Source organism: Roseomonas aeriglobus (assembly GCA_016937575.1).
GTDB classification, from domain to species: domain Bacteria; phylum Pseudomonadota; class Alphaproteobacteria; order Sphingomonadales; family Sphingomonadaceae; genus Sphingomonas; species Sphingomonas aerigloba.
Window position 1 is genome coordinate 2,039,428 of the sequence record JAFHKN010000002.1, and the last position, 228,357, is coordinate 2,267,784.

Here is a 228,357-nt window from a genome sequence, read left to right on the forward strand (position 1 = left end):
GCGGAACACCCCGTCTTCATCCAGCATCGGATAGGGCCGCTCGCGGATCTCGAGGATCGCGTCGCGCACGGGATTGCCGACGAGGTGAGTCTTGGCCTTGTACGCCGACTTCAGCCGCGCGACGTCGGCGTAGGAGGTCGCGATGCCGGCGACCCTGCCCGCCACCAGCCGGTTGACGCGGCCGAGCACGGCGTTCTGCTCGTGAATGATCGTCGGAATGTTTTCCGCGAACGCCGCCAGCAGCGCCGGGAAGGCAGGGTAACCGCCGAAGCCGATCACCGCTGCGGGTTTGAAGTTCCGGTATAGCTCACGCGCCATCGCCCGGCCGGCGAGCATCTTGCGCCCCGCCTTCAACCAACCGACCGGCCCGCCGGCGAAACGGCCGGCCGGCAGCACATGCGTCTGGATACCGTCGAACAGGTCGGGAAAGCGCACGCCGCGATCGTCGCTGACCAGCGCGACGCGGTGGCCCCGACGGGTCAGTTCGGCCGCCAGCGCCGCGGCGGGCACCATATGGCCGCCCGTTCCGCCGGCGGCGAGGACGTAGTGACGAGACTTGGGCATCTGGGTGGACTTACCGAACGATGTAGGGTGATCGGTGCAGATACGGGTTCCGGCGGGTAAAGGCGAGCAGCAACCCCATGCCGATCGACAGCGCGATCATCGACGATCCGCCGTAGCTGATGAACGGCAGCGTCATGCCCTTCGATGGCGCCAGCCCCGTGTTCACCGCCATGTTGATGGTCGCCTGCACGCCGAACTGCGACGCGAGACCGGCGGCGGCGAGCAGGCGGAAAGCGTCTTCCTCGTCCAGCAGCTTCACGAACACGCGCGCGACGATGGCGAAGAACAGGATAGCGATGACCGCGCAGGCGAGCAGGCCGAATTCCTCCCCCACCACCGAATAGACGTAATCGGTATGCGCTTCGGGCAGGCGGAACTTCACCACCCCGCCGCCCGGCCCCGTGCCGGTCAGCCCGCCGGCGGTGATCGTCGCATGGGCCATGTCGGTCTGATAATGGTCCGCGCCCGGCCCGCCGTGGTCGGGGAACAGGAAGTTGTCGATGCGGATGCGCGCCGTGTCGTAGAACACATAGGCCGCGACGATGCCGACCAAGCCAGCCCCGATCATGCCGCCGATGATCTTCGGGTTCACGCCGGCAACCATCAGCAGGATCAGCCACACGCTGCCGAAGATGATCGTCTGGCCGAAATCGGGCTGAAGCATCAGCGCGCCGCCGACGACCGCGGTCAGTGCGAAGGTGACCGGGACCATCGGCAGGCTGGGGTCGCGTGCGCGCAACGACAGCATCCATGCGATGGTGACGATGAAGACGGGCTTCAGGAACTCCGACGGCTGGAATTGGGCGATGCCCGCGCCGATCCACCGCCGGGCGCCGTTCACTTCGACGCCGACGAACGGGGTGACGAGCAGCAACAGGCCGAAGAAGACGCAGGCCCCCAAGGCGAATCGCCGCGCCGCGACGGGGGGCAGCATGGAGAATAGCAGCAGGACCGGGATCGACACCGCGACCCACATCACCTGGCGCCAGAAATAATACATCGGCGCCAGCTGATGGTTGAGGCCCGAATAGCGCTGTGCCGTCGCCGGGCTGCCCGCGGCGACCGCGATCAGGCCGATCGCGATCAGCAGGAACGCGAGCAGCAGCAGGACGCGGTCGAGTTCCCAGAACCACATCGCGATGGGTCCGCGGTTGCCGCGACCGAGCCGTTCGTCGACCCGACTGCGAAAACCCTTGGAAGAGGAGGAGCGCGCCATGTCGGTCATGCTAGCGCCTCGACAGCGACACGGAAACGGGCGCCGCGGTCTTCATAGTCCTTGAACTGGTCGAACGAGGCGCAGGCCGGGGACAACAGCACCGTCTCCCCCGCTCGCGCATTCGCCGCGGCATCGCGAACGGCTTGTTCAAGCGTCCCACTTTGGGACACCGGCATGTCGCGTTCGAGCAACCGCGCGAACAAAGGCGCCGCCTCACCGATGACATAGGCGTGCGCGACATGGCCAAAGCCTGCACGGCACGCGTCGAGATCGTCGGTCTTGGCCTGCCCGCCGACGATCCAGTGGATGCGGTCGAACGCCGCCAGCGCGGGCGCGGTCGAGGTCGGGTTGGTCGCCTTGCTGTCGTTGACGTAGAGTACGCCGTTAACGGTCGCGACGCGTTCCATCCGGTGTGGCAGGCCGGGAAAGCTCTCGAGACCCCGGTCGATCGCGGCATTGTCGATGCCCAGCGCCTCGCACGCGGCGATCGCGGCAAGCGCGTTCTGCGCATTGTGCGGGCCCTGTAGCGCCGGCCAACGCGACTGATCCATGCAGACGCCGGGCGCGATCTTGGCCACGTCTTCGGCGCGGCCGGCGCGCGCGACCTGCTTGGCGACCGCTGCGGAGGCCTCGTCGCCGATACCGATAATCGCGGCATGGCCGGTCGACTGCATCGCGAATAGCCGCGCCTTCGACGCGGCATAGCCCTCGAACCCATCGTAGCGGTCGAGGTGGTCGGGCGTGACGTTCAGCAGCACCGCGACGTCGCAGTCGAGGCTGTGCGTCAGGTCAATCTGATAGCTCGACAGTTCGAGGACATAGACCCCGCCCTCGGGCAGCGGGTCTTGTTCGAGGATCGGAAGCCCGATGTTGCCACCCAACCGCGTCGGCAGCCCCGCCGTCTCGCAGATATGGGCGATCAGCGCGGTGGTGGTCGACTTGCCGTTGGTGCCGGTGATGCCGACGACCTTGTGCGGCGGCAGCTCGGCGCGCGCCTGAGCGAAGAGTTCGATGTCGCCGATGATCGGGACGTCACCGGCGTGGGCAACGATCGGGTGACGGTTGAGCGGCACGCCCGGCGACACGACGACGCCGGCGAAGCCGGTCAGGTCGATGGTCAGCGGGTCGGCGAGCACGAGATCTTCCCCGGCACGGGGAGGGGGACCAGCCGCAGGCTGGTGGAGGGGGCTATCCACGAGAGACGCACCATGAGGCGCGCCCCCTCCACCGGCTTCGCCGGTCCCCCTCCCCGTGCCGGGGAGGATTTGGGTGCGGCGACCTTCGTTCGCGTCCCAAGCGACCACCTCCGCCCCGCTCGCCACCAACGCACGCACCGTCGCGGCGCCCGAGCGGGCCAGGCCCAGGACGGCGTATTTCCTATCAGCCCAGGCGCTGCTCGTAATCACCGCAGCTTCAGCGTCGACAGGCCGGCCAGCGCCAGCACGAGGCTGATGATCCAGAAGCGGATGACGACGGTCGGCTCCGACCAGCCGAGCTGTTCGAAATGATGGTGGATCGGCGCCATGCGGAACACGCGTTTGCCGGTGCGCTTGTAGAAGAACACCTGAATGATGACGCTCATCGCCTCGACGACGAACAGCCCGCCGACGATGCCCAGCACGATCTCGTGGTGCGCCGTCACCGCGATGGTGCCGAGTGCGCCGCCGAGCGCGAGGCTGCCGGTATCGCCCATGAACACCGCCGCCGGGGGCGCATTGTACCAGAGGAAGGCGAGCCCGCCGCCGATGACCGCCCCGCAGAAGATGGCAAGATCGCCGGCGCCCAGAACATGCGGAATCCCGAGATACGCGGCGTAGCGTGCGTTACCTGCCAAATAGACGATGATCATGAAGGTCACGCTGGCAATAATCACCGGCATCGTCGCCAGACCATCCAGGCCGTCGGTCAGGTTCACCGCGTTGCCGAAGGCGACGATCGTGAAGGCGGCGAACACAATGTAGAGCGGCCCGAGGTCGACCGAGAAATAGCTGAAGAAGGGCACGTACAGGTTGGTGCCGTTGTAGCGGGTGATGACCCAGGCGGCCGCCGCTGCAATCACGAATTCGCCCAGCAGGCGGACCCGGCCCGAGACGCCCGCGGTGCTCGCTTTGCGCACCTTGTCATAATCGTCGAGGAACCCGATCATCCCGAAGCCGAGCGTCACGAACAGGCAGGCCCACACATAGGGGTTGCGCAGGTCCATCCACAGGAAGACGCTCAACGACAGCGAGGTCAGGATGAGCAACCCGCCCATCGTCGGCGTGCCGACCTTCGCGAGATGGGTCTGCGGCCCATCGAGGCGGATCGGCTGCCCCTTGCCCTGGCGGACGCGCAGCCAGCCGATGAACTTCGGCCCGATCAGCAAACCGATCAGCAGCGCGGTCGCCACCGCCCCGCCCGAACGAAAGCTCAGGTAGCGGACGAGGTTCAAGACCCCGGGAAAGCCGAGCTGTTCGGCGATCCAGTAGAGCATCAGTCCCCCGTCCCTGCCATTGCCGGGGTCTTGAGCGCGGCGACCACCGCCGACAACCCGATCCCGTTCGAACCCTTGATGAGCACCGCGTCCCCCGGCGCGAGCACGTCGATCAGACGCGCCCTTGCCGCTGCGGCATCGGGCACATGGACGAAATCCATCCGCCCCTCAAGCGCTTGCGCCAGCGGCAGCATCTCCGCACCCACCAATATGGCGTGGGAAATACCCGCTTCGTCGATAGGTCCGACAAGTGCGGCATGATAGGCGGCGCTGTCGTCGCCCAGTTCCCGCATGCCGCCGAGCACGGCGATGCGGCGGCGATCCTCCTGGGCGATGACCGCCAGCGTCGCGCGCATCGAACTGGGATTGGCATTGTAGCTCTCGTCGATCACCAGCGCCTCGCCACCGGCCACCCGCGCGAGGAAGCGCTGCCCGCGCCCGGGCAAGCCGGCCAAGTCGGCAAGCGCCAGGCCGGCGAAGCCCAGGTCGCCGCCCGCCGCATCGACCGCGGCGAGCACGGCCAGCGCATTCGACACCCAATGCACGCCGGGATGGGCGATGGTGAAGCTCAGCTCGCGATTATGGACGCGCGCCGTGACGAAGGTTCCGCCACTTTCGACGCGCATCGTCTCCACGGCGCGGACATCGGCGCCCGCCCCGCTGCCAAAGGTGACGATCCTGCCGGCATAGGGCCGCGCCGCCGCCAGCAGCCGATCGCGGTGCGGGCTGTCGAACGGCACGATCGCGGTGCCGCCGGGTTGCAGGCCTTGGAAGATCTCGCCCTTCGCGTCCGCAATCGCTTCCTCGCCCGAGAAGAAGGCGGTGTGCGCCGGTGCAATGGCGGTCACGATGGCGACGTGCGGACGAACCATGCTGGTCAGGACCGACAGCTCGCCCGCGTGGTTCATGCCCATTTCGAACACGCCGAACCTGGTCTCGCGCGGCATGCGGGCGAGCGACAGCGGCACACCGGTATGGTTGTTGTAGCTCTTGACCGACCAGTGGACCCGGCCCGGCATCGCGCGGTCAAGGGCGGCGGCCAGCGCTTCCTTCGTGCCGGTCTTGCCGACCGATCCGGTGACGCCGATGATGGTCGCGTCGACCCGGTCGCGTGCGGCGCGGCCCAGATCCTCCAGTGCCGCCATCGTGTCATCGACCCGCACCGCGGGATAGGTCACGCCCTCGCTGGTTACCGCGCCGGCCGCACCGTTGGCGAAGGCGCCGCCCAGGAAGCGGTGGCCGTCGGTCGCCTCTCCGGTCAGCGCGAGGAACAGGTCGCCCGGGCCGACTTCGCGCGAGTCGAAGGTGACGCCGGTGACGCCGAAGTCCTGGTTCGCCCGGCCGGAGGTAGCGGCGGCGATTTCGGTGGAGGTCCAGAGGGGAGTCATAGCCCCTCCCTATAAACCGTCACCCCCGCGAAGGCGGGGGTAAATTGGCGCAGGTGGCCGTTTTGAGTCGAGAAGCCAGCCAGAATTGATCCCCGCCTCCGGGGCACCCCACGAAGTAATAGTTCGTGGGGGCCCCTACGCGGGGATGACGATCGAGGGTGGCGGGTCACGCCGCCACCTCGCGCGCGACCTGGACATCATCGAACGGCAGGACGAGATCGCCGACGATCTGGCCCTGCTCGTGCCCCTTGCCTGCGACCAGCACGATATCCTGCGGCCCCGCCATCCGCACTGCCTCCGCGATCGCCGCGCGGCGGTCGCCGATCTCGATCGCACCCGGCACGCCCTTGAGCACGTCGGCTCGGATCGCGGCCGGATCTTCCGAGCGCGGGTTGTCGTCGGTCACGATCACGACGTCCGCGCCGCGTGCCGCAGCCTCGCCCATCGGTTCGCGTTTGCCGGTGTCGCGATCGCCGCCGGCACCGAACACGACGATCAACCGGCCCGCGACATGCGGTTTCAGCGCAGCGATCGCGGCATCGAGCGCGTCGGGGGTGTGGGCATAATCGACATAGACCGGCGCGCCGCCGGCGGTGATGACCGCGCGCTCCAATCGCCCGCGCACCGGTTGCAGCCGGCCGAGCGCCGCGATCGTCGCTGCCACATCGCCGCCGGTCGCGATGACGAGGCCCGCCGCGGTCAGCGCGTTCGCGGCCTGGTAGGCACCGATCAACGGCAGCATCACCGTGTGCGTCTTGCCACCGGCCTCAATCGTCAACCCCTGCCCGAGCAGGGTCGGTTCGCGCCCGATCATCCGCAGCGTGTCGCCATGTTCGCCGACGGTCAGCAATTTCAGACCGCGCGCACGGGCCAGGTCGATCACCCGCTCCGAATTCGGGTCGTCGGCCCACACCACCACCGCACCGTCGTCGGCAACGACTTCGGCGAACAATCGCAGCTTGGCAGTGAAATAGGCCGCCATGTCGCCGTGATAATCGAGATGATCGCGGCTCAGATTGGTGAAGGCGGCAGCGCGCACCGGCAGACCTTCGGTGCGGTACTGGGTGAGCCCGTGGCTCGACGCCTCGAACGCGACATGAGTCACGCCTTCGCGCGCGAGCCCGGCGACGTTCGACAGGAAGGTCACGACATCGGGCGTGGTCAGCCCGGTCGTCACGCGATCATCGGCGGTCGTCACCCCCAGCGTCCCGATCGATGCCGCATGATAGCCGGCAAAGCGCCACAGCTGGCGGGTCAGTTCGACCGTGGAGGTCTTGCCGTTGGTGCCGGTGACCGCGACGGTCGTCTGGGGGAACGGGGCGAAGAAGCGCGCGGCTAGTTGCGCGAAACGCTCACGCGGATTGTCCGCGGCGATGTGGACCGCGCCCTCGACCGTCACGCCCGGCCGCGCGACAACCGCGATCGCGCCGGCGGCGACGGCGGCGGGGATGAAATCCTCGCCATTCACCCGCGCGCCTTCGAACGCGCCGAAGATGGTGCCGCGCGCGACCTTGCGGTGGTCGATCGCAAAACCGGTGACGGTCGCGTCCTCGGCATCGCCGGTGAGCGCCCCGAGCTTCACTCCGCCTCGCCGTGCTTGTCGGCGGGCGCGCGCCAGATCAGCGGCTTCATGTCCGACAGGTCGACGTCGCGGGTCAGGCTCGGCTGGACGCCCAGCAGGGAGCCCGTGCGGCTGATGACACGGCTGACGACCGGCGCGGCGGTATAGGCCGCGGTCGTCTGGAACGAATTCGCTTCAACGCGCTGGGACGAATCGAGCATCACGATCACCACATAGCGCGGCGCGTCCATCGGGAAAGCCGCAGCGAAGGTCGAGACGTTGACGTGCTTCGAATAGCCGCCGACGCCAGGCTTTTCCGCGGTGCCGGTCTTGCCGCCGACGCGGTAGCCCGCGGCCTCGCCCTTCTTGCCGGTGCCATCGGTGACGATCAGGCGCAGCAACTGGCGCATCCGCGCGCTGGTCGCTTCGCTGATGACGCGTCGACCGGCCGGGGCCTGGCCGGGGTCGATCTTCATCATGGTCGCGGGACGCCACACGCCGCCGTTGACCAGCGCAGCATAGGCGCTCGCCAGGTGCAGCGGCGTGACGGCGATGCCGTGGCCATAGGCCGTCGTCATCGTCGTCGCGCGTCCCCAGTTGACCGGCCAGAGCGGCTTGGCCTTCTCGATTTCGATATCGGGCGCGGTGTCGAAGCCCATCTTGCGGAACATCGCCTCCATGCGATCGCGGCCGATTTCGTCGGCGATGCGCGCGGTCGCGATGTTCGACGAATAGATCAGCGTCTCCGGAATGTTCAGCCAGCGCTTCTGGGCGTGGTCGTCCTTGATGTGAAAGCGACCGATCGGCAGCGGCTGGGTCGCGTCGAAGCGGCGCGACATATCGGTGACCACGCCCGAATCGATCGCCGCCGCCATCGCGATCGGCTTGAACGCCGAACCGAGTTCATAGCGGCTCTGCGTCATGTTGTTCATGCCGCCGTCGCCCGACTGGACCTTGTTCGGGTTGAAGGTCGGGAGCGACGACATCGCCATCACTTCGCCGGTGTGCACATCCAGGATGACGCCGGCGGCGCCCACGGCATGATAGGCGACCATCGCGCGGGTGAGTTCACTGTCGAGCGCCCCCTGCACGCGCGCGTCGATCGACAGCGCGACCGGCTGTGCGCGACTGGCGTCGGCAGTCAGCCGCTCGTTCAGCACGCGTTCCATGCCACGCACGCCCTGACGGTCGGCGTTGACATAGCCGATGGCCTGCGCCGCCAGGCTCGACTGCGGATAGAGCCGCTCGGGCTCCCGCGCGAAGATGATGCCCGGGTTGCCCAATGCATTCACCGCGCTGACCAGTTCGGGCATCGCGCGCTTCTTCAAATACACGAACCGCGAGGATGACGTGAGCATCCGGTAATAGGCGTCGGCACCCTGATCCGGCATGACCTCGGCCAGCCTCTGCGCCAGCTCCATCTTGTCGCCGATGACGTTCTGCGGCTGGATGCCGATCGACCAGGCATCGATCGTGCGCGCGAGCGGCGCGCCGTTGCGATCGACGATGTCGCCGCGCAGTGGCACCAGCGCAGCGGCCGCATCGCGCGTCGTCGCGGGTTCCGCCGAGATGGCGAGGTAACCGAGCTTCCCGATGATCGCCAGGTTCGCGAAGGCGAACAACAGCATCAGGATCATCAGTCGGACGTGCGCCACCGCGACCAGCGAATGCCGGCCGGTTTCGCGACGGCGGTCGTTCGACTGCGGCGCGACCAGGACGATCAACGCAGGGTCCCCCGTTCGCGGCGCGCGCTAGAGACGAGGTCGCCGAACGTCGCATCGCTCAGCAGGCCGGTATCGACCATCGCAACCTTCTGCACGCGCGGCTTCGACGTGACGGTGGTGGCGACTGCCTTTTGCAGCGTCGGACGCGAGATCGCGGGGGTCGGCGCCGGCGCGGCCTGGGCGGTCTGGACCGGGTTGGTCTTGGGCAGCGTGATCTTCACCGCCGGCTGTTCGACCGGCTTCACTTCGGCAAGCGCGAGGTCGGTCGCGGCGGGAACGACGAGCGAGGCGTACTGGTGCCCCCCTCCATCGGGCGCAGGGTGGCGAGCTGGGCGTCGCTCGATACATACTGCTCCGGGCGCGGCGCGCTGAGCGACAGGATGTCGCCGTTCCACCGCTCCAGCTGGGCCAGGTTCGCGCGGGTGTCGAACTCGGTCTCGAGCGCGCGGATATCCTTCTTCGCGTCGAGAATGGCCATTTCGACCGCCTCCACGCGCCCGCGCTCCGCCGCGACCTGCGACGACACCATATAGCAGGTCGGCGACACGATCGCGATGCCGAGCAACCAGCCGAACCCCTTGAAGCCGCTTACTGCCATTGCCCTGTACTCCTCACACGCCCCACGCCCACGTTACGAAAACTCATCTGCCCCACGCCGCAGCGGACGTCCGCCGCGCCACCCGTAATGTCGCCGACCGGGCGCGCGGGTTGCGCGCCAGTTCGGCCTCGTCCGCCCGGATCGCCTTCGACAGCGCCTCGAACGTCGGTGCGTTCGCCGCCTGCACCGCCGGCAGGTGCCGCGAGCCGGCCGGCGTGCTGCCCGACCGCTCGCGCAGGAACCGCTTCACGATGCGGTCCTCCAGACTGTGAAAGCTGACCACCGCGAGCCGCCCGCCGGGGCGCAGCAGCGCTTCGGCCGCACGCAGCCCGTCGGCCAGTTCGTCGAGCTCGCGGTTCAGATGGATGCGGATCGCCTGGAAGGTCCGGGTCGCCGGATCCTTCTTGTCATGCGGCTTGTGACCCAGCGCCTTGCGCACGACGCTCGCCAGCTCGCTGGTCCGCGTGATCGGGCGCGCAGCCACGATCGCGCGGGCGACGCGGCGCGACTTGGGCTCCTCGCCGTAAAGGTACAGCACGTCGGCGATCGCGGCTTCGTCGGCGGTATTGACGAAGTCGGCCGCACTCTCGCCCGACTGGCTCATCCGCATGTCGAGCGGGCCGTCGGCCTGGAACGAGAAGCCGCGGTCGGCGCGGTCGAGCTGCATCGACGACACGCCGATATCCATCGTCACGCCATCGACACGCTCGACATCACGCGCGGCGAGTTCGGCGGCCATCGACGAGAAGGGCGCCTCGATCAGCGTCAGCGCGCCCCCGGCGTCGGCGACGACCCCCTGCCCTTCGCGTACGGCGTCGGGATCGCGATCGAAGGCGATGACCTGCGCGCCGGTCGCGAGGATCGCACGGGTGTAACCGCCCGCACCGAAGGTCGCGTCGACGTGCACTTCGCCCGGGGCGGGGCGCAGGCCGTCGATCACTTCGTCGAGCAGGACGGGGATATGCGGCGCGGCGGCGGTCATGCGCGCACCTTGCGGTTGGCCATCAGATGCGCGCAGCGGCGTCGGGTGACCGCGCTGACCCCATCGGTCTGCGCCATCAGGATCTCGGGATTCCAGATGTTGAAGGTCTGCGCGTCGCCCGAGAAGAACGCCCAGCCGGGCGCCTCGATCTTCGCTTCTTGGCGGAAGAACTCGTCCAGCACGAAGCGCCCCGAGGGGTCGAACGGGGCGCGATCGACGTCGGAGAAATCGGCGTTGCGCTGTTCGGCCAGCTTGCGCACGTCCGCATCGGGGCTGCGCATCGCTTCGCGGATCTCTTCGAAATTGATGCGCGACCAGGTCAAGTCATAGGCGCGCAGGCACGGCAGCGTCGGGTGGATGCCGATGACGATGGTGCGCGCGTCGCTGTTCTTTTCGAAAACCGCGCGAAAGTCGGCCGGGATGGCGACGCGACCCTTCGCATCGACACCCTGCAGTGCACTGCCTTCGTATAGCTCGAAGTCCGTCACGCCCGTTCGCCCCACGAGCGGCAAAACACTCCCGCCTTCGAAAGCAGCCCGGCGCCACCTTCGAATCCCGACCATCCAAAACGGGAGAGTGCCCCTCTGCGATTTTGGTAATCGAAACCTACTAATCCCGCAAGGGGATTGCATGCCTCAAACGGGGATTTTGCGCCCAGTTCGGGGAATTTGGCGAAGGATTCATGCTACGTTCCTGAATCGACCGCAGGCGTTCTGTTCGCTGTCCGTGGACGATGGTTTCCGGGGATGGTAAACGCCGGCGCAGGGGGTGCTGCACGCGGTGACGGGGTTCGAGCCTTGGGTATGGTTTGCGATCGCCTGCAATTTTGCGGGCTACGCGACCTATCTGGCTGGCCTTCGCCGTGATCTGGTCGCCCCCAATCGCGCCTCCTGGCTGATCTGGAGCGCATCGACGGGGCTGGAGGCGGCGACCTATTGGGCGGTCAACCCGGGCGCCGTGCAGACCGCGGTGTTCGTCGTGTCCGCCATCGCCTGCATCGCCGTCACTATCGGCATCTGGCGCCGATCGGCGTGGGCGATGCCGAGCGTGACGGAGGCGCTGTGCGTCCTCGTCTGCCTCGCCGCGCTGGCGCTGTGGCTGATCTTCAGCGAGGCGTTCTGGGCGCATATACTGGTCGTCGCGGCGGTGCCTGTCAGTTTCCTGCCGACCTGGGCCAGTGTCGTCGCCGACCGGACCCGCGAACGCTCGCCGGCGTGGGGACTATGGACGGTGGGCGACCTGGCGACACTGATCGTCGCCGCCCGCCACGGCGGCGAGGGCGCGGGCGAATATGCCTATCTGATCGTCGAGCTGCTGTGTCACGCCAGCGTCTGGGTGATGATTGGTGTCGGGACGATCAATCCGCTGCGCTCGCTCGCGCGCCGCGGCGGCGCCTACGCGCTGGGCGACTATCGTCGGACTGCGGCGATGTTCACCGTCGGCGAGACGCACCTCGGCAAGGCGGTCTTTGCAGGCCGCAGCTTTGCCGAGGGCGAACCGCTGCTCGAATTCACCGGCCGGCGGCTGGCCGCGGGCAAGGTGCCCGGCCTGATGCGCGGCGGGTCCGACCGCTATGTCCAGGTGACACCCGACCATTATATGGGCCCGTCCGGATGGCTCGACGATCTGGTCAACCACAGCTGCGACCCCAACGCGGGGTTGCGCTTCACCAGCGAGGGCGTCTTTCTGGTCGCGATCCGCGACATTGCAGCGGGCGAGGAAGTGACGTGGGACTATTCGACCACGCTGACCGAATCGAACTGGCACATGATCTGCGGGTGTCGGTCGGCGAACTGCCGGCGGGTGATCGGGAATTTCGAGACGATCGATCCCGAACGCCAGCAATTCTACCGCGCGCGCAATCTGGTGGCGCCTTATCTGCGGCGGCGGGATGCGGTTGAGGTGGGAAAGCGGGTTCGGGGCTGATCGCTGCCCACCGCCACCGTCATCCTCGCGAAGGCGGGGATCAATTGGAACAGGTGGTCGTAAGGACGCGAGACGTCAGCCAGAATTTATCCCCGCCGTCGCGGGAATGACGGCTGGGGACGGTCACGCCGCCTCCCCAACCGGCATCACAGCGGCATCCGGCGCCGGCAGGGTCAGGATCGCGCTCGCACCCGTTCCCTTCCCCATGCTTTCCAGCCGCAGCGATCCGCCCATCGCGAGCATCGCGTTCGCACACCAGTGCAGCCCGAGCCCGCCGGACTTGTGCGCCCGCGTCGAATAGCCGCGCTGGAAGAATTTCGGCTCGTTCGCCGGATCGAACCCCTCGCCATTGTCGCGGATGTGAAGCTCGACACGGTCGCCGACCTCGACAATCGAGGCGGTGATCTGACCGCCCTCCCCGCCCGACGCGACGATGGCTTCCCCGGCATTGGCAAGCAGGTTGCCGATGACCTGGCTGAGGATCACGCGGTTCGCCATCGCCCAGTGCGGGGTCGACGGGAACACGAAGGCGATCGACGCGTCGCCCGAATAGCGCGCGATGGTCGCATTCTGTGCGACGACGTCGCTCAGGTCGATCAGGCTGAGCGGTGGCTTCTCATGCGCCTGCTCCTGCTGCTGGCCGATGATCTCGAGCACATTGTGGAGTGCCTTGCGCCCCGTCTCCAGCCCTTCGCGCCGCGCGTCGCGGTCGTTGCGATCGGCCTCCAGCGCGGCGGCGACGAAGGCCACCAGCTTCTGCCGGCGCGCCGGTGGCACGCCGTCGTCCGCCAGCTCGGCCATCGCGCGGTCGAGCAGGGCTCGATCGGCCGGCGGTGCGGCGGCCAGACCCTGCGACAGGATCGTCGCGATCGGCCCCAGCGCATTGCGGACATTGTGCATGACCGCCACCGCGCTTTCGCTCTGGCCGAGTTTGAAGGACTGGACTTCGACCTGTTCGCGAAGGTCCTTCAACTGGCTGAGCATCGAATTGAAGCTGGTGACCAGGCTGCCGATCTCGTCCGCCCGCGCGTCGTCGGTCAGCAGGACCGGCGTGCCGGACGTACGCACGACCCCCATATGCCGCTCGACACGATGGAGGGGCTTCAGCACCAGTCGCCCGATCATCCGCCGCAGCACCAGCAGCACGAGTCCGAGCAGCAGCACCGCCCCGCCGACCGCCAGCAACAGCATCCGCCGTCCAAGCAGCGACAGGTCGCGCGGCACGCCGAACCGCGCGCTGGCGACGGTCGCGCCGTCGGCGCCGGAAATCGGCACCGCAATCCGCAATCTGTCCCGCGTGGAGTCGACGGAAACGCTGGTGTCGCGGGCGCTGAGATCCAGCCGGGCCGGCAGCTGCAGCAGCTGCCCCAACTGCGCCGGAGTCAGTTCGCGTGCCATCAGCACATAGCCGCGTGGCGTCCCGCTGCCGTCGCTGCGTCGGACCTGCGCGACGCCGACCGCCGCCAGCGTCGTGCCGAACCGCATGTAGAAGGATCGCGAGCTCTGTTTCGACAGCAGGCCGGGCAGTCGCATGGTCGGGATTTGCGCGATCAGCCGGGCCCGCATATCGGCGCGATCCTGCCCGGCCCGCGGGTCGAGCCAGCGCGCGATGACGATCCGTCCGTCCGGCGCGACATAGGCCATGCCGCTGACGTCGAGGTTCTGCATCGCGAGCGGCGAGAAACTTTCGCGCTCGAATGCCTCCGACGGTGCCGCCATGTAATCGTAGCTGGCGTTCCAGTCGCCATAATCGCGCACCGCCGTCTCGACCTTGGCCGCGAACTCGCCGAGTGCCGCCTGGGTGCGCTCGACGTTTGCCTCGACCGCGGCCTCCTCCAGCCAATTGAAGCTTGGCGTAATGACCGCGGCCAGCAGCAGCGTGATGGCGATCGACCCGACCAGCCCGACGCCGGTCAGGATCAACACCAGCTGCGCGCCCAGAGACTTCGGAATGCGCCTCAGCCCGATGCGGTCCATCCAGCGCAGCGTTCGGCCGGGCATCAGCCGTTTGTCCCGGTCGCCACTCCCTCGGCCGTGTCAGCACTACCGTCGAACAGGAATGCCTGTGCGGCCAGCGCGCGCGCATCCTCCTCCGCCATCGGGCGAGCGAGGAAATAACCCTGCAGGTGGCTGCAGCCCGCGACACGCAGCGCCTGGACCTGTGCTTCGGTCTCGACACCTTCGGCCACGACTTCCATCGCAAGGGCACGACCGAGGTGGATGACCGACTGGACGATCGCCGAGCTTTCGCGCTCGCGACCCAGCCCGTCGATGAAGCTGCGGTCGATCTTCAGACAATCGAGCGCGAACTTGCGGATGTTGTACAGCGACGAATAGCCGGTGCCGAAATCGTCGAGCGCGATCCGGAAGCCCATCTGGCGCAGACGGTACAGCGTCTCGGCAGCGCGCTCGGCGTCGTCGAAGATCGCGGTTTCGGTGATTTCGATCTGAACCCGTGTCGGGCTGACGCCCGAGCGCTGGACGCGTTCGATCACCCGGCCGACGAAATTCTGGCGGCGGAACTGGCGAGGGCTGAAATTGACCGAGACATACTGGTCCGGCCAGTGCTTCACCGCCTCCAGCGCAGTCTCCAGCACCCAGTCGCCCAGCTCGTGGATCAGGTTCGATTCCTCGGCGATCGGAATGAACATCGCCGGCGAGATCATGCCATATTCCGGGCTGTGCCAGCGCAGCAGCGCCTCGAAGCCCGTCACCTTCATCGCGCCGCTGGCAACGATCGGCTGATAGACGAGCTTCAGTTCGCCACCGGCGATCGCCTTGGACAGCCCGCTTTCGATCTGGCGGCGGAAGCGGATCGATTCGTCCATGCTTTCGTCGAACACGCGGACGAGGCCGCGACCGCCACGCTTGGCTTCGTTGAGCGCTAGGTCGGCGCGGCGCATCACGTCGATCGGATCGTTGGTCGATCCCGGCTCGACCACGACGACGCCCAGCGACGCCCCGCCCTGGACCGAGTGGCCGAAGACAGTGAACGTGTCCGAGCAGGCCTTCAGCAGCCGCTCGCAGATCATCACCGCCTCGTCCTCGCCGGTCGCGGGGAAAAGGGCTGCGAATTCGTCGCCGCCCAGCCGCGCGATGAACGACCCGCGCGGGGCAGCGGCGTGCAGCTTGCCGCAGACGACGCGGATCAGCTCGTCGCCGGCCAGATGCCCGAAGCTGTCGTTGACCAGCTTGAAGCGATCGAGGTCGATCATCGTCATCGCGAACCGTTCGTCACTGCGGACGGACGCGTGGAGCGCGCGCAGGAACGCGAGGCGGTTGGGCGCGTCTGTCAGCGAATCATGGTTCGCCATATGGACCGCGCGGCTCTCGTTCGCGGCGAGTTCCAGCGCCTGCTCCTCGAGCAGGTGGACCTGCCCCGCCAAGGCTTCGCGAGCCGCCGCAAGCTCGCGGTCCGCCGCCCAGCGGTGGCAAAGTGCGGTCGCGGTCTGGACGATCTCCTCCACCTCGAACGGCTTGGCGATGTAGAAGATCTTGTCGGCGGGCCCTGCCGCGCGGCTGATCTCGAGCGGGGAGAAATCGGAATAGCCGGTGACGATCACCAGGTTGATGTCGGGGTCGAGCGCACGGATGCGGCGTGCGGTTTCCTTCCCGTCGATGCCCGGCGGCATGCGCACGTCGATGAATGCGACCGAGTAGGGCTCGCCCAGCTTCACCGCCGCCTCGACCGCGGCGACGCCGTCCAGGCCCTGCATGCGGTGCGTCAGCGCGAACTGCGGCGTATCGCACGGCGTGGCCGGCGCAGCGTCACCGCTGTCGCCGAACAACTCGCTCGCCATCGCCGACAAAGCATCGCCGGCAGCCGTATCGCGCGGCGCGAAGCTGCGCGCGTAGCTGTCATGCATCGCCTGTTCGTCGTCGATAATCAGAATGCGCACGTCGCCTGACCCCTCACTACACCGTTTCGACGGCGTAACCGGAGAGGGTTAAGAACGCGTTGACGATTGGAGTCGATCAGCTGAGCGGCGCGACGTCGAACGCTACCGTCAAACGCTCGCCATCGTCGATCGGCTGGGTGCCGTGCCATGTCGTCGAGGGGAACAGGATCAAGCGTCCAGACTTCGGCTGCACCGTCTTGAAGGCCGGAAGATCGAGGTTCAGGTTGGCCGGCGGTCGTCCGAATTCGAGCGCACCCGTGTTCGCCCCGTCTGGCAGGACGATGTGGCATGCCGAACTGAGCCAACCTTGCGAATGCACATGCGGGCTGTGGTGCCCACCCTCCGTAAGCCGCACCGACCAGGAACCGGAAAAACGGAAGCGCTTTCCGGCATGCCGCCGAACGGGATGACGCTTGTCCGCCGCGCCCAGCCCGGCGACGTAGGTTTCGATCGCCTCAACGACTTCAGCGCGCAGACTGCGAATTTCCGGTGCTTCCAACGCGAACAAGGGGCCGTCGGTCTGTGTGCCCCGTCGAACCGACTGACCCAAGGGATCGGCGCGCAGAACATGAAGTGTCCGCAATCGGTCGGCCAGCGCATCCAGATCGACATCGAGATCGAACGAGCGGATTAGCACGGGATCTTCCAGCCACGCCCATCGCAAGTCATCGGTCACGCGCCAGATAAGGGAAATATACGGCCACAAGGGGCCGTCCTCACCTCGGTCCGCGGCCGAATCAGCCAACGCGGCGGCGCGATCGAGGCGTCCGGTGCGGATCAAGTGTCGCAGCAGGCGTTCCTGAACGAGGGGAGTCTCGACCCCCGACATCCGGGCAAAAGCAGCGTCGGCGGCGGCCACGTCGCCAAGCTCCGACGCGCAGACGGCTTCGGGAAGCAGCAGCGGCTCGACCGCGCCGGTCGCCATGTTCGCCCGCGCGATGACACTACTCGCCGTTTCGAACATTTCGACTTGGATGAGGGCGTCTATCAGCGCGAGCCACAGCGGTAGGTTGCGCGGCTCGGCCTGGAGCGCCTCCACATAGCTGCTCGCGAACGTGGTGCGGTCACCCTGTTGCCACCGCAACCGGGACAGCGTCGCATGTCCATCCAGCCAAGCAGGATTGCTGCGGACGATCGACGCCAGCGTCGCGATCGCGGCGTCCCCCTGCCCCGTCGCAATGTGCGCGGCGACCCGACCGAGAATCAGCCCACCATCGCCCGGCGCCACCGCCGCCGCGCGATCGAATGCGACGATGGCCGGGCGGCCGGCCTCCAGCATCGACTGGGCGACGCCATAGGCCGCCCGCGCATTCCCGGCATCATATTCGACGGCCTTGCCAAAGGCCATGACCGCATCCGCGGATCGATCGAGCGCACGATAGATGGTGCCGAGCGTCTGCCACAAATGGCTGTCGCGGGGATGATCGCGAAGCGCCTCCTGTATCATCGCGACGGCGGATTCGCCCTCCCCACGGTCGCGGTATGCGACCGCCTGGGCAATCGCCATGTTCACAGCTTCAGGTGCGCTCACCATGCGGGATCACTGCCGCGATGACGGCCGGATGAAAAGAAAAAAGGGGGGCGGCCTTTGGCCACCCCCCATCCAGTGATCACAGTCTCGATCGTCTTAGAACTTCAGACGGCCGCTGATCGTGAACGAGCGACCGACGACGTCGTAGATCGTCGGCATCGTGTTGCCGTTGTTGAACGCGGTGCCCGCAACGCCGTTGCCGAGCAGCGGCGGCTTGCGATCGAACAGATTCTCGACGAGCAGGCCGAAATCGAACTCGTCCGACACGTTGAACCGGACGTTCAGGTCGAAATAGTCGTATGCCTTGATCTGGCGGAACTGCGGCAGGATGCCGTTGTACGCCGTCGCGGTGTTGCCTGGGCCGGCATCGTTCAGGCCGAGCGCGCTGTTGCGGATCGGCTCCAGTTCGACCGCGCCGATGTGGTTCCACAGCAGCGAGACGTCCGCCAAGCCGAAGTCGTAGCTGGCGCGCGCATTCCACTTCCATTCCGGACGCGCGTTGGTGCAGCTCGTCGAATAGAAGTTGGTGCATTCACGATAGATCGAGTTCGGCGATGCCTGGATACGATAGTAATCCAGCCACGTCCCATTGAAGCCGAGGCGCAGGTCGGTGCCGTCGATCGGGATCGAATAGTTGAACCCGACGTCAATGCCCGCAGTCGCGAGGCGGCCGAGGTTCGACGAGCCCAGGATGACGCCCGGCGTTTCGCCGGCGCCGTTCAGCGACCCGTTCAGCGGGTTACGACGGATCAGCTGACAGAACGCATTGAGCGTCTGGCCCGGGTTCAACGCGGTCGAATAACAGCCGTTGAGGATGTCGTTCTGCGTCGGGGCGCTGATCAGGTCACGGATCTTGATGTTGAAGTAGTCGACCGTGAGCGAGAAGCGCGGGATGAACCGCGGAGCGACGACCGCACCCAGGGTGTAGGTGGTCGCCCGTTCGACGTCCAGGTTCGGGTTGCCCGACGTCGTGACGTTGATCTGGTTCGACGACGGCTGCGAGATGCCGCCGTAGGTGCCGGCCGGAGCGCCCGTGCCTTCGCACAGACCGCGCGATGCTGTCGGCGTCGCGCCGGCGCACGGATCGACCAGCAGGTTCGACAGACCCTGGACCGGCGACTGGAACAGTTCCTGGATGTTCGGCGAGCGAACCGCCTTCTGGTACATGCCGCGGAACTTGAAGCCCTGGATCGGCTCGATGGAGCCACCGGCCTTCCACGTCGTGCTCGCGCCCGTCGTCGAATAGTCCGAATAACGGATGCCGGCTTCGACCGATGCCCGATACAGGAACCCGTCCTCGATCAGCGGAACGATGATTTCGCCGAACGCTTCCTTGACGTTGTACGTACCGAAGTCCGGCGGCGTGCGCGCGCCGGTGCCCAGCACTTCGCCCTGGATCTGCGACGGCGCATCCGGCGTGGCCGACGCCGTCAGCTTGCGATATTCGCCGCCGACCGAGAACGCGACGGCCGAGGTGGCGAACGGGCTGGTCAGGTTGAACAGGTCGCCGTTGATCGAGCCCGTGATCACCTTCTGCGACACGACGCGGCGGATCTGCGCGTCGAGATCGATGAAGCCGAGCTGGGCGGGCGTGATGCTGCCGTTGGCACCGAACAGATTCAGCGGAACGCAGCCGTTGGCCGTGTTCGAGCAGACCAGCTGGCCGGCCGCATTGCGATAGGCGAGCAGCGCCTGCTGTACCTTCGATGCCGAACCCCAGTTGACGCGCGCCTGGTTCTGGTTCGTTTCGCCATATTGCGCCGACAGGTCGAACTTCAGACCCTCGGTGATGTCACCGCGGATGCCGGTCTGCACCTGGAACATCGTCGATTCGATCGGGTTGCCGCGGGGGCCGTATTCCAGGAAACGACGCGACGGAATGACGCGCACCGTGCGCGAAACGCCGGTGTTGATGGCAGCAGCCGCGTTACAGTCGGCGACCGAGATGCCATTGGCGGCGCACAGCTGCGCGCGTGCGGTCGCCGGCAGATACGGGTTGTTCAGCGGAAGATCGAACGCGTTGTTGAACGTACCCGACGCAGCCAAAGCCAGCTCGGCCTTGTTCCGCGTGAACATGCCGGTCGCATAGACTTCGATGTTGTCCGCGACTTCGTAACGGCCCGCCGTGTACAGATTATACTGCTCGAGCGGCGTCAGGAAGTAGGTGCCGATGTTCGTATTGAACGTGTCGTTCTGCGTCGCAGCGCGGAACGAACCGGTCGTCGGGTCGATGACCGCGCCCAGGCCGGTGGTCGGCAGACCGTTGGGGTTCGTGGCAGATGCCAGGCTCGACTGGAAGATCGACGGCACCGCGCCGGTCGACCCCAGGAACGTGCCGGTGCCCGAACCGATGGGAACTTCCGAAATCTTGCGGCTGGTGGTCAGCAGCGGCTTGCGATTGCCATAACCGATGCCGAGCACGACGTTGCCGCGATTGTCATCGAGGTTGGCGCCGAGCAGCAAATCGCCGCGATACTGTGCGGCGTCGCCGCGCTCCGAGATGCGATAGTTCGCCGAGGCCTGGACGCCGGCAAAGTTGCGCTTCGTGATGAAGTTTACGACACCCGCGACCGCGTCGGCACCGTACACCGACGATGCACCGCCGGTCACGACGTCGATACGCTCGACCAGGCCGGTCGGGATGACGTTCAGGTCGACCACGCCGTCAAGGCCGAACGGCACGATACGGCGACCGTCGAGGATGACGAGCGTACGGTTCGAGCCGATGCCGCGCAGGTCGACCGAGGCCGAGCCGTCCGAGCCGTTGTTGACGGCCGGGCCGAGGTTCGGGCGAACCGACGGCAGGTCGCGAAGAAGATCTTCGGCGGTGTTCGGCTGACGAAGCGCGATCTCTTCCGACCCGATCACGTTGACCGGGCTGGCCACTTCGAGATCCGGACGGGCGATGCGCGAACCGGTAACGACGACGTCGCCGCCGTCCTGTGCCTGCGGAGCGGTTTCAGCGGGTTCTGCGACCTGCGCCATTGCCGGCGCAGCCGCGACCGCCGCGGACAGGAAAAGCGTCGACGTCAGAAGGCGTCGGCGAAAAATGGAGGTCATTCTCTCATCCCCTTTTGCCGCCTTGGCCGGCGGCAATCGTTGTTCCCGGCTTTCGACCCGGGCCAGCCTTTATCGTCACTTTCGAAAGAAAACTTCGCAATGCTAGAAGTCGTTAGGGCGCGATTTCGCCAAAACCTGTTGCACCGCCGCAACAGGCAATAATTTTAGACGGGTTTTCAATTACGTTTCGCTTAACATTGCCTAGCAACGCAATCATCCGGAGATGCAACTTGATGAAATGTGGCTATATTCTGACGATCACCGCCGTCGTTGCGGTGGCGACGCCAGCTTCGGCGCAGGAGCGGAAGGTCGAAGCTTCGCTGATCGACGGCATCGCCGCCTGTCTGGACATCGGTGACGCTGCGCAGCGTCTGGCATGCAGCGACGCCGCCGCACGCAAGCTGGTCGATGCGGTGCGCCGCAAGGACGTGGTGATTGTCGATCGCGAGGAAGTGAAGTCGACGCGGCGGTCGCTGTTCGGCTTCCAACTGCCCAGGATCGGCCTGTTCGGCCGCGACGGCCCCGACAAACCAGAGGACGAGATCACGCAGCTGGAGGCCAAGGTCACGCGCGTCGTCGATCTGGGTTACGGCAAATATGGCCTGACGGTCGAGGGTGGCGCCCGCTGGAACACGACCGAAGCCTGGTCGGGCGGTCGCCCGCCGGAGGTGGGCGCCATGTTGACCATCAAGCGTGCGGCGCTGGGAAGCTACATGGTCCGTACCGCCACCTCGCGGGGGGTCCGCGCCATGCGCGTCGGCTGATACGAAAAAAGGGCGGCCCCCCGATAAGGCGCCGCCCCCGAGTTTCAACCCGCTTGCGCGGGTCCGATCAGAACTTGAAGTTCGCGCCTGCGCGGAACGAGCGGCCGATCAGGCCCGGCAGGTGCCACGACGCCAGATAGTTCGGCTGCGTGGTGTAGAAGGTGTTCGGATAGAACGGCGCCCGCGCGTTCGTCACGTTGCCGACGAAGCCGAAGAAGCTGAACTGGTCGTTCACCTTAATCGTCGCGTTGATGTCGGTGTAGATGAAACGACGGATCCGGCAGAACGAATTGCCGCCTTGCGCGTCCTTATAGACCGATGCGTTGCACGACGTATCCAGGTTGCCCTGGTCGGTCGCCACCGCGCGCATCGCACCGACGAAATAGGTTGTCGCGCTCAGCGAGAAATTGTCGGTCAGGAACGTGTTCTGCCAGTTGCCGCGCCACTTCGGCGTGCCGCCGCCCGACGACAGGTCGGCCGGGCCGACCGACCCTGCGAAGCGCTGGACCGAGCCGTTGTCGAGGTGACGGTCGAACTTCAGGGTTCCCTGCAGATCGAGGCGGCTCTCGAAGCGCAGCCCTTCGCTGATCGGCGCCTGGACGTTCGCGGTGAACTGCAGACCCGTGGTGACGTCATAGTTGACGTTCACATACGGCGCGTTGAGCACCAGCAGACGCGGCAGCGCATTGAGCGCGAAGGGATCGGCACCGTCGATGACGTTGCACGAATAGCCCGCACCGACCGCGGCGACCTTGGCGCAGCCGGCTGCCGCTGCGGCGGCCGCCGACGCGAAGCTCTGGTTCGCGACCGAGTAATAGGCGTTGATAGCCTCACCCGCGAGCGAGCCTGCCGTGATCAGGCCGGTCTTCTTCACGTTGAAATAGTCCGCGGTGAAGCTGAACCAAGGCGTCGGCTGCACGATCGCGCCGACCGTGAAGCTGCGCGACTGTTCCGGCTTGATGTTCGGGTTGCCGACATAGCCGCGACCGACGGAATAGGCGGTCGTGTAGCTCGAGTTGTTCGGGTGTGCCGCGCGGAAATCGGCGTTCGGCGTGTAGCCGACGAAGCCCGAGAACGAGCTGCGCGGATCGATCTCGGCAAAGGTCGGGGTGCGGAAGCCTTCCGAATAGGACCCGCGGAGCGAGATTTCCTTGATCGGCGTGAACTTCGCGCTGACCTTCGGCGAGAATTTGCTGAACCCTTCCGAATAATGGTCGTAGCGGCCCGACAGGTTGACGCTCAGCACGTCGAGGATCGGCGCGGCGGCTTCGAAATAGGCGGCCCACACGTCACGATCGCCATAGGCCTGGGCGGTCGACAGACCCGGCACGTCCAGGTTCGGGTTGGCGCTGCGGTTGGTCAGCTTTTCCTTGCGGTACTGGCCACCGACCGCCAGCTGGACGTTGCCGCCCGGCAGCGCAAACAGGTCGCGGGCGACCGATGCGTCGGTCGTGAAGATCGACGAATTCGACAGCGACGTGATCGGCGGCAGCACCGAGTCACGAACGGCCTGGCTGTTCAGGCTCGGGTTCACGAAATTGTACGTGCCCGTGTTGATCGCGCGCACCAGCCCGTTCAGGTTGGCGAAGCCCGTCTGGACCAGTTCCAGCTCGTCGCGCGAATAGCCCACGTCGATGTTCCAGCGCCACGCATCGGCGATCGTGCCGTGCAGGCCGCCGGTGACGCGGTACAGCTCGTTCGTGCGCTCCGACCCCGCCTTCACGTCGCCGAACAGATAGTAGATGCGCGCCGCATTGGCCGCAGCGATCGCCGGGGTGGCGGCGGCGTTGGTCGCATAAGGATTGTTCGGGTTCAGCTGACGATCCGCTGCGGTCGCGCAATTGATGCCGGCCGAGCAGATGAAGTACGGCAGCACGATGCCCGGATTGCTGGTCGACGTGCTGGGCGCGCCGCCGAACGCCTGGTTCTGACGGATGCCACGCGGCAGCAGCTGGATATCGACCTTGTTGTTCGAATAGCTGCCCTGCAGATAGCCTTCGATCGTGTCCGTCACGCGGTAGCTGAAGCGCGCCTGACCGGCGAAGCGGCGCTGCTTGGGCAGGATCTGGACATATTCGCGGGTCAGGTCGTGCGCGCACGCCGTGCCGACGCGCGAGGCCGTATTTTCCGAGAAGGTGCCGAACGGGCAGTTCGCCAGCGGCGTCAGCGACGTGAAGATCGCCGGGGTCGTCGCGTTGGCGACGCTGCCGGCCAGCGGGTTGTTCAGGTCGGTCTGCGTCGTGCGCGTGACCACCGCGTTGGTGGTCGGCGTGGTCAGCGTATCGTCGGCGCGATTGTTATCGTTGCCGCCCGCGGCGCGCAGGTCGAGCGTGTTGAAGGGGAAGCCGCGCGAATCCGCGGTGATCTTGCCCGAATCCTCATATTCGCCGCCGATGTAGAAGTTCCAGCCCTGGGTATCATAGTCACCGATACCGCCCAGCAGGCGCAGACGATATTTGTGGCCGTCACCCTTTTCGGTCACGCCGGCTTCGGCGCCGCCGTCGATGCCGGTGAATTTCTTGCGCGTGATGATGTTCACCACACCGCCGATCGCGTCCGCGCCGTACAGCGACGACGCGCCGTCCTTCAGCACTTCGATCCGGTCGACGCCGACCTGCGGAATGCTGTTCAGATCGACGTAGCTGTTGTGGCCGTCGTCGCTCAGCGGAAAGTTGGCGACGCGCAGGCCGTCGACGAGAACCAGCGTCGACGAGACGCCCAGGTTGCGCAGCGAGATCGCCGAACCGCCGGCCGAAAAGCCGCTGGTGAAACCGATACCGATCGAACCGGCGCCGTCGGCCGCAGCCGAACGGATCGCGTCTGCGGTGTTGGTGACGCCCGCACGGGTGAGGGTCTCGGCCGTCACGACGGTCACCGGCAAGGCGGTCAGCGTGTCGGCACCACGGAACAGCGTGCCGGTGACGACGACGTCCTGCGGCTCGTCCGCGGTCGTATCGGTCGTCTGGGGAACCGTTGCGGTCGTATCCTGCGGGGCGGGCGCGGTCTGCGCGAGCGCCGGCTGTGCAGCGGCAGCGGCCGTCAACAGCAGCGTCGACGCCAGCATGCGCCGGCGGAAGGTGGAGATCATGGTTTTTCCCTTCGATCGTTTCTTTTTATCGTTACGCGCGGACGCGTACGGCCGATGGTATCGGTCGAAGGGTGTATCGGCGCGTCCCGCAGCGCCCACAATCTGGATAAGGTTTATGCAATCACCGTGTTGCAACCCTACAACACCAACGCGGATCAAGGATTCAGTTCACGCCGTGGCGACCGCGATCACCGTCTTCGCGACGGCCGGCGAGCAGATCAGCAGGTCCGGAAGCCAGGTCTCGGCTCGATTGTAGACGAGCGGGCTGCCGTCGAGCCGGCTGACGTGTAACCCCGCGGCCAGCGCGACCGCGGCCGGGGCGCAGTTGTCCCACACATATTGCCCGCCGGAATGGAGGTAGATGTCCGCCTCCCCCAGCACGACCGCCATCGCCTTCGCACCCGCCGACCCCATCGGGACGAGTTCGCCGCCCAGCGCTTCGGCAACGCGGATGGCCTCGGCCGGTGGGCGGCTGCGACTGACGACGATGCGGGGCGGCACGCGGGCGGGCGGCGCGGCGCGGCACCCCTCGGTACACAGCGTCACGTCGCGCGCCGGTAGCGCCACCGCGCCGACCTCGGGCCGCCCGTCGATGCTCAGGCCGACATGCACGGCCCAATCGGGACGCATGGACGCATATTCGGCCGTGCCGTCGAGCGGATCGATCACCCAGCAACGGCGTGCCGAGCAACGACGCGGATCGTCCTCGCTCTCCTCCGACAGCACGAAATCGTCGGGGCGGGCAGCCCGAAGGCGATCGAGGATCAGCGCATTGGCCGCGCGGTCGCCCTCGTCGCCCAGCGCCCTGCCCTCCAGCCGGCCGGCGTGCTGGAGCTGGTGGAGCAGCGCCCCCGCCTCCGTCGCAATGTCCCGGGCCAGCTGCGCGTCGTTCAAATCACCGGACTCCACATGCCGACGACACGGTCGACGATCAGTTCTGCGGCGTCTTCGGGAGAGAGACGACCGGTGTCGATCCGGATATCGGGCGCCTCGGGCGGCTCATAGGGGCTGGATATGCCAGTGAAGTTCGCGATCTCGCCCGCGCGCGCCTTGGCATAGAGGCCCTTCACATCGCGCGCCTCGGCGACGCTGAGCGGCGTATCGATGAAGATCTCCAGAAACTCGCCCTCCGGGATCATCGCGCGTACCATTTCGCGTTCGGCGCGGAACGGCGAGATGAAGGCGGTGAGGACGATCAGCCCCGCGTCGGTCATCAGCTTGGCGACTTCACCCACCCGGCGGATATTCTCGATCCGGTCGGCATCGCTGAAGCCCAGATCGCGATTGAGCCCATGACGGATATTGTCGCCATCGAGCAGGAAACTGTGCTTGCCCAGCGCATGCAGCTTCTTTTCGACCAGATTGGCGATGGTCGATTTGCCCGACCCGGAGAGGCCGGTGAACCACAGCAGCTTGGCCGCCTGCCCCTTCTGCGCGGCATGGGCTTCGCGCGTGATCTCGATATTCTGCCAATGGACGTTCTGCGCGCGTCGCAGCGGCCGGTCGATCATGCCCGCCGCGACGGTCGCGTTGGTCAGCTTGTCGATCAGGATGAAGCCGCCCAGGTCCCGGTTGCCGGCACGTTCGCCGCTGTCGGCATAGGGCGCGAACGGAATCGCGCGGTCGGCGTGGAGGTGCGCGACGCCGATGTCGTTCAACCCCAGCGTCTTGACCGACAGATGGGCGAGCGAATTGACGTCGATCGCGTGCTCGGGCGGGCGCACGGTGGCGCTGACGGTGGTTGCCCCGGTCTTCAGCCAATAGGCCCGGCCCGGCAACAAGGGTGTTTCGTCCATCCAGACGATCGTCGTCTCGAACTGATCGGCCGCCTCCAGCGCATCCTCGGCCGCCGCGATTACGTCGCCACGCGAGCAATCGACCTCGTCCGCCAGCGTCAGCGTGACCGACTGGCCGGCCTGCGCCGCGCCCAAGTCGCCGTCGAAAGTGACGATGCGCGCGATCCGACTGGTCTTGCCCGACGGCACGATCCGCACCGCATCGCCCGGCCGCACGACGCCCCGCGCGATCCGCCCGGCAAAGCCGCGGAAGTCGAGGTTCGGGCGGTTGACCCACTGCACCGACATCGCGAACGCGCCGGCTGCGTCGCGTGTCGCATCGACCTCGACGCTTTCGAGATGGTCGAGCAAAGTCGTGCCGGTGAACCATGGCGTATGGGCCGACCGTGTCGCGATATTGTCGCCGCCCAACCCCGAAATAGGGAAAGCGACCGGCGGCGCCATGCCGATCGAGGCGGCAAACGCACCGAACTCATCGACGATCGCGTCGTAGGCGGCACGGTCCCAGCCGATCAGGTCCATCTTGTTGATCGCCAGCGCGACGTGACGGATGCCGAGCAGGTTGACCAGGAAGCCGTGCCGCCGCGTCTGGGTCAGCACGCCCTTGCGCGCGTCGATCAGGATGACCGCCAGGTCCGCGGTCGAGGCGCCGGTGACCATGTTGCGCGTATACTGCTCGTGCCCGGGCGTATCGGCGACGATGAACTTGCGCTTATCCGTCGAGAAGAAGCGATAGGCGACGTCGATCGTGATGCCCTGCTCGCGTTCGGCGGCGAGACCGTCGACCAGCAGCGCGAAGTCGATGTTCTGACCCTGCGTGCCGAGCCGCTTGGAGTCCGCCTCCAAAGCGGCGAGCTGGTCGTCGAAGATCGTCCGGCTGTCGTAGAGCAATCGGCCGATCAGCGTGGACTTTCCGTCGTCGACCGAGCCGCAGGTCAGGAACCGCAGCAGCGACTTGTCCTGGTGCCGCGCGAGATACGCGTCGATGTCGGATGCGATGAGCGCATCGGGGCGATAGGTGGTCATGGGCGGGTCTCCGCCCCTCTTCCGGGTTTCGTCACCCCCGCGCAGGCGGGGGTAAATTGGCGCAAGTCAAGGAAGGGCTCGATGAGCCAGCCAGAACTTATCCCCGCCTGCGCGGGGATGACGAAATCAAAGTCAGGAGAAGCCATCAGAAATACCCCTCCGCCTTCTTCTTCTCCATGCTGGCCGCCTGATCGTGGTCGATCGCCCGCCCCTGCCGCTCGGACGTGGTCGTCAACAGCATTTCCTGGATCACCTGCGCCAGCGTCGTCGCTTCGCTCTCGACCGCGCCGGTCAGCGGGTAACAGCCGAGCGTGCGAAAGCGGATCGAGCGCTCCACGGGCACTTCGCCCTCGCCCAAGCGGAAGCGGTCGTCGTCGACCATCAGCAGCATCCCGTCGCGCTCCACGGTCGGGCGCGGCGCGGCGAAATAGAGCGGCACGATCTCGATCCCCTCGCGCAGAATATATTGCCAGATGTCGAGCTCGGTCCAGTTGCTGATCGGAAAGACGCGGATGCTCTCGCCCTTGGCCTTGCGCGCATTGTACAGCCGCCACAGCTCGGGCCGCTGCGCCTTCGGATCCCAACGATGCGCGGCCGAGCGGAAGCTGAACACGCGCTCCTTTGCCCGGCTTTTCTCTTCGTCGCGCCGCGCCCCGCCGAACGCCGCGTCGAAGCCGTGGAGCGTCAGCGCCTGCTTCAACCCTTCGGTCTTCCACAGGTCGGTGTGGAGGCTGCCGTGGTCGAACGGGTTGATCCCGCGCGCCTCGGCCTCCGGATTGCGGTGGACCAGCAACTCCATCCCCGCGGCCGCCGCCGCGCGGTCGCGCAGGTCGTACATCGCGCGGAATTTCCATGTCGTGTCGACATGGAGCAGCGGGAACGGCGGCGGCGCGGGGTAGAACGCCTTGCGCGCCAGATGCAGCATGACAGCGGAATCCTTGCCGATCGAATAGAGCATCACCGGGCGTTCAGCCTCGGCGACGACTTCGCGCAGGATGTGAATCGATTCGGCTTCGAGCGCGTCGAGATGGGTCAGGCGGGCCATGGTCGCGCCTATCTAGCCACGCATTCGCCGGCTGCCGCAAACAATTGCTTGGTTGCGAAATAGGTGCCAGCCTGCGCCCATGTTGACCACGCTTATCGCGTTGCTGCTTCAGGCGACGGCGCCCAACCAGCCCTCCCCCGCCCCCAAGACGCCGGCCCCGGTTAAGGTCTGGCCGACACGGGAAGCGGAGTATGTGGCCAAGGCCCACCGCTTCATCGGCGGCGCGACGATGAACGTCCGGCTCCACTATACGACGCTCGGGTCGCCGCACCGCAACGCCGCGGGCGAAATCGATAACGCCGTGCTGATCCTCCACGGTACCGGGGGGACGGGGAAACAGTTCCTGAACCCGGTCTTCGCCGACGACCTCTACGGGCCCGGCCAACCGCTCGACATCACACGATACTGGATCATCCTGCCCGACAATATCGGCCACGGCGCCTCCTCCAAGCCATCGGACGGGATGCGGGCGACGTTTCCGGAGTATGGCTACACCGACATGGTCGCGCTCCAGCACCGGCTGGTGACCGAGGCGTTGGGCGTGAGGCAACTGCGGCTGATCTTCGGCACGTCGATGGGGTGCATGCACGCCTTTGTCTGGGGGGAAACCTATCCGGACGCCGCCCGCGCCCTGATGCCGATGGCGTGCGAGCCGGTGCAGATCGCCGGGCTGAACCGCATGTGGCGGCAGATGGCGATCGACGCCGTGAAGGCCGATCCGGCGTGGGCGGACGGCAACTACATCGCCCAGCCCATCCAGGGCCTGCGCACGGCGAGTTCGCTTTTGATCGTCGCCGGGTCAGCCCCATTGGCGCTGCAAAAGACCTATCCCACCCGTGACGCTGCCACGGCCTACGTCCGCGACCGGCTGGCGAAGGATATCGCGACCCGCGATGCCAACGACCTTATCTACCAACTCGACGCCTCGCGCGATTACGACCCCTGGGGCAGGCTGGAGGCGATCACCGCGCCGGTCAGGTGGATCAATTCCGCCGACGACTTCATCAACCCCCGTGGCCTGCCCTTTCCGGCGGAGGCGGTAAAGCGGATGAAGCGGGCGACTTTTCGAATGATCCCGGAGGACGAAACGACCCGCGGTCACGGCACGCATACGGCCGCAAGCTTCTGGAAGGCCGATCTCGCCGCACTCTTGCAACAAACCGAATAACATGGATCCGCATCACCTGGAACGGCGCGACGTAGCCCTTGCGGCGACTGCCGGTATCAACGATCAGCCGTCCCGGTAGCGCAATCTGGACAACGGCATGAAAGCGGCTTTTGAGAATGCCCGGGCGGCACTCGCCTTTCTGGAATCCCATCAGATCGCGCCGTCCCCGGCCCATTACGCTTTGGCGTTGCACTATCAGACGGAGCCGGACGGGCCGCTCGCGCGACAGATCGCCGCGCTCACCGATGGCGGCCTGAGGCTGACCGCCGAACAGGTCGCGATCCTGGTCGCGCGACACGGCGGCGACGAAGCCGCCGCGACACTCGGCGCGCGCGAACAGGCGGTGTCGGAACACAGCGCACAGCTGAGCTCGCTGACGAACGGCGCGCGCAACCTGACGACCGCGCTCGGCCGCGACGTCGACGCCTTCGCCGCCGATCGCGACCGCTGGGCGGACGGGGCGAGCGCCTTTTCCGACCGCCTGAACCAGGCCGGGCGCGACCTCGCCACCATGCGCGACGACATCTCGTCCTTGCGCGATCGATTGACGCCGCCCGACAGGGACGCCGACGACAGTGACGAGGCGTCCGATCGCCTCGCCGATCCCGTGATAGACGTCATGACCGACGCGCTGACCCGACGCGGGGCGGAGGCGATGCTGGCGCAGCTGGCGGACCTCGACCGCGGTTTCGCGCTGGTGCTCTTCCAGCTCGACGACCTGATTGCGATCAACGATCGCTATGGCCAATCGGTCGGTAACAACGTGCTCACCGCGCTGGTGACCACATTGCGCCAGGCCTTCCCGGACCAGGAACTGATCCGGTGGAGCGGAAACGAATTTCTGATCGTCGTGCTCGACACCGCGATCGCGGTCGTGCGCGAGCAGGTACGCGACGCACTCGACGCCATGGCCGCGCGCCGTCTGCGGCTGCGCGACAGCGGCCAGTATATCGGGTCCGTCACCGCATCCGCCGCGGTCATCGCCGGGCGCAGCGAGTCCGGCGTAGCGGTTCTCGGCCGCGCCAGGAGCCGCCTGGCGGCCACCGCCGATCAGGGCGGCAGCCGTTTGGCGAACTAGATCAGGCTATTCGACCGTCACCGACTTCGCCAGATTGCGTGGCTGGTCGACATCGGTGCCCTTGGCGACCGCCACGTGATAGGCGAGCAGCTGGACCGGCACCGCATAGACGATGGGTGCGATCAGCGGGTGGACCTGCGGCATCTCGATCGTCGCGATCGTGTTCTCGCCGGCCTGGGCGATGCCGGCGGCGTCGGAGATCAGCACGACCTGTGCCCCGCGCGCCTGCGCCTCCTGCATGTTGCTGACGGTCTTGTCGAACAACGGGCCCGACGGCGCGAGCACGATCAGCGGCACGGAGTCGTCGATCAGCGCGATCGGCCCGTGCTTCATCTCGCCCGAGGCATAGCCCTCGGCGTGGATGTAGCTGATTTCCTTCAGCTTCAGCGCTCCCTCCAGCGCCAGCGGGTAATCCGGTCCGCGCCCGAGGTAGAGCACGTCGCGTGCACCGGCGATCGCGCCGGCCATCGCCTTGATCTCGTCGTCATGGGCGAGCGCGGCGTTGATCGCCTCGGGCGCCGCGATCAGGTCGCGGACGATCGCCTGTTCCTGCTCAGCGTCGAGCCGCCCCTTGGCGCGTGCCAGATTGACGCTGAGCGCGGCCATGACGGCCAGCTGGCAGGTGAAGGCCTTGGTCGACGCGACGCCGATCTCCGGCCCGGCGTGCGTCGAGAGGAGCAGGTCGACCTCGCGCGCCATCGAACTGGTCGGCACGTTGATGATGCCCGCGGTCGTGACCCCGTTCGCCTTCATGTGGCGCAGGGCCGCCAGCGTATCGGCGGTTTCGCCCGACTGGCTGACGACGACGCCCAAGGTGTTCGGCGGCAGCACGGGGTCGCGGTAGCGATATTCGGACGCGACATCGACCTCAACCGGCAGCCGAGCGAACCGTTCGATCCAATATTTGCCGATCATGCCCACATAGCTTGCGGTGCCGCAGGCGATGATGACGACGCGTTCGATCGCGCCCAGGTCGAAATCCATCTGCGGCATCGCGACCATCTGCTCGACAGGGCGGATGTAGCTCTGAAGCGTCTGGGCAACGACGACCGGCTGCTCGTAGATCTCCTTGAGCATGAAGTGGGCGTGGTTGCCCTTTTCGATCGCGGCGGGCGATACGCCCGATGCGACGATCTGGCGCGTGACCGGCTGGTTGTCGCGATCGAAGATCTCGATGCTCGCGCGCGTCAGTACCGCCCAGTCGCCTTCGTCGAGATAGGCGATCCGCTGCGTCAGCCCGGCAAGCGCGTGCGCATCCGAGCCGAGGTAGTTCTCGCCATCGCCATAACCGACCGTCAGCGGCGCACCGAGGCGCGCGGCGATCAGCAGGTCGGGTTCGCCGGCGAACATCGCCGCCAGCGCGAAGGCACCGTGCAGGCGCGGCAGGACGGCGGCAACCGCATCGCGCGGGGCCTTGCCCGCCTTCAGCTCGCGATCGATCAAGTGCGCGACGACTTCGGTATCGGTCTGCGACTTGAACTCGCGCCCCTCGGCGATCAGCTCGTCGCGCAGCGGCTTGAAGTTCTCGATGATGCCATTGTGGACGACCGTCACCTCGCCGACGATGTGCGGATGGGCATTGTCCTCGGTCGGCGCACCGTGCGTCGCCCAGCGGGTGTGGGCGATGCCGATCGTGCCGGGCAACGGGTCGCTGGCCAACCGCGCCGCCAGATTGGCAAGCTTACCCTCGGCGCGGCGGCGGTCGATCTTGCCATCGACCAGCGTCGCGATCCCCGCCGAGTCATAGCCGCGATATTCGAGGCGCTTTAGTCCCTCGAACAGACGTTCGGCGACAGGGCTGGTGCCCAGGATACCTACGATGCCGCACATGTCAGTCTTCTCCTCGGCCCGGGCATGTCGCCGCCGAGCCCCTATCAAGCCGAATTATCGTGGAAATTTGCTGTCGACGAACGAGCGGGTGAACTGCTCGGCGCTGGGTTCATAGCCTTCGCTGGCCAGGAACCTGGCCCGCCCTTTTTCCCAGACCTCGCGGATCGCGCCGGCCATGCCGTCGGGAAAGCGCATCTGCGCGGCGCACAGGGCACGCCAGTCGCCGGTCCCGCCCCACTCGCGGCGCAGTTGCGGCTCCATCGCCTGGAGCGCCGACGCCTCGACCGGATCGAGATGGCCGATCGCGTCCATCACATAGCCGTCGAGCAACCGCAGCAGCGGCTTGCCTTCATGCCGCGGGTTCATTTCGCAGCCTTTCGAACAGTCATGATCTGGCGGAATTTCGCGGCCCAGCCTGGCTTGGCGGTCTGCGCTGCACGGGCGAGAGCCAGCGCGTCGGCGGCGACGTCCTGCGTGACGGTCGATCCGGCCCCGACGATCGCGCCCGCACCGATGCTGACCGGCGCGACCAGCGCGGAGTTGGAGCCGATGAACGCCCCTTCCCCGATCGACGTGCGATATTTCAGGAACCCGTCGTAGTTGCAGGTGATCGTGCCCGCGCCGATGTTCGCGCCCGCGCCGACGTCGGCATCGCCGATGTAGCTCAGGTGATTGGCCTTGGCGCCCTTGCCGAGCGTTGCCTTCTTCACCTCGACGAAATTGCCGACCTTCGCCTTTTCACCCAGAACCGCGCCGGGGCGCAGGCGGGCATAGGGGCCGACGTCGGCGCGGGCGCCGACGGTCGCACCTTCGAGGTGGCTGAACGCGCGGATCGTTGCGCCGTCCGCGACGCTCACGTCAGGGCCGAAGACGACATTCGGTTCGATCGTCACGTCGCGGCCGATGACCGTGTCATGCGCGAACCACACGGTCTCGGGCGCGATCAGCGTGGCGCCGTCGACCATCGCCTGCGTGCGCCGCGCCGCCTGCCACTGCGCCTCCAAAGCGGCCAGTTCGCCGCGGCTGTTGACGCCCGTAACTTCGGTCGCCGCGGTTTCGATAACGGCCGAGTGCCGGCCATCCTCGGCCGCCAGCATGACGATGTCGGGCAGATAATATTCGCCGGCCGCGTTTGCGTTGCCGACGCGGGCGAGCAGCGCGAACAGGTCTTCGCCGCGGACCGCCATCAGACCCGAATTGCACAGGTCGACCGCGCGTTCGTCCGGCGACGCGTCCTTGAATTCGACCATCTTGACGATACGGCCATCGGCATCGGCGATGACGCGGCCATAGGCACCCGGATCGGCGGGGCGGAAGCCGAGCACGACCGCGGCCGGCGTATCCTCACCGTGCAGCCGCGTGACCATCGCGCGCATCGTGTCGGCACGGACCAGCGGCACGTCCCCGTAGAGAATCAGCACGTCGCCGGCGAACCCGCCCAGCGCCGCCTCGGCCTGTTGCACGGCATGGCCGGTCCCCAGCTGCTCGCGCTGTTCGACGATCTCGGCACCGAGCGGAGTGGCAAAGGCCTCGACCTGCTCGCGCCGCGCGCCGACGACGACCATCGTCCGGGCAGGATCGAGCGCACCGACGCTCGCCAGCAGATGCCCGAGCATCGGGCGGCCCGCGATCGGGTGGAGCACCTTGTGCAGGTCGGATTTCATCCGCGTGCCCTGGCCCGCGGCCAGGACGATGGCGGCCAGAGGACGCGTCGTCATGCGCGCGGCCCTGCCACGAAAGCCTTGCCAATTCCATAGCGGGGCGGATTAAGCTTTGGTCATGCGCGCGCCATTCTTCGACATCGTCGGCTTCGACCTGGACGGAACCCTGGTCGACACCAGCGGCGACCTGACCGCCGCAGTCAATCACGCACTTGGCACAGCGGGTCGCGCGCCGCTGGTGCAGGAGCAGGTGAAGGGTATGATCGGCGGCGGCGCCAAGCATATGCTGGCGCAGGCGCTCGAAGCGACGGGCGGCTGCAGCGCGGAGGACTTCCGCAGCTATTACAAGGCGCTGCTTGCCTTTTATGGCGATAATCTGTCGGTCCACAGCCGCCCGTTTCCCGGCGCGGTGGACGCTCTGGACGCACTGGCCAAGCGCGGCGTCCGCCTGGCGGTCGTCACCAACAAGTTCGAGAGTTTCGCGACGCGTCTGCTGGCCGACCTTCGCCTGGCCGACCGTTTCGCCTGCATCATCGGCGGCGACACGCTGGGGTCCGGCAACGCCAAGCCTGCCCCCGCCCCGATCCGCGCGATGATCGAGCGGCTGGGCGACGGGCGGGCGGCGTTCGTCGGGGATTCGATCTATGACATGCAGGCCGCGCAGGCCGCCGGCATCCCGGCGATCGCGGTGTCGTTCGGCTTTCTGCTCGGCCCCGTCGAGGCGATGGGCGCTGATGCGGTGATTGACGATTATGCCTCGCTCATCCCGACGCTCGATGGCCTTTGCGCCACTTCGTGAACAGGTGCCGCGCGAGCATCGCGGGCGGCATGCGCAGCCAGTGCGAGCGGACGAAGAAGGCAAAGCGGGTGACGGGCCGGGTCGCGCGGCCCCAACCGTCGCGGGCCAGCAGGCGGCGGCGGTAGAGGCGGTCAGGCATGTGTCCGTGCTCCCGCGCAGGCGGGAGTCCAGGGTTACGGGCCGTTCGCCTGCGGCTCTGGGCTCCCGCCTGCGCGGGAGCACGGGTTGGGGCGTACAACGCCCCCGCCAACCGCCACGCCCTCGCGACCGCAACCTCCAGCCCGTGCATCCGCGCCCGCTCCCACAGCGCCGGCGTTGCGACCTCCGCGAACAGGCAGTGCAAGTCCCACAGGTTCCGCAAGCCGCCCGCCAGATCGCCGTCCGCGAACAGATGCGCCGCCGAATGGCAGATCATGTCGTCGCCCGACAGCACCGCCAGCCCGTCGCGCAAGCCCACCGCATCGCTGAGCATCGCCCCCGCGTCCGGCGTGATTCGTGCGGTCAGGGGCAACACCGTGTGGTGCACGTCGATCATTCGGTCCCGCTCGCGGTGGATCAGCGGAGGCAGCTCGTGCATCCACTGCCGGTAATAGGCATCGTCGTAGGGGTCCGGCTTCACCCATTCCCACCCGGCGGCGAGCAGCGCGCGTTCGACCTCGTCGATCCGGTCGCGCGGGACCAGGATGTCGAGGTCGCCGATCGAGCGCCCCCGCCCCGCGGCAAGCCCCGCGGCGACATAGGCGGTGCCCTTCAACAGGACGACCGGCAGCCCGAGCGGCGCCAGCGCGCGACGCGCCATCTCCGCCTCCCACAGCGCCTGCACCCGTCCCTGCTCTGCCGAGGCATAGGCCGCATCCAGCAGGTGATCGGCGTGACGGGGTTTGACAACGCCGCGCACGCGATCGGCCAAAGTGCCCGCCAGCTGCTCGGCGCGTGCCGAGGCGATGAGCTGCGTCCAGCCCGCTCCGTCCAACGTCGCGCTGCTCGCCGGGTCGCGCAACGCATGGACGAGGGATATCGCGTCTCTCACAGCGCCGCCCACAGCCGCTCGACCTGCGCCAGCGCGGCGTCGGTATCAGGATAGTCGATGGCCAGGGCCGGCACGTCGCGCACCAAGCGAATCAGGGCATCGAACCCCCGCTCTCCCAGCGCGGTGTAGTTGGTCGACGCTTGCGTCAGCCGGACGAACCCCTCGGACGGCGGCACCGTCCGCTCGGCGGCCGCAAAGCCGAAGCGTGGATATAGCACCAGCGCCGGCCGCGCCGGCTCCGCCATCCGGACGATGGCCGGCAGGTCGGGGACGAGGTGGCGCAGGTCGCCCTTCGGCGTCCCGGTCAGCAACGGCCCGAACCGCGCGTCCGGCACCGCCTGCGCCATCACGCCGACGCTCTCGTTCTTCAGGCTGACCAGCCGCGGGAACGCGTGTGCAAGGCCCGTGGCCGGATCGACGAGCGCGAATTCGTCCCCCATCAGCCGCCACCCGCGCGTCGCCAGCAAGGCGGCGAGCGTCGACTTGCCCGCCCCCGACAGTCCGGTCATCAGCAGCGCGCGCCCCTCCCGCTCGACGGCAGAGGCGTGGAGCAGCAGATAGCGTCGCTCCCCCAGGGCCAGCTGGAGGTTCATCGCCATTTCGGCCGCAAGCACGCCCCAATCGAGCGGCATTGGCACGGCATCGGGCAACGTGAAGTCACCGCCCAGCGTAATCGCCGGCCGCACCCACCGCCGCCACGGCCGCGCGGCAAACAGGCGGACGGTGTAGTCGCATACGCCGTCGATCGGTGCGGGATAATCGCGGTACAGATCGGCGATCTGGGCGATGGGGGCACGCCAGTCGCTGCCGATGCGGAACGACGCCGGGCCGATCTGGACATGGTGGACGTGCTTCACAGGCGCGATACCAGCCCAACGGCGTCGAGCTCGGCCAGCCGTTCGCGCAACGCGACGGGGTCGGCGTCGATCAGCTCATATTCCGTCGCGAGAAAAGCCAGCAAATCGTCGAGCGTGCGCGGCTCGGTCAGCGCTGCGAGGAGTTCCGGCACCGGGCTGTCGACGAGATGGGTGATGCCCGACGCGCGGTGATAGATGGCGGTCAGCGTGTCGAGCGGGGCGACCCGCAGCATATGCGGTGCGGCGGCGATGAAGCGCTCGCTCACATCCCGTTCGTGCTGAGCCTGTCGAAGCACTATACTTTCTTCCCAGAGAAAGAAGGGCAGCCCGTCGACAAGCTCAGGGCGAACGGGGTGAGGCCTGTCCGCTCGGGGCGAACGAAGACCTTCGCTAGCCCCGCGGCATCTGCAACGATGCGAAGCAGGTGAAGCCGCTTTGCCCCGACTGCAGCCGGCGGATATAGTTGGTATAGGCCTTCGACTGATCGTAATTCGTGCCCGGCAATTGCCCGCCGGACATCGCGCGCTTCACGTCTTCGCCCTTGAACGCGCCGCTTGCGGGCGGAAAGGCGCCGGGCGTGCCCGGATCGACCAGCGAGCCGTCGGCGGCGATATATTTCCCCGCTCGCGCGGGATCCGGCACCGGGATCTCGCACGTCAGGACCGAGCCTGCGGCCTGCGCGAGCGCCGGACGGATCGACACGACCGCGGATGCGCCGATCGCGCCCAATTGCAGGGCGCGGCGGCGGGTGGTGCCGCCGGTGATGTCGCTGTCATCGCTCATGGTCGGCCTTTCTGCACGCATACGCCTTTCACAATCGTAAAGTGTGCGCAAGCGGCCCCTTGGCCATGGTGTCCCATCTCGGCTAGGCACGAGCATATGGGGATGGGGCGCCGCTTGCCGATGCTGCTTGCGATGGCGTTGGTCGTGGTCGCCACGGCTGCGATGGCCGTCGTCACGCGCGATGCGTCCGCGGCCGGGATCATGCTGGTCTTCGGCATCGCCGCGGTACTGGTCGCGGCCAGCGCGCCGGCGCCAACGTATCGCCCGCCCATCGACGATCGGAAAAGCGACGGACCCGATGCCGACGCCCTGCTCGACGCGCTCGACGACCCGGTCGTCGTCATCGCCGGGACGCGCGTCGTACGCGCCAACCGCGCGGCACGCGCGCTGCTGGGCGATCACATCGCGGGCGAGGACGTTCGCCTGGCCATCCGCCACCCGGCCGCCGCCGAACGCCTGCTACAGATCACGCCCGACGACGGGATGGTCGAGCTGGTGGGTCTCGGCGCGCGCGACCAGCATTGGGCGATGCGGGTCAAGACCGCTGCCGACCACCGGCTGATTCACCTATCCGATCGCACCGCCAGCGCCGCCGCCGACCGCATCCGTGTCGATTTCGTTGCCAACGCCAGCCACGAACTGCGCACCCCGCTCGCCTCGCTGCTCGGCTTCATCGAAACCTTGCGCGAAGGGGCGGGCGACGAGCCCGCCATCCGCGAGCGCTTCCTGAGCGTGATGGACGACGAGGCGCGACGGATGGAGCGGCTGGTCGGCGACCTGATGAGCCTCAGCCGGATCGAGGCGGAGAAGTTCCGCATTCCCGAAACGCCGGTCGATCTGGCCGAACTCGGTCGCGACGTCTGCCGGGAGCTGTCGGCGAACGGCAACCCCCGCGGTGCCGACCTGGCGCTCGACGTGACCGAGCCCGCCAGCGTGCTCGGCGATCGGGTGCAGCTGTCGCAATTGCTCCACAACCTCGCGGGCAATGCGATGAAATACGGCCGTGCCGGCACGCCGGTGACGATCACGATCGCGCCGGAGGGGGACGCGATGGTCCGCGTCGCGGTGTCCGACCAGGGCGACGGCATCGCCCCCGAACATCTGCCGCGCCTGACCGAGCGTTTCTACCGCGTCGATCCGGGGCGCAGCCGCGCGATCGGCGGCACCGGGCTTGGCCTGGCGATCGTCAAGCACATCGTCGAGCGGCACCGCGGACGCCTGCGGATCGACAGTGCGGTGGGCGAAGGGACGACCGTGACGGCCCTACTGCCTGCAACGCCGCGCTAGCCTCTATCCCCCTGCAAGGAGAGGTGGCGCGCGATAGCGCGTCGGAGGGGTGGGCCTCTCCCGATAGCCGGGCCCCCCTTCGCCGGCCCTGCGGCGTGCCGCCTCTTCTTGCAGGGGAGGAAGTGGTAGGACCTTGATCGCTGTCATCAGGACGTAACGAAAGCGCAACAGGGCAATTCCAGGCGCATGACGAGTCGCGCCGGGGAGCATGGGGCACGGTGAGGCGACAAGTGCGATCGATGGCGGCGACGGGGGCGGCGCTGCTGGCGCTGGCCGGCTGCGACGGCGGCACGACGCGCGACCAGATCCGCATCGTCGGATCGTCGACCGTCTATCCCTTCACCACCGCCGTCGCCGAAAATTTCGTCAACAGCCGCGGTCTGAAGCCGCCGGTGATCGAATCGACCGGCACCGGCTCCGGCGTGAAGCTGTTCTGCGGCGGCATCGGCCCAGGGCATCCCGACGTGCTGAACGCCAGTCGCCGGATCAAGCCGGCCGAGTTCGCCGCATGCCGCAAGAACGGCGTCACCGATATTCTCGAAATCCGCATCGGCACCGACGGCATTGCGCTGGCGGAATCGAACGCAGGGCCGAAGCTGAAGCTGACCCGTGCCGACGTCTACCGCGCGCTGGCCGCCACGCCGGACGGCAAGCCCAACACGCGTCGGACGTGGGCCGACGTCAACCCGGCGCTGCCGGCGATCCCGATCCAGTTCTACGGCCCGCCCTCGACCAGCGGCACGCGCGACGCCTTTGCGGAACTCGTGCTGGTCCCCGCCTGCGAGGCGGCGAACCACCAGGCCAAGGCGCTGAAGGACAAGGACCCCGACGCCTTCGCCAACCTCTGCACCAAGCTGCGCGACGACGGAGCCTATGTCGACAAGGGCGAGAACGACAATCTGATCGTCCAGAATCTGACGACCAATCCGAACGCCATCGGCATTTTCGGCTATAGCTATCTCGAGGAGAACGCCGACCGGCTGCACGGCGTGCCGCTCGACGGCGTTGCGCCCAGCTATCGGACGATTTCCGATGGCACTTATCCCGGTGCGCGCCCGCTGTTCATCTATGTGAAGAAGGCGCATCTGCGCGCGGTGCCGGGGCTGCGCGAGTTCGTCGCCGATTACGCCAAGGCCTGGAACCCCGGTGGCCCGCTCACGCGCCGCGGCCTGATCGCCGCGTCGTCGGCCGAGCGCGCCGCCTCGGCCCGCATCATCGCGGAGGGCATTGTCTTGACTCCGGCGAGCTTCAAATGACGCCATTCGCGCTCTTCGTCATCATCGTCGGGCTGGGCCTGATCGGCTGGCTCACTGCCCGCACGCGTGCACTGGCGCAGGCTGCGACCAGCCCGGTGCGACCCAATTCGCTGCCCGGCCAGCATGGATCCTATGTCGCGCTGTGGACGGTCCTCCCGGCGCTTGCCTTCCTCGCGCTCTGGTCGGCGATCAGTCCGTCGTTGATCACGGCGTCCGCGCTCGCCGATCCGGCCGCCGGTGTCTTGCCCGCCACCGGGTACGAACGCGACATGATCCTGAATGAAGCGCGCAGTCTGGCAAGCGGCAGTGCCTATGGCGCCTTTTTCACCCAGTCCGAAGCGCTCGCGCCCGCCTTTGCCGCGGCGATGGCCAAGTTCCGCTGGATCGGCGCGATCGTCGCGCTGCTGCTCGCCTTTGCAGGGGGCGCCTTCGCCTACACGCGCGTCTCACCCAGCTTGCGCGCACGCACCCGCGTCGAGCGCGGGGTGATGCTGATTCTGCTCGTGGCATCGCTCATTGCGATCCTGACCACGCTCGGCATCTTCCTGAGCCTCGTCTTCGAGAGCGTGCGCTTCTTCCGCATCGTGCCGGTCACCGATTTCCTGTTCGGCACGCACTGGAGCCCGCAGATCATCAGCGCGAAGGACCCGGGCGCGTCGCTCGGCGCCGTTCCGTTGTTCTGGGGCACCTTCTTCATCGGCGCGGTGATCGCGATGATCGTCGCCATCCCGTTCGGGCTGATGAGCGCGATCTATCTGACGCAGTACGCGCAGCCGGGCTTCCGGCGCTGGATGAAGCCGGCGCTTGAAATGCTCGCGGGCGTGCCGACCGTGGTCTACGGCTATTTCGCCGCGCTGACCGTCGGGCCGGCGATCCGGCAGGTCGCGGTCGCGCTGGGCATGCCCTATGCCTCGTCGGAGAGCGCGCTGTCGGCGGGCCTCGTCATGGGCGTGATGATCATCCCGTTCGTGTCGTCGATGGCTGATGACTCGATTGCCGCCGTGCCGACCTCAATGCGTGACGGCAGCCTCGCCATGGGGGCGACGACCAACGAGACGATCCGCAAGGTGCTGCTCCCCGCGGCGCTCCCCGGCGTCGTCGCCGGCATCCTGCTGGCGGTGTCCAGGGCGATCGGCGAGACGATGATCGTCGTCATGGCGGCATCCGGCGCCGCGACGATCACGCTCAACCCGTTCGAAAGTGCGACCACGGTCACCAAGCAGATCGTCGACCTGCTGACGGGCGAAGCGGAGTTCGACAGCCCGAAGACGCTCGCCGCCTTCGCGCTGGGGCTCACGCTCTTCGCGATCACCTTCCTCCTCAACGTCGTCGCGCTGAACGTCGTCAAGAAATATCGGGAGGCGTATGAATAGCTCCGCGCTCGTCGCCGGCGTGCCCGCGCAAGGGGCCGAGCCTGCCCGCCGTGCGCCGACCGACTGGCGGACGGACGCGATGCAGCGCCGTATCCGCCGCCGCTACGCCGCCGAACGCCGCTTTCGCCTGATGGGGCTGGCCGCCGTCGTGCTGTCGGGGGCGTTCCTCGCCTTTCTGCTCGTCACGATGATGGCGAGCGGCCTGCGCGGCTTCCAGCGCACCGAAGTCACGCTGTCGCTCGATTTCCAATCGATGGCGCTGCCGGTCACGCCCGCGCAGCTGGCGGGCCCCGGCGCCGATCTGGCGCTGGCGGGGGCGGAACTGCAGGACAAGGTGTCGGGCGCGGCGGAAAATGCCTTCGGGCCCGGCGGGTCGGCGTATATCGCCGACACCGCCTGGCTGGCGGTCCGCGATGCGATCAAGGCCGATCCGGCGATCCTCAAGACCCGCGCGGCGATTCCGGTGCCCGCGTCGACCGGCATCGACCTGGCCGCGCGCGGCGAAGGCAAGCCGGCGGACGAGGCGGTCGTGGCGCGGCTCGCGGGACTGAAGCTGATCTCGACCGGCTTCAACTGGCCGTTCTTCACGCGCGCCGACGCGACCGATCCGGGTGCCGTCGGCATCTGGGGCGCACTGAAGGGCTCGCTGATGACGATGCTCGTCACGCTCCTCCTCGCTTTCCCGGTCGGCGTGCTGTCGGCAGTCTATCTGGAGGAATATGCGCCGAAGAACCGCTGGACCGACCTGATCGAGGTGTCGATCAACAATCTGGCCGCCGTTCCCTCGATCATCTTCGGCCTGCTCGGGCTCGCGGTCTTCCTCGGCACCTTCGGCCTGCCGCGCTCCGCGCCGATCGTCGGCGGCATGACGCTGGCGCTGATGATCATGCCGGTCATCGTCATCGCCGGACGCAACGCGATCAAGGCGGTGCCGCCGTCGATCCGCGACGCAGCACTCGGCATCGGGGCCAGCCGCATCCAGGTCGTGTTCCACCATGTCCTGCCCCTCGCCCTCCCCGGCATCCTGACCGGTACGATCATCGGCATGGCGCGTGCGCTGGGCGAAACCGCGCCGCTCCTCATGATCGGCATGCGCGCCTTCATCGCCTCACCCCCCGAAGGGTTCAGCGATCCCGCCACCGTATTGCCGGTGCAGATCTTCCTTTGGTCGGACGAGGTCGGGCGCGGCTTCGTCGAGAAGACGTCGGCCGCCATCCTGGTGCTGCTCGCCGTCCTGCTGGCGATGAACGCGCTCGCCATCTACCTCCGCAACAAGTTCGAGACCCGCTGGTGACGCTTCAGACTCCAAAGCTTTCGGCGCAGAACGTCAGCGTCTTCTATGGCGCCAAGCAGGCCGTGCGCGACGTGTCGATCGCCATGTCGATGGACGAGGTGACCGCATTCATCGGTCCGTCGGGCTGCGGCAAATCGACCTTCCTGCGCACGCTCAACCGGATGAACGACACCATTCCCTCGGCGCGGGTGCAGGGCGAAATCCTGCTCGACGGCGAGGACATTTATGCCCCGTCGATGGACGTCGTGCAGCTGCGCGCCCGGGTCGGCATGGTGTTCCAGAAGCCCAATCCCTTCCCCAAGTCGATCTTCGAGAATGTCGCCTACGGCCCGCGCATCCATGGGCTGGCCAGCGGCAAGGCGGAGCTGACCGAGATCGTCGAACGCTCGCTGAAGCGCGCCGGCCTCTGGGACGAAGTGAAGGATCGTCTCGACGACAGCGGCACCGCGCTGTCGGGTGGCCAGCAGCAGCGCTTGTGCATCGCCCGCGCCATCGCGGTCGATCCGGAAGTCATCCTGATGGACGAGCCCTGTTCGGCGCTCGACCCGATCGCGACCGCGCGAATCGAGGAGCTGATCGCCGACCTGCGCGGCAAATATGCGATCGTGATCGTCACGCACAACATGCAGCAGGCCGCCCGCGTGTCGCAGCGCACGGCGTTCTTCCACCTGGGCGAGCTTGTCGAATACGGCCTGACCGACGAGATCTTCACCGCGCCCCGCCAGCCGCGGACGAAGGATTACATCACGGGGCGCTATGGGTGATGACCCGCACCAACCATTGTCATCCCTGCGAAGGCGGGGATAAATTCTGGCTGACGTCTCGATAGATAAGTTCGTTCAGCCACAATGTATTCCCGCCTTCGCGGGAATGAAGACCGAGAGGTCAGGAGCAGAGACATGGCCACCGGCCAGGAACATACCGTCAAGGCGTTCGACCAGGACATCGGGCAGCTGCGCGGGCTTATCAGCCAGATGGGCGGGCTTGCCGAGGAAGCGATCGCCGATGCGATGACCGCGCTCAGCCGTGGTGATGCCGAGCTCGCCAAACAGGTCCGCGCGAAGGACAAGGCGATCGATGCGATCGAGGCGGAGGTCGAAAAGCTTGCCGTCCGCGTCATCGCGCTGCGCGCGCCGATGGCGGACGACCTGCGCGAGGTCGTCGCCGCGCTGAAAATCGCTGCCGTCATCGAACGCATCGGCGATTACGCCAAGAACATCGCCAAGCGTGTACCCTCGATCCACACCGGCCCCGACCGGATCGAGGCGATCTCGATCCTGCCGGCAATGGCCAACCTTGCCAGCGACATGGTCCGCGACGTGCTCGACGCGTTTGCCAGCCGCGATGCCGAGGCGGCGCTGGAGGTCTGTCGCCGCGACCGCGCGCTCGACGATTTCTACAACTCGATCTTTCGCGTACTCCTGACCTTCATGGTCGAAAATCCCAAGACGATCAGCGAAGTCGCGCACCTGTTGTTCGTCGCCAAGAACCTGGAGAGGATCGGCGACCACGCGACCAATGTCGCCGAAATGGTCTATTTCGCCGCGACCGGCAAATATCTGACCGATCGCGATAGCCTGGAGGGCCGCGCATGAGCCGCGCGACGATGCTGCTGGTCGAGGACGATCCCGCTCTCGCCGAACTGGTGTCCTGGAATTTTCGTCGCGAGGATTTCGAGGTCCGCCACACCCCCGATGGCGAGGAAGCCCTGCTGCTGGCGCGCGAGGCGACGCCCGACATCGTCCTGCTGGACTGGATGATCGAAGGGCCGATCTCAGGGCTTGAGGTCTGCCGCCAGCTGCGCCGCTCGCCCGCGACGCAGAACGTCCCGATCATCATGCTGACCGCGCGCGGCGAGGAAGAGGACCGCGTCCGCGGGCTGGAGACCGGTGCCGACGACTATGTCACCAAGCCCTTCTCCCCGCGCGAGCTGATCGCGCGCGTCGGCGCGGTTCTTCGCCGCGTACGGCCGGCACTAGCGGGCGAGTCGCTCAGCTACGGCGATCTCGAAATGGATACCGTCGGCCACAAGGTGAAACGCGGCGGCGAGACGATCCAGCTGGGTCCGACCGAGTTCCGCCTGCTCAAGCATTTCCTTGAGCATCCCGGCTGGGTGTTCTCGCGCGAACGCCTGCTCGATGCGGTCTGGGGGCATGATTCGGACATCGAGGCGCGGACCGTCGACGTCCACATCCGCCGCCTGCGCAAAGCGATTAACGTCGGCGACAAGCCCGATATCATCCGAACCGTTCGCTCGGCAGGCTATGCCCTGGATTCAGGTGCCTGACGGTCGCGCCTGACGCAGATCAGGATCGATCGGGAAACGAGTCATGGGGTGCGGCGTTACTGCCGCGACGCACGATTTGAGGTGCGCCCCATTTGCAAGGGACTCGATCATGGCCTTCAAGACGATTCTGCTGGCGAGCGCGCTCGCCTTCGGTGGCACGGCCATCGCTCAGGACACGATGACCACGCCACCGGCCGACCCGGCCGCGCAGACCCAGACGACCACCCCGCCCCCGGCCGATCCGGCCGCACCGCCGCCGGCCGCGCCGATGACGGCGCCGCCGACCGCCGACCCTGCTGCGCCGATGGCATCGACCATGCCCGCAGCTCCGGGCGCTCCGATGACGTCCCCGGCGCCGATGCAGTCGGCGCCAATGGCTTCGGGCACGTTCTCGGGCACCGAAACCCCGGGCGGCTATCAACCGGCCAACCCCCCGATGAGCGGCATGGCGCAGCCGGGCGTGACCCCGATCTTCCAGCCGGGACCGTCGATCGAACAGGCCTATCCGGCCCCTGCCCCGCTGCAGAGCTATCCGATCTGCAAGAAGGGTCAGACCGACAAGTGCCGCCAGCGCGGCGGCTGATCGGCCTGAATTGACCCGTTGTGCGGGCGCGGCCTTCCCCCGGGAGGTCGCGCCCGTCTTGTTTTCGGCTACGAAGCGGTCAACACGGGCGCGAAGATTTGGGAGAGGACAGGCGCATGACGATTTCGTTCGAGGGCAAGGTGGCGATCGTGACCGGCGCGGGTGGCGGCCTGGGCCGCGCCTACGCGCTCGACCTCGCCCGGCGCGGCGCGAAGGTCGTCGTCAATGACCTCGGCGCCTCGCGCGACGGTACCGGAACGTCGGACGCAGCGGCAAGGGTCGTCGCGGAAATCGAAGCGGCCGGCGGCACGGCGATGGCAAACGGCGGCAGCGTCACCGACTACGACCAGATGGTCGATATGGTCGAGGCGACGAAGGCAGCGTGGGGTCGCGTCGATATCCTGATCAACAACGCCGGCGTTCTGCGCGACAAGAGCTTCGCCAAGATGGAGCCGGTCGATTTCGCCTTCGTCGTCGACGTGCACCTCAACGGATCGGCGAACTGCACGAAGGCGGTATGGGACACGATGCGCGAGCAGAATTACGGTCGTATCCTGATGACCGCGTCGTCGACCGGGCTCTACGGCAACTTCGGGCAGGCGAACTACGGCGCCGCGAAACTCGGGCTCGCCGGCTTGACGAAGACGCTGGCGATCGAAGGCGCCAAATATGGCATCCGCGTCAACACCATCGCGCCGACCGCCGGCACGCGAATGACCGAGGACCTGTTCCCGGCAGACGCGTTCGCGCTGTTCACGCCCGAGGCGGTTGCACCAGCGGCGGTCTATCTCGTCAGCGACGATGCCCCGACCAATGCCATCGTCGGTGCGGGCGCGGGCGTATTCCAGGCGGCGTATGTGACTCTCACTCCCGGCGTCGCGCTTCGCGGTGATGCCCTGTCGGCGGAGGGGATTGCGGCGCATTGGGCCGAGATCACCGACCGAACGGGCGAAACCGTGCCGCAGTCCGGCGCGGAACAGGCGATGACGATTCTGCGGACGCTACAGGGCTGACCCACCGTATTTGGTGTATTGATACGGCAACACACATCGGCTATCCTCCTGCGCAACAGGAGGAAGCCTATGTACAGCGAACAGGATCTGCTGAACGCCGTCCAAGCCGGGGCGATCACGCCCGAGGCCGCGGCGGCGCTCAGGAACCACGTCGCCGCGGTGCGCGCGACGCCAACGGTGGACGAAGAACATTTCCGGCTGCTGACCGGGTTCAACGACATTTTCGTCGCCATCGCCAGCGCGCTGTTGCTGGCCGCGGTCGGCTGGATCGGGGGCACGGTCTGGTCGCCGCTGGGTGGCGCCGCCATTGCAGTCGCGGCGTGGGGGCTCGCTGAATATTTCACCCGCCAGCGGCGCATGGCGCTGCCCAGCATCCTGCTGCTGCTCGCGTTCGTCGGCGGCGTGGCGGGAACGCTGGCCGGCGTGATTGCCGAAAACGGCGAGACACTCGAGCCCTGGCTGCAGAGCTTCTCGTCCGAGCAAGCGCAATATGCCATCGTCGGGAGCATTGCCGCCGTCATCGCCGCGCTGACCGCCGGCGCCGCGTGGCTGCACTGGCGCCGGTTCATGGTTCCAATCACTGTCGCGGCCGGCGCGGTCGCGGTCGTCGCGGTCGCCATGGCGCTGGTGCTGGGTCTGATCCCGGGCGCGAAGGACGCCGTCTTCCCGCTGGTCTTTGTCGCAGGGCTCGGCATGTTCGCCTTTGCGATGCGCTGGGACATGAGCGACCGCGAGCGGCTGACGCGTCGCAGCGACGTCGCCTTCTGGCTGCACCTCGCCGCCGCGCCGATGATCGCGCATTCGGTGTTCAACATGCTGGGCGTCTTCGACGCCGCGATCAGCGTGCCCACCGCGCTGCTCGTCATCGCGCTCTACGTCGTCTTCGCTGCGGTCGCGCTGGCGGTCGACCGTCGCGCGCTGCTCGTGTCGAGCCTCGCCTATGTTCTCTACGCCCTCGTCTCGCTGTTCAAGACCGCTGGTGCAGTCGAACTGTCGGCGGCGTTCACCGGCCTGGTCATCGGCTCGGCGCTGCTGCTGCTCTCGGCCTTCTGGCACAAGGGTCGCGCTCTGGTCGTCGGGCTGACCGGCAGCCTGTCCGACCGCCTGCCCCCGGTGAACCAGCCGCGCATGATGGCCGCGTAAGCGGATCGAAGCGGCGGAGAACACGCCCGTCGGCCTCACGGCCGGCGGGCGTCGTCTCATCTGAGCCGGGCGATGGCGCGCGACAGGTTCGCGCGTGCCCGCGCCGCCCAGCGCTGCTGCGCCCACGGCGTCATGTACAATCGCTCGCGGTCGAGGAAACGCGCCAGAATGTCGGCACGGGCGGCGCGATAGTCGGCTTCGGGTACATAAGAATATTCCCGCCGGATCGCCGCATCATAAGCGTCGAAGCCGGCGTCGTCGGCGCCCAGGATCGCCAGGTCGATATCGAGCAGCAGCGCGGCGTCGGGGCAGTCGCCGTCCGGCAAGCGGTGGGCGATCGTCGCCTCGATCGCCCGGATCGCACGATCGACCGAGCGCGGTTCTGCGATTGCCGCCATCTCCGCGCGGCACAGCACCGCGCTCAGTCGTTCATTGCGTCCGCCCCCGGCTTGCGGGTCGTAGATCGCGTCATGCCACAGCACGAAACCGACCGCGGCATCGGGATCGGCAAGACCGACGCCGTCGGCCTGCGCCACCGCGAGATGGCCGAGCATCGCCATCGGATGCGCCCAGACGTGGTAGTGACGCCAGGGTTCGCCGTAGCGCGATTGAAGAGCGTCGAGCGGCGCACGCGACAGGAGCGTGCTCGCCACCCGGCTCAATCCTCGATCAGCTTCAGCAGCCGCCGCTCGACGGGCGCCAGGACGGGGCCGAGCTCGTGACCACGCTTCAACACTGCGCCATGCTCGCCGATCAGCGCCCATTCGCCCTGGCGGTTGCGCAGGGCCGGGCGCTTTTCGATGCGATATTCGGGCCGCTCCGCCGCGCGTCGGAAGGTCGCGAAAACGGCGGCGTCGCGGCCCAGATCGATGGCATAGTCACGCCAATGCCCCGCCGCGACCATCCGGCCATAGAGATCGAGGATGCGCGACAGCTCGGTGCGGTCGAAACCGACCTGGTTCGGCTTGGCCGAGCCTGAGGGAAAGGGGGTGACGGTGCCCATCAGGCGCGGTCGCGTGTCTCTTCACCGTCGCGCAGCCCGGCCAGTTCGGCGCGCAAACCGGCCAGTTCGCGCTCGAGCTGGTCGAACCGGGTCATGCTCGCTTCGCTCATCTCGCGGCAGGGCGTGCCATAGGGCACGAAATCGCGGCTGTACGTCTCCGCCTCGACCAGCACCGGGCGCGCCGGAATGCCGACCATCGTCGCACCGGGAGGAACGTCCTTCGTCACGACGGCATTGGCACCGACGCGTGCGCGCGCACCCACGGTGATCGGCCCCAGCACCTGCGCGCCCGATCCGATGATCGCGCCATCCGCAAGCGTCGGGTGCCGCTTGCCCGCGACCCCATTGTCCGGGCTGGTGCCCCCCAGCGTCACGCATTGATAGATGGTGACGTCGTCACCGATCTCCGCGGTCTCCCCGATCACCGTAAAACCGTGGTCGATGAAGAAATTGCGGCCGATCTTGGCGCCGGGATGAATGTCGATCGCGGTCAGGCAGCGCGACAGATGGTTGACGAAGCGCGCCAGGAAAAACAGGTCGGCCTGGAACAGCCAGTGCGCGACGCGGTGCAGGCCCAGCGCGAGGACGCCCGGATACAGCAGAATTTCCCAACGGGACCGGGGCGCCGGATCGCGCGCTTTGATCGAATCCAGATAATCGACGAGCCGTGACATGGTCGTAAGCGGTCCCCTTCTCCACTGCGATGTAGGACGCAGCGCGCGTCAATGCCAGCATCGCAAACCATCGGGCTTGTCAGGATTAAAGCCTATCTGTCTTGTAGGGGTTGGCGCGCACCCTATGCTGGACAGTCAATACGACAGGGGACGTTGATGTTCGAAGGGTTGGACTGGTCGGCGGTCTGGACGTTCGTCGCGGTGGGATTTGCGGCGCAGGTCGTTGACGGTGCGCTCGGCATGGCGTTCGGCGTCATCTCCAGCACGCTGCTGGTCAGCGTGCTGGGCGTGCCGCCTGCGACGGCATCGGCCGGCGTGCATCTGGTCGAGTGCTTTACGACCGGCGTGTCCGGCATCAGCCATGCGATCCACCGCAATGTCGACTGGAAGCTGTTCCTGCGACTGCTCATTCCAGGCGTGATCGGTGGCGTTACAGGCGCCTATGTCCTGACCTCGCTCGACGCGTCGGTGACACGGCCGTTTGTCATGGCGTATCTCGCCGCGATCGGTCTGTACCTTCTTTATCGCGGTCTGCGCTTTCCCGGGCACCAACATAAGGAACCGAAGATCATTGAGCCGCTGGGGCTTGCGGGCGGCTTCCTCGATGCCGCGGGTGGCGGCGGCTGGGGGCCGGTGGTCACGTCCAACCTGCTCGTTCAAGGCGCACAGCCGCGAATGACGATCGGCACGGTCAACAGCGTCGAGTTCTTCCTGACGCTGACGGTGTCGATCACCTTCATTGCGCATCTCGGATTCGCAGCGTTCACGACCGCGGTCGTCGGCCTGCTGATCGGGGGCGTCATCGCGGCCCCCTTTGGCGCGATCATCGCCAAGCGCGTGCCGACCAAGGCTCTGCTGGTCATGGTCGGCGTCGTGCTGACCGCGACGAGTGCGTTCAGCCTGTATCGGGCGTTGGTGTAACCCCTTATCGTCACCCCCGCGAAGACGCGGGTAGATCCCGGCCGACATTTCGATTGAGAACCGAGGTGTCAGCCAGAATTGACCCCCGCCCTCCACAGGGATGACGACCGGTCAGATCAGGCTCACCCCAACGTGCGATGCACCGTCGCGACCGCGGTCATCACGGCGGCGATACGGACGGCGTTCTGGATCGTTTCCGCCGGCATCCCGGCCTTCTTCAGCACCGCCTCATGCGCGTCGATGCACAGGCCGCAGCCGTTCATCGCGCTGACCGCCAGGCTGAACAGCTCGAAATCGACCTTGTCGATTCCCGGTGCAGCGATGACGTTCATGCGCAGCTTTGCCGGCATGTCGGCATATTGCTTGTTCCCGGCCAGATGCGTGAAGCGATAATAGACATTGTTCATCGCCATCACCGCAGCGGCGGCACGCGCGGCATTTGCGGCCTCCGGCGACAATTTCGGCACGCATTCGGCTTCGGCTGCATCGACCAGCGGCTTGTGGCCCGACCCGTGCGCGCAGGCCAGCAGCGTGCCATATTTGCGTTGGTCGCCCATCTGGGTTTCGTTGAGCAGCGAACCGACGTTCAGGCGGATGTCCTTGGCATAATCGGGCAGGACCGCGGCAAATTCCTTGAGGGACATGAGTCTTCTCCGGGCAAGAAAAAGGGCGCGGCGAAGTCCTCCCTCCCCGCGCCCCGAATTTAAGTAAAGACCTTAGGCGGCGATCTTCAGGACGTCGTCGCCCTTGTTCCAGTTGCACGGGCACAGTTCGTCGGTCTGAAGAGCGTCGAGCACGCGCAGCGTTTCGGCCGGGTTGCGACCGACGTTCAGGCCATTGACCTGCACCGCCTGGATCACATTGTCCGGATCGATGATGAAGGTCGCGCGATAGGCGACATGCTCGTTCGCATCGAGAATGCCCAGCGCCTTGGCCAGCACCGCGCCGTTGTCCGCGATCCACGGGAAATCGGCCGCGGCCAGATCCGGATCCGACTTGCGCCACGCCAGATGGACATGGGCCGTGTCGGTCGAGGCACCGATCAGCACGGCGTCGCGGTCTTCGAAATCATCCTTCAGGCCGGCATAGCCGACGATCTCGGTCGGGCAGACGAAGGTGAAGTCCTTCGGCCAATAGAACAGGACCTTCCACTTGCCGGGGAAGCTGTCGTGGCTGATCGTTTCGCCAGCCGGCAAAGCGTCGGTGCCCTGCTGGACGGGAACGGTAAATTCGGGGAGCTTGTCGCCGACGGTAAGCATGTCTGCTTCCTCTGATTATGGTTGGGGGGTCGCGGTCCGTTTGCCGCGTTGCAGCATGTTATGGGTGCGGTGCAGCACAAAGGCAAATCGATTATGGCCGTTATGTTTGATCGGACGGTCCGATGAGCCTAGAGCGTCCCGGTGACCACCTACCTCCCCACGCTGAAACAGCTCCAATATCTCGTCGCGCTGCGGGACGTCGGCCATTTCGGCCGGGCGGCAGAGGCATGTTTCGTCACCCAATCGACGCTGTCGGCCGGCATCCGCGAGCTGGAGACGCTGATCGGAATCACGCTGGTCGAGCGCACGCGCCGCGTCGTCCGCTTCACGCCGTTGGGCGAACGCATTGCCGAAAAGGCACGCCGCGTGCTGCGCGAGGCGGAGGAACTGGGCGACATGGCCCGCGCCGCCGGCCAGCCGCTGTCGGGCGAGATGCGGATGAGCGTCATTCCGACCATCGCGCCGTTCATGCTGCCGCAGATCCTGCCGCGCCTGCGCCGCGACTATCCCGACCTGAAACTCTATCTGCGTGAGGAGCCGAGCGGCGCCGCGTGCGAAGGCCTGCACCAGGGCCGCACCGACTGCGTCCTGCTTGCCCTGCCCTATGCCTGTGGCGAAGTGGAGGCGGCGCGGCTGTTCGAGGATCGACTGCACCTTGCCTATCCCAAAGGGGAGTTGACGCCCACCGCCGCGGGCATCCGCCCGAGCGAGATCGACGAGAGCCGGCTGCTGCTGCTCGAGGACGGGCATTGCCTCAAGGACCACGCCCTGGCGGCGTGCAATCGCCCCGAGATCCGCGCCGAGGCGACGATGCTGGGCACGTCGCTGCACACCATCGTGCAAATGGTCGACAATGGTCTGGGCATGACGATCCTGCCCGAAATGGCGCTGGAAGCGGGGATTCTCGAGCGGACGCAGATCGCGTCGGCACCGCTTGCCGCCGACAACCCCTCGCGGCACATCGCGCTGGTGTGGCGCAAGGCGAGCCCGCGGGAAAAGGATTTCCGATTGCTGGCAACCGTGTTGGGAGAGGGGTAGGCGTTCCCCGCCCAAGCCGCCGTCAATTTCGACCTCCGTCGTCATCCCCGCGAAGGCGGGGATAATTGTGGCTGACCTTGGTGAGAGGAGCCGTGCATTCAGCGAGAATTGATCCCCGCCTTCGCGGGGATGACGACCGAAATCTTACGCGCTGCGTCGTTCCGGACAGCCCCTTACCGCCAGCGCGCCGCCGCATCCTCGTCGTCGTGACGCGCCTCGACCCAACGCGAACCGTCGGCCGTCACTTCGCGCTTCCAGAACGGCGCTTCGGTCTTCAGCCGGTCGATCAGGCTCGCGCATGCCTCGAGTGCCGCGACCCGGTGACGCGCCGCGGTGCCGACGAACACCACCCGCTCGCCCGGCGCCATCGGCCCGACGCGGTGGACGATCGTCACGTTCAGCAAATCCCACCGCGTCGCGGCACCCTCGGCCAGCGCGGTCAACGCCGCCTCGGTCATGCCGGGATAATGTTCGAGATCGAGGACGCTCACTCCGTCATCGGCCCGGACGAGCCCGGTAAAACTCGCGACCGCCCCGGCCCCGTCCGCCTCGATTTCGGCCAACGCGGACGCGATATCGATGGGGTCGCGCTGGACAACGACCCGAATCATCCGCCGGTGACCGGGGGAAAGATCGCCACTTCCCTTGCATCGACGATGCTCGCGTCCAGCGGCACGAACGCCTGGTCGACCGCCGCGCGCAGCTTCGCACGGTCGTCGAACGCCTGCGCATGCGCCGCGCTGCCGGCCGCCAGCCAGTCGAGCAGCGCCGCGACCGTAGTCACCTCCGCCGGCGGTTCGACCCGCTCGCTACCCCGACCGACGTTTTCGCGCACCCAGGCGAAATAGAGCATCTCGAGCGCCATCAGCTGTCCATGTGGCGCAGGCCGACGCGCAGATAGTCCCAGCCGGTGATCATCGTCAGCGCTGCCGCGCCCCACAGGCTGGCGAGGCCGACGATCTTGACGAACGCCCAGCCCGGCAGCGCGCCCGCCAGGATCAGCGCGCCCAGCGACACGAGTTGCAGCGTCGTCTTCCACTTGGCGAGCGCCGATACCGGCACCGACACCTGGATGCCGCCCAGGAACTCGCGCAACCCGCTGACCATGATTTCGCGCAGCAGGATGACCATCGCCGCAATCAGGTGAATGCCGGTGATGATCGCGCGATCCTCGAATCGCGTGCCGACCAGCATCAAGATGACGGCGGCAACCATGATCTTGTCGGCGATCGGATCGAGGAACTGGCCGAGCTTGGACACCGTCCCCTGCGCGCGCGCCAGATAGCCGTCGAAATAATCGGTGATGCCCATCAGGCAGTAGAGCGCAAATGCCATTGCATAGCCCGCCTCCCACTGAGGCCACCACAGCAGCGCGACGAGCAGCGGCACGGTGACGATCCGCGACAGGGTCAGGAGGTTCGGAAGCGTAAGCATTGACGACGCTGGCTTACGCGCGGGCAGACGCGGGAGCAACCGGGGTTGAGGGAGGGTTGCGTCGAGGGGGGCCATCCTCGGTCGCCCCCCGGTTCGTCGACGCGCCCTGCCCTCGGCCGCGACAATGCGCGACAGTTGCAGGAGGTAGGAGCCTCGCGGGAGGACGCATCCGGCCGATCCGCCATTGCCGCCCCGCCCCACTCTCCGCTATTGCCCGCGGCGGGGACAATCGCTCGAGGCGTCGCGTAACATGTTCAATGCCCTCGGGCTTCTCAAGGAGCGGCGGTTCCTGCCGCTATTCGTCACGCAGTTCCTGGGCGCGTTCAACGACAATCTGTTCAAGACGGCGATGGTCCTGTTCGCGACCTATCAGATCTTCAATGACGCGGAGATGGAGGCGCATTTCAATGCGCTGGCGACAGGGCTCGCCATCCTGCCGTTCTTCCTGCTGTCCGCGCTGTCGGGGCAGCTTGCCGATACTTACGACAAATCGCGCATCATCCGGTTGGTAAAGACAGCCGAAATCTTCATCATGGTGTTCGGCGCCGCCGGGCTGCTCGCGGCAAAGGCCGGCTATACGTCGGTCGGCCTGGGCATGATGCTGGGTGCGGTGCTGATGCTCGGCACCCATTCGACCTTCTTCGGGCCGATCAAATACGCCATCCTGCCACAGCATCTGAAGGATCACGAAGTCCTGGGCGGCACCGGTCTGGTGGAAGCCGCGACCTATCTGTCGATTCTGATGGGCACGGTGCTCGCCGGCTGGATCGCGGTGGAGGCGGCGGCCGGGATGGTCATCATCGTTGCGCTGATCGGGTGGGTCACCGGTCGCCTGGTCCCCCCCGCCCCGCGCGTGGGGCCGCCACTGAAGATCAACTACAATCCGATCACCGCGTCCTGGCATCTGATCTCGGCGACGATGCACATCCGCCGCCTGTTCCTGGCGATCCTGGCGATCAGCTTCTTCTGGACGATCGGCAGCGTGCTGATCATCATCTTCCCGCCTCTGGTGAAAAACGTGCTGACCGCCGACGAAAAGGTCGCCAGCCTGGCGATCGCGATCTTCTCGGTCGGCGTCGCGATCGGCTCGGTCGCGATCAATGCGATGCTGAAGGGGCAGATTTCGGCGCGCTATTCACCGATTTCGGTCGTGGCGATGGGCGCCTTCGTCGTTGCCTTCTCGGTCGAGGCACGGATGTTCCAGCCGGCACCGCCGGGCCAGCTTTACGACGTCGCGACCTTCCTGACGCATTCGCAGTCGCTGATCATCATGGCCACGCTGCTCGCCATCGCGGTCGCCGGCGGGATGTTCGTCGTGCCGCTCTACGCGTTCCTGACCACGACGGTTACGAAGGACCAGACGGCGCGCACCGTGGCGGCGAACAATGTCGTCAACGCCGGCGCGATGACGGTCGGCGCGATCGCCGTGCTGGTCATTACCGGCTTCGGTGTGACACCGCAGGACATGCTGCTGCTGGTGGCGGCGATGTGCCTGTTCTCCGCCTGGCTGGCGCAGAAGCTGCACCGCGCCTGTGACTGAAGGCGGGCCCGCCCGGGTCCGCTGAAAATCATGCTGCGACGACGGCCGGAGCGCCGGCTACCAACAGGTCGCCCTCGTCAAGGCTCCCGCCGTCGCCGGAGCACAGGCCGGCGAGTGGCGATTGCTCCGACGCTAAGCGGCTTCACACCAGAAACGTATAGAAACACACGAAAAACGCCGTGAAGCTCAGCGCGAACAGCTTCAGGTCGTTGTCATCGCTCGTCACCGCTACCACGCGTTGCGGGGGGAGCGATCGGCGAAACGGGTGGCGTCGGGCTTCGTCGGTCAGGACAAGATAACGGCGTTTCATAGCCACCAGTTAACGCGCCGTTTACGATTTCGGCCATCCGGGATTTGCGGTTAACGGCCGTCCGATTTCGGCACGGCTGCCGAAATGGAGCGAACGGCGGCGCTACGCCCTGCCCTGAACACTGCGCCCCTTGCTTGACGACCCAAGCCTCTGTATGTCTCGCTTTGATACCGGTGTCATAGCCGGCAAAGAGCGGTCTGAGCCGCCAGAGAGAGTTGAGGAGGGGGCAGCCGCATGATCGCGCAAATCGCTTACAAGCCGCGTCGCGCTATCGTCGGCGACGTCAGGGCCGCCCGCGTCGGCGGCGCGCAGCATGTCGCCCCTGCCCTGCGCACGCCTCGGCACGCTGCCGTCACCGCACCCGCCATCGCTGTTTCGAACTGACGATCGCGCAGCCAGCGCGACGCACACATATCTGGGAGGATTTGATGAAAGCCCTGAAGACCGCTTCTCGCCTCGGCGCCACGTCCACGCTCGCGATTGCGGTCGCGGCGCTGTTCGGTCCGACGCCGGCGGACGCGCATGACGGCCCGACGCCTGCCGCAGCGGTCACCGTGCCGGTTCAGACGGGAACGCCCTCCCAGACTGTCCCGAGCCCGCAGGACGCGAGCGAAGGCGACATCGTCGTCACCGGTTACCGGGCCGCCCTGGAAAGCGCGATCGATACCAAGCGCATCGCGACCGTGCAGGTCGACGCGATCAATGCCGACGACATTGCCGACTTTCCCGACAATAACCTGGCCGAATCGCTGCAACGCCTTCCCGGCGTCTCGATCGATCGGGACAATGGCGAAGGGCGCGGCATTACGGTTCGCGGCCTGGGCGGCGACTTCAACCGCACTCGCCTGAACGGCTTGGAGGCGCTGGCAACCGCGGGGTCGAACGATGCGGGCACCAGCCCCAACCGCAGCCGCAGCTTCGATTACAACACCTTCGCCTCCGAACTCTTCAGTTCGCTGAAGGTCCAGAAGACGCCGTCGGCCGAAACCGACGAAGGCTCGCTCGGCGCCACGATCGACCTGCAGACCGGCCGGCCGTTCGACTATAAGAAGAGCACCTTCGCGCTATCGACCGAAGGCAGCTACCAGCAGAATTCGAAGAAATGGTCGCCGCGTATCGCCGGGCTGGCGTCGACGCGGTTCGCCGGCGGCGACATGGGAATCCTGATCTCGGGCGCCTACGCGAAGGCGCAGAACGAGCTCGACCAGTACGCCCGCGCGGCCGGCCAGTCGGACTATCTCTATCGCGGGACGCAATGGGCGGGGAACGAGAATCCCCAGCGCGCCGGCTTCGCGGCCCCGGCAGGTACGACGTTCGGCAGCGCCATCACCAACCCCGACGCCATAGCCTTCCAGACCGGGTCGGACGCCGCGGCCTATGCGAAGCTGTATCCCGGTGCGCCGTACAACACGGCCGGCCGCTTCGACGATTCGCTGGTTCGCATTCCGGCGCTTGCGACGCTGCAACAGCAGGACGTGAAGAACGAGCGCATCGGCCTGACCGCCGCCTATCAATGGCGGATCTCGAGCCGGACGCTGCTCAGCATCGACGGCGCCTACTCGCGCTTCAAGAACCGGTCGACGAACAATCAGATCTCGTCCGTCGGCCTGAACCGAAACAACACCAACGCCGCCTATAACACCGCCCCATCGGTCGGCGGTGCGCTGGCGCCCGGCGCGGGCCTGGCGATCACCGGATCGACCGGCTCGCGGGCGCTATATCCCGGCCTATGCACGCCCGCCGCGGGGAGCGATCTGGTCCCCGCGCAGGATTGCGGCCAGCAACTCTATGGCACCACCCCGGCATTTGCGACCGCGCTCGATCGCAACGGCAACCGGGTGACCTCGGTGCTGGCGCCCTCGGCCGTCGTGCCGGGCGCGTTGGCGGCAAGCGATCCGGCGGCGGCCAACATCTTCTCGACCAACCCGTTCAATCTCGATCCCTATGATTACTACAACAACCCGAATTCGGTCGGTTACATCCCTTCGATCAACCGCACCGCCTTCCGCGGCCAGTTGATCGGCCGCCCGGCGGTCGATGTGCTCGATGCCAATGTTTCAAACGGCGTCGCTGACTATCTCGTCCTGCGCAACGTCGATTTCCGCTCGGCGGCCGACCAGAGCGAATATACGACGGAGTTCAAGCAGGCATCGCTCAACCTGTCGCATCAGTTCACCGACACGTTCAAGGCCGTGTTCATCGGCGGCATGTCCGAATCGACGAACAATACGCAAGGCCTGCTCGTCGAATTCAACCGCATGGATAGCCCCAACAACTTCGTCTACGACGAACGGGGCGGCGGCGACATGCCCAAGATCGACTTCGGCTTCAATGCCGCCGATCCCAATGCCTGGGAAGTCGTCAAGGGCTTCTCGGCGATCCGCCATTACCAGCGCAAGGTGAAGAACACCTACAAGCAGGGGAAGATCGACTTCGATTGGCAGGTGAACGACGAATTCAATCTTGGGTTCGGCGGGAATTATCGCGAGTTCGGGTTTGAAACGTCACTGGCGGAACGCAACAACGACCTGCTCAATCCGACATTGAAGGAAGCCGGCGCCACCGTCGCGTCCGTCAGCAAGGTCGTCAATTTCGGACAGGGGCTGAACGTGCCGGAGGGCACGGCCTCGCAATTCATCGTGCCGACGATCGCCGGGTTCCAGAACCTGTTCGACTTCACCTGCGACTGCGTCAACAAATGGGGTGACTGGCGCCTGACGACGCGGCGCAACGGCGGGCGTGAGAATTTCTCGGTCACCGAAAAGGATACCGGGCTCTACTTCCAGGCCGACTGGAACACGACGATCTTCGACATTCCGTTCCGCGGCAATGCCGGCACCCGCATCGCGATCACCGACGTGACATCGAACGGCACCACGACGGCCGGCCGCCCGATCGTCGGCACCAATCGCTATACCGATTACCTGCCGTCGATGAACCTGGTGTTCGAACCCCTGCCCGACGTCATCGTTCGGTTCGCGGTATCGAAGGTGATGGCGCGTCCGCTGCTCGGCAATCTGTCGCCGACCATCACCGCGATTTCGGTTCCGAACGACGGCAACAACGTCGGCGCGACGCTGACCGTCGGCAATCCGAAGCTCAAGCCGTTCCGCTCGACCAACCTCGACCTCAGCTACGAATGGTATTTCGCGCGTGGCGGCCTGTTCTCGGTCGCGTTGTTCCAGAAGGATATCGAAAGCTTCCCGCAGACGATCCTGTTCACCGCGCCGCTCAGCCAGTTTGCGGATGCCGAGACGATCGCGGCGATCCGCGCGCAATTCACCAACGCGGCGCAGATCGCATATCTCGACGCGAACAACCCCTTTACCGCACGCCAGTTCGCCGATGCGCCCGGCGGCTATCTGCGCGGCGTCGAAGTCAGCTACCAGCAGAACTTCACCTTCCTGCCGGGATTCCTCAAGAACTTCGGCGCGCAGCTGAACTACACCTACATCAAGTCTCAGCTGAACTATATTCTCGACCCCGGCGTGCAGAATGCGCAGGGTGTACAGGTGACGCCGCAGGTGTTGGGCCGTGGTCCGTTCCTGGGTGTTTCGCCCCAGGCGGTCAACGCGACCCTCTTCTACGAAACGAAGAAGTTCCGGGCCCGTGTCTCGGGTGCCTATCGCAAGGGCTACAGCACGCAATATCCGATCGCATCGGGGCCGTGCGCACCCGGCCTGCAGAGCATTCCGGCCAATCCGTCGATTGCAGGCACGGAATGCAACGGTCCGCTGGTCAACGACTTCGTGTCTTCCCGCTCGACGCTGAACGTCGATGCGTCGACGAGTTACAAGTTCACCGATTGGTTCTCGATCACCGCCGAGGGTCTGAACCTGACCAACCAGACCAGCAACCGCTACGCCTATGAAGCGCGCAACGTCGTAACCCAATATGCCAGCTCGGGCCCGATCTATCGCATCGGCGCGCGGTTCAAATTCTGACGCGATCGGACGAGACGACACGATGACCCTCACCCGCCGCGACGCCGTTCTGACCGCTGGTACCGCTGCTATCGCTGCAGCGCTGCCGGCATCCGCGACGGCGCAGCGGCGGGGGACCGCTCCGGATTGGAAGCGCGGGCTCGACAATCAGCGGGTCGCCGACCTGGGCGACGGCCGCTTCCTCAACCCGCTGATGGCCGGCGACCATCCCGACCCCACGATCCTGAAGGACGGGGCGGATTACTACATGACCTTCTCGACCTTTGATTCCTATCCGGGTCTGGTCATCTGGCATTCGCGCGACCTGCTGAACTGGGTGCCGATCACCGCGGCGCTGACGAAGAACATCGGATCGGTCTGGGCGCCCGAACTCGCCAAGCATAAGGGCCGCTATTTCCTCTATATCCCGACCAAGAACCCGACGACCAACTGGGTGATCTGGGCCGACGACATCCGGGGGCCGTGGAGCGAGCCCGTCGACCTGAAGCTGCCCGCGCATATCGACCCCGGCCATGCCGTCGGGGAGGACGGCAGTCGCTGGCTGTTCCTGTCGGGCGGTGACCGGGTCCGCTTGTCCGACGACGGCCTCTCCCGCGTCGGTGAGCCCGAGCATGTCTACGACCCCTGGCGCTATCCGAACGACTGGGACGTCGAAGGCTTCAGTCCCGAAGGGCCAAAGGTGCTGCGGCACAAGGGCTGGTTCTACCTGATCCTCGCGGTCGGCGGGACGGCCGGGCCGCCGACCGGCCATATGGTCATCGCCGCACGCTCGCGGTCGATCCATGGGCCGTGGGAGAATTGCCCGCACAACCCGATCGTCCGCACGACCGACCCGGCCGAGAAATGGTGGTCACGCGGCCATGCGACGCTGGTCGAGGGGCCGGCGGGCGACTGGTGGAGCGTCTATCACGGGTACGAGAACGGCTATTGGACGCTCGGGCGCCAGACCCTGCTCGATCCGGTCGAATGGACCGCGGACGGCTGGTTCCGGATGACGGGCGGCGACCTGTCCCGCCCCCTTGCCGCGCCCAAGGGTGGCCGAAAAGTCGGTCCGCACGGCCAGGCGCTGAGCGACGACTTCCGTGACCTGGCGATCGGCAGCAAATGGAATTTCTTCAAACCTGCCGCGGACGAACGCACCCGCGCGCGGGTCGAGAACGGTGCGCTGGTGCTGGCGGCACGCGGTGCGGCGCCGTCGTCGTCCTCTCCGCTCCTGCTGATCGCGGGAGACCAGGCCTATCAGTTCGAATGCGATATCGAAATCGCGCCGGGTGGCACCGCCGGGCTGATCCTGTTCTACGACGAGAAGCTCTATTGCGGGCTGGGCTTCGACGAGAAACGCTTCGTCACGCACCAGTACGGCATCGAACGCGGCCGCCCCGCCAACCCGCATGGCCGCCGGATGCGGATGCGGGTGACCAACAACCGGCATATCGTCAGCTTCCACACGTCCAGCGACGACGGACGGACTTGGACGCGGTTCGACCGGGGCATGGAAGTGTCGGGCTACCACCACAACGTTCGCGGCGGCTTCCTGATGTTGCGCCCGGGGCTGTATTCGGCCGGTCAGGGCGAAGCGAAGTTCCGCGATTTCCGGTTTCGGGCGCTGTAGAGTTAGAGCGCTACGTTTGAAGCAAGCCCCTCCCCTTCAGGGGAGGGGTTGGGGTGGGGCGGTGCCGCAGGCTAATCGCTCGCGGATAGGCCCACCCCCAACCCCTCCCCTGAAGGGGAGGGGTGAAAATGTCCCGCCTGCACAGGAGCACCAGGCCAGTTGCAATGTTGGAATTCATTTGCTTCGACGAGGAAGCCGCTCAAACGGCCACCGCTCCTTGAACCCGTGAAGCCGTCACCCACGCCGGAAGGCGCGAGCGCTCGTCCAAAAGTGACAAAGGTGACAAAAGTGACGAAGGCTGACGAATTGACCGCAGTATCGCAACTTTAGCGAGGGCAAAGGCCTCAGTGCGCCGAGGCTCCCGCCGCACCGATTCCCGTCTCCTGCCGCACCTGTTGCGCCGCGAACCCGTCGCGGTCCACCGCCGCCCGGCCGCTACGATCGGTCACCGACACCAGCCAGATGACGAAGAACGCCACCGGCATCGAGAAGATTGCCGGTGAGCCATAGGGGAAGATCGCCTCCGGATAGCCGAGCACCTTCACCCACACCGCCGGCGACAGCACCGTCAGCACGAACGCCAGCACCACGCCGCTCAGGCCGCCCGCGACCACGCCACGGGTCGTACAGCCGCTCCACAGCAGCGACAGCAGCAGCACCGGGAAATTGCCCGACGCCGCCAGCGCGAACGCCAGGCTGACCATGAAGGCGACGTTCTGTTTCTCAAACGCGATGCCCAACGCAATGGCGACCGCGGCGAGCACGAGCACGGTGATCCGCGACACGCGCAGCTCGGATGCCGTATCGGCAGCGCCGCGCTTGAACACGCTGGCATAAAGGTCGTGACTCACCGCCGACGCGCCCGACAGGGTCAGCCCGGCAACGACCGCCAGGATCGTCGCGAAGGCGACCGCGGAGATGAAGCCGAGGAACAGATTGCCGCCGACCGCCTGCGCCAGATGGATCGCCGCCATGTTGGTGCCCCCGCGCAGGGCGCCGTCTGCGTCCAGGAAGCCGGGATCGGTCGCGACCAGCACGATCGCACCGAACCCGATGATGAAGGTCAGGCAGTAGAAATAGCCGATCCACCCCGTCGCCCACAGCACCGAGGTCCGCGCTGCCTTGGCATCTGGCACGGTGAAGAAGCGCATCAGGATATGCGGCAGGCCGGCTGTGCCGAACATCAGCGCCATGCCGAGCGAAATTGCGCTGATCGGATCCTTGATGAACCCGCCCGGCCCCATGATCGCCGACGTGCCCTTCACTTCGACCGCGCGGGCGAACAGGGCCTCTGGTGAAAAGTTGAAGCGCCACAGCACGGCGATGGCGATGAAGCTCGCCGCGCCCAGCAACAGCGCGGCCTTCACGATCTGGACCCAGGTCGTCGCGGTCATGCCGCCGAACAGGACGTAACAGGTCATCAGCACGCCGACGATGCCGACCGCGTAAGGATAGGGCAGGCCGAACAGCAGTTTGATCAGCTGCCCGGCCCCGACCATCTGCGCGATCAGGTAGAACAGCACGACCGCCAGCGTCGAGATCGCAGCGAAGGTCCGGACCGGCGTCTGCGCGAAGCGGAAAGAGGCGACGTCGGCGAAGGTGAAGCGGCCCAGGTTCCGCAGCCGCTCCGCCATCAGGAACAGCAGGATCGGCCAGCCGACCAGAAAGCCGATCGAATAGATGAGGCCGTCATAGCCATCCGTATAGATCTGCGCCGAAATGCCCAGGAACGAGGCCGCCGACATATAGTCGCCCGCGATCGCCAGGCCGTTCTGGAACCCGGTGATCCCGCCGCCGGCGGTGTAGAAATCGGCTGCCGTCTTGGTCCTGCCGGCCGCCCAGCGGGTGATGCCCAGCGTCGCGACCACGAAGGCGCCGAACATCGCGATCGCGGTCCGGTTGGTCGCCTGCTGCACGGCCGGGGCGACGGCGTGGGCCGACGCCGCGGTGGCCGCGCAGATCAACGCGGCGGCGATCAGCCAGCGCGGGCTCATGCGTCATGCTCCGCACGGATGGCCGCCAGGTCCGCATCGAACTCGCCATTGGCGCGACGAACATACAGGCCGGTCAGTACGATCGACAGAATGATGAGGCCGAGTCCGACAGGAATGCCGATCGACGTCGCCCCGCCCGACAGCGACGCGCCAAGCAGCGGCTTGTCGAAGGCGACGAGCCCGATGAACCCGAAATAGGCGATCAGGATGACGATGGTCAGGACCGTCGCAAACCGTCCCCGCCGCTTCAACAGCGCGCGATACCGCGGATCGCGAACGATCGCTTCGTGACTGGCCATCCAACACCCCTCCTTTTTGTCCGACAATACTTAAGGTCGGCGCGGAGGGAAGTGATTTTACGTCGAAAGGCGTCGGCGGTCCGTCAGACGGCGCGGCGTCCGAAACCGGCGGCCGGGCGGCGCTCGACGAGCGGGCTCGTTTCGCGTTCGAGCAGGCTCAGCGTTTCCTCGAACAAGGCTCGAAGGCCGGCCACATGCTCCAACGCCTCCTGCGGCGTGTCGTGGGTTTCGACACAGTCGCGGGCGATCGTCTCGATCGCCTCGGCGCGGACGGACAATAGCTCGGCGCCGAACTGCGCCGATTCGCCCTTCAGCGTGTGCGCCGGAATGACCATTGCGGCCGCATTGCCGGCGCGCATTGCGGCTTCGATCGCCGCGACCGACTTCTCACCATCCTCGCGGAAATAACCGAGAATGCGCACGAAATTCGCACCGAGTTCGACCCGCGCCGCCGCGAGCGCCCGCCAGTCGATCACCGCTGCTTCAGGAATTCCGGTCACCATATGCCCACTCCGCGGTGCGCCATTGCACCGGTCCTTTCCGCCGTTTTAGGGGGTGGGAGTAAACAGCTCGTTGATTTCAAGAGGGTTGCACAAAACGAAATCGATCGGTGGCTAGCGTTTCGACCGACCAGCCCGCCGCCGAGGCGACCGCGGCGAGCTCGCGCGGCGCGATCGGATCGTCGGCCAGCACCTCCACCGCACCCTCCGCTGTCCGCAACGCCTTCGCCAGCCGCAACGCCGGCCAGGGACAGCGCATGTCCCGCGCGTCGATCACCACCGCGCCGGTCAGTCCTTGCTGTGATCGAACGGGTTCTTCGGCGCGCGCATCGTCAGGCGCACCGGCACCGCGCCGAAGTCGAATTCCTTGCGCAGCCCGTTGACGAGGTAGCGACGATAGCTTTCCGGCAGCTGGTCGACCCGGGTGCCGAACAATACGAAGCTGGGCGGGCGGGTCTTCACCTGCGTGACGTAGCGCGCCTTGATCCGCTTGCCGCCAGGCGCCGGCGGCGGGTTGGCTTCGATCGCGCGTTCGAACCACCGGTTGAGCTGGCCGGTCGACACGCGGCGCGACCAGGCCTCGCGCGTCTCGAATGCGACTTTCAGCAGCACGTCGATGCCCTTGCCGGTCGCGCCCGACACGGTCAGCACGGGCACGCCCTTCACCTGCGCCAGTCCTTCGTCGAGTGCGGCCTTGATCCCGTTGAACAGGCTGGAGGCGTTTTCGGCCACGTCCCATTTGTTCAGCGCGATCACCAGCGCGCGGCCCTCCTGCAGCGCACGGTCGGCGATCTTCAGATCCTGGACTTCCAACCCGCGCGTGGCGTCGATCATCAGCACGACGACTTCGGCGAAATCGACGGCCCGCAGCGCATCCATTACCGACAGCTTCTCGAGCTTTTCCTGCACCCGCGCCTTCTTGCGCATGCCGGCGGTGTCGATCAGGCGCACGGCGCGGGGCCCGTCGGGGCCGTGCCAGGTCCAGTCGATCGCGATCGAATCGCGTGTGATGCCGGCTTCCGGCCCGGTGATCAGGCGATCCTGCCCCAGGATCCGGTTGATGAGCGTCGATTTGCCCGCATTGGGGCGGCCGACGATCGCCAGCTTCAACGGTGCGTCGGGCGATTCGGGATCCTCCTCCGCGACCTCGTCCTCATCGCGCTCGACGTGCGGGCGCAGCGCCTCGAACAGCTCGACGATGCCTTCACCATGTTCGGCCGACAGCTGGACCGGTTCGCCGAAGCCCAGCGCCATCGCCTCGATCACCCCGGTTTCACCTGCGCGCCCTTCGGCCTTGTTGGCGACCAGCACGATCGGCGTGTCGGTGCCGCGCAGCCAGCGGGCGATTTCCTCGTCGAGCGGCACGACGCCGGCGCGAGCGTCGACCATGAACAGCGCGACGTCGGCATCCTCGACCGCCGCTTCGGTCTGGACGCGCATCCGGCCCGGCAACGTCGCGACGTCCTTGTCCTCGAAGCCTGCCGTGTCGACGATGCGGAAATCCATGCCGAGCAGGGTCGCGTCGCCTTCGCGCCGGTCGCGGGTGACGCCGGGCTGATCATCCACCAGCGCCAGCCGCTTGCCGACCAGGCGGTTGAACAGCGTCGATTTGCCGACATTGGGACGCCCGATGATGGCGACGGTGGGAAGGGGCATGGGTTTCTAGCAATCCGACAACGGGTACGTGCGCACCCTTAACACCGTTCGGCCCGAACGGAAAAATGGCAGAACCCCGATCGCTTTCGCAACCGGGGTCCGCATAGAAGAACCGGGAGGTCGAAGATCACCGATAGGCGACCAGCGTCCCTTCTTCCGACAACAGATACAGCGTCTGGTTGGCGACGATCGGCGACAGGCTAAAGACTGCCTTTTTCGCCGACAGGGTCGTCTGCACGGTGCCATCGGTGACCGATGCGGCGACGATCTCACCCAGCGAGTTCGCCAGCCAGAGCTTGTTGCCAGCGAGCACCGGCCCCACCCAGGACACCGGGTCCTTCTGCGTCTTCTTCTTTTCGACGCGATATTTGCGCAACTGGCTGATCCAGCGGATCTTGCCCGACGCGCGCGCCAGACAGATCAGCCGGGCATCGTCGGTGACGACGAAGATCCATTCGCCCGACACCCACGGCGTCGCGATGCCGGCGAGATTCTGTTCCCACAGCCGCTGACCGCTCAGCACATCGAGCGCGACCATACGGCCGCCCTGGCCGATCGCGTAGATCTTGCCCTGGTCGATTACCGGTTCGGCGTCGATGTCCGACAGCGCCGACACGCTGGTCGACATGCTCGAGCGCGACAGGGCATCGGCCCACAAAGTCCGGCCATTCTCGTAGCGATAGGCGTTGAGCTCTCCGCTCGAGAAGCCTGCGACGACGGTGCCCTGCGCCGCGGCCGGTGCGGCCACGCCGAATACGCCCTGCGATTCGAGGCTTCCCGACGACGTCCAGGCGATCTTGCCGTCCGACTGGTTCAGCGCGAACAGCTGGTTGTCCTGGCTGAGCACGTACACCTGATCGTTGGCGAGCGTGGGCGCTCCGCGCAGGGGACCGCCCGGCTTCGCGCGCCACAGTTCGGCGCCGGTGTTCGCGTCGAACGCGACGACATCGCCCAGGCCGTTGGTGGCAAAGGCCTTGCCGCCCTCGACGCTGACGCCGCCGCCGAAGCGCGCCTTGGTATTTTCCTCGCCCTTCACGGTCTGCGCGGTCCACAGCGTCGCGCCGGTGTCGGCGGTATAGGCGTGGACGGCACCGGCGGTGTCGGTGACATAGAGCTTGCCGCCCTCGACAACCGGGGCGGCGGCCAGGCGCGTGCGCTTGTCGCCGCCGGGGATCTCGATCGACCAGGCGCGCGACGGCGTTTCGGCCAGTGCGACATGCCCCATCGCCTTGGCGGCATTGCCACCCGGCTGGGTCCAGGCGTCGTTGGCGACCGCCAGCGGCACGACGACCTCGATGTTCGCGATGGTCCGATCGATGTCGATCGAATTCTCGGTCATCAGGATCGGCACGCGATCGCCGAGCACCGGCGTCTTCTTCGCCGAGCCCTTGAAGATGCCGCAGCCACCCAGGCTGACGATCAGCGCGATCGCCGCGGTGGTCTTAACGTACGACTTCATCCTGCCTTCTTTTCCTCAGCTTGGTCGACGGCATCGACACCCAGAACACCCGCCATCTGAACCGCGCGTTGACGGATCGAGGCAGGGACATTTTCATCGCGCGCGATTTCGCCGAACATTCGGCCGGCCAGGTCGCGGCGGTTCATCCGCAGATGCGCCACAGCGGTCATCTCGCCCGCCGAGCCGTAATAGGGATTGCCCTTCACCGCCAGCGGGCGAAGCCGGTCGATCACGACCTGCGGCTGCAGCGTATCATATTCGGCCAGCGTCTGGCGGACGAGCGCCAGATTACGCAGTGGTTCGGCGTTGCCGCTGTCTCCGGCGACTTCCGCGAACAGCTTCGCCGCGGTCTTCAGGTCGTCCTTCTGCAGCGCGATGTCGGCCTGGGTGAACTTGGCGAGCGCAGCATAGCCCTCGGTTCCGTTCTTCGCGAGATCGGCGAGGATCGGCGCGGCCTTGTCCGGCTGCTGGTTGCCCAGCGCATCCATCGCCTGGTTGAACTTGATGCCCTGTTCGCCGGCGACGTTCTTCTGATGCGACTGCCACCACAGCCAGCCGGCCAGCGCCACCAGCGCGGCGACGATCACGGCGACGATGACGATGCCCCAGCGCTTCCACAGCTTGATCGCTTCCTCGCGACGCAGCTCCTCGTCGACCTCGCGCAGGAAGGCTTCGTTCGATTGCGGGGTCAACGCCACGTAAAGTCACTCCAAACGGCAAACTCGCGCGCTGCCTTAGCGGCGATGCAGGGGAAACGAAAGCGGCGCCTTGTCAGGCCTTGGGACGATAGACCTGCCCGTCGCCGGGGAAGCTGCGTGCGCGCACTTCGTTTGCATAGGCGTCGACCGCGGCGGAAATGCGGCCGGCAATGTCCTCATAAGTCTTCACGAAGCGCGGCGTGCGTTCGAACAGGCCCAGCATGTCCTCGGTCACCAAGACCTGCCCGTCACACATCGCAGAGGCGCCGATGCCGATGACGGGGCACCCGACCGCGGCGACGATCTCGTTGGCCAGGCTTTCCATCACCCCTTCGACCACGAGGGCGAAGGCGCCAGCCTCGGCGATGGCCCTGGCATCCGACAGGATCTTTGCCGCCTCCACATCGCTACGCCCGCGCGCGCCATAGCCGCCCAGGGCGTTGACCGCCTGCGGGGTCAGGCCGACATGGCCGCATACCGGGATCCCGCGCTGCGAAAGGAAAGCGACGGTCGGCGCCATTGCCGCCCCGCCCTCCAACTTCACCGCCGCCGCGCCGGTTTCCGCCATGATCCGCGCAGCGCTGGCAAACGCCTGCTCGGGCGAGGCTTCGTAGCTGCCGAAGGGCATGTCGATGACGACGACCGAATGATAACTACCGCGCACGACCGCGGCGCCATGCGCGCACATCATGTCGAGCGTGACGGACAGCGTCGAGGGCAGACCGTAGATCACCTGCCCCAGGCTGTCCCCGACCAGCAGCATGTCACAGTGCGGGTCGAGCAGCTGCGCCATCCGCGCGGTGTACGCCGTCAGCATGACGATCGGATCGCCGCCCTTGCGCCCCTGGATCGCGGGCACGGTCAGCCGCTTCATCGGCGCGGGCGTGGGGTTCGCGCGGCTGGTCGCGGTGTCGAGGGTGAAGGTCGTGGACATGGTTAAAAGGGGCCTACGCTTCGGGGTCCGCCGGGTCCAGCGCGGGAAGCGCCGCGGCCAAAAGTTGCGATACCGCGGTCAATTCGTCAGCCTTCGTCACCTTTGTCACTTTTGACGATCGGATGCGGTGCGAGGAATCCGTCTGAGCCATCCGACAGGGTGAAGCAGATTGCAGCCATGTAGGAAAATGATTTTTTACGCCCAATCCTCCCCTGCAAGGGGAGGTGGCAGGCCGAAGGCCTGACGGAGGGGTGTCCCGCTATCCGAAGAGCTTTACACCCCTCCGACGCGCTTCGCGGGCCACCTCCCCTTCCAGGGGAGGACAAGACTTAGCCGATCCACCCGCGCCGGATCGCCAGCCCGGCGAGCCAGACCTGAAACAGCGCGACCACCAGGATGACGATCGGAAACCCCGCCGCCACCGCGACGCCGCGCACCGCGATCATGTCGGTCATCACGAACAGCCAGCCGAATTGGATGACAACCGCGACCAACGAAACGACATAGAACGACCGCGCCACCCGCGAGCGCATCAACAGCGCGACGCTGCCCATGAAGCCCATGCCGGTCGCCACCGCATACACAATGTTGTACCACGCCGGCAGTGCGGCATAGAGCGCGCGGTAATAGTCGTCCGCCGGCCCCATCGCGTCGGCGCCCAGTCGGAACTGCTGGATACAGGCGAACACGCCCATCGCGCCCCACAGCGCCAGCAGCACCGCCACGAGCCAGAACCACGCCGGCGCCTTTGCGCGACCGATTGCCATGATATCCAATCCTCCCCAAATCCCACGGGAAGCGTATCGGAACGCAGGCGTTTCGACCAGACCGCCAGCAACGACGGGTCAGGCGAAGGCCGCGTCGTAGAGCTCCGGCTTGAACCCGACGAGCAACGCCCCTGCCCCCTCCACCACCGGCCGCTTGATAAGCGAGGGCTGCGCGACCATCAGTTCGATCGCCTTGGCCTGATCCAGATCGGCGCGATCGGCGTCGGGCAGTTTGCGGAACGTCGTGCCGGCGCGGTTGAGCAGCTTTTCCCAACCGACTTCGTCCGCCCAGGCGGTTACCTTGTCGCGATCGGCGCCGAGTTTCTTGTAGTCGTGAAAGGTGTAGGCGATGGCGCGGGAGTCGAGCCACGTCCGGGCCTTCTTCACGGTGTCGCAATTGGGGATGCCGTAGAAGGTAAGAGTCATGGCGCTTTCATTTCGAGATGTCGGATGGTCGGCGGCGAGGTCGCGGCGTTGGATAATCCGCTGGCAGAAGTCCGACCCTTTTTAGTGAGGCGACCTCTTCACTCTCTAGGAAGGAATGCTGGAAGCTCAGTCCATCGTGCTGCCAGCCGGCCAGTATCAACCCACGATCGCCCTTGACCAATGTCGCTCGATTACAGGCGCTTCTGCTTGAAACGCCTTGTAAGATCTGTCCTTTTTTCATCGATCCGAGAAAGACGTTTCCGACTTTCAGCCTCCACCTGCCGGGAATGTCGTTTTGCAGGATTTCGGCCTCGAAGATTTGACCGAGCCGGCGCACCGACGCGAGCATCGCGCCGTCAAACTGATCTTGAGAAATCTGCTTTGATGTCGGCACGATGAAACACGCCGCACTATGACTGCTCAGGAACGGCTGAAGCGCCGCTAGGGTCAGGACCCATTGATGTGGGAGGCGCGATCTGATTCAGGCTCCGTGAGGAGAGAGTGGATGAGCGACCTGTACTGGCTGACGGATGAGCAGATGGCGCGTCTGCAACCGTTCTTTCCCAAGAGCCATGGCAAGCCTCGGGTCGATGATCGGCGGGTGCTCAGCGGCATCATTTTCGTCAATCGCAACGGGCTACGCTGGTGTGATGCACCGAAGGACTATGGGCCGCACAAGACGCTCTACAATCGCTGGAAGCGGTGGAGCGAGAGGGGTATTTTCCTGCGAATGATGGAAGGTCTCGCGGCAGCGGAGGCCGTGCCGAAGACCGTCATGATCGACGCGACCTACCTGAAGGCACACCGCACGGCATCGAGTCTGCGGGTAAAAAAGGGGATCTCGGCCGTCTGATCGGCCGCACGAAAGGCGGCATGAACACCAAACTGCACGCCGTCAGCGATGCGGACGGGCGGCCCTTGAGCTTCTTCATGACCGCCGGGCAGGTCAGCGACTACACCGGCGCGGCAGCCTTGCTCGACGATCTGCCGAAAGCACAGTGGCTGCTTGGCGACCGTGGTTATGATGCCGATTGGTTCAGAGACGCCCTGGAAGCCAAAGGCATCCAGCCCTGCATCCCGGGCCGCAGATCGCGCAACGAGCCGGTCAGATACGACAAGCGCCGCTACCGGCGCCGCAGCCGCATCGAGATCATGTTCGGCCGTCTGAAGGATTGGCGCCGCGTCGCAACTCGCTACGACCGCTGCCCAACCGTCTTCTTCTCTGCCGTCGCCCTCGCGGCCACCGTCATCTTCTGGCTATGACCAATGAGTCCTGACCCTAAAGCGAAACCAATAGTGCGTAAGGCAATCATCATTCTCGCCGCGCTTTCGAAACGCCCGTTAATAACGGTCGCGAAAGAATGTACTCACTCGACGTCGTTGAGAAAACGCCCAAACGTGACGACCGCTTGCCGCTCCAACCCCAGCGCCTCGTAAAATCGCGCCGCCGCCTCATTCCCCTCGCGGACCATCAGTTGCAGCTTCGGCGCTTCCCGCGCCACTAGCCAGTTCTCCGCCGCCGCCATCAGCGCGCGGCCGAGGCCGCGGCGGCGGGATACGGGGTGGACGGCGACATAATACACCCATCCGCGGTGGCCGTCGAAGCCGACCATGACCGATCCGACGACGCGCTCGCCGTCGCGCACCACCAGCACTGCGGAGGTCGCGCCGCTGACGGCTTGCACGAAGTCGCGGTCAGGGTCGTTCCACGGCCGCGTGAGGTCGCAGGCGCGCCACAGGGCGACGACCGCCTCGCGGTCGTGCGTCGTCGCGGCCTCAACCTGCGGCGCGGCAGCTGTTCGCTGCCGAGCGACCGGGCCGGGCTCGCGCCCCGCGCGATCCCGAGTCCCGGTCACTCCCACTCGATGGTGCCGGGCGGCTTCGACGTATAGTCGTACACCACTCGATTAACGCCCTTCACCTCATTGACGATCCGCGTCGCGACCCGCGGCAGGAAGTCGCCGGGGAAGCCGAACACCTCGGCCGTCATGCCGTCGGTCGAGGTGACCGCACGCAGCGCCAGCACGCTGTCATAGGTGCGGCCGTCGCCCATCACGCCGACCGTGCGGACCGGCAGCAGCACCGCGAAGGCCTGCCAGATCGCATCGTACAGCCCGGCGTTGCGGATTTCCTCGAGGTAGATGGCATCGGCCTTGCGCAGGATGTCGCAGCGTTCGCGCGTCACTTCGCCGGGGATGCGGATCGCCAGGCCGGGTCCGGGGAACGGGTGGCGGCCGACGAAGATGTCGGGCAGGCCCAGTTCGCGGCCGAGGTCGCGGACTTCGTCCTTGAACAGCTCGCGCAGCGGCTCGACGAGCTTCATGTCCATGCGTTCGGGCAGACCACCGACATTGTGGTGGCTCTTGATCGTCACAGACGGGCCGCCGGTGAAGCTGACGCTTTCGACCACGTCCGGGTAGAGCGTGCCCTGCGCCAGGAATTCGGCGCCGCCGATCTTCTTCGCCTCGGCCTCGAACACGTCGATGAAGGTCTTGCCGATGAACTTGCGCTTGGCCTCGGGGTCGGTGACGCCGGCCAGACCCGAGAGGAACAGCGTGGACGCATCCACATGGACCAACGGGATGTTGTAGTGGCCGCGGAACAGGCTGACGACCTGATCGGCCTCGCCCGAGCGCATCAGGCCGTGGTCGACGAAGACGCAGGTCAGCTGCTCGCCGATCGCTTCGTGGATCAACACCGCCGCCACCGCCGAGTCGACACCGCCGGACAGGCCGCAGATCACGCGGCCCTTGCCGACCTGCGCGCGGATTTCCTGGATCTTGGTCTGGCGGAACTCGGCCATCGTCCAGTCGCCGGCCAGACCCACAACATGGCGCGCGAAATTGGCGATCAGCTTGCCGCCGTCGGGGGTGTGGACGACTTCCGGATGGAACTGCATCGCATAGATGCGGCGCGCGTCGTCGGCGATGATCGCGTAGGGCGCGCCGGGGCTGGAGGCGACCGCGCGGAAGCCCGGCGCGAGCTCGGTCACCTTGTCGCCGTGGCTCATCCACACCTGATGCGTGTCGCCTTCGCTCCACAGCCCGTCGAACAGGCTGCAGCCGTCCGAGACTTCGACGAACGCCTTGCCGAATTCCCCGCTGTTGCCCTTGTCGACCTGACCGCCGAGCTGTGCGGTCAGCGCCTGCTGGCCGTAGCAGATGCCGAGCATCGGGAGCCCTGCATCGAGGATCGCCTGCGGGATGCGCGGGCTTCCCTCGTCCACAACGGAAGCGGGACCGCCCGACAGGATGACGCCCTTGGGCTGCATCCGCGCAAACGCAGCTTCAGCGGAGGTGAAGGGCGCGATTTCGGAATAGACCCCCGCCTCGCGCACGCGGCGCGCGATCAGCTGGGTTACCTGGCTGCCGAAATCGACGATGAGGATGGAATCGGGATGGTCGACCATGCGCCCATCTAGCGGGTCGGGCGCGGGGGGCAAGGGTTCAGGCAAGCACTGCCATGTCGTGACGCTTGGCAATCCCGCGGCAACTTTTGGACGCTAAACTTCCGGGATGCCGCACCGCAAGCGCCTGCGCTCCCTTGATGAGTTTGAGCCACTGCCTTGGCACAGACACGTCCGGCCGAAATTGCTGACCGCGCCGTTTATCGTTTACATGCTAACTGCGGCTGCGATTGGAGGCCTGATTGGCTTCCAGCTATAGGCGGCCTGAATGTCGTGAAAGGCCGCTGCACGATGCTGTGCAGCGGCCTTTTCGCGTCACCGCACCGGTTTCACTTCCATGCCGGTCCACTTCGCCGAGAAGGCCCACAGGTCGGCGGCTTCCTCGATGATCTTGTCGGTCGGCTTGCCCGATCCGTGGCCGGCGCGGGTTTCGATGCGGACGAGGTGCGGCTTGGGGCCGATATCGGCATTCTGGATCGCCGCGGCGTATTTGAACGTGTGGCCGGGGACCACGCGGTCGTCGGTATCGGCGGTCGTCGCCAGGATCGCCGGATAGGTCACGCCCGAACGGACGTTATGGTAGGGCGAATATTTGTACAGCGTCTTGAAATCGGCCTCCTTCGACGGATAGCCGTAATCGTCGACCCAGTAGCGGCCCGAGGTCCAACGGTCGAAGCGGGTCATGTCCATCACGCCCACCGCCGGCAGCGCGGCGGCGAACAGGTCCGGGCGCTGGTTGATGACCGCGCCCACCAGCAGGCCGCCGTTCGATCCGCCCTGAATGACCGTTTTCTGCGGGGACGAGATGCCTTGCTTGTCGAGATATTCGGCCGCGGCGATCATGTCGTCGAACACGTTCTGCTTGTTCTGCAGGCGGCCGGCGTCGTGCCACGCCTTGCCGTATTCGCCACCGCCGCGCAGGTTCGGCTGGGCGATCACCCCGCCCTGCTCCATCCACGCGATGCGGGTCGCCGAGAAGCTGGGCAGCAGCGACACGTTGAACCCGCCATAGCCGTACAGGATCGTCGGCGCCGGGCCCTTCAACCCCTTCTTGTGGATGATGAACATCGGAATCTTCGTGCCGTCCTTCGACGGGTAGAAGACCTGTTTCACTTCGAAGGCGCTGGGATCGAACGCGACCTTCGGCGCCGCCCAGACGGTCGCCTGGTTGGTCTTCACATCATAGCGGTAGATGGTCGACGGCGTCGCGAAGCTGGTGAAGGCGAAGAAGGTCTCCGGATCCTCCGGATCGCCGCCGAAGCCGCCGGCCGAACCGATCCCCGGCAGGGCGACCTTGCCCGCGGGCTTGCCGTCCATCGCATAGCGGCGCACGTCGGTCTTCACGTCGGCCATATAGTCGGCCAGCATCATGCCGCCGACGATGCTGACGCCGTCGAGCACCGCCGCGTCCTGTGCGATCACTTCGACCGGCTGCGGATTGGCCTGCGCGATGTCCAGCGTCACCACGCGGCCGCGCGGGGCATCCTTGTTGGTCTTGAAGTAGAATTTCGTGCCGACGTTGCCGAACGCCGACCATTCGTTGTTCAGTCCGTCGACAAGCTTGCGCGGCGTCCAGTCCGCGGACTGGAGGTCGACGACCGACACTTCGTTGCGATTGTCGGTGCCTTCGCTGGTGTAGATGATGAGGTAGCGGCCGTCGTCACTGACGCCCGCATAATGGCCGCGCTTGGGCATGTCCGGGGTTTCGTAGACCAGGCGGTCGGCCGACTGCGGCGTGCCGAGCTTGTGGAAATAGACCTTCGAGTTGAGCGGCACCGCCTGATATTTCTGGCCCGCGGCAGGCTCGGGATAGCGGGTGTAGAAGAAGCCCGATCCGTCCTTCATCCAGTCGCCCAGGCCGCGGATCCATTCCAGCTGATCGCCGGTGTCCTTGCCGGTTGCGACGTCCATAACCTTCAGCGTGCGCCAGTCGGTGCCACCGTCCTGGATCGAATAGAGCAGCTTGGTGCCGTCGTGCGAGGCGGTATAGCCGCCGAGCGCGGTCGCGCCGTCCTTGGCCCAGGCATTGGGATCGATCAGGACGCGCGGGGTCCCGTTCAGACCGTCGCGGACATAGAGGACCGACTGGTTCTGCAACCCCGTGTTGCGCGAATAGAAATAGCGACTGCCCTTCTTCGACGGCAGGCCGAAACGCTCGTAATTGTAGAGCGCCTTCATCCGGTCCTTGAAGATCTGGCGGCCCGGCAGCGTGGCCAGATAGGCGTCCGTCACGCCGTTCTGTGCGGTCACCCAGGCGCGGACCTTCTCGTCGTTCCGCACGTCGGCCTCGAGCCAGCGATAGGGGTCGGCCACCTTGATGCCGAATTGTTCATCGACGGTCGTGCCGCGTTCGGTCTGCGGATAGGTCAGCTTCGGCATGGCATCCTGGGCGATGGCGGGAGAGGTAGCGGCTAGCAGGGCGACGAGGAACGCGCGACGCATCGAGATCTCCGGATACGAAAAGGGAGGCCGCACCGTAGCCGGTGAGACCTCCCCTTCAAGCGTTTAGGCTGCGAAGTGCCGATCCCATCCCACGAACGCCGCGGCAAAGCCGCGTAATCGGACGGTGCCTGAGCACCGCCGGCCGTTCGAAGAGGGTTTCGGCCCCCAGGCTACGCCAGGCTCACGCCTCTTCGAACTCTTCGCTCATTACCGGACCCGAATCCTGGCCCTTGGCCGAGACGTCGCGGTCGACGAATTCGATGATCGCCATCGGCGACGCATCCGACGCGCGGATGCCGGCCTTGATGATGCGGGTGTAGCCACCGTTGCGGTCGGCGTAGCGCGACGCGAGGACGTCGAACAGCTTGGTCAGCTGCGCATCGTCGAGCAGACGGGCATGGGCCAGACGGCGGTTCGAAAGACCACCCTTCTTCGCCAACGTGATCAGCTTTTCGACGTAGGGACGCAGTTCCTTCGCCTTGGCGAGGGTCGTGGTGATCTGCTCATGCTTGATGAGCGCGGCCGACATGTTGCGGAACAGCGCAATACGATGGGCCGAGGTACGCTGCAGCTTACGGCCGCCGACGCGATGACGCATGGGTAAGTCCTTCTTCGTTCGTCAGGGGGCCGTTCAACGGAACCCCAAGCCTGGTGGCACTTCTTAGGCGGCCACCGTCTGCCTTTCTAAGTCCTCCCCGAGCTTGTCTCGGGGAGGGGGACCGCTCGAAGAGCGGTGGAGGGGCAGCGACGCGGCAAAGCCGCGTCGTCGGTCGGGCTGAAGCCCGCCGTCCGTGCTGATCGCCGCGACGCGGATTAGCATTCGCTAATCCGCTGCGATCAGCCGAGGATCTCCTGCTCGAGCTTCTTGGCCATCTCTTCGATGTTCTCAGGCGGCCAACCCGGGATTTCCATGCCCAGGCGCAGCCCCATCGAGGAGAGCACTTCCTTGATCTCGTTGAGCGACTTGCGGCCGAAGTTCGGCGTGCGCAGCATCTCGGCTTCGGTCTTCTGGACCAGATCGCCGATGTAGATGATGTTGTCGTTCTTGAGGCAGTTGGCCGAGCGGACCGACAGTTCGAGCTCGTCGACCTTCTTCAGCAGGAAGCGATTGATCGTCGCGGTGTCGCCGGCAGCTTCCGGCTGGGCCGAAGGCACGGCCACGCCGATCGGCGCCGAGCGCGTGACGCTCGAATCGTCGAAGTGGACGAACAGCGCCAGCTGGTCCTGAAGGATGCGGCCGGCATAGGCCACCGCGTCTTCCGGGGTCACCGTGCCATCGGTTTCGACGGTCAGCGTCAGCTTGTCGTAATCGAGGTCCTGGCCGACGCGGGTCGGATCGACCTTGTACGACACCTGACGGACCGGCGAATACAGCGCATCGACCGGGATCAGACCGATCGGCGCATCGGCCGGACGGTTGTTCGCGGCCGGAACATAGCCCTTGCCGGTATCGGCGGTCAGTTCCATGTTCAGCGTCGCGCCGTCGTCGAGATGGCAGATGACCAGATCGGGGTTCATCACCTCGATATCGCCCGACACCGCGATGTCGCCTGCCTTCACTTCGCCCGGACCGGTGGCCGAAAGCTGGAGGCGCTTCGGCCCCTCGCCCTGCATCTTCAGCGCGATCTGCTTCACGTTCAGCACGATGTCCGTCACGTCTTCACGGACGCCGGCCAGCGACGAGAACTCGTGCAGCACGTTCTCGATCTTGATCGAGGTGACGGCGGCGCCCTGAAGGCTCGACAGCAGAACGCGACGCAGCGCGTTGCCGAGCGTCAGGCCGAAGCCACGCTCCAGCGGCTCGGCGATGAAGGTCGACTTGCGCTTGCCGTCGCCGCCCTTCTTCTCGAGGCCATTGGGCTTCTTGAGTTCCTGCCAGTTCTTGGGATTGACGGACACGGGCTACCCCTTGCTCTTGGACACCGGCTGATCGGGCCGGCGCCTGGAAAAAAATCGGTCCGCGCAGCGCGATCAACCGCGCGCGGACCGACGAACGGTAATCAGACGCGGCGGCGCTTCGACGGACGCACGCCATTGTGCGGGATCGAGGTCACGTCGCGGATCGAGGTGATCTGGAAACCGACCGCCTGCAGCGCGCGCAGCGCCGATTCGCGGCCCGAACCCGGACCCTTCACTTCGACTTCCAGGGTGCGGACGCCGTGTTCGGCGGCCTTCTTGCCAGCGTCTTCCGCTGCGACCTGCGCCGCATACGGGGTCGACTTGCGCGAGCCCTTGAAGCCCATCATGCCGGCCGACGACCACGAAATGGCGTTGCCCTGGGCATCGGTGATGGTGATCATGGTGTTGTTGAAGCTGGCGTTCACGTGCGCGACGCCGGCGGTGATGTTCTTGCGCTCGCGACGGCGAAGGCGCTGCGGTGCTTGTGCCATGTGGTATTCCTGACCTGAATTCTCAAGTGGATCGTAGCAAGTGGTCCGGAGAGCGGCGGGCGGTCTGCCTCATGCTTGCCTCCGGCGGAGAAGTAAGCGCCCCGCGCTTACTTCTTCTTGCCTGCGATCGGCTTCGCCTTGCCCTTGCGGGTGCGCGCGTTGGTGTGCGTACGCTGGCCGCGGACCGGCAGGCCCTTGCGATGACGCAGGCCGCGGTAGCAGGCCAGGTCCATCAGGCGCTTGATGTTCATCGCGGTCTGGCGACGCAGATCGCCTTCCACGGTGTAGCCGGCGTCGATCGCTTCGCGGATCTGCAGGACTTCCTGGTCGGTCAGGTCCTGAACGCGACGCTCCGGAGCGATCTCCAGCTTCGTCGTCAGTTCCTTGGCCTTTGCCGGGCCGATGCCGTGGATATACTGCAGCGCGATGATAACGCGCTTGTTGGTCGGGATGTTAACGCCCGCAATACGTGCCATGAATTTGGTCTCCCAGCTCCACGCGCCGACATGGCCGTCGACGCATCTCATCGCGTTGAAATTCCCGAAACGCACAAATGCCGACGTGCGCCAAAAGCGCCGCCGGTCAGCCGGAGGTTCGGAAGTCGCGGCAATTAGGGGGCGTTGCCCGGCGAGTCAACCCGTCTGTCGCCCGTTCCGGCGCACGTGCAATCGTATGGCGACGGCAACGCGTCCTGAAAGCAGCTCACCCGTCCCGCACGGCTGGTCACCCTATAGAAAGCCCTAGGCCGATCTATAGACACCCACCATCGCCCGGAACGACGTGGCGGGCCCTTCCCTACCCCCGCGGCAATATCAGCGTTGCCACCAGCCCCGGCGCATTGTCCCCCAATTCGAGCCGCCCGCCGTGCAACCGGGCGACCGCCGCGACCAGCGTCAGCCCCAGCCCTGCGCCCGGTTTGCTGCGCGCCGGATCGAGTCGACCGAAACGGCGCAACGCTGCCTCGCGGTCCTCGGGCGCGATGCCGGGGCCGCGGTCGGCGACGGCGATGCGGACGCCCTCCGTCTGCTCCGTAACCGACAAGGTTATGCTGCCACCGTCAGGCGCGTGTCGGACAGCGTTGTCGATCAGGTTCGCGATCGCTTGAGACAGGAGTTCGCGGTGCAGATCGATCGGCGCGACGAGGGCGATGTCGGCCGCGAAGGCGATGCCGGCGTCCTCCAGCACGGGTTCGTAGAGTTCGGCGAGCGCCGCGGCGATCGCGCCGGGTTCGGCCGGCGTGAAGCCGGTGCGGCGGGTGCTCGCCTCGAACCGGCTGATCTCCAGCAACACGCCCAGCATGCGACCGAGCATGTCGGCCTCCCCGATCAGCCCGCCCAGCGCCGTCTCGCGCTGGGCTTCGTCGGTCGCGACCAGCGCCGCCTCCGCCTTCGCCCGCAGCCGCGCGACCGGGGAGCGCAGGTCGTGCGCCAGACTGTCGGTGACGATGCGCAACTCCTCCATCAGACGCTCGATCCGGTCGAGCATCGCATTGACCCGCGATCCCAGGCGATCGAAGGCGTCGTGCCCATCGGGCGGGAGCGCGACCCGGCGGGCGAGGTCGCCCGCGGCGACGGCATCGGCAGTGGTCGCGACGGCGTCGATGCGGCGACTGACATAGCGCATCAGGACAGCGGCGCCGGCAACGCCCATGACCAGCGCAACCAGGGCCGACAAGAGCAAAGCCCGCTCGATCCCGCGTTGGGAGGCTTGCCAGTCATCGAGCATCCGGCCGGTGACCAGCCACCCGCCGGGCACGCGCGCCAGGTCGACCCCGGCCTCGCGCGTGTTCCAGGGTTCGGTCGTGCCGACATGAGCGATGCGGAACCCGGGCACCGGCGGCTCCGCAAGCCGTTCCGGACCGATCCCGGCCAGACGGTCGCCGTCATCGTCGACCAGCGCGACGATCAACGAACTGTCCTGCACACTGCGCGCCTGCGCCGCCGCATCGTCGAGCGCACGACGCCCGTCGCGGCGCACGGCCGCGGTCAGGATCCGGCTGCGCTCCAGCGTATCGCGCCGCAGCACGCCGATCGCGTCGTCATGCGTCGAATTCCACAGAAAGGCGACCGGCACCCACCCCGCGACCAGCGCGAGCGCGACCGTCATCAGCCCGATGCGGGCGGTGGTCGACAGGCGCATCAGCGCGAACCCGACGGGGAGAGCTTACGGCGCATGACGCCGATTACGACGCCGCAGCGTCGAAACGCAATGCGGCCGGGAAGGCGGGAGTAACCTTCACCGGCCGTTTGCATCCCCGGGCGTAAGGGGATTTGCTCCCGGGGAAACACAGGGAATGACTTCGCGTCGTCAGCGATTACTTCTTCTTCGTGGTCTTCACCGTCTTGACGGTCTTGGTCGCGACGACCTTGTGCTTGGCCGCCGCAGTCTTGGCCGCCGCAGTCGGCTGCTGGGCCGACGCGATCGTCGGCGCCGCGATAAGCGCGAGCGCAGCGGTCGACAGGAACAGACGGGACATCGGCAATCTCCTTCGCGTCAATTCGGGTCCGGCACGTTGCCGTTCCGAAAGACGCTATGCACCCCGCCCCCCGTCCGGCGGCTGGCCGAAGCATTACAAAAGGGTCATGTTCCGGGTGCTGCCGTCGAGGCGCCTTCGGCTGCAACCTTGAGTCGCGCCAGCTGATCGCCCAGCACACGGTCGACCACCGGCGCCAGCGCCTCGCCACCCTGCCGCATGAATCCGCCGACGACATAGATCATCGACAGCTTCGTCGCTCCTGCCCCCTCGGCATCAAGCTTGAAGGTCAGCGTGCCGGTCACCGCTTCGGCCTGCAACGGACCGAGCCCACCGATCATGCGGATCATCCGCCGCGGCTGGACATAGACGATATGGGTGTGTTCGATGCTGCCCTTGTCGTCCAGGCGCTCGCAGAAACAGCCGGTCGCCTGCGCGTCCAGGTAAAGATTCGCAGACTTGCCCGAATAGGTGTGTTCGGGGTTCCACCAGGCGGGTGGATTGCGCAGCGTGTCCCAGGCCTTCGCCGGTGGCGCATCGATGGTGACGCTCGTCTCGATCACGAAGCTGGTCGGCGTGGCGCTGGTAACGCCGGCCGTCGCGGGCGTCGCGGCGGCGAGCGCGATGGCGGTGAGCAGGTGTTTCATGTGCAGTCCCTCCCTGATCGGAAAGGATGCGCCGCCGCGGGCCGCCGTCAAGAGCACCGACGAATCCTCCCCTGCTAGGGGAGATGGCAGCCCGCAGGGCTGACGGAGGGGTGTCTCGCTATCCGGAGAGGGTGACACCCCTCCCCCACCGCTTCGCGGCGGTCCCCTCCCCTTGCCGGGGGGAGGTTGTCTTTCACCCCAACCGGTCGAGGATCGCTTCGATTTCCGCCGTCACCTGCGCGATGTCGGCCATGCCGTCGACACGGTGGACGATGCCGCGTGCGTCGTAGATCGGCAGGATCGGCGCGGTCTTGGCGCGATATTCGGCCATGCGCGTGCGTACCGTCTCCGCATTGTCGTCCGGACGGCGCTTGAACTCTTCCGAACCGCAGACGTCGCAGACGCCCTCGACCTTCGGCTGCTTGAAGCTGTCGTGGTACCCCGCGCCGCACTTGGCGCAGGTGTAGCGGCCCGTGATACGCTCGACCAACGCATCCTCGTTCACGGCCAGTTCGATCACGGCGTCCAGCTTGCGGCCGCGCTCGCTGAGCAGGAGATCGAGCGCCTCGGCCTGCGCGGCGGTGCGGGGATAGCCGTCGAAGATCGCGCCGTTCGCGGTGTCGGCCATGTCGAGCCGCTCCCCGATCAGCGCCGAGACGATCGCGTCGGAGACGAGCTCACCCGCTTCCATCACGGCCTTCGCCTTCAGGCCGACCGGCGTCCCCGCCTTCACCGCTGCGCGCAGCATGTCGCCGGTCGACAGCTGGACCATGCCGCGATCGGCCTCGAGCCGGCTCGCCTGCGTGCCTTTGCCTGCGCCCGGAGGCCCCAGAAGGATGATGTTCACGGCTCGCGGTCCCCTGTCGCGATTGGAATGGATCGAAGCTGCGGCCGCCCGTTAGCGGAGGCGGCCGCCCTTGAGCTTGGCCTTCTTGATCAGGTCGCCATACTGATGTGCCAGCAGATGCGACTGGATCTGCGTGACCGTGTCCATCGTCACGTTGACGACGATCAGCAGCGACGTGCCGCCGAGGTAGAACGGAATGCTGAGCGCCGACACCAGATATTCCGGCAGCAGGCAGATGACCGTCAGATAGGCAGCACCGATGACGGTGATGCGGGTCAGGACATAATCGAAATACGTCTCGGTATTCTTGCCCGGACGGATGCCCGGAATGAATCCGCCGTAACGCTTCAGATTGTCCGCCGTCTCCTCCGGGTTGAAGACAACCGCGGTGTAGAAGAACGAGAAGAAGATGATGCCTGCGCCGTACAGCGCCATGTACACCGGCGACCCATGCGTCAGATACTGGTTCAGCGTGATGACGAAGTCGCCGAAGGTGCTCTCGCCCGCCACGCGCTGACCGGCGAACTGCGTGATCGTCAGCGGCAGCAGCAGCAGCGACGAGGCGAAGATCGGCGGGATGACGCCCGCGGTGTTCAGCTTCAGCGGCAGGTGGCTGCGCTCGGCCTGGACGCCGCGCGCGGTCTGGCGCTTGGGATACTGGATCAGGATGCGGCGCTGGGCGCGCTCCATGAAGCAGATGAACAGAACGAGCGCGATGACCGCGACGATGATCGCGGCGACCGACAGCGGGTTGAGCGACCCCGACCGGCCGCCCTCGAACAGCTGGATCAGCGTGCGCGGCAGGTGGGCGACGATGCCCGCCATGATGATGAGCGAAATACCGTTGCCGACGCCGCGGCTGGTGATCTGCTCGCCCAGCCACATCAGGAACATCGTGCCGCCGATCAGCGACACGATCGCGGTGACGCGGAACACGAACCCGGGCTCGACCACCGCGCCGCCGGCTTCGAAACCGGTCGCGATGAAATAGCCCTGGATCGCGGTCAGCAGCACCGTGCCGTAGCGGGTGTACTGGTTCAGCTTCTTGCGGCCCGATTCGCCTTCCTTCTTGATCGCGGCCAGCTGCGGGCTGAGCGACGTCGCCAGCTGCACGACGATCGAGGCCGTGATGTAGGGCATGACGCCCAGCGCGATCAGCGACGCGCGTTCCAGCGCACCACCCGAAAAGGTGTTGAAGAAGTCGAGCACGCCACCGCGCGAGCGATCGGCGAGGGCGGCGAGGCCCGTCGCATCGACGCCCGGCAGTGGCACGTAGCTCAGCAGGCGGAACACGATCAGCGCGCCGATGGTAAACCACAGGCGCTTCTTGAGGTCGGTCGCCTTGCCGAACTTGGACAGGTTGAGGCCGGTTGCCAGATTGTCGGCTGCGGATGCCATGGGTTCAGATTTCCCGGAAACAAAGACGGCGGCAGGCGTTCATCCCGCCGGCCGCCGTCCATATAGTCACGCAATCACGCTTGTCGAACCTCGACGCGCAATTTCGCGTGGGTAACTTTACGCCTTCGGCGCGGCGCGGCCGGTGCGGTGCTTGGCCTTCGCCTTGTCGGCGGCCGGCACGATCTCCGGGATCGTGACCGAACCACCGGCCTTTTCGATCGCTTCGATCGCCGACTTCGACGCACCGGCAACCGTCAGGGTCAGCTTGGCGGTCAGTTCGCCCTTGCCGAGCACACGGACGCCATCCTTGCCACCGCGCGTCAGGCCGGCTGCGTTCAGCGCCGCCTGGTCGAGCGAGGCCGACGCGTCGAGCTTGCCCGCGTCGATCGCCTTCTGGATCGCGCCGATGTTCACTTCGGCATAATCCTTGGCGAAGATGTTGTTGAAGCCGCGCTTCGGGATCCGCATGTGGAGCGGCATCTGACCGCCCTCGAACCCGTTGATCGAGACGCCTTCACGGCTCTTCTGACCCTTGACGCCGCGGCCGCCGGTCTTGCCCTTGCCCGAGCCGATACCACGGCCGACCCGCATCCTGCGGTGACGGGCGCCGGCGTTATCGCGGAGATCGTTCAGTTTCATATCGTGCACTCGCTTTCGCTATGTTCGCGCTTAGGAAAAGAGGAAGGGGGCCGTTAGCCCCCTTCCCCGCATTTGTCACCTGGGAAAGGTGAAGAGCCTTAGCCCTCCACGATCTCCACCATGTGCGGCAGCTTGCGGATCATGCCACGGACTTCCGGGCTGTCCTCGAGCTCGCTGACCTTGTGCATCTTGTTGAGGCCCAGGCCGATCAGCGTCGCGCGCTGATCCTTGGTGCGGCGGATCGGCGAACCGATCTGCTTGACTTTGATGGTAGCCATGTTCGCTTACTCCGCGATCGCAGCTGCATCCGCCTCGGCGGTCTGAGACCCACCGCGGCCGAGCAGGTCGGCGATCTTCTTGCCACGACGCTGGGCGACCGACTTCGGCGACGTCTGCTCGGTCAGCGCCTCGAAGGTCGCACGGATCATGTTGTACGGGTTCGACGTGCCGACCGACTTCGTCACGACGTCATGGACGCCGAGCGATTCGAAGATCGCGCGCATCGGGCCGCCGGCGATGATCCCGGTACCGGCCGGGGCCGTACGGATGGTCACGCGACCGGCACCGAAGTGGCCGTTGCCGTCGTGATGCAGCGTGCGGCCGTCCTTCAGGGGCACGCGGACCATGGCCTTCTTCGCGGCGGCAGTCGCCTTGGAGATGGCTTCCGGCACTTCGCGCGCCTTGCCGTGACCGAAGCCCACGCGGCCCTTGCCGTCGCCAACGACGACCAGTGCTGCGAAGCCGAAGCGCTTACCGCCCTTCACCGTCTTCGAGACGCGGTTGATGTGGACCAGCTTCTCAATCAGCTCTTCGCCGCCGTCGTCCTGGCCGGGACCGCCGCGACCGCGACCGTCACGACCGCGACCACCGTCGCGACCGCCACGATTGCCGCCCGGGCCACCCGGACCACGACCGCGACCACCCTGGCCGCCGCGGGGACCGCGACCACCCTGGCCGCCGAAGCCGCCATCCTGCTGCGGAGCCGCATTGGCCTCGACAGGCGCGCCGGTTTCCGGCGTGTTGTTCTCGTCGGCCATCTTAGAACTCCAATCCGCTTTCACGCGCCGCTTCCGCCAGCGCCTTCACGCGACCGTGGAACAGGAAGCCACCGCGGTCGAACACGACCTGGGTGACGCCCGCGGCCTTCGCCGCCTCGGCCACGCGCTGACCAACGGCCTTCGCGGCGTCGATCGTCGCACCGGACTTGCCGGCGTTGTCCTTGCCCAGCGTCGACGCAGCGGCGAGGGTCTTGCCCTCGGCATCGTCGATGACCTGCGCGTAGATGTGCTTGCCCGAGCGATGCACGCTCAGACGGGGGCGAGTACCCGCACGGGCGCGCAGCGCGGTGCGGTTGCGGCGACGCCGCTTCTCGAAGAGGGAGAGACCCTTGGTCATTACTTCTTCTTCCCTTCCTTGCGGAAGATGAACTCGCCGTCGTACTTGATGCCCTTGCCCTTGTAGGGCTCAGGCTTACGCCAGCGACGGATTTCCGCGGCGAACTGGCCGACCGCCTGCTTGTCCGACCCCGAGATCTCGACCGTGGTCTGATCCGGCGTCTTGACCTCGATGCCTTCCGGCACGTCGAGATCGACGTCGTGCGAATAGCCCAGCTGCAGCTTCAGCTTCTTGCCCTGCGCATTGGCGCGGTAGCCGACGCCGGTGATGAGCAGCTTCTTCGAGAAGCCCTCGGTCACGCCGGTCACCAGGTTCTGCACCATCGTACGCTGCATGCCCCAGAAGGCACGCGCAGCCTTGCTGTCGTTGGCCGGCTGCACCGAAATGCCGCCATCCTGGACGTCGTAGGTGATCTCGTCACGCAGATCGAGCGAGAGGGTGCCCTTGGGCCCCTTCACGTTCAGCTTGCGGCCGTCGATCGAGGCGGTGACGCCTGCCGGTACGGGAACCGGCTTCTTGCCGATGCGGCTCATCAGAACACCTCCGCCAGCACTTCGCCGCCGACGTTCTGCTCACGCGCTTCCGCGTCGGAGAGAACGCCGTTCGGCGTCGAGACGATCGTGATGCCGAGGCCGTTGCGGACGCGCGGCAGTTCGGTCGAACCCGAATAGACGCGGCGGCCCGGCTTCGAGACACGCGCGACGTGCTTGATCGCCGGCTGGCCTTCGAAATACTTCAGTTCGATGCGGATGCCGGCGGCGGGGCCCATCTGCTCTTCGCTGTAGCCACGGATGTAGCCTTCGCGCTGGAGCACATCGAGCACGCGCTGGCGCAGCTTCGAACCCGGGGTCAGCACGCTGTCCTTGCGAGCGCGCTGGCCGTTGCGGATGCGGGTGAGCATATCACCCAGGGGATCGGTCAATGCCATTGTGCTACCCTTACCAGCTCGACTTCGTGAGACCCGGGATCTGGCCCTTGTTGGCCAGTTCGCGCAGCATCACACGGGCGAGGCGGAACTTGCGGTAATAGGCGCGCGGGCGCCCGGTCAGCTCGCAGCGATTGCGGATGCGCGTCGGGTTACCGTTGCGCGGGATCTCCGCCATCTTCAGGCGGGCGATCAGACGCTCGGTCTCGTCGAGACTTTCGTCGTTCGCGGTCGCCTTGAGCTTCGCATACTTGCCGGCGTACTTCTTCACCAGCAGCTTGCGCTTCTCGTTCTTGTTGATCGAACTCAGTTTCGCCATTGGACTTAAGCTCTCTTTATGCCGCTTGCTTCTCGGCCTGGTCGCCGACCATGCCGATGAAGGGGAAGCCGAACAGACGGAGCAGCTCGCGCGCTTCCTCGTCGGTCTTCGCGGTGGTGGTCACGATGATGTCCATGCCGCGGATCTTGTCCACGCTGTCGTAGCTGATTTCCGGGAAGATCAGCTGTTCCTTCAGACCCATCGCATAATTGCCGCGGCCGTCGAACGATTTGGGGTTCAGCCCGCGGAAATCTCGGATACGCGGCATCGCGATCGTCACGAGACGATCGAGGAATTCGTACATGCGCTCGCGGCGAAGGGTGACCTTCACGCCGATCGGCATGCCTTCACGCAGACGGAACTGCGCGATCGACTTCTTCGCCTTGGTGATGACAGGCTTCTGGCCGGCGATCTTCTCCATCTCGGAGGCAGCCTGGTCGACCTTCTTCTTGTCCTGGGTCGCCTCGCCGACGCCCATGTTGATCACGATCTTGTCGAGACGCGGCACTTCGAGCGGGTTCTTGTACCCGAACTTGGCCTGCATCGCCGCGGCGATGCTGTCGTCATACTGCTTGCGCAGGCGCGGCTTGTACGAATCAGCCATTGATCGCCTCCCCGGTCTTCACGGCCACGCGGACCTTCTTGCCGTCCTTGGTCTCGAAACGGACGCGCGTCGGCTTGCCGTCGGCGGTTACGTGCGCGACCTTCGAGATGTGCAGCGGCGCTTCCGAACGCTTCAGGCCACCCTGCGGGTCGCCCTGGGTCGGCTTGGTGTGGCGCACGGCGATGTTCACGCCGGCCACAGTGACCTTGCCGTCCTTCGGATGCGAAGCGGTGACTTCACCGGTCTTGCCCTTGTCCTTGCCGGACAGGACGATGACGCGATCACCCTTCTTGATCTTCGCGGCAGCCATTACAGCACCTCCGGCGCGAGCGAGATGATCTTCATGAAACCCTTCGTGCGCAGTTCGCGGACGACCGGGCCAAAGATACGGGTGCCGATCGGCTCCTCGTTCTTGTTGACCAGGACGGCGGCGTTGCCGTCGAAGCGAATGACCGAGCCATCGGCCCGGCGAACGTCCTTGGCAGTGCGGACGATGACGGCGCGGTGCACGTCACCCTTCTTCACCTTGCCACGCGGTGCGGCTTCCTTGATGCTGACGACGATGACGTCGCCCACGCCGGCGAAGCGACGCTTCGACCCGCCGAGCACCTTGATGCACTGCACCCGCTTCGCGCCGCTGTTGTCAGCGACGTCGAGATTGGACTGCATCTGGATCATCGATCCGTATCCTTCTCTCTATCTGCCACCGGATACCGACCCGGTAGCGCCTTAAAATTTCGCCCAGCCCCTTGCGGGGACCGGGCGAAGTCGGACGCCCCTGCCCGAACTTGCCGCGTTGCACAAGGCGCAGCGCGTGTCCGGCGGAGCGCAGGGCTTATGCCGCTGCCGCTTCCTCGCCGGACAGCTCGACGCGTTCCGGGGTCGCGTGGGTGTTGACCCGCTCGACGACCTTCCACGTCTTCAGCTTCGAGATCGGCGCGGTCTCTTCGATGCGCACGGTCTCGCCCTGCTTGTATTCATTGCCCTCGTCATGGGCATGATACTTCTTCGAGCGGCGGATGATCTTGCCGTAGAGCGGGTGCTTGACCTTGCGCTCCACGTTCACAACCACCGTCTTGTCGGTCTTGTCCGAGACGATCACCCCGGTCAGCACGCGCTTCGGCATGTCTTCTCGTCCTTTACTTGGCCGCTGCGGCGCGCTGCGCCTGCAGGGTCTTGATGCGTGCGATGTCGCGACGGACTTCGCGGACGCGGCTCGGCTTCTCGAGCTGGCTGGTCGCCGCCTGGAAGCGCAGGTTGAACTGCTCGCGCTTCAGCTGGCCCAGCTGCTCGTTCAGCTGATCGTCGCTGTTGGCGCGAAGATCGGTTGCCTTCGTCATTGTCTTATCCTTCCAGGTGCGACGTGTCGCCGAGGCGCGCGACGACCTTGGTCTTGATCGGCAGCTTCATGGCCGCACGCTCGAACGCTTCGGCAGCGAGCGGACCCGCCACGCCGTCCAGTTCGAACAGGATGCGGCCCGGCTTGACGCGCGCGGCCCAATATTCCGGCGCACCCTTGCCCGAGCCCATGCGGACTTCGGCCGGCTTCGACGACACCGCGACGTCCGGGAAGATGCGGATCCAGAGGCGACCCTGGCGCTTGATGTGACGCGTGATCGCGCGGCGCGCCGCTTCGATCTGGCGTGCGGTGATCCGCTCCGGCTCCATCGCCTTCAGCCCGTACGAGCCGAAGTTCAGGTCCGTGCCGCCCTTGGCCACACCATGGATGCGCCCCTTGAACTGCTTGCGGAACTTGGTCTTCTTAGGTTGCAGCATGATCTAGCCCTCAGTTCCGGCGATCGTCGCGCATCGGGCGAACGCCCGAAGTCTGCGCTTCCATCATCAGCCGCTCCTGCGCGAGCGGATCATGGCCCAGGATCTCACCCTTGAAGACCCAGACCTTCACGCCGCAGACGCCGTAGGCGGTGTGCGCCTGGGCCTCTGCATAGTCGATGTGCGCACGCAGCGTGTGCAGCGGCACGCGGCCTTCGCGATAGCTCTCAGTGCGGGCGATTTCCGCGCCGCCGAGACGGCCACCGCACATCACCTTGATGCCATCGGCACCCAGGCGCATCGCCGACTGCACCGCGCGCTTCATGGCGCGACGGAACGCGATACGACGCTCCAGCTGGTCGGCAATGCCCTGCGCGACGAGCTTGGCGTCGATCTCGGGCTTGCGGATCTCGACGATATTCAGCGAGACTTCCGAAGAGGTCATGCCGTTCAGCGTCTTGCGCAGCTTCTCGATGTCGCTGCCCTTCTTGCCGATGATGACGCCCGGACGAGCGGCATAGATCGAGATGCGGGCGAGCTTCGCCGGACGCTCGATGACCACCTTCGAGATCGCGGCCTGCGGCAGCGTCTTCAGGATGTACTGGCGGATCTTCAGATCCTCGAGCAGCAGACGGCCGTAATCGGCGCCTTCTGCGAACCAGCGGCTATCCCAGGTGCGGTTGATCTGCAGACGCAGACCGATCGGGTTGCTCTTGTGACCCATTACGCTTCTTCCTGCTCGCGCACGACGATGCGCAGACGGCTGAACGGCTTCAGGATGCGGGTGGACTTGCCACGGCCGCGCGTCGCGAAGCGCTTCATGGTGATCGACTTGCCGACCGAGGCCTCGGCGACGACGAGCGCGTCGACGTCGAGGTTGTGGTTGTTCTCGGCATTGGCGATGGCCGAGGCCAGCACCTTGCGCGCGTCGACCGCCATCGCCTTCTTCGAGAAAGCGAGGATGTTCAGCGCGTCACCGACCTTGCGGCCACGGATGAGGCCCGCGACCAGGTTCAGCTTCTGGGCCGAACCACGGATCTGCGTGCCGACCGACAGCGCTTCCTTGTCGCCCACGCGGCGACCTGCTGCTGGCTTGCTCATTAGCGCTTGCCCTTCTTGTCGGCGGCGTGGCCCGGGAAGTACCGGGTCGGCGCGAACTCACCGAGCTTCATGCCGACCATGTCTTCGTTCACCGACACCGGCACGTGCTTGCGGCCGTTGTAGACGCTGAAGGTCAGGCCGACGAACTGCGGCAGGATGGTGGAACGACGCGACCAGGTCTTGATCGCACCCGCGCGGGTGCCCTGGTCCTGAGCGGCTTCGGCCTTCTTCAGAAGGTTCAGGTCCACGAACGGACCCTTCCATACGGAGCGAGCCATTACTTCTTCCTCGCGTGGCGGCTGCGGATGATCATCTTGTCCGTCGCCTTGTTGTGACGGGTGCGCGCACCCTTCGTCGGCTTGCCCCACGGGGTGACCGGGTGACGGCCGCCCGAGGTCCGGCCTTCACCACCGCCGTGCGGGTGGTCGACCGGGTTCTTGGCGACGCCGCGGGTCAGCGGGCGCTTGCCGAGCCAGCGATTGCGGCCGGCCTTGCCGAGGTTCTGGTTCTGGTTGTCGGGGTTCGACACCGCGCCGATCGTCGCCATGCAATTGGCGTGGATGTAGCGCTGCTCGCCCGAGTTCAGACGGACGATGACCATGCCGCGGTCACGACCGACGACCTGGACGTAGGTGCCTGCCGAACGGGCGATCTGACCGCCCTTGCCCGGCTTCATCTCGACGTTGTGGACGATCGTGCCGACCGGCACCGAGCCCAGCTCCATTGCGTTGCCCGGCTTCACGTCGGTCTTCTTGCCCGCGATCACCTTGTCGCCAACGCCGAGGCGCTGCGGAGCGATGATATAGGCCTGCTGACCTTCGCCGTACGACACGAGCGCGATGAAGGCGGTGCGGTTGGGATCATATTCGATCCGCTCGACCGTGCCTTCGACGTCCCAGAGGCGACGCTTGAAGTCGATGATGCGATAGCGCTGCTTGTGGCCGCCGGCGATACCGCGCGACGTCACATGGCCCTTGTTGTTACGGCCACCCGTCTTGGTCTTGCCCTCGGTGAGAGCCTTGACCGGACGGCCCTTCCACAGCGCCGAGCGGTCGACCAGGATCAGGCCGCGGACGCCGGGCGAAGTGGGGTTGTAGTTCTTAAGTGCCATGGCCCTCAGATCCCCGTGGTGACGTCGATCGAGTCGCCGTCCTTCAGCGTGACAATCGCCTTCTTCATGTCGCTGCGGCTGTAGGGCGTGCCCTTCCAGCGCTTCGTCTTGCCCTTCTGGACCAGCGTGTTCACGCCCGTGACGGTCACGTTGAACAGCGCCTCGACGGCAGCCTTGATTTCCGGCTTCGATGCGTCGTTGGCGACCTTGAACACCACCGCATTCGCCTCGCTGACCAGCGTCGACTTTTCGGTGATATGCGGCGCCAGGATGACGTCGTAGTGGCGGTTCGCGACCGCCTGCTTCTGCGGCTTAGCCATTGAAGCGCGCCTCCAGCTTTTCGACAGCGGCGCGGGTCAGCACCAGCGTGTCATGCTTCAGGATGTCGTACACGTTGGCGCCCATCGCCGGCAGGACGTTGACCTGACGCAGGTTGCCCGCCGCCAGCGCGAAGCTGGTGTCGATCGTGTCGCCGTCGATGACCAGCGCGGTCTTGCCGAAGCCCAGCTTCGTCAGATCGCCCTTCAGCGTCTTTGTCTTGTTGCCGTCGACGCTCAGGTTGTCCATGACGACCAGCGTACCGGCCTTGGCATGGCTCGACAGCGCCATCTTCAGACCCAGAGCGCGGATCTTCTTGTTCAGCGACGGATTGAAGTCGCGAACACGGGCACCGTGCGCCTTACCACCGCCGATGAACACCGGAGCGCGGCGATCGCCGTGACGTGCCGTACCGCCGCCCTTCTGACGACCGAGCTTCTTGCCCGAACGCGCAACGTCAGCGCGCTCACGCGTGCCGCGTGCGGTCGCACGACGCTTTTCGAGCTGCCAGGTGACGACGCGGTGCAGAATGTCGGCGCGCGGCTCGAGGCCAAAGACCTCGTCGTTCAGCTCGACGTCTGCAGCGTTGGTCCCGGCGAAGGATTGAACCTTGACCTTCACGTTCAGCCCTCCTGGCCGTCGGTCGCGGGCGTTGCCGGAGCAGCGTCAGCGGTGTTGCTATTGGCAGCCTGCTTGAGCCCCGCCGGACGCGGCGCGTCGGCATGCGGCTTCAGCTTGACCGAATCCTTGACGAGCAGCCAGCCACCCTTCGAGCCGGGCACCGAGCCCTTCACGAAGATCAGGCCGCGCTCTGCGTCCGTCGAGACGATCTCGAGGTTCTGCTGGGTGCGGGTGCGGGCGCCCATGTGGCCGGCCATCTTCTTGTTCTTGAAGACGCGACCCGGGTCCTGGCGGTTACCGGTCGAACCGTGCGAACGGTGCGACACCGACACGCCGTGCGTGGCGCGCAGACCGCCGAAGCCCCAGCGCTTCATGGCGCCGGCGAAGCCCTTGCCCTGGGTCGTGCCCTGGACGTCGACCATCTGGCCAGCGACATAATGTTCTGCCGAAATCTCGGCACCGACGTCGAGCAGGTTATCCTCGGTCACGCGGAATTCCGCCAGGATCGCCTTGGGCTCGACCTCGGCCTTGCCGAACATGCCGCGCTGCGGCTTGGCGACGTTCTTGGCCTTGGCGCTGCCCGCGCCCAGCTGCACCGCGACATACCCGTCACGGTCGTTTTCCTTGCGTGCGACGACCTGGAGACCATCGAGCTGCAGGACGGTCACGGGCACGTGGCGCCCATCGTCCTGAAACAGCCGGGTCATGCCCAACTTCTTCGCGATCACGCCTGTGCGCATGATGCGTATTCCTTCCAAACAGAGGCTCCCGTTGCCAGGAGCGTGCCAACGAAAAGACCCCTCGACGACACCGCCGAAGGGCCAGCCCAAGTACAAGTGCCCCCGTCAGGGCTAGCGTTTTCGCTTCGTTATAAAGCGAAAGACGGGGACTCAGGCGCCAGTCCGTGGACTGACCGGTATCCCTGCTTTCGTGAGAACCACCTTGGCGATTCTCAGCACGCGGCGGACGTATCCGCTGCGGGAGATGGCCCCTTAGTGGAAGCGGCTGCTTCCGTCAACAGGACCACCCCTCGAGATCGTCATCCCCGCGGAGGCGGGAATCAATAGTCGCTGAAGGCAATGAGTCTCACATCCACCAGCGACTATTTACCCCCGCCTTCGCGGGGGTGACGACACAGGCAGAATTAAGCCAGTTTGATTTCGACGTCGACGCCGGCCGCTAGGTCGAGCTTCATCAGCGCATCGACCGTGTTGGCGGTCGGCTGCACGATGTCGAGCATGCGCTTGTAGGTGCGCACCTCGAACTGCTCGCGGCTCTTCTTGTCGATGTGGGGGCCACGGTTGACCGTGAACTTCTCGATCTTGGTCGGAAGCGGAATCGGGCCACGGATCAGGGCGCCGGTGCGGCGCGCGGTGTCGGCGATCTCGCCGGTCGCGGCATCGAGCACGCGATGGTCGAACGCCTTCAGACGAATGCGGATATTGTTGTCCATGTACCCTACCGATGCGAAAGAGCGGACCCCGTTGCCGGGGTTCTTGCTGTTGCGGTGAAATTCGAAGGCGCGCCCTTACAGAGGCTTCGTTCCCGGATCAACCCCGGGACGTGAAAAAGCGACGAACGCCCTTGTCCCTACCAACATTTCCCGTCGGCTGTCCCGCTTCGGGAAGGACGCGCAGGCGGCGCTTGCCCCAATAGCTGAGGTCCATCGAGAAGCGGACCGCGGCGCCCGGCTTTGTCCAGATCTCCTGGTCCCCGCGATTCTCCGATCCCGTCCGGCAGCGTTGCCAACCCTGTGCGGCAAGCGCCTCCGTCGCCTTGAACACCGCAGACGGGTCGCTGTCGTGCCAGAGCGTGAGCTGGGAAAAGCCCGATTCCTGCCGGCGGGCGACATCGACGGCGGCCTGGTATGGACCGGTGCCGAGCAAGGCGACGCCGTCCCGGCGGCACCGCATCGCACTGCCGGTGTCGGCGCAGGCGGTAAAGCCCTGCCGCTCGGCAAAGGCGCGCGTGCCGGCGACGGGGAGCCCGTCGAAGGCGAGGTCCGGGGGTGGCGGCGACGGCGGGGCCTGTCCGCACGAGCTGAGGCACAGGAGCGCGGCCAGCAAGGCTGATCGTCTCGCAGTCATAGCCATAGGCCCCTCCCCGTTCGTGCTGAGATTGTCGAAGCACCATTCTTCGAGCCGCGAAGTCGTCGCGGAATGTATCGCAGGACGGTCCCTCGGCAAGCTCAGGACGAACGGTGGGAGAGGCATCTATCCTCTGCTCCGGCGAAGGCTGGAGCGTTGGCGACCGACAGGCCGATGGCGGTCCGCGCTCCCGCCTTTGGCGGAGCACGTGAGCGTCATCTCACCCTGCCCCATAACCAAAAAGCCCGGCCTCCCTTTCGGGAAGCCGGGCTCTTCGAACTCAGCCCTTTCGGGCGAAGCTTACTTCTCGATCGTCGCCACGACGCCTGCACCGACGGTGCGGCCGCCTTCGCGGATCGTGAAGCGCTGGCCGACGTCCATAGCGATCGGCGCGATCAGCTTAACGCCCAGAGCGACTTCGTCGCCCGGCATGACCATCTCCGTGCCTTCCGGCAGCTCGATCGTGCCGGTCACGTCCGTGGTACGGAAGTAGAACTGCGGACGGTAGTTGGCGAAGAACGGCGTGTGACGGCCACCTTCGTCCTTCGACAGCACGTAGACCGACGACTTGAAGTCGGTGTGCGGCTTGATCGAACCCGGCTTGGCCAGAACCTGGCCACGCTCGACTTCATCACGGCCGACGCCGCGGATCAGCGCGCCGATGTTGTCGCCGGCTTCACCCTGATCGAGCAGCTTGCGGAACATTTCGACGCCCGTGACGGTGGTCTTGCGGACGGCTTCCTGGATGCCGACGATTTCGACTTCTTCGCCGACCTTGACCACGCCGGTCTCGACGCGGCCGGTCACGACGGTGCCGCGACCCGAGATCGAGAACACGTCTTCGATCGGCATCATGAACGGCTTGTCGAGCGGACGCTCCGGCTGCGGGATCGACTCGTCGACGGCGGCCATGAGCGCCAGGACGGCGTCCTTGCCCAGCTTGTCGTCGGTGCCGTTGAGCGCGGCGGTCGCCGAACCACGGATGATCGGAATGTTGTCGCCGTCGAACTCGCGCTTGCTGAGTTCTTCACGGACTTCCATTTCGACCAGCTCGAGGATTTCCTCGTCGTCGACCAGGTCGCACTTGTTGAGGAAGACGACCATCGTCGGCACGCCGACCTGACGGGCGAGCAGGATGTGCTCCTTCGTCTGCGGCATCGGGCCGTCGGTCGCGGCAACCACCAGGATCGCGCCGTCCATCTGCGCCGCGCCGGTGATCATGTTCTTCACATAGTCGGCGTGGCCCGGGCAGTCGACGTGCGCATAGTGACGGTTGGCCGTCTCATACTCGACGTGCGCGGTCGAGATGGTGATGCCGCGCTCACGCTCTTCCGGAGCCTTGTCGATGTTCGCGAAGTCGACGGCGGCGTTGCCGGCGACGTTCTCGGCGAGCACCTTGGTGATCGCGGCGGTCAGCGAGGTCTTGCCATGGTCGACGTGACCGATGGTGCCGATGTTCAGGTGCGGCTTGTTCCGCTCGAATTTTGCCTTGGCCATTGTTTCCTACCTTCTGGTCTGAATTGTCTTGTTCGCGAGCGGTGCCGCGGTGTGGACGCGGCCCCTTAGCGAGGGATTCGTTCGATTTCCAGCCCCCAACGATGGGCGGGGCCGACAGCGGAGTGAATCCGCTGTCGTCGGACCGTGGCTGCGCCACAGCCGGCCGGCCTCCGCGCGTCTCGGAGCCAGGTTCACCTGGCTCCGTGCGCTTCGGTTCAGGCCAACTTGGCCTTCACCTCGTCGGCGACGTTCTGCGGCACTTCGTCATAGTGCGAGAACTGCATCGAGTAGTTCGCGCGACCCTGCGTGAACGACCGGAGCGAGTTCACGTAGCCGAACATGTTCGCCAGCGGAACCATCGCGGTCACCGCCTGCGCATTGCCGCGCGTGTCGGTGCCCTGGATCTGGCCACGGCGGCTGTTCATGTCGCCGATGACGTCGCCCAGATAGTCTTCCGGGGTGATGACTTCGACCTTCATCACCGGCTCGAGCAGCGTGATGCCGGCCTTCTGGGCGGCTTCACGCATCGCACCGCGCGCGGTGATTTCGAACGCCAGCGCCGACGAGTCGACGTCGTGGTACGCGCCGTCGTACAGCGTGATTTCGAAGTCGATGATCGGGAAGCCGACCAGCGAGCCCGTCGCCGCCGTCTCACGGAAGCCCTTTTCGATCGCGGGGATATATTCCTTCGGAATGTTACCGCCCTTGATCTCGTCCTTGAAGATGATGCCCGCACCGCGCTCGCCCGGCGTCAGCTTCACCTTCACACGGCCGAACTGACCGGTGCCGCCCGACTGCTTCTTGTGCGTGTAGTCGATGTCGACCGGCTTCTTCAGATATTCGCGATAGGCGACCTGCGGAGCGCCGACGTTGGCTTCGACCTTGAACTCGCGCTTCATGCGGTCGACGAGGATCTCGAGGTGGAGTTCGCCCATCCCCTTGATGATCGTCTGGCCCGATTCGTGATCGGTCGACACGCGGAACGAGGGATCCTCGGCGGCCAGACGATTGAGCGCGATGCCCATCTTTTCCTGGTCGGCCTTGGTCTTCGGTTCCACCGACAGCTCGATGACCGGTTCCGGGAACTCCATGCGTTCCAGGATGATCGGGTTCGCCGGATCGCACAGCGTGTCGCCGGTCGTCGTTTCCTTCAGACCCGCGATCGCGACGATGTCGCCTGCGCGCGCTTCGTCGATGTCCTCACGCGAGTTCGCGTGCATGAGGAGCATACGGCCGATCTTTTCCTTCTTGTCCTTCACCGAGTTCAGGTAGCTGCCCTTGGTCAGCGTGCCCGAATAGATGCGGGTGAAGGTCAGCGAGCCGACGAACGGGTCGTTCATGATCTTGAACGCCAGCGCCGAGAACGGTGCGTTGTCTTCCGGCGGACGCGAATCCGCGGTTTCGCCATCGAGCTTGACGCCCTGGACGTCCGGAATGTCGAGCGGCGACGGCAGATAGTCGACGACCGCGTCGAGCAGCGGCTGAACGCCCTTGTTCTTGAACGCCGAGCCGCAGACGATCGGCACGAAGTCCATCGCCAGCGTCCCCTTGCGGATCAGCTTCTTGAGCGTCGCCGTGTCGGGCTCGTTGCCCTCCAGATACGCTTCCATCGCCTCGTCGTCCTGCTCGACGGCGAGCTCGATCAGGTCGGCGCGATACTTCGCTGCCTTCTCGGCCAGGTCGGCCGGGATGTCCTGATATTCGAACTTCGCGCCCAGCGACTCTTCGAGCCAGATGATCGCGCGGTTGTTGACCAGGTCGACCAGGCCCTTGAAGCCGCCTTCCATGCCGATCGGCAGGTACAGCACGGCCGGACGGGCGCCCAGACGCTCGATGATCGTGTCGACGCAATAGTAGAAATCGGCACCGGTGCGGTCGAGCTTGTTGACGAAGCACATCCGCGGAACCTTGTACTTGTCCGCCTGACGCCACACGGTTTCCGACTGCGGCTCGACGCCGGCAACACCGTCGAAGCAGGCGACCGCACCGTCGAGCACGCGCAGCGAACGCTCGACTTCGATCGTGAAGTCGACGTGGCCGGGGGTGTCGATGATGTTGATCAGATGCTCTTCGCCCTGACCGTCATCGGCCTTCCACTTGCAGGTGGTGGCAGCCGACGTGATCGTGATGCCGCGCTCCTGCTCCTGCTCCATCCAGTCCATCGTCGCGGTGCCTTCGTGCACTTCGCCGATCTTGTAGGACTTGCCGGTGTAATAAAGGATGCGCTCGGTCGTCGTGGTCTTGCCGGCGTCGATGTGCGCCATGATGCCGATATTGCGGTAACGCTCGAGCGGATGGCTGCGGGCCATGATCGTTCACTCCTGTGCCGGATCAGCCCGGCGGTGCCTGAAAATCTTTGGGGTCGCCCCCGTCCCTCTCACCGCGCCTGCCGAATGCAAGACAAGCCCCATCCGGGGCTCAAGGGAAACGGTAGTCGGGGAGCCGGGCCGAAACCCGAACTCCCCATATAGTAACCGAAATTACCAGCGGTAGTGGCTGAACGCGCGGTTCGCTTCCGCCATGCGGTGCGTGTCTTCGCGCTTCTTGACCGCGTTACCACGGTTGTTCGACGCATCGAGCAGTTCGCCCGACAGACGCGCCGACATGGTGTGCTCGCTGCGGTTACGCGCCGCACCGATCAGCCAGCGAATCGCGAGGGCCTGCGCACGCTCCGGACGGACTTCGACCGGAACCTGGTAGGTCGCACCACCGACGCGGCGGCTGCGGACTTCGATGCCCGGCTTGATGTTGTTCAGCGCATCATGGAACACGCCGAGCGGATCCTTCTTCGCGCGCTGTTCAACGGTTTCCATGGCCGAATACACGATACCCTCGGCGACGGCCTTCTTACCGTCCAGCATCACGCTGTTCATGAACTTCGACAGAACTTCATCACCGAACTTGGGATCCGGCAGAATTTCCCGCTTCTCGGGACGACGACGACGAGCCATTTGCTCTTCCTTCTAAAACCTACAGAGCGCCTGAAGCGCCCAGGATGCCACGGGCCGGACGGCCCGCCGGCTCACTTCGGACGCTTGGCGCCGTACTTCGAACGGCTCTGCTTGCGGTCCTTCACGCCCTGCGTGTCGAGCACGCCGCGCAGCACGTGGTAGCGCACGCCCGGAAGGTCGCGCACACGGCCGCCGCGGATGAGCACGACCGAGTGCTCCTGCAGGTTGTGGCCTTCACCCGGGATGTACGAGATGACTTCGCGGCTGTTGGTCAGACGGACCTTGGCGACCTTGCGGAGCGCCGAGTTCGGCTTCTTCGGAGTCGTCGTGTAGACGCGCGTGCAGACGCCGCGCTTCTGCGGGTTCTGCTCCATCGCAGGGACCTTCGACTTGGCCTTCTGCGGTTCGCGACCCTTGCGGATCAGCTGGTTGATCGTTGGCATGAAGCCCTTCACCTTTGTGTTTACCGGCGAATTCCGGCGGTTACTTTGCTGGAGCCCTTGATGTTTCTCGAAACACGTAAAGGGCCGTGGGAAGCATATCGCCCCCCGGGCCCGGTCAGTCTCCAGCAACGTTCAGCTCTGTCCCGGATATGCTCGCACAGGCGGAATCACCCGCGCGGCCACGGGCCGGGACGGGGGCGCCTATACGCAGACGGGCGCTTTCGGTCAACCGGGGGTGCCGAGCCCGGTCAGCGACTTAACGCGCTTTCAACAAGTGGGGGGATAGGAGCGCTGCATGGCCTGTCCGCCCCGCCCTGCCCGACCGACGCTGCGCCGCAGCCTGGCGCTGATTCTGCGCGACTGGAGCCGGCGCGCGGCAAACGACAATATGCCGATAGGGTTCGGGGGCTGGCAGACGGTCAGCGTCGAGCGGGCTGCGCGCTATTATGCCGCGGTCGCACGGGCGGACGCGGAGTAGGACCGCCGCGCTCCCGCGCAGGCCGGAGCCCAGGGTCACACACTATGTCGCGTGCGACTATGGGCACCCGCCTTCGCAGGAGCGTCGGGCTATTACATCGCGTTGCCGGCCGGCATCGTCGCGTTCGCCTCCGCTTCGTTCATCGCCGTGCCGTTGGCGATGATCAGCTCGTTCGCGGGCACTTCACCGTCGTTGCTGAAGGCGACGGTCGAATGGGCTTCGTTCAGCACGACGTTGTTGCTCTCGGTCGTCGTGATGTCCTGCCCGCCCCCGCAGGCGGCGAGCGTCAGGGCAGCGGGAATGGCGGTGAGAAACAGGCGGCGCATCGGGGAAGCTCCTAGCAAGGTTTGCTGCCCAACCGATTAGTGCGCGGCCGTGTTCCCTGGGTGTTGCCGGACGCTACGGGGACCGGACTTGCCCGAGGGGAAACTCCCGTTCGTCCCGAGCGCCACGCCGTCAGACGGGGCCGGCCGCACCCGCCCCGCTGCCCGCCGTCGCGAGTCCGCGATTTGCTTGCACAAATCGCTGGCCGCCCGCCTAGATATGCAACGCCCTGCCATAGGCTGCGAGCACGCTCTCGTGCATCATCTCGCTCAGCGTCGGATGCGGGAAGACCGTTTCCATCAGTTCGGCTTCGGTCGTCTCCAGCGTCTTGCCGACGGTGTAGCCCTGGATCAGTTCGGTCACTTCCGCGCCGACCATATGTGCGCCCAGCAGTTCGCCGGTCTTGGCGTCGAACACCGTCTTGATGAACCCTTCGGCCTCGCCCAGCGCGATCGCCTTGCCGTTGCCGATGAAGGGGAATGTGCCGACCTTCAGCTCGTAGCCGGCTTCTCTCGCCTTCGCTTCGGTCAGGCCGACGCTGGCGACCTGCGGATGACAATAGGTGCAGCCCGGGATGTTCTTCGGGTCCATTGCGTGCGGATGCTTGCCGGCGATCGCTTCGGCGGCGATCACGCCTTCGTGGCTGGCCTTGTGCGCGAGCCATGGCGGCGCGGTGATGTCGCCGATCGCCCACACCCCCTCGACATTGGTACGGCACATCGCGTCGGTCTTCAGGAAGCCGCGGTCGTCCATCTGGACGCCCAGTTCCTTGAGGCCGACGTCGGCGGTGTTCGGCACGATGCCGATGGCGACGATGACGTGGCTGAACTCGGCTGACGTCTCCTTGCCCGCCTTGTCCTTCAGCTTGGCGGTGACGCCCTTGTCGGTCGCCTTGATGTCACTGACGCTGGCGCCGGTCAGGATGTTCATGCCCTGCTTCTTGAGCGCCTTTTCGAGGAAGGCCGAGACGTCGGCATCCTCGACCGGCACGATGCGGTCCATCATCTCGACGACCGTCACGTCCGCGCCCATGTCGTTGTAGAAGCTGGCGAATTCGATTCCAATCGCGCCAGAGCCGATGACCAGCAGCTTGGTCGGCATCTCGGTGGGCACCATCGCGTGGCGATAGGTCCAGACGCGCTTGCCGTCGGCGGGCAGGTTCGGCAGGTCGCGGGCGCGCGCGCCGGTCGCGACGATGATGTTCTTGGCCGACAGCTCGGTCGTCTTGCCGTCCTTGTCGGTGACGCTCAGCTTGCCCTTCCCCGTCAGCTTGCCGGTGCCCATGTGGACCGCGATCTTATTCTTCTTCATCAGGTGCGTGACGCCCTGATTGAGCTGCTTCGACACGCCCCGCGAGCGCTTCACGACCGCGTCGAGGTCGGCGGAGATCTTTTCCGCCGCCAGGCCGTAGTCCTTGGCGTGCTGCATGTAATGAAAAATCTCGGCCGAGCGCAGCAGCGCCTTGGTCGGAATACAGCCCCAGTTGAGGCAGATGCCGCCGAGCAGTTCGCGCTCGACGATCGCGACCTTCAGGCCCAGCTGGGCGCCGCGGATCGCCGCGACATAGCCGCCGGGACCGGAGCCCAGCACGATCAGGTCATAGGTGTCGGCCATGGCGGGAAAACTCCTGTTCAGAGAATGGGATCGCCGGGCACCAGGCTGAGCCCGCCGGCGAGGATAAGCATGTCGGCGACCGCGAGCAGCACGACCGCGCTAGCGGACACCGGATTCGATCGACGCCCGAAGGTGCCGCGCTGAGTCCAGACGCACGCGGCGGCGCAGATCACGCCGGCTGCCAGCACCGCGACGAGCCGCGCGGCGACCGGCGCGAACAGGCTCGCGATCTGCCCGACCAGTACCCCGGCGACATTGCCGGCGATCGAGACGAAGAAGATCAACGGGACCAGCAGGAAAATCATCGGCAGCAACACGCTGTCGACGCTGTCATGATCGACCACCCGCGCGCGCAGCACCCATAGCGCCAGCACCACGAGCGTCGTCGGCACCGCCGCCCCGATCGCGACCGGATAGGCAAGCGCGGGGATCATCCCGCCACGGGCCGCGGCTGGCGGTGTTCGTCGATCGCGACGAAGACGAACTGCGCCTGGGTGACCAGGCAGCTTTCCTCGACATGGCGACCGCGGCGCCAGGCCTGAACATCGATCGTCATCGACGTGCGGCCGACCTTCACCAGATCGGCGTAGACCGACACTTCGTCACCGACGGCGACGGGCGCGTGGAATTTCATGCCCTCCACCGCAATCGTCACCGCGCGGCCGTGGGCGTGGCGCGAGGCGACCAGGCCCGCGGCCATGTCCATCTGGCTCATCAGCCAGCCGCCGAAGATGTCGCCATAGGGGTTGGCATCCGCCGGCATCGTCGTCACCCGGATGGCGGGTTGCTGCTGCGGCTGGCCGCGGCGGGGTTCATCCATGGTTACGATCCTGACGCCACGCGCGGCGGATGGGGCCAATCCCCAGCAGCAGTACGACCACGGCGATTATCCAGCCGCTGACTTCGATCTCGCGCCGCGCGAGCGGATAGGCCCAGGCCGCAACGCTGACGATGACCAGCGTCGCGACAAGGCCGGTAGCCACGAAGAAGAGTTCGAGCAGCGTGTGCTTGGGCACGCGCCTTCCCCTTTGCTCAGGCGATCATGCCGAGCGGCGACTCGACCAGGTCCTTGAACGCCTTCATCAGCTGTGCGCCGTCCGCGCCATCGATCGCGCGGTGGTCGAAGCTGCCGGTCGCCGACATGACGGTCGCGACGGCCAGCGCATCGTCGACGATGTACGGACGCTTCTCGCCCGCGCCGATCGCCATGATCATGCCCTGCGGCGGGTTGATGACCGCTTCGAACTGCTTGATGCCGAACATGCCCATGTTGCTGAGCGAGGCGGTGCCGCCCTGATATTCTTCGGGCTTCAGCTTGCCTTCCTTCGCACGGCCGGCGAGCTCCTTCATCTGCGTCGAGATCGACGACGGCGAGGCGTTGGCGGCATCGCGGATGATCGGGGTGATGAGGCCGGTCGGCGTCGACACGGCGACCGAGACATCGGCGCGCTTGTAGCTGACCAGCGAATCACCGGTGAAGGTCACGTTGCACTTGGGCGTGGCTTCGAGCGCGACACCCAGCGCCTTGATCAGCAGATCGTTGACCGACAGTTTCACACCGCGCGCTTCCAGCGCCTTGTTCAGGTCGCTACGCAGCTTCAGCAGCGCGTCGAGGCGGATGTCGACCGTCAGATAGATGTGCGGAACGGTCTGCTTCGATTCGGTCAGGCGGCGCGCGATCGTCTTGCGGATGTTGGTGAGCTTCTCGACCTCGTGCGGGATGCTCTCGTCCCACCAGACCTTCGCCGGTGCTGCGGCGGCAGCGGAAGCGGGTGCGGCGGGCGCTTCGCTGGCGGTCGGTGCCGGTGCGCTCTCCGCGGCCTTGGCGGGCGCGGCGCCGGGCTTGGCGCCCTCGACGTCGGCCTTCACGATGCGGCCGTTCGGGCCCGAACCGGTGACGCCCGATAGGTCGACACCCTTGTCGGCGGCGATGCGGCGCGCGAGCGGCGAGGCCTTCACGCGCTCGCCCGAAGCGGCGGCGGCGGGAGCCGGGGTCGGCGATGGCGTCGGGCTCGGTGCGGGGGCCGCCGCCTTGGGGGCTTCGGCAGGCTTAGCTTCCGCCTTCGGGGCGTCTGCCTTGGGGGCAGCGGCGGCGGCGGAGGCATCCTCGCCCTCGGCCGCGATCGTCGCGATGACGGTGCCGACCTTCACGCCATCGGTGCCTTCGGCGACCAGGATCTTGGCGATCGTGCCTTCGTCGACGGCTTCGAATTCCATCGTCGCCTTGTCGGTTTCGATTTCGGCGAGCAGGTCGCCCGCCTTCACCACATCGCCTTCCTTGACCAGCCACTTGGCGAGCGTGCCCTCCTCCATCGTCGGGGAAAGCGCGGGCATTTTCAGATCGATCGCCATGACGGGTCCTGTTTCCGTTAGGGCGCCCTCTCTTGCGCCCGTACCGCCGCGGGTCAAGGGCGGTTCTCAGGCGCAGTGCTTGCGTTGGCATCGCCGAAGCGCCACCAAGGCGTCGGAAAAGGCGGGGATAACTGAAATGCGCACCTATCTGGTCGTGGTCGACGACAGTCCGGAAGCGGAAAACGCCCTGCGCTTTGCGGCCCGGCGCGCGGTGAAGACCGGCGGCGGGGTCGAAATCCTGGCACTGATTCCGCCGTCCGAATTCGTCCAATGGGGCGGCGTGCAGGCGACGATCGAGGAGGAGGCGCGCTTGCATGCCGAAGCGATCGTCGCGGGCGCGGCAGGCACCCTGCTCGCCGAATCGGGCGTGACGCCTTCGATCGTGGTGCGCCAGGGCGACGGGCCGAAGATCGTGCGCGAGATGATCGATGCCAACCCCGACATCGCGGCCCTGGTGCTGGGTGCGGCATCGAGCGGCGCACCCGGCCCGTTGGTAAGCCATTTCGCCGGCACCGACGCGGGCGCATTGAGCGTGCCGGTGATGCTGATCCCGGGGTCGCTCAGCCGCGAGGATATTGATCGGGTCAGCTGAAATTACCCTCCCCGGGAGGGGGGAGATGCCAGGCCGAAGGCCTGACGGAGGGGTGTTACCCTCTTCGGATGATTGGACACCCCTCCGTCGCGCTAGCGCGCCCCCCTTTGCGGAAGAGGACAGAGAGGAGGTCGGGCGGAGCCGGGGGTGTAGTCCAGCCCCGCCCTAGCTCTGGTCAGCGGCTCAGGATCTTCGAGCGCTGGATGATCTTGGTCGGTGCACGGTGGTGGCGGACGACCGGCTTAGCCTTCTTGTAGACATAGCGGTTGGTCTGGACGTTGTCGTAGACGGTGATCGTCTCGACCGTCTCGGTCGTCGTCGGCATTACCGTGACCGTGGTCGTCGTGCCGCCGTAATAGCCATAGCCCCCCGAGCTATAGACGCGCGTCTCATAGCCGCCAGCATAGCCACCGCCATGATGGACGATCGGCGGCGGCGGGGGCGGATAGGCACCCGGGGGCGGCGGCGGCAGGTCGGGGCCCGGATACGGATAGGGCGCGCCACGGTCGTCGATCCGACGCTCGCGGTACACGCGGCGCTCGCGCCCGCGATCCTCGGCCCGATCGATCGCTGCACCGGCGACCGCGCCGACGCCCGCACCGATCAGCGTGCCGCCCAGACGGTTGCCGCGGCCGGCGATGACATTGCCCGCAACGCCACCAACGACGCCGCCGATCACCGCACCGCCGACACCCCGATCGCGATCGCGCCGGTCGCGCGGAGCGTAATCATCATCCACGCCGTCGGCGTAATAGGCATCGCCATCATCATAGGCATAGTCGTCATAGGCCGCGGCGCCGTCGTAGCGGTCCCAGTCGATTCCGCTGACGCTGTCGAACACGCGCCCGCGACCATCGACCAGCACGGCATCGTCATAATAGCGCGTCCAGGTGTAGCCTGCCGGCGGCGCGCCGAGGCCGTAGAAAGCGAAGTCGTTGATGTAATAGCTCGGTGCGAACCAATAGCTCGGCAGCACCCAGCCCCGGGTCGGGCGGCGATAGGCGCTCCAGCCGCCCGGCGCCCAGCCACCGACGGCCCAGCGGCCATCGACACGGTTGCCCCACCGCGACCCGCCGGTCCACCGCTGTCCGGTCCATGTCCCGCGCGGGCCGCTCCAGCTACGCGACCAGCTGCCCGAGCGCGCCTGGCTGTTGGCGCCGGACCAGGCGCCGCCGCGCGGCCCCGACCAGTTGCCGCCGCCGCGGTGCTGGATCGGCATCGCCGGCGCACTGCGCGCCTGGCTGAACGCGCCGCCGGCACCGGCCCGCGCGCCGGCGAAGGTGCCCGGCCCACTCATCGCACCACTGCGGGCGACGGATTGAGCGGAAGCCGCCACGGGGACCAGTGCGGTCGCGGTCAGCGTTGCGATCCAAAGGCTGCGCATCGTTTACTCCCTGTCGGTGCGCCCCCGCACCAAAAGTTAAGGCTTAACGCCAGAGTAAGCCTAGAGACGCACGTTTTGAACGCGTAACGATGGTTAATGCCGTCCCGTTCCGGGGCAGGCGCGCGTCAACGGGGTCCCGGTCCCGCGAGGCGCGGGGCCAGAATGCGCATCAGCGCTTCGCAACCCGCCGCATCGCCGGCATCGAAGCGCGCCGGCGAGGGACTATCGAGATCGAGCACGCCAATCAGTTCGCCCTGGCTGACGATCGGCACGACGAGTTCCGACCGGCTGGCGGCGTCGCAGGCGATATGGCCGGGGAAGGCGTGAACGTCCTCGACCAGCTGCGTCTCGCGGGTTTCCGCCGCCGTGCCGCAGACGCCCTTGCCGAACGGGATGCGGATACACGCCGCCTTGCCCTGGAACGGCCCGAGCACGAGTTCGCCGCCGACATTGCGATAGAAGCCCGCCCAGTTGAGGTCGGGCAGATACTGCCAGATCAACGCCGACACATTCGCCATATTGGCAATGGCATCCGGCTCGTCGGCGGTCAGCGCGTCGAGCGCCGATTCGAGGTCGCGGTAAAGATCCGACTTGGATTCGGCGGTGATGGTGAAATCGTACATGCGGGCCATGTAGGCGATCCTCCCCTGTAAGGGGAGGGGGACTGCGACGCGAAGCGGCGTGGTGGAGGGGTGTTCCGCTATCCGGAGAGGGCGACACCCCTCCGTCAGGCCTTGCGGCCTGCCCCCCCCCTCGCAGGGGAGGATGGTATTTCAATCCACCCTCACCTTGCCCCGCCCGGCCTTTACCGCGCTGCGGCCCTTTTTTTCGTCCACACGGCGCGCCTTGGCCGCCTTCGACGGCTTGGTCTTCACCCGCTTCGCCTGGCGCACATGCGCTTCGGCGATCAGCTCGGCCAGGCGCGCTCGGGCATCCTCGCGGTTGGCGTCCTGGGTGCGGAAGCGGCGGGCGGTGATCAGAAGTTCGCCGTTTGCGGTCAGCTTGCTGCCCGCAAGTGTCTTCAGCTTGGCATAGGCGTACGGCGGCAGGCCCAGCTTAAAGACGTCGACCCGCAGCTGCACCGCGGTCGCGACCTTGTTGACGTTCTGCCCACCAGGACCGGTCGCGGCGAGGAATTTCTCCTCGAGGATCGCCGCGTCGGGGATCACCGCGCAAAGCCGAGCGCGACGAACCGCTCCGGCAGGTCGGCCTCCGCTTCGATCGGCGGCTTGCCCGGCCGTTCGAGGCGCAGGGTCGCCGCGTGAAGCATCATCCCCCTGCTGCCGTCACGGCCATACACGGGATCACCGACGATCGGGACACCGAGACCGGTCGCGGCATGCACACGCAGCTGGTGCGTGCGCCCCGTCTCCGGCCGGAATTCAACGAGCGCGTGGCCGTCCTTCACCTGGAGCAGCGACCAGTTGGTACGCGCTGCCTTGCCGTCCTCGCGGCCGATCATCCGCCAGCCGCTCTCACGCGTGCTGACCTTGACGAGCGGCAGGTCGATCGTCCCGCCCTCCCCGTCCGGTACCCCGTCGAGGATCGCGAGATACCGCTTTTCGACCCGTCCACCCTCGAACGCCTGTCCGAACCGCTTCGTCGCGCCAGGATTGCGCGCCAGCAACAGGCAGCCGCTGGTATCGCGGTCGATACGATGGACCGGGTGCGGCAGGCGGTGAAAGCCGAACGTCAGCTCATGCAGCATCGATTCGACGCTGGGCGAACGGTCGCGCGGCGAATCGACCGGCAGGCCGGCGGGCTTGTCGAGGACGATCGCCTCGCCGTCGAGGAACAGGATACGATCTGCGAGCATCGGAGGGCCATGCCACCGAAGCCGCGCAAGTGGAAGGCGCGGACCGACGCGAGCCCGGGTAAACCCGGGCTCGCGCCGGCGCCCGGCTCAACCGATCAGCTTCGCGGCGACTTCCGCCACGCGGCGGCCCTGATAGCGAGCCCCGTCGAGGTCGACGCTGCTCGGCTGGCGGCTGCCGTCACCATCGGCAATCGTCGATGCGCCATAGGGCGTCGTGCCGTGAACTTCCCTCACGCCGGTGTGGCCTTCATAGCCATAGTCGAGCCCGACCACGACCAGTCCGAAGTGCAGCAGGTTGGTGATGATGCTGAACAGCGTCGTTTCCTGCCCGCCGTGCTGCGTCGCGGTCGAGGTGAAGGCCGCGCCGACCTTGCCGTTCAGGCCGCCCTTGTACCACAGGCCCCCGGCGGTATCCCAGAACGCCGCCATCTGGCTGGACATGCGACCGAAGCGAGTCGGCGAACCGACGATGATCGCATCGTATTTCTCGAGTTCGTTCGGATCGTCCAGCACGGGATGCGCGCTGTCGGTCTTGAAGCCGGAAGCCTTCGCAACGTCCTCAGGTGCGGTTTCGCGAACGCGACGAATGTCGACTTCGGCACCGGCACCGCGTGCGCCTTCGGCAACGGCGTCCGCCATCTGCTCGATGTGACCGTAGGACGAGTAATAGAGGACGAGAACCTTCGCCATGGAATGTGCTCCTTGATCTGAATTGGGTGGTCAGGCTGAAGGCGGGTAACGCCCCGAGCCAGAAACAGTTTATTCGCTGTCGACGAGAACGATTTCGGCGTCGTCGGTTGCGGTGATCGTGTAGGTCTTGCCGCCGAGCAACGCCGCCCCGTCGCGGGTCGCGATCGCCTCCCCATCGATGTCGAGCGCGCCGGTCGCGGGGACGAGATAGGCATGACGCCCCGCGCCGAGATCATAGGTCAGCGTTTCGCCGGCCTTCAGCGTCGCGCCGAGCACGCGCGCTTCGGCCCGGATCGGCAGGGCACCCGCCGCGATCTCGTCGGCAAACCCGCTGGCGAGCGTCTGAAAGCTACCCGACCGGTCGCCTTTCGGGAACGGCTTTGCTCCCCACGACGGGGCGCCGCCGCTGGTGCGCGGTTCGATCCAGATCTGGAAGATCCGCGTCTCCTCCGCTTCAAGATTATATTCGGCATGGCGCACGCCGCTGCCCGCCGACATCACCTGGACGTCGCCGGCGCCGGTGCGGCCCTGATTGCCCATCGAATCCTTGTGCGTGATCGCGCCGCTGCGGACGTACGTGATGATCTCCATGTCGCGGTGCGGATGCGGGGGAAAGCCGCTGTTCGCCGCGATGGCATCGTCATTCCATACGCGGATCGCGCCCCAGCCCATGCGGGCGGGATCATAATAATTGGCGAAGCTGAAATGATGCCGCGCGTCGAGCCAGCCGTGATTGGCATGGCCGAGCGTTTCGAACGGGCGACGGTCGATGGTGTTGGTGGCGGTGTCGAGCATGGGACAACTCCTTGGTTGCCGCCAATGTGGGAGAGGAGTTTGATCACGTAAATGGAAACGTTGGAAACGGATTGTTTCCGATGGAGTCGGATCCTACGGTGTAGCCGCGCGGGCAGACGCAAAGAGCGGCAGGCATTTCGCTTTCCGAGCCTCGGCTTACGCCCGCGCCGGAGCCCGACGGAGTTTTGCGGATGCGCCTACCCGATTTCGAAGCCTGGGCGATCTTCGCCTGCGTGGTCGAACACCGCTCTTTCTCCGCCGCTGCCGAGGCGATCGGCGTCAGCAAGGCGACCGTCAGCAAGGCGATCGCGCGGCTCGAACAGTCGCTCGGCGCCACGCTGTTCCACCGCACGTCGCGCCGGCTGGCGTTGACCGACAGCGGGCAGGCGCTGGCGACCCGCGCCGCACGTATCCTGGCCGAGGCGCAGGGGGCGGAGGAGGCGGCGCGCGATGCGGCAAGCGCGCCCAAGGGGCTGGTCCGGATCGCCGCGCCGATCACCTTCGGCATCCGCTTCGTTGCGGACGCCGTTGCCGACCTGATCGCATCGCATCCGGGAATCGAGATCGACCTGCGGCTGTCCGACGCGCGGGTCGATATCGTCGCGGAGAATTTCGACATCGCGTTGCGCATCGCCGACCTGCCCGACAGCTCGCTGCGCGCGCGACGGCTGGCGCCGGTCACCGTACGGGTCGTTGCGGCACCGGCCTATCTGGCCGCCCATGGCACCCCGTGCCACCCGGCCGAACTCGCGACCCACGCCTGCTTCGCCTATGCCAATGCGATCGGGACGTGGCATTTTCGGGGTCCGGGCGGCGAGGAAGCCGCGGTGCGCCCGGCGGGGCCCTTGGTCACCGACAATGGCGACGCAATGCTGCCAGCGCTGTGCGCGGGCCTCGGCATTGCGCGATTGCCGGACTTCATTGTCGATCCAGAACTGGCAGCGGGTCGGCTGGTCGAGATCCTGCCCGAATGGACGAGCGCCGGCATCGCGCTGCACCTGCTGACCCCACCGAGCCCGCTGCGGCCGGCGCGCGTGGAGGTGGTGATCGACTTTCTGGCGGAGCGGTTTCGAACCCTGTGCCTGGATCCGTCCCGCTCCGCATGATCGGTCAGCGCGTCAGCATCCGGAACCCGACGCGGAACTGGCGTCCCAGCAGGTCCGAATAGGTGCTGTTCGCAGCTAGCCCGGTTTCCGGCACCAGCATCGGCCAGCGATCGAACAGATTGTTGACGTTCAAGAACAGCTGCGCCTCGTTGGTGTCGAAACGGATTTTCTGGGTCAGGTTCAGGTCCGCATAGAACAGGCCGGAGATGCGGTTGCTGTCATACGTCGGCGCATTGACCGTCGAGGCCGGGCATCCGGTCGTGCACACGATCGCGTCGGCGACATATTTGCCCGCGCTGACCCCGCGCCCGATCGCGGTGATCGAGAAGTCTGGCGTGTCGAGCGCGACGCTGCCGCGGTAGAGCCACGTCGGCGTGCTGCCCTGCCCCCCGTTCACGCCGACCGAATTCACGATGACCGTGTTCGGCACGCCGCTGTTGAAGCGATTCTCGATATAGCGGGTCGCAACGCCGCGCAGCGTGATCGCCCCCGCACTATCATCAAACAAGCGATTGAGCGGCAAGCGGTACGACGCGTCGATATCGACGCCGCGCACCTTCTGGCTGGCGGCGTTGAAGGGCTGGGTCTGGATGACGAGGTAGGGTTGGCTGGGGTTCTGGGTGCGCGCAGGATCGGTGGCGATCGCGCCGCAGAACGCCTGTTCGCCCAGGAAGCACAGATTGACGATCTGTTGCGCGCTGAATGCGCTGATGCCCTGGTCCACCTTGATGTCGAAATAGTCGACCGCCAGGTTGAAGCCGGGCACGAACGTCGGCGAGAACACTGCGCCGATGTTCCATTGGTTCGACTTTTCGGGCACCAGCGCGCGGTTGCCGGTGGCGAAGCCCGAATAGGCGTAGCTCGCCTGCGCCGGCTGGCCCGCCGGGACGAACGACGGGCTGGTGCCGGTGGCAAAGCCGGGGTTGCTGACCGAATCGCTGTTTGCGGTGCCGGCCTGAAACAGGTCGTTCAGGTTGGGTGCGCGAATATCGCGCGACCGCGTAACGCGCAGGCGGAAATCATCGATCGGTTGCCAGGTCGCACCGGCCTTCCAAGTCGTCACATAGCCCGCGGTCGAATAATCGGTCGCGCGCGCCGCGCCGTTGAATTCGAGCCCGAGACCGAGCGGGATCACGGTTTCGAGATAGGCCTCCTTGACCGTGTAGGAGCCGAAGCTAGGCAGATAGTTGCCGACCGACCAGCGGTTGGTGGCGCCGGTCACGTTCCCGTTGGCATCGCGGATCGGGACGGGCTGGAATTGATCCGGGACAAATCCGCTGACCTTTTCCTTACGATATTCCGCACCGATCGCGACGCTGACATCTCCAGCCCAGGTCGCGAAGGGCGTGGCCGAGAAATTTGCGCCGACAACGGTCTGCTCAATCCGCTGGTCGCGATAGGGGTCGCCGAGCACATAGGCGATCGCCGCCGGATTGGCGACGTTCAGACCCAGCCGGTTCAGAGGGACGCAGGCCGGATCGTTATTCGCGGGATTGCTGTCGACGTTGATCAGGCACTGGATGGAGCCTGTCGGATAGCCGCTGCCTGCCGGCGCGAAGGCCGCGTCGCGGGCCGCGTTTATCCGCGCCACATTCTGAATGTTACGCAGCTGTTCGCGCAGGTCGGCGCGGCCGTACTGGCCGTAGATGTCCCAGCGCGCGGTCTTTCCGAACGCGTCGAATTCGCCCTGCGCCCCGACCAGGTAACGCTGGACCTCGCGGCGGTTGTCGATGCCACGGCCAGGCAGGTCTGCAGACGTCGTTGCGATCGTCACGCTGGTGATGCCCTGCAGACGTGCCGCGCCCAGCGTGTTCAGCAGGAATGCGTTGCAGGTGGTCGGCACCGGGGTCTGCGTACATCCGGTCGCGTTCAGCACGACGCCCGTCTGCAAGTTCGGGCCGGCGTTGAACCGAATCTTCTGCTGATTGTATGCGCCTTCCGCAAACAGCTCGATCCCGCTACCGATCTCGAAGCTGACCCGGCCGAACACGCCGTAGCGGTCATCCTCGGGATCGAGACCGATGTTGCGGCCCGAATTATTCACCTGCCACGATCCGCCCTGGGTGAGCGTCGGCGCCGCGGTCCCGGTCGGCGACGGGAAGGTCAGCGCCCCGTACACATATTGGTTCACCGCGCCGCCATCTGTGAAATACAGCCCGCGCAGCCGGTTTGCGGTCCCGCCGGTCGACGCGGTGATCAGGCTGCCCGGCGCCGAATTGGCCGCACCCACCTGACGCCGGATCAGGAACTGCGGCCCGCCGCTGGTCGCGGTGTAGTTCGGGTCCTGGATACGCACGAAGCCGGTCGCGTTCCAGTCGCGGTCGACCTGGAAGATACCATCCCGGTGCGCGACTTCGCCGCTCAGCAGCACATGGCCGCGCCCGCCCGCGAAAGACAGGCCGCCGGCGACGTTCATCGAATAGTTGAATCCGTCGCCCTTGTCGGTGATTCCGCTGTCGACTTCGGTCCGTAGCCCCGTCAGCTTGTTGTTCAGCACGAAGTTGACGACACCGGCGACCGCGTCCGAGCCATAGGCGGCCGATGCGCCACCGGTCACGACCTCCACGCTGGAAATCAGCGCCTGCGGGATCGTGTTGACGTCGACCAAGCCGGTGATCGTCGATCCGACCGAGCGACGGCCGTTGACCAGCACCAGCGTGCGTTCCGCGCCCAGGTTGCGCAGGTTCAGCGCGTTGATACCGGCCTGCCCACTCGAGATATTCAGTCGCGAATTCGCCGGACGCGTCGACCCGGCGAGCGAGGGAAGCTGGTTGACGAAGTCGGCGATGTTGTTCGACGGCGACCCGTTCTGGATTTCCTCCAGCGACAGGACGGTCAGCGGCGTCGGCGACTGGAACCCGTCACGCACGATTCGCGATCCGGTTACGGTTACGTCGCCGGTGCTTTCCGCCGCAGTGCCGCCCGGCGTCGTCGCCTGTTCCAACCGCGCGTCGGCCGCCGGCTGGGTCGTCCCCTCGGTCGTGGTCTGCGCCATCGCCGGCCAGGCGAGACAGGTGGCGGACAGGAACAGCGCGGCCTTCAGCTTCATGATTTCCCCCAAGAATTTGCCGATTGCGACGCGACCCTCACCGCGCCGGGCACCCCCGTGCCCTTTTGTTTCATATCGGTTGCAAACGCTATCACGGCGCAACCTTATGGCAACGACTTAGGTTCGTATTTTTCGCTTTCCCGCCAAGGTGACGCGAAAACGCAACATTCCTTCGCTGGCCGACGGCGGGCGCCGCCCCCCGGGAATCGCCGCGACTCGCGGATTCCTGCGGGTTAGGAAGAAATTAACCTTTTGCCTTCAGTGATGCTTAGGTTAATGAATTGCGGAATGGCGTGGGGCGACAGGGATGTCCTCACGATCCGGCCAAGGGGAAACGCAGATGCGCGTGCTGCTGATCGAGGACGAGCCGACGACCGCCAAGGCGATCGAGCTGATGCTCCATAGCGAGGGCTTCAACTGCTACACGACCGATCTGGGCGAGGAAGGCCTCGATCTGGGCAAGCTGTATGATTACGATATCATCCTGCTCGACCTGAACCTGCCGGACATGCACGGATACGACGTGCTGAAGAAGCTGCGCGTCGCTCGCGTCCAGACGCCGGTGCTGATCCTGTCGGGCATCAGCGAAATGGATTCGAAGGTACGCTCGTTCGGCTTCGGCGCCGACGATTACGTTACCAAGCCCTTCCACCGCGAAGAACTGGTCGCGCGCATCCACGCCGTCGTCCGTCGTTCGAAGGGGCATTCGCAGTCGGTCATCAAGACCGGCAAGCTGGCGGTCAACCTGGATGCCAAGACGGTCGAAGTCGATGGCGCGCGCGTCCACCTGACCGGCAAGGAATATGCGATGCTGGAGCTGCTGTCGCTCCGCAAGGGCACGACGCTGACCAAGGAAATGTTCCTCAACCACCTGTACGGCGGGATGGACGAACCGGAACTGAAGATCATCGACGTCTTCATCTGCAAGCTGCGCAAGAAGCTGAGCATGGCGACCGACGGCGACAACTACATCGAAACCGTCTGGGGCCGCGGCTATGTGCTGCGCGAGCCCGACGAAGCAGGCCTGCCGGTGGCGGAAGCGGCAGTCGCGGTCGCCTGATCGGCGCGCCTATGTGAGCTAGGAAGAGGCCGTCGTTCCGGGAGGGAGCGGCGGCCTTTTTCTGTGAACAGTGTCACCCCATCCGGATCGTGACACCCCTGCGTCAGGCCTTCGGGCCGCCACCTCCCTTGCAGGGGAGGATTTGCTTTGGCCCTATTTCCGCTCCCACATCTTTTCGCCACCGACCCAGGTCTCGAGCACCTGCGTCTGGCGCAGGCCAACCGCCCCCACTTCGGTCGGGTCGCGGTCGATGATAACGAAGTCCGCGCGCTGACCCGGTGCCAGCGTGCCGAATTTCTCCTCGGCGAAACCGGCATAGGCGGCGCCTTGCGTAAAGGCCCACCACGCCTGCGTCAGCGTCACGCGCTCCTCCGGTCGCCAGCCTTGAATCGGCTGGCCGCTGGCGTCCTGGCGGGTAATCGCCACCGCCCAATTGACGAAGGGATTGGGGTTTTCGACGGGATAGTCGCTGCCGAACGCCAGCTTCGATCCGGCGCGTAGCATCGAATTCCACGCATAGGCTCCGCCCAGCCGCGCCGGGCCCAGCCGCGCCTCCGCCATACGCCAGTCGCTCGATTCGTGGACCGGCTGCATCGACACGATGACACCGTTCCTGCCGAAGCGCGGAAGGTCCGCCGGATCGACGATCTGGGCATGTTCGATCCGCCAGCGCCGATCGCCCTTATAGGTGACCGCAAGTTCGTCGATCGCGTCGAGGACCTGGCTGTTGGCCCGGTCGCCGATCGCGTGGACGGCGATCTGGAAATTGTCCATCGCGCCGCGGCTCATCAGGTTGAGCAGCTGATCGTCCTTCAGGAAACCGAGCCCGCTGTTCTTGGGCGAATCGGAATAGGGCTGTTTCAGCCATGCCCCGCGCGAGCCGAGCGCACCGTCGGCATAGAGCTTGATCCCGCCCATCCGCAGCTTGTCGCCGTACAGCCACGGCGTCGGGCCGGCCCCGGCGACCGCCAGTGCGGGCTCGATGCCGGCGGCATAGGACATGATCCGCAGACGCAACTGGCCCTGGTCGCCCATCCGGCGATAGGTCAGCCAGTCGTCGATCGTCGTGCCCATGTCGGCCGTTGCGGTGATACCGGCCGCCAGCAGCGCCTCCTGCGCCTTCAGAAACGCGGCGTTGCGGTCGCGCGGATTGGGCTTGGGCATCTTGTCCGTGATCAGCGACATCGCGGCATCAACGAACACGCCCGATGGCTGACCATTCGCCAGCTTCTCGATCCGCCCGCCCGCTGGCGACACGGTCTTCGCCGTGATTCCCGCGGCGCGCATGGCGGCCGAATTGGCCCAGCCGGCGTGGCCGTCGGCGCGCTGCAGCCATACCGGGCGATCGGACAGGACCGCGTCGATCTCGGCTGCGGTCGGGAAGCGGCCGAGATTCCAGACCTCCTGATTCCAGCCGCCACCGATGATCCACGGTCGCGTCGGGTTGGCCTGACCGAAGGCCGCGATTCGCGATTGCGCCTGCGCGAGCGACGTCGTCGAAAACAGGTCGAGCTCCAGCGCGCGGAAGCCGAGGTCCATCACGTGCCCATGCGCGTCGATCATGCCCGGGATCGCGACCTTTCCGCGCATATCGGCGCGCCAGTCGAGCCGGTCGGGCCGCTTTTCGCCCCGCTTCAGCAGCCGCACGACCTTGCCGTCGTTGATCAGGATGCCGGTGAAGCGCACTTCCCGCCCGTCCTTGTCGAGCGCGACGCCGTTGACATTGTCGACCAGCGCGTCGGCGAACGCGGGCGAGGCGACGAGGGCGGCGGCGGTCAGGAAGGCGATACGCAACCGCAACGTTCGGAATGGGTTCAGCATGGTGACGCCACTATCGGCACGATGAGGATTTGGCGAGGAGATGATGCTTAGGCTCGGGACAACGGCGGCCGCTGGCCTGATCCTCGCGCTGACAGCCTGCGACGGCGGCGCCGAGCGCACCGCGACCGCCGACGCGAGCGCGCCGACCGCACGGGCGCCGGCACCCGCTGCGCCACCCAACCCGACCACGCCCACCGCCCCGGCCCCGGCCCCGGCCCCGGCCGCGCGCTTCACCGCCGACACCAAGGTGTCGACCGACGATTACGACTTTACGTACACCGTCCCGGCGGACGTCGTGGCGATCCCGGCGCTGACCGGCTGGTTCGAAGCCGATCGCGACGCGGTGCGCGCCGGGGTCGCGAAGGACGCGGCCGAGTTCCGCAAGGACGCGACCGCCAACGACTTCCCGTTCCGCAAATATGAATCGACGACCGTGTGGAAGCGGGTTACGTCGACACCGCGGTTCCTGAGCCTGTCGGCCGAAACCTACGCCTACACCGGCGGGGCACACGGCTCACCGGGCTTTCGTGGCCTCGTCTGGGACCGCCAGGCCGGACAAAGGCTCGAACCGACCGAGATCTTTACCTCCGATCGGGCGATCCAGCAGGCGGTGGGCGCGGCGTTTTGCGACGCGCTCGACGTCCAGCGCGGCAAGCGCCGCGGCAGGCCGGTCGTCCGCAGCAGTGGCGACAGCTTCGATGGGTGCCCGAAAGTATCGGAGACGACGCTGATCCTGGGATCGACCAACGGACAGGCGATCGACCGCATCGGTCTGCTCGTCGGCCCCTATGTCGCCGGACCCTACGCCGAGGGCGCCTATGACCTGACTCTGCCGGTCACACCCACGCTGCTGCGTGCGGTGAAGCCCGAATATCGCGCCGGCTTCATCGCACGGGGTTAACCTGGGACCCAATTTGAGTTAGGCGCGCGGCCATGGCTACGAACCCCGCGCCCGCCGAGCAACTGCTCCCCGTCAGCTACGCCGACGTTCAGGCAGCGGCGATGCGGATTAGCGGCGCGGTGGTGCGCACTCCCACGCTCCACAGCAAGACGCTGAGCGATCTGACCGGCGCGCGCGTGTTCGTGAAGTTCGAAAACCTGCAATTCACCGCCGCCTACAAGGAACGCGGCGCGCTCAATACCCTCCTCCAGCTCGACGACGCGGCGCGCGCCAAGGGCGTGATCGCAGCGTCGGCGGGGAATCATGCCCAGGGCCTGGCCTATCACGGCAATCGCCTGGGCATTCCGGTGACCATCGTGATGCCGCGCCTGACCCCGACGGTGAAGGTCATGCAGACCGAGAGCCACGGCGCGACCGTGATCCTGGAAGGCGAGACGTTCGATGCCGCCTACGACCATGCGCGCCAGCTGGAGGCAGAACGCGACCTGACCTTCGTTCACCCGTTCGACGACGCGCGCATCATCGCCGGCCAGGGCACGGTCGCGCTGGAAATGCTGGAGGACGTGCCGGAGCTCGACACGCTGGTCGTGCCGATCGGCGGCGGCGGCCTCATTTCCGGCATGGCCACCGTCGCGCGGGCGCAAAGTCGCGAGATCCAGGTCGTCGGTGTCCAGGCCGAGCTCTATCCCTCGATGTACAACCGCATCCGCGGGACGCACATGGACTGCGGCGGCGACACCCTGGCCGAGGGTATCGCGGTCAAGCAGCCCGGCGGCCTGACCGCGCAGGTCGTCGAGGCACTGGTCGACGACATCGTTCTGGTCGGCGAGCGCCGGCTGGAGGAAGCCGTCAGCCTGCTGCTCCAGATCGAGAAGACCGTGGCCGAAGGCGCCGGGGCGGCCGGTCTCGCCGCGCTCCTCGCCTTCCGGGAGAAATTCCGCGGGCGGACGGTCGGCATCGTCATCTGTGGCGGCAATATCGACACACGCCTGCTCGCAAACGTGCTGTTGCGCGACCTCGCCCGCTCGGGCCGCCTCGCGCGACTGCGCATCCGGTTGCAGGACCGGCCCGGCGCTCTGTTCCAGGTCGCGCGCATCTTCGACCAGGAGCGCGTCAACATATTGGAGCTGTCGCACCAGCGCATCTTCACCAACCTGCCGGCGAAGGGCCTGAGCCTCGACGTCGAATGCGAGACGCGCGATCGGGCGCATCTCGACCGGCTGCTGAACGCGCTGCGACAGGAAAAATATGAAGTGAATCTCGTCGAGCTCGCGTGAACTCGCCGATCGGCGCGGGACAGCAAAAGGGCCGGTGGAGCGATCCACCGGCCCTTCGTTTTATCAGCATCGGGCGGGCGACGGCAAAGCCGCCGCCCTGGCGTCGACCGGGTTCGGCTGAGCCGAACCGCCGGCCGTTCCGATCCGTGCCCGGGCGAGCTGTCGCTCGCCCGGTCCAGATCAGAAGTCCATGCCGCCCATGCCGCCCATGCCGCCGTGACCGCCCATCGGCATCGCCGGCTTGTCTTCCGGCAGCTCGGCGACCGTGGCTTCGGTCGTGATGAGCAGGCCGGCGACCGAGGCTGCGTTCTGCAGCGCGGTGCGGACGACCTTGGTCGGGTCGATGACGCCGGCCGAGACCAGGTTCTCGTAGGTGTCGGTCGACGCATTGAAGCCGAACGAGGTGTCGTCCTGGTCGAGCAGCTTGCCCGACACGACCGCGCCGTCATGGCCGGCGTTGGTCGCGATCTGGCGAACCAGCGCGGTCAGCGCGCGACGGACGATGTCGATGCCGCGAGTCTGGTCGTCGTTGACACCGGTCAGGCCCTGCAGGGCACGCGTGCCGTACAGCAGCGCGGTGCCGCCGCCCGGAACGATGCCTTCCTCGACCGCGGCGCGGGTCGCGTGCAGCGCGTCGTCGACGCGGTCCTTGCGCTCCTTCACCTCGACTTCGGTCGCACCGCCGACCTTGATGACGGCGACGCCGCCGGCCAGCTTCGCCAGACGCTCCTGGAGCTTCTCGCGGTCATAGTCGCTGGTCGTGACTTCGATCTGCTGGCGGATCGCGTCGGTGCGGCCCTTGATCGCATCGGCTTCACCGGCCCCATCAACGATGGTGGTGTTGTCCTTGTCGATCGTGACGCGCTTAGCGGTGCCGAGCATGCCGAGCGTGACCGTCTCGAGCTTGATGCCCAGGTCTTCGCTGATGACTTCGCCCTTGGTCAGGATCGCGATGTCTTCGAGCATCGCCTTGCGGCGATCGCCGAAGCCCGGCGCCTTGACCGCTGCGACCTTCAGGCCGCCGCGCAGCTTGTTGACGACCAATGTCGCCAGCGCTTCACCTTCGATATCCTCGGCGATGATCAGCAGCGGACGACCCGACTGCACGACCGCCTCGAGGATCGGCAGCATCGCCTGCAGCGACGACAGCTTCTTCTCGTGGATCAGGATGTACGGGTCGTTCAGCTCGACCTGCATCTTTTCCGGGTTGGTGATGAAGTAGGGCGACAGATAGCCGCGGTCGAACTGCATGCCTTCGACGACGTCCAGCTCGAAATCCAGGCCCTTGGCTTCCTCGACGGTGATGACGCCTTCCTTGCCGACCTTCTCCATCGCTTCCGCGATCTTCTCGCCGACTTCCTTGTCGCCGTTGGCCGAGATGATGCCGACCTGTGCGACTTCCGACGAGCCCGAGACGGGCTTCGAGCGCGACTTCACGTCCTCGACGACCTTGGCGACCGCGAGGTCGATGCCGCGCTTCAGGTCCATCGGGTTCATGCCGGCCGCGACCGACTTCATGCCTTCGCGCACGATCGCCTGGGCGAGAACGGTCGCGGTGGTCGTGCCGTCACCGGCAATGTCGTTGGTCTTCGAGGCCACTTCGCGCACCATCTGCGCGCCCATGTTCTCGAACTTGTCCTTGAGCTCGATTTCCTTGGCGACGGTGACGCCGTCCTTGGTGATGCGGGGGGCACCGAAGCTCTTGTCGATGACGACGTTGCGGCCCTTCGGCCCCAGCGTGACCTTGACCGCGTCGGCCAGGATGTCGACGCCCTTCAGGATCCGCTCGCGTGCGTCACGCGAGAATTTCACGTCCTTGGCTGCCATGTGGCTACCCTTTCAATTTCGAAAGTTGAGAAAGTTGAGGTTTGCGAGAAGGTCGACGTCGCTCAGCCGATGATGCCGAGGATGTCCGATTCCTTCATGATCAGCAGGTCTTCGCCGTTGACCTTGACCTCGGTGCCCGACCACTTGCCGAACAGGATGCGGTCGCCGGCCTTCACGTCGAGCGGCGAGACCTCGCCCTTCTCGTTCTTGGCACCGGCGCCGGCGGCGACGACTTCGCCTTCCTGCGGCTTTTCCTTGGCGGTGTCGGGGATGATGATCCCGCCCGAGGTCTTTTCCTCGGCCTCGACGCGGCGGACGAGCACGCGGTCGTGCAGCGGACGAAAGTTCATGGCTTTCCCTTTACCCTAACGGATGAATTGCGTGTTGGCACTCGCCGGATTGGAGTGCCAGCGGGCGGGATATGTGGAGCGGCCAGCCCCGCGTCAACACGCCCCTGGAACAATTTTTTGACGTGTGCGTGACGAACGGGTCAGACCGTGGCCGGAACCAGACCAAGCCGGTCACGCGCGTGCCAGCGCCACACCAGCAGTATCGACACCGCCAGCAAGCCGATCGCCAGACCGATCCAGACGCCGAGCCCTTGCCACCCGAGCGGAAAGCCGAGCAGGACCGCCGACCCGAAGCCCGCGACCCAATAGCCGATCGCCGCCAGCACCATGGGCACGCGCGTATCCTGCAGGCCCCGCAGAGCGCCCGCCGCCACCGCCTGCGCCCCGTCGACGAGCTGGAAGGCAGCGGCGACCGCGAGATACTGGACGGCCAGCGCGACGACACGCGCATTCTCTACCGCGTCGACGTCGATGTAGGCCGAAACGAACAGCCGCGGCGCGAGCCAGATGGCAACCGCGGTCAGCGCCATGAACCCGGTACCCAGTCCGAGCGCCACCCAACCCGCGCGGCCGATCCAAACGCGGTCGCGCGCGCCATAGCCCATGCCGACCCGGATCGTCGCCGCCTGGGCGATGCCGAACGGCACCTGGAAGGCGACCGCCGCGATCTGGAGCGCGATCGCGTGGGCGGCCACTTCGGTCACGCCGATCAGCCCGACCAGGAAAGCGGCGGCGGAGAACAGCCCGCCTTCGAAGGTCAGCGTCGCCGCGATCGGCACGCCGATTCGCACCAGCTCGCGAAACCGCGACCATTCGGTCCGCCACCAGTTGCCAAACAGCCTGTAGCGCCGAATGCGCCTGTCGGTCAGCGCGATCGCGGCATAGACCAGACACATGGCCGTGGACGTGACGACGCTGGCGATGGCAGAGCCGGTCAGCCCGAGCGCGGGAAAGCCCCAATTGCCGAAGACGAGCAGCCAGTTTCCGAGCAGATTGACGCCCAGTGCCAGCGCCGCAACCCCGATCGCCCAACCCGGCCGGCCGAGGGCGGCGATGGTCACGCGCAGAACGCTCGCCATGATCGCGGGGATCATCGCCCAAAGCAGGATGTCGAGGAACCCGTCCGCCGCCGCCGCCGCCCCTGCATCCTGTCCGATAAGCGTCAGGATTTCGCGCCCGTGGCTGAGCGCCAGCATGAACGGCACGCTGGCCAGTGCCGCCAGCCACATCGCCATCCGGAACGACCGCCGCACCTCGCGCACGGCGTGGCGCTTGCGACCAAGCTCCGCGGCGATCACCGGCGCGGCCGCCCCCACAAGCCCCTGGAGCGCGAACATCACGACCGAATAGAGGTAGACCCCCAGCGTCGCCGCGGCGAGCGCCTCCGTCCCCAACCGCGCGACGAAAATCACGTCGCTGGCATAGATCGACATCTGCAACAGGTTGGCCGCGACCAGCGGGCCGGCGAGGCGAAGGAGCGCGAACAACTCCTCCCGCGCGGAAGCCGGAGCGGACGCGTCGAGCGCTTTGTTGGAGGGCACGGCGTCCATGGCGCCCGCCTTACCGGCTGTTGGGAACGGCGCAAGCAGCGTGACCCAGAGCGAGGGTGATGACCCGCCCGCACCTCCTCGGCGGTCGCAACGCATGTCACAACAAAAACCGCATTTGACTCTTAACTCTACATATGTTGAGTAAGGCTATGATCCGCAATCGTCAGCCCTCGACCCAGATGAAGCAGGTCCTTGCCGCCCTGGCCGAACAGAGCGCGGAATGGCGTCATGGCTATGATCTGATGAAGCAGACCGGACTGTCGTCGGGAACGCTCTATCCGCTCCTGATGCGGATGACTGACAAGGGGCTGGTCGAGGCCGACTGGCATGCGCCCGCAGTGCCCGGTCGGCCATCGCGTCACGTCTATCGATTGACTGGAGCGGGCGCCGCACTCGCTCGCGACGTGGCCCATCAGGATATGGCGGTGCGGGCAAAGGGAGCGTTGGCATGATCGATCGCCTGTCCCGCGGGCTGCTTCGGCTTGCGACGACCTCGCTGCGCGAGCGGCGCGGCGCCTGGGCTGACGCGATGGAGGCGGAGGCCGACGCGGCGAAGGACGACGGCCGGCTGCTATCCTTCGCGGCCGGCTGCCTGGTCGCGGCGGGGCGGGAGGCGATTGAATGCGCGCAAGGGCGGTTCATCCTGACCAACTATCTGCTCGTGCTTGTCTTGCTCCTACCAATGGCGACGGTGCAGATCGGCTGCGCGCTGTTCGGGCTACCCTATCTGTATCCGGGCGACGGCGGACTGGCCGGCGCGGTGACCGAAGGATCCGCGCACGAACCGTTGTTGCGCAGCCTCTATCAGGCCGCCGTTCCCTCTTTGGCGCTTGCGCAGCTGGTCACCGGGGTCGGCCATGTGCGGCTGGCGTGGGCGCTGCTCGAACGCGACTGGGCGGCCGCGATCCGGTGGGGCCTGAGGACGCTCGCGGCGGCGACGACGTTGATCGTCTTCCTATTCGTCCTGTTCCTCGACGGACGACAGGCCGTGCTGCAGGCAGCGATCCTGGTCATCGAGCTCGCCATCATCACGCTCGTCATTCGACGTCACACGCAGCTGTTCGTATCGTCCGAACCCGAACACCCGGCCTGACCCGATACGGCGCGGTGCGCCCCGACCTGCGTTCTCACCACGCCATTTCGACGTCGGACGGCACCTGCGCGTCTGCCGACGGTATCGTGCGACCATCGTCAGGAGAGAAGATATGCGCAAACAGCTTGGTCGGAAGGTTTCGATCGTCGTGGCTATCGCGACGATCGGATTGTGCACAGGGTCGGTGTCGGCACAGTCCCCCAATATCGGGGCGGAGCGTGTCGCGGCGTCCGCGTTCCTAGGAACATGGGAGCTCGATCTGTCGCGGATGCCCACCACCTATGGCCCGCCGCCGAAGCGCGTCGTCTATACCTTTGCCGATATCGGATCGGGGCAGTGGCGGACCACGGTCGACATCACGGCGCCCGATGACAGCCTACGCCATATGGCAGTCAGCTACCGGCGCGACGGCACGATGGTCCGCAGCGAGGCCGACACGAGTGAAGCCGACAGCGCCGCCATCCTGACGCCGACGCCGGGCGTACTGGTGATGAACCTGGCTCGGGCGAAGATGCTGGGGTCGGTGCGGGTCTATACCTTGTCTCCCGACGCGCGAATCATGACCGAATCCGCAGCCGCAGTGAATGCCCAAGGCGAACCCTTCATCCGCAATTTCTACTTCAAGCGCATCGGATAGGACCCTCGGCCAGGCGCCCGTCTTACCCCCGCAACACAGCCCGTTGCCCCCTTCCCGCCCCTCGGCTAGGACTTTGCGCAAACCTCCCTCTCGAAAGTCCGTCGAACCGTGAAATTGCTGCGTGGCGCGTGGAAGCTGCTGGTCGGGATCAAGGACTTCATGGTCCTGGCGCTGCTGCTGATGTTCTTCGGCATCCTGTTCGCCGCGCTCAATGCGCGGCCTGGGGCGAAGACGATCGCCCCCGGCGCGCTGGTCGTCGATCTCGACGGTCGCGTCGTCGAGCAGCCGGCGGAGGTCGATCCGTTCGCCGGGATCGGCGGAGGCGAGGTGATGCGCGAGGCGCGGGCGCGGGACGTGATCCGGGCGCTCGATACGGCTCGCGACGACGCGCGGGTGAAGGCGGTGGTGCTCGATCTCGACCGGTTCGCGGGTGGCTATCCCGCGACCGTCGCCGATGTCGCGAACGCGGTACGGCGGGTGCGCGACAGCGGCAAGCCGGTGCTCGCCTATGCCACCGGATACATCGATTCGAGCTATCTGATCGCCGCGAACGCGTCCGAAGTCTGGATGAATCCGCTGGGCGGGACGCTGTTCATGGGGCCGGGCGGGTCGCAACTCTACTACAAGGGGCTGATCGACAAGCTGGGCGTCAACGTCCACGTCTATCGCGTCGGGCAGTTCAAGTCGGCGGTCGAGCCCTTCACCGAGACGCAGCAGTCCGCGCCGGCGCGCGCGGCGAGCGAGGCGCTGTACGGCGCGCTGTTCGAACAGTGGCGCCAGAATGTCGCGAAAGCGCGGCCCAAGGCGAAGATCGCCGACCTGATCGCACGGCCGGCCGAGCTGGTGCGCGCCGCGGGCGGCGACATGGCGAAGATGAACGTCGACCTGGGGCTGGTCGACAAGCTGGGCGACCGCAACGCGTTCGAGGCGCGCGTCGCGCAGATCGCAGGCGCGGGAACCGGCAAGCGCGCGGGCAGCTATGCCGCGATCGCGATGAAGGACTGGGTCGCCGCCAACCCGCTGCCGACGGGCGGCGGCAAGGTGGGCGTCATCACGGTCGCCGGCGACATCGTCGAGGGCAAGGCCAAGTCGGGCACTGCGGGCGGCGAGACGATATCCAAGCTGATCCGCGACGCGCTGGCGAAGAACGACCTGAAGGCGCTGGTTGTGCGAGTCGATTCCCCCGGCGGATCGGTGCCGGCATCCGAACAGATCCGCCAAGCGGTGCTGGCGGCCAAGGCCAAGGGCCTGCCGGTCGTCATCTCGATGGCGGGGATCGCAGCGTCGGGCGGCTATTGGGTTTCGACCGCGGGCGACATGATCTATGCCGAGCCCAATACGGTGACCGGATCGATCGGCATCTTCGCGGTGCTGCCCAGCTTTGAGCGCGCACTCGCAAAGATCGGCGTGACCGCGGACGGTGTGCGCACCACGCCGCTCAGCGGACAGCCCGACGTCTACCGGGGCTTCACGCCGGAGCTGGACGCCGTCCTGCAGTCGACGATCGACGCGGGCTATATGCGCTTCATCAATCTGGTCGCGACCTCGCGGAAGATGACGCCGGCGCGGGTCGGCGAGATTGCGCAGGGCCGCGTGTGGGACGGCGGTACGGCGCGCCAGCTGGGGCTGGTCGACCGGTTCGGCGGGATCGACGACGCGATCGCCGAGGCCGCCCGCCGCGCGAAGATCGACCCGGCACGCGTTCAGCGGGTCGATCTGGAGCGCCCGGCCGGCTGGCAGGCGAAGCTTGCCGAGGCGCTGGCGCGCGATGGCGACGAAGCGACCGAAACGGTGCAGGCGCGCGATCCCTTCTCGCAGATCGCGGCCGAACGCCGCGCGGTCTTCGCCCAGGCCATTGCCGACGCCCGCCGCCTGGTGCGCGGCCCCGCGATGCAGGTCCGGTGTCTCGAATGCGCGAGCCTCGCGCCGCCTGCGCCGTCGGCTGCCGATCAGGGACTCGCCGAAACGCTCCTTGCAAAGGTCTTCGCATGGTAACCATCCGCGCCGCCCGTCCCGACGATGCCACGGCGATCGCGGCGATCTATGCCCCCTATGTGCTGGGCGGCACGGTATCGTTCGAGACCGAGGCCCCCGATGCACGCGCGATCCGCGCGCGCATGGCGGCGTTCGATGGCCTCTATCCCTGGATCGTCGCGACCGCGGGCGAGGACGATGCCGGGATTCTGGCCTATGCCTATGCCACGCGGTTCCGCGATCGGCCGGCCTATAAGTGGACGGTGGAAACATCGGTCTATGTCGCCGGCGCGGTGCAGGGCCGGGGCGTCGGACAACTGTTGTACGAGGCGCTGATAGACACGCTGCGCGCACAGGGTTTCGTCCAGGCGATCGGCGTCATCTCGCTGCCCAACGACCAGTCGATCAAGACGCACGAAGCGGTCGGCTTCCGCCGCGCGGGGGTATATCGCGAAATCGGCTACAAGCAGGGACGGTGGATCGACGTCGGCTTCTGGCAATGCGAATTGCGCGATGCGACCGTGCCCCCGGTCGATCCCAGGCCGTTCGGCGACACGGGGGTGGTGCGGGGTTGAACCCGACGGCGCCGGCCGGCTAGTGCACCGCATGCGTTATCTTGTCTCTGCACTCGCTCTTCCGGTCCTTTTGTTCGCCCCTGCCGCAAGGGCGGATGAAGACGTGCAGGCATGGACCGGAGTCGTCGCCCAGGGCGCGGTGAAAGGCGACCTTTACGTCTGGCTCGAGGGGCAGGCGCGCTTCACCGACGATATCGGACAGCTCGGCCAATTCATCCTGCGCCCCGCCGCCGGTATCCGCTTCGCCCCCGATGCGAGCGCGATCGCGGGCTACGCCTATGTCCAGTCGCGGTCGTCGGCGGGGGTGATCACGCGCGAACATCGCCCGTGGCAGCAGGTGCAGTTTGCGCTGGTCCGCAACGGCGCCGGCAGGCCGGTCGTCACCAGCCGCACGCGCCTGGAGCAGCGCATGGTCGAGGGTCGGACGAAGACCGGCTGGCGGCTGCGCCAGTTCCTGCGCGCGGGCGTGCCTGTCACGCGAGGCGGCGTCCAGGCGGTCGCGTTCACGGAAGGCTTCTTCAATCTGAACACCACCGATTTCGGCGCACGGTCGGGGGTCGATCAGTGGCGGACCTTCGTGGGGCTCGGCCTGCCGGTGGGAAAGACGGCGCGGCTGGAGCCTGGATATCTCAACCAGCGTGTCTTTCGCGCGGGCGAGGATCGGACCAACCACGTGCTGAATGCGACGCTTTTCGTGACGCTGTGACCGATCCTTCGTGACCCCCTCGCATCTTGGCGGATGACGGGCGGGGGCTGGATCAGCGTCGCCCGCGATAGGCCGGCAAGCGGAGCTTCCACGCGATCGCCGCGGCCCGCAGGCCGAACCCCGCCGTCGCTGCGACGATCGCCGCCAGCCACATCGGCGCGCCCAAGGCATGGAGCGCGACATAGAGCGCCGCCGCCAACGCCGCTGCAGTCACATAGAGTTCGGGCCGCATGATGATCGACGGCTCCCCCGCCAGCACGTCGCGGATGACGCCGCCGACGCAGGCCGTCACCACGCCCATCAGCGCCGCGGGCACCGGCGGAATCCCGAACGCGATCGACTTGGCCGCGCCGAACACCGCATAGACAGCCAGGCCCAGCGCATCGAACCAGTCGAGCGCCGGCCCGCGCCACCAGCCCTCCGGCGTCAGCCAGATGATCGCCGCCGCGGCCAGGCATACCGCCGCCACCCATGGATCATGCGTCCAGAAGACCGGCGCCCCGATCAGCAGATCGCGCACCGAGCCGCCGCCCACCCCTGTCACCAGCGCGAAGAAGCCGGCGGTCACGAAAGTCTGGCTCGCCTTCGTCGCGGCGAGCGCCCCGGTCGTCGCGAATACCGCGATACCCAGCAGGTCGAGATAGGGCAGAACATGCCCCAAGGGTGCAGCGATCGGCGTCATGCCCGCTCCCTACGCGCTCTGCGCCAAGCGAGCGAGCGCCGGTTGAGCGCGGCGAGGTCGGCGGTGCCGGCAGCCACCCCCTCCCCCAGCGCGATCGCGGCTCGCAGGATCGCGTCCGGCGCATGAGCATAGGCCGGGCGGCGCGGGATATGATCGTACCACACGCCGTCGCACGCCGCGTCGAGCAGAATGCGCTGGAAACAGTGATCGGCGCTGACCGGCCAGGCCCGGGCCGCCGCCATGCCGGGCAGTTCGCGGCGCGTGAGGTCGAGCCAGCGGGCTTCGAGAGCGATGCGGTCGGTTGGCATGCGACCGTTCCTGTCGCGCGACGGGCCGGCTGTCCAACCCGTTCCCCGGCACGACCTGCGGCGGCGGCCATGCAAATCCCCGCTGACAAGCCGCTCCGCCTCCGCCATAGAGCCGGGCGATGACGCGCTACCCTGCCCCGCTTGCCGCGGCTGCCGTCGCGCTGGCCGCGTTGGCCGGCTTCGTCGATGCGGTCGCTTGGATCGAACTGCTTGGTTTCTTCGCTTCGTTCATGAGCGGCAATTCGACGCGTGTCGCGATCGGCATCGCGACAGGAGACTGGACGGCGGTGCGGATCGGCGGCGCGCTGGTGCTGATGTTCCTGTCGGGCGTGATCGCCGCCAGCGTCGTCGGCCATCGCTTTGCCGGGCGGCACAAGGCACCGGTGATGCTGGTCGTCACCGTTGCCCTGACCACGGCGGCCTGCGCGGCCTGGTGGGGCTATGCGACCGCGCCGCTCCTGCTGCTCGCCTTTGCGATGGGCGCGGAAAACGGTGTGTTCAACCGCGACGGCGAAGTCACCATCGGGCTGACCTACATGACCGGGACGCTGGTGCGGTTCGGCCAGCGGCTGACGGCAACGCTGATGCGCGTCCCCGGCGACCACGCCTGGGTGCCATTTCTCGCGCTGTGGCTGGGTTTCGTCTGCGGCGGCGTGATGGGGGCGCTGGCCAGCCGCACGTCGCTTGCAAGTGCGATCACGATCGCGGCGGTGGCAGCGGGTCTGCTAACTCTGGCGCTGGCGGCGGCCACCGATCGGTCGGCCCGGGTACGACGGGTGCCGCCTTCGCGTCCGTGAGCGCCGGCGGATCGACGTGGTGGAGCACTTGCGCCGCCGCGCCGAGCGCGCGGATGCGGCTCGCCACCGACCCGCGCAGAAAGTCCAGCGGCTGACGCAGGAAGCGCTTCGGCGTCGTGCCGAGGAACGTGTGCGCATCGCGCAGATAATGTGATTCGTCGAAATAGCTGTCGGCGATCGATCGGCCCGGCGGGCCGCCGTCGAGCCCGCTTTCCCGCAGAAACGATCGCAGGAAGCGCGCGCGCAGCACCATCTGCTTGGGCGGCATCCCGAAATATCGTCGGGCGAACCGCCGCAGCGTGATCGTCGTCACGCCCATTTCCTCGGCTAGCGTCGCGATATCCGGCGTGGACGGGCCAGCGACGATCGCTGCCAGCCGGGCGATCAGCGCTTCCTGCGGATGAGGGCAGGTCAGCAACGGCGCGAAATGGCGGTCGAGGATGTCGGGGATCGCCTCGTCCGACTCCGCCGCGATCAGCTCGGCGTGCACGCGTTCCCCCCACCCCGGACCGAACAGACTGCCGAGCGGGACGAGGCGATTGTGGAAATCCTCCGCCGACCGCCGGACCAGGCGCGCCCAGCCGAGCGGGCTGATGCCGATGCCGATCTGCACGCCGCCATGCGTCGTAGCGACGATCGGCCGCGTCATCGCGCCGTACAGCGCGACGGGAGGCACGTCGTCGTAGACATGATTGCGCACCCGCACCGACACGGGGCCCGCATCGACCAGGATGGTGACCATCGTCATCATCGGCAGGAACGGGTCGACCCGCGGCGTCCGATCCACTGCGCCGTACGCGTTGTACGCGGTCAGGAAGGGGGCAAGCGCCGGTGCTGGCGGGAAATAGCGCACGCGCGTGCCCGCGGGCATGTGCGGCGCATCGTAGGCCGACGATCCGGCGACAAACGAAAAGCGGTCCATCGATCAGCCGGCGCCGCAGTCGCCGAAACCACAACAGCGATACGATCCCAATGCTGCCGTGCTACGCGCCTCAGACAAGTCCGGAGTCCCCCAAGAATCATTCCGGTTGTTCCGGATATGACTAAAGGCGTGTAAACCGCTTCCGACCGCACAAACAACACAGTTTACAGGTCGATTTGCCGGCCGATTCCCAAAGCGCGACACCTAAAGCCCGAAGCGCGCGCGTCGCGCGGCCAGCCGTTGCCGAGCGCCTCTTGCTATTTGGCGACCGGAACGCCGCCGCGCAGGACCGTCAGGCTGGCCGCCAATTCGGCGTTGCGGAACGGCTTGGCCAGTCGCGGGAGGTCATCGTCGATGCCGTCTTCCTCGGCATAGCCCGACACGATCAGCACCGGCAGGTCGGGGCGGCTATGCTTCAACGTCCGCGCGAGCTGGGCGCCGCTCATCCCGGTCATCAGATGATCGGTTACCAGCAGGTCGGGTGTCAGCCCATCGCGGATGAAGGCCAGCGCCTCTTCCGCAGAGACCGCCTCGACGACGTCATAGTCCATGTCGGCGAGCATGTTGGCGGTGCTCATCCGCACCAGGTCCTCGTCATCGACGAGAAGGGCGACGCCGATGCCCCTGGGTTTGGCCAGGCACCCCGACGCGCGCGTTTCTCCGGCCGCGATCGTTGCGGCGACCGGCAACCACAGGGCGATTACCGTGCCCTCCCCCGGCGCGCTTTCGATCGTCAGCCCGCCGCCGAGCTGGGCGGCAAGGCCATGCACCATCGACAGGCCCAGGCCGGTGCCCTTGCCGACCCCCTTGGTCGAGAAGAAGGGCTCGATCGCGCGCGCCCGGGTGTCGGCGTCCATTCCAAAGCCCGTGTCGGTCACGCTCAGCCGGACATAGGCGCCAGGGGTCAGCCCCGCGTCGTTTCCATCGGCCAGATTATCGCGTCGCGCCGCGATCGTCAGTTCGCCGCCGTCGGGCATCGCATCCCGCGCGTTGACCGCGAGATTGAGCAACGCCATTTCGAGCTGGTTGAGATCGGCCTTCGCCGGCGGCAGGTCGCCGACGTCGATCCGGACGGCAATGGTCGGCCCGATCGTCGCGCCGATCAGCCCCACCATGTTATCGACGACTCGCCCGACGTCGACCGCGGTCGGCTGAAGCGGCTGACGACGGGCGAACGCGAGCAGGCGCTGAACCAGCGTCTTCGCGCGCTCCGCCGATTGCAGCGCTCCTTCGATCAGCCGCCGTTCGCGCGGGGTGCCCAGCCCTTTGCGGACCAGCATGTCCAGCGAACCGATGATGGGGGTCAGCAGATTGTTGAAGTCGTGCGCGACGCCGCCGGTCAGGCTGCCCATCGCTTCCAACTTCTGGCTCTGGCGCAACGCATCCTGCGCCGCGGCAAGGTCGGCTTCGCGCAGCTTGGTTTCGGTCAGATCGCGCCCCACCGCGACGAAGTTCACGCCGTCCGTCTCGGGCGCGACCGTCCATTCGATGTGCTTCCAGGCGCCGTCCCGCGTCGCGATGCGGTTGCCGAAGCGGGTCGGCTGACGCGTCTGCTCCATCCGGCCGATCGCCTCCAGCGTGTGCGGGGCGTCGTCGGCATGGATGAAGCTGGCATAGCCGCGGCTCAGCAATTCGTTTTCCGACCAGCCGAGCACCCGTGTCCACGCCGGGCTGACCGCAGAGATCATGCCCTGATAGTCGGCGCGTGCCAGCATGTCCTGCGAGAGGGTCCATAGCCGGTCGCGCTCCGCCGAACGAACGGCGACCTGTTCCTCCAGCGTCTCGTTCAGCTTGCGCAGCCCCTCCTCGGCGCGAGCTCGCTCGACCGCGACCTTCAGCCGCTCACCTACTTCCTGAACCAAGGTGATTTCGGCCTGAGTCCATTCGCGCGGCGTCGCCGACTGGACGGCGAAAACGTGCACCCGGTCGCTGTCGTCGAACAGCATGATGTCGACGAACGCGGCGACCCGCCGCTCGGCCAGACCTGCGCGAGTGTCCGGCGTCAGATTGTCGTCGCCGGGGATATTGCACGCGACCAGCGGTTGGCCCGAGCGATAGGCCTGGAGCAGCCCCGGCCCGAAGGACTGCAGCGAATGGCGCCCGACCAGCGACTGAACGCCGCGAAGATGATCGCGCTCCACCGTCATCCAGCCGCTGTCGGTGATTTCGGCGAATAACACGCGGTTCGCATCCAGCCATGAAGCCACGCGTTCCGACGCCAGCTGAATGATCTCGTCCTGCGTCCGCAGCGCGCGCAGATCGTCTGCCAGCGACAGCAGGAAGGCATTGCGCTTCTCCGCCGCGACTCGCTCGGTCGTGTCCCCCAGAATGCAGATCACGCCGCCGGGCAGCCCGCCTTCGTCGAGTACCGGCGAATAATCCAGGTCCATCCATACGCGCTCGGGGCGACCGTGGCGGTGCAGCGTGAGTTCCTGATCGTGATAGTGCAGCGTTCCTCCGGCCAGACCGACGCGCATCACATGATCGTTGAAATCGGCGACCTCGGGCCAACCGTCGCGCACTTTCGATCCCAGCAAGTGCGGATGACGGCCGCCGGCGAACACCGAATAGGCGTCGTTGTAGATCATGACGCCGTCCGGCCCCCACAGCAGGACGATGGGAACGGGCGAGCGCAGCAGGATCGCGGTCGCTGTCCGCAGGCTCTGCGGCCAGGTTTCGATCGGTCCGAGCGGGGTCGCACTCCAGTCACGTTCGGCGATCAGCCGGCCGCAGTCGCCGCCGCCGGCCAGGAACGGCGGCACGGGCGTGTCGGCTAGAATGAGAACGGTCACGGGATCGGTCGACATCGGCCAGGCGTGGTCCTGCGGCTTCGCGGTACGCCGAACGTCGGCATACCCGGAAAAGGCTCGTAAACGCAGGTTAGCGCCGCTTTGCTCCCTCGGGAACAAACTTCGTCGCGCATGCCCGCGCGATCCCCCGATGAAGAAAATGGTCGGGGCGACAGGATTCGAACCTGCGACCCCCACACCCCCAGTGTGATGCGCTACCAGGCTGCGCTACGCCCCGACCGGGGACGCCGGCGTTGCCGCCTGCGCCCGAAGGCGCGGCCTCTAAGCCCGGTCGTCCGGCGATGCAAGCGCGGCGTGACGACGCGTGCCAAAAGTTGCGCCGGCCGCTTCACTTTGTTAGCGGAGCGCCCCATGTGCCGGCCCCGGGGGCGCCGCTTCACGACGCTTCCTACAAAGATAATCGAGAGCCATGTTCATTCCCGCAGCCCATGCCCAAGCCGCCGGCGGCGCCGCCGCCGATAGCGGCCTCGCCTCGATCGTATCGATCGCGCCGCTCGTCCTCATCTTCGTCGTCTTCTATTTCCTGATGATTCGCCCGCAGCAGAAGCGAATGAAGACGCTGCAGGCGTCGATCCAGGCGGTGAAGAAGGGCGACACGATCGTGACCGCCGGCGGCATGGTCGGCAAGGTGACCAAGGTCGAGGACACGCTGGTCGAGGTCGAAGTGGCGGCCAACGTCCGCGTGAAGATCGTCAAGGCGACCATCGCCGAAGTGACGCCGCTGGGCGGCAAGCCGGCAAACGACTGATGCTCGACTTTCCGAAGTGGAAGGTCTGGCTCGTCTGGGCCACGATCGCCTTCTGCACGCTGCTCGCGGTGCCGAGCCTGGTTCCCGAAAGCGCGCGCGCGAAATGGCCGGGCTGGATCCCGCAGCCGGTCATCAACCTGGGGCTCGACCTTGCCGGCGGCAGCTACATCCTGCTGGAAGCGGATACCAAGGACGTCGCCAACGCCCGGATCGAGGGGATGCGCGAGCAGATCCAGACGGAGATGCGCCGTGCAACCCCGCGGATCGCGATCGGTGACATCTCGACCCGCGACGGCCAGCTGTCGTTCGTGGTGCGCGACAGCTCGCAGGTCGATGCCGCGCGCGAACGCCTGCTGCCGATGACCACCGGCGCCGGCATGACCGGCCAGCGCGACTGGGACATTTCGGTCGTCGACACCAACCGCTTCGTCATGAAGCCGACCACCGCCGGCATCACCCAGGCGATCGACACCGCGATGAACGATGCGCGCGAGATCGTCGGCAAGCGCATCAACGCGCTGGGCACGCGCGAACCGAATATCGTCCGCGAAGGCTCCAACCGCATCGTCGTCGAAGTGCCCGGCCTGAAGGATCCCGAGCAGCTGAAGGCGCTGATCGGCAAGACCGCGAAGCTGGAATTCAAGCTGGTCGATCTCGCAGCGAATCCACAGGACGTCCAGCGCGGCCAGGCGCCGATCGGCAGCCAGGTCCTCCCCTATGCCAACGGCGGCGGGGCGATCGCGGTCAAGCGCTCGACGGTCATCTCGGGTGACCAGATCGCCGACGCCAAGCAGACCTACGACCAAAATGGCCAGCCCGACGTGACGCTGACGTTCAACGGCGAAGGCGGTCGCCGCTTCGCGCGCGTGACGCAGGAAAACGTCGGCAAGCCGTTCGCGATCATCGTCGACAATCAGGTGATTTCGGCGCCGAACATCAACCAGGCGATCCTGGGCGGCGTCGCGACCATCTCGGGCGGCGGTTTCACCGTCGAAACGGCGAACGAACTCGCCATCGCGCTGCGTTCGGGCAAGCTGCCGGTCGATCTGAAGGTCGTGCAGGAAAGCTCGATCTCGGCCGAACTGGGCCAGGATTCGATCGACAAGGGCATTTTGGCCGGCGTCGTCGGATCGGTCGCCCTCATCATCTTCATGATCGCGACCTATCTGCGGTTCGGCATCTACACGACTGCCGCACTGCTGGTGAACGCAATCATGATCCTGGGGCTGATGGCGCTGTTCAACGCCACGCTGACGCTGCCTGGCATCGCCGGCTTCGTGCTGACGATCGGCGCGGCGGTCGACGCGAACGTGCTGATCAACGAACGCATCCGCGAGGAACAGCGCATCCGCAGCCGCGCCGCCCTGCCCGCGGTCGAGGTCGGCTACAAGGAAGCCAGCCGCGCGATCTTCGACGCGAACCTGACCAACGTCATTTCGGCGGTCATCATGTTCGTCTTCGGATCGGGCCCGGTCCGCGGATTCGCGGTCGTGCTCGCGATCGGCATCGTCACTTCGGTCTTCACCGGCGTTACCTTCACCCGCCTGCTCGTCGCCGGCTGGCTGAAGCGCAACCGGCCGAAGTCGATCAACATTTAAGGCAGGACGATCATGCGCCCGCTAAAACTCGTCCCCGACAACACCAACATCGCGTTCCTGAAGTATCGGACCGTGGCGATGGCGCTGTCGCTCGGCCTGATCCTCGCCTCGATCGTGCTGTGCTTCACGCAAGGCTTCAACCTGGGCGTCGACTTCGTCGGCGGCCAGTCCGTGCGCGTAAGCTTCCAGCAGCCGGTCAATATCCCGCAACTGCGCGAGCGGATCGAGGCGCTGGGCGTCGGCGAAGCCACCATCCAGCGGTTCGGCAATGACCGCGAGATCGCGATCCGCACGCCGCTGCCCGACGACACCGATGCGACCGCCGCCGACCGCGCAGCGACCGCGATCAAGGACACCGTCGAGAAAAACTATCCCGGCGCCAGCGTCGGTGCGGTGCAGAGCGTGTCGGGCAAGGTCAGCCAGGAGCTGTTCCGCACCGGCGCGACCAGCCTGGCGCTCGCGATGATCGCGATTGCGCTCTACATCTGGTTCCGCTTCGAATGGCAGTTCGGTGTCGGCGCGCTGTTCGCACTGTTCCACGACGTCGCCCTGACGCTGGGTTTCTTCGCGCTTACCCAGCTCGAATTCGACCTGAATGTCGTCGCCGCGATCCTGACCATCATCGGCTATTCGCTGAACGACACGATCGTCGTGTACGACCGCATCCGCGAAAACATGCGCAAGTACCGCAAGATGAGCATGGAAGAGCTGCTCAACCTGTCGATCAACGAGACGTTGAGCCGCACGGTCGCGACGTCGCTGTCGATCGGCCTGGTGCTGACGGTGTTGCTGGTGCTGGGTCCGGACGTGATCTTCGGCTTCACCGCGGCGATGCTGCTCGGGATCGTCATCGGCACCTTCTCGTCGGTCTATGTGTCCGCGGCGATTCTGCTGTGGCTGCGTCTGAAGCCCGACAGCTTCCTGCCGGCGGAGGCCAAGGCGGACGGCACGGCGCCGAAGGCCAAGCTGGCCAAAGACCTGCCGTGAAGATGGACCGTAACTCCGCCGTTCCGGGACCGGTGATCTCCGGCTTCTCGGGCGGCGGATTCCGCGTCGACGACAATGTCTATCGCGCGTTGTTGATCACGCCCGAGCGGGCGGACGGGTGGACGCCCCCTGCGCTTCTCGCGCTGACCGATGCCGACGTCGCGCCCGTCCTGCCGCTGCAGCCGGCCCCGGAATTCCTGCTGCTCGGCACCGGCGCTACGCTGGAGCACCCGCCGCGCGCGTTCGTCGACGCCTTGGAGGCACGCGGGATCGGGGTCGAGGTGATGGACAGCCGCGCCGCCGCCCGGGCGTGGGGCGTACTGCGTGGCGAAGGCCGGCAGATCGTCGGGGCGCTGTACCCGCTCGATTGAACTGCCCGGACAGCGCGACCGGCTGGGGGATCGTCCCCTTTCATCCTGTGCCCGCGCAGGCGCGCGCGCCGTACCGAGAGCGCGAAGCCTCACCATCCTTGGCCGCCCGCCTGTGCGGGAATACGACTAGGGCCCGGTGCGCTCCACCAACCGCTTTAAATGGGCGTAGAGTTGGTCGGTATTCGCCTGCCAGCTGAATTGCGCGGCCGCCGACCGCACGGCAGCGGGATCGGGAGGACGCGATAGCAGGTCGGCGATCGCGTCCGTGAACGCTTCCGGGGTACGATCGACTATTCGCCCCGCCTCCGGCCGATCGACGGTTTCGCGGGCACCGCCCGCAGCGGTGATGATGATCGGCGTTCCGCTCGACAGCGCTTCGACCCAGGCATTGGCGAGACCTTCGGACGAACTGGCCAGCGCCATCACATCGGCGGCGGCGAAGAGCGCGGGCAATCGGTCGTGGGCGACGCTGCCCAGCAACCGAACGCGGTCGGACAAGTCTCGGGCGGCGATCTGCGCTTCCAGCGCCGCGCGTTCGGGCCCTTCGCCCGCGATCAGCAGCGTGGTTCCCGGCAGGCGCGCGACGGCGTCGATGACGATCGCATGACCCTTGCGGGGGATGAGGGCGCCGACCGACACCACCAGCGGCCCGGCGACGCCCAGCGCAGCCTTTTCCGCCGCCCGATCGCGCGGCGCGAACCGATCGCCATCGACGCCGGTACGGTGCACCGCGATACGATCCGCCGGCATGCCCAGCGCGATCATGTCGTCACGCAAGGCCGCCGAGACGGCGAGCAAGCCATCCGCCGCCTGCCCCGCCGCGATGACCTGGGCCGCGGTCGGTCCGGTCCGCCCCCAATGATGAATGTCCGCCCCCCGCGCCTTGATCGACACGGGCACGCCAAATTCGCGACCGAGTCGCACCGCCGCGGGACCGTCAGGGAAGAAGAATTCCGCGTCGATCACGTCGAATGCGAAGTCGCGTCGAACCGCACGCAGGATCGGGCGCAGCGTCCGGACGAGAGCGGCGGTATGGAACCGGCCTGCGGTCATCGGCAGATTGACGAAGCGAGGGCGGAGTGTCGGCACGCCCTTCCAGCTTTCGCCTGACGGCAATGTGGCAAGCGGCGCATAGTGGCTGTGGCGGCTCAGCGGCCACGGCGGCAGGCCGACGGGTGCGATCACGCGCAGATCGACGTGCCGGTGTGCAGCAAGCCCGAGCGTCTGTCGCTCGACAAACACGCCCAGATTGGGCGCGGACGCGTTGGGAAACAGCGTCGAGAGTGTCAGCACCCGGAGCATCGCCCCGTGTGCCTAGTCTCAAAAGGTTAAGGCCACCCTCCGAAGAGAGCGGCCTTCCCTGCTGCCCTTAACGGCAACGACGGTTGCTGCCGCCGCGCTCGATCTCGCGGCCCGCCACGGCACCGGCGGCGGCGCCAAGCAGCGTGCCGACCGTGCGGTCGCCGCGCGTGTCGATCGTGCGACCGACCAGCGCACCGGCGACGCCGCCGACGACCAGGCCGGTCGTGCCGTTCGGCTTGCGGCAATAGTAACGGCCATCCCGGCCGCGCCACTCGCGATAACGATAGTTGCGCTGAGCCTCGGCCTTCGAATAGCCGGTCTCGACCGCGACCGGCACGGTCAGCGAAGCCGGAACCAGCAGTGCCGCGGCGCCTGCCGCCAGAAACATGGTACGCATAATACTGCTCCTCTCAGTCCCTGAAAAATCCTATGGGGTGGGAACGACAGGGAACTAAATCCGGTTGCATGAACCTAAAACAACCTTGCGTTCATGTAGCGATTTTCGGCCGTTGCAGGCGTCATTTCATACCCATAATCCACGTTATCCACAGGCGCGCGAGCGCTGATGGGGTCTTGGTGCGACTCGGATTCGGTGACAGTCTCTACGTGTCGAGAGGGCGGGACGGGACGGAGAAATCCGAAACGGATCAACCACTTGACCGCCGATATCGCGCAGCTGGTGCCTTAGGAAACCGCAGGCGCGATGGACGGGCCGGACTTCCGGTCCAGGACGAACGATCGATGGCGACGGCGCAAGCTGCAGCCATGGATCGATCGACTGGGCGGTGGAGGAAAGGCACGGCGCTGAACCTGCTTTTTGCGAAGGGGGTGCGGCCGCGGCGAGATTGCAGGCCCGCAGGAGGCACGGGAAGGTCCGGCGACGGAGCTTCGGTGATCCAGCGACCGCGATCAACGGGAACGGGCTTGCCCGGCCCCGGGGTCGACCGGAGACCGGACGATCGTCGCTTCACCGCGGCGAGACCGCTCAGGACCGAGCGACCGGCGGATCGAGGGATGTGTTCGCATATCCGCTGATCCGTGAAGGCCATCGAGGCCGACATTGGATGCGCAATACCCCGCGTGGGTCGCGTATCCGGTCGGCCCCGGTGACCGAACCGGCCCACCCCGCCCAACCGGCCGGGGCGGACGCCGGACCGCCGACCGAAGGGCGCCGCGACACCCCGTGGCCTTGCCGGTCGACGACACGGGGGCTGGCAGCAATGCCGGCCCCCTTTTCGTCAGGGCGTTGCCGGCCATGAAAACCCGGCAGCTTGTCGCATCTGCGCATCAATCCCGCACGTCACCTCTGGATAAGCGCCGGCGACTCGTGTTACTGACACGAATGTGAGCAATCCGTCGCCCCACCTCTATCCGATCGACGTCGCGCCCGAAGACATCGACTTCATGGGGCACGTCAATAACGCCAGCTATTTGAAGTGGGTGCAGGACGCGGTCATCGACCATTGGCGTTCGCTGGCGCCTGCCGACGCCATCGCGCAGCATCTGTGGGTCGCCCTGAAGCACGAGATCACCTATCGCCGGCCGACCTTCCTGGGCGACGACGTGATCGCGACGGTGCTGCTGGAAAAGGTGCAGGGGGCACGAGCGGTCTACGAGACCGTGATCAAGCGCGGCGAAGAGGTGCTGGCCGAGGTGCGGTCGAGCTGGTGCTGCGTCGATGCGACCACCCTGCGCCCCGCCCGTCTGGCGCGGGATGTGATCGACCGCTTTTTCCCGAAAGCGGTGACCGAATAACCCGACCGGCCCCGCTGGTCGGCATAGGACGGATACGCCCCAAAGGTCCGCATTCTCTGTCAAAGAGAAGGCCGCCCGATCCGAAGACCGGGCGGCCGTATCAGCCCATGACCGGGCTGATTTCAGCGTCGGACGTTAGCCGGCGCTCTTCGACAGATAGGTCGTCAGTTCGGTCTGGGTCACCGTCTTCGACTTGTCGGTGTCCGCCGAGGCGAACGCACCGTCGACCCACTTCTTCGTTGCGGGATCGGTCGGCTTGGTCGTCGGGTCGCTCGCCGACTTCAGCGCTACCATCCACTGGCCGAATTCGGCCTTGTCGAGCGCCTTGTCCGCGTTCTTGTCATAGGTCGGGAACTCGGTGCTCACGACCTGCGCGATCTGACTTTCACCCGTCACGGGTGTTCCCGTCGCCGGAGTCGGTGTCGCGGACGCCGTTTCCGCCGGTGCTGTGGAGGCAGCCGGATCGGTCGGCGTCGCGAGCTGATCGCTCGTCGGTGCCGCGGCCTGTTGTGTCGCCACCGGATCGGTCACCGGGGCACCCGCGATCGGCGCGCCCTGCGTCGTCGGAGTCTGCTGCGGCGTCTGCTGCAAGGCAGACTCGGTCGTTGTAGGCACAGTGTTGTCCTGCGCCGGCACAGTCGTCGATGGCGACGGCGTCTGCTGCGGCATGTCCTGCGCCATCGCCGGCACCGTTACGGCCATTGCACTGGCAAGAAGAATCGTCTTCAGCATCGGAATATCTCCTGTTTGTTCAAGCCCGCACATCGCTTGTCAGGCGCCGACGGGCCACTGAAGCTTCACTGGATTACCTCGCTTCAACTGATGTATTTAGGAGACAGTTCCAAGAATTTTAGATTTGTCGCGCACGGCTCGTCCCTGCTAACGGCCGGCTCGTCCCGGCTTTCCGCTACACGAGGTTCCCATGATTCCCCGCTATTCGCGACCCGACATGACTGCGATCTGGTCGCCCGAGGCGCGTTTCGCGATCTGGTTCGAGATCGAGGCGCACGCGACCCAAGCCCTGGCGGATCTGGGTACCGTGCCGCAGTCGGCGGCCAAGGCACTGTGGGACTGGTGGGCCACGAAGCCGGCGATCGACGTCGCCGCGATCGACGCGATTGAGGCGGTAACCAAGCATGACGTCATCGCCTTTCTGACCTGGGTCGCCGAACAGGTCGGCGACGAAGCGCGCTTCATGCACCAGGGCATGACCTCGTCCGACGTGCTCGACACCTGCCTTGCCGTACAGCTGGCGCGCGCCAGCGACCTGCTGCTGGCCGACCTCGACGCGCTGCTGGAGGCGATTAAGCGTCGCGCCTATGAGCACAAGCTGACCCCGACGATCGGCCGCAGCCACGGCATCCATGCCGAGCCGGTGACCTTCGGCCTGAAGCTCGCCCAGGCCTATGCCGAATTCTCGCGCGCCAAGACCCGCCTTCTCGCCGCCCGCGCCGATGTCGCGACCTGCGCGATCTCGGGTGCGGTCGGCACCTTCGCCAACATCGATCCGCGCGTGGAGGCCTATGTCGCCGAGAAGCTCGGTCTGAGCGTGGAGCCCGTCTCCACCCAGGTCATCCCGCGCGACCGCCACGCGATGTTCTTCGCGACACTGGGCGTTATCGCCGGGTCGATCGAGCGTCTGGCGACCGAAATCCGCCACTTGCAGCGCACCGAGGTGCTGGAGGCGGAGGAATATTTCTCGCCCGGTCAGAAAGGCTCGTCGGCGATGCCGCACAAGCGCAACCCGGTGCTGACCGAGAACCTGACCGGCCTTGCCCGCATGGTGCGTGGCTATGTCACGCCCGCGCTGGAGAATGTCGCGCTGTGGCATGAGCGCGACATCAGCCATTCGTCAGTCGAACGCTACATCGGCCCCGATGCCACGATCACGCTCGACTTCGCGCTCGCCCGCCTGACCGGCGTCGTCGACAAGCTGGTCGTCTATCCGAAGCGCATGCAGAAGAACCTCGACCGCATGGGCGGCCTGGTCCACTCGCAGCGAGTGCTGCTGGCACTGACCCAGGCCGGCGTGAGCCGCGAGGACAGCTATCGCCTCGTCCAGCGCAATGCGATGAAGGTCTGGGAAAGCGACGGCGAACTGTCCTTGCTCGAATTGTTGCAGAACGATCCCGAGGTTACCGCCGCGCTGCCGGCGGACGCGATCGCGGAGAAGTTCGACCTCGAATATCACCTGCGCCACGTCGACACGATCTTCGACCGCGTGTTCGCTTGAGGGACGCGCACCGCGCCCTGCGGGACGATACGCGCGACGCACACGATGCGGTGGACGCGGTGTACGGCGGGTTCGACCTGGCCGATCGCCGGTCCTACGCCGCATTCCTGAGCGCGCATGCTGCGATCGTGCTGCCCCTGGAGACGATGCTCGACGATGCGGGCATCGCTACGCTGGTCGACGACTGGCCGGACCGCCGCCGCGCGCCAGCGATTGCGGCGGACCTGACGGCACTGTCGCGCCCGCTGCCGCCGCCGCTCGCCTGCCCGCCCGTTGCGGGCGATGCGGGCCTGCTCGGCGCACTGTACGTGCTCGAGGGATCGCGCCTGGGCGGCCGGATGCTGGCGCGACAGGTCGCAAGCGATTTTCCGCGGGAATATCTTGATCCCGATCAGCCCACAGGACACTGGTCCAAGCTACTGGTCCGTTTGGAAGAGCTGTTGTACACCGATCATCGAGTGACCGAGGCGATCGTCTCCGCGCGCGCCGTGTTCGCGTCGTTCGAGGCATCCGGGCGGGCGTGGCTGGCGAGAGTTGAGTAATTGGCCGAAGCGGAATTTGACGTCGATCTTACCAATTGCGATCGTGAACCGATCCATGAGCTGGGCGGGATTCAACCGCTCGGTTTCCTGATCGCGGTATCGCCGGACTGGTTGGTCAAGCGCGCTTCGGCGAACGTTGCCGACATCCTGGGCATTGGCGCGGAGGATCTGCTCGGCGCGCCGATCGCGGACTATCTGTCGGCCGAAACCATCCACGTCCTGCGCAATCGCCTGACGATGCTGCGGGGGGACGATGCGGTGGAGCGCGTGTTCGGCCTGCCGCTGCGCGACGGCGACGATACGCGGTTCGACTTCGCCGTCCATATGGTCGACGGCACGATCGTGCTGGAAGGCGAGCCGACTTCGGCCAACCCGACCGCCGACCCGGCCGGGACCATCCGCGCGATGATGGCACGGCTCGACGAGACGGGCGAGCTGCCCGCCTTCTTCCGCGAAGGCGCGCGTCAGGTGCGGGCCATCACCGGATTCGACCGGGTGATGGTGTATAAGTTCGATACCGATGGATCGGGCATTGTCGTCGCGGAGTCGGCACGGTCGGGTATCGGAAGCTTCCTCGACCTGCGCTATCCCGCAAGCGACATTCCGGTCCAGGCGCGCAAGCTGTACCTGCGCACGCCGTTTCGCATCATTGCCGATGTGAATGCGGAGGCCGTGCCGATCGTTCCGAGCCGCGACGAGACCGGTGCTCCGCTCGACCTGTCGCTGTCGATCCTGCGGGCGGTATCGCCGATCCACATCGAATATTTGCGCAACATGGGCGTCGCCGCATCGCTGTCGATCTCGATCATCGTCGAAGGGCGGCTGTGGGGCCTGTTCGCCTGTCACCATTATTCGGGACCGCGCGCGCCCGATTTCGAACGTCGGTCGATTGCCGAGCTGTTCGGCGCGATGTTCGCGTTCAAGCTGGAATCGCGCGAACGCAAGGCACTGGCCGTGTACGAGCAATCGGCGCGCGCGACGTCCGACCGGCTGCTCGCCGCGATCGCCGGCGACGCGTCGCTGCTCGACCGGCCGGAATGGCTCGGCGAAATGCTGAGCCAGACCGTCCCGTGCGACGGCATCGGCATCTGGGTCGACGGCAGGGTCGCATCGAGCGGCATCACGCCGCCGACCTCCGCCTTTCCGGCGCTCGTGCGGCGCTTGAACGCGATGGCGTCCGGCCGGGTCTTCGCGACCGATCACCTCGCCGGGGTCCTGCCCGCCGCCGAGGCCTATGCCGAAACCGGCGCAGGCGTGCTCGCAATCCCCATCTCGCGCAGCCCGCGCGACTACGTGCTGCTGTTCCGTCAGGAGCGCGTCCGCACCGTCACTTGGGGCGGTGATCCGCAGAAGCCGGCGACCTGGGGCCCGAACGGCGCCCGATTGAGCCCACGCAAGAGCTTCGAGGCCTGGACGCAGGAGGTCCGCCACCGCTCCGAACCGTTCACCGAGGCCGAAGTCCGCGTGGCCGAGATGCTGCGCGCTTCGCTGATCGAAGTCGTGCTGCGGCTGAGCGACGATGCCCAAGCCGAGCGCCAGCGCGCGTCGGAGCGGCAGGAGCTGCTGATCGCCGAGCTCAACCACCGCGTCCGCAACATCCTGTCGCTGATCCGCGGTCTCGTGCGTCAGTCGAACCGTTCGGCCGGCAGCGTGCGCGACTATGTCGAAATGCTTGAGGGGCGGATCGAAGCGCTGGCCCGGGCGCACGACCAGATCACCCAGGACAATTGGTCCCCCGCCCCGCTGATCCGCCTGATCGAAACCGAAGCGTCAGCCTATCTGGCAGGCAAGGCAGCACGCGTGACGACCAGTGGCCCGCCGGTCCTGCTGCGCCCGGCCGCCTTCTCGACGCTGGCGCTCGTCTTCCACGAGTTGATGACCAACTCGGCAAAATATGGCGCGCTGTCCGATAGCGGCATCGTTCGGGTCGACTGGACGCTGGACGCGGAGAACGACCTGCGCATCCTGTGGCGCGAGACGGGCGGCCCCGCCGTCCAGGCACCGACCCGCCAGGGCTTCGGCACCACGATCATCCAGCGATCGATCCCCTATGACCTGCGCGGCAAGGCCGAGGTCCGCTATGCGGTGACGGGGCTGGAAGCGGATTTCTGCGTTCCGGGTCAGCACATCGTCGTCGATGGCGAGGCCGCGCCGACCGCCGCCCCGGCGGTCCTCGGCGACCCCGACGTGACGACCGCTGCCCCGGCCAGCGTGCTGACCGGTACCGTGCTGCTGGTCGAGGACAGCCTGATCATCGCGATGGACGCAGAGGACATCCTGACGTCGCTCGGCGCCTCCCGCGTCGTCACCGCCGCCTCCACCACTGCGGCGTTCGACGAGATCGTCGAGAACGCGCTCACCCTGGCCGTGCTCGACGTGAACCTGGGCAACGAAACCAGCCTGCCCGTCGCCGAGATGCTCCACGCTCGCGGCATCCCCTTTGTCTTCGCCACGGGATATGGCGAACAGCTCCGCCTGCCGCCCGAACTCGAGAACACACCCGTACTGCAGAAGCCCTACACCGCGGCGAACCTGCGCAGGGGGTTGGAACAGCTGCTGAAGTGAACGCATCTGCGCATTGCCGCAGATCAGGCGTGCGTTAGCTTCCAATCCCGACATGGTACGGGGAGAGCGAAGGTCGTCGCTGTTCGCATCGAAGCAGCAACCCGCAACGAGCGAGCGATGGCGTTGGCCGCGACGGTCGCGTTGCATGCGCTGGCGATTTCTTGATTCTGGCGGCGCGGATCGTCCTCCTCCCTGTGGACAAGACGAATGCGATGGTGACGTTCGACGTTTCGCCCCCGCCCCGGCTCGTGGCGCCGCCGCCGCCTGAGCAGCCACGGACGCAGTGGGACGTGCCGCTTCGCGACACGCCGCAGAGTGCGCCCGCGCCCCGGCTATCCCACGTGATCAAGTCGCGGCTGCGACGTCGCAGCAGGCAGACGTCATTCCGGCGATGACGGAAACAAGCCCGCCAGGGATGGGCACCGGGATCGGGGCCGCCGCGGGTGGGCCGGCGTCGGGTAGCGGAAGTGGTGGTGGCACCTGGGGGGAGGCGAGACCGGTAGCAACGGGACTGGCAGCACCGGGAATGGTGACGAGCCGACGTTTCTGAAAGCCGATTGGGTGCGGAAGCCCGAGCAACACGAATGGCTGGCCGTCTGGCCGCCCGAGGCTGTACGCGAGAACGCGAGCGGATGGGTACTAGCATCCTGCTTCGTGTGACGAACCGGCCAGCTCCGCGGCTGTCGGGTTGAGCAGGAACGGCCGCGAGGCCATGGCTTCGCCGCGCGGCGGCTCGCTGTCCCCCGTCTTCCGCGTCCGTCCGGTGACCATGGACGGGGCGGCGCTTGACCTGCCCGTCCGCATTCCACTCGAATTTCCGGCCGAAGCGCTCGGCGGTAGCGCTCTTATCCCAACGCTGCCTTGATCTTCGCGAAGAAGCCCTGGCTCTCCGGGCATTCCTCGCCCGTCTCCGTTTCCCGAAACGCTTCGAGCAACTCGCGCTGGCGGGCCGAAAGGCGGGTCGGCGTCTCGACCTCGATCCGCACGACCATGTCGCCGCGGCCGCGGCCCTGGAGCACCGGCATGCCCGCGCCGCGCTGGCGGACCTCGCGGCCCGACTGGGTGCCCGCCGCGATACGGATCACGTTCGGTGTGCCGTCGGGGCCCGGAATCTCGATCTCGCCGCCCAGCGCCGCGGTCGTGAAGCTGATCGGGGCGCGGGCGTAGAGCGTGGTGCCCTCACGCTCGAACAGCGGATGCTTCTTGACGTGCAGGAAAATGTACAGGTCGCCCGCAGGCGCGCCGCGCTGGCCGGCCTCGCCCTCGCCGTTCAGGCGGATGCGCGTGCCTTCATCGACGCCGGCGGGCACGTTGACCGACAGCGTCTTCGTCTTGTCGACCCGGCCCTCACCCCGACAGCGGGTGCACGGATCCGAGATGACCTGACCCGCGCCGTTGCAGCCCGGGCAGGCGCGTTCGAACACGAACGGCCCCTGCTGCGATCGGACCTTGCCGTGGCCATGGCACAGCTGGCAGTCGCGCGTGCCGGTGCCGGGTGCAGCACCCGATCCGTTGCAGGTTTCGCACGCGCTCGACACGTCCACCGTGATTTCGGTGTCCTTGCCGTGGAACGCCTCTTCGAGGGTGATTTCCATGTCGTAGCGCAGGTCGGCGCCGCGACGTTGCTGCGGGCGCCCGCCGCCGCGGCCGCCCCCCATGAATTCGCCGAATACGCTTTCGAAGATGTCGGAAAAGCCGCCGAAATCGGCGCCGCCCCCGAACGGATGACCACCACCCGCGCCGGGGCCACCGTTACGGAACGCGGCGTGGCCGAAGCGGTCGTAAGCGGCGCGCTTCTGCGGGTCCTTCAGGCAATCATAGGCTTCGCTGATCGCCTTGAACTTGGCTTCGTGATCCTTGCACCCGCCGTTCTTGTCGGGGTGGTACTTCATCGCGAGCTTGCGGTACGACGATTTGATCGTCGCATCGTCGGCATCCCGGCTGCATTCGAGCAGCTCGTAATAGTCGATTTCGGTGCTCATGACGGGCCCCCGCCCCAGTTTACGCGTACAAAGTTCACGAAGTTCACGCCAAAGCGCATATCCGCTCCACCGCCATTCCGCCCCGGACCAGCACCGCGATCATGATCGCGAAACGGCCCGCTGCCGGAATGACGGTGAAACATCATAGCGCTTACGCCTTCTGGTTGTCGTCCACTTCCGAGAATTCGGCGTCGACGACGTCTTCCTTCGGCGCATCACCCGCAGCATCGGCCGAAGGCGAAGCCTCCGCCTGCTGCTGCTTTTCGTAGATCGCCTGGCCGAGCTTCATCGCGACCTGCGCGAGCGCCTCCGACTTGGTCTTCATCGCGTCGACATCGTTCGACTCGACGGCCGACTTCGCCTCGGCGATCGCCGCTTCGATTTCCGACTTCAGCGACGCATCGACCTTGTCGCCATTGTCGGCCAGCTGGCGCTCGGTCGTGTGGATCAAGCTCTCGGCGTTGTTCTTCGCCTCGGCGCCTTCACGACGCTTCTTGTCCTCATCCGCAAACTTCTCGGCATCGCGGACCATCTGTTCGATGTCGCTGTCCGACAGGCCGCCCGAGGCTTGGATGCGGATCTGCTGTTCCTTGCCGGTGCCCTTGTCCTTGGCCGACACGTTGACCAGGCCGTTGGCGTCGATGTCGAAGGTGACTTCGATCTGCGGCACGCCGCGTGGCGCCGGCGGGATGCCGACCAGGTCGAACTGGCCGAGCAGCTTGTTGTCCGCCGCCATTTCGCGCTCGCCCTGGAACACGCGGATGGTGACGGCCTGCTGGTTGTCGTCCGCGGTCGAATAGGTCTGCGACTTCTTGGTCGGGATCGTCGTGTTGCGATCGATCATGCGGGTGAACACGCCACCCAGCGTCTCGATGCCCAGCGACAGCGGCGTCACGTCGAGCAGCAGCACGTCCTTGACGTCGCCCTGCAGCACGCCCGCCTGGATCGCCGCGCCGATCGCGACGACTTCGTCCGGATTCACGCCGACATGCGGCTCCTTGCCGAAGAAGTCCTTCACGACCTGACGGACCTTGGGCATGCGGGTCATGCCGCCGACCATCACGACTTCGTCGATGCTGTCGTTCTTGACGCCGGCGTCGGCCATCGCCTTCTTCAGCGGCTCGAGCGTGCGCTGGATCAGGTCGTCGACCAGCCGCTCGAGGTCGGCGCGGGTGATCGACTTCACCAGGTGCTTCGGACCATTCTGGTCGGCGGTGATGAAGGGCAGGTTGACTTCGGTCGAGGCCGCCGATGACAGCTCGATCTTCGCCTTTTCGGCCGCTTCCTTCAGACGCTGGAGCGCCAGCTTGTCCTTGGTGAGGTCGATGCCCTCGTCCTTCTTGAAGCCGTCGGCCAGATACTGGACGAGCTTGGCGTCGAAATCCTCGCCACCCAAGAAGGTGTCGCCGTTGGTCGCCTTAACCTCGAACACGCCGTCGCCGACTTCGAGGATCGAGATGTCGAACGTACCGCCGCCGAGGTCATAGACCGCGATCGTCTTGTTCTCGTTCTTGTCGAGGCCGTAAGCGAGCGCCGCTGCGGTCGGCTCGTTGATGATGCGCAGCACTTCGAGACCCGCGATCTTGCCGGCGTCCTTGGTCGCCTGACGCTGGGCGTCGTTGAAGTATGCGGGAACCGTGATGACCGCCTGGGTCACCGTCTCGCCGAGATAGCTCTCGGCGGTTTCCTTCATCTTCTGGAGCGTGAAGGCGCTGATCTGCGAGGGGCTGTAGTCCTCGCCACCGGCCTTGACCCACGCGTCACCGTTCGAGCCGCGCACGATCGTGTACGGAACCAGCTCGGTGTCCTTCTTGGTGACGGGATCGTCGAAGCGGCGGCCGATCAGGCGCTTCACCGCGAAGATGGTGTTGTCGGGATTGGTCACCGCCTGGCGCTTTGCGGGCTGGCCGATCAGACGCTCGCCATCCTTGGCGAAGGCGACGATCGACGGCGTCGTACGCGCGCCTTCCGCATTCTCGATGACCTTCGGCTTGCCGCCTTCCATGACGGCGACGCAGCTGTTGGTCGTGCCCAGATCGATACCGATAACTTTTGCCATAGTCTTCTGCCTGTACCCCCAGGTTTCTGTTCACTAGAAAAGGCCCCCTCGTCCCAATTCTAGGCGACGCGGGAACCAATTGTTACCGGCGCGATATAGGTGGAGCCGGCCTTGCCGCAAGGGCCGCCCGCCCCTTAGGAAAGCATGGCGTTTTCTCGAATTGGGAGTGGGTTGCATGCGGCTACCGATCGTCGCGGTCCTGGGTCTTGTGCTGAGCGCGTGCCAGCCGACACCGGCCGAACCGGCGGTGAAATACGCCTGGGTTCGCCTGCCCGCGGTGCCCGGCCGACCGGGGGCGGCATACTTCACGCTGGCCGCCGGCGGCAGCGCGGTGACATTGGCGTCGGTGACGACCCCGGCGGCCAAGCGCGCCGAACTGCACGAAAGCATGGCCGGCGCGCATGGCAGCATGTCGATGGCGCCCCTCGCCTCGGTCGCGGTGCCTGCGAACGGCGCCGTCACCTTCGCGCCGGGCGGGCGGCACGTGATGCTGTTCGACATGGATCCGAAATTAAAAGCCGGAGACGAGACGCGGCTGACACTGGTGCTGGCGGACGGAACGCAGCTGGAGGCGAAGGCCCGCCTGCGTGGCGCGGGGGACAGCGTGCAGTAACGCCGGCGGCATATGCGTCCGCCGACAGGCTTACAGGTTTACAATGATCGCTGATGCCCACTGGCAGACATTGTGAGCCTGTCCGGCGGATCGTTAAGGTTACGCCGGTTGAGGACACTACATCCACGCGTTAGCGACATTGGCGACGGGGACGGGCAGCATGGTCGATCGGCTGGGTAACCAACAGGCGTTTCGTCGGGTTATTTGGTTGCTCCCGCTAGCATTTGCTTCGCACATCGCAGAGGAGTATCTCGGAAACTTCCCTGGCTGGGTTACGAATGTTGTTGGGGGATCATTCAACAACGAGGCGTTCGCCGCGAACAACGCTGCGTTCTTCGCCATCATGGTGGCCCTGACCGCTTGGACCAGCAGAACCGGTTCCCGAAGGGCGTCGACCCTGTTAATTCTGTGGGCGAGCGGCAATGTGTTCTGGGACGCCCTCTTTCACGTGGGGATGACAGCGGCGACCGATCGCTATTCTCCGGGGCTGGTCACAGCCGCCATCTTGTACCTGCCAATTTCTCCCATCGTGGCATTCGCCTGCGTGGCGAGCGGAACGCTCACGCCCGCAGGCTTCGCTAGGGCCTGCGGAGCTGGCCTGTTCCTATTCGCTTTTGTCGTTTGGTACGGCTTGTTCCACTTCGCCCTGCCATGACCGGCCGCTTTCCCGCAGAGGGGACGAGGGCGCCCGCCCCCTCGAATTCCGCCATTGCGGCGGCTCCCACACCCCCGTAGTTTCACGACCGGGAGGGCCGAATGGCACAGACGATCGATATTTTCCGCTCGTCCACCAACGGGTGGCTGCGGGGCACGCTGGCCGGGTGGGGTACGGTGTTGCTGTTCCTCGCCGGCCCCGTCGGCGCCGTGATCGCCAGCGGGACGACCGAAACGGTCAATCCGGTGCTGCCGCTGTTCCTGTCGGCCATCGCGCTGGTGATCGTCGGGGTACGGTGGATCGAGGATAAATCGACGAAGTACGAGCTGACCGCCGACCGGCTGATCCTGCACCGTGGCCTCATCAACAAGTCGATCGACGAGGTCGAGCTGTACCGCGTCAAGGACGTGCGGATCGACTTCAGCCTGATCAACCAGATGGCCGATATCGGCACGCTGACGCTGACCACGTCGGACGAGACGACGCGGGCGCAGCCGCTGGTGATGCGCGACGTCCACCGCGCCCGCGCCCGCCGCGAGGAACTGCGGACCCGGGTCGAGGCCGCCCGACGACGGCGCGGGGTACGCGAGTTCGATATGGTCGACGACGCGGCATATTAAGCGGTTCACCGTCCATCCCGATCGCCGACGGTCCGCTCGACATCACTCGGAATAACGGGGGGCACTCAATCGTCGGTGTCGCCGGGGTCCCAGAAGGTCGCGATGGCGATGCCCGCGAGCAACGCCGCGTCGCGCTGTGCCGGGTCGCGCGGCAGCGCCAGGCGGACGCGGGTGAAGCCGTTGGTGTCGACTGCCGCCACCGGCAGCCCCTGCGCGTCGTCGAGCCAATAGCCGATCGGGCTGGACGTCGCGACGCCCCCCTTCCCCATCTCGTGCGCCGAGCGTAACGCGAGGCGCGTGTCGCCGATCACCACTTCGCCGCTGCGCACGCTCGGCTGGAAGCCCCGGGGCGGGCCGAGCGGTGCGCCCAGCAACAGATGCCCGATCGGCCGCCCGTCACGCTGAAAGTCGCAGCGCATCCGCAAGGGGGCGACCGGCTGGCTGATCGTTGCCTGACCATAAGCGACGCTTTCCTCCGACCGGTCATAGCCGCAGGCGCCCGATACGGTGCCCCCGACCTCCCCCCCGGTCACCTCGAAGCTTGTCCGGCCGAACCGCTCGGTCTGGCTGAACGCGACCGCGCCATCGCCGATAGTCTCCGTCCGGCCGTTCGACCGGCGCTTCACCGTGCCGACCGCCGCGCCGACGCGCAGCTTGCCGTCCATGAACAGCGGCTTGCGCACCTCGATCAGCTCGCCACGCGCGGCAAAGGCGTGAAAGCCCGTCAGCGCCGGCCCGCCGGCCGTCGCGGTGGCGGCGCCGCTCAAGAGGATCGCGCCCAGCGCCCATGTCATCGCCGCTCTCATGCCGACTCTCCCTGTCGTTACGTTGCTGTACCGAGAGAGCGGCATGGCGGCTGTCGCTGGCCTGAACGACGGCGGAGTCCCTAGGCGGCAGATTCCTTGGCCACCGCCAGCTCGCGGCGCAGATCGTCCAGCGTCTGGTCTATGTGCTTGTACATGTCGCGCTTCACACGGTCGGTATCGCGGGCAAGCCACGCCTCGAGCAGCATCGCATGTTCGTCATTGGCGCGGCGATCGCGGCCTGCGGGCTGGAGGTGGATGCTGACGTAGCGCTCGCTCAGGACGTGCAGCCGTTCGAGCAGCTGCAGCGTGATCGCGCGGCCCGCGGGACGCAGCAGCGCGATGTGAAACGCGCGATTGGCGGCGCCGACGTGGATGTCGTGCGCATCGGTTTCGCGGTCGAGCGCGGCGAGCGCGGCAATCGCCTGATCGCGATCGGTGTCGGTGGCGCGTTCCGCGGCCAGCGCGACCGCATCCGGCTCGATCTTCAGGCGCAGGGCGTAGACGTCCTCCGCTTCTTCGGCGGTCAGCTCGCGGACGAAGAAGCCGTGGTTGGCCTGCGACCGGACCAGCCCCTCCTGCTCCAGCCGCGCCAGGGCCTCGCGGAGCGGGATCTTGCTGACGCCCAGCTCGGCCGCCAGTGCGTCCTGACGGATCGCGGTCTTGCCCTGGACCGTACCGGCGAGGATGCGGTCGCGGACGATATCGACGAGGCGATCGGACAGGGTGCGGACGACTAGGCTCATTTGCGGACAACCCGGAAAAGTGACCGTCGCAATGGCATGGCGACGGGCCGCGATACCAAGAAGCGGATCGTCAGCGGTCGAACCTTGCCACATTGTAGGGCGACAGGTCGATATGTGATTTCGCGCCGGTCAGATAGCCTGCGAGCAATTCGCCGGTCGTCGCCGCGAGGGTCAGGCCCAGATGCTGGTGGCCGAAGGCATAGGCGATCGACGGGTGGCGGCGACTGCGGCCGATCGCGGGAAGATAGTCGGGCAATGTCGGCCGCGCGCCCATCCACGGCCGGGGCGTTTCGGCAAAGCCGATGCCGAGCGCGGCGAGATGTCCCGCGAGCCGCGCCCATTTGCGCGGGTCCGGCGCTCGCTCGATCGTCGAGAATTCGACGAAGCTCGCCGCGCGAAGGGCGCCGGCAAAACGGGTCAGGATCAGCGAGCGATCCTCGAATACCACCGGCGGCAGCGCGCGCGGCCAATCGACTGGTTCGGCTTCGAGGTGATAGCCGCGCTCGGCGATCAGCGGGACACGGTGGCCGAGCGGTTGGAGAAGCCGTGCCGACGCTGCCCCTGCGGCGACCACCGCGACATCGGCGTCGAGCGCACCGCCATCGTCGAGCGCGACGCGCACGCCTTGCTGCGTTGGCACCAGCGCGGCGACCTGTCCGGAGCGCCGCCGTCCGCCAGCCTGGGTGAAGGTGGCGTGCAGGGCATCGCCCAGCGCCGCCGGATCGACGATCTGGCCACTGCCGGAAAAGCGGATGCCCCCGGCGAGCGGCACCGATATGCGGCGACCGAGCTCGGCCAGCTCGTCCGCCATCAGGTCCCGAAACTGCGCCGTACCGATATCGCTCGATGCCCAGGCCGCGCGGCCGCGCGCTGCGGTCTCGGGCGTCTCCCACAGGACGATATGCCCGTCCTCGCGCAGCAGGTCGCTCCGCTGCGCCACGTCGAGCAAGCGCCGCCACGCCGGCAGCGCGTCGGCCAGCAGTTTCGATAGCGCGATCTTGCCGGCTTCGAATCGGTCCGGCGCGCTGGCCCGCATTAGCCGCAGCCCGAACGGCAACCAGGTCGCGAGGTCGCGCGGCGGCAGGCCGAGCGCGCCCCCGCGCAGGAACAGCCGCGTCGGCATGCTGCGCAGCGTCGCGCGCGACGCGAGCGGTGCGACCTGCTCGACTGCGATATGTCCGGCGTTACCCCAGGATGCGCCGCGCCAGGCGGCGTCCGGCGCAACGATCGTGGTCGCAACGCCCTGCCGCCGCAGCGCGACGGCGACCGACAGGCCGACGACGCCGTTGCCGACGACGATTGCGCTGCGGGGACGAGCGGCCGTATCCACCGTCACGCGGATCAGACGACCGTAAAGCCGGCCCAGAACGGGTCTTCGCGGTCGATCCAGATCGTGTTGTGCCCGGTCGCGATCGCCGATCCTTCGATCGACGGAATGATACCGGCCTGATCGCCGATGGTCGCCGCCGCCTCGACGCGGCCGATGAAGCGGCTGCCGATATAGCTTTCGTGGACGAAGGTATCGCCGACCGCCAGGCGTCCCGTCGCCGCGAGCTGGGCAAGACGCGCCGACGTGCCGGTGCCGCATGGGCTGCGATCGATCGCGCGCTCGCCGTAGAACACCGCGTTGCGGCCATCGGCGCCCTCACCCTTGGGCTTGTCGGCCCAAAGGACATGGGTCACGCCGCGGATGGTCGGTTCCAGCGGATGGACCGGTTCGTACACCGCGCGCACCGCCGTGCGGATCGCGCGGCTGTATTCGACGATCGCCGCCGCGCCCAGATCGTCGAGGCCGGTGTAGCCACCCTGCGGTTCGATGATCGCATAATAATTGCCGCCATAGGACACGTCGATCGTGAGGGGCCCGAGGCCGGGAACGTCGATCTGGAGTCCGCGCGTCGCGAGATAGGCGGGCACGTTGCGGATCTTCACCGAACGCACGCGGTTGCCGTCCGCCACATAGTCGATGGTGATCGTGCCCGCAGGCACCTCGACAACCAGCTTGCCCGGCTCGCGCGGCTGGATCAGCCCGTTTTCCAGGCCGAAGGTAATCATGCCGATCGTGCCGTGGCCGCACATCGGCAGGCATCCCGATGTCTCGATGAACAGGATGGCGGCATCGGCATCGGGGCCGCACGGCGGATAGAGGAAACCGCCCGACATCATGTCGTGCCCGCGCGGCTCGAAACACAGGCCGGTGCGGATCCAGTCGAACCGCGCCAGGAAATCCTGGCGCCGTTCCGCCATGCTGCGCCCCTGCAGCAAAGGCGCACCGCCGGCCACCAGGCGAACGGGATTGCCCGCCGTATGGCCATCGATGCAGAAGAAGGTATGACGCATAAGTGGATGATCCACCTCGGTTGAATTGGACATGCTCCGGCGCAGGCCGAATCCGTGGCAGTCACAGCTTTCGATCGCCACCGCTCCGGCCTGCGCCGGGGCACGTGTCTCAACCTGACTGGATCAACCTTCAGGCAGCGACGGCCTTCGGCATCGCGGGCGTCAGCGTCGGCCGCGTCGCCGCACATTTTTCGACCATCGCGATAACTTCGGCGCGACGTGCCCCTTCCAGCGGCAGACGCGGCAGGCGGACGCGTTCCGAGCCGCGGCCCATGATCTGTTCGGCGAGCTTGATCGACTGGACCAGGTCATGCTCGGCATCGAGGTGGAGCAGCGGCATGAACCAGCGATAGATGCGTCGCGCCTCTTCCCAATCGCCACGATAGACCGCGGCGATCAGCGCGACCGATTCCTGCGGGAAGGCACTGGTCAGGCCCGACACCCAGCCCGATGCGCCCAGCAGCATGCCTTCGAGCGCGACGTCGTCGAGACCGGCCATCACCGTGTAGCGGTCGCCGAAGCGGTTGATGACGTCGGTGAAGCGGCGCGGATCCGGCGCGCTTTCCTTGACCGCGACGATGTTCTTGACCGGATTCAGCAGTTCGAGCGTCGCGAAGTCGACCGACACGCGGTACGCGGGCGGGTTATTGTAGAGCATGATCGGCAGACCGGTCGATTCCGCAACCGTCCGGAAATGCGTCGCCAGTTCGTTGGGCGTCGGAACATAGACCATCGCTGGCAGCAGCATCAGCGCATCGATGCCGATCGCTTCGGCTTCACGGGCAAATTCGGCCGCACGGTGCGTCGTGAATTCGGACACGCCCGTGATCAGCGGGACGCGACCGCCGACCGCCTCAACGCCGGCCTTCAACACGGCATGTTTTTCAGCGACGTCCAGCGAGTTGTTCTCGCCACAGGTGCCGAGCAGGATCAGACCGTCAACGCCATCGTCGACCAGAGCGACCAGTCCGCGCTGAGTTTCGTCGATATCGACCGAACCGTCGGCAGCGAATTGGGTGGTGGCGGCGGGATAGACACCCGTCCAGAGTGCGGTCTTCGTCACTGAAATCTCCTGAAGCTAATCATCGTATACGATTCTCGTCGAGCGCTGGCAAATTGTTTATTGCGGCTCGAAACAAAAAAGGATTTGACTATGTCTCAGATAGGCGGATCGACGATCGACCGCGAACTCGCTGCGATCGTGCCATGGGGGAATCGGGCGCCGTCGATCGCTTCGTCCGAACGCGAATACCGTCTCGAAAAAGCTCGTCGCCTTACCCGGGACATGGGCGCCGATGCGCTGCTGATCGGCGCAGGCGACAGCTTGCGCTATTTCGCCGGCGTCCCGTGGGGCGCGACCGAGCGATTGGTCGCCTTGCTGCTGCCGGTCGCCAGCCGCCCGGTACTGATCGCACCGGCGTTCGAACTCGGCTCGCTCGAGGCCGATCTGAAGATCGACGCCGATATCCGTCTGTGGGAGGAGCATGAAAGCCCTGCGCACCTGGTCGTCGATACGCTTGGCGCAGCGCGCGGCGGCACGCTGGCGCTCGATCCCGCCCTACCTTTCCTGGCGGCGGAGCGCATCCGCGCTGCAGCACCCGCGCTGACGCTGGTCGATGCCGCGGCGGTCGTCGACGGGTGTCGATCGGTCAAGTCGTCGGCCGAGATCGCCCTACTTGCCCAGGCCAAGGCGATGACGCTGGAGGTGCAGCGCTGTGCCGCCCGCGTGCTCGCCCCCGGGATCCGCGCGTCCGAGGTCCGCCGCTTCATAGACGCCGCGCATCGCGCGATCGGCGCGACCGACGGCTCCTATTTCTGCGCGGTCCAGTTCGGCCGGTCGACCGCCTTTCCGCACGGCCTGCCGGTCGACGACGTACTGGCGGAGGACGATCTGGTGCTGATCGACACCGGCTGTCGGGTCGAGGGGTACCACTCCGATATCACGCGCACCTATGCCTTCGGCCGTATCGACGACGAGCAGCGCGTGATCTGGGAGCTGGAGAAGGAAGCTCAGGCCGCCGCCTTCGCCGCGGTCGAACCCGGTCGCCCCTGCGAATCGATCGATGCCGCTGCCCGCGTCGTTCTCGAACGCGCCGGGCTCGGCCCCGACTATCGCCTGCCCGGCCTGCCGCATCGCACGGGACACGGCATCGGTCTGTCGATCCACGAGCCCGCCTACCTCGTCCGCGGCGATACGACGCCGCTGGCACCGGGCATGTGTTTTTCCAACGAGCCGATGATCGTGGTGCCCGACCGGTTCGGCATTCGGCTGGAGGATCATTTCTACGTGACCGAGGATGGCGCCGCCTGGTTCACGCAACCGTCGGTAGCGATCGATCGGCCATTCGCGGAGTGACGGACGCCGCCTTCCCTCCCGCCGATGCGCCGCGATGGCGTCGTGTCGGCCCCGGAAAGCAAAAACCCCGACAGACCAACGGCCTGTCGGAGTTTTTAATGGTGGGCGTGGCAAGGATTGAACTTGCGACCCCTGCGATGTCAACACAGTGCTCTACCACTGAGCTACACGCCCACTGCCCTTGCGGGAAGCGCGCTCCTAGCGGCCGAATCGGATCGGCGCAAGCGCGTTCGGTGAGAAAAATCTCAGATATGCCCGCTGGCGCTGCCGACCTCGAACATGCGGTCCACTTCCAGCACCAGATCGCGAAGGTGAAACGGCTTGGAGAGGACGCGCGCCTGGGGCATCGCCTTGCCGGCCTTCAGCGTCACCGCGGCGAAGCCGGTGATGAACATCACCCGCGTATCGGGCGCAATGTCGGCGCAACGCTGGGCGAGTTCGATACCGTCCATTTCGGGCATGACGATGTCGGTCAGCAACAGGTCGAAGGTCTCCGCCTCCAATAGCGGCAGCGCGGCGGTGCCGCGGTCGACCGATGTGACGGCATAGCCCGACCGTTCCAGTGCGCGCGCCAGATACTGGCGCATCACATCGTCGTCTTCGGCCAGCAGAATCCGTATCATCAAATTATCCCCATGACCGCACGCCGGGCGATCCGCGCGCCTTGTATCCGCCAAGCCTTTAAGAAATTCCAGCCGCACCGGCGGGTTCCGTACGCGGTTCATCGCAGGCGATTGTCCTGGCGGGGCGCACCGCCTAGCGTGGGTGACGTGACGCCGAGCTTCGACCGCCTGGGCCCCGCCCTACCGACCAGCCCCGTCGTGTTGTCGGTGCCGCATGCCGGCCGGGAGTATCCCGAGGCGCTCGTCGAGCGGTTGCGGGTGCCGCTGGTGCAGCTGCGTCCGCTCGAGGACCGTCATGTCGACACGCTCGCGCTGGCCGCGCGAAGCGACGAAGTCGCGGTCATCGCCCGACGCCCGCGGGCGTGGATCGACCTCAATCGCAGCGAGCGCGACCGCGATCCGCGAGTCGACCTGGGCGCGGCGCGGTTCGGGACGCCGCAGCTGTCGGCGCGGGTGCGCGGCGGGCTGGGGCTGATCCCGCGCCGGGCGGCGGCGGGTACCGAGATCTGGGCGCAGCCCTGGAGCGCGGACGAGGTCGCCGCGCGCATCCATGGCGATCACCGGCCCTATCACGCCGCGGTGGCCGACGCGTTGCAGGCGGCACGGGCGCAGTTCGGAATCGCGGTCCTGCTCGACCTCCATTCGATGCCCTCGCTGGCCGGAGTGGCGCCGGCGCAAATCGTCGTCGGCGACCGTTTCGGGCGGACCGCCGGTGCCCGGTTCGTCGCGCGGATCGAAGGATGCGCCCGACGCGCCGGCTTCGCCACCGCGCTGAACGTCCCCTATTCGGGCGGACATGTGCTCGAACGGCACGCCCAGCCGGCGCGCGCTATTCACGGAATTCAGCTGGAGATCGACCGGTCGCTGTATCTGGACGACGCGCTGGACGCGCCTGGCGGACGGTTCGACGACGTGGCGCGGTTCGTGCGCGACGTGATCGACGCGCTGGCCGACGAATCGCTGCCGACCTCGCTTGCCGCGGAATAAAAAAACCACCCCGGAGACAAGCTCCGGAGTGGCCAAGGTTCAGGGAGGAGACACACCCGAAGGCGTGCCGCAAAGCTCCGCGAAAGGGGGGACACGAAGCCTTGCACTCACAATGTAGGTCGAGTGCAATTGGGTTTCAAGAGACGAATTTCGCTTGTTTTCGAACGCCTTGCAATTTCCGTCGATCGCCCGCGACACGTTATCGCGATGCGCGCGCGCGCACGATCGGCAGCATCCGCGCAAGCGTCGCATCGCGCAGGATCAGATGGTGGCGCAGTGCCGCCAGCGTGTGGACGACGACCAGCGCGAGAAGGGCATAGCCGAGGATCTCATGCCCCTCATGCGCCACCCCGGCGGCGCCTTGCGACACCGGCAGATAGGGGATGGGAAATAGCCCGAACCACTCGAGCGGCCGGCGTACCGCTCCGCCCGAGACCATCGCCCAGCCGGTCAGCGGGACCAGGATCGAAAAGACGTAGAGACCCCAGTGCGACGCATTGGCGGCGGTCCGCTCCCAGCTCGGCATGTCGGGCGCAAGCGGTGGCGGGCGGTGCGCCAGGCGCCAGGCGAGGCGAGCGAGGGTCAGCGCCAGCACGGTTATCCCCAGCGCCTTGTGCACCGGCATCACCGTCCAGGCGTCGGGCAGCGCGTCATGACCGATGCCGAGCCCCAGGTTGAACAGGATCGCCAGCGCGATCACCCAATGGAAGACGATCGATCCACGAGCGTAACGATCCGTACGGACAATGGCACTGCGCATGATAGAGACCCCGCCCAAGACATCGGGGACAGGCTTATGAAGCCGCCGGGGCGGGCGCAAGCGAGACCAGCTTGCCGGGATTGAACAGGCCGAGCGGGTCGAACGCGGTCTTGATCGCCCGTAGCGCGCTCAGCCGGGCGGGATCGCTCAACCGCTGCAGTTCCTCACGCTTCATCTGCCCGATGCCATGTTCCGCGGAGATCGAACCGCCTGCCGCGACGACCAGGTCGTGGACCATGCGCGTGATCGCCGGTGCGTCGGTCGCATACCATCGGTCGCGATCGGCGCCGGCCGGCGCGCGCACGTGGAAATGCACGTTGCCGTCGCCCAAATGGCCGAAGGCGGTCGCATGCGTGCCTGGCCAGGCGCGCTCCACCGTTGCGGCGCCGTCGATCATGAAATCGGGCATGCCCGCGACCGGCACCGAAATATCGTGCTGAACGGCGGGGCCCATCGCACGCTCCGCCTCCGACAGCGAATCGCGGATGCGCCACATTGCCTCTGCCTGTGCCTCGCTCGCCGCGAGCGCCGCGTCGTCGCCGATCCCCTCGGCCAGCGCATCGGCCAGCAAACGCTCGAGCAGCGCGGCGGGCGATTCGTCGGCGCCGTCCATCGCGACCGCTTCAATCAGGACGTGCCAGGGATGTTGGCCGGCAAGCGGACTGCGCGTGTTCGGGATATGGTGCAGCACGGCGTCGAGGCTGTCGCCGGGGATGATCTCGAAACTTTCGATCGCGCGCGTCGCGCGGTCCAGCCGCCTCAGCAGCGCAAGCGCGGTGTGCGGGCTGTCGAGCCCGACCCAGGCGACGCCGCGCGCGACGATCGCGGGCGCGAGGCGCAGCGTCGCCGCAGTGACGATGCCGAGCGTCCCCTCCGCTCCGATCAACAGCTGGTCGACGCTGTAGCCGCGATTGTCCTTCTTCAGTGGGGCAAGGCCGTGGTGGACCGTGCCGTCGGGCAGCACCGCCTCCAACCCGGCGACCAGCGCGCGCATCGTCCCCCAGCGCAGGACCTGCGTGCCGCCCGCGTTGGTCGAGATCAAGCCGCCGATCGTCGCCGATCCGCGCGCGCCGAGCGTCAGCGGAAAGCGGCAACCGACGCCGGCGGCGGCGTCGTGCAGGTGGGACAGGACGACCCCGGCCTCCGCCACCGCCGTGCCCTCGTCTGCTGACAGCTGGCGGATGGCGTTCATCCGGCGCAGCGATAGGATCGCCGCAGTGCCGTCCGCCCCCGGCGTCGCGCCGCCGACCATTGACGTATTGCCGCCCTGAGGCACGAGCGGCACGCGGTGGCGGCGCGATGCGTCGACGATCGCGGCGACCTCCGCCGTCGATGCCGGCGACACCAGCGCGCAGGCATTTCCGTGATACCGCCCGCGCCAGTCGGTCAGCCACGCCGCCAGATCCCCCGCATCGGTCGTCACGGCGCGCGGGCCAATCGCGGCCCGGACGTCGGCAAGAAAGGCATCGGCCACTGGCGTGTTCATGGTTAGCCCGCTAGCATCACCGTGCCGCGCCGCCAATTCATCGGCGGTTCAATCCCCCGAGGGCATTCGCCGCCTACCGTGATTCTCCCGCCCCGCCTGCCCTTCTTCGCCGTCGCCATCGCGTTGCCCGCGCTGACCGCACAGGCGCAACAACGCGGGCCGGTGCGTCCGCCGCCGCCGCCCGCAGGCGGCATCACGTCGACGACGGTGACGATCCAGCAGCGCATGATTATCCGCGTGCCCCGCCTGTCGGCCCGCCCCGGCACGGCGGTGACGCTGACCCGCACGCCCCAGCAGACGAAGTGGACGGAGAAGAAGGCGGACAAGTGCGTCGCCCTGATCGACATCGCCGCCGCGTCGCTGCCCAGTGAGGACAGCGTCGACCTGATCCTCAACGGCGGGAAGCGGTTGCGCGCGAAATTGGAGCGGGAATGCCGCGCGCTCGATTTCTACACCGGCTTCTATGTGAAGATGACGCCGGACGGCAAAGCCTGTGCCGCGCGTGATGCGTTTCGGTCACGTTCTGGCGCGGAATGCCGGATAAAGGCGTTCAGGACCCTGGTTCCCAAGCGCCAACCTTGACTTTTCCTGCCTGATACGCAAGCGCGAGCTACTGTATCGGGCGTGCGGCGTTCGCAGCCCCATTATCCGGACAATTGCATGAGTTTTGCCGATCTCGGCCTATCCGACGAATTGCTGAAGGCGGTCGAAAGTTCGGGCTACACCGAACCCACCGCAATTCAGGCAGCGGCGATTCCGTCGGTGTTGATGATGCGCGACATGATCGGCATCGCCCAGACCGGCACCGGCAAGACGGCCAGTTTCGTGCTGCCGATGATCGACATCCTGGCCCAGGGCCGCAGCCGCGCGCGCATGCCGCGCAGCCTGATCCTGGAGCCGACGCGCGAACTGGCGGCGCAGGTCGCCGAAAATTTCGAGAAATACGGCGTCAACCACAAGCTCAGCATGGCGCTGCTCATCGGCGGCGTGCAGATGGGCGATCAGGTGAAGGCGCTGGAAAAGGGCGTCGACGTGCTGATCGCGACGCCGGGTCGTCTGATGGACCTGTTCCAGCGCGGCAAGATCCTGCTCACGGGCTGCGAACTGCTGGTCATCGACGAGGCCGACCGTATGCTCGACATGGGGTTCATCCCCGATATCGAAGAAATCTGCACCAAGCTGCCCAAGACGCGGCAGACGCTGCTGTTCTCGGCCACCATGCCGCCGCCGATCAAGAAGCTGGCCGACAAATTCCTGTCGAACCCCAAGCAGATCGAGGTCGCGCGCCCGGCGACGACCAACACCAACATCACCCAGCGGCTGGTGCCGGTGAAGGCCGATCGCAAGCGCGACGTGCTGCGCACGCTGCTGACCCGCGACGAGGTCAAAACCGCGATCATCTTCTGCAATCGCAAGACCACGGTGCGCGAGCTGAACAAGTCGCTGCGCCGGCACGGGTTCAAGTCGGGCGAGATCCATGGCGACATGGAACAGCCGCAGCGGCTGGCCGAACTGGCGCTGTTCAAGTCGGGCGATATCAACATTCTTGTCGCCAGCGACGTCGCCGCGCGCGGGCTGGACATCAAGGGCGTCAGCCACGTCTATAATTTCGATGCGCCGTGGCACCCGGACGATTACGTCCACCGCGTCGGCCGCACCGGCCGCGCGGGCGCGACGGGCACGGCCTATACGTTCGTCACCGCCGACGATGCCGAGAATATCGAGAATATCGAGAAGCTGACCGGCCAGACGATCCCGCGCGAAGAGGTCGCAGTCGAGGCGAGCCGTCCGGCCCGCGACGACGCGCCGCGCGAAGAGCGTCCGCGTCGCGTACGGCGTGGCGGCGGCAACGACCGCAGCGAGGTTGCCGAAGCTCCCCGCACCGCACGGGAGCCGCGTGCGTCGCGCGAGGACCGGGCACCGCGCGAAGAGCGTGATCCGCGTAGCGCCCGCCCGGCGCGGGACGAGCGTCCCTACCGCGAGGATCGCCCGGCCCGTCACGATCGCGATCCGCGCCGCGACGATCGCCGTCGCGGCCGCGATAGTCATGACGACGGTCCCGACGTCGGCTGGAACGGACCGATCCCGTCGTTCCTGGACGTCAAGCTGAGCGTCTGACCCGCCCGCCGGCGACGATGGACGACCCGATCTTTCAGTATTTCCAACCCGTCCGGGTCGCGAGCCCGTGCGTCAATGTCTGCCGTCTGGATGCCGCGACCGGCTGGTGTCTGGGGTGCGGGCGAACGGGTGACGAAATCGGTCGCTGGATGGCGGTCGGCGACGCCGAGCGCGATGCGGTTATGGCGGTCCTGCCGACGCGGATGGCGGCGTTGAAAAACCGGCGCAAGTCGATCGACTGACTCATCCCGCTGCTTCGGAGACGCCCGGAGTAGCGGAAATCGCAAGCTATCGGCCGCAGAGCCAGCCCTTGCCGGAACAGGGGCACCCTCGCTCGGAGCGCCGCTCTTACTTTACCGTCGCGCTGTTTTCCGTCGGCGCCGCCGGCCCCGGTGCAATGCCCAGGTCCGCCAGCGGCTCGCTGGCGGCGACATTGCTGACCGTGGTTTCGGCGATATTGGCCACTACGTCCGGCTTGGCCGCGCCGACCGCAGTCACCGCCTGTTCGGTGCTGGCGTAGTTGAAGACCACGCTGGCCAGGCCGATGAAGATCATCACGGCCCCCAGACCCGTCATCGCCACTCGCACACGCTGTCCCGTCTGGGACGCGTCGGAGGGCGTCGTCGAAGGTTCGGTGTTCTTCACTGTGGCAGAAATGTAACGAAGCTGTCGGGCGCTGTCGAGCCGTTCGATCCTGTCGGCGAACCGTTCATGCCTCAGGCGCCGGTCGACAGCCCCTTCGCCGCCAGCCATTCGGGGTTGTAGAGCGTCGAGAGATACCGAAAGCCACTGTCGCACAGGATCGTCGCGATCCGCTTGCCCGGCCCCAGATCGCGCGCCAGGCGCACCGCGCCGGCGACGTTGATGCCCGACGACAGGCCCAGGCACAGCCCCTCTTCCGCCAGCAGGCGACGGACCCATTCCAGGCCCTCCGCGTCACCGATACGATATTGCGTGTCGATCGGCGCGCCCTCCAGATTGGCGGTGATGCGGCCTTGGCCGATGCCTTCGGCGACTGACGATCCCTCCGACCGCAATTCGCCATGCGCGTAGTAATCGTAGAGCGCGGCGCCATGGGGATCGCTGAGTGCGATGGTGACGGCGTCGTCCTTTTCCTTCAGACCCAGCCCGACGCCCGCGATCGTGCCACCGGTGCCCGCCGCGCAGGTAAAGCCATCGATCCGCCCCTCCATCTGCTGCCAGATTTCCTCCGCCGTCCCGACGATGTGCGCACGCCGGTTCGCGATATTGTCGAACTGGTTCGCCCAGATGGCGTTCGGCGTCTCTTCGGCGATGCGCCGGCTGGTGTGCACGAAATGGCCGGGGTTCGAATAGGGGGCGGCGGGGACCAGGACCAACTCGGCACCCAGCGCGCGCAGCGTGTCCATCTTTTCCCGACTCTGCGTCTCGGGCATGACGATGATCGTCTTGTAGCCCTTGGCATTGGCGACCAGCGCGAGGCCGATTCCGGTGTTGCCGGCCGTGCCCTCCACGATCGTGCCGCCGGGGGCGATGGCGCCGCGCTGTTCGGCATCCTCGACGATGAACAGCGCTGCGCGATCCTTCACGCTGGCGCCGGGGTTGGCGAATTCGCACTTGCCGTAGATGTCGCATCCGGTCGCTTCGCTTGGCCCCTTCAGGCGGACGAGGGGCGTGTTGCCGATCAGCGATAGCGTGTCTTGCGTCGTGTGCATGACGCCTAGATGGCGCGGGCGTCGCGGCGCGGCAATGGCAAGAAGCGCTTGGCCCGAGTCAAATCGGTCTTGGTCAATTTGGCAGCGATTTTCCGGCCGTTCGGCGCAATCCGAATCGCCCCGGGGCTTGGCGGAACGAGTCGGATCCTTACAAAAGACGGGCATGTCCGTTCTCGAATATCTTCATTGCGTGCTAAAACGCGGTCATCGGTTCAAACCTAGCCAGCGGTACGAAGGCATGGAAACCTGCACCTTCTGCCGCAAGCGGCGCAAGGCGACCGGCAAGGCGTTCTGACGCGGCGAACAATCTGACGATCCTGACGCACCCGTGGACGATTTTGCGCGTTTTCCTTTGAAACCCGCACCGCCCCTCCCCTAAATAGGCGCGGCCCGTCCCTCCCCCAGGCGTACAGGATCCATGCGTAGCTTATTGTTCCGATCCACCCTTCTGGCCACTCTGGCCTCACCCGTGCTCGCCCAGCAGGCACCGACCGTCATTCAGTCGACCCCGCTGCCCGCGTCGCAGGCAGCCCCCGCCCAATCGGGCGCGCAATCGACACCGGTCGCGCCAGTCGCCGCCGCCGTCCCGCTGCCACGACTGACCAGCGAGCAGGCCCGCCAGTTGGTGGCGATCATCGAGAGCGGCCGGATCGAACACGGCCTGCGCCATGACGCTGCGGCGGCAAAGGTGACCGCGAGTGACAATGACGCGCTGGTTCGCGCGGCACTCGATTACGCGCGTGCGGTGCGCACCGGGCGTCTGGCGGAGGCGGACTTCAAGGAAGATTGGGGGCTGCGCCCGCAATATTGGGACCCGCTGCCCAGCTTTGCCGATGCCGTCGCCAAGAACAGCCTCGCGCGTTGGGCCCGTCAGCTGCCGCCGCCCTATTCGGGCTATGACGGGCTGAAGGACGGGCTGAAGGCCTATCGCACGATCGAAGCCGCCGGCGGTTGGCCGCGCCTCGCCGCCGGCCCCGACATGGTGATGGGCGCGACCGGCGCGCGCGTGCGCGCGCTGCGCCAGCGCCTCGCCGTCGAGGACGCCCAGGTGGCGAAGACCGGCGACACGTTCGACGCCGACCTGAAGGCCGCGGTGCAGCGTGCACAGCGACGCTTCGGGCTCAATCCGGCCGGGACGGTATCGACGCAGACGCTGGCGGCCTTGAATGTCTCGGCGAGCGACCGCGTCGCGCAGATCATGGCGAACATGGAGCGCTGGCGCTGGATTCCGCGCGAACTCGATAAGAACCGCATCCAGGTGAACATCGCCGCTGCGCTGGTGACGGTGTTCGAGGGCGACCAGCCGATCATGTCGATGAAGGGCGTGACCGGTCGCCCGGGCGACGAGACGCCGATGCTTCAGTCGTCGATCCACTCGGTCGTGCTCAACCCGCCGTGGAACGTGCCCGCCGGCATCGCCGCGCGAGAGCTGTTTCCGAAGGGCGCGGGCTATCTGAAGGCCAACGGCTTCCGGGTGATCGGCGAAGGCCCGAACCGCCGTCTGCAACAGGCCGCAGGGCCGCAGTCGGCGCTGGGTCGGTACAAGTTCGATTTCGACAACCCTTACGCCGTCTACCTCCACGACACGCCCGCACAGGCGAAGTTCGCGAGCTACGATCGGCTGGCGAGCCACGGCTGCGTGCGGCTGGAAAAGCCCGCCGACCTCGCGCGCCTGCTGCTGCGCGGATCGGCCGAATGGACGCCGGAGGCGATCGACGCCCAGATCGCCAGCGGCAAGACGACGCGTGCGCAATTGCCGACGCCAGCGACCGTGTACCTGCTCTACTGGACCGCGTTCGCGTCCGGGAACGGTGTCATGAACTTCCGTGCCGATCCGTACAGCTGGGACGGCGAACTCGCCGCCAAGATCGAAAAACGCTCGCAGATTCAGGCCGCCGCGCCGACGATGGCCGACTGACACGCAAAGGGGATACACTCATGAAGAAAACTCTGCCCGCGCTCGCCGCCCTGGCCCTCCTCGCCGCCTGCTCGTCGAACGACGAAGCCGCCGCGCCGGTGGAAGACAATGGTACCGAAATGCTCGACGTGACCAATGAAGCGACTAGCGTCGAAGAAGCACCGGTCACGATGAACGTACCCGAGGTGCCGGCCACGAACATGGCCGATGCGCCCGAACCGACCGTCGACGAGCGCGAGCAGATCCAGGCGGATGCCGACGCGACCGGCATGACCGCACGGGTGAACCGCGACGAAGACCCGGCTCCGGCGGCGAATCAGAGCCAGGTGTCGGAAGAAAAATGATCCCCCGGGGGGACGGGCCGTTCCGGTCCGCCCCCCCCCCCCCGCCGAGGCTGACGGCCGCTCAGCCTCTCCGCCTCCATGCCGGTACGGCGCGCGACCGTTACCCTTGCGAAACACCGCACCGCTTCCCATATCCCGCTCGCTACAGTCGCACATCGACGGTCTTCGGCGCTTTGCGGCCCCTTACTCCTTCTTTCTGCCCTACAGCCGGTATCGCCGCTCTTGGGGATGCCGCACGAGAAAAAGGAGGATCGCATGTCGATCACCGGTACGGTCAAATTCTTCAACGACACCAAGGGCTATGGCTTCATCGCGCCCGAAAGCGGCGGCGGTGACGCCTTCGTTCATATCAGCGCGGTCGAGCGCGCCGGCCTGGCGACGCTGAAGCAGGACCAGCGCGTCAGCTACGAACTGGAAACCGACAAGCGCGGCAAGACCAGCGCGGTCAACCTTCAGGCTGCGGACTGATGCCGCAGGCCCGGCCGGCAACTGCGCGTCGCCGGCCGGGCATCGTCGTTCCCTTTTTCCTCCAACATGTAAGGAGCACCGACGATGGCGCATGATGCCGCCTATTTCCGCACCCAGGCCGATCGCGCGCGCGCTGATGCACAGGCCGCCGAGCTCGACAATGTCCGCGACCGCGCGCTGCGCTCCGTCGCTGCGTTCGAGGCAATGGCGGTGAGTGCCGAGCGGACCACCCAGCGCCGAATCGCGCGCGAGGAAGCGACCGCCGCGGCCCGTATCCCCGTCGACGCCGCTGAGTAAGGCGGCGGGCACGATCGCCCGCCATTGACTTCCCCCGATAATCCGCTAGGGCGCCCCGGTCGCATGAGATCGGGTTCGCCCGTTCGCGTGCACGCCGTCCGAGACAGCAGGTGGCCGGGATTTGCCCGACCTTAATGCCCTGCCGAGACGGGGAACAGATTTCTCGAGCCGCGGCCTGCCCGCGGCTTCGGATCGGGTAAGCGAGGCCATTTGCGCGCGCTTCTCGACACGATCCTTCCCCCTCAACGGACTGAACCGTCTGCATGTCTTCGGACGTGCGGGCTCGTAACCGGGCCGCGCCTTTCGGGGTTCGGCCCATTTTTGAGGAGAATGGCATGGATCGTTCGCAGAAGACCCAGGCCGTTGCCGAACTGAAGAACACCTTCTCGCAGGTGGGCGTGGTCGTCGTGACCCGCAACCTGGGGCTGACCGTCGCCCAGTCGACGCAGCTGCGTGGGAAGATGCGCGACGTCGGCGCGTCCTATAAGGTCTCCAAGAACAAGCTTGCCAAGATCGCGCTCGAGGGCACGGATTATGCGGGTCTGTCCGACCTGCTGACCGGTCCGGTCGGGCTCGCCACCTCCGCCGATCCGGTCGCGGCTGCCAAGGCTGCCGTCGACTTCGCGAAGACGAACGACAAGTTCGAAATCGTCGGCGGCGCGATGGGGAGCCAGGTGCTCGACGCGGACGGGGTGAAGGCCCTCGCATCGCTGCCGTCGCTGGACGAGCTGCGCGCGAAGCTGGTCGGTCTCATCGTGGCACCGGCCACGAAGATCGCCACCATCACTCAGGCACCGGCGGCGCAGATCGCCCGCGTGCTGGCAGCTTACGCAGAGAAGGATGCGGCGTAATCACGTCGTTTCCCAAATACTTACAACCCGATCTGATACTGGAGTTTTACAATGGCTGATCTGAACGCGCTGGTTGACCAGCTGAGCGAACTGACCGTGCTCGAAGCCGCTGAGCTGTCGAAGCTGCTCGAAGAGAAGTGGGGCGTCTCGGCCGCTGCTGCGGTTGCGGCTCCGGCCGCCGGCGGCGCCGGTGCGGCTGCTCCGGCAGCTGAAGAGAAGACCGAATTCGACGTGATCCTCACCGGCGACGGTGGCAAGAAGATCAACGTCATCAAGGAAGTCCGCGCCATCACCGGCCTGGGCCTGACGGAAGCCAAGACCCTGGTCGAAGGCGCTCCGAAGCCGGTCAAGGAAGGCGTGTCGAAGGACGAAGCCGAGAAGATCAAGAAGCAGCTCGAGGAAGCCGGCGCGACCGTCGAACTCAAGTAAGCCGCAGGGCGGGCGGGCCGGTAAACCGGCCTGCCTTGCACAAGGCCGGCCGGCGGTGCCGAGCACCGACCGACCCCCGCCGTCGCGGGGGCAGGCTCGCGGGATTTACGCCCGTGACGGCCGCTTCGAAGAAAGGGCGACCTGCACATCGCAGGCCGCCCTTTTCTTTTGCCCGTTTTCGCACCGCGATCCGCCGCCCACCGGCACACGACAGCCTCACAACCGGCTACCACGACGCATCATTGGGCCTCACTCCCCCGGCAGCGCCCCGGTGCGCACTGCGCGTTCGGCCGGTTCCTCGCCGTTCTGGAACATCTCCATCGCATAGCCGCCGCCCGGCTGCGGTACGACGCGGAACCAGGTGAGCGATCCGTTCGCCACCGCGAAACGGTTGTCGCCGGCGTAGATCACTTCGCTCGGGCGCCCATCACCACGGCGGATGAAGTATTTGCCGTCTTGCCCCCAGAAGCGCCGCTCGACCGGGGGCGAACCGGCAACCGTGTAGACGCCCAACATCGGCGCGATGGCGGCGGCATCGACGGTTTGCGGCTTCAGGTCTGGATAGGGCTTACCCATCGCGATGGCGGCGGCGCGTCGCATGACTAGGCCGGGCGAGGTCATCGGCGCGTCGCTGTTCGAGAAGACGGCGACGAACAGATCCTGCGAGGGGACATACAGGCTGTCGGTCGAGCCGCCCATGATGCCGCCGGAATGTTCGAGGTCGGGCGCGCCCCGCACCGTCCGGTTCGTCAGACCGAAGCCATAAGGATTGGTGCTGCCGTCGTTGAGCCGCGTCGGCGCGATCATCTGTGCATAGAGCGCCGGCGGCACGACGCGCCCGTGGTGCAGCGCTTGCGCCCATTTCGCGAGGTCGGCGACGGTGCCGACCAGGCCACCGGCGGCGTGCGGCACGCTCATGTCGACCGCCTGCGCGGGAATGCCGGCCATGCCGTAGGGCGTCGCCCAGTCCGCCGCCGCCGGCGGGTTGCCGTAGCGGATCGACGTAAGGCCGAGCGGCTTCACGATCCGCGTGTCGATCGCGGTATACCAAGGCGCCCCGGTCACCTTTTCGATGATGCCGCCGAGCAGGACATAGCCGGAATTATTGTAATTCCACCTCGCACCGGCGGCGAATTCGACGGGCTTGTCGCGAAATTCGGCGATCAGCGCGTCGGTGGTGAAGGCGCGGCCGGTGTTCGCCGGAACCATCCAGCCGGGGATGCCGGTGTAGCTCTGGATGCCCGACGTGTGGTTGAGCAGCTGGCGCAGCGTCGCCGCCCCGCCCGGCGCGGGATAGTCGGGGTAGAATTTGATCAGCGGATCGTCGAGCGACAGCGCCCCCTCCCCCACCAGCTGCAGGATCACCGCAGCGGTGAACTGCTTCGTGATCGAGCCGATGCAGATCACGCTGTCCGGGGTCAGGGCGCGCTTCGCCGCGATATCCGCCATACCGCGCGCGCCGGCATAGAGCGTCCGGCCGCCCTGGGTGACGATCATCGTCGCCCCGGGACCATCGGCCGGATAGCTCGCCGCAAGAAGCGCATCGAGCCTCGTGCGTAGATCCGCCGGCGCGACGGCCTGCGCGGCGACAGGCGCGACCGCCAACGGCTGCGCGATGCCGACCGCAGCGAGCAGCGCGGCACGAAAGATCCCGGTCATCGACGCCCCCTTTTCTTGTGTACTGTACAAACAATACACGTCGCCAGGGCGCTGTAAACCGTCAGCGCGGCGTGAAGCGGCGCGCGTCCAGCCGACCGTAGATCTGGCCCGGGCGGTCGACCCAGATCGGTCCGAGCTTCGCCGAGGACGGATCACCCGCTCCGATCACAAATGCGTCTGCCGCGGAGGCGACCGACAGCCCCCCGCGCCACGCCGCGCCGACCATCGCGACCGGCACGATCATTTCGCGCTCGGCCACGGTGGTCACGTGCATCGCGTCGCCCGGCAAGGTCAGTTCACCGGCGATCCGGCGCGTTTCGCCGGCGCGGAGGTCGAACGGCTCCGTACCCGGCAACGACGCCACCTGCGCAGCAAAACCGGCCAGCTCGCTTGCCGTCTCGGGCCCTGCACTGCCCAGGGTCACGACCGGTCGTACGCCCGACAGCGGCGTGGAGGACGCGTTGGTCAGCAGCAGCTCGAAAGCGAGATACGCATTCGGTCCGCGCGTCCACAGGCGCTGCGGACGGAAGTCGAAGGCCAGCGCGCGTGCCGGCGACACAGTCGGTGCAGCCGGCGTCGGCTGGACAGGTGCGGCCGGCTTCGGCTTCGGCGCAGGTGCTGGGGGTGCCGGCGGCGGCGCGACGGGTTCATAGGCCATGTCCGCGATCTCTGCCCGCTTCCGGCGCCAGGCGAGAACGGCATAGACTGCGCTGCCGGCAAGCCCGAGTCCGGCAAGCCACCACAGCCATGCCGGCGGGCCCCCCGCCGGGGCCGGAGCCTCGGCTGGCGCTTCGGCAACAGCGGGCGTCGACGGGGCGTCGGGCGTCGGGCCGGGGATCGGGGTCGCGACGGCCGGCGAGGTCTGCGTCGCGGCTGGCGATGGTGTCGCAGCATCGCGCGGCGTCGGTGTCAGTGTCGGTGTCGACCTCGAACTGGGCGTGCGCGTCGGCTGCGGCGTCGGGGTTGCGCCTGCCGCGGGGGTGCGCGTGGCGGGCGGCGTCGGCGTCGGCGTCGGCGTCGGGCTCGGCACCGTGCGCACGACCGGCGGCGGCGTAATGATGGTCGGCGCGGGGGTCGGCGTTGGGGTCGGCACGGCCTGGCTGTTGCCCGGCGGCAGCTGGAACCGGTCGGCGCTGGGCAGCGTCTGCACCGGCGGCGTATCCTGCGCCGCTGCGGTCATCGGCCCGAACGCGAGCAAGCTGGTGGCGAGGAGCGCGATCTTCACGCGGGCGCCGCTACGCCGGGGCGGCTGAACGACAGCTGCATGCATCATCACAGCGCCGCCAGATCGATCGCGCCGTGGCGGTCCAGCGTCCGCGACTTATCAGGCATCGGATATTTCAGACCCGTGGCGCAATTGAACAGCACGACACGCTCGTCGCGGCCAACCATCCCGTCGGCCAAAGCGCGGTCATAGGCCGCCAGCGTCGCACCGCCTTCCGGACAGAGCAACAGCCCGTCGCCCGCTGCTTCGTCGACCGCAGCCAGGATGGCTTCGTCGCTGACCGCCAGCGCGGCGCCGTTGCTCTTGCGTACCGCGTCCAGGATCAGGAAGTCGCCGACCGCCTTCGGCACCCGGATGCCCGCCGCGACGGTGTGGGCGTCCTCCCAGCGCTCGGCATGGCGCTCGCCGCGTTCGAATGCCCGAACCATCGGTGCGCAGCCTTCGGCCTGCACCGCATACATGCGCGGACGCTCGGGGCCGATGAAGCCGATGCGCTCCAGTTCGTCGAAGGCCTTCCACATGCCGATCAGCCCGGTGCCGCCGCCGGTCGGGTAGAAGATCGCTTGCGGAAGCGTCCAGCCGAGCTGTTCGGCGAGTTCCAGCCCCATCGTCTTCTTGCCTTCGATCCGGTACGGCTCCTTCAGCGTCGACAGGTCGAACCAGCCGTTTTCCTTGCACGCAGCCCCCACGATCGCGCCGCAATCGTCGATCAGCCCGTTGACGCGGTACACGCGCGCACCCTGCGCGGCGATCTCGCGGACGTTGATTTCGGGCGTGTCGGCGGGGCACAGGATCACCGCCTCAATCCCAGCGCGCGCCGCATAGGCCGCCGCCGCGGCGCCCGCATTGCCGTTCGTCGGCATCGCGATGGTCTTCACGCCCAGCGCCTTTGCCATGCTGATCGCCATGACGAGCCCGCGCGCCTTGAAGCTACCGGTGGGCAGGCGCCCTTCGTCCTTCACGATCGGCGCGCGAGCGCCGCGGGCGGCGCCGACGCGGTCGAGCGTGACGAGCGGCGTTTCCATCTCGCCCAAGCTCACGATGTTCTCGGGCGAGCGCACAGGCAGCAACTCGCGATATTTCCACAGATCGGCAGGGCGCGCGGCCAGCCCGTCCTTCGTCATCGCCGCGCGGACGCCGTCGAGGTCGTAACGCACGAGAAGCGGCCGACCGACGCGGCTAAGCCCTTGCAGCGTATCGGCTTCGTAGCGTTCGCCGGTCAGGCCGCATTCCAGATGCGTGACGAAGGACGGGCGGTCGGCGATGAGATTTTCGTTCGACGGAATCATGCCCGCGCCTGTCGGACGATAGCGCAGCCAGGTCAATGTTTCGCCGCACGAGGCGGCGACACCGGGGAACGCGGTCTGCTAAACCAGCAAGGCCTCGACCCGGGCAAAGCCCGCATCGTCGTCCCCGCCGATATCGATCGGCCGACCGCCGAGTTGGGCGTGCTCCACGTTCAGAAAGGCGACCGCATCTTCCCGGGTCGCATGTGCCCGAAACGCGAGCAAGGTGACCTTAGCCTGCCGCGCGAGGACATCCGGCGTGTCTCGCCGTCCGGAAAAGGTCCGACGAAACCGTTTGGTCGGGGCGGGCGACAGGTCGCCCGAGGCAGGCAGGATCGTGATTGCGGACATCGCGTCAGCGGACCTCCACAAGCGAACCGCTCGCGCCGAGCGATGCCTGAATAGATCGGATGGCGTCAGCGTAGCCGGAAGCCATGCCTCGATGCGAATGACGGGCTTCGATGGTCACCGCCGACTGCGCACGCATGAGCGCGATCTGGTGGCGGGACAGGAGGTAATTAAGGTCCATGATGACAGCTTTCGCGTCGTAAGCGAAAGCGCGGATGGTCTCTCAGTCATCGGCGCCTACGGAAAACCAAGCCGGTGATGACGCAGAGATAGGGATTCCGATCGCGATCCGCCACCCCATGCGGCGGATCGTCGATCAACGCTCGCCCGCCTGGGCGTTACCGCCCGACGATACGCGGTGTCGGCTGCGGCGTCGTGAGGAACTGTTCGAGGTTGGCCACGCTTCGCGGCGCGATCGGCTGGTTCGCGGCGGCCAGTACCTCGCGGCGCCACGCGGCCGGCTCCTTGCATTCGACCCTCGACGTGAAGATCGTCGGCTTCTGATCGTGTCGGACGCAGACAACGGTAACACCGTCGGATCGCGTCTTCTCGAAAAAGCGGGGATCGCTTGAAACCGCATTGGCAGCAAGCGCAGCAGCGACGAGCAGCAGAGCCATCATATCCCTCCGTTGGTACCGATCACCGGGGTGTCGGCATCAACAACGATCCCCGGCACGGTTTGAATGCACGATGAACGTCAAACCGGTTCCTTTTTGCCTTTCGACGCTTCGCTAGCGCGCCACCTTCACCGCCGACTGGTCTACTGCCACGACCGGCAACCACACCGCGCTCGCCGCCGCCCCGCCGCGCTGCAGCGTCACCGTCGCCGCCTTGTAATCCTCCGGCTTGGCCAGGAAGATGTTGGGGACGAACGTCTGTGGGTTACGGTCGTAGAGGGGGAACTGGCTCGACTGGATCTGCACCATGATGCGGTGGCCGGGCTGGAAGACATGGTTCACCGTCGGCAGGCGGAAGCGATATTTCTGGACCTTGCCGGCGGGAATCGCGGTCGGCTTCTCGAAGCTGTCCCGGTAGCGGCCGCGGAAGATGTCCTGGGCGATCGCCAGCTGGTAGCCGCCCATCTTGGGGTCGGTCGCGTTCTCCTCCGGCAACACATCGATCACCTTGACGATGAAGTCGCCGTCCGTGCCGGTCGTCTTGGCGAAGATTTCCGCGAACGGCGCGCCGGATACGCGCACCGGGGCGGTCAGGACGTCGGTCTGGTAGGTCATGACGTCGGGGCGGCCGTCGACGTGACGCTGGTCGCTGACCAGCCAGTCGCCCCAGCGGCCGTCACCGAAATTGACCGGGCGCGACAGGTGCGGGACGGGCTTGGCGGGATCGGAAACATATGCGTCCCCCCCTGCCCCGCCCTTGTCCCAGCCGAGCTTGCCGCCGGCCTGGAGGTAGATGGGCTTCAGCGGCGCGGCGCACCCCGCCTCGCAGGCCAGCGGCCAGGTGCTCAGGCGATCCCAGTGGTTCTCGCCGGTGTTGTAGATCGCGACCTGCGGCAGGTTCGCGGGCGGGCCATCCTTCAGATATTGGTTGAACAGCGGCAGGACCATGTCCTCGCGGAACTGCGCGGCGGTGTCGCCGTCCCACTGGAACGGCCCGAGGCTGCGGCCTTCCCGGTTGACCTGGCTGTGACGCCAGGGACCCATGACGAGGAAGTTGTTACCCGTCTTGCCCTTCGCCTTCAGCGCTTCCCACGTGACGATCGCGCCATACATGTCCTCCTGGTCCCACAGGCCCTGTTCCCAGAGCGTCGGGACGTTGGACGGGTTGGCCGCGACCAGCTTGTCGAGCGCCTGGCCCTGCCAGAACGCGTCATACGCCGGGTGCGCCTGCATACGCTGCCAATACGGCAGCAGGTCGTAGCCGGCCTTCTTCGCCCAGTCGCCGGCCGATCCGGTGCGGAAATTCTCGTAATCGTCGTACCCGCCGGTCGGCGGCGCCTTGCCGCTGCCCTTGAACCCGGTCTGGCCGCCGAGCCAGGCGATGTTCGCCAGGCGGAAGGCGCCGTAATGGAACCAGTCGTCGCCCATCCAGCCGTCGATCATCGGGCTTTCCGGCGCGGCGACTTTCAACGCGGGGTGCGGGTTCAGCAGCGCCATGACGACGGTGAAGCCCTCGTAAGACGACCCGATCATGCCGACGCGGCCGTTGCTTTCGGGCAGGTTCGCCTTGTTCACCAGCCAGTCGATCGTGTCATAGGCGTCGGTGACGTGATCGACCTTGGTCGGGTTGAGCGGACCGATGACCGGGCGGGTCACGACATACTCGCCCTCCGAGCCATATTTGCCGCGGACGTCCTGATAGACGCGGATAGCCGTCCTTGACGAAGATCTCGTCGGCCAGCGGCAGCGTCGACAGCATCTTCGGGCTGTCCATCCGGTTGGCGCGTCCGGCAGCATTGTAGGGCGTGCGCGTCAGCACGATCGGCGCGTTCTTCGCGCCCTTGGGCACGACGATGACGGTATAGAGCTTCGTCCCGTCACGCATCGGCACCATGACCACGCGCTTGTCATAGTCGTAGTCGGTCTTCGGAACCTCGTATTTCGCCGGAATGTCGCCGCCGGGCGCGGCCTGCTGCTGCGCGGCGAGCGGGGTAATGGCGATGGCGGCGGTCGCGGCGAGGAGGATCAGCTTCATGGGTGGGCATGGCTCCGTAAGGTCTGCGCCGATGCTAGGCTCGGCGACGACGCAGCGGCAATGGGGCTGGCACGAGTTGCGCGTCTGGCGGTACGAAAGGCTGTCCCGCTTCGGTCCGGAAGCCTGCCCCCTCCACGAGCACTGAGTGATCAACGACGAAGCCCGCCCCCACCACAGTGAGGACGGGCCATCTCTCAGCGAGACGTTGTGGATCAGGCGTGTGCGGGTTCGCCGTGCAGGCGCGCTTCGACGTCCTCGCGCATCACGCGGTCGGCCAGGTCGATCGGGATGAGGGTTCCGCCTTCGTCGTCCGACACGCCGACCACGAACGAGGCCGAGGTTCGTCCTTCGCTGCCATCGGGCAGGCGATAGCGGGCGTCGGCAACGACGACCGGGTTGAAGCGTCCCTCGACGCCCAAATCAGCCTTCAACGCCGCCAGCGTCGCGTCGATACGGGTGCCTTCGCCAGGTTCGATCGTGACCGGATCGATGGTGGCATCGGCCGGCGCGTCGACTAGCATATTCTCCATCTCGCTGGCATGGGCATCGGTCAGCATGAAGGTCGAGACGCGGACGTCCTCCGCCTTGACGGTACCCGAATTGGCGACCGTCAGCTCGATCTCCACCATCGCTTCGTCGGCACTGGTGCCAGCGCGGATCGGACGCATCGCGAGTTCCAGCCACGGACGGTCGCGAACGGCCGGTGCGGCGTTGGTCAGCGCCGCGACGTCTTCCGCGGGCGCGTCGGTGACGGTCGCGTCCTCCGATAGGCCCGCTGCGACCGGCTCGTCGTGCTTAGGCGTCATCGCCACGGCGGCCGCTACCGGAGCAGCAACCGGTGCAACGGCGGCCACCGGCGCCGCAGCGACAGGCGCCGGTTCCTCGACGACCGTCGTTGCGGGCTCCTCGTAATAGATTTCCTCTTCCTCATCGGCGTCGGCCTTGCGGCGGCGCATCAAGACGAAGGCGCCGACTGCAATGATCAGCGCAGCGATCACGGCGAGCGGCCACAGCGGTGCACCATTGTCGTTGCTGGTCTGCGTCGTGGCGGCGTCGGTCGGGGTCGCGGCCGGCTCCGTCGTGGCCGGAGCCGCTGGCTCGGCTGCCGGAGCCGCCGCGCTTTCAGCGGGCGTCGCCGGCGCCGTGGCGGGGGCAGGCGTGATCGCGGCTGCCGGAGCCGCAGCGACAGGTGCGGCGGTGCGCGCGGCGGTCGCGGCGCGGGGCGCAGCCCGACGCACGTCTGCGCGGCGCTCGTTCCGGGCGGCGATACGGGCGTCGTCGACCACATCGGCAGCGCCCGGAGCGACCGGTGTAGTCGAGTTCGGGTCGGCGCCCCGCACCGTCGAGCGCTGCGGCGCCTGACCTGCGGTCGAGGCCCCATCCGGCACGCCGGTCGTAGGCGCAGAGGCCTGCGGCACCGTCCGCACGACCGGCGGAGGCGGCGTATCGACCTGGGTGGTCGCGTCCTGTCCATGGGCAGGGATCGCAAGGAACGCGGGGGCTGCAAGGAACAGCCAGGCCGCGCGACGGGCGGGGGTGCTTTCCTGTTTCATATCGCAGCCTCAATGACCGGCAGATCGATTCCGGCCCCGAAACGGCTTGAATTAGCGGCGAACCGTGCAAATCTATCGACGAAACGTTGCGTCGACGCCAATGAGGGGCGGTTTGACTATCTATGGCACTGCGCCTATATGCGGTGCCCTACCACAGTTTCGGGACATGGTGCGCCGTCGCGCAGTGCATCGTACGAATGGGAACTGTTCGGTTCTGACAGAGGACGCTGACAAGGCTGCCGATTTCCGATGAGGTTATCGTGCGGCCTTTTATGCGTCCTTTGCTGCGTCCGCGCCCCGCGGGTCTTCATCCGGGGCAATTGACGGCTGACGAGGCAAAGCAAAAGACATGGCAAGCAAAGCGAACTCTGGGGCGATCGCGACCGGCGGCACCACCAAGCGCCGCATTCGCAAGGTGTTCGGCGACATCCACGAAGTGGTGCAGATGCCGAACCTGATCGAGGTTCAGCGCGAAAGCTACGAGCAGTTCCTGCGCTCGGACAAAAGCACGGGCCATGTCTCGGGCCTCGAAAAGACGCTGCGCAGCGTCTTCCCGATCCAGGACTTCGCCGGCACCGCCTATCTCGACTTCGACGACTATGTTCTCGAGGACCCGAAGTTCGACGTCGAGGAATGCCGTCAGCGCGGCATCACCTATGCCGCCCCGATGCGCGTCACCCTGCGCCTCACCGCGTTCGAGGTCGATCCGGATACCGAGGCCAAGTCGGTCATCGATATCAAGGAGCAGGATGTCTACATGGGCGACATGCCGCTCATGACCGAGAACGGCACCTTCTTCATCAACGGTACCGAGCGCGTCATCGTCAGCCAGATGCATCGGTCGCCGGGCGTGCTGTTCGACCATGACCGCGGCAAGACGCATGCGAGCGGAAAGTATCTCTTCGCCGCGCGCGTGATCCCCTATCGCGGCTCGTGGCTCGACTTCGAATTCGACGCCAAGGACATCGTCAACGTCCGTATCGACCGCAAGCGCAAGCTGCCGGTCACCACGCTGCTCTATGCGCTCGGCCTGAACTCGGAAGAGATCCTCAACCACTTCTACAACCGCGTGACCTTCGTCCGCGGCGAAGGCGGCTGGCAGATTCCGTTCGCCGCCGAGAACTGGCGCGGTGCCAAGCCGATGTTCGACATCGTCGACGCCAAGTCGGGCGAGATCGTGTTCCCGGCGGGCCAGAAGATTTCGCCGCGCGCCGCCAACAAGGCAGCGAAGGACGGGCTCGAGACGCTGCTGATCCCGACTGAGGAAATCTTCGGCCGCTACAGCGCCTATGATCTCATCAACGAGACGACCGGCGAGATTTACATCGAAGCCGGCGACGAAGTGTCGGCCGAAAACCTCGAACTGCTGGACAAGGCGGGCATCGAGCGCATCGAACTGCTCGACATCGACCATATCTCGACGGGTCCGTGGATCCGCAACACGCTGAAGGCGGACAAGGCCGAGGAGCGTCAGCAGGCGCTGGCCGACATTTACCGCGTCATGCGCCCGGGCGAACCGCCGACGCTGGAAACCGCAGAATCGCTGTTCGCCGGCCTGTTCTTCGATCCGGAGCGCTACGATCTGTCGGCCGTCGGCCGTGTGAAGCTGAACATGCGCCTCGACCTCGACGCGCCGGACACGCACACCACGCTGCGCACCGAGGACATTCTGGCCGTCGTCAAGACGCTGGTCGATCTGAAGGACGGCAAGGGCGAAGTCGACGACATCGACAATCTCGGCAACCGCCGCGTCCGTTCGGTGGGCGAGCTGCTGGAGAACCAGTACCGCGTCGGCCTGCTGCGCATGGAGCGTGCGGTCAAGGAGCGCATGTCGTCGGTCGACGTATCGACGGTCATGCCGAACGACCTGATCAACGCGAAGCCCGCGGTCGCCGCGGTGCGCGAGTTCTTCGGTTCGTCGCAGCTGTCGCAGTTCATGGACCAGACCAACCCGCTGTCGGAAGTGACGCACAAGCGCCGCGTCTCGGCGCTCGGGCCGGGCGGTCTGACCCGTGAGCGCGCCGGCTTCGAAGTCCGCGACGTTCACCCGACCCACTATGGCCGTATCTGCCCAATCGAAACGCCGGAAGGCCCGAATATCGGTCTGATCAACTCGCTGGCTTCGTTCAGCCGCGTCAACAAGTACGGCTTCATCGAGACACCGTACCGCAAGGTCGTCGACGGTGTCGTGACCGACGAGGTCGTGTACCTGTCGGCGATGGAAGAGGCCAAGCACACGATCGCGCAGGCCTCGGCCGAGGTCGACGAAGGCAACCGCTTCACCGAGGAACTCGTCTCGGCCCGTCAGGCCGGCGAATTCCTGATGGCGCTACCGGAAACGATCACGTTGATGGACGTGTCGCCCAAGCAGCTCGTGTCGGTCGCCGCCTCGCTCATTCCGTTCCTGGAAAACGACGACGCCAACCGCGCACTGATGGGTTCGAACATGCAGCGTCAGGCCGTGCCGCTGGTGCGCGCCGAAGCGCCGTTCGTCGGCACTGGCATGGAAGAGACCGTGGCTCGAGATTCGGGCGCGGCGATCTCGGCCCGTCGGGCCGGCATCGTCGACCAGGTCGACGCCAGCCGTATCGTCATCCGCGCGACCGGTGACGTCGATGCCAATGAATCGGGCGTCGACATCTACACGCTGATGAAGTTCCAGCGGTCGAACCAGTCGACCTGCATCAACCAGCGTCCGCTGGTGAAGGTGGGCGACGTGGTCAACGTCGGCGACGTTCTGGCCGATGGTCCGTCGACGGAGTTCGGCGAACTCGCTCTCGGCCGCAACGCGCTCGTCGCGTTCATGCCCTGGAACGGCTACAACTACGAGGACTCGATCCTGATCTCCGAGCGCATCGTGAAGGACGACGTGTTCACGTCGATCCACATCGACGAGTTCGAAGTGATGGCCCGCGACACGAAGCTCGGGCCGGAGGACATCACCCGCGACATCCCGAACGTCGGCGAGGAAGCGCTGCGCAACCTCGACGAAGCGGGCATCGTCTACGTGGGGGCTGAGGTCGAGCCGGGCGACATTCTGGTCGGCAAGATCACGCCGAAGGGCGAAAGCCCGATGACGCCGGAAGAAAAGCTGCTGCGCGCCATCTTCGGTGAAAAGGCCTCGGACGTCCGCGACACCTCGCTGCGCCTGCCACCGGGCGTGTCGGGCACGATCGTCGACGTGCGCGTGTTCAACCGTCACGGCATCGACAAGGACGAACGCGCCCTGGCGATCGAACGCGAAGAGATCGAGCGCCTGAAGAAGGACTCGGACGACGAACGCACCATCCTGAACCGGGCAACCTGGTCGCGCCTGCGCGACATGTTGCTCGGCCAGACCGCGACCGCCGTGCCGAAGGGTCTGAAGAAGGGCGCCGTGATCGATCAGGACCTGCTCGACAGCGTCGATCGCCACGAATGGTGGAAGTTCGCCGTTGCCGACGACGCCGTCCAGTCGAACCTGGAAGCGGTGAAGGGCCAGTACGACGAAGCCGCCAAGCGCATCCGCGAGAAGTTCGAGGATCGCCGCGAGAAGCTGGAGCGTGGCGACGAGCTGCCGCCGGGCGTGCTGAAGATGGTCAAGGTCTTCGTTGCGGTGAAGCGCAAGCTGCAGCCGGGCGACAAGATGGCCGGCCGTCACGGCAACAAGGGCGTCATCTCGCGCATCCTGCCGGCCGAGGACATGCCGTTCCTCGCCGACGGGACGCCGGTCGATCTGGTGCTGAACCCGCTGGGCGTGCCGTCGCGCATGAACGTCGGACAGATCTTCGAAACGCACCTCGGCTGGGCCGCCCGCAACCTGGGTATGCAGGTCGCATCGGCGCTCGAAGAGTGGCGTGAAGCGAACCCGAACGCGCAGGCCGGCGAAATGCCGGGTGCGGTCAAGGATCGTCTCGTCGAGATCTATGGCGATCACTATGCGGACGACATCAACAGCCGCACGCCGGAACAGGTCGCGGAGCTGGTGCAGAACATCCGCACCGGTGTCCCGATGGGCACCCCGGTGTTCGACGGCGCGCGCGAGAGCGATGTGTCGGAGATGCTGGAGCTGGCGGGTCTCGACACGTCGGGCCAGTCGACGCTGTACGATGGCCGCACCGGTGACGCCTTCGACCGCAAGGTGACCGTCGGCATCATCTACATGCTGAAGCTGCACCACCTGGTCGACGACAAGATCCACGCACGTTCGATCGGGCCGTACAGCCTCGTCACCCAGCAGCCGCTGGGCGGCAAGGCGCAGTTCGGCGGCCAGCGCTTCGGCGAAATGGAGGTCTGGGCGCTCCAGGCCTACGGTGCCGCCTATACGCTGCAGGAAATGCTGACGGTGAAGTCGGACGACGTGGTCGGCCGCACCAAGGTCTACGAAGCGATCGTCAAGGGCGACGACACCTTCGAGGCCGGCATTCCGGAAAGCTTCAACGTGCTCGTCAAGGAAATGCGCTCGCTGGGTCTCAACGTCGAGTTGAAGAACAACGAGGCGGACCTGGACGGCGACGCGCTGGCTGAGGCGGCGGAGTAACGATCTGTCTCCCTCTCCCCGCTTGCGGGGAGAGGGTCGGGGAGAGGGGCAGTGCCGCGAGCGTCACGCTCTGCGAGGCCTCCCCCTCTCCCAACCCTCTCCCCTAAAGGGGCGAGGGCTTTGAAGATTTTCGAGGAAGGGTCTTAAACCCATGAACGAACTGACCAATTTCGCCAATCCGCTCGCGAAGCCGGAAACCTTCGACCAGATCCAGATCGGCATCGCGTCGCCCGACCGTATCCGGTCGTGGTCGTTCGGCGAGATCAAGAAGCCCGAGACGATCAACTATCGCACGTTCAAGCCCGAGCGTGACGGCCTGTTCTGCGCGCGCATCTTCGGTCCGATCAAGGATTACGAGTGCCTGTGCGGCAAGTACAAGCGCATGAAATACAAGGGCATCGTCTGCGAAAAGTGCGGTGTCGAAGTCACCGTGTCGAAGGTCCGCCGTGAGCGCATGGGCCACATCGAGCTCGCCGCCCCGGTCGCGCACATCTGGTTCCTGAAGTCGCTGCCGTCGCGCATCGGCCTGCTGCTCGACATGCAGCTCAAGCAGCTCGAGCGCGTGCTGTATTTCGAGAGCTATATCGTCACCGAACCCGGCCTGACGCCGCTGGAGAAGTTCCAGCTGCTGACCGAGGACGAGCTGCTCGAAGCGCAGGACGAGTATGGCGAGGACGCCTTCTCGGCCGGCATCGGCGCCGAAGCGGTCAAGATCATGCTCATGGACCTCGACCTCGAGGGCGAGAAGCGTGACCTGCTTGAGGAACTGGCGACGACCAAGTCGGAGCTGAAGCCCAAGAAGATCATCAAGCGTCTGAAGGTCGTCGAGAGCTTCCTGGAATCGGGCAACCGTCCGGAATGGATGATCCTGGACGTCGTGCCGGTCATCCCGCCCGAACTGCGCCCGCTCGTTCCGCTGGACGGCGGTCGCTTCGCGACGTCGGACCTGAACGACCTCTATCGCCGCGTCATCAACCGCAACAACCGTCTGAAGCGGCTGATGGAGCTGCGCGCGCCGGACATCATCGTCCGCAACGAGAAGCGCATGCTGCAGGAGGCGGTCGACGCCCTCTTCGACAACGGCCGCCGCGGCCGCACGATCACCGGCGCCAACAAGCGGCCGCTGAAGTCGCTGTCCGACATGCTCAAGGGCAAGCAGGGGCGCTTCCGCCAGAACCTGCTCGGCAAGCGCGTCGACTATTCGGGCCGCTCGGTCATCGTGACCGGGCCTGAGCTCAAGCTGCACCAGTGCGGCCTGCCCAAGAAGATGGCGCTCGAGCTGTTCAAGCCGTTCATCTACGCGCGCCTCGACGCCAAGGGTCTGTCGATGACCCTGAAGCAGGCGAAGAAGTGGGTCGAGAAGGAGCGCAAGGAAGTCTGGGACATCCTCGACGAGGTGATCCGCGAGCATCCGGTGCTGCTGAACCGCGCGCCGACGCTCCACCGTCTCGGCATCCAGGCGTTCGAGCCCGTCCTCATCGAGGGCAAGGCGATCCAGCTGCACCCGCTCGTCTGCTCGGCGTTCAACGCCGACTTCGACGGTGACCAGATGGCCGTGCACGTTCCGCTGAGCCTCGAGGCGCAGCTGGAAGCGCGCGTCCTGATGATGTCGACCAACAACATCCTGTCGCCGGCGAACGGCAAGCCGATCATCGTGCCGTCGCAGGACATGGTGCTGGGTCTCTACTATCTGTCGATGGAAAAGACCGGCGAGCCGGGCGAAGGCATGATCCTGAGCGACATGCAGGAGGTCCATCAGGCGCTCCATGCAGGGGCGGTCACGCTGCACACCAAGATCACCAGCCGCGTTCCGCAGGTCGATGAAAATGGTGTCGAGCGCATGGTGCGCTTCGAGACGACCCCGGGCCGCATGTTGCTGGGCGAAACGCTGCCGAAGAGCCACAAGGTGCCCTTCGAAACCGTCAACCGCCTGCTGACCAAGAAGGACGTTACCGACGTCATCGACGAGGTGTATCGTCACACCGGTCAGAAGGAGACGGTGCTGTTCGCCGACGCCATCATGGCGCTGGGCTTCCGTCACGCGTTCCGCGCCGGCATCTCGTTCGGCAAGGACGACATGATCATTCCGGACGCCAAGACCGCGCTGGTTGACGAGACCCGCGACCAGGTGAAGGATTACGAGCAGCAGTATCAGGACGGCCTGATCACCCAGCAGGAAAAGTACAACAAGGTCATCGACGCCTGGAGCCGTTGCGGCGACCAGGTGGCGTCGGCCATGATGGACGAGATCAAGGCGGTGAAGCGCCTGGATGATGGTCGGGAAGCGCCGATCAATTCGATCTACATGATGGCGCACTCGGGTGCGCGTGGTTCGCAGGCGCAGATCAAGCAGCTGGCGGGCATGCGCGGTCTGATGGCCAAGCCGTCGGGCGAGATCATCGAAACGCCGATCATCTCGAACTTCAAGGAAGGTCTGACCGTCCTTGAATACTTCAACTCGACCCACGGCGCCCGCAAGGGTCTTGCGGATACCGCGCTGAAGACCGCGAACTCGGGCTACCTCACCCGCCGCCTCGTCGACGTGTCGCAGGACTGCGTCGTCATGGAGGAGGATTGCGGTACCGAGCGCATGCTCGAGATGAAGGCGATCGTTCAGGGCGGAAGCACCATCGCGTCGCTCGGCGAGCGTATCCTCGGCCGGACCACCGGCGAGGACGTGGTCGACAAGGACGGCAAGGTCGTCATCCCGGCGGGCACGCTGCTCGACGAACCGATGGTCGCGCAGATCGAGGCCCTGGGCGTCCAGGGCATGAAGATCCGTTCGCCGCTGGTCTGCGAAGCCAAGGTCGGTGTCTGCGGCAAGTGCTACGGTCGTGACCTCGCGCGCGGTACGCCGGTGAACATCGGCGAAGCGGTCGGCGTCATCGCGGCGCAGTCGATCGGTGAGCCGGGCACGCAGCTGACCATGCGTACCTTCCACATTGGTGGTGCGGCGCAGCTGAACGAAACGTCGAACCTGGAAGCGCATGCCGACGGTACGGTCGAATTCCGCGATCTGCGCGTCATCGTCGACCAGCGTGGTCGCCGTGTGGTGCTCAGCCGTTCGGGCGAGATCGTCATCAAGGACATGGACGGCCGCGAGCTCTCGGTCGACCGGGTGCCTTATGGTGCCTACGTCCTGTTCGACGACGGTCACATCGTGTCGAAGGGCGACCGCATGGCCGAATGGGATCCGTTCACCATGCCGGTGATTACGGAAACCGGCGGTGTCGTGAAGTTCCAGGACCTGATCGAGGGCAAGACGCTGACCGAGCAGGTCGACGAAGCGACGGGCATCGCCCAGCGCGTCGTCACCGAATATCGCGCGACGTCGAAGACGAAGGAGGACCTGCGTCCCCGCCTGACCCTGACCGGTGACGGCGAAGGCGAAGGTTCGCGCTACATGCTGGCACCGGGTGCGGTGCTGTCGGTCGAGGACAATGCGACCGTCCAGGCCGGTGACGTTCTGGCGCGTGTGGCGCGTGAATCGGCCAAGACCCGCGACATCACCGGCGGTCTGCCGCGCGTCGCCGAGTTGTTCGAAGCGCGCAAGCCCAAGGAAAACGCGATCATCGCGAAGGTCTCGGGCCGTGTCGTGTTCGGCAAGGACTATAAGGCCAAGCGCAAGATTGGGATCATGCCGGAGGACGGCGGCGATGTGGTCGAATACCTCATCCCGAAGTCGAAGGTGATCGACGTTCAGGAAGGCGACTACGTCAAGCGTGGCGACAACCTGATCGGCGGCTCGCCGGATCCGCACGACATTCTGGAAGTGCTCGGCATCGAGCCGCTGGCCGAATATCTGGTCAGCGAAATCCAGGAAGTTTACCGACTCCAGGGCGTGAAGATCAACGACAAGCACATCGAGGTGATCGTTCGCCAGATGCTGCAGAAGGTCGAGATCACCGATGGCGGCGACACCACGCTGCTGGCGGGCGAACAGGTCGATCGTGACGAGATGGACGAAGCGAACGCGAAGCTGACCAAGAATCAGGCGCGGGCGCAGGGCAAGCCCATCCTGCTCGGCATCACCAAGGCGTCGCTGCAGACCCGCAGCTTCATCTCGGCGGCCTCGTTCCAGGAAACGACACGTGTGCTCACCGAGGCATCGGTGCAGGGCAAGATCGACTCGCTGAACGGCCTGAAGGAAAACGTCATCGTCGGCCGCCTGATCCCGGCGGGGACCGGTGCGGGTATGAACCGCCTGCGCGTGGCGGCAACGTCGCGTGACGCGGCGCTGCGTGCCCAGCAGCGAGCGCTGGCCGCGGCGATGGTGCCGAATTCGGCGGCGGAAGAGCGTGCAGCGGAAGCTGCCCGTTCGCCGCGCGAAGAAGTCGGCACCGGCGACGATCCGCTTGCCGCAGTCGTGCCGAGCGGTTCGGGCACCGATGCGGATGCCGGCGAATATCTGAACCAGGAATAAGCAATGGGCGCCCCGGGGTTGCGAAAGCGATCCCGGGTGTCGCTGCGACGGACGACGCGGCCGGCAACGCCGGTGACGTTCGACGGCGTCATAGCTGACCTTGTACACGCCGCCGTTCGGGGAAGCCCGGACGGCGGTTTTTTTGTGGCGCGGGCTTGATGGTTCGTCGCAAGGCGCATGATCCCTCCATCCTCGGCGCCCGCCTGCTCACCGGATCCCTCGGCGCTCTCGCGTGAATGGCAGAAGCCAGCCGTCGCCGGGTGGTCAGGAGCCCTGTGTCCGTCGCACGAGCCGGGTCATGATCATTGTGCGGAAATTGACACATTCGAGGGCAAAATTTGAACTGTTCGCATGATGCGAAAGTAACAACCGCACTGCCGTGAGACGCAATCGAGCCAGCCATACCCCAATGTTTACAGTCTCTTAGCTTGCCACCCCTGTCCGCGTTCCACCGTCCGTACCCGCACCTTACAGTCCGCTGTATGGGTGTCGGATGATCCGTGCCGCCGTTCCCATGCTCGCTTGCGCCATCGTCCTCCCTGCTGCGGCGCAGACGGCATCCCCGTCCGAACAGAAGGAAGTGCCCGCTCCCGCGACGCCGGTCGTGATCGGCTATCCCGCCGCCGCCAATGGCGATGGCGCGACCGTCGCCGGATATAATCTGTCGCGCTGGGCCGAGGATTGGCGGAAGATGCGCGCGCCCGAGAACCGCGACGATGTGTTCGACCGGCTGAAGTTCCTGCGGCTCGACAGTGACGGTGACGTCTATCTGACGCTGTCGGGCGAGGCACGGTTGCGGGTCAATCTGACGACCAATCCCGGCCTGCGCGACGCCCGCGCCCAGCGGCAGGACATCAACCGTCTCGTCGCCGCCGCCGACCTTCATGTCGGCCCCCACCTGCGGGGGTTCGTCGAGGTGGCGCACGGCGGGATTTCGGGAGTCGAACTGGGCGCGCCCGCCGCGACCCTGCGCAACGACGTGGTCGTCCAGCAAAGCTTCGTCGAGGCGGCAGGCACCGTCGGCACGGTGGCGATCGGCGCCCGCTACGGCCGGCAGGAATTCACCGATGGGCCCAATCTGCTCGTCTCGCAGCGCGACAACAATACGATCCGCTACACGCTGAACGGCTGGCGGGCCTGGGCGCGGGGCCGCAGCATGCGGGTCGACCTGTTCGACCTGAAGCCCACCCAATATGGCGATCTCGGCACCGACGATGACGTCATCGATCCTGCCCGACGCTTTTCGGGCGTCACGGCCGGCATCGTCGTGCCGACGACGTGGTTCGGCGGATCGAAGCTCTATTTCGACCCCTTCTTCTGGCGACGGCGCAACAACGTCGGCGCGTGGGGCGGCCGGATCGGGCCGGCGGAGCGTTTCTACCTGGGCACCCGGCTGTGGGGCGATGCCGGGCGGTGGACAATCGACTGGTCGGCGAACCGTCAATGGGGCAGCTATATCGACCAGCGGATCGATGCGTGGCAGGTGTTCCTGGCCCAGACCTACCGGATCGCCGCGTCGCCACGCGCGCCCCGCGTGGGCGTCCATGTCGATTATGCGAGTGGCGGCGGCGGCTATGGCGATGGCAAGCTGCGCAACGCCTATGCCCCGTTCGGGAACAACATCTATTATAGCTACCAGCTGTTCCTGACCCCATCGAACCTGATCGCGGTCGCGCCGAATGTAACGGTGTCGCCGACCCCGAAGCTACGCGTGACTGGCGAGTATATGCTGACGTGGCGCGACAATGTCCGGGACGCGGTCTACCGCGCAAATGGCCAGCCCTTCGCGGGCACGCAGCGCGTGCCCGATGCCAAGATCGCCGACGTTTGGCGGCTGCAGGCAGTGTGGACGATCACGCCGCGCCTGTCGGTCACCGGCCGCTACGAACATCTTGCCGCCGGGCCGTCGCTGACGAAAGCGAACTACCGCAGTTCCGACTTCCTGGCGGGCTGGGTCAGCTTCCGCTTCTAGATCAGGACCTCGCCGTTGGCCGCGGGCGCGCCGAAATCGGGTGTCCCGTCGGCGCGCCAGCGCAGTCGCTCGACACGGGTGTGGCGATTGGGATCATAGAGGGGGTCGCCGCTGATCTTCTCGTAATCGCGTGCGTGATACACGAGCACGTCGCGCCCGCGGGCATCGACCGTGAAACTGTTGTGGCCGGGTCCGTAGATGCCGCGTTCCGCCGATGTGCGAAACACCGGCTCGGGCGACTTTACCCACGCGGCCGGATCCATCAGGTCGGCGTCGTCGCGCGCGCTCAACATGCCCAGGCAATAGCGCGCGTCGGTCGCGCTGGCCGAATAGGTCATGAAGACGCGACCGCCCCGGATCAGCGGCGCAGGGCCCTCCGCCACTTTGAACCCCTGCACTTCCCACGGCAGCGTCGGAACGGTCAGCCGGGTCGGCTTGGCACCCAGCGTCGTGGGCGTTGCAAGCGGCGCCAGATACAGGTTCGAGTTCGTCGCGATCCCCGGCTCCTGCTGCGCCCAGGCGATGTAGCGCGTGCCGCGATGGGTGAAGAGCGTCGAGTCGAGCGTAAAACTGTCCCACGGCGTCACCAGCTGGCCCAGCACCGACCAAGTGCCGGTCATCGGATCCTGGCTGTCGCATTCGAGCACATAGGTGCGGATCCGGAACCGCGCGTCCCCGTCGCCGGCCGCGACATAGACGTACCAGCGCCCGTCGATCCGGTGGAGTTCGGGCGCCCAGATATGGCCGGCCATCTTGCCCTTGGCCGGGCGCCGCCACAGCACGGCTTCCGGCGCCGTAGCGAGCGCAGCGATGCTGCGCGTCCGACGCAGGATGACGCGGTCGTATTCGGGAACGGAGGCGGTGAAGGTGTAGCTGCCGTCCGCCTGCCGCACGATCTGCGGGTCGGCGCGCTGGCGAATCAGCGGATTGGGGACGCGTTCCTCGCGACCGCGCCGACGCTGGGCGGCGGCCGGAAGAGCCAGCGTGGCGGCGGCGCCCACCAACAGCGCGCGGCGGTCGATCGATCCAGCTTTCATGTCAGCCCCCTCACCCGTCGTTCGCCCCGAGCCTGTCGAAGGGCGCGCATAGTTTCCCGTGCTTCGACACGCTCAGCACGAACGGTGCACCTTAATCCGCCAGAGGCCTTACTCGTCCTCTTCGTCCGCCATTTCCTGTTCGGCGGCGTCCATGAAATCGCGCGCGGCGTCGCGGTCTTCGGGGTCGTCGAACGCGTCGTCGATATCGGGCGCGATGCCGAGCATGAACATCAGGCACCACAAGGCGAAGCGTCGCCCCGAATCCTTTTCAAGCCCGAACTGCAGCCGCAGTCGATCGACCCCCGCGGCGACCTGCTCGGGCGGCAGATCCTGAATCTCGGTGGTGTTGAAGAAGCGGACGAGCAGCTGATCGAAATCCATCGCTGTGCCGTAGCCGACTTGTCGCCAAAGCCCAAGGCGGTGACGCAAACGCTGATGGAAAACTTCGCTAGCTGGGACGAATGGTGCTGCCGGTGAGGATTGAACTCACGACCTCAGCCTTACCAAGGATGCGCTCTACCACTGAGCTACGGCAGCACTCGTCCCCTGCGGGAGGCGGCTCAAGAGACGATCGGGCGGGCGTTGTCAACCCGCCATGTGTCGGATTATTGCGATTGGCATGACGACTATGGATGAACGCAAGGCCCGCCTGGCCGCCGAGCTGAGGGCGAACCTGCACCGGCGCAAGGCACAGGCGCGGGCATCGGTCGATGCCCCACGCGGAGCCGACCGCCCCGAATCCTCATCTGCGCCTGCGGACGATCAGCCCGACAGGTAACGCGCCGCGGCCACCGCGCCGTCGCCGATCACGCCGGCCAGCAGATACACGATCACCACGACAGCGACCGCACACGCGATGTGCGTCAACGATTCGCTGATGGTACACGCCCGAGCGGCGCGCATTTGGCGATGAGCCATGCCCGATCCTCTCCATCCAGCGCCGGGCCGATCTTTTCGACGACCTCAGCGTGATAGGCATTGAGCCACGCCAGCTCGGTATCCGTCAAGAGCGCGACGTCGATCAGGTCGCGCTCGATGGGGGCGAAGGTCAGCGTGCGAAAGCCAAGCATCGGCTCGGTGCCGCCGGGAATGGAGCGCGGCTCGACCAGAATCAGATTTTCGATGCGGATGCCGTACTCGCCCGCCTTGTAATAGCCGGGCTCGTTGGACAGGAACATGCCCGCGCGCAGCGGCTCCGACGGACCGCCGCCGGGATAGTTCGGCTTCGCGATCCGCTGCGGCCCTTCGTGGACCGAAAGATAGGCGCCGACGCCGTGCCCCGTACCGTGGGCGAAATCGAGCCCCGCGGCCCACAGCGGGCGGCGTGCGAAGCTGTCGAGTTGGCCGCCGGTGGTTCCCTGCGGAAAGACCGCAGTCGCGATGGCGATGTGGCCCTGGAGCACGCGGGTAAAGCGGTCGCGCATTTCGGCGGTCGGCTCGCCGATCGGGACGACGCGGGTGATATCGGTAGTACCGTCGGGCCATTGGCCGCCCGAGTCGATCAGGTAGAGCTGACCCGGCTCGATCCGCGCGTTCGAACCTTCGTCCGCCTTGTAGTGCGGGCTCGCGCCATGTGCGCCGGTGGCGGAAATGGTGTCGAACGACAGATCGACCGCTCCGGCATCCTCGCGCAGCCGCTGGAGGTGGTCGGAGGCGTCGATCTCGGTCAGCTGCCCCCTGGGTGCTTCCGCCTCGATCCAACGCAGGAATTTCGCCATGACGACGCCATCGCGCGCCTGCGCCGCGTCATGGCCGGCGATTTCGGCCGGGTTCTTCTGCGCACGCGGCAGGACGGTCGGGTCGCGGACGGGCAGGATGCTCGCCCCGCCCTGCTCCAGCCCCTCGAAAATTGCGGCGACCGCGCGGTCGGGGTCGACCGCGACGCGCTTGCCCGACAGCGATCGGAGCGCGGGCGCGAAGGCGTCGCGCGGATGGACCCGCACCGCGTTGCCCAGATGTTGGGTGACGGCGTCGGTCACCTTGTCCGGCGCGACATACAGGTCCGCGGTGCCATCGGCATGAGCAAGCGCGAAGGCGAGGCCGACCGGTGTGCGCGACACGTCGGTGCCGCGGATATTGAAGGTCCAGGCGATCGAATCGAGTGCGGACAGGACGGCTGCGTCCGCGCCCTGTTCGCTCAGCCAGTCGGCGATCTCGGCGCGTTTGGCCGCCGACGACTTGCCGGCGAGCGCGTCGCTCTGGACGATCAGCGTGGCGTCGGACGGCAGCGGATGATCGGTCCACACCGCGTCGATCGGGTTGGCGGCGACCGCGACCAGTTCGCCGCCCCTCGCCGACAGCGCCGCGCGCGCCTCGCTCACGAATGCGCGGGTGTGAAGCCACGGATCGTACCCGACCCGCGCACCTGCCGGGGCATTGGCGCCAAGCCACGCGGCGATCGAGGTGTCGGGGACCAGGACATAGTCATAGTCGTCGCCCGACACCTGCTGGCGCACCTGGAGCGTATACCGCCCGTCGGTGAAGATGCCTGCCCGGTCGGCCAGCACCACGGCCGCGCCCGCCGAGCCCTGGAAGCCGGTCAGCCATTCGAGGCGGCGGGCATAGGCACCGACGTATTCGGACATATGCTCGTCGGTGAGTGGCACGATGAAGCCGTCGAGGTTCTGGCTGGCGAGATGGGCGCGCAGGGCGGTCAGGCGGTCGTGATGCGTCATGCCGCGCGTCATGCCAGCCGGGCGGCGGCGGGGGAAGGGCAGCTTTCAATCCCCCCTGCAAGGGGAGGTGGCAGGCCGAAGGCCTGACGGAGGGGTATCCCGCTATCGAGAGGGTGACACCCCTCCGTCGCGCTCCCGCGCGCCACCACCCTTGCAGGGGAGGATTGAGCAGGCTCCCCCTACCCTTCCCGCCCCGCCGCGGCTAACGCATCACCCATGACGAGCCTTCCCACGCCTCCCGTCGCCAAGCGGCAGTCCAGCACCACCACCCACCACGGCATCGAGATCACCGACGACTGGGCATGGCTGCGCGACGCCGGTTACCCCAAGGTCACCGACCGCGACGTGCTCGACTATCTCGAGGCCGAGAACGCCTATTTCGACGCCGTCATGGCGCCGTTGAAGCCGCTGACCGATACGCTGTTCCAGGAAATGCGCGCGCGCATAAAGGAAGACGACGCGACCGTACCGCAGAAGGACGGCGACTATCTGTACTGGAGCGACCACGAAACCGGGGGCGAGTACCGCCGATGGTGGCGCAAGCCCGTCGCGGGCGGCGACGACCAGCTGATCCTCGACGAACCCGCGCTCGCCAAGGGTAAGGAATATTTTCGGCTGGGCGGGCTGTCGGTCAGCAACAACGGGCGGCTGCTCGCCTATGCCTATGACGACAACGGATCGGAGCGCTTCCTGCTGCGGGTGAAGGACCTGGAGACGGGCGAACACCTGCCCGATGAAATCCCGGGGCTGCTGAGCGACATCGTCTGGAACGCCGACGACAGCGGATTCCTCTATGGCCTCGCCAACGACCAGTGGCGGACCGACAACGCCCGCTTCCACCGGCTCGGCACCGATCCCAAGGACGACGTCGAGCTCTATCACGAGGACGACGAAGGCTACCGCGTCGGCGTCGGCGAAACCTCGTCGCGCAAGTGGATCGTGATTTCCACCGGCGACCATGTGACGAGCGAAATCCGCCTGCTTCCGGCCGACGACGTGTTCGCCGAGCCGATCCTCGTTGCCGCGCGCCAGACCGGCCGCGAATATGATGTCGACGAGCATGACGGCACGCTGTTCATCCACACCAACGACACCGACCCGATGTGGCGGCTGGTCACCGCGCCGATCAGCGATCCGGGCAATTGGTCGGAGCTGATCCCGGCGGACCCGCATTTCTACATGACCGGCGTCGCCACCTTCGCCGACTTCTTCGTGGTCGAGGGGCGCGAGGACGGGCTCGATCAGATCGAGATCCACTATTACGACGGGGCCCCCAAGCGCCGCATCCAGTTCCCCGAGGCAAGCTATGTCACGGGCCTGGGCGACAATCCGGAATATGCCGTCGACACGCTGCGGCTGAGCTACCAGTCGATGGTCACGCCGGGCACGGTCTACGACTATGCGTTGAGCGATGGCGCGCTGACGGTGCGCAAGGTCCAGACGATCCCGAGCGGGTACGACGCGTCCAAGTACCGCACCGAGCGGCTGAAGATCGTCGCGCGCGACGGCGTCGAGGTGCCATGCTCGATCGTCTACCCCAAGGATTTCCCGAAGGACGGAACGGGCAAGGTCTATCTCTACGCCTATGGCGCCTACGGCCATGCGATCCCGCCGGGCTTTTCGACCGGGCGCATGTCCTACCTCGACCGCGGCATGGCGTTCGCCATCGCACACATCCGTGGCGGCGATGACCTGGGCCAGCAATGGTATCACGACGGCAAGCTGACCAAGCGAACCAATACCTTCAACGATTTCGTCGACGTGGCGAAGGGGCTGATCGAGCGCGGCTTCGCGCAGAAGGGCGGCATCGCGATCGCTGGCGGGTCGGCGGGCGGCGAGCTGATGGGTGCGGTGGTCAATTCCGATCCCGATTTGTGGGGCGCGGTCGTCGCCGATGTGCCGTTCGTCGACGTGCTGAACACCATGCTCGACGCCAGCCTGCCGCTGACGCCCGGCGAATGGCCCGAATGGGGCAATCCGATCGAGGACAGGGACGCGTTCGAATTGATTCGCAGCTACTCGCCCTATGACAATGTGAAAGCACAGGATTATCCGCCGCTGTTCATTAGCGGAGGCCTGAACGACCCGCGGGTGACCTATTGGGAGCCGGCGAAATGGGCGGCCAAACTGCGCGCGACCAAGACCGACGACAATATCCTGCTGCTCAAGACCAACATGGGCGCCGGCCACGGCGGCAAGTCGGGTCGGTGGGAAAGCCTGAAGGAAGCCGCCGAGGAAATGGCGTTCGTGCTCTGGCAGCTGGGCGTCGTCGAGGTGACAGAGTGATCCTGCTCGCGCTGCTCCTGCAAGCGGCCCCCGCCCCGACGGCGGAGGCGGCGCGTCTGGGCACCGAGGTTGCGCGATCGGGTACCTTCAGCCAGATCGCGCCTGCGCTGATACAGCAGCAGACCGATGAGTTGGTCCGCGACGCGAAGGGGCTGAGCCTGGCCGACCAGGCGGCCCTGCGCGACATCGCCGCACAGACCGGGCGCGCGATGGTCGATCGGGTGACCGAGCGGATGGGCGTCGCTTATGCATCGGCCCTGTCGGTGGCGGACATGCGGGCGATCCTCGCGTTCAACCGCACCGACGCGGCGCGCAAATACCGGGCGGCCGAACCGAATGCGATGGCCGCCGCCGCGCAGAGCATGGGCGGGATGGACTTCAAACGCGACGTGCTGAAGGCGTTCTGCGCGAAGACGGGCAAGGGTTGCGCGGGGAAGTAAGGTGAGCCCTTGCTTCACACGTCATCCCCGCGAAGGCGGGGATCAATAGTCGCTGAAGGTGATGAGTCTCACGTCGGTCAGCCAGAATTTATCCCCGCCTACGCGGGGATGACAGCTCAAGCATTAGAGCATCGAAGGTCTCAGGCCGTCTCGCGCTCCAGCAGATCCGCGACGTCCAGCCCCAGCAACTCGATATGCTCGCGCACCCGCGGCCACATGCCGGTCAGGAAGCGGTCGCGTTCGGCTTTGCGCAGCTTGTCGACCGCGCCGGGCAGCACGAACATGCCGACCCCGCGGCGGACCTCGACATAGCCGTCGTCCTGAAAGCTCTGATACGCCTTCGCCACCGTCAGTGGATTGGCGCCCTGTTCGGCGGCATAGGCGCGGACCGAGGGCAGCTGGTCGCCGGCGCGATATTCGCCGCGCAGAATTGCTGCGGCGATCCCGGCGCGAAGTTTCAGATAGACCGGACTTTCTTCTGATACTGCCATGCTGTCATAATACAGCGTTTCGCCGATTCGTCAAATCCGCCAGGGCGACAAAATATTCTCGAGCGCGGGGCGTGGACGCTCCTCCAGCGGACGGGACGGCGAGCCAAGGAAAACGAAGCCGGCGATCCGCTCCTCCGCCCCGCCGAACGCGTCGCGAACCATGGGCGAAAAGGCCGCCCAGCCGGTCAGCCAGCCGCCGACGAAGCCATGCGCCGTTGCCGCGTTCAACAGCTGCATGCAGGCCGCCCCTGCCGACAGTTCCTGTTCCCACAACGGGATATGACTCTCCCGCTTCGGGCTGGACAGCACCACGACGAGCGTCGGCGCCTGGCGTGCGAACTGGTCTATCGCCTCCGCCTCCAGCCGTCCGGCGTCGGGCTTGTCGACACGATAGGCGGCCTGCAGCAATGTGGCGAAGGCATCGCGCTGGTCAGCCCCAACGGCGACGAACCGCCATGGCGCAAGCTTGCCATGATCGGGCACGCGGCTGGCGATCTGCACGATGTCGGCCAGCTGCGCGGCGTCCGGGCCGGGCGCGACCATGTCGCGCGGCTTGCCCGAACGGCGCGTGGCGAGCAGCGTCAGCGGAGAGGTGGGGTCGTTGAACATGCGCCGCGCCATAGGCTGGTTTCCGCTCGCTTTACAGCCGTGCTTTTCGCGCTAGTCTCCCCCGCCATTGCCGCAAGGCACCTGCCAATTTCCGGAGAGTTCATGTCCGATGCCATCGCGCGCGGTGTCCCGCCGACCGCAAAGCAGTTCCTCGGCCACCCGCGCGGCCTGTTCATGCTGTTCTTCGCCGAATTGTGGGAGCGTTTCTCCTACTACGGCATGCGTGCCATCCTGATCTTCTATCTGACCAAGCACTTTCTGTTCGATGAAAACCCGGCCTATGCCGTCTACGGCGCCTATACGTCGATGGTGTACATCACGCCGGTGCTGGGCGGGTTCCTGGCCGACAAATATCTCGGCGCACGCAAGGCGGTGCTGGCCGGCGGCGTGCTGATCGCGATCGGGCATCTGCTGATCGCCCTGGTCGAAGGGCCGAGCGGGGAGCAGGGCTTCTACCTCAACGGCTTCTACCTGGGGCTTGCGTTCATCATCGTCGGGACGGGGTTCCTTAAGGCGAATATCTCGGTGCTCGTCGGCCAGCTCTACCGCCGCGACGACACGCGGCGCGACGGGGCGTTCTCGATCTTCTACATGGGCATCAACCTGGGCGCGTTCACCGGGCCGCTGCTGGTCGGCTATCTGGGGGAACGGGTCGGCTGGTCGTACGGCTTCGGCGCCGCGGGCATCGGCATGCTCGCCGGTCTGATCGTGTTCGTGCTGTTCCGCCGCGAGCTGAACGGCGCGGGCGAGCCCGCCAACCCTGCCCTGCTGACCGCACGCACGCCGGTCGGCCTGTCGCGCGAATGGCTGATCTACATCGGATCGGTGCTGATGGTCGGCGTCGCCTGGCTGCTGATCCGCGACGAAAGCGTCGTCGGCACGCTGCTGCTGGCCTGCGTCGGCGCGACGTTCCTCTACATCTTTTACCGCGCCGCCTTCACCCTGCCGAAGGTCGAGCGTCACCGCATCTTCGCCGCCCTTTATCTGATCGCGCTGTGCCCATTGTTCTGGGCGCTGTTCGAACAGGCGGGATCGTCGCTCAACGTCTACACCGACCGGTCGGTCGATCGCACGATCTTCGGCTGGGAAATGCCGGCGTCGTGGTTCCAGTCGGTCAACAGCTTCTGGATCATCACGCTCGCCCCGCTGTTCGGCGCGCTGTGGACCTGGCTCGGCAAGCGCGGGCTGGAGCCGAGCGCCCCGCTCAAGTTCGCGCTTGGCTTCATCCAGATCGGCATCGGGTTCCTGGTCCTGGTGGCCGGGGCGGGCCAGAATGGCGCGCTGACGCCGGCGCTGTTCGTGATCCTGCTCTATCTGTTCCACTCGATGGCGGAACTGTGCTTCTCGCCGGTCGGCCTGTCGAGCATGACCCGCCTGTCGACGGCATCGATGACCGGTCTGATGATGGGCACCTGGTTCCTGTCGACCGCCGCGGGCAATTTCCTGGCCGCGAAGATCGCGCAGGCGACCGGGGGCGAAGGCGTCGGGCCGGATCGGGTGATGGAAGTGTATCAGACGATCGGCATCTGGATCATCGGCATCGGCATCGTGGCGATCCCGGTCAGCTGGCTCGTGACGAAGCTGATGCACCTCGACACGATCGGGCGCGACGAGATCGGTCACGGTCTGGCGGGCGAAGCCGGGCTTGCCGAACCCGCCGCCCCCGGCACGCGTCCGGCCGGCGAGCTGCGCAGCTGACGATATGGGGTGCCGGCGCGATACCGGCACCCATGTTCCCGCCCATGGATCATGTGCGAGAACCGATCGTTCCGCCTCTGTGACAAGGAGAGGCGCGATGGCCCACGAACATACCGAGACTCAGCCGAACCCCAACATCTCGACCGAGCCCGGCGACAAATCGACGGCGGAAAAGCCGGGTACCGAGACCCAGCCGAACCCCAATCTGTCGACCGAGCATCAGAAGGAAGGCGATGCTCGCAGCCCCAGCGATACGCTCGACCGTGGTCAGTAAGGCGATCGTCGCAGCGGGATTAGCTGCCATCGCCCTGCCGGCACACGCCCAGACACAGGACAGCGGATCGGACGAACCGCGCCGCACCCGTGTCGTGCTCGGCCCCCAAATCGTACCACGCTTCCCTGGCGCGGACGGCATGGCGGTGCGCCCCTATGTCGATGTGTCGCGCGCGCGCGGCGATGCCGATTTCCGGTTCGAGGCGCCGGACGAAAGCACCGGCTTCTCGCTTTACAATCGCGATGGCTTCGCTTTCGGCCCGGCGCTCAATTTCGAAGGCAAGCGGCGGCGGCGCGACACGGGTGGTCTCGATGAGGTCGGCTTTTCGGTCGAACTGGGCGGCGCGGCGCAGCTGGCGCTGACGCCGGCGGTCCGCGCTCGTATCGAGGCGCGCAAGGGCGTGACCGGTCACAAGGGCTTCGTCGGCATGGTCGGGCTCGACTATGTCGCGCGCGACGGGAACCGGTGGCTCTGGTCGATCGGTCCGCGCGTAACGCTGGGCGACGCGAAATACGCCCGCGCGTATTTCGGTGTCAGTCCCCGGGAGGCGCTGGCGACGGGCATCGCCAGCTATCGCCCGGAATCGATGGTGATGGTCGGCGCGACCGGCAGCGCAAGTCGCCAACTGACCACCCGATGGGGTGTGTTCGGCTACGCGAAATACGACCGGATCGTCGGCGACGCGGCGGACTCGCCCGTGACGCGACTGTTCGGGAACAAGAACCAATGGTCGGCGGGAGCCGGCATCAGCTACACGTTCGGGCAGGGGTTGTAAGCAACCGGCGAGCCGGCGGCAGTGCCTGGATACCCGGGCCTCCGTCGAACGCGAGGGGTGTCGACGTGCCACGCGATCGTCGACACTCGGGGCGCCGGACAGGACCGCGACGTCCCGACCGTCGACTAACCTACCCCACCCGGTTCGCCACCAGATCGTCGACAACCGACGGATCCGCCAAGGTCGAGGTATCGCCCAGCGACGACACGTCGCCTTCCGCAATCTTGCGCAGGATGCGGCGCATGATCTTGCCCGAGCGGGTCTTGGGCAGGCCGGGTGCGAACTGGATGGCGTCGGGGGTCGCGATCGGGCCGATTTCGGAGCGAACCCATTGGCGGAGTTCGGCGCGAAGATCTTCGGACGCCGCCTCGCCGGCGTTCAGCGTCACATAGGCGTAGATGCCCTGCCCCTTCACGTCGTGGGGCATACCGACGACCGCGGCTTCGGCGACGCGCGCGTGAAGGACCAGCGCGCTTTCGACCTCGGCGGTGCCCATACGGTGGCCGCTGACGTTGATGACGTCGTCGACCCGGCCGGTGATCCAATAATAGCCGACCTCGTCCCGTCGGCAGCCGTCGCCGGTGAAATATTTCCCCGGATAGGTGGTGAAATAGGTCTGGAAGAAGCGGGCATGATCACCCCAGACCGTCCGCATCTGCCCCGGCCAGCTGCGCGTGATGCACAGATTGCCGCTGACGGCGCCGTCAAGCACCTGCCCCGTCTCATCGACCAGCTGCGGGTGGACACCAGGGAGCGGCTTGGTCGCGGAGCCCGGCTTCAGGTCGGTCGCGCCGGGCATCGGGGCGATCATCGCACCGCCCGTTTCCGTCTGCCACCAGGTATCGACGATCGGGCAACGCCCTTCGCCGACGACATCGTAATACCAGCGCCACGCCTCCGGGTTGATCGGTTCGCCGACGGTGCCGAGCAGCTTCAGGCTCGATCGGTCGGTCCCGGCTACGAACGCATCCCCCTCCTTCATCAGCGCGCGCAGGGCGGTCGGTGCGGTGAAGATCGTGTGGACCTTGTGCCGGTCGACGACCTGCCAGATGCGGCTGGCGTCGGGCCAGTTCGGCAGGCCTTCGTACATCAGCGTCGTCGCGCCGTTCGCCAGCGGGCCGTAGAGGATGTAGCTATGCCCCGTCACCCAGCCGATATCGGCGGCGCACCACCACACGTCGCCGGGGCGATAGTCGAAGCACCAGTGATGCGTGAGGCTCGCCCAGAGCAGATAGCCGCCGGACGAATGCAGCACGCCCTTGGGCTTGCCGGTCGATCCGCTGGTGTAGAGAATGAACAGCGGATCCTCCGCATCCATCGGCTCGGCCGAGCAATCGGCGGACACGTGGCTTGCGGCCTCGTGATACCAGACGTCGCGTTCGGTCATCGGTACATCGGCGCCGGTCGCCTTGACGACGATGACACGGCTGAGGCTCGGCGCGCGATCGGCGGCGGCGTCGACATTGGCCTTGAGCGGGATGGTCTTTCCCCCGCGCCGGCCGCAGTCGGCGGTCACGACGATCTTCGAATCGCAATCCTCGATCCGGCCCGCCAGCGCGTCGGGGGAGAAGCCGCCAAACACCACCGAATGGATCGCCCCAATCCGGGCGCAGGCGAGCACCGCGAACGCCGCTTCCGGAATCATCGGCATATAGATGGTGACGCGGTCACCCTTCGCGACACCTTGCGCCTTCAACACGTTGGCAAAACGGCAGACGTGCTGAAACAGCTCGAGATAGGTGAAGCGTCTGGGCTCTTCCTCGGGCGCGTCGGGCTCCCAGACCAGCGCGATATCATTGCCACGGCTGGCAAGGTGCCGGTCGAGGCAATTGGCCGCGACATTGAGACGCCCGTCCGCGAACCAGCGGACGCCAAAATCGGCCTCGTCGAACGAGCTTTCGTCGGCCCTGGTCGGCGGCACGATCCAGTCGAGCCGCTGCGCCTGCTCCAGCCAGAAACCGGTGGGATCACTCTTCGCGGCATCGTAGAGCGCTGCATAGCGTTCGGCATCGACATGCGCGTGTCGCGCCCATTCTTCCGGCACCGGGTACACGTCCGACACATCCCACTCCTTATTATCGAGCGCGCTTGTGCGGCAGCAGGATTGCGGGAGCAAGTCTTCAGACAATCCGAAAATGTCGCTGCGACAAGATGCGACAGTTTCGTGCTGGACGCCGCCCGCCCGTGCCGTCACACCTCATCTCGATGAAGCGTAGCATGACAGCGGCCCTGCTCGCGGCGAGCGTTTCCGCATGTACCGTGGGCCCCGATTATCGCCCGCGAAGCGCCGAACAGCTTGGCGTGCCCGCGACCTTCTCCGTCCCCGCGACCCCGACGCGTGAGGATCTGACACAGTGGTGGACGCGGTTCGACGACCCGTTGCTCCAGCGCCTGGTCGCCTCTGCCGCCGACACCAATCTGGACGTCGCACAGGCCGTTGCCCGACTGCGGCAAGCGCGCGAGGCGCTGGTCCAGTCGCGGGCACAGCTGCTCCCGAACATCACCGGATCGGGCGGCTATACGCGCAACCAGAATCTGATCGGCGGATCGTCGACGATCGTGCTGCCCGACGGCACCGTTACCAACATTTCGCGCGGCAATTCGAACAACTTCCAGCTCGGCGCCAGCGTCTCCTACCAGCTCGGGTTGTTCGGCGAGATTCGCCGGACGGTGGAGGCGAGCGGCGCCGATTATCAGGCGTCGGGGTACAATCTTGCCACCGTCATCCTGTCGACCCAGGGCGAGATCGCACGCAACTATATTCTCGCGCGCGCGGCGCAGGCGCAGCTCGCCAACGCCCGCGCCAGCCTCGGTCTGCAGGACGACAATCTGCAGATCGCAGGGTTCCGGGTGCAGGCCGGGCTCGTCTCCAGCCTCGACCGCGAACAGGCGCGGTCGCAGCGCGCGCAGACCGCCGCGACCATCCCAACGCTGGAGGCGAACTATAATAACGCGGTGTCGCGGATCGGCGTGCTGACCGGACAGGCGCCGGGCGCGCTGAAGGCGGAGCTGGCGGCCGCCCGCCCGATCCCGAAAGGGCCATCGGTCGTCGGCGCCGGCATTCCGGCCGACGTCCTGCGGCAAAGGCCCGACGTGCTGGCCGCCGAACGCTCGCTTGCCGCTGCAACGGCGCGGATCGGTGTGGCCCAGGCCGAACTCTACCCGGCGCTTGCGATCAGCGGCAATATCAACACCAATGCATCCGCGATCGGCGGCTTGTTCGATACCGTTATCGGATCGCTCTTCTCCGGCGTGACGCAGCTGATCTTCGACGGCGGACGGGCGCGGGCACAGGTGCGCTCCAACGAAGCAGCTGCCGATGCCGCGCTGGCGGCGTACAAGGGCACGGTGCTGACCGCGCTGGAGGATGTCGAAACCGCGATCGTCGCGCTCGACACCGCTCGCGCCCGCCAGCGCGAGTTCGCGACCGCCCTCGACGCGGCAAATGCAACCGCCCTGCTCGCGCGGCTGCAATATCGCTCGGGACTGACCGATTTCATCACGCTGACCCAGGCCGAAACGTCGCTGCTGAGCGCACGCAACGGTTTGACGAGCGCGCAGTCGGACGAAGCGACGGCACTCGTCCAGCTCTATCTCGCGCTCGGCGGCGGCTGGGATGCCGCGGCCGGCGCCCCCCAAGCCCCCGAACGCACGACGCAGGATCGCTGATGGCCACGACCACCGAATCGACCGACGATTTCTTGGGCGTGAAGCCCGTGAAGCCGTGGCGCCGCTACGCCAAATGGGCCGCGATCATCGTCGGCGTCATCCTGCTCGGCCTGCTCGTCAGCCGCTGTTTCCGCGGGGACGCGGCGCCCGAATATTCGACCGAGGCTGCCAAGCGCGGCGACCTGACCGTGTCGGTGTCGGCAACGGGCAAGCTCGCCCCGACCAACCAGGTCACGGTCGGCTCGCAGCTGTCGGGTCTGGTCACCCGGGTCGTGGTCGACGTCAACGACCGGGTGGTCGCGGGGCAGGCGCTCGCGCTGATCGATCCTGAACAGATCGACGATCAGATTCGCGCCAGCCAGGCGCAAATCGCCGCCAACCAGGCCCAGGTCGCCCAGGCGAGCGCGACGGTTGCCGAATCCCAGGCACAGCTGAACCGCCTGGAAGAGGTCTATCGCCTGTCGAACAAGCGCGTGCCGTCCGAAGCCGAATTGCAGACCGGCCGCGCGAACTATCAGCGCGCACTGGCCGCACTGCGGGCCGCCCAGGCCAATGTGACCGCGGCGCAAGCGCAGCTGGCTCAGTCGCAGACCCAGCGTCAGCGCGCGATCATCCGTTCGCCGGTTTCGGGCGTCGTCCTCGCCCGCGCGGTCGATCCCGGCCAGACGGTCGCGGCGTCGTTCAACACGCCGACCTTGTTCGTGATCGCCGAAGACCTGTCGAAAATGAAGCTGGAGGTCTCGATCGACGAGGCTGACGTCGGCGAAGTGAAGGTCGGGCAGAAGGCGAGCTTCACCGTCGACGCCTTCCCGGGCCGCACTTTCCCCGCGGAGATCACGCGGGTCGATCTCGGCTCCAATCTGACCGTCAGCAGCGCTTCGGCGTCGAGCAGTACGACCACGGCATCGACGACGGGCCAGGTCGTCTCCTACGCGGCCGACCTGAGCGTCGCCAATCCGGACCTGACGCTGCGTCCCGGCATGACCGCGACCGCGGATATCGTGACGACGCAGAAGCAGAATGTGCTGCTGGTCCCCAACGCTGCGCTCCGCTTCCGCCCGTCGACCGGCCAGGGTGGCGACAGCGGGATCGCAGGATCGTTAGTGATGCGCGGGCCGCGGCGCGGCGGCAACGCCGAACGCCAGGTTCGCACCGGCCGCGGCGCGCAGCAGACAGTCTATGTCAAGGGCGCCGACGGGACGCCGCAGCAGGTCCGCGTCGTCACCGGTGACACCAACGGCCAGATGACCGAAGTCGTCGGCGGCGACCTGAAGCCTGGCATGCAGGTCATCACCGGCCAGATGGCGAGCGGTGCGGACACGCAGACCAAGGGTGGCGGCTCGGGCCGGCGCGGCGGTGGTGGCGCGGGCGGCGGAGGCGGCCAGCGTGGGCAGTAAGGCACTTCTAAAGCCTTCTCCCCTTCAGGGGAGTTTCGGGTCGCTTGTGCCCCCGGCACAAGCTCAACATCGCGGGGCGACGTTGACCCGAAACTGGTTGGGAGAGGGGGCGGTGTCTCACCGAGACCAGCTCTTGTTGACAGGGCCCTCTCCCCGACCCTCTCCCCGGAAGCGGGGAGAGGGAGAATGAGCATCATCTCCCTCCGCAACGTCACCAAGACCTACGGTACCGGCGCGACGATGTTCCAGGCGCTGAAGGGCGTCGACCTCGATATCGATGCGGGCGATTTTGTCGCGGTCATGGGTCCGTCGGGGTCGGGCAAGTCGACGACGATGAACATCCTCGGCTGTCTCGACGTGCCGACCGGCGGGACGTTCCTGTTCCGCGGCCACCATATCGAAACGCTGACCCGCGACCAGCGCGCGCTGCTGCGTCGCAAATATCTCGGCTTCGTCTTCCAGGGCTTCAACCTGCTCTCGCGCACCTCGGCGCTGGAGAATGTCGAACTGCCCCTGCTCTACCGCGGCGAGGACAAAAAGACGCGGCACGATCTCGGCATGGCCGCGCTCGACAAGGTCGGCCTGGCGAACTGGTGGGATCACACCCCCGCCGAACTGTCCGGCGGCCAGCAGCAGCGCGTCGCCATCGCCCGCGCGATCGTGACCCAGCCCGACGTGCTGCTGGCGGACGAACCGACGGGGAACCTCGATTCGGAGCGATCGGTCGAAATCATGGAATTGCTGACCGACCTCAACCGCAACTCCGGCATTACCGTGCTGATGGTCACCCACGAACCCGACATGGCGGCGTTCGCGCGGACGATCGTGCATTTCAAGGATGGGCTGGTCGAGCGTATCGAACGCAGCGCGGAGGTTGCGGCGTGAGTGGCCCTATTCCCCCTCGCCCCCCAAAGGTGGGAGAGGGTTGCGCAGACTTGGCGGCTTCGCCGCCTAGTCGGAGCTGGGTGAGGGGGAAGCGGCGCACCGCGCCGCGCGCGCCGATGGCGCGCTCGACCCCTCTCCAAGCTCCGCTAACGCGCAAGCGCGCAAGCTTCGCTATCCTCCCGCCTCTCCGGGGGGAGGGAAAGTAGGGTCATGCTCGGCACCACCTTCATCCTCGCCATCCGATCGATCCGCCGCCACCTGCTGCGCTCGTTCCTGACGATCCTCGGCATCGTCATCGGCGTCGGCGCCGTGGTCACCATGGTCACGCTCGGAAAGGCGACCACGTCCGCCGTCCAGGCGCAGATTTCCGCGCTCGGCACCAACGTGCTCCAGATCCGACCCGGCCAGGGCTTCGGCCGCGGCGGCGGGGGCCCGCGCCCGCCCGACTTCAAGCCCGAGGACGTGGAGGCGATCCGCGACCAGGTGACCGGCGTCACCGCCGTCGCGCCGCAGGCGCAGGCGACCGGCACTGCGATCTACGAAGGCAGCAACTGGTCGACGACGATCAACGGGACGACATCGGCCTATTTCCAGGTCCAGCCCTGGCCGCTGGCGTCGGGGCGCACCTTCATGCCGGCCGAGGAGGCCGCGGGGAAAGCGGTCTGCATCATTGGCAACACCGTTTACACCAATCTCTACCGCGGCGGGCAGGCGGTCGGCACGCGGATGCGGATCAACGGGATCAGCTGCGACGTCATCGGCGTGCTTACGACGCGCGGTCAGCAGGGTTTCGGCGGGGACCAGGACGACGTGGTGATCATGCCGATCAAGGCGGTCCAACGCCGCTTCACCGGCAACCGCGACATCCGCCTGATGCTGGTCGGTGTGAACTCCGCCTTCTCGACCAGCACCGTCCAGTCGGGGATCGAGGACCTGCTGCGCGAACGCCGCAACATCACCGGTGGCAAGCAGGACGATTTCAACATCTTCGACACCAAGCAGATCAGCGACACGCTGACCGGCACGACGACGATGCTGACCAACATCGTCGCGGCGGTGGCGGCGATCAGCCTGATCGTCGGCGGCATCGGCATCATGAACATCATGCTGGTCAGCGTGACCGAGCGCACGCGCGAGATCGGCATCCGCTTGGCGATCGGCGCGGTGGCGAGCGAAGTGCTGCTGCAATTCCTGGTCGAGGCGGTCGTGCTGTCGATGCTCGGCGGGCTCGTGGGGCTCGCCATCGCACAGCTGGCCATCGCGGGCATCACGCCGCTGATGAAGGTGCCCTGGACGTTCGACCTGCAGATCAACCTGATCGCGTTTGCGATCTCGGCAGTGATCGGTGTGGTGTTCGGCTTCTTCCCGGCGCGCCGGGCGGCGGCGCTCAACCCGATCGACGCGCTGCGCCACGAGTGAGATAGAGCCGCCACCTCCACGCCGTTATCCCCGCGGAGGCGGGGATCAATTGATGGAGAGCATGCGGCTCCTTTTGTGAAGTCAGCCAGAATTCATCCCCGCCTGCGCGGGGATGACGGGTGACCTGGCGCGCGCCTCACCCTTGCGGGCGCGTAATCGTGAGCTCCGGCGCATGGACCAGCGCGCGCAGCGCTTCCAGATCCTCCGGCGTGTCGATGTCGATCAGCTCGGCCGGCGAGGTCACGACATGCTTGCCCGCCTTCACCAGCTCGCGCGCGCCGGCGTCGCCTTCCAGCGTCGTCAGGAAGTCGAACCGGCCGGCCCCGAACAAAGCCGGCGGACGCGGCTGGGTGCCGTCGCTGGAGGCCACCACGGCGTCGTTCGAATCCGCGGCGTCGAGCAGGCGATAGATGTGCGCCGCCGTTACCCGCGGCATGTCGGCAAGCGCGATGAGCACGGCCTTCGCGCCCTCCGCCTTCGCACATTCGACGCCCATCCGGACCGACCGCGCCATGCCGTCTTCCGGCTGGTCGTTGTGGACGACACGGTACCCACGGAAATCGAGCGAGCAATCGTCACGCACCACGAAGCGCTGCTTGAACGGAATGCTTTCCAGCGCCGTCACGACGTGCAGCCCGACCGGCTTGCCGAGGAACTCCGCCTCCAGCTTGTTGCCCCCGCCGAACCGCGAGGAGCGACCCGCGGCAAGCAGGATCAGGACGACATCCTCAGCGGCGATCATGGTTGAAGGCTCCTATCATGGCGGCGGCGATCGACAACGCGATCTCCGCCGGTCCGACCGCGCCGATATCGAGCCCGACGGGCCCGTCGACGCGGTCGATCTGCGCATCGGCAAGCCCCGCCGCGGCCAGCCGTTCGCGTCGCGCGGCGTGGCTGCGACGGCTGCCGAGCGCACCGACATAGGCCGCATCGGTGGCGAGCGCGGCGATCAGCGCGGGATCGTCGATCTTGGTGTCGTGACTGAGCGTCACGACGGCTGTCGACGGGCCCGGCGTGTAGGCGGCGACCGCTTCGTCGGGCCAGCGATCGTCGAGCGTGACGCCGGGAAAGCGTTCCTCGGTCAGGAAGCGCGCGCGCGGATCGATGACGACGGTACGGATGCCGAGCGTGGTGGCCAGAGCGCTGAGCGACTGCGCGATCTGTACCGCGCCGACGATCAGCAACATCCGCGGCGGGTCGTAGCGGTTGAGAAAGACCTCTCCCGTCTCGAGCGGGCGCAGATCGCTGTGCCCGGTCGTCAGATCGGTCGCGACGACCAGTCCCCTGCCCTCGGCGCGCGCGTCGTCGATGCGATCGAACAATTCGGGGTCGAAGCCCTCCGCCGACACCGGTTGGACCAGCACGGCTATCTCGCCGCCGCACGGCAGGCCGACCTCCCAGGCCGCGGCATCGGCCACGCCGTAGCGTTTGACGACCGCAGGCGCGCCAGCGATGACCTCGGCGGCGGTCGCGAGGATATCGGTTTCGACGCAACCGCCGGACACCGATCCTTCGAACCGGCCGTCGGCGTGGACGAGCATGTGGCTGCCGCGCGGGCGTGGTGCCGACCCCCAGGTCGATACCACGGTCGCAAGCGCGAGCGGCGCGTCCTTCCACGCCCGCGCGGCGGCGAGCACGCTGTCGTTATCGGCCACCAAGTACCTCCGTGCTCCCGCGAAGGCGGGGGCCCAGGGTAACAGGGGAGATCGCTCGCGGCTCTAGGCTCCCGCCTTCGCGGGAGCACGGCATCGCGCAATTCATACCTCGGGCAAGCCCGCCAGCAGCTTGTCGAGCGTGATCGGATAGTCGCGCACGCGCACGCCGGTCGCATTGTAGATCGCGTTCGCGACCGCCGCGCCGGCGCCCGAAATACCGAGCTCGCCGATCCCCTTCGCCTGGAGCGGGTTCGCCCAGACGTCGCGTTCGGGCAGGAACTGGATGTCGATCATCGGCACGTCGGCGTTCACCGGCACATGATATTCGGCAAGGTCGTTGTTGACCACACGCCCGTCGCGCGGGTCGTGGACCAGTTCTTCGCTGAGCGCCGCGCCGATGCCGAACACGATCCCGCCGATACACTGCGATCGCGCTGTCTTTTCATTGAGGATACGCCCGGCGGCGAAGGTCGAATGCCAGCGCGTCACGCGGACCTCGCCCGATACCGCATTCACCCGCACCTCGCAGAAGTGCGCGCCATAGGAGGCCTGGGTATGGGTGTCCTCGTTCGATCCCGGCTTGATCGTCCCCTCTGCGCTCAGTCCCTCGCCGACCAGGTCGGTCAGCGGCACGCGACGGTTGCCGGCAATGGCGTGCCCGTCCTTCAGCGTCAGGCCGGCGGGTTCGCATTCCAGCTTTTCGCAGATCCGCTCGCGCAGTTTTTCCGCCGCCAGATAGACCGAACTGCCCGACGATCCGGCACCCCAGGACCCGCCCGATCCGGCACCCGACGGTGTGTCGGTGTCGCCCAGCTTCACCTCGACGCGATCGATCGGCAGCCCGAGCAGGTCCCCCGCGATCTGCGCCAGAATGGTATAGGTGCCGGTGCCGATGTCGGTCATGTCGGTTTCGACGATCGCCCCGCCCGCCGGCGTCAGGGTGACCCGCGCGGTCGATGGTTGGGCCATGTTGCTGCGGGTGGAGGCGGCCATGCCGGTACCGATCAGCCAATCGCCGTCACGTGACGTGCCGGGCTTGGCGGGGGCCCAGCCGAACGCCTTCGCGCCTTCGTCCAGGCAGTGCGACAGGTTGCGGGTCGAAAACGGCACGTCCTGCGTCGGATCGATATCGGTATCGTTGCGCTTGCGCAGCTCGACCGGATCGATCCCGGCGGCCTCGGCCAGCTCGTCCATAGCGCCCTCGAGCGCGAGCATGCCGACCGCTTCGCCCGGCGCACGCATCGATCCGGACATCAGCCAGTTCATCCGCACCGTATCATGCGTGATCCGCCGGTTCTCGCCCGCGTAGAGGAACTGGGTCGCCATGCCGACCGGCTCGAAGAAATCCTCGCCCGGCAGGTTGCTGACGATATTCTCGTGGATGACGGTCGTGAGCTTGCCCGAGGCATCGGCGCCCAGCGCCACGCGCTGGCGGGTGTTCGACCGGCGGACGGTCGCGTCGAACACCTGCTGGCGCGCCATCACGACCTTCACCGGCCGACCGACCTGCTTGGCAGCGATCGCCGCTGCGATGCCTTCGGTCGAGATGCCGAGCTTCGATCCGAAACCGCCGCCAATGTAGCGTGCGACGATGCGGACCTGATCATCGGTCAGGTCGAGCGCGTCCATCAGCTGCTTCTTGTCCGACGACGGCATCTGGAGCGAGCTGTAGAGCGTCAGCCGCCCGTCCGCGTCCCATGTCGCGATCGAGGCATGCGGCTCCATCGCCGCGCTGTTCTGGCTGGGCGTGGTCCACACCGCATCGACCTTCACCGTCGCTGCGGCGAGTGCGCCATCGGGATCGCCCGTTTCCTGATGCGGAGGCATCTGACTGGGCGGCGGTGTTTCGGCTTCGTCCAGGCGGCCGTCGAAATCGACGTCGGGCAGCCCTTCGACATAGTCGAACCGGACGAGGTGCGCGGCATCCCGCGCGATTTCGAAGCTCTCTGCCACGACAACCGCGACATGCTCGCCGAAATAATCGATATCCCGCACGCCCTGCGTCGGGGCCTCTTCCTCACCACCCTGTTGCGGATTGCGGGCGAAGGTGTCGAGATCGACGACGACGTCGATCACTCCTGGCACCGCCAGCGCGTCGTCCGCGATCACCGCGTTCAGCCGACCCTGGGCGAACGGTGCGCTGACGAGCACGCCGTACGCCATATCGTCGAGCGCATATTCCGCCGAATAGGTCGCACGGCCGGCGACCTTCAGCGGGCCGTCGACGCGGTCGATCGGCTTGCCGGTCAGTCCCTGCGGCGCGCCTTCAAGCAGGCTGTGTTCGATTGGCACGTCGAGTTGCAGCGTCTTGGTATCGGTCATGCCGCATCCTCCGTGAGCTCGCGCAGCACCGCGGTCAGCGTCCGGCGCGCGAGCGGGATCTTGAAGTCGTTCTCGCCATAGCCCTGTGCATCAGCGAGCAACGCGTCGGCTGCGGCGGCGAAGGCGGCATCGCCCGGCGCCTGCCCGACCAGCGCCGCCTCGACCGCAGCGTCGCGCCACGGCATCGGCCCGAGCCCGCCGAAGGCGAGCGACGCGGAGGCGATTTTCCCGTCCTCCACCGCAACGACGCCCGCGACGGACACCAGCGCAAAGGCATAGGAGGCGCGATCGCGCACCTTGCGATACGTCTGGCGACCGGCGGGCGGTGCGGGCAGTTCGACGTGGGTGATGAGCTCGCCCGGCTGCAACACCGTTTCGATCTGCGGCGTATCGCCCGGCAGGCGGTAGAAGTCCCTCAGCGGTATCCGCCGCCGATCGCCGCCCGGCGCCAGCGTCAGCACCACCGCGTCAAGCGCGCGCATCGCGACGGCCATGTCGCTCGGGTGAGTCGCGATACAGGCCTCCGACGTGCCGAGGATCGCGAGAATGCGGTTGAAGCCCTCGCGGCCGTCGCAGCCGCTGCCGGGCTCGCGCTTGTTGCAGCGGGCATGCGTGTCGTAGAAATACCCGCAGCGCGTCCTCTGGAGCAGATTGCCGCCGGTCGTTGCCTTGTTGCGCAACTGTCCCGATGCGCCGGCCAGCAAGGCGCGGCTGAGCACCGGGTACCGATCGCGCACGCGGGGGTCGGCGGCAAGATCGGAATTGGGCACCAGCGCGCCGATGCGCAGCCCCCCGTCGTCGATTTTCTCGATTTCGGCTAGGTCGAGCCGGCTGATGTCGACCAGCTTCGCCGGCGTCTCGACCTGCAGCTTCATCAGGTCGAGCAGATTGGTCCCGCCGGCAATGAACCGCGCGCTCATATCCTGAACGGCGGCCTCGGGCGTGTCGGCGCGGGCATAGTCGAACAGCTTCACTTCGCGCCCTCCCAAACCTGGCGAATTGCGTCGCGGATATTCGGGTAGGCGGAGCAGCGGCAGAGGTTGCCGCTCATCCGCTCGGCGATCTCGCCGTCTTCCAGCACGACGTCGCCGGACAGGTCGTCGCTGACATGGCTCGGCCAGCCCTTCTTCGCTTCGTCCATCATGCCGACCGCGGAACAGATCTGCCCCGGCGTACAGTATCCGCACTGGAAGCCGTCATGGGCGACGAACGCCGCCTGCAACGGGTGGAGGTCGTCCGGCGAACCGAGACCCTCGATCGTCACGATCTCGTCATCCTGATGCATTACGGCGAGCGTCAGGCAGCTGTTGATGCGACGGCCGTTCACCAGCACGGTGCACGCCCCGCATTGGCCGTGGTCGCAACCCTTCTTGGTGCCCGTCAGCTGAAGATGCTCGCGCAGAACGTCGAGCAGCGAGGCGCGGATATCGGGATCGGCCTCGTGCCGCTCGCCGTTGATCGTGAAGTGCATGGTCAGCTGGTCCCGTGATGATAAGCTGGCTAACGCACCTTAACTCCCCGGGTTTCCATGGAGCACGCGAATGTCGGTCTGGATGGCGCTGGCTCTGGCAGCGAGTGTGGGGCACATTGCAGGCATGTCCGATCCGATCGTGATCGCCCATCGTGGCGCCAGCGGCCTCAGGCCAGAGCATACGATCGCCAGCTATAGGCTCGCGATCGAACAGGGCGCCGACTTCATCGAACCCGATCTGGTGCCGACCAAGGACGGCGTTCTGGTTGCGCGGCACGAGAACGAGATTTCGGAGACGACCGACGTCGCCGCCCATCCCGAATTCGCCGACCGCAAGGTCACGAAGACGATCGACGGCATTAGGGTCACCGGCTGGTTCACCGAAGATTTCACGCTAGCCGAGTTGAAGACGCTGCGCGCGAAGGAACGTCTGCCGCTACTGCGCGGAACCGACCATGACGGCCGGTTCGAGATTCCTACCTTTGCGGAGATCATTGCGCTCGCCAAGGCGCATAAGGTCGGCGTGTATCCGGAAACGAAGCACCCGACCTATTTCGCGTCGATCGGCTTGGAAACCGACAGCCGCCTCGTCGCAGAATTGAGGGCGGCGGGGTGGGACAGCGACGATGCACCGGTCTTCATCCAATCGTTCGAAGTCGCGAACCTCAAACGCCTGCACGGTCTGACGAAGGTTCGCCTGATCCAGCTGATGGACGCAAAGGGTGGGCCCGCCGACGGCGCAATGCCCAGCTATGCCGCGATGGCGACGCCCGAGGGGCTGTCGGCTGTAGCCGCCTATGCCTATGGCATCGGCCCGAACAAGGCGATGATCCGCGATGGCGACGCGGTACCGACCAGCCTTGTCGCCGACGCCCATGCAGCGGGGCTGAAGGTCCATCCCTGGACGTTTCGGGCAGAAAACTACTTTCTTCCCGCGTCGCTGCGCACCGGCATCGACCCGCGGGCGCATGGGCGGCTGCAAGACGAGATCGCGCGGTATATCGAGTTGGGCGTCGATGGTTTCTTCACCGATTTTCCGCTAGAGGGTTCCCGCGCCCGCGACGCTCGCCGGCTGCGTTGAGTATTCGAGGGCGTATCGATGCGGAAAGTCCTGATATTGCTGCCGGTCGCCGCGCTCGGCCTGTCGGGTTGCCTCGCCAAGACCGCCTTCGATGTCGTCACTCTGCCGGTCAAGGCGGTCGGCCAGGCCGCCGATTGGGCTACCACCAGCCAGGACGAAGCCGACCGAAACTATGGCCGCCGCATGCGCAAGGCAGAAGCGCGTGAAGGCAAGGAACGCCGCGACTGGGCGAAACGGTGTCGCAAGGATCCGGAATGCGGACCCTACGACGGCTATGTCGCGTCGCAGGACGGCCGGGTTCACTAAGGGTCTGCATTCGATCGGAACGGGGATCGTATTGGAATACGGACCCTAGCGCGCGGCAGCGGTCACGCAGCTGTGGTCGGGCGGCATCACCGCCGCCCCCAGATCGCTCCGGGTCTGCGTCCCCAGCCGGGCAAGGCGGCTGTCGGCCAAGGCCGGCGTCCTCGCAAATCGCGCGAGCACATCGATTGCCGCCCCGGTGCAGCTACGCGTGCGCCGCAGATACCCGAGCAACAGGCGCCCTCGCGGCGAGATCGTGTCCTTCACCGGCATTCGACGCGGATCGTTCAGATCGATACCACCAATTCGCGTATCGCGGATGTTGCGCGGGTCGTGCGGATTTGGCGGGTCGATCGCCTCCACCGCCGCAGCATAGGCGGCGAGACCCAGATAATCGCCGACCGTCGGACGAGATCCCCGGGGATCTACGGTCGGATTGAACAGATCGACGACCAGCACGCTCAAGGCAGCGTCCAGTTCCTGCTCCGTCCGGATCGCGGACAGCGCCGCCCGCGGGAGGAGGATCGTCGGGACTCTGGGCATTTCGGCCGGGGGCGTGTCGGTGACGATCAGACGCATGTCCTGTTGGCCGATCTTCTCGATCAGCGCGTCGAACCGGATTTGCGCCGCGGCGGCATCGAACCGCGCCTGTGCCGCGGCCGGCGTCACGCAGACGATCGCGACCGCCGCGGCTAAAATCCCGACCCTCATGGCACCCCCGTTCACTGAGCTGCACCGATGCTGATATAGATCAACTGTACGCCAGATGAATGTCGCTGTCAGCGACGGAGTGGTTCCAGCACTCGTGCGACCGCGATCAACACCTCTGGGTGCAACTGCACACCCAGATGACCGCTGCGCACCTCGATATCCGCGCAGTCGCCGCCGCGGCACGCATCGCCCGCGACTAGGCCGTCCGACGCGCTCCAGATGGCGGTGGCGGGCACGGGCAGTGGTCGGACGATTTCGGCCGCCAAAGCCGTTACACGAGGGTCGTCGACGCGCTCGCCCGTGATCAGTTCGAAGGCGCGCCACACGCGCGTCGCGTGCGGATGGCCGGCGTAAGGCGAACTGATCGTGATGACTTCGCGCACCAGATCGGGCCGGCGATGCGCGACCAGCCGCGCCATGATGCCCCCGAGCGACACGCCGATCAGCGTTACCGGCTGTCCGGCCTCATGCGCCAGGGTCGCGACGCGGTCGAGCAGCCTCTCCGCTTCCGCTCCGATCGTCCGGGAGCCGAAGTTGCGCCCTAGCCCCCAACCGCGCGCGTCATAGCCGATCCGCCGCAGGAAAATGCGCAGCGCGACGTTCGAGCGATCCGAATTGAATAGTCCCGGCAGGAGCATCACCGGCCGCCCGTCGCCGCGCAGGCCCGCATCGAGGTCCGCCAGCGCCACGCCAGCCGCGCGACCGTCACCGCCGCGCGCGGCCATTCCCGCAACGTCAGGCGCAAGGGTGGCGGGGCGATCGGGGCGGTCATTGCGGCAGCCATCGCATGACACTGCCCGACGTCGGTGTCCACGCCCCCATCCGCACCCCTGCATGGCGCAGCGCTTCGCCGGTCCAGGCATTGCAGGTCCGCAAGGCGCTGTACCTGCCGCGTGCGGGGTAGAAGGCGTCGTCCGGACCATAGCCATAAATCGGCGCCCCGTCCGCGAAGCTTGCGCGGATGAACCCGGTCAGTCGTGCGAATTCGTCGGCCCGCAGGATGATAGAGCGCACGTCGGGGCCGGGCCGCGGCTCGGGGATCGCATCGACATGCATCACCGTGCGGTCGTCGCCAAATGCCGCACCGATCACGGTCACCGGCCGCACATCGCTCCAGGTCGGCGTCTCGATATAGAAGGCGCGGTCGCCCCAGCCGAACATGCGCCAGCGATGCCCCGCGTAGCGCGGGTCGCGAAAATCCTGCGGCCGGACGATATCGCCCCACCCCGCCGCCGGAAGGGCGATGCCGGTATGAATGCCGTTGTCGATCACATAGATGCGAACGCCCGCTTCCGCCGGCTGCCGGTCGCGATTGACCGGCCACCAGCCGCCGACCGCCGCTGCCAGCGCCCATAGCGCAACCGCGATCAGCGGCAGCGCGAGCAGCAGACGAAACGGGCGGTATCGTATCATTTGCAACTATGCTACCTCCCTCGCATGGCTGACGAAACGCACGTACTCGCTGCCCCGCCGGAGGGCGCCAACGCCGACTGGACGATTCCGCAGGACTGGGCGCATTACACGCCGCAGGAACATGCCACCTGGGATACGCTGTTCGCCCGCCAGGCGAAACTGCTGCCTGGCCGCGCGTCGGAGGCATATCTGCGCGGGCTCGACGTCCTGAAACTGTCCAAGCCCGGTATTCCCGATTTCGACGAGCTGAGTGAGCGGCTGACCCGGCTGACCGGCTGGAGCGTCGTCGCCGTCCCCGGCCTGGTGCCCGACGACGTGTTCTTCGACCATATGGCAAACCGCCGTTTCGTTGCGGGCAATTTTATCCGCCGGCCGGACCAGCTCGATTATCTGCAGGAACCCGACGTCTTCCACGACGTGTTCGGCCATGTCCCCATGCTCGCCGACCCGGTGTTCGCGGACTATCTCGCCGCCTATGGCCGTGGGGGCTTGCGCGCGCTGGAACTCGGGGCACTCAAGCAGCTCGCCCGACTGTACTGGTACACGGTCGAATTCGGCCTGGTCGCCGAGCCCGAGGGGCTGCGTATCTACGGCGCCGGCATCGTCTCCAGCTTCGCCGAATCCAAATTCGCGCTGGAGGACGCCAGCCCAAACCGTATCGGCTTCGACATGAAGCGGGTGATGCAGACCGACTACCGGATCGACGATTTCCAGCAGACCTATTTCGTCATCGACAGCTTCGACGACCTGCTGCGCCAGACGGTCGAGACCGATTTCGCACCGCTGTACGACGACATCGTCGGCAAGCCGGCGATCCCCGTCGACGCGGTACTCGCGGACGACCATGCGATCACCGTCGGTACACAGGACTACGCACGCGCGAAGGCGGGCTAGGCGCGGTCACGCACCGCCGCTCGGCAACGGCAGGCGCAGGGTCGCGACCGTCCCGCCGACTGGCGCCTCGTCCAAGGACAGACTGCCGCCGTGCAGGTCGGCAAAGCTCTGGACGATGCTGAGGCCCAGCCCGACGCCGCCGGTATCGCGGTTGCGCGATGCCTCGCCGCGTTCGAACGGGCGGACCAGGCGCGCGCGGTCGTCGACAGCAATGCCGGGGCCGGCGTCGATGACGCGCACGATCGCGTCAGCCCCCGCGATCCCGGTCGCGATCCGCCCGCCGCCGGCATAGTCGATCGCGTTGCGAACGAGATTCTCGATCGCGCGGCGGAACGCCGATTCGACGACGACCACCACTATGTCGGGGCCATCGTCCAGCCGCACCTGGGGCATGTCGGCGACGATCTCGGCGATCGTCGCGCGGACGTCGACGGCGTGTCGTGGCGCATCGACATCGCGGGCGAATGCCAGCACGCCCGCGATCATCGCGCCCATCCGGTCGGCATCGGCAGCCATGCGGCTGCGATGCGGCTCCGCCACCGCTTCGATCCGTAGCTTGAGGCCGGTCAGCGGCGTCCGCAGGTCGTGCGCGACCGCGGTCAGCATCCGCCGGCGCTCGTCGCTTTCCGCCGCCAGGCGCGTGCGCAGATGCAGGATCGCGCGGGCCGCATCCTGCAACTCGCGCGGCCCCTGCGACTGGGGCGGGTCGCGCCCGTCATCGATCGCGGCGGCCAGCGTGCGGAACGGCTGGGTCAACCGTCGCGCGAACAGCCAGACGAGCGGCGCGAGCAGCGCGAGGCTCGCGACGAGAGCGATCAGCACCTTCAGCCGCCACCCGCCGAACGTCGGCGATCGCGGCTTGGCGGTCAGCCAGCGTCCGTCGGCCAGCCGAACGCTGGCGGCGAAAGCCGGCTGCGGCAGCTTGAGCAGGATGCCGCCGATCAGGGCATCGGTCATCGACTCCGGCACGATACGCATCGGCAGGACGCCTTGGCGTCGGATCACGATCGGCGAGCCCGAAGCCGCCACATCTTTCGGCAAGACCATCTTTCCCAGCGCCTCGCCCTTTAGGCGCGTACCGGCGAAGACGACGACACCGTCGCCACGCGGCGGGCGTGGCGCGCGGTCCAGCCAGACGACGCGAACCGCCTCGACCGGCCGGCCGAGCGCGCGCGCCAGGATCGGCTGCAGCAGCGGCGCAGGCGGTCCCTCGGGCGCCGGGCCGACATCGCGCGCGAGCGCAGGGTTCGTCCCGCGCAGGGCACCGACCGCCTCGGTCACGGTCATCCGTACCGCGGGCGGATCCGGCATGATCAACACGACGCTCGCGGTGATCGCGACGCTCAGCACCGCGATGGCGACGCTGAAGCCGCCGATCGCGGTCAGCGCGCTCGGCCGGCGCCAGAAGGCCCGCATCATGCCGGGCGCACCGCGGGCAGGAAGCGATAGCCCGCCCCGCGCACAGTCTCGATCAACGGCGCGGCATCCGCCTCGGCCAGCTTCCGCCGCAACCGGCTGACCGCGATGTCGATCGCGCGGTCATAGGATGCCGCATCGAGCCCGCGCGCGACGTCGAGCAGCGTGTCGCGGCTGAGCACCCGGCCAGGGCGGCGAACGAACGCCGCGAGCAGCGCATGTTCGCCTTCGCTCAGCAACACAGGTCGCCCCTGCGGATCGCGCAGGCGCCGTTCGTCGGGGCTGAACCACCATCCGGCAAAGGCGAGCGCGCCGCTGTCCGATGGCGCTTCCCTGCGTGGCCGGCGCAGCAACGCACGGACTCGCGCCAGCAACTCTCGCGGCTCGAAGGGTTTGGCGAGGTAATCCCACGCCCCGACTTCCAGCCCGACGACGCGGTCGGTGACGCCGTCGAGCGCGCTGAGCATCAGGATCGGCGTGCCCGTGGGTGCCAGCCGGCGGCAGAGCGACAGCCCATCCTCCCCCGGCATCATCACGTCGATGACCAGCAGATCGGCCGGCGCCTCCGCCAGCAACCGATCGCACGCGGCGGCGCCGTGGGCGGTGCGCACCGCATAGCCGTGATTGCCGAGATATTCGGCCAGCGCCTCGCGGATGCTGGTGTCGTCGTCCACCACGACGATCCGATCCTGGGACATGGCGGCGCTATGCATGGTCGGAGGCAATAGCATGGCTTTGTAGCATCTTCGTATCGGCCGGTGTGACGAAACCGGCATCACGCCGCTACGTCGCGCTGCTCTGATGGTCGCGTCCGATACGGGAGAGCTTCATGATCACGACCATCATCCTGGCCCTGGCCTGTCCAGTGGCGACACCTGCCCCCGCGACGGCGTCGCTTTCCGTACAAGCCAGCGATCGCATCGCCGGCCGCTGGGTCGGCGAATTCGCGGGTGCGGACTGGACGTTCGAGCTGACCCGCACCGACGCCGGCTGGTCTGGACGGTATCAGTCGTCGCGCGCGCAGACGTGGCGAGCGTTGGAAGATGTGTCGGTCACGGGCGACACCGCCCGATTCAGCCTGAAGTCGCAACCGCGACTGACCTTCATCCTGACACCGGACGCGGCCGGAGCGACGCTCGCGGGCAACGTCGAAATCGACGGTGTCGCCACGCTGCCCTTCACTGCCAAGCGCGCGGCGTGACGCCATGCCGACGGTGACACTCGGCGCCAGCCTGTTGGCCGCCCTGCAAGCGACGACGCCCGCCGCCCCTACGCCGACAGCACCGGCAGCGCCGGCAGCGCCGACTGTCGAATTTCGCGGACCGGACGGAAAGCCGCTGCCCGAAGACGTGCAGCAGCAGTTGCGCGAGCGGTTCAAGGACGGTCCGCCGCCCGCTGCCCGGCCGGCGCCGACCGCAGGCGGAGACGTCGTCGTCACCGGTCGGCGTCCGCGAGGATCGGTCATCGGTGACATTCCACCCGAACGCACGCTCTCCGCACTCGACATCCGGTCTTACGGCGCCGCGACGGTATCGGAACTCATCCAGTCGCTCGGCGCGCAGGTGGCGAGTGGACGTAGCCAGGATGGCGGCGATCCGATCGTCCTGCTGAACGGTCGCCGCGTGTCCAGCTTCGCCGAGATCGCGCGGCTGCCGACCGAAGCGATCGAGCGGACAGAGATCCTGCCCGAGGAGGTCGCGCTGAAATACGGCTATCCGGCCGACCGCAAGGTCGTGAACGTCGTCGCCTTCGAGCGCTTCACTTCGCGGATCGGCCAGCTGTTTCGCGCAGGACCGACCGAAGGCGGTCAGAGCACGACCGGCGGCGGCGCCAGCTATCTGCGGATCCGGGACGATACGCGCTACATGCTCGACGCCGACCTGAGCCGATCGAGCGCGCTGCTGGAAAGCGAGCGGGATATCGTCCAACCGGGCATCGACCCGCGGCTCGGCGACTATCGCACCTTGCTGCCCGCTTCCGATCGCTTCACGCTGAACGGCACGATTGCCGGTACGCTTGCCAAGGACGTCGCGGCGACCCTCAACGGTCGCTTCGAAAGCGGCAAGACACGTGCCCTGGTCGGGCTCGGCCAAGGCGGCGTACTGCGGCGTGATGCGGATACCGCGACACTCCATCTCGGCACCACCGTCGGCGGGCGGGCGGGACGGTGGCAGTGGACCGCGACCGGCAATCTCGACCGATCGGTGGCCGACAGCACGACCGATACGGGCGTCACCGCTGCGCCGACCAACGTCGCCCGCTTCGTCACTTCGACGGCCAACGCCGATCTGCTGGTCACCGGATCGCCGTTCGCGTTGCCCGCGGGCGCCGCGGCGTTCAGCCTGCGCTCGGGGATATCGACCCGAGACGCCGACAGCCGATCGCAATTCGGTGCGACGACGCTGACCGGCGACCTCTCTCGCGACGCTGGCAGCGTCCAGGCCAATATCGACCTGCCGATCGCCGGCGCCGCGACCCCGCCGCTCGCCTGGCTGGGCGCACTGTCCGTCAATGCCAACGCGACCGTGGAACGGCTGTCCGATGTCGGCACGATCCGCGCCATCGGCTATGGTCTGCAATGGGCGGTGTCGCCTGCCCTTTCGCTGATCGCATCGCAGAGTGACACCGAGGTCGCCCCGACCGTCGACCAACTCGGCGCACCGCTGCTGGTCGTGCCCAACGTCCGGACCTTCGACGTGCGCCGGCGCGAAACCGTCGACGTCACGCGCAGTTTCGGCGGCAACGCGGGCCTGCGGACCGAGGATCGCCACGTCTTCAGCCTGGGCGCGACGATCAAGCCCTGGACCAAGACCGACCTCGTCCTGAACGTCGATTACCTGCGCACCCGGACCGACGATCCGATCGCTGCCTTTCCCATCCTGACACCGCAGATCGAGGATGCTTTTCCCAATCGCTTCACCCGGGATGCGAGCGGACGGCTGCAGCGCATCGACGCGACGCCGGTCAATTTCGCACGGTTCGACCAGCAGCAGATCCGCTGGGGCCTCAGCTTCATGAAGCCGCTCGGGCCGCTGCCGCCGGGCGTGCAGAGCGGCAACGTGCGTGTCTTTTCCAGCGAGGCCGAGGCGAAGCGCCGCCTGCCCCCCAATGCCCAGGTCATGCGGGTCGAGGCCGGCAGCCCGGCCGCGCGCCGATACGAGAATCTGTCGAGCCGGCTGATGCTGTCGATCCAGCACAGCTGGCGACTGGAGGACAATGTACTGCTACGGCCCGGCGGTCCCGCTCTCGACCTGCTCGACGGCGGCGCGCTCGACGCGCGCGGCGGACGGCCCAGGCACGAGATCCAGGCCCAGGCAGGCGCGTTCAAGCGCGGGCTCGGCGCCCGCATTACGGCCGATTGGCAGAGCGGCACGTCGCTGCGCGGTACCGGGACGGCAACGGGCGACCTGACGTTCAGCCCGCTGGCGACGGTCAACCTCAATCTATTTGCCAATGTCGCCGACACGATCGGCAGGGCAAAGGCCCCGGACTGGCTGAGGGGCTCTCGCGTCAGCCTTAGCATCACCAACGCCTTCAACGCTCGCCAGCGCGTGCGCGACGGTCTCGGCGCGACGCCGCTCCCCTATCAGGGCGCCTATCTCAACCCGGTCGGCCGTACGGTCGCGCTCAGCCTGCGCAAGATTTTTTGAAGGCCCCCGGGGGGCCGCATCGCCCCCGGGCCGTTGCTGCGCCGTAAGGGGGGAATGGTGGACAGGGCTGGATTCGAACCAGCGTACGGGAAACCCGGGCAGATTTACAGTCTGCTGCCTTTAACCACTCGGCCACCTGTCCATCAGGTCTGCGCCTTGCGAAAAGGCGGTCGCTCGTGGTGAAGCGAGGGCGCCCAATGCCGAAGCGGATGCGTGCTGTCAACGCACCTTTGTGCGTTGCGAGTTGCCTTGCCACCTGCGCGGGCGCCGCATAGCAGGGGCGGAATCGAAAAATCGTTCGACCAGGGGGAATGATCAATGCGTCGCCTAGCACTCGTCCTTGCCGCAACCACGGCGCTTGCCGCCGCTCTGCCGGCCGCCGCGCAATCGGTCGACCGCACGGTCATCGCCCGGATCATCGATGAGGGTACCAACCAGTCCGAGGTGATGGTCAACAGCCAGTACCTCATGGATATGATCGGTCCGCGGCTGACCAACTCGCCCGGCATGCGCAAGGCCGAGGCATGGACGATGGACAAGTTCCGCGACTGGGGCCTGAAGAACGTCCACAAGGAAGGCTTTGATTTCGGCCGCGGCTGGTCGATCGAGCGCTCCAGCGTCCGCATGATCTCGCCCCGCCCGATCCAGCTGACCGCGATCCCCATCGCCTGGACGCCGGGCACGAACGGCACGGTCACCGCCCCCGTCATCGTCGCCCCGATCAGCGCCGAGCGGCATTTCGACAAGTGGCGCGGGAAGCTCAACGGCAAGATCGTCATGATCTCGCGCCCGACCAACGGGTCGGAGGAAACCGACGCCCCCTTCGAGCGACTGAGCAGCGAGCAGATCGCCAAGCTCGATACCTATCGCCAGCCGCGCTACGACCCGGACGCCGCCGAACGCCGCCTGAAGCGGAACGACTTCATGAAGAAGCTCGTCACCTTCCTGAAAGCCGAGGGCGCGGTCGCCTATGCCACCGAAAGCTATCGCGACGGCATGCTGGTGCACGGCGAAGGCTATCTGTTCGGCGTCGGTGACACCTCGCCCATCCCCGGCATCCAGATCGCGGCCGAAGACTACCGCCGTCTCGCCCGCATCGCCAAGGTCGGCCCCGCGCCGGTGCTGGAAGTGATGAGCGACGTGCGTTTCGACGACAGCGACCGCAACGCGTACAACATCATCGCCGAGATTCCCGGCACCGATCCGAAGGCCGGCTATGTGATGGCCGGGGGGCACCTCGACAGTTGGGTCGCGGGTGACGGCGCAACCGACGACGGCGCGGGCGTGATGATGGTGATGGAGGCCGCGCGCATCCTGTCGAAAATGGGCGTCCGCCCGAAGCGCACGATTCGATTCGCCCTGTGGTCGGGTGAGGAGCAGGGGATCCTGGGCAGCCTGGCCTATGTCGAAAAGCATTTGGCGACACGCGGGACGGGCGCGAACACCCAGACCGGGCTCGACCGCTACATGGGCTGGGGCAACCGCTGGCCGGTCAATCCGCAGCCGGGCTACAACGATCTGGCGGCATACTTCAACATCGACAACGGCGGCGGCAAGCTGCGCGGCATCTATGCCGAACAGAATATCGCCGCCGCGCCGATCCTGCGCGAATGGCTCGCCCCCTTCGCGTCGCTCGGCGCCAAGGACGTCGTCATCTCGCGCACCGGCGGCACCGACCATGTGTTCATGCAGTCCGTCGCGGTCCCGGGTTTCCAGTTCATCCAGGATCCGCTCGACTACGATTCGCGCACCCACCATTCCAGCGCGGACACGTTCGACAAGCTGAAGGGCGACGACATGCGCCAGGGATCGATCGTGCTGGCCGGCATGCTGCTTCAGGCGGCCAATGCCGAAAAGCCGCTGCCGCGCGGGCCGCTGCCGCAGCAGCCGAAGGTCACCGATCCGTTCGCCTACGCCGATCCGGACGAAGACCGGTGAGCCGCCGCCCGCCCAAGACCGGGCATCGCCCCGGCAAGTCCGCCGCATCGACGCGCCCCCGCTTCTGGGGGCGCCACCCCGTGCTCGCCGCACTCGCCAACCCGGAACGGCGTATCCGCAAGATCTGGGCGACGCCCGACACGGTCGGCCTGCTCGGCAAGCCCGACCCGTCGATCCCGCTGCTGATCGCCGACGCCGCCGATCTCGCGCGGCTGGTGCCGAGCGACGCGCCGCATCAGGGGCTGGTGGCGGAAGTCGATCCGCTCGAGGACATCTGGCTGGGCGACCTGCTGGCGCAAGGCGCGGACGACGATCGGCCGATCATCGTCCTCGACCAAGTGACCGATCCGCACAATGTCGGCGCGGTGCTGCGTTCGGCCGCGGCATTCGATGCGCTGGGCATCGTCACGCAGGATCGCCACGCGCCGCCCGAATCGGGGGCTCTGGCGCGTTCGGCGTCGGGGACGCTGGAGACGGTGCCGTGGGTCCGCGTCGTCAACCTGTCGCGCGCGCTGGAGGAGATGGCGGAGGCCGGATATTGGCGCATCGGCCTGACCGGAGCGGGCACCGTCACGCTCGGTGAAGCACTCGGCAAGCAGAAGGTCGCGCTCGTCCTCGGCTCCGAAGGCGAAGGCATGCGGCAGAATGTGGAAGCGCACTGCGATCTGCTCGCGCGTCTGCCGATCTCGGACAAGGTCGAAAGCCTGAACGTGTCGAATGCCGCGGCGATCGCGCTCTATGCAGTGACGGCAGCGCGCTGACCCGCGACCGGCTCGCCATCGAAACCACCGGGCTGACCAAGACGCTCGGTGGGCGAACAGTGGTCGACGACGTCGCGCTCGCGGTGCCGGCGGGGTCGGTCTATGGCTTCCTCGGCCCCAACGGCGCGGGGAAGACGACCGCCATGCGGCTGCTGCTCGGACTGATGCGGCGCAACGCGGGCGAGGTACGCTTGCTCGGCCACGTCATGCCGGACGGCGCGCGCGCTGCCCTCGCCCAGATCGGCGCGTTCATCGAGGCGCCCGGCCTCTATGATCACTTGAGCGGGCGCACCAACCTCGACCTCAGCCGTCGTCTGCGCGATCTGCCGCCAAGCGAGGTCGATCGCGTGCTGGAAATCGTCGACCTGACCGACGCCGCACGACGTCGCGCCGGCACCTATTCGCTGGGGATGAAACAGCGGCTGGCGCTGGCCCGCGCGCTGCTCGGCAGCCCGCGGCTGCTGCTTCTCGACGAGCCGACCAACGGCCTCGATCCCGACGGCATCATCGCGATGCGCGACCTGATCCGGGACCTGCCACAGACGAGCGGCTGCACCGTGTTCGTGTCGAGCCATCTGCTGAGCGAAGTCGAGCAGATGGCGACCCATATGGGGATGATGCGCAGCGGCCGTCTGGTGCTGCAGGGCGAGGTCCGCGCGCTGATCGGCACCGCGCAGACGGTGCGGATCGCGGTCGGCGATGCGGCACGTGGAGCAGCGCTGCTGGCGGCGGCGGGGCTCGACGCGGCGCCGGACGGCGATGCGGTGGTGCTTGCGTGCGCCGCCGACGCCATGCGCGCCGCGACGGCAGCGGCGCTGCGGCATCTGGTCGACGCCGGCCTCGACGTGTTCAGCGCGGTGCCGGAAACGCGCTCGCTGGAAGGGCTGTACCGCGACACTGTCGCGCTGGAGGACGCGGTATGATCGCCTTGATCCGCGCCGAAGTCACGAAGCTGCGCGGGTCGCTCGCGCTGCTGCTGGCGGTCGCGGCGCCCGCCCTGCCCGCGTTGCTGGTGCTCCTGGGCATGCTGGCCAGCCGCAAGACGCCCGCGTGGAGCAGCGTCTACCTGAGCTTCGCGCTGCCGGTCTGGTCGCTGTTCCTGATGCCCATGACGATCGCCGCCTTCGTCGCGCTGGTCGGCCAGATCGAACATCGCTCGCGCGGCTGGGATCATCTGCTCACGCTGCCGATCCGGCGGTGGCAGCTGTTCGCGGCGAAGCTGATCGTGACGCTGACGGTCATCGTCGGCATGACGGGCCTGATGCTCGCCTTCGCAACTGCGGCCGCGGCGCTGGCCGGCACGATCCGCGGCACGATGCCACTGGGCGTGATCCCGTGGAACATGGTGCTGGGGCGTACCGCCGCGATGCTCGTCGCGAGCGCCGCGTTCAGCGTCATCCTGCTATGGACCGCGCTTCGCTTCGCCAGCTTCGTCGTGCCACTGGGCGTGGGCATAGCCGGCGTGCTCGTCGCGCTTTCGGCAATGATCACGCGGACCGACAAGGCGGACTATTTCCCGTGGTTGTTGCAGGTGAAGGTGTTCCAGTCGCCCGATCCGTGGACCTATGGATCGATCGGCGGCGTGGCGGGTGCGGTGCTCGCGGTCGCGATGGTCGCGGCGATGACGCGGCATAGTTTCCGGTAGGTCACGCTGCCCGCCCTATATTCCGTCATTCCGCGAAGGCGGGAATTCATAGTCGCTGAACTCCGTGAGATTCACTGGAACCAGCGAGAATTTATCCCCGCCTTCGCGGGGATGACGGTGGTGGACGAGATTTGCGCGGGGCGAGCCGATAAATCGTGGTCAGACCCAGTGCCGCGGCAAAGCCGCGTCGTCGGCCGGGGCATAGCCCCGCCGGCCGCGATCGGGGCCGCGACGCGGATTAGCGCGGCTAATCCGCTGCCCCGCACGCCACACCGTCAGATGGGACGGCCCCGCCGCCCCGCTGCCCGCCGTGGCGAGTCCGCGGCTTTGCTATCGCAAAGCCGCCGGCCGCCCGCTACGCCTTCTCCAGCGTGCATTGCAGCGGATGCTGGTTCTGCCGGGCGAAATCCATCACCTGGCTCACCTTGGTTTCCGCAACCTCGTAGCTGAACGTCCCACACACGCCGACGCCCTTCTGGTGAACGTGCAGCATCACCTGCGTCGCCTGTTCCATGTCCATGCGAAAGAAGCGTTGGAGGACGAGGACGACGAACTCCATCGGGGTATAATCGTCGTTGAGCATCAGCACGCGGTAGGGCGTGGGCTTCTTCGTCTTGGCGCGGGTCTTGGTCGCGACGCCGGTGTTGATGCCGCCGTCATCGTCGTCGGAGCCGGGGCCGGAAGCGGCGGTCGGGGGGAGGATCGTCGTCACGCCGGGTAAAATATGCGCACGCGGGCGAGCCGACAACCCTGACGCGCCCATGTAAGCCACGAAAAAGGGGCGGCCGCCGCATGGCAACCGCCCCTTTTCGTATCGATGCCGGACGGGCACCGCCCGCGGTTAGGCGGCGGTCTTCACCTTCTCGACGGCAACCGCGAAGCGGTTCGACAGCGGCTGGGCGGCATCGCTAGCCAGCTTGATCATCGCTTCGGTGTTCTTCGACGACTGCGCGACCGCCTGGTCGAATGCCGAGCGGACATATTCGCTCTGCAGCTGGAAGAATTCGGTCGGCGACTTCACCGAAGCCAGCGTCTTGAACGCGCTGGTCATCGTCTCGAACGAGCGACGGGTATAGTCGGCGGCGTCCTGGCCGAGCGTCTCGAAACCCTTGGCCGCGATCTTGCCCGATTCGACCATCGCTTCGACATTGCCCTTGCTGAACTCGCCCATGTCGGCAACGGCCGACTGGCTCTTCGAGAACATCGCCTTCGCACGCTCGCTGACGTCGGTGAACATCTTGGGGGTTTCGAACTGGGTAGCCATCTTAGTCACGTCCTTCTCTACGGTAGGAGCGACCTTTGGGGTCGCGGTAACGGCGGTTTCGACCGCCTGAGTAATGGGTTCCGCCACGGCCGCGACCGCAGCGGTCGCCGCCTCGACGACCGGCGCGGCAACGTCGGCGACCGGCGCGGCCGCCTGGGCTACCGGAGCCGTCGCCTTAGCGACGCGCGGCGTGGCCTTGGCCGGCGCCGCGATCGCCGCGGGCACGGACTTCACGGGCGCGCGCTCAACCGCGTCGATCACCGCCTGGGTCGCGTCGACCGGCGCCTTGACCGCCGCAGCGACGGTTTCCGCCGCGGCCTTGGCGACGTCAGCGGTCACCTTCGGCGCGGGCGTCGTCCTCTTCGAAATCTTGTTCGCCATAACGCACCTGCATCAATTGTTGCGGCGCACAAATAACGATCAACAGCGCAGAATGCAAGGCATTTTTGTGCGGTGCAACATAGCCCAATATGGCTTTAAATATGATGGCGTTCCAGAGAGTTATCGTGCGCGGACATAGTCTCCAGGTGCTTCCGCAATCGCTGCAAGCTTACCCTTCCCCGGCACGCGTGCACCCTTTGCCCTCACCACCTTGTCATTTTGGGTGCGGATCCATTCGATCCAGTCGGGCCACCAACTGCCCTTCGTCTCTTTGGCGCCGGCGATGAAGTCCGCCAGCGTGTCGACCTTGGCCTCATTGGTCCAATATTGATATTTGCCCGCCGCCGGCGGGTTGACGACGCCGGCGATGTGGCCGGAGCCGGCCAGCACGAATTTCAGCGGTCCGGCAAAATGGTGCGTGACCTTCCACACGCTCTCTGCCGGCGCGATATGGTCCTCGCGTCCTGCCTGCACATAGGTCG

Annotated in this window: 225 protein-coding genes, 4 tRNA genes and 1 pseudogene (2 of these 230 cut by a window edge); 79 read left to right on the forward strand and 151 right to left on the reverse strand. The window is 66.5% G+C overall.

All coding sequences use genetic code 11. From position 1 onward, the window contains the following. The 11 genes from murG to JW805_10295 all read right to left on the reverse strand — a co-directional run. Window positions 1–564, reverse strand: partial view of an undecaprenyldiphospho-muramoylpentapeptide beta-N-acetylglucosaminyltransferase gene (murG, locus tag JW805_10245; protein ID MBN2972395.1) — the start only. The gene continues 582 nt to the left of window position 1, outside the view; only the first 564 of its 1,146 coding nucleotides appear in the window; its start codon is at window positions 562–564; the stop codon falls past the left edge of the window. A gap of 10 nt (window positions 565–574) precedes the next feature. Further along, on the reverse strand, window positions 575–1,789 hold the full coding sequence (locus JW805_10250) for a cell division protein FtsW (protein ID MBN2972396.1): 1,215 nt from the start codon (window positions 1,787–1,789) through the stop codon (window positions 575–577). Next, a complete protein-coding gene (gene murD / locus JW805_10255) occupies window positions 1,786–2,916 on the reverse strand; it encodes a UDP-N-acetylmuramoyl-L-alanine--D-glutamate ligase (protein MBN2972397.1) in 1,131 nt (376 codons plus the stop codon). Before murD ends, JW805_10250 begins: the two co-directional genes overlap by 4 nt. Window positions 2,917–3,182: 266 nt before the next feature. Continuing rightward, window positions 3,183–4,253 (reverse strand): phospho-N-acetylmuramoyl-pentapeptide-transferase, encoded by a 1,071-nt coding sequence (locus tag JW805_10260; GenBank protein MBN2972398.1) that lies wholly within the window; start codon window positions 4,251–4,253, stop codon window positions 3,183–3,185. Further along, entirely contained in the window at window positions 4,253–5,641 is a 1,389-nt protein-coding gene (locus JW805_10265) for a UDP-N-acetylmuramoyl-tripeptide--D-alanyl-D-alanine ligase (protein ID MBN2972399.1), read from the reverse strand. Before JW805_10265 ends, JW805_10260 begins: the two co-directional genes overlap by 1 nt. 166 nt (window positions 5,642–5,807) lie before the next feature. Further along, a complete protein-coding gene (locus tag JW805_10270; protein ID MBN2972400.1) occupies window positions 5,808–7,223 on the reverse strand; it encodes a UDP-N-acetylmuramoyl-L-alanyl-D-glutamate--2,6-diaminopimelate ligase in 1,416 nt (471 codons plus the stop codon). Next, window positions 7,220–8,926 carry a penicillin-binding protein 2 gene (locus JW805_10275; GenBank protein MBN2972401.1) on the reverse strand — a complete coding sequence of 569 codons (1,707 nt, stop codon included), beginning with the start codon at window positions 8,924–8,926 and terminating at the stop codon, window positions 7,220–7,222. The genes JW805_10270 and JW805_10275 overlap by 4 nt, the downstream gene beginning before the upstream one ends. After that, window positions 8,923–9,171, reverse strand: coding sequence for a hypothetical protein (locus JW805_10280; protein ID MBN2972402.1), 249 nt, complete (start codon window positions 9,169–9,171; stop codon window positions 8,923–8,925). Before JW805_10280 ends, JW805_10275 begins: the two co-directional genes overlap by 4 nt. Continuing rightward, on the reverse strand, window positions 9,168–9,524 hold the full coding sequence (locus JW805_10285) for a hypothetical protein (protein MBN2972403.1): 357 nt from the start codon (window positions 9,522–9,524) through the stop codon (window positions 9,168–9,170). Before JW805_10285 ends, JW805_10280 begins: the two co-directional genes overlap by 4 nt. A gap of 43 nt (window positions 9,525–9,567) precedes the next feature. Next, entirely contained in the window at window positions 9,568–10,506 is a 939-nt protein-coding gene (rsmH, locus tag JW805_10290) for a 16S rRNA (cytosine(1402)-N(4))-methyltransferase RsmH (GenBank protein MBN2972404.1), read from the reverse strand. Further along, window positions 10,503–10,994 carry a hypothetical protein gene (locus JW805_10295; protein MBN2972405.1) on the reverse strand — a complete coding sequence of 164 codons (492 nt, stop codon included), beginning with the start codon at window positions 10,992–10,994 and terminating at the stop codon, window positions 10,503–10,505. The genes rsmH and JW805_10295 overlap by 4 nt, the downstream gene beginning before the upstream one ends. Before the next feature lie 292 nt (window positions 10,995–11,286). Between JW805_10295 and JW805_10300 the strand changes: the two genes are divergently transcribed. Continuing rightward, the gene (locus tag JW805_10300) at window positions 11,287–12,432 is read left to right on the forward strand and encodes an SET domain-containing protein (GenBank protein ID MBN2972406.1); all 1,146 of its coding nucleotides are present in this window, start codon (window positions 11,287–11,289) and stop codon (window positions 12,430–12,432) included. Between the two features lie 123 nt (window positions 12,433–12,555). On the opposite strand, the gene JW805_10305 is transcribed toward JW805_10300, so the two are convergent. The 4 genes from JW805_10305 to JW805_10320 all read right to left on the reverse strand — a co-directional run bounded on the left by JW805_10305 (window position 12,556) and on the right by JW805_10320 (window position 20,922). Next, window positions 12,556–14,433: a HAMP domain-containing protein gene (locus JW805_10305; protein ID MBN2972407.1), complete on the reverse strand. Its 1,878-nt coding sequence runs from the start codon at window positions 14,431–14,433 to the stop codon at window positions 12,556–12,558. Continuing rightward, window positions 14,433–16,331, reverse strand: coding sequence for an EAL domain-containing protein (locus JW805_10310; GenBank protein MBN2972408.1), 1,899 nt, complete (start codon window positions 16,329–16,331; stop codon window positions 14,433–14,435). Before JW805_10310 ends, JW805_10305 begins: the two co-directional genes overlap by 1 nt. Before the next feature lie 76 nt (window positions 16,332–16,407). After that, window positions 16,408–17,838: a tetratricopeptide repeat protein gene (locus tag JW805_10315; protein MBN2972409.1), complete on the reverse strand. Its 1,431-nt coding sequence runs from the start codon at window positions 17,836–17,838 to the stop codon at window positions 16,408–16,410. 120 nt (window positions 17,839–17,958) lie between these two features. After that, window positions 17,959–20,922 (reverse strand): TonB-dependent receptor, encoded by a 2,964-nt coding sequence (locus tag JW805_10320; GenBank protein ID MBN2972410.1) that lies wholly within the window; start codon window positions 20,920–20,922, stop codon window positions 17,959–17,961. Between the two features lie 233 nt (window positions 20,923–21,155). Here JW805_10320 and JW805_10325 point away from each other — a divergent pair, with 233 nt between their 5' ends. Continuing rightward, window positions 21,156–21,686 carry a hypothetical protein gene (locus JW805_10325; protein ID MBN2972411.1) on the forward strand — a complete coding sequence of 177 codons (531 nt, stop codon included), beginning with the start codon at window positions 21,156–21,158 and terminating at the stop codon, window positions 21,684–21,686. A gap of 67 nt (window positions 21,687–21,753) precedes the next feature. On the opposite strand, the gene JW805_10330 is transcribed toward JW805_10325, so the two are convergent. The 4 genes from JW805_10330 to cysD all read right to left on the reverse strand — a co-directional run bounded on the left by JW805_10330 (window position 21,754) and on the right by cysD (window position 28,641). Continuing rightward, window positions 21,754–24,774 carry a TonB-dependent receptor gene (locus JW805_10330; GenBank protein MBN2972412.1) on the reverse strand — a complete coding sequence of 1,007 codons (3,021 nt, stop codon included), beginning with the start codon at window positions 24,772–24,774 and terminating at the stop codon, window positions 21,754–21,756. Between the two features lie 168 nt (window positions 24,775–24,942). Beyond that, the gene (locus JW805_10335; protein ID MBN2972413.1) at window positions 24,943–25,668 is read right to left on the reverse strand and encodes a 3'(2'),5'-bisphosphate nucleotidase CysQ; all 726 of its coding nucleotides are present in this window, start codon (window positions 25,666–25,668) and stop codon (window positions 24,943–24,945) included. Then, window positions 25,665–27,596, reverse strand: coding sequence for a sulfate adenylyltransferase subunit CysN (gene cysN, locus JW805_10340; protein MBN2972414.1), 1,932 nt, complete (start codon window positions 27,594–27,596; stop codon window positions 25,665–25,667). The genes JW805_10335 and cysN overlap by 4 nt, the downstream gene beginning before the upstream one ends. Before the next feature lie 145 nt (window positions 27,597–27,741). Further along, on the reverse strand, window positions 27,742–28,641 hold the full coding sequence (gene cysD / locus JW805_10345; GenBank protein MBN2972415.1) for a sulfate adenylyltransferase subunit CysD: 900 nt from the start codon (window positions 28,639–28,641) through the stop codon (window positions 27,742–27,744). Window positions 28,642–28,720: 79 nt separating this feature from the next. Here cysD and JW805_10350 point away from each other — a divergent pair, with 79 nt between their 5' ends. Further along, complete coding sequence (locus tag JW805_10350; protein MBN2972416.1) at window positions 28,721–29,809, forward strand: alpha/beta fold hydrolase; 1,089 nt, start codon at window positions 28,721–28,723, stop codon at window positions 29,807–29,809. A 97-nt stretch (window positions 29,810–29,906) separates the two neighbouring features. Next, on the forward strand, window positions 29,907–30,887 hold the full coding sequence (locus JW805_10355) for a diguanylate cyclase (GenBank protein MBN2972417.1): 981 nt from the start codon (window positions 29,907–29,909) through the stop codon (window positions 30,885–30,887). Window positions 30,888–30,893: 6 nt separating this feature from the next. Here the strand turns inward: JW805_10355 and glmS are convergent, their stop codons facing one another. From glmS to glmU, 3 genes are read right to left on the reverse strand one after another with little or no spacing between them, the layout of a single operon-like run. Beyond that, complete coding sequence (gene glmS, locus JW805_10360; GenBank protein ID MBN2972418.1) at window positions 30,894–32,717, reverse strand: glutamine--fructose-6-phosphate transaminase (isomerizing); 1,824 nt, start codon at window positions 32,715–32,717, stop codon at window positions 30,894–30,896. Between the two features lie 54 nt (window positions 32,718–32,771). Continuing rightward, window positions 32,772–33,083, reverse strand: a complete 312-nt coding sequence (locus tag JW805_10365; protein MBN2972419.1) for a hypothetical protein — start codon at window positions 33,081–33,083, stop codon at window positions 32,772–32,774. Beyond that, window positions 33,080–34,435, reverse strand: a complete 1,356-nt coding sequence (glmU, locus tag JW805_10370) for a bifunctional UDP-N-acetylglucosamine diphosphorylase/glucosamine-1-phosphate N-acetyltransferase GlmU (protein ID MBN2972420.1) — start codon at window positions 34,433–34,435, stop codon at window positions 33,080–33,082. The genes JW805_10365 and glmU overlap by 4 nt, the downstream gene beginning before the upstream one ends. A 61-nt stretch (window positions 34,436–34,496) precedes the next feature. On the opposite strand from glmU, the gene JW805_10375 reads away from it, so the two are divergent. After that, window positions 34,497–35,177, forward strand: coding sequence for an HAD-IA family hydrolase (locus JW805_10375; GenBank protein ID MBN2972421.1), 681 nt, complete (start codon window positions 34,497–34,499; stop codon window positions 35,175–35,177). On the opposite strand, the gene JW805_10380 is transcribed toward JW805_10375, so the two are convergent. The 4 genes from JW805_10380 to JW805_10395 all read right to left on the reverse strand — a co-directional run bounded on the left by JW805_10380 (window position 35,140) and on the right by JW805_10395 (window position 37,847). Further along, window positions 35,140–36,207, reverse strand: a complete 1,068-nt coding sequence (locus JW805_10380; GenBank protein ID MBN2972422.1) for a nucleotidyltransferase family protein — start codon at window positions 36,205–36,207, stop codon at window positions 35,140–35,142. The genes JW805_10375 and JW805_10380 overlap by 38 nt on opposite strands. After that, entirely contained in the window at window positions 36,204–37,064 is an 861-nt protein-coding gene (locus JW805_10385; GenBank protein MBN2972423.1) for an HprK-related kinase A, read from the reverse strand. The genes JW805_10380 and JW805_10385 overlap by 4 nt, the downstream gene beginning before the upstream one ends. Next, window positions 37,061–37,330, reverse strand: a complete 270-nt coding sequence (locus JW805_10390) for an HPr-rel-A system PqqD family peptide chaperone (protein MBN2972424.1) — start codon at window positions 37,328–37,330, stop codon at window positions 37,061–37,063. Before JW805_10390 ends, JW805_10385 begins: the two co-directional genes overlap by 4 nt. Before the next feature lie 124 nt (window positions 37,331–37,454). After that, entirely contained in the window at window positions 37,455–37,847 is a 393-nt protein-coding gene (locus tag JW805_10395) for a hypothetical protein (protein MBN2972425.1), read from the reverse strand. Window positions 37,848–37,961: 114 nt separating this feature from the next. Between JW805_10395 and JW805_10400 the strand changes: the two genes are divergently transcribed. The 10 genes from JW805_10400 to JW805_10445 all read left to right on the forward strand — a co-directional run bounded on the left by JW805_10400 (window position 37,962) and on the right by JW805_10445 (window position 48,083). Continuing rightward, on the forward strand, window positions 37,962–39,134 hold the full coding sequence (locus JW805_10400; protein ID MBN2972426.1) for a PAS domain-containing protein: 1,173 nt from the start codon (window positions 37,962–37,964) through the stop codon (window positions 39,132–39,134). Window positions 39,135–39,373: 239 nt separating this feature from the next. Next, window positions 39,374–40,390: a substrate-binding domain-containing protein gene (locus JW805_10405; GenBank protein MBN2972427.1), complete on the forward strand. Its 1,017-nt coding sequence runs from the start codon at window positions 39,374–39,376 to the stop codon at window positions 40,388–40,390. Next, window positions 40,387–41,763 (forward strand): phosphate ABC transporter permease subunit PstC, encoded by a 1,377-nt coding sequence (gene pstC / locus JW805_10410; GenBank protein MBN2972428.1) that lies wholly within the window; start codon window positions 40,387–40,389, stop codon window positions 41,761–41,763. The genes JW805_10405 and pstC overlap by 4 nt, the downstream gene beginning before the upstream one ends. After that, a complete protein-coding gene (gene pstA, locus JW805_10415) occupies window positions 41,756–43,057 on the forward strand; it encodes a phosphate ABC transporter permease PstA (protein MBN2972429.1) in 1,302 nt (433 codons plus the stop codon). The genes pstC and pstA overlap by 8 nt, the downstream gene beginning before the upstream one ends. After that, complete coding sequence (locus JW805_10420) at window positions 43,051–43,821, forward strand: phosphate ABC transporter ATP-binding protein (GenBank protein MBN2972430.1); 771 nt, start codon at window positions 43,051–43,053, stop codon at window positions 43,819–43,821. The genes pstA and JW805_10420 overlap by 7 nt, the downstream gene beginning before the upstream one ends. 135 nt (window positions 43,822–43,956) lie before the next feature. After that, window positions 43,957–44,652 (forward strand): phosphate signaling complex protein PhoU, encoded by a 696-nt coding sequence (phoU, locus tag JW805_10425; protein MBN2972431.1) that lies wholly within the window; start codon window positions 43,957–43,959, stop codon window positions 44,650–44,652. Next, the gene (phoB, locus tag JW805_10430) at window positions 44,649–45,344 is read left to right on the forward strand and encodes a phosphate regulon transcriptional regulator PhoB (GenBank protein MBN2972432.1); all 696 of its coding nucleotides are present in this window, start codon (window positions 44,649–44,651) and stop codon (window positions 45,342–45,344) included. Before phoU ends, phoB begins: the two co-directional genes overlap by 4 nt. 109 nt (window positions 45,345–45,453) lie before the next feature. Next, on the forward strand, window positions 45,454–45,927 hold the full coding sequence (locus JW805_10435; GenBank protein ID MBN2972433.1) for a hypothetical protein: 474 nt from the start codon (window positions 45,454–45,456) through the stop codon (window positions 45,925–45,927). Window positions 45,928–46,043: 116 nt separating this feature from the next. Then, the gene (locus JW805_10440) at window positions 46,044–46,940 is read left to right on the forward strand and encodes an SDR family NAD(P)-dependent oxidoreductase (GenBank protein ID MBN2972434.1); all 897 of its coding nucleotides are present in this window, start codon (window positions 46,044–46,046) and stop codon (window positions 46,938–46,940) included. Between the two features lie 69 nt (window positions 46,941–47,009). Further along, window positions 47,010–48,083, forward strand: a complete 1,074-nt coding sequence (locus tag JW805_10445) for a hypothetical protein (protein ID MBN2972435.1) — start codon at window positions 47,010–47,012, stop codon at window positions 48,081–48,083. A gap of 56 nt (window positions 48,084–48,139) precedes the next feature. On the opposite strand, the gene JW805_10450 is transcribed toward JW805_10445, so the two are convergent. The 3 genes from JW805_10450 to JW805_10460 are packed head-to-tail and all read right to left on the reverse strand — an operon-like array spanning window position 48,140 to window position 49,760. Beyond that, on the reverse strand, window positions 48,140–48,736 hold the full coding sequence (locus tag JW805_10450) for a hypothetical protein (GenBank protein MBN2972436.1): 597 nt from the start codon (window positions 48,734–48,736) through the stop codon (window positions 48,140–48,142). A 5-nt stretch (window positions 48,737–48,741) separates the two neighbouring features. Beyond that, window positions 48,742–49,086 carry a DUF2794 domain-containing protein gene (locus JW805_10455; GenBank protein MBN2972437.1) on the reverse strand — a complete coding sequence of 115 codons (345 nt, stop codon included), beginning with the start codon at window positions 49,084–49,086 and terminating at the stop codon, window positions 48,742–48,744. Continuing rightward, window positions 49,086–49,760 (reverse strand): serine acetyltransferase, encoded by a 675-nt coding sequence (locus tag JW805_10460; GenBank protein ID MBN2972438.1) that lies wholly within the window; start codon window positions 49,758–49,760, stop codon window positions 49,086–49,088. Before JW805_10460 ends, JW805_10455 begins: the two co-directional genes overlap by 1 nt. Window positions 49,761–49,916: 156 nt before the next feature. Between JW805_10460 and JW805_10465 the strand changes: the two genes are divergently transcribed. After that, the gene (locus JW805_10465) at window positions 49,917–50,681 is read left to right on the forward strand and encodes a sulfite exporter TauE/SafE family protein (GenBank protein ID MBN2972439.1); all 765 of its coding nucleotides are present in this window, start codon (window positions 49,917–49,919) and stop codon (window positions 50,679–50,681) included. A gap of 122 nt (window positions 50,682–50,803) precedes the next feature. On the opposite strand, the gene JW805_10470 is transcribed toward JW805_10465, so the two are convergent. Both JW805_10470 and JW805_10475 read right to left on the reverse strand, forming a co-directional pair. Next, the gene (locus tag JW805_10470; protein MBN2972440.1) at window positions 50,804–51,325 is read right to left on the reverse strand and encodes a carboxymuconolactone decarboxylase family protein; all 522 of its coding nucleotides are present in this window, start codon (window positions 51,323–51,325) and stop codon (window positions 50,804–50,806) included. A gap of 72 nt (window positions 51,326–51,397) precedes the next feature. Next, window positions 51,398–51,940, reverse strand: a complete 543-nt coding sequence (locus tag JW805_10475; protein ID MBN2972441.1) for a peroxiredoxin — start codon at window positions 51,938–51,940, stop codon at window positions 51,398–51,400. Window positions 51,941–52,081: 141 nt separating this feature from the next. Between JW805_10475 and JW805_10480 the strand changes: the two genes are divergently transcribed. Next, complete coding sequence (locus tag JW805_10480) at window positions 52,082–52,978, forward strand: hydrogen peroxide-inducible genes activator (GenBank protein ID MBN2972442.1); 897 nt, start codon at window positions 52,082–52,084, stop codon at window positions 52,976–52,978. A gap of 173 nt (window positions 52,979–53,151) precedes the next feature. Here JW805_10480 and JW805_10485 read toward each other — a convergent pair whose 3' ends face one another. From JW805_10485 to pgsA, 3 genes are read right to left on the reverse strand one after another with little or no spacing between them, the layout of a single operon-like run. Then, window positions 53,152–53,589 carry a molybdenum cofactor biosynthesis protein MoaE gene (locus JW805_10485; GenBank protein ID MBN2972443.1) on the reverse strand — a complete coding sequence of 146 codons (438 nt, stop codon included), beginning with the start codon at window positions 53,587–53,589 and terminating at the stop codon, window positions 53,152–53,154. After that, window positions 53,586–53,843, reverse strand: a complete 258-nt coding sequence (gene moaD / locus JW805_10490) for a molybdopterin converting factor subunit 1 (GenBank protein MBN2972444.1) — start codon at window positions 53,841–53,843, stop codon at window positions 53,586–53,588. The genes JW805_10485 and moaD overlap by 4 nt, the downstream gene beginning before the upstream one ends. Further along, a complete protein-coding gene (gene pgsA / locus JW805_10495; GenBank protein ID MBN2972445.1) occupies window positions 53,843–54,412 on the reverse strand; it encodes a CDP-diacylglycerol--glycerol-3-phosphate 3-phosphatidyltransferase in 570 nt (189 codons plus the stop codon). The genes moaD and pgsA overlap by 1 nt, the downstream gene beginning before the upstream one ends. A 250-nt stretch (window positions 54,413–54,662) precedes the next feature. Between pgsA and JW805_10500 the strand changes: the two genes are divergently transcribed. Then, entirely contained in the window at window positions 54,663–55,952 is a 1,290-nt protein-coding gene (locus JW805_10500) for an MFS transporter (protein MBN2972446.1), read from the forward strand. A 142-nt stretch (window positions 55,953–56,094) separates the two neighbouring features. On the opposite strand, the gene JW805_10505 is transcribed toward JW805_10500, so the two are convergent. Beyond that, complete coding sequence (locus JW805_10505; protein MBN2972447.1) at window positions 56,095–56,262, reverse strand: hypothetical protein; 168 nt, start codon at window positions 56,260–56,262, stop codon at window positions 56,095–56,097. Window positions 56,263–56,496: 234 nt separating this feature from the next. On the opposite strand from JW805_10505, the gene JW805_10510 reads away from it, so the two are divergent. From JW805_10510 to JW805_10520, 3 genes are read left to right on the forward strand one after another with little or no spacing between them, the layout of a single operon-like run. Further along, window positions 56,497–56,646 (forward strand): hypothetical protein, encoded by a 150-nt coding sequence (locus JW805_10510; GenBank protein ID MBN2972448.1) that lies wholly within the window; start codon window positions 56,497–56,499, stop codon window positions 56,644–56,646. A 44-nt stretch (window positions 56,647–56,690) separates the two neighbouring features. Then, a complete protein-coding gene (locus JW805_10515) occupies window positions 56,691–60,206 on the forward strand; it encodes a TonB-dependent receptor (protein MBN2972449.1) in 3,516 nt (1,171 codons plus the stop codon). Window positions 60,207–60,228: 22 nt separating this feature from the next. Further along, window positions 60,229–61,818: a family 43 glycosylhydrolase gene (locus JW805_10520; GenBank protein ID MBN2972450.1), complete on the forward strand. Its 1,590-nt coding sequence runs from the start codon at window positions 60,229–60,231 to the stop codon at window positions 61,816–61,818. Between the two features lie 344 nt (window positions 61,819–62,162). Here the strand turns inward: JW805_10520 and JW805_10525 are convergent, their stop codons facing one another. From JW805_10525 to JW805_10575, 11 genes are all read right to left on the reverse strand, one after another. After that, entirely contained in the window at window positions 62,163–63,812 is a 1,650-nt protein-coding gene (locus tag JW805_10525; protein MBN2972451.1) for a cation acetate symporter, read from the reverse strand. Beyond that, the gene (locus JW805_10530; GenBank protein ID MBN2972452.1) at window positions 63,809–64,111 is read right to left on the reverse strand and encodes a DUF485 domain-containing protein; all 303 of its coding nucleotides are present in this window, start codon (window positions 64,109–64,111) and stop codon (window positions 63,809–63,811) included. The genes JW805_10525 and JW805_10530 overlap by 4 nt, the downstream gene beginning before the upstream one ends. An 83-nt stretch (window positions 64,112–64,194) precedes the next feature. Further along, complete coding sequence (locus tag JW805_10535) at window positions 64,195–64,614, reverse strand: Hpt domain-containing protein (GenBank protein ID MBN2972453.1); 420 nt, start codon at window positions 64,612–64,614, stop codon at window positions 64,195–64,197. A gap of 76 nt (window positions 64,615–64,690) precedes the next feature. Then, window positions 64,691–64,888 (reverse strand): sulfurtransferase TusA family protein, encoded by a 198-nt coding sequence (locus tag JW805_10540; protein MBN2972454.1) that lies wholly within the window; start codon window positions 64,886–64,888, stop codon window positions 64,691–64,693. 11 nt (window positions 64,889–64,899) lie between these two features. Next, the gene (gene der / locus JW805_10545) at window positions 64,900–66,267 is read right to left on the reverse strand and encodes a ribosome biogenesis GTPase Der (protein ID MBN2972455.1); all 1,368 of its coding nucleotides are present in this window, start codon (window positions 66,265–66,267) and stop codon (window positions 64,900–64,902) included. Window positions 66,268–66,394: 127 nt separating this feature from the next. Then, a complete protein-coding gene (locus JW805_10550; GenBank protein MBN2972456.1) occupies window positions 66,395–67,726 on the reverse strand; it encodes a PQQ-binding-like beta-propeller repeat protein in 1,332 nt (443 codons plus the stop codon). Then, window positions 67,723–68,424, reverse strand: a complete 702-nt coding sequence (locus JW805_10555; GenBank protein ID MBN2972457.1) for a tetratricopeptide repeat protein — start codon at window positions 68,422–68,424, stop codon at window positions 67,723–67,725. The genes JW805_10550 and JW805_10555 overlap by 4 nt, the downstream gene beginning before the upstream one ends. A 73-nt stretch (window positions 68,425–68,497) precedes the next feature. After that, window positions 68,498–69,298: a 3-methyl-2-oxobutanoate hydroxymethyltransferase gene (panB, locus tag JW805_10560; protein MBN2972458.1), complete on the reverse strand. Its 801-nt coding sequence runs from the start codon at window positions 69,296–69,298 to the stop codon at window positions 68,498–68,500. 389 nt (window positions 69,299–69,687) lie between these two features. After that, a complete protein-coding gene (locus JW805_10565; GenBank protein MBN2972459.1) occupies window positions 69,688–70,125 on the reverse strand; it encodes a hypothetical protein in 438 nt (145 codons plus the stop codon). A 78-nt stretch (window positions 70,126–70,203) separates the two neighbouring features. Beyond that, entirely contained in the window at window positions 70,204–70,551 is a 348-nt protein-coding gene (locus JW805_10570; protein ID MBN2972460.1) for an ArsC family reductase, read from the reverse strand. Window positions 70,552–70,558: 7 nt separating this feature from the next. Next, the gene (locus JW805_10575) at window positions 70,559–70,945 is read right to left on the reverse strand and encodes a hypothetical protein (GenBank protein ID MBN2972461.1); all 387 of its coding nucleotides are present in this window, start codon (window positions 70,943–70,945) and stop codon (window positions 70,559–70,561) included. Between the two features lie 111 nt (window positions 70,946–71,056). On the opposite strand from JW805_10575, the gene JW805_10580 reads away from it, so the two are divergent. Beyond that, window positions 71,057–71,814, forward strand: a protein-coding gene (locus JW805_10580) for an IS5 family transposase (protein MBN2972462.1) whose coding sequence is annotated in 2 segments (ribosomal slippage) — window positions 71,057–71,378 and window positions 71,378–71,814 — 759 coding nt in all. Because the reading frame shifts where the segments join, the coding sequence is not laid out codon by codon here. 104 nt (window positions 71,815–71,918) lie between these two features. Here the strand turns inward: JW805_10580 and JW805_10585 are convergent. The 38 genes from JW805_10585 to JW805_10770 form a co-directional block, all read right to left on the reverse strand. Then, window positions 71,919–72,407, reverse strand: coding sequence for a GNAT family acetyltransferase (locus tag JW805_10585; protein MBN2972463.1), 489 nt, complete (start codon window positions 72,405–72,407; stop codon window positions 71,919–71,921). Beyond that, complete coding sequence (gene guaA, locus JW805_10590; protein MBN2972464.1) at window positions 72,404–73,960, reverse strand: glutamine-hydrolyzing GMP synthase; 1,557 nt, start codon at window positions 73,958–73,960, stop codon at window positions 72,404–72,406. Before guaA ends, JW805_10585 begins: the two co-directional genes overlap by 4 nt. Before the next feature lie 312 nt (window positions 73,961–74,272). After that, on the reverse strand, window positions 74,273–76,399 hold the full coding sequence (locus JW805_10595; GenBank protein MBN2972465.1) for a S9 family peptidase: 2,127 nt from the start codon (window positions 76,397–76,399) through the stop codon (window positions 74,273–74,275). Between the two features lie 181 nt (window positions 76,400–76,580). After that, window positions 76,581–76,997, reverse strand: a complete 417-nt coding sequence (rplQ, locus tag JW805_10600) for a 50S ribosomal protein L17 (GenBank protein ID MBN2972466.1) — start codon at window positions 76,995–76,997, stop codon at window positions 76,581–76,583. Between the two features lie 239 nt (window positions 76,998–77,236). Continuing rightward, the gene (locus tag JW805_10605; GenBank protein MBN2972467.1) at window positions 77,237–78,298 is read right to left on the reverse strand and encodes a DNA-directed RNA polymerase subunit alpha; all 1,062 of its coding nucleotides are present in this window, start codon (window positions 78,296–78,298) and stop codon (window positions 77,237–77,239) included. Window positions 78,299–78,399: 101 nt separating this feature from the next. Then, window positions 78,400–78,789, reverse strand: a complete 390-nt coding sequence (rpsK, locus tag JW805_10610; GenBank protein ID MBN2972468.1) for a 30S ribosomal protein S11 — start codon at window positions 78,787–78,789, stop codon at window positions 78,400–78,402. A 107-nt stretch (window positions 78,790–78,896) separates the two neighbouring features. After that, window positions 78,897–79,265, reverse strand: coding sequence for a 30S ribosomal protein S13 (gene rpsM, locus JW805_10615; GenBank protein ID MBN2972469.1), 369 nt, complete (start codon window positions 79,263–79,265; stop codon window positions 78,897–78,899). Window positions 79,266–79,584: 319 nt separating this feature from the next. After that, window positions 79,585–80,928 carry a HAMP domain-containing histidine kinase gene (locus JW805_10620; protein ID MBN2972470.1) on the reverse strand — a complete coding sequence of 448 codons (1,344 nt, stop codon included), beginning with the start codon at window positions 80,926–80,928 and terminating at the stop codon, window positions 79,585–79,587. 175 nt (window positions 80,929–81,103) lie between these two features. Further along, window positions 81,104–81,265, reverse strand: a complete 162-nt coding sequence (locus JW805_10625; protein MBN2972471.1) for a hypothetical protein — start codon at window positions 81,263–81,265, stop codon at window positions 81,104–81,106. Between the two features lie 104 nt (window positions 81,266–81,369). Then, entirely contained in the window at window positions 81,370–81,909 is a 540-nt protein-coding gene (locus JW805_10630; GenBank protein MBN2972472.1) for an SRPBCC family protein, read from the reverse strand. A gap of 193 nt (window positions 81,910–82,102) precedes the next feature. Then, window positions 82,103–82,756 (reverse strand): adenylate kinase, encoded by a 654-nt coding sequence (locus JW805_10635; protein MBN2972473.1) that lies wholly within the window; start codon window positions 82,754–82,756, stop codon window positions 82,103–82,105. Window positions 82,757–82,807: 51 nt separating this feature from the next. Continuing rightward, entirely contained in the window at window positions 82,808–84,154 is a 1,347-nt protein-coding gene (gene secY / locus JW805_10640; protein ID MBN2972474.1) for a preprotein translocase subunit SecY, read from the reverse strand. 117 nt (window positions 84,155–84,271) lie between these two features. Next, window positions 84,272–84,793 carry a 50S ribosomal protein L15 gene (locus JW805_10645; protein ID MBN2972475.1) on the reverse strand — a complete coding sequence of 174 codons (522 nt, stop codon included), beginning with the start codon at window positions 84,791–84,793 and terminating at the stop codon, window positions 84,272–84,274. A 98-nt stretch (window positions 84,794–84,891) separates the two neighbouring features. Then, window positions 84,892–85,071, reverse strand: coding sequence for a 50S ribosomal protein L30 (gene rpmD / locus JW805_10650; GenBank protein ID MBN2972476.1), 180 nt, complete (start codon window positions 85,069–85,071; stop codon window positions 84,892–84,894). A gap of 6 nt (window positions 85,072–85,077) precedes the next feature. Next, window positions 85,078–85,830 carry a 30S ribosomal protein S5 gene (gene rpsE, locus JW805_10655; protein MBN2972477.1) on the reverse strand — a complete coding sequence of 251 codons (753 nt, stop codon included), beginning with the start codon at window positions 85,828–85,830 and terminating at the stop codon, window positions 85,078–85,080. Between the two features lies 1 nt (window position 85,831). Beyond that, complete coding sequence (rplR, locus tag JW805_10660; GenBank protein MBN2972478.1) at window positions 85,832–86,188, reverse strand: 50S ribosomal protein L18; 357 nt, start codon at window positions 86,186–86,188, stop codon at window positions 85,832–85,834. After that, window positions 86,188–86,721 carry a 50S ribosomal protein L6 gene (rplF, locus tag JW805_10665; protein MBN2972479.1) on the reverse strand — a complete coding sequence of 178 codons (534 nt, stop codon included), beginning with the start codon at window positions 86,719–86,721 and terminating at the stop codon, window positions 86,188–86,190. Before rplF ends, rplR begins: the two co-directional genes overlap by 1 nt. Next, window positions 86,721–87,116: a 30S ribosomal protein S8 gene (rpsH, locus tag JW805_10670; GenBank protein MBN2972480.1), complete on the reverse strand. Its 396-nt coding sequence runs from the start codon at window positions 87,114–87,116 to the stop codon at window positions 86,721–86,723. Before rpsH ends, rplF begins: the two co-directional genes overlap by 1 nt. Window positions 87,117–87,126: 10 nt before the next feature. Next, complete coding sequence (gene rpsN, locus JW805_10675) at window positions 87,127–87,432, reverse strand: 30S ribosomal protein S14 (protein MBN2972481.1); 306 nt, start codon at window positions 87,430–87,432, stop codon at window positions 87,127–87,129. 16 nt (window positions 87,433–87,448) lie between these two features. After that, complete coding sequence (rplE, locus tag JW805_10680; GenBank protein MBN2972482.1) at window positions 87,449–88,036, reverse strand: 50S ribosomal protein L5; 588 nt, start codon at window positions 88,034–88,036, stop codon at window positions 87,449–87,451. Beyond that, the gene (gene rplX / locus JW805_10685; protein MBN2972483.1) at window positions 88,029–88,346 is read right to left on the reverse strand and encodes a 50S ribosomal protein L24; all 318 of its coding nucleotides are present in this window, start codon (window positions 88,344–88,346) and stop codon (window positions 88,029–88,031) included. The genes rplE and rplX overlap by 8 nt, the downstream gene beginning before the upstream one ends. Then, complete coding sequence (gene rplN / locus JW805_10690; GenBank protein MBN2972484.1) at window positions 88,346–88,714, reverse strand: 50S ribosomal protein L14; 369 nt, start codon at window positions 88,712–88,714, stop codon at window positions 88,346–88,348. The genes rplX and rplN overlap by 1 nt, the downstream gene beginning before the upstream one ends. 157 nt (window positions 88,715–88,871) lie before the next feature. Continuing rightward, complete coding sequence (gene rpsQ / locus JW805_10695; GenBank protein ID MBN2972485.1) at window positions 88,872–89,162, reverse strand: 30S ribosomal protein S17; 291 nt, start codon at window positions 89,160–89,162, stop codon at window positions 88,872–88,874. A 13-nt stretch (window positions 89,163–89,175) separates the two neighbouring features. Beyond that, window positions 89,176–89,376, reverse strand: coding sequence for a 50S ribosomal protein L29 (gene rpmC, locus JW805_10700; GenBank protein ID MBN2972486.1), 201 nt, complete (start codon window positions 89,374–89,376; stop codon window positions 89,176–89,178). Window positions 89,377–89,380: 4 nt separating this feature from the next. Continuing rightward, entirely contained in the window at window positions 89,381–89,812 is a 432-nt protein-coding gene (rplP, locus tag JW805_10705) for a 50S ribosomal protein L16 (GenBank protein ID MBN2972487.1), read from the reverse strand. 10 nt (window positions 89,813–89,822) lie between these two features. Further along, window positions 89,823–90,533 carry a 30S ribosomal protein S3 gene (rpsC, locus tag JW805_10710; GenBank protein ID MBN2972488.1) on the reverse strand — a complete coding sequence of 237 codons (711 nt, stop codon included), beginning with the start codon at window positions 90,531–90,533 and terminating at the stop codon, window positions 89,823–89,825. Next, on the reverse strand, window positions 90,533–90,910 hold the full coding sequence (rplV, locus tag JW805_10715) for a 50S ribosomal protein L22 (protein ID MBN2972489.1): 378 nt from the start codon (window positions 90,908–90,910) through the stop codon (window positions 90,533–90,535). The genes rpsC and rplV overlap by 1 nt, the downstream gene beginning before the upstream one ends. Then, window positions 90,910–91,188 (reverse strand): 30S ribosomal protein S19, encoded by a 279-nt coding sequence (rpsS, locus tag JW805_10720; GenBank protein ID MBN2972490.1) that lies wholly within the window; start codon window positions 91,186–91,188, stop codon window positions 90,910–90,912. Before rpsS ends, rplV begins: the two co-directional genes overlap by 1 nt. Further along, window positions 91,188–92,021, reverse strand: a complete 834-nt coding sequence (rplB, locus tag JW805_10725; protein MBN2972491.1) for a 50S ribosomal protein L2 — start codon at window positions 92,019–92,021, stop codon at window positions 91,188–91,190. Before rplB ends, rpsS begins: the two co-directional genes overlap by 1 nt. Window positions 92,022–92,026: 5 nt before the next feature. After that, window positions 92,027–92,341, reverse strand: coding sequence for a 50S ribosomal protein L23 (locus JW805_10730; GenBank protein MBN2972492.1), 315 nt, complete (start codon window positions 92,339–92,341; stop codon window positions 92,027–92,029). Beyond that, the gene (rplD, locus tag JW805_10735) at window positions 92,334–92,960 is read right to left on the reverse strand and encodes a 50S ribosomal protein L4 (protein MBN2972493.1); all 627 of its coding nucleotides are present in this window, start codon (window positions 92,958–92,960) and stop codon (window positions 92,334–92,336) included. The genes JW805_10730 and rplD overlap by 8 nt, the downstream gene beginning before the upstream one ends. A gap of 2 nt (window positions 92,961–92,962) precedes the next feature. Then, a complete protein-coding gene (gene rplC, locus JW805_10740) occupies window positions 92,963–93,700 on the reverse strand; it encodes a 50S ribosomal protein L3 (GenBank protein ID MBN2972494.1) in 738 nt (245 codons plus the stop codon). Between the two features lie 404 nt (window positions 93,701–94,104). Further along, a complete protein-coding gene (gene rpsJ / locus JW805_10745; GenBank protein ID MBN2972495.1) occupies window positions 94,105–94,413 on the reverse strand; it encodes a 30S ribosomal protein S10 in 309 nt (102 codons plus the stop codon). A gap of 97 nt (window positions 94,414–94,510) precedes the next feature. After that, entirely contained in the window at window positions 94,511–95,053 is a 543-nt protein-coding gene (locus JW805_10750) for a hypothetical protein (GenBank protein ID MBN2972496.1), read from the reverse strand. Window positions 95,054–95,347: 294 nt separating this feature from the next. Then, window positions 95,348–96,544, reverse strand: coding sequence for an elongation factor Tu (tuf, locus tag JW805_10755; protein MBN2972497.1), 1,197 nt, complete (start codon window positions 96,542–96,544; stop codon window positions 95,348–95,350). A 215-nt stretch (window positions 96,545–96,759) separates the two neighbouring features. Next, on the reverse strand, window positions 96,760–98,853 hold the full coding sequence (gene fusA / locus JW805_10760) for an elongation factor G (protein MBN2972498.1): 2,094 nt from the start codon (window positions 98,851–98,853) through the stop codon (window positions 96,760–96,762). Between the two features lie 171 nt (window positions 98,854–99,024). After that, entirely contained in the window at window positions 99,025–99,495 is a 471-nt protein-coding gene (rpsG, locus tag JW805_10765; protein MBN2972499.1) for a 30S ribosomal protein S7, read from the reverse strand. A 71-nt stretch (window positions 99,496–99,566) separates the two neighbouring features. Then, window positions 99,567–99,938, reverse strand: coding sequence for a 30S ribosomal protein S12 (locus JW805_10770; GenBank protein ID MBN2972500.1), 372 nt, complete (start codon window positions 99,936–99,938; stop codon window positions 99,567–99,569). Between the two features lie 295 nt (window positions 99,939–100,233). On the opposite strand from JW805_10770, the gene JW805_10775 reads away from it, so the two are divergent. Then, a complete protein-coding gene (locus JW805_10775; GenBank protein MBN2972501.1) occupies window positions 100,234–100,416 on the forward strand; it encodes a hypothetical protein in 183 nt (60 codons plus the stop codon). 92 nt (window positions 100,417–100,508) lie between these two features. Here JW805_10775 and JW805_10780 read toward each other — a convergent pair whose 3' ends face one another. From JW805_10780 to JW805_10805, 6 genes are all read right to left on the reverse strand, one after another. Further along, the gene (locus JW805_10780) at window positions 100,509–100,742 is read right to left on the reverse strand and encodes a hypothetical protein (GenBank protein ID MBN2972502.1); all 234 of its coding nucleotides are present in this window, start codon (window positions 100,740–100,742) and stop codon (window positions 100,509–100,511) included. Between the two features lie 211 nt (window positions 100,743–100,953). Next, complete coding sequence (gene lpdA, locus JW805_10785) at window positions 100,954–102,354, reverse strand: dihydrolipoyl dehydrogenase (GenBank protein MBN2972503.1); 1,401 nt, start codon at window positions 102,352–102,354, stop codon at window positions 100,954–100,956. Between the two features lie 17 nt (window positions 102,355–102,371). Next, a complete protein-coding gene (locus JW805_10790; protein MBN2972504.1) occupies window positions 102,372–102,788 on the reverse strand; it encodes a hypothetical protein in 417 nt (138 codons plus the stop codon). Further along, window positions 102,785–103,174, reverse strand: coding sequence for an acyl-CoA thioesterase (locus JW805_10795; GenBank protein MBN2972505.1), 390 nt, complete (start codon window positions 103,172–103,174; stop codon window positions 102,785–102,787). Before JW805_10795 ends, JW805_10790 begins: the two co-directional genes overlap by 4 nt. Then, window positions 103,167–103,370 (reverse strand): hypothetical protein, encoded by a 204-nt coding sequence (locus JW805_10800; GenBank protein MBN2972506.1) that lies wholly within the window; start codon window positions 103,368–103,370, stop codon window positions 103,167–103,169. The genes JW805_10795 and JW805_10800 overlap by 8 nt, the downstream gene beginning before the upstream one ends. 16 nt (window positions 103,371–103,386) lie before the next feature. Beyond that, entirely contained in the window at window positions 103,387–104,706 is a 1,320-nt protein-coding gene (locus tag JW805_10805) for a pyruvate dehydrogenase complex dihydrolipoamide acetyltransferase (protein ID MBN2972507.1), read from the reverse strand. A gap of 136 nt (window positions 104,707–104,842) precedes the next feature. Here JW805_10805 and JW805_10810 point away from each other — a divergent pair, with 136 nt between their 5' ends. Next, window positions 104,843–105,298, forward strand: a complete 456-nt coding sequence (locus JW805_10810; protein MBN2972508.1) for a universal stress protein — start codon at window positions 104,843–104,845, stop codon at window positions 105,296–105,298. A gap of 175 nt (window positions 105,299–105,473) precedes the next feature. On the opposite strand, the gene JW805_10815 is transcribed toward JW805_10810, so the two are convergent. From JW805_10815 to JW805_10840, 6 genes are all read right to left on the reverse strand, one after another. Continuing rightward, window positions 105,474–106,682, reverse strand: a complete 1,209-nt coding sequence (locus JW805_10815; GenBank protein ID MBN2972509.1) for an RcnB family protein — start codon at window positions 106,680–106,682, stop codon at window positions 105,474–105,476. A gap of 125 nt (window positions 106,683–106,807) precedes the next feature. Further along, window positions 106,808–107,305, reverse strand: a complete 498-nt coding sequence (locus tag JW805_10820) for a GAF domain-containing protein (GenBank protein ID MBN2972510.1) — start codon at window positions 107,303–107,305, stop codon at window positions 106,808–106,810. A gap of 150 nt (window positions 107,306–107,455) precedes the next feature. Next, window positions 107,456–107,851, reverse strand: a complete 396-nt coding sequence (gene arfB / locus JW805_10825; protein MBN2972511.1) for an aminoacyl-tRNA hydrolase — start codon at window positions 107,849–107,851, stop codon at window positions 107,456–107,458. Next, entirely contained in the window at window positions 107,848–108,498 is a 651-nt protein-coding gene (locus JW805_10830; GenBank protein ID MBN2972512.1) for an RNA pseudouridine synthase, read from the reverse strand. Before JW805_10830 ends, arfB begins: the two co-directional genes overlap by 4 nt. A gap of 87 nt (window positions 108,499–108,585) precedes the next feature. Continuing rightward, window positions 108,586–109,188, reverse strand: coding sequence for an NAD(P)H:quinone oxidoreductase (wrbA, locus tag JW805_10835; protein ID MBN2972513.1), 603 nt, complete (start codon window positions 109,186–109,188; stop codon window positions 108,586–108,588). A 69-nt stretch (window positions 109,189–109,257) separates the two neighbouring features. Continuing rightward, the gene (locus JW805_10840; GenBank protein ID MBN2972514.1) at window positions 109,258–109,983 is read right to left on the reverse strand and encodes a pirin family protein; all 726 of its coding nucleotides are present in this window, start codon (window positions 109,981–109,983) and stop codon (window positions 109,258–109,260) included. A 191-nt stretch (window positions 109,984–110,174) separates the two neighbouring features. On the opposite strand from JW805_10840, the gene JW805_10845 reads away from it, so the two are divergent. Further along, a complete protein-coding gene (locus tag JW805_10845) occupies window positions 110,175–111,089 on the forward strand; it encodes a LysR family transcriptional regulator (GenBank protein ID MBN2972515.1) in 915 nt (304 codons plus the stop codon). Between the two features lie 4 nt (window positions 111,090–111,093). Here JW805_10845 and JW805_10850 read toward each other — a convergent pair whose 3' ends face one another. After that, window positions 111,094–114,138, reverse strand: coding sequence for a TonB-dependent receptor (locus JW805_10850; protein MBN2972516.1), 3,045 nt, complete (start codon window positions 114,136–114,138; stop codon window positions 111,094–111,096). A 340-nt stretch (window positions 114,139–114,478) separates the two neighbouring features. Here JW805_10850 and JW805_10855 point away from each other — a divergent pair, with 340 nt between their 5' ends. Next, complete coding sequence (locus JW805_10855; GenBank protein MBN2972517.1) at window positions 114,479–115,198, forward strand: response regulator transcription factor; 720 nt, start codon at window positions 114,479–114,481, stop codon at window positions 115,196–115,198. 153 nt (window positions 115,199–115,351) lie between these two features. Here JW805_10855 and JW805_10860 read toward each other — a convergent pair whose 3' ends face one another. Then, entirely contained in the window at window positions 115,352–117,019 is a 1,668-nt protein-coding gene (locus JW805_10860; protein ID MBN2972518.1) for an amidohydrolase family protein, read from the reverse strand. A 40-nt stretch (window positions 117,020–117,059) separates the two neighbouring features. Here JW805_10860 and JW805_10865 point away from each other — a divergent pair, with 40 nt between their 5' ends. After that, window positions 117,060–117,920, forward strand: coding sequence for a DUF4163 domain-containing protein (locus JW805_10865; GenBank protein MBN2972519.1), 861 nt, complete (start codon window positions 117,060–117,062; stop codon window positions 117,918–117,920). 32 nt (window positions 117,921–117,952) lie between these two features. After that, window positions 117,953–119,197, forward strand: coding sequence for a threonine ammonia-lyase (locus JW805_10870; protein MBN2972520.1), 1,245 nt, complete (start codon window positions 117,953–117,955; stop codon window positions 119,195–119,197). Window positions 119,198–119,377: 180 nt separating this feature from the next. Here the strand turns inward: JW805_10870 and groL are convergent, their stop codons facing one another. From groL to JW805_10885, 3 genes are all read right to left on the reverse strand, one after another. Continuing rightward, complete coding sequence (gene groL, locus JW805_10875) at window positions 119,378–121,024, reverse strand: chaperonin GroEL (protein ID MBN2972521.1); 1,647 nt, start codon at window positions 121,022–121,024, stop codon at window positions 119,378–119,380. A gap of 62 nt (window positions 121,025–121,086) precedes the next feature. Next, window positions 121,087–121,374, reverse strand: coding sequence for a co-chaperone GroES (gene groES, locus JW805_10880; GenBank protein ID MBN2972522.1), 288 nt, complete (start codon window positions 121,372–121,374; stop codon window positions 121,087–121,089). 140 nt (window positions 121,375–121,514) lie between these two features. Continuing rightward, window positions 121,515–122,924, reverse strand: a complete 1,410-nt coding sequence (locus JW805_10885) for an MATE family efflux transporter (GenBank protein ID MBN2972523.1) — start codon at window positions 122,922–122,924, stop codon at window positions 121,515–121,517. Between the two features lie 149 nt (window positions 122,925–123,073). Here JW805_10885 and JW805_10890 point away from each other — a divergent pair, with 149 nt between their 5' ends. The 6 genes from JW805_10890 to JW805_10915 all read left to right on the forward strand — a co-directional run bounded on the left by JW805_10890 (window position 123,074) and on the right by JW805_10915 (window position 127,909). Continuing rightward, the gene (locus JW805_10890; protein ID MBN2972524.1) at window positions 123,074–123,376 is read left to right on the forward strand and encodes a PadR family transcriptional regulator; all 303 of its coding nucleotides are present in this window, start codon (window positions 123,074–123,076) and stop codon (window positions 123,374–123,376) included. After that, a complete protein-coding gene (locus JW805_10895) occupies window positions 123,373–124,017 on the forward strand; it encodes a hypothetical protein (protein MBN2972525.1) in 645 nt (214 codons plus the stop codon). Before JW805_10890 ends, JW805_10895 begins: the two co-directional genes overlap by 4 nt. Window positions 124,018–124,129: 112 nt before the next feature. Beyond that, window positions 124,130–124,654 (forward strand): hypothetical protein, encoded by a 525-nt coding sequence (locus tag JW805_10900; GenBank protein ID MBN2972526.1) that lies wholly within the window; start codon window positions 124,130–124,132, stop codon window positions 124,652–124,654. A 108-nt stretch (window positions 124,655–124,762) separates the two neighbouring features. Continuing rightward, window positions 124,763–126,649 (forward strand): signal peptide peptidase SppA, encoded by a 1,887-nt coding sequence (gene sppA / locus JW805_10905; GenBank protein MBN2972527.1) that lies wholly within the window; start codon window positions 124,763–124,765, stop codon window positions 126,647–126,649. Beyond that, on the forward strand, window positions 126,643–127,203 hold the full coding sequence (locus tag JW805_10910) for an N-acetyltransferase (protein ID MBN2972528.1): 561 nt from the start codon (window positions 126,643–126,645) through the stop codon (window positions 127,201–127,203). The genes sppA and JW805_10910 overlap by 7 nt, the downstream gene beginning before the upstream one ends. Before the next feature lie 103 nt (window positions 127,204–127,306). Then, window positions 127,307–127,909, forward strand: a complete 603-nt coding sequence (locus tag JW805_10915; protein MBN2972529.1) for a DUF2490 domain-containing protein — start codon at window positions 127,307–127,309, stop codon at window positions 127,907–127,909. 52 nt (window positions 127,910–127,961) lie between these two features. Here JW805_10915 and JW805_10920 read toward each other — a convergent pair whose 3' ends face one another. Both JW805_10920 and JW805_10925 read right to left on the reverse strand, forming a co-directional pair. After that, window positions 127,962–128,591 carry a TRIC cation channel family protein gene (locus JW805_10920; protein ID MBN2972530.1) on the reverse strand — a complete coding sequence of 210 codons (630 nt, stop codon included), beginning with the start codon at window positions 128,589–128,591 and terminating at the stop codon, window positions 127,962–127,964. Further along, the gene (locus JW805_10925) at window positions 128,588–128,899 is read right to left on the reverse strand and encodes a hypothetical protein (GenBank protein MBN2972531.1); all 312 of its coding nucleotides are present in this window, start codon (window positions 128,897–128,899) and stop codon (window positions 128,588–128,590) included. The genes JW805_10920 and JW805_10925 overlap by 4 nt, the downstream gene beginning before the upstream one ends. A 119-nt stretch (window positions 128,900–129,018) precedes the next feature. Between JW805_10925 and JW805_10930 the strand changes: the two genes are divergently transcribed. Continuing rightward, window positions 129,019–129,696, forward strand: a complete 678-nt coding sequence (locus tag JW805_10930) for a DUF1275 domain-containing protein (GenBank protein MBN2972532.1) — start codon at window positions 129,019–129,021, stop codon at window positions 129,694–129,696. Here the strand turns inward: JW805_10930 and JW805_10935 are convergent. The 3 genes from JW805_10935 to JW805_10945 form a co-directional block, all read right to left on the reverse strand. Continuing rightward, entirely contained in the window at window positions 129,596–130,618 is a 1,023-nt protein-coding gene (locus tag JW805_10935) for a hypothetical protein (protein ID MBN2972533.1), read from the reverse strand. The two genes, JW805_10930 and JW805_10935, sit on opposite strands and share 101 nt — an antisense overlap. A 257-nt stretch (window positions 130,619–130,875) precedes the next feature. Then, window positions 130,876–133,425, reverse strand: coding sequence for a PAS domain S-box protein (locus JW805_10940; protein MBN2972534.1), 2,550 nt, complete (start codon window positions 133,423–133,425; stop codon window positions 130,876–130,878). Between the two features lie 143 nt (window positions 133,426–133,568). Further along, window positions 133,569–133,645, reverse strand: a tRNA-Pro gene (locus JW805_10945). A gap of 192 nt (window positions 133,646–133,837) precedes the next feature. Between JW805_10945 and yajC the strand changes: the two genes are divergently transcribed. From yajC to JW805_10965, 4 genes are read left to right on the forward strand one after another with little or no spacing between them, the layout of a single operon-like run. After that, entirely contained in the window at window positions 133,838–134,176 is a 339-nt protein-coding gene (gene yajC / locus JW805_10950; GenBank protein ID MBN2972535.1) for a preprotein translocase subunit YajC, read from the forward strand. Continuing rightward, complete coding sequence (gene secD / locus JW805_10955; protein ID MBN2972536.1) at window positions 134,176–135,774, forward strand: protein translocase subunit SecD; 1,599 nt, start codon at window positions 134,176–134,178, stop codon at window positions 135,772–135,774. The genes yajC and secD overlap by 1 nt, the downstream gene beginning before the upstream one ends. Window positions 135,775–135,786: 12 nt before the next feature. After that, window positions 135,787–136,761 (forward strand): protein translocase subunit SecF, encoded by a 975-nt coding sequence (secF, locus tag JW805_10960; protein ID MBN2972537.1) that lies wholly within the window; start codon window positions 135,787–135,789, stop codon window positions 136,759–136,761. Next, window positions 136,758–137,132, forward strand: a complete 375-nt coding sequence (locus tag JW805_10965; GenBank protein ID MBN2972538.1) for an Mth938-like domain-containing protein — start codon at window positions 136,758–136,760, stop codon at window positions 137,130–137,132. Before secF ends, JW805_10965 begins: the two co-directional genes overlap by 4 nt. A 126-nt stretch (window positions 137,133–137,258) precedes the next feature. On the opposite strand, the gene JW805_10970 is transcribed toward JW805_10965, so the two are convergent. Together JW805_10970 and JW805_10975 are read right to left on the reverse strand one after the other, a co-directional pair. After that, a complete protein-coding gene (locus JW805_10970) occupies window positions 137,259–138,434 on the reverse strand; it encodes a glycosyltransferase (protein MBN2972539.1) in 1,176 nt (391 codons plus the stop codon). A gap of 67 nt (window positions 138,435–138,501) precedes the next feature. After that, complete coding sequence (locus tag JW805_10975) at window positions 138,502–138,831, reverse strand: glycine zipper 2TM domain-containing protein (protein ID MBN2972540.1); 330 nt, start codon at window positions 138,829–138,831, stop codon at window positions 138,502–138,504. 947 nt (window positions 138,832–139,778) lie between these two features. Between JW805_10975 and JW805_10980 the strand changes: the two genes are divergently transcribed. Then, window positions 139,779–140,189 carry an acyl-CoA thioesterase gene (locus JW805_10980; protein MBN2972541.1) on the forward strand — a complete coding sequence of 137 codons (411 nt, stop codon included), beginning with the start codon at window positions 139,779–139,781 and terminating at the stop codon, window positions 140,187–140,189. A gap of 135 nt (window positions 140,190–140,324) precedes the next feature. On the opposite strand, the gene JW805_10985 is transcribed toward JW805_10980, so the two are convergent. Next, on the reverse strand, window positions 140,325–140,921 hold the full coding sequence (locus tag JW805_10985) for a hypothetical protein (GenBank protein ID MBN2972542.1): 597 nt from the start codon (window positions 140,919–140,921) through the stop codon (window positions 140,325–140,327). A gap of 190 nt (window positions 140,922–141,111) precedes the next feature. On the opposite strand from JW805_10985, the gene JW805_10990 reads away from it, so the two are divergent. The 4 genes from JW805_10990 (at window position 141,112) to JW805_11005 (ending at window position 146,394) form a co-directional block, all read left to right on the forward strand. Beyond that, complete coding sequence (locus JW805_10990) at window positions 141,112–142,422, forward strand: adenylosuccinate lyase (GenBank protein MBN2972543.1); 1,311 nt, start codon at window positions 141,112–141,114, stop codon at window positions 142,420–142,422. Further along, entirely contained in the window at window positions 142,419–142,964 is a 546-nt protein-coding gene (locus tag JW805_10995; protein MBN2972544.1) for a biliverdin-producing heme oxygenase, read from the forward strand. The genes JW805_10990 and JW805_10995 overlap by 4 nt, the downstream gene beginning before the upstream one ends. Then, complete coding sequence (locus tag JW805_11000; GenBank protein MBN2972545.1) at window positions 142,965–145,529, forward strand: GAF domain-containing protein; 2,565 nt, start codon at window positions 142,965–142,967, stop codon at window positions 145,527–145,529. It begins immediately after the preceding gene. Between the two features lie 712 nt (window positions 145,530–146,241). Beyond that, window positions 146,242–146,394 carry a hypothetical protein gene (locus tag JW805_11005; GenBank protein ID MBN2972546.1) on the forward strand — a complete coding sequence of 51 codons (153 nt, stop codon included), beginning with the start codon at window positions 146,242–146,244 and terminating at the stop codon, window positions 146,392–146,394. On the opposite strand, the gene dnaJ is transcribed toward JW805_11005, so the two are convergent. Together dnaJ and dnaK are read right to left on the reverse strand one after the other, a co-directional pair. Continuing rightward, complete coding sequence (gene dnaJ, locus JW805_11010) at window positions 146,375–147,511, reverse strand: molecular chaperone DnaJ (GenBank protein MBN2972547.1); 1,137 nt, start codon at window positions 147,509–147,511, stop codon at window positions 146,375–146,377. The two genes, JW805_11005 and dnaJ, sit on opposite strands and share 20 nt — an antisense overlap. A 151-nt stretch (window positions 147,512–147,662) precedes the next feature. After that, window positions 147,663–149,570, reverse strand: a complete 1,908-nt coding sequence (gene dnaK, locus JW805_11015) for a molecular chaperone DnaK (GenBank protein ID MBN2972548.1) — start codon at window positions 149,568–149,570, stop codon at window positions 147,663–147,665. A gap of 175 nt (window positions 149,571–149,745) precedes the next feature. On the opposite strand from dnaK, the gene JW805_11020 reads away from it, so the two are divergent. The 3 genes from JW805_11020 (at window position 149,746) to JW805_11030 (ending at window position 151,458) form a co-directional block, all read left to right on the forward strand. Then, window positions 149,746–150,183 carry a copper chaperone PCu(A)C gene (locus tag JW805_11020; GenBank protein MBN2972549.1) on the forward strand — a complete coding sequence of 146 codons (438 nt, stop codon included), beginning with the start codon at window positions 149,746–149,748 and terminating at the stop codon, window positions 150,181–150,183. Window positions 150,184–150,343: 160 nt separating this feature from the next. Beyond that, window positions 150,344–150,838: an HXXEE domain-containing protein gene (locus JW805_11025; GenBank protein MBN2972550.1), complete on the forward strand. Its 495-nt coding sequence runs from the start codon at window positions 150,344–150,346 to the stop codon at window positions 150,836–150,838. 101 nt (window positions 150,839–150,939) lie between these two features. Then, window positions 150,940–151,458, forward strand: coding sequence for a PH domain-containing protein (locus JW805_11030; GenBank protein ID MBN2972551.1), 519 nt, complete (start codon window positions 150,940–150,942; stop codon window positions 151,456–151,458). A gap of 65 nt (window positions 151,459–151,523) precedes the next feature. On the opposite strand, the gene JW805_11035 is transcribed toward JW805_11030, so the two are convergent. The 5 genes from JW805_11035 to JW805_11055 all read right to left on the reverse strand — a co-directional run bounded on the left by JW805_11035 (window position 151,524) and on the right by JW805_11055 (window position 156,410). Continuing rightward, on the reverse strand, window positions 151,524–152,264 hold the full coding sequence (locus JW805_11035; GenBank protein ID MBN2972552.1) for a hypothetical protein: 741 nt from the start codon (window positions 152,262–152,264) through the stop codon (window positions 151,524–151,526). An 80-nt stretch (window positions 152,265–152,344) separates the two neighbouring features. Beyond that, window positions 152,345–153,007: a GntR family transcriptional regulator gene (locus tag JW805_11040; GenBank protein MBN2972553.1), complete on the reverse strand. Its 663-nt coding sequence runs from the start codon at window positions 153,005–153,007 to the stop codon at window positions 152,345–152,347. Between the two features lie 70 nt (window positions 153,008–153,077). After that, on the reverse strand, window positions 153,078–154,337 hold the full coding sequence (locus JW805_11045; protein ID MBN2972554.1) for an FAD-binding oxidoreductase: 1,260 nt from the start codon (window positions 154,335–154,337) through the stop codon (window positions 153,078–153,080). An 11-nt stretch (window positions 154,338–154,348) separates the two neighbouring features. Continuing rightward, the gene (locus JW805_11050) at window positions 154,349–155,347 is read right to left on the reverse strand and encodes a 4-hydroxyproline epimerase (protein ID MBN2972555.1); all 999 of its coding nucleotides are present in this window, start codon (window positions 155,345–155,347) and stop codon (window positions 154,349–154,351) included. 130 nt (window positions 155,348–155,477) lie between these two features. Beyond that, window positions 155,478–156,410, reverse strand: coding sequence for a dihydrodipicolinate synthase family protein (locus JW805_11055; GenBank protein MBN2972556.1), 933 nt, complete (start codon window positions 156,408–156,410; stop codon window positions 155,478–155,480). 90 nt (window positions 156,411–156,500) lie between these two features. Here JW805_11055 and JW805_11060 point away from each other — a divergent pair, with 90 nt between their 5' ends. After that, entirely contained in the window at window positions 156,501–157,703 is a 1,203-nt protein-coding gene (locus JW805_11060; GenBank protein MBN2972557.1) for an aminopeptidase P family protein, read from the forward strand. Window positions 157,704–157,802: 99 nt separating this feature from the next. Here JW805_11060 and JW805_11065 read toward each other — a convergent pair. Then, window positions 157,803–157,877, reverse strand: a tRNA-Val gene (locus tag JW805_11065). A gap of 71 nt (window positions 157,878–157,948) precedes the next feature. After that, window positions 157,949–158,326 carry a response regulator gene (locus tag JW805_11070; GenBank protein ID MBN2972558.1) on the reverse strand — a complete coding sequence of 126 codons (378 nt, stop codon included), beginning with the start codon at window positions 158,324–158,326 and terminating at the stop codon, window positions 157,949–157,951. Window positions 158,327–158,473: 147 nt separating this feature from the next. On the opposite strand from JW805_11070, the gene JW805_11075 reads away from it, so the two are divergent. Further along, a complete protein-coding gene (locus JW805_11075; protein ID MBN2972559.1) occupies window positions 158,474–159,313 on the forward strand; it encodes an N-formylglutamate amidohydrolase in 840 nt (279 codons plus the stop codon). A gap of 199 nt (window positions 159,314–159,512) precedes the next feature. Here JW805_11075 and JW805_11080 read toward each other — a convergent pair whose 3' ends face one another. After that, on the reverse strand, window positions 159,513–160,073 hold the full coding sequence (locus JW805_11080) for a cytochrome b (protein ID MBN2972560.1): 561 nt from the start codon (window positions 160,071–160,073) through the stop codon (window positions 159,513–159,515). A 34-nt stretch (window positions 160,074–160,107) separates the two neighbouring features. Next, window positions 160,108–161,559, reverse strand: a complete 1,452-nt coding sequence (locus JW805_11085) for an FAD-binding oxidoreductase (protein MBN2972561.1) — start codon at window positions 161,557–161,559, stop codon at window positions 160,108–160,110. Between the two features lie 21 nt (window positions 161,560–161,580). Here JW805_11085 and JW805_11090 point away from each other — a divergent pair, with 21 nt between their 5' ends. The 3 genes from JW805_11090 to JW805_11100 all read left to right on the forward strand — a co-directional run bounded on the left by JW805_11090 (window position 161,581) and on the right by JW805_11100 (window position 163,919). Further along, window positions 161,581–162,141, forward strand: coding sequence for a hypothetical protein (locus tag JW805_11090; GenBank protein ID MBN2972562.1), 561 nt, complete (start codon window positions 161,581–161,583; stop codon window positions 162,139–162,141). Between the two features lie 78 nt (window positions 162,142–162,219). Then, window positions 162,220–163,677: a DEAD/DEAH box helicase gene (locus tag JW805_11095; GenBank protein ID MBN2972563.1), complete on the forward strand. Its 1,458-nt coding sequence runs from the start codon at window positions 162,220–162,222 to the stop codon at window positions 163,675–163,677. A gap of 17 nt (window positions 163,678–163,694) precedes the next feature. After that, on the forward strand, window positions 163,695–163,919 hold the full coding sequence (locus tag JW805_11100) for a DUF1289 domain-containing protein (GenBank protein MBN2972564.1): 225 nt from the start codon (window positions 163,695–163,697) through the stop codon (window positions 163,917–163,919). Window positions 163,920–164,025: 106 nt separating this feature from the next. Here JW805_11100 and JW805_11105 read toward each other — a convergent pair whose 3' ends face one another. Then, window positions 164,026–164,430, reverse strand: a complete 405-nt coding sequence (locus tag JW805_11105; protein MBN2972565.1) for a hypothetical protein — start codon at window positions 164,428–164,430, stop codon at window positions 164,026–164,028. Beyond that, window positions 164,394–165,371 (reverse strand): cysteine synthase A, encoded by a 978-nt coding sequence (locus JW805_11110; protein ID MBN2972566.1) that lies wholly within the window; start codon window positions 165,369–165,371, stop codon window positions 164,394–164,396. Before JW805_11110 ends, JW805_11105 begins: the two co-directional genes overlap by 37 nt. Window positions 165,372–165,789: 418 nt before the next feature. Between JW805_11110 and JW805_11115 the strand changes: the two genes are divergently transcribed. The 6 genes from JW805_11115 (at window position 165,790) to rplL (ending at window position 169,678) form a co-directional block, all read left to right on the forward strand. Beyond that, window positions 165,790–167,289 carry a L,D-transpeptidase family protein gene (locus JW805_11115; protein ID MBN2972567.1) on the forward strand — a complete coding sequence of 500 codons (1,500 nt, stop codon included), beginning with the start codon at window positions 165,790–165,792 and terminating at the stop codon, window positions 167,287–167,289. 20 nt (window positions 167,290–167,309) lie between these two features. Continuing rightward, window positions 167,310–167,633: a hypothetical protein gene (locus JW805_11120; GenBank protein MBN2972568.1), complete on the forward strand. Its 324-nt coding sequence runs from the start codon at window positions 167,310–167,312 to the stop codon at window positions 167,631–167,633. Window positions 167,634–167,888: 255 nt separating this feature from the next. Continuing rightward, window positions 167,889–168,101, forward strand: coding sequence for a cold-shock protein (locus JW805_11125; protein MBN2972569.1), 213 nt, complete (start codon window positions 167,889–167,891; stop codon window positions 168,099–168,101). Between the two features lie 84 nt (window positions 168,102–168,185). Then, window positions 168,186–168,398 carry a hypothetical protein gene (locus JW805_11130; protein MBN2972570.1) on the forward strand — a complete coding sequence of 71 codons (213 nt, stop codon included), beginning with the start codon at window positions 168,186–168,188 and terminating at the stop codon, window positions 168,396–168,398. A 335-nt stretch (window positions 168,399–168,733) separates the two neighbouring features. Continuing rightward, the gene (gene rplJ, locus JW805_11135; GenBank protein MBN2972571.1) at window positions 168,734–169,249 is read left to right on the forward strand and encodes a 50S ribosomal protein L10; all 516 of its coding nucleotides are present in this window, start codon (window positions 168,734–168,736) and stop codon (window positions 169,247–169,249) included. 51 nt (window positions 169,250–169,300) lie between these two features. After that, entirely contained in the window at window positions 169,301–169,678 is a 378-nt protein-coding gene (rplL, locus tag JW805_11140; GenBank protein MBN2972572.1) for a 50S ribosomal protein L7/L12, read from the forward strand. 249 nt (window positions 169,679–169,927) lie between these two features. Here the strand turns inward: rplL and JW805_11145 are convergent, their stop codons facing one another. The 8 genes and pseudogenes from JW805_11145 to JW805_11180 form a co-directional block, all read right to left on the reverse strand. Continuing rightward, window positions 169,928–171,337, reverse strand: coding sequence for a beta-lactamase family protein (locus JW805_11145; GenBank protein MBN2972573.1), 1,410 nt, complete (start codon window positions 171,335–171,337; stop codon window positions 169,928–169,930). A 61-nt stretch (window positions 171,338–171,398) separates the two neighbouring features. Beyond that, window positions 171,399–172,562: a hypothetical protein gene (locus JW805_11150; GenBank protein MBN2972574.1), complete on the reverse strand. Its 1,164-nt coding sequence runs from the start codon at window positions 172,560–172,562 to the stop codon at window positions 171,399–171,401. Window positions 172,563–172,609: 47 nt separating this feature from the next. Then, window positions 172,610–173,848: a threonine synthase gene (locus tag JW805_11155; protein ID MBN2972575.1), complete on the reverse strand. Its 1,239-nt coding sequence runs from the start codon at window positions 173,846–173,848 to the stop codon at window positions 172,610–172,612. A gap of 81 nt (window positions 173,849–173,929) precedes the next feature. Next, a complete protein-coding gene (locus tag JW805_11160; GenBank protein MBN2972576.1) occupies window positions 173,930–174,199 on the reverse strand; it encodes a hypothetical protein in 270 nt (89 codons plus the stop codon). 4 nt (window positions 174,200–174,203) lie between these two features. Further along, window positions 174,204–174,377 carry a hypothetical protein gene (locus JW805_11165; protein MBN2972577.1) on the reverse strand — a complete coding sequence of 58 codons (174 nt, stop codon included), beginning with the start codon at window positions 174,375–174,377 and terminating at the stop codon, window positions 174,204–174,206. A gap of 157 nt (window positions 174,378–174,534) precedes the next feature. Further along, window positions 174,535–174,813, reverse strand: coding sequence for a hypothetical protein (locus JW805_11170; GenBank protein ID MBN2972578.1), 279 nt, complete (start codon window positions 174,811–174,813; stop codon window positions 174,535–174,537). A 114-nt stretch (window positions 174,814–174,927) separates the two neighbouring features. Beyond that, window positions 174,928–176,848, reverse strand: a pseudogene (locus JW805_11175) (CocE/NonD family hydrolase). A gap of 212 nt (window positions 176,849–177,060) precedes the next feature. Further along, on the reverse strand, window positions 177,061–178,401 hold the full coding sequence (locus tag JW805_11180) for a hypothetical protein (GenBank protein ID MBN2972579.1): 1,341 nt from the start codon (window positions 178,399–178,401) through the stop codon (window positions 177,061–177,063). A 349-nt stretch (window positions 178,402–178,750) separates the two neighbouring features. Here JW805_11180 and rpoB point away from each other — a divergent pair, with 349 nt between their 5' ends. The 3 genes from rpoB to JW805_11195 all read left to right on the forward strand — a co-directional run bounded on the left by rpoB (window position 178,751) and on the right by JW805_11195 (window position 189,315). Beyond that, window positions 178,751–182,920, forward strand: a complete 4,170-nt coding sequence (rpoB, locus tag JW805_11185; protein MBN2972580.1) for a DNA-directed RNA polymerase subunit beta — start codon at window positions 178,751–178,753, stop codon at window positions 182,918–182,920. 151 nt (window positions 182,921–183,071) lie between these two features. Then, the gene (gene rpoC, locus JW805_11190) at window positions 183,072–187,343 is read left to right on the forward strand and encodes a DNA-directed RNA polymerase subunit beta' (protein ID MBN2972581.1); all 4,272 of its coding nucleotides are present in this window, start codon (window positions 183,072–183,074) and stop codon (window positions 187,341–187,343) included. Window positions 187,344–187,836: 493 nt separating this feature from the next. Then, window positions 187,837–189,315: an alginate export family protein gene (locus tag JW805_11195; protein ID MBN2972582.1), complete on the forward strand. Its 1,479-nt coding sequence runs from the start codon at window positions 187,837–187,839 to the stop codon at window positions 189,313–189,315. Here JW805_11195 and JW805_11200 read toward each other — a convergent pair. From JW805_11200 to JW805_11215, 4 genes are all read right to left on the reverse strand, one after another. Further along, window positions 189,312–190,352 (reverse strand): glycoside hydrolase family 43 protein, encoded by a 1,041-nt coding sequence (locus JW805_11200; protein MBN2972583.1) that lies wholly within the window; start codon window positions 190,350–190,352, stop codon window positions 189,312–189,314. The genes JW805_11195 and JW805_11200 overlap by 4 nt on opposite strands. A 108-nt stretch (window positions 190,353–190,460) precedes the next feature. Beyond that, window positions 190,461–190,733, reverse strand: a complete 273-nt coding sequence (locus JW805_11205) for a hypothetical protein (protein MBN2972584.1) — start codon at window positions 190,731–190,733, stop codon at window positions 190,461–190,463. A gap of 81 nt (window positions 190,734–190,814) precedes the next feature. After that, a tRNA-Thr gene (locus tag JW805_11210) sits at window positions 190,815–190,889 on the reverse strand. Between the two features lie 326 nt (window positions 190,890–191,215). After that, window positions 191,216–193,039 carry an aminopeptidase P family protein gene (locus JW805_11215; protein ID MBN2972585.1) on the reverse strand — a complete coding sequence of 608 codons (1,824 nt, stop codon included), beginning with the start codon at window positions 193,037–193,039 and terminating at the stop codon, window positions 191,216–191,218. A gap of 204 nt (window positions 193,040–193,243) precedes the next feature. Here JW805_11215 and JW805_11220 point away from each other — a divergent pair, with 204 nt between their 5' ends. Continuing rightward, window positions 193,244–195,313, forward strand: a complete 2,070-nt coding sequence (locus JW805_11220) for a S9 family peptidase (protein ID MBN2972586.1) — start codon at window positions 193,244–193,246, stop codon at window positions 195,311–195,313. Then, complete coding sequence (locus JW805_11225) at window positions 195,310–195,753, forward strand: DUF2059 domain-containing protein (protein MBN2972587.1); 444 nt, start codon at window positions 195,310–195,312, stop codon at window positions 195,751–195,753. The genes JW805_11220 and JW805_11225 overlap by 4 nt, the downstream gene beginning before the upstream one ends. Window positions 195,754–195,893: 140 nt before the next feature. Here the strand turns inward: JW805_11225 and JW805_11230 are convergent, their stop codons facing one another. Both JW805_11230 and JW805_11235 read right to left on the reverse strand, forming a co-directional pair. Next, window positions 195,894–196,244, reverse strand: coding sequence for a GntR family transcriptional regulator (locus JW805_11230; GenBank protein ID MBN2972588.1), 351 nt, complete (start codon window positions 196,242–196,244; stop codon window positions 195,894–195,896). 30 nt (window positions 196,245–196,274) lie between these two features. Continuing rightward, window positions 196,275–196,853, reverse strand: coding sequence for a nitroreductase (locus JW805_11235; GenBank protein MBN2972589.1), 579 nt, complete (start codon window positions 196,851–196,853; stop codon window positions 196,275–196,277). Between the two features lie 102 nt (window positions 196,854–196,955). Here JW805_11235 and JW805_11240 point away from each other — a divergent pair, with 102 nt between their 5' ends. The 3 genes from JW805_11240 to JW805_11250 all read left to right on the forward strand — a co-directional run bounded on the left by JW805_11240 (window position 196,956) and on the right by JW805_11250 (window position 199,600). Beyond that, window positions 196,956–198,551: a peptide MFS transporter gene (locus JW805_11240; protein ID MBN2972590.1), complete on the forward strand. Its 1,596-nt coding sequence runs from the start codon at window positions 196,956–196,958 to the stop codon at window positions 198,549–198,551. A 97-nt stretch (window positions 198,552–198,648) separates the two neighbouring features. Continuing rightward, a complete protein-coding gene (locus tag JW805_11245) occupies window positions 198,649–198,825 on the forward strand; it encodes a hypothetical protein (GenBank protein MBN2972591.1) in 177 nt (58 codons plus the stop codon). After that, window positions 198,785–199,600 (forward strand): MipA/OmpV family protein, encoded by an 816-nt coding sequence (locus JW805_11250; protein ID MBN2972592.1) that lies wholly within the window; start codon window positions 198,785–198,787, stop codon window positions 199,598–199,600. The genes JW805_11245 and JW805_11250 overlap by 41 nt, the downstream gene beginning before the upstream one ends. 130 nt (window positions 199,601–199,730) lie before the next feature. On the opposite strand, the gene acs is transcribed toward JW805_11250, so the two are convergent. Beyond that, complete coding sequence (gene acs, locus JW805_11255) at window positions 199,731–201,662, reverse strand: acetate--CoA ligase (protein MBN2972593.1); 1,932 nt, start codon at window positions 201,660–201,662, stop codon at window positions 199,731–199,733. Window positions 201,663–201,817: 155 nt separating this feature from the next. On the opposite strand from acs, the gene JW805_11260 reads away from it, so the two are divergent. The 4 genes from JW805_11260 (at window position 201,818) to JW805_11275 (ending at window position 206,970) form a co-directional block, all read left to right on the forward strand. After that, window positions 201,818–203,269 (forward strand): efflux transporter outer membrane subunit, encoded by a 1,452-nt coding sequence (locus tag JW805_11260; protein ID MBN2972594.1) that lies wholly within the window; start codon window positions 201,818–201,820, stop codon window positions 203,267–203,269. Further along, the gene (locus JW805_11265; protein ID MBN2972595.1) at window positions 203,269–204,666 is read left to right on the forward strand and encodes an efflux RND transporter periplasmic adaptor subunit; all 1,398 of its coding nucleotides are present in this window, start codon (window positions 203,269–203,271) and stop codon (window positions 204,664–204,666) included. The genes JW805_11260 and JW805_11265 overlap by 1 nt, the downstream gene beginning before the upstream one ends. Window positions 204,667–204,852: 186 nt before the next feature. Beyond that, window positions 204,853–205,551, forward strand: a complete 699-nt coding sequence (locus JW805_11270; GenBank protein MBN2972596.1) for an ABC transporter ATP-binding protein — start codon at window positions 204,853–204,855, stop codon at window positions 205,549–205,551. Between the two features lie 210 nt (window positions 205,552–205,761). Continuing rightward, window positions 205,762–206,970, forward strand: a complete 1,209-nt coding sequence (locus JW805_11275) for an ABC transporter permease (protein ID MBN2972597.1) — start codon at window positions 205,762–205,764, stop codon at window positions 206,968–206,970. A gap of 136 nt (window positions 206,971–207,106) precedes the next feature. Here JW805_11275 and JW805_11280 read toward each other — a convergent pair whose 3' ends face one another. From JW805_11280 to JW805_11300, 5 genes are all read right to left on the reverse strand, one after another. Further along, window positions 207,107–207,712 (reverse strand): nucleotidyltransferase family protein, encoded by a 606-nt coding sequence (locus tag JW805_11280; GenBank protein MBN2972598.1) that lies wholly within the window; start codon window positions 207,710–207,712, stop codon window positions 207,107–207,109. Next, window positions 207,699–208,628 (reverse strand): XdhC family protein, encoded by a 930-nt coding sequence (locus JW805_11285; protein ID MBN2972599.1) that lies wholly within the window; start codon window positions 208,626–208,628, stop codon window positions 207,699–207,701. The genes JW805_11280 and JW805_11285 overlap by 14 nt, the downstream gene beginning before the upstream one ends. Window positions 208,629–208,727: 99 nt before the next feature. Then, window positions 208,728–210,947 (reverse strand): xanthine dehydrogenase family protein molybdopterin-binding subunit, encoded by a 2,220-nt coding sequence (locus JW805_11290; protein MBN2972600.1) that lies wholly within the window; start codon window positions 210,945–210,947, stop codon window positions 208,728–208,730. Next, window positions 210,944–211,921, reverse strand: coding sequence for a xanthine dehydrogenase family protein subunit M (locus tag JW805_11295; protein ID MBN2972601.1), 978 nt, complete (start codon window positions 211,919–211,921; stop codon window positions 210,944–210,946). The genes JW805_11290 and JW805_11295 overlap by 4 nt, the downstream gene beginning before the upstream one ends. Beyond that, on the reverse strand, window positions 211,918–212,418 hold the full coding sequence (locus tag JW805_11300; protein ID MBN2972602.1) for a 2Fe-2S iron-sulfur cluster binding domain-containing protein: 501 nt from the start codon (window positions 212,416–212,418) through the stop codon (window positions 211,918–211,920). Before JW805_11300 ends, JW805_11295 begins: the two co-directional genes overlap by 4 nt. A 70-nt stretch (window positions 212,419–212,488) precedes the next feature. Here JW805_11300 and JW805_11305 point away from each other — a divergent pair, with 70 nt between their 5' ends. Beyond that, a complete protein-coding gene (locus JW805_11305) occupies window positions 212,489–213,499 on the forward strand; it encodes a glycerophosphodiester phosphodiesterase (protein ID MBN2972603.1) in 1,011 nt (336 codons plus the stop codon). Between the two features lie 18 nt (window positions 213,500–213,517). Further along, window positions 213,518–213,805 (forward strand): hypothetical protein, encoded by a 288-nt coding sequence (locus tag JW805_11310; protein MBN2972604.1) that lies wholly within the window; start codon window positions 213,518–213,520, stop codon window positions 213,803–213,805. Window positions 213,806–213,850: 45 nt separating this feature from the next. On the opposite strand, the gene JW805_11315 is transcribed toward JW805_11310, so the two are convergent. The 3 genes from JW805_11315 to JW805_11325 all read right to left on the reverse strand — a co-directional run bounded on the left by JW805_11315 (window position 213,851) and on the right by JW805_11325 (window position 215,926). Further along, entirely contained in the window at window positions 213,851–214,513 is a 663-nt protein-coding gene (locus JW805_11315; GenBank protein MBN2972605.1) for a hypothetical protein, read from the reverse strand. Between the two features lie 68 nt (window positions 214,514–214,581). Continuing rightward, a complete protein-coding gene (locus JW805_11320) occupies window positions 214,582–215,238 on the reverse strand; it encodes an alpha/beta fold hydrolase (protein MBN2972606.1) in 657 nt (218 codons plus the stop codon). Between the two features lie 43 nt (window positions 215,239–215,281). Beyond that, window positions 215,282–215,926 (reverse strand): TIGR02117 family protein, encoded by a 645-nt coding sequence (locus JW805_11325; GenBank protein ID MBN2972607.1) that lies wholly within the window; start codon window positions 215,924–215,926, stop codon window positions 215,282–215,284. A gap of 24 nt (window positions 215,927–215,950) precedes the next feature. Between JW805_11325 and JW805_11330 the strand changes: the two genes are divergently transcribed. Then, on the forward strand, window positions 215,951–216,820 hold the full coding sequence (locus tag JW805_11330; protein ID MBN2972608.1) for a phenylalanine 4-monooxygenase: 870 nt from the start codon (window positions 215,951–215,953) through the stop codon (window positions 216,818–216,820). A 6-nt stretch (window positions 216,821–216,826) separates the two neighbouring features. Here JW805_11330 and JW805_11335 read toward each other — a convergent pair whose 3' ends face one another. Both JW805_11335 and JW805_11340 read right to left on the reverse strand, forming a co-directional pair. Beyond that, the gene (locus JW805_11335; GenBank protein MBN2972609.1) at window positions 216,827–218,239 is read right to left on the reverse strand and encodes a HAMP domain-containing histidine kinase; all 1,413 of its coding nucleotides are present in this window, start codon (window positions 218,237–218,239) and stop codon (window positions 216,827–216,829) included. Next, on the reverse strand, window positions 218,236–218,934 hold the full coding sequence (locus JW805_11340; GenBank protein ID MBN2972610.1) for a response regulator: 699 nt from the start codon (window positions 218,932–218,934) through the stop codon (window positions 218,236–218,238). Before JW805_11340 ends, JW805_11335 begins: the two co-directional genes overlap by 4 nt. A 131-nt stretch (window positions 218,935–219,065) precedes the next feature. On the opposite strand from JW805_11340, the gene JW805_11345 reads away from it, so the two are divergent. Together JW805_11345 and JW805_11350 are read left to right on the forward strand one after the other, a co-directional pair. Then, window positions 219,066–219,437, forward strand: a complete 372-nt coding sequence (locus tag JW805_11345) for a hypothetical protein (GenBank protein ID MBN2972611.1) — start codon at window positions 219,066–219,068, stop codon at window positions 219,435–219,437. A gap of 4 nt (window positions 219,438–219,441) precedes the next feature. Continuing rightward, window positions 219,442–221,886, forward strand: a complete 2,445-nt coding sequence (locus tag JW805_11350) for a hypothetical protein (GenBank protein MBN2972612.1) — start codon at window positions 219,442–219,444, stop codon at window positions 221,884–221,886. A gap of 55 nt (window positions 221,887–221,941) precedes the next feature. On the opposite strand, the gene JW805_11355 is transcribed toward JW805_11350, so the two are convergent. Continuing rightward, window positions 221,942–222,028: transfer RNA gene (locus JW805_11355), tRNA-Tyr, on the reverse strand. 176 nt (window positions 222,029–222,204) lie between these two features. Between JW805_11355 and JW805_11360 the strand changes: the two genes are divergently transcribed. Genes JW805_11360 through JW805_11375 form a run of 4 tightly spaced genes read left to right on the forward strand, consistent with a single transcriptional unit; the run spans window position 222,205 to window position 226,230 of the window. Beyond that, window positions 222,205–223,824 carry a M20/M25/M40 family metallo-hydrolase gene (locus JW805_11360; GenBank protein MBN2972613.1) on the forward strand — a complete coding sequence of 540 codons (1,620 nt, stop codon included), beginning with the start codon at window positions 222,205–222,207 and terminating at the stop codon, window positions 223,822–223,824. After that, window positions 223,821–224,585, forward strand: coding sequence for a 23S rRNA (guanosine(2251)-2'-O)-methyltransferase RlmB (gene rlmB / locus JW805_11365; GenBank protein ID MBN2972614.1), 765 nt, complete (start codon window positions 223,821–223,823; stop codon window positions 224,583–224,585). The genes JW805_11360 and rlmB overlap by 4 nt, the downstream gene beginning before the upstream one ends. Before the next feature lie 59 nt (window positions 224,586–224,644). Further along, window positions 224,645–225,508 carry an ATP-binding cassette domain-containing protein gene (locus JW805_11370; protein MBN2972615.1) on the forward strand — a complete coding sequence of 288 codons (864 nt, stop codon included), beginning with the start codon at window positions 224,645–224,647 and terminating at the stop codon, window positions 225,506–225,508. Continuing rightward, window positions 225,505–226,230 carry an ABC transporter permease gene (locus JW805_11375; protein MBN2972616.1) on the forward strand — a complete coding sequence of 242 codons (726 nt, stop codon included), beginning with the start codon at window positions 225,505–225,507 and terminating at the stop codon, window positions 226,228–226,230. The genes JW805_11370 and JW805_11375 overlap by 4 nt, the downstream gene beginning before the upstream one ends. Window positions 226,231–226,585: 355 nt before the next feature. Here the strand turns inward: JW805_11375 and clpS are convergent, their stop codons facing one another. The 3 genes from clpS to phaC all read right to left on the reverse strand — a co-directional run. Then, on the reverse strand, window positions 226,586–226,993 hold the full coding sequence (gene clpS / locus JW805_11380; protein ID MBN2972617.1) for an ATP-dependent Clp protease adapter ClpS: 408 nt from the start codon (window positions 226,991–226,993) through the stop codon (window positions 226,586–226,588). Window positions 226,994–227,071: 78 nt separating this feature from the next. Continuing rightward, complete coding sequence (locus JW805_11385; protein MBN2972618.1) at window positions 227,072–227,875, reverse strand: phasin family protein; 804 nt, start codon at window positions 227,873–227,875, stop codon at window positions 227,072–227,074. A 120-nt stretch (window positions 227,876–227,995) separates the two neighbouring features. Continuing rightward, window positions 227,996–228,357: the final stretch of a class I poly(R)-hydroxyalkanoic acid synthase gene (phaC, locus tag JW805_11390; protein ID MBN2972619.1), read on the reverse strand. It continues 1,381 nt past the right edge of the window; only the last 362 of its 1,743 coding nucleotides appear in the window; the start codon falls outside the window, past its right edge; its stop codon occupies window positions 227,996–227,998.

Coding starts and splice junctions, on each gene's coding strand:
- JW805_11115 (MBN2972567.1), top strand. CDS start 165,790: ATGCGTAGCTTATTGTTCCGATCCACCCTTCTGGCCACTCTGGCCTCA.
- JW805_10940 (MBN2972534.1), bottom strand. CDS start 133,425: ATGTCGACCGATCCCGTGACCGTTCTCATTCTAGCCGACACGCCCGTG.
- JW805_11310 (MBN2972604.1), top strand. CDS start 213,518: ATGCGGAAAGTCCTGATATTGCTGCCGGTCGCCGCGCTCGGCCTGTCG.
- rpsE (MBN2972477.1), bottom strand. CDS start 85,830: ATGGCCGACGAGAACAACACGCCGGAAACCGGCGCGCCTGTCGAGGCC.
- JW805_10840 (MBN2972514.1), bottom strand. CDS start 109,983: ATGCTCGACACCGCCACCAACACCATCGACCGTCGCCCGTTCGAAACG.
- JW805_10625 (MBN2972471.1), bottom strand. CDS start 81,265: ATGTCCCGTCTGTTCCTGTCGACCGCTGCGCTCGCGCTTATCGCGGCG.
- JW805_11085 (MBN2972561.1), bottom strand. CDS start 161,559: ATGAACACGCCAGTGGCCGATGCCTTTCTTGCCGACGTCCGGGCCGCG.
- JW805_10315 (MBN2972409.1), bottom strand. CDS start 17,838: ATGGCGATTGCCCAGGCGGTCGCATACCGCGACCGTGGGGAGGGCGAA.
- rplL (MBN2972572.1), top strand. CDS start 169,301: ATGGCTGATCTGAACGCGCTGGTTGACCAGCTGAGCGAACTGACCGTG.
- JW805_10850 (MBN2972516.1), bottom strand. CDS start 114,138: ATGAAGCTGAAGGCCGCGCTGTTCCTGTCCGCCACCTGTCTCGCCTGG.
- JW805_10475 (MBN2972441.1), bottom strand. CDS start 51,940: ATGCTTACCGTCGGCGACAAGCTCCCCGAATTTACCGTTCCCGTCCAG.
- JW805_11245 (MBN2972591.1), top strand. CDS start 198,649: ATGGCCCACGAACATACCGAGACTCAGCCGAACCCCAACATCTCGACC.
- pstA (MBN2972429.1), top strand. CDS start 41,756: ATGAATAGCTCCGCGCTCGTCGCCGGCGTGCCCGCGCAAGGGGCCGAG.
- lpdA (MBN2972503.1), bottom strand. CDS start 102,354: ATGGCCGACACCTATGACCTGATCGTGCTGGGCTCCGGTCCCGGCGGC.
- JW805_10500 (MBN2972446.1), top strand. CDS start 54,663: ATGTTCAATGCCCTCGGGCTTCTCAAGGAGCGGCGGTTCCTGCCGCTA.
- JW805_10865 (MBN2972519.1), top strand. CDS start 117,060: ATGATGCTTAGGCTCGGGACAACGGCGGCCGCTGGCCTGATCCTCGCG.
- clpS (MBN2972617.1), bottom strand. CDS start 226,993: ATGGGCGCGTCAGGGTTGTCGGCTCGCCCGCGTGCGCATATTTTACCC.
- JW805_10330 (MBN2972412.1), bottom strand. CDS start 24,774: ATGATCTCCACCTTCCGCCGGCGCATGCTGGCGTCGACGCTGCTGTTG.
- rpsM (MBN2972469.1), bottom strand. CDS start 79,265: ATGGCACGTATTGCGGGCGTTAACATCCCGACCAACAAGCGCGTTATC.
- rplJ (MBN2972571.1), top strand. CDS start 168,734: ATGGATCGTTCGCAGAAGACCCAGGCCGTTGCCGAACTGAAGAACACC.
- JW805_10985 (MBN2972542.1), bottom strand. CDS start 140,921: ATGCTGAAGACGATTCTTCTTGCCAGTGCAATGGCCGTAACGGTGCCG.
- JW805_11385 (MBN2972618.1), bottom strand. CDS start 227,875: ATGGCGAACAAGATTTCGAAGAGGACGACGCCCGCGCCGAAGGTGACC.
- rpsS (MBN2972490.1), bottom strand. CDS start 91,188: ATGGCTCGCTCCGTATGGAAGGGTCCGTTCGTGGACCTGAACCTTCTG.
- rplF (MBN2972479.1), bottom strand. CDS start 86,721: ATGAGCCGCATCGGCAAGAAGCCGGTTCCCGTACCGGCAGGCGTCACC.
- JW805_11050 (MBN2972555.1), bottom strand. CDS start 155,347: ATGCGTCATACCTTCTTCTGCATCGATGGCCATACGGCGGGCAATCCC.
- rpsC (MBN2972488.1), bottom strand. CDS start 90,533: ATGGGTCACAAGAGCAACCCGATCGGTCTGCGTCTGCAGATCAACCGC.
- JW805_10990 (MBN2972543.1), top strand. CDS start 141,112: ATGATTCCCCGCTATTCGCGACCCGACATGACTGCGATCTGGTCGCCC.
- cysN (MBN2972414.1), bottom strand. CDS start 27,596: ATGACCACCTATCGCCCCGATGCGCTCATCGCATCCGACATCGACGCG.
- JW805_10440 (MBN2972434.1), top strand. CDS start 46,044: ATGACGATTTCGTTCGAGGGCAAGGTGGCGATCGTGACCGGCGCGGGT.
- JW805_10460 (MBN2972438.1), bottom strand. CDS start 49,760: ATGTCACGGCTCGTCGATTATCTGGATTCGATCAAAGCGCGCGATCCG.
- JW805_10845 (MBN2972515.1), top strand. CDS start 110,175: ATGCGCCTACCCGATTTCGAAGCCTGGGCGATCTTCGCCTGCGTGGTC.
- JW805_10395 (MBN2972425.1), bottom strand. CDS start 37,847: ATGAGCGATGACAGCGACATCACCGGCGGCACCACCCGCCGCCGCGCC.
- JW805_10885 (MBN2972523.1), bottom strand. CDS start 122,924: ATGGACGCCGTGCCCTCCAACAAAGCGCTCGACGCGTCCGCTCCGGCT.
- rpmD (MBN2972476.1), bottom strand. CDS start 85,071: ATGGCTACCATCAAAGTCAAGCAGATCGGTTCGCCGATCCGCCGCACC.
- JW805_10530 (MBN2972452.1), bottom strand. CDS start 64,111: ATGGCCAGTCACGAAGCGATCGTTCGCGATCCGCGGTATCGCGCGCTG.
- rplC (MBN2972494.1), bottom strand. CDS start 93,700: ATGCGCACAGGCGTGATCGCGAAGAAGTTGGGCATGACCCGGCTGTTT.
- JW805_10810 (MBN2972508.1), top strand. CDS start 104,843: ATGCGCACCTATCTGGTCGTGGTCGACGACAGTCCGGAAGCGGAAAAC.
- JW805_11040 (MBN2972553.1), bottom strand. CDS start 153,007: ATGAGCCTAGTCGTCCGCACCCTGTCCGATCGCCTCGTCGATATCGTC.
- JW805_10375 (MBN2972421.1), top strand. CDS start 34,497: ATGCGCGCGCCATTCTTCGACATCGTCGGCTTCGACCTGGACGGAACC.
- rpoC (MBN2972581.1), top strand. CDS start 183,072: ATGAACGAACTGACCAATTTCGCCAATCCGCTCGCGAAGCCGGAAACC.
- phoU (MBN2972431.1), top strand. CDS start 43,957: ATGGCCACCGGCCAGGAACATACCGTCAAGGCGTTCGACCAGGACATC.
- rplN (MBN2972484.1), bottom strand. CDS start 88,714: ATGATCCAGATGCAGTCCAATCTCGACGTCGCTGACAACAGCGGCGCG.
- JW805_11235 (MBN2972589.1), bottom strand. CDS start 196,853: ATGTTCAACGACCCCACCTCTCCGCTGACGCTGCTCGCCACGCGCCGT.
- JW805_11340 (MBN2972610.1), bottom strand. CDS start 218,934: ATGTCCCAGGATCGGATCGTCGTGGTGGACGACGACACCAGCATCCGC.
- rplX (MBN2972483.1), bottom strand. CDS start 88,346: ATGGCTGCCGCGAAGATCAAGAAGGGTGATCGCGTCATCGTCCTGTCC.
- JW805_11300 (MBN2972602.1), bottom strand. CDS start 212,418: ATGCACTTCACGATCAACGGCGAGCGGCACGAGGCCGATCCCGATATC.
- JW805_10935 (MBN2972533.1), bottom strand. CDS start 130,618: ATGGACCGCTTTTCGTTTGTCGCCGGATCGTCGGCCTACGATGCGCCG.
- JW805_10265 (MBN2972399.1), bottom strand. CDS start 5,641: ATGACTCCCCTCTGGACCTCCACCGAAATCGCCGCCGCTACCTCCGGC.
- JW805_11345 (MBN2972611.1), top strand. CDS start 219,066: ATGATCACGACCATCATCCTGGCCCTGGCCTGTCCAGTGGCGACACCT.
- secF (MBN2972537.1), top strand. CDS start 135,787: ATGCGCCCGCTAAAACTCGTCCCCGACAACACCAACATCGCGTTCCTG.
- JW805_10465 (MBN2972439.1), top strand. CDS start 49,917: ATGTTCGAAGGGTTGGACTGGTCGGCGGTCTGGACGTTCGTCGCGGTG.
- rpsQ (MBN2972485.1), bottom strand. CDS start 89,162: ATGCCGAAGCGCGTGCTGACCGGGGTGATCGTCTCGGACAAGACCGAC.
- JW805_10515 (MBN2972449.1), top strand. CDS start 56,691: ATGAAAGCCCTGAAGACCGCTTCTCGCCTCGGCGCCACGTCCACGCTC.
- JW805_10970 (MBN2972539.1), bottom strand. CDS start 138,434: ATGCTCCGGGTGCTGACACTCTCGACGCTGTTTCCCAACGCGTCCGCG.
- JW805_10325 (MBN2972411.1), top strand. CDS start 21,156: ATGAAATGTGGCTATATTCTGACGATCACCGCCGTCGTTGCGGTGGCG.
- JW805_10505 (MBN2972447.1), bottom strand. CDS start 56,262: ATGAAACGCCGTTATCTTGTCCTGACCGACGAAGCCCGACGCCACCCG.
- JW805_11200 (MBN2972583.1), bottom strand. CDS start 190,352: ATGAAAGCTGGATCGATCGACCGCCGCGCGCTGTTGGTGGGCGCCGCC.
- JW805_11095 (MBN2972563.1), top strand. CDS start 162,220: ATGAGTTTTGCCGATCTCGGCCTATCCGACGAATTGCTGAAGGCGGTC.
- JW805_11025 (MBN2972550.1), top strand. CDS start 150,344: ATGGTCGATCGGCTGGGTAACCAACAGGCGTTTCGTCGGGTTATTTGG.
- JW805_11315 (MBN2972605.1), bottom strand. CDS start 214,513: ATGAGGGTCGGGATTTTAGCCGCGGCGGTCGCGATCGTCTGCGTGACG.
- JW805_11100 (MBN2972564.1), top strand. CDS start 163,695: ATGGACGACCCGATCTTTCAGTATTTCCAACCCGTCCGGGTCGCGAGC.
- JW805_11230 (MBN2972588.1), bottom strand. CDS start 196,244: ATGGCAGTATCAGAAGAAAGTCCGGTCTATCTGAAACTTCGCGCCGGG.
- JW805_10405 (MBN2972427.1), top strand. CDS start 39,374: ATGGCGGCGACGGGGGCGGCGCTGCTGGCGCTGGCCGGCTGCGACGGC.
- rpmC (MBN2972486.1), bottom strand. CDS start 89,376: ATGACGAAGGCAACCGATCTTCGCGCCAACAGCGACGATCAGCTGAAC.
- JW805_11375 (MBN2972616.1), top strand. CDS start 225,505: ATGATCGCCTTGATCCGCGCCGAAGTCACGAAGCTGCGCGGGTCGCTC.
- JW805_10620 (MBN2972470.1), bottom strand. CDS start 80,928: ATGCGCCTGTCGACCACCGCCCGCATCGGGCTGATGACGGTCGCGCTC.
- JW805_10570 (MBN2972460.1), bottom strand. CDS start 70,551: ATGACTCTTACCTTCTACGGCATCCCCAATTGCGACACCGTGAAGAAG.
- JW805_10285 (MBN2972403.1), bottom strand. CDS start 9,524: ATGGCAGTAAGCGGCTTCAAGGGGTTCGGCTGGTTGCTCGGCATCGCG.
- JW805_10320 (MBN2972410.1), bottom strand. CDS start 20,922: ATGACCTCCATTTTTCGCCGACGCCTTCTGACGTCGACGCTTTTCCTG.
- tuf (MBN2972497.1), bottom strand. CDS start 96,544: ATGGCCAAGGCAAAATTCGAGCGGAACAAGCCGCACCTGAACATCGGC.
- JW805_10790 (MBN2972504.1), bottom strand. CDS start 102,788: ATGATCCCCGCGCTTGCCTATCCGGTCGCGATCGGGGCGGCGGTGCCG.
- JW805_10925 (MBN2972531.1), bottom strand. CDS start 128,899: ATGCCAACCGACCGCATCGCTCTCGAAGCCCGCTGGCTCGACCTCACG.
- JW805_10780 (MBN2972502.1), bottom strand. CDS start 100,742: ATGCGCCGCCTGTTTCTCACCGCCATTCCCGCTGCCCTGACGCTCGCC.
- JW805_11330 (MBN2972608.1), top strand. CDS start 215,951: ATGGCTGACGAAACGCACGTACTCGCTGCCCCGCCGGAGGGCGCCAAC.
- JW805_11005 (MBN2972546.1), top strand. CDS start 146,242: ATGGCTTCGCCGCGCGGCGGCTCGCTGTCCCCCGTCTTCCGCGTCCGT.
- pgsA (MBN2972445.1), bottom strand. CDS start 54,412: ATGCTTACGCTTCCGAACCTCCTGACCCTGTCGCGGATCGTCACCGTG.
- rplE (MBN2972482.1), bottom strand. CDS start 88,036: ATGGCTGATTCGTACAAGCCGCGCCTGCGCAAGCAGTATGACGACAGC.
- JW805_10350 (MBN2972416.1), top strand. CDS start 28,721: ATGTTGACCACGCTTATCGCGTTGCTGCTTCAGGCGACGGCGCCCAAC.
- yajC (MBN2972535.1), top strand. CDS start 133,838: ATGTTCATTCCCGCAGCCCATGCCCAAGCCGCCGGCGGCGCCGCCGCC.
- JW805_11020 (MBN2972549.1), top strand. CDS start 149,746: ATGCGGCTACCGATCGTCGCGGTCCTGGGTCTTGTGCTGAGCGCGTGC.
- JW805_11070 (MBN2972558.1), bottom strand. CDS start 158,326: ATGATACGGATTCTGCTGGCCGAAGACGACGATGTGATGCGCCAGTAT.
- JW805_10900 (MBN2972526.1), top strand. CDS start 124,130: ATGCGCAAACAGCTTGGTCGGAAGGTTTCGATCGTCGTGGCTATCGCG.
- secY (MBN2972474.1), bottom strand. CDS start 84,154: ATGGCATCCGCAGCCGACAATCTGGCAACCGGCCTCAACCTGTCCAAG.
- JW805_11145 (MBN2972573.1), bottom strand. CDS start 171,337: ATGACCGGGATCTTTCGTGCCGCGCTGCTCGCTGCGGTCGGCATCGCG.
- secD (MBN2972536.1), top strand. CDS start 134,176: ATGCTCGACTTTCCGAAGTGGAAGGTCTGGCTCGTCTGGGCCACGATC.
- JW805_11110 (MBN2972566.1), bottom strand. CDS start 165,371: ATGCACACGACGCAAGACACGCTATCGCTGATCGGCAACACGCCCCTC.
- rpoB (MBN2972580.1), top strand. CDS start 178,751: ATGGCAAGCAAAGCGAACTCTGGGGCGATCGCGACCGGCGGCACCACC.
- groL (MBN2972521.1), bottom strand. CDS start 121,024: ATGGCAGCCAAGGACGTGAAATTCTCGCGTGACGCACGCGAGCGGATC.
- JW805_10910 (MBN2972528.1), top strand. CDS start 126,643: ATGGTAACCATCCGCGCCGCCCGTCCCGACGATGCCACGGCGATCGCG.
- JW805_11305 (MBN2972603.1), top strand. CDS start 212,489: ATGTCGGTCTGGATGGCGCTGGCTCTGGCAGCGAGTGTGGGGCACATT.
- JW805_10750 (MBN2972496.1), bottom strand. CDS start 95,053: ATGGCTATGACTGCGAGACGATCAGCCTTGCTGGCCGCGCTCCTGTGC.
- JW805_11030 (MBN2972551.1), top strand. CDS start 150,940: ATGGCACAGACGATCGATATTTTCCGCTCGTCCACCAACGGGTGGCTG.
- JW805_10920 (MBN2972530.1), bottom strand. CDS start 128,591: ATGACGCCGATCGCTGCACCCTTGGGGCATGTTCTGCCCTATCTCGAC.
- JW805_10630 (MBN2972472.1), bottom strand. CDS start 81,909: ATGAAACACCTGCTCACCGCCATCGCGCTCGCCGCCGCGACGCCCGCG.
- JW805_11220 (MBN2972586.1), top strand. CDS start 193,244: ATGACGAGCCTTCCCACGCCTCCCGTCGCCAAGCGGCAGTCCAGCACC.
- JW805_10770 (MBN2972500.1), bottom strand. CDS start 99,938: ATGCCAACGATCAACCAGCTGATCCGCAAGGGTCGCGAACCGCAGAAG.
- rpsH (MBN2972480.1), bottom strand. CDS start 87,116: ATGGCATTGACCGATCCCCTGGGTGATATGCTCACCCGCATCCGCAAC.
- rpsN (MBN2972481.1), bottom strand. CDS start 87,432: ATGGCGAAACTGAGTTCGATCAACAAGAACGAGAAGCGCAAGCTGCTG.
- rsmH (MBN2972404.1), bottom strand. CDS start 10,506: ATGACCGCCGCCGCGCCGCATATCCCCGTCCTGCTCGACGAAGTGATC.
- dnaK (MBN2972548.1), bottom strand. CDS start 149,570: ATGGCAAAAGTTATCGGTATCGATCTGGGCACGACCAACAGCTGCGTC.
- JW805_10305 (MBN2972407.1), bottom strand. CDS start 14,433: ATGCCCGGCCGAACGCTGCGCTGGATGGACCGCATCGGGCTGAGGCGC.
- JW805_11205 (MBN2972584.1), bottom strand. CDS start 190,733: ATGGATTTCGATCAGCTGCTCGTCCGCTTCTTCAACACCACCGAGATT.
- JW805_11215 (MBN2972585.1), bottom strand. CDS start 193,039: ATGACGCGCGGCATGACGCATCACGACCGCCTGACCGCCCTGCGCGCC.
- JW805_11165 (MBN2972577.1), bottom strand. CDS start 174,377: ATGGACCTTAATTACCTCCTGTCCCGCCACCAGATCGCGCTCATGCGT.
- JW805_10730 (MBN2972492.1), bottom strand. CDS start 92,341: ATGGCTAAGCCGCAGAAGCAGGCGGTCGCGAACCGCCACTACGACGTC.
- JW805_10550 (MBN2972456.1), bottom strand. CDS start 67,726: ATGAAGTCGTACGTTAAGACCACCGCGGCGATCGCGCTGATCGTCAGC.
- rplR (MBN2972478.1), bottom strand. CDS start 86,188: ATGACCAAGGGTCTCTCCCTCTTCGAGAAGCGGCGTCGCCGCAACCGC.
- JW805_11265 (MBN2972595.1), top strand. CDS start 203,269: ATGGCCACGACCACCGAATCGACCGACGATTTCTTGGGCGTGAAGCCC.
- JW805_11335 (MBN2972609.1), bottom strand. CDS start 218,239: ATGATGCGGGCCTTCTGGCGCCGGCCGAGCGCGCTGACCGCGATCGGC.
- groES (MBN2972522.1), bottom strand. CDS start 121,374: ATGAACTTTCGTCCGCTGCACGACCGCGTGCTCGTCCGCCGCGTCGAG.
- wrbA (MBN2972513.1), bottom strand. CDS start 109,188: ATGGCGAAGGTTCTCGTCCTCTATTACTCGTCCTACGGTCACATCGAG.
- cysD (MBN2972415.1), bottom strand. CDS start 28,641: ATGGCCCGCCTGACCCATCTCGACGCGCTCGAAGCCGAATCGATTCAC.
- JW805_11035 (MBN2972552.1), bottom strand. CDS start 152,264: ATGAGAGCGGCGATGACATGGGCGCTGGGCGCGATCCTCTTGAGCGGC.
- JW805_11180 (MBN2972579.1), bottom strand. CDS start 178,401: ATGAAACAGGAAAGCACCCCCGCCCGTCGCGCGGCCTGGCTGTTCCTT.
- JW805_10510 (MBN2972448.1), top strand. CDS start 56,497: ATGATCGCGCAAATCGCTTACAAGCCGCGTCGCGCTATCGTCGGCGAC.
- JW805_10855 (MBN2972517.1), top strand. CDS start 114,479: ATGCGCGTGCTGCTGATCGAGGACGAGCCGACGACCGCCAAGGCGATC.
- JW805_11270 (MBN2972596.1), top strand. CDS start 204,853: ATGAGCATCATCTCCCTCCGCAACGTCACCAAGACCTACGGTACCGGC.
- glmU (MBN2972420.1), bottom strand. CDS start 34,435: ATGACGACGCGTCCTCTGGCCGCCATCGTCCTGGCCGCGGGCCAGGGC.
- JW805_11320 (MBN2972606.1), bottom strand. CDS start 215,238: ATGGCCGCGCGCGGCGGTGACGGTCGCGCGGCTGGCGTGGCGCTGGCG.
- fusA (MBN2972498.1), bottom strand. CDS start 98,853: ATGGCCCGCAGCCATCCGCTCGAGCGTTACCGCAATATCGGCATCATG.
- JW805_10815 (MBN2972509.1), bottom strand. CDS start 106,682: ATGCGCAGCCTTTGGATCGCAACGCTGACCGCGACCGCACTGGTCCCC.
- JW805_10485 (MBN2972443.1), bottom strand. CDS start 53,589: ATGATTCGGGTCGTTGTCCAGCGCGACCCCATCGATATCGCGTCCGCG.
- JW805_11325 (MBN2972607.1), bottom strand. CDS start 215,926: ATGATACGATACCGCCCGTTTCGTCTGCTGCTCGCGCTGCCGCTGATC.
- rplB (MBN2972491.1), bottom strand. CDS start 92,021: ATGGCACTTAAGAACTACAACCCCACTTCGCCCGGCGTCCGCGGCCTG.
- JW805_11260 (MBN2972594.1), top strand. CDS start 201,818: ATGACAGCGGCCCTGCTCGCGGCGAGCGTTTCCGCATGTACCGTGGGC.
- JW805_10355 (MBN2972417.1), top strand. CDS start 29,907: ATGAAAGCGGCTTTTGAGAATGCCCGGGCGGCACTCGCCTTTCTGGAA.
- JW805_11160 (MBN2972576.1), bottom strand. CDS start 174,199: ATGTCCGCAATCACGATCCTGCCTGCCTCGGGCGACCTGTCGCCCGCC.
- pstC (MBN2972428.1), top strand. CDS start 40,387: ATGACGCCATTCGCGCTCTTCGTCATCATCGTCGGGCTGGGCCTGATC.
- moaD (MBN2972444.1), bottom strand. CDS start 53,843: ATGGCGCTCGAGATGCTCTATTTCGCCTGGGTGCGCGAAAACGTCGGT.
- JW805_11170 (MBN2972578.1), bottom strand. CDS start 174,813: ATGGCTCTGCTGCTCGTCGCTGCTGCGCTTGCTGCCAATGCGGTTTCA.
- rplV (MBN2972489.1), bottom strand. CDS start 90,910: ATGAGCAAGCCAGCAGCAGGTCGCCGCGTGGGCGACAAGGAAGCGCTG.
- JW805_10565 (MBN2972459.1), bottom strand. CDS start 70,125: ATGGCAATCGGTCGCGCAAAGGCGCCGGCGTGGTTCTGGCTCGTGGCG.
- rpsG (MBN2972499.1), bottom strand. CDS start 99,495: ATGGCTCGTCGTCGTCGTCCCGAGAAGCGGGAAATTCTGCCGGATCCC.
- JW805_11125 (MBN2972569.1), top strand. CDS start 167,889: ATGTCGATCACCGGTACGGTCAAATTCTTCAACGACACCAAGGGCTAT.
- JW805_10820 (MBN2972510.1), bottom strand. CDS start 107,305: ATGTACGATTTCACCATCACCGCCGAATCCAAGTCGGATCTTTACCGC.
- JW805_11240 (MBN2972590.1), top strand. CDS start 196,956: ATGTCCGATGCCATCGCGCGCGGTGTCCCGCCGACCGCAAAGCAGTTC.
- rplQ (MBN2972466.1), bottom strand. CDS start 76,997: ATGCGTCATCGCGTCGGCGGCCGTAAGCTGCAGCGTACCTCGGCCCAT.
- rpsK (MBN2972468.1), bottom strand. CDS start 78,789: ATGGCACAAGCACCGCAGCGCCTTCGCCGTCGCGAGCGCAAGAACATC.
- guaA (MBN2972464.1), bottom strand. CDS start 73,960: ATGGTCGACCATCCCGATTCCATCCTCATCGTCGATTTCGGCAGCCAG.
- panB (MBN2972458.1), bottom strand. CDS start 69,298: ATGAAGCGGCTGACCGTGCCCGCGATCCAGGGGCGCAAGGGCGGCGAT.
- glmS (MBN2972418.1), bottom strand. CDS start 32,717: ATGTGCGGCATCGTAGGTATCCTGGGCACCAGCCCTGTCGCCGAACGT.
- JW805_10830 (MBN2972512.1), bottom strand. CDS start 108,498: ATGCTCGCAGATCGTATCCTGTTCCTCGACGGCGAGGCGATCGTCCTC.
- JW805_10250 (MBN2972396.1), bottom strand. CDS start 1,789: ATGACCGACATGGCGCGCTCCTCCTCTTCCAAGGGTTTTCGCAGTCGG.
- JW805_10645 (MBN2972475.1), bottom strand. CDS start 84,793: ATGAAACTGAACGATCTCCGCGATAACGCCGGCGCCCGTCACCGCAGG.
- JW805_11360 (MBN2972613.1), top strand. CDS start 222,205: ATGCGTCGCCTAGCACTCGTCCTTGCCGCAACCACGGCGCTTGCCGCC.
- JW805_11275 (MBN2972597.1), top strand. CDS start 205,762: ATGCTCGGCACCACCTTCATCCTCGCCATCCGATCGATCCGCCGCCAC.
- JW805_10445 (MBN2972435.1), top strand. CDS start 47,010: ATGTACAGCGAACAGGATCTGCTGAACGCCGTCCAAGCCGGGGCGATC.
- JW805_10520 (MBN2972450.1), top strand. CDS start 60,229: ATGACCCTCACCCGCCGCGACGCCGTTCTGACCGCTGGTACCGCTGCT.
- JW805_10260 (MBN2972398.1), bottom strand. CDS start 4,253: ATGCTCTACTGGATCGCCGAACAGCTCGGCTTTCCCGGGGTCTTGAAC.
- JW805_10860 (MBN2972518.1), bottom strand. CDS start 117,019: ATGCTGAACCCATTCCGAACGTTGCGGTTGCGTATCGCCTTCCTGACC.
- JW805_11280 (MBN2972598.1), bottom strand. CDS start 207,712: ATGATCGCCGCTGAGGATGTCGTCCTGATCCTGCTTGCCGCGGGTCGC.
- JW805_11080 (MBN2972560.1), bottom strand. CDS start 160,073: ATGCGCAGTGCCATTGTCCGTACGGATCGTTACGCTCGTGGATCGATC.
- rpsJ (MBN2972495.1), bottom strand. CDS start 94,413: ATGGACAACAATATCCGCATTCGTCTGAAGGCGTTCGACCATCGCGTG.
- JW805_11290 (MBN2972600.1), bottom strand. CDS start 210,947: ATGACCGATACCAAGACGCTGCAACTCGACGTGCCAATCGAACACAGC.
- JW805_11120 (MBN2972568.1), top strand. CDS start 167,310: ATGAAGAAAACTCTGCCCGCGCTCGCCGCCCTGGCCCTCCTCGCCGCC.
- JW805_11105 (MBN2972565.1), bottom strand. CDS start 164,430: ATGGCTGGCGGCGAAGGGGCTGTCGACCGGCGCCTGAGGCATGAACGG.
- JW805_11060 (MBN2972557.1), top strand. CDS start 156,501: ATGTCTCAGATAGGCGGATCGACGATCGACCGCGAACTCGCTGCGATC.
- JW805_10895 (MBN2972525.1), top strand. CDS start 123,373: ATGATCGATCGCCTGTCCCGCGGGCTGCTTCGGCTTGCGACGACCTCG.
- JW805_10775 (MBN2972501.1), top strand. CDS start 100,234: ATGGCCTGTCCGCCCCGCCCTGCCCGACCGACGCTGCGCCGCAGCCTG.
- JW805_10890 (MBN2972524.1), top strand. CDS start 123,074: ATGATCCGCAATCGTCAGCCCTCGACCCAGATGAAGCAGGTCCTTGCC.
- JW805_10455 (MBN2972437.1), bottom strand. CDS start 49,086: ATGGGCACCGTCACCCCCTTTCCCTCAGGCTCGGCCAAGCCGAACCAG.
- JW805_10930 (MBN2972532.1), top strand. CDS start 129,019: ATGACGCGCTACCCTGCCCCGCTTGCCGCGGCTGCCGTCGCGCTGGCC.
- rplP (MBN2972487.1), bottom strand. CDS start 89,812: ATGCTGCAACCTAAGAAGACCAAGTTCCGCAAGCAGTTCAAGGGGCGC.
- JW805_10435 (MBN2972433.1), top strand. CDS start 45,454: ATGGCCTTCAAGACGATTCTGCTGGCGAGCGCGCTCGCCTTCGGTGGC.
- dnaJ (MBN2972547.1), bottom strand. CDS start 147,511: ATGAGCACCGAAATCGACTATTACGAGCTGCTCGAATGCAGCCGGGAT.
- JW805_10870 (MBN2972520.1), top strand. CDS start 117,953: ATGGCTACGAACCCCGCGCCCGCCGAGCAACTGCTCCCCGTCAGCTAC.
- JW805_10595 (MBN2972465.1), bottom strand. CDS start 76,399: ATGCGTCGCGCGTTCCTCGTCGCCCTGCTAGCCGCTACCTCTCCCGCC.
- JW805_10975 (MBN2972540.1), bottom strand. CDS start 138,831: ATGCGTACCATGTTTCTGGCGGCAGGCGCCGCGGCACTGCTGGTTCCG.
- JW805_10805 (MBN2972507.1), bottom strand. CDS start 104,706: ATGGCGATCGATCTGAAAATGCCCGCGCTTTCCCCGACGATGGAGGAG.
- JW805_10470 (MBN2972440.1), bottom strand. CDS start 51,325: ATGTCCCTCAAGGAATTTGCCGCGGTCCTGCCCGATTATGCCAAGGAC.
- JW805_11250 (MBN2972592.1), top strand. CDS start 198,785: ATGCTCGCAGCCCCAGCGATACGCTCGACCGTGGTCAGTAAGGCGATC.
- JW805_10365 (MBN2972419.1), bottom strand. CDS start 33,083: ATGAACCCGCGGCATGAAGGCAAGCCGCTGCTGCGGTTGCTCGACGGC.
- JW805_11195 (MBN2972582.1), top strand. CDS start 187,837: ATGATCCGTGCCGCCGTTCCCATGCTCGCTTGCGCCATCGTCCTCCCT.
- JW805_11350 (MBN2972612.1), top strand. CDS start 219,442: ATGCCGACGGTGACACTCGGCGCCAGCCTGTTGGCCGCCCTGCAAGCG.
- JW805_10535 (MBN2972453.1), bottom strand. CDS start 64,614: ATGGTGACCGGAATTCCTGAAGCAGCGGTGATCGACTGGCGGGCGCTC.
- der (MBN2972455.1), bottom strand. CDS start 66,267: ATGCCCCTTCCCACCGTCGCCATCATCGGGCGTCCCAATGTCGGCAAA.
- JW805_10795 (MBN2972505.1), bottom strand. CDS start 103,174: ATGGATGAACCCCGCCGCGGCCAGCCGCAGCAGCAACCCGCCATCCGG.
- JW805_11130 (MBN2972570.1), top strand. CDS start 168,186: ATGGCGCATGATGCCGCCTATTTCCGCACCCAGGCCGATCGCGCGCGC.
- JW805_10525 (MBN2972451.1), bottom strand. CDS start 63,812: ATGAGCCCGCGCTGGCTGATCGCCGCCGCGTTGATCTGCGCGGCCACC.
- phoB (MBN2972432.1), top strand. CDS start 44,649: ATGAGCCGCGCGACGATGCTGCTGGTCGAGGACGATCCCGCTCTCGCC.